General features: G+C 64.4%; 212 protein-coding genes and 5 pseudogenes (2 of these 217 cut by a window edge). 110 read left to right on the top strand and 107 right to left on the bottom strand.

Translation table 11 applies throughout. The annotated features are described in order from the left end of the window. Positions 1-562 carry the beginning of a bifunctional phosphoribosylaminoimidazolecarboxamide formyltransferase/IMP cyclohydrolase gene (gene purH, locus J2808_RS10865; RefSeq protein WP_309815869.1) on the bottom strand. It extends 1,124 nt beyond the left edge of the window, so only the first 562 of its 1,686 coding nucleotides appear in the window; it begins with the start codon at positions 560-562; its stop codon lies off the left edge, out of view. A gap of 142 nt (positions 563-704) precedes the next feature. Between purH and J2808_RS10870 the strand changes: the two genes are divergently transcribed. Continuing rightward, the gene (locus tag J2808_RS10870; protein ID WP_309815872.1) at positions 705-2,057 is read left to right on the top strand and encodes an MFS transporter; all 1,353 of its coding nucleotides are present in this window, start codon (positions 705-707) and stop codon (positions 2,055-2,057) included. Between the two features lie 5 nt (positions 2,058-2,062). Here J2808_RS10870 and purN read toward each other — a convergent pair whose 3' ends face one another. Next, complete coding sequence (purN, locus tag J2808_RS10875; protein WP_309815875.1) at positions 2,063-2,629, bottom strand: phosphoribosylglycinamide formyltransferase; 567 nt, start codon at positions 2,627-2,629, stop codon at positions 2,063-2,065. A gap of 39 nt (positions 2,630-2,668) precedes the next feature. Between purN and J2808_RS10880 the strand changes: the two genes are divergently transcribed. After that, a complete protein-coding gene (locus J2808_RS10880) occupies positions 2,669-3,097 on the top strand; it encodes a hypothetical protein (RefSeq protein WP_309815877.1) in 429 nt (142 codons plus the stop codon). 33 nt (positions 3,098-3,130) lie between these two features. Here J2808_RS10880 and J2808_RS10885 read toward each other — a convergent pair whose 3' ends face one another. Both J2808_RS10885 and J2808_RS10890 read right to left on the bottom strand, forming a co-directional pair. Next, on the bottom strand, positions 3,131-3,610 hold the full coding sequence (locus J2808_RS10885; RefSeq protein ID WP_309815880.1) for a hypothetical protein: 480 nt from the start codon (positions 3,608-3,610) through the stop codon (positions 3,131-3,133). 164 nt (positions 3,611-3,774) lie between these two features. Continuing rightward, positions 3,775-5,079, bottom strand: coding sequence for a cell division protein PerM (locus J2808_RS10890; protein ID WP_309815882.1), 1,305 nt, complete (start codon positions 5,077-5,079; stop codon positions 3,775-3,777). Between the two features lie 425 nt (positions 5,080-5,504). Here J2808_RS10890 and J2808_RS10895 point away from each other — a divergent pair, with 425 nt between their 5' ends. The 10 genes from J2808_RS10895 (at position 5,505) to J2808_RS10940 (ending at position 19,766) form a co-directional block, all read left to right on the top strand. After that, positions 5,505-5,966: a DUF4383 domain-containing protein gene (locus J2808_RS10895; RefSeq protein ID WP_397428038.1), complete on the top strand. Its 462-nt coding sequence runs from the start codon at positions 5,505-5,507 to the stop codon at positions 5,964-5,966. 311 nt (positions 5,967-6,277) lie between these two features. Beyond that, the gene (locus J2808_RS10900) at positions 6,278-7,123 is read left to right on the top strand and encodes an HNH endonuclease (protein ID WP_309815887.1); all 846 of its coding nucleotides are present in this window, start codon (positions 6,278-6,280) and stop codon (positions 7,121-7,123) included. A 102-nt stretch (positions 7,124-7,225) separates the two neighbouring features. Beyond that, positions 7,226-8,677, top strand: coding sequence for a flotillin family protein (locus J2808_RS10905; RefSeq protein ID WP_309815889.1), 1,452 nt, complete (start codon positions 7,226-7,228; stop codon positions 8,675-8,677). Positions 8,678-8,703: 26 nt separating this feature from the next. After that, positions 8,704-8,952: a hypothetical protein gene (locus J2808_RS10910; protein WP_309815892.1), complete on the top strand. Its 249-nt coding sequence runs from the start codon at positions 8,704-8,706 to the stop codon at positions 8,950-8,952. A gap of 88 nt (positions 8,953-9,040) precedes the next feature. Then, on the top strand, positions 9,041-10,261 hold the full coding sequence (locus tag J2808_RS10915; protein ID WP_309815895.1) for a glycosyltransferase family 4 protein: 1,221 nt from the start codon (positions 9,041-9,043) through the stop codon (positions 10,259-10,261). Next, a complete protein-coding gene (locus tag J2808_RS10920) occupies positions 10,258-11,634 on the top strand; it encodes a UDP-glucose dehydrogenase family protein (protein WP_309815898.1) in 1,377 nt (458 codons plus the stop codon). Before J2808_RS10915 ends, J2808_RS10920 begins: the two co-directional genes overlap by 4 nt. A gap of 173 nt (positions 11,635-11,807) precedes the next feature. After that, positions 11,808-13,946 (top strand): putative bifunctional diguanylate cyclase/phosphodiesterase, encoded by a 2,139-nt coding sequence (locus tag J2808_RS10925; protein WP_309815901.1) that lies wholly within the window; start codon positions 11,808-11,810, stop codon positions 13,944-13,946. A gap of 66 nt (positions 13,947-14,012) precedes the next feature. Next, the gene (locus J2808_RS10930) at positions 14,013-15,341 is read left to right on the top strand and encodes a rhodanese-like domain-containing protein (protein WP_309815904.1); all 1,329 of its coding nucleotides are present in this window, start codon (positions 14,013-14,015) and stop codon (positions 15,339-15,341) included. Positions 15,342-15,435: 94 nt separating this feature from the next. Continuing rightward, entirely contained in the window at positions 15,436-18,861 is a 3,426-nt protein-coding gene (locus J2808_RS10935; protein WP_309815907.1) for a hybrid sensor histidine kinase/response regulator, read from the top strand. Next, positions 18,858-19,766 (top strand): GGDEF domain-containing protein, encoded by a 909-nt coding sequence (locus tag J2808_RS10940; RefSeq protein WP_309815910.1) that lies wholly within the window; start codon positions 18,858-18,860, stop codon positions 19,764-19,766. Before J2808_RS10935 ends, J2808_RS10940 begins: the two co-directional genes overlap by 4 nt. Positions 19,767-19,806: 40 nt before the next feature. Here the strand turns inward: J2808_RS10940 and J2808_RS10945 are convergent, their stop codons facing one another. Beyond that, entirely contained in the window at positions 19,807-20,337 is a 531-nt protein-coding gene (locus J2808_RS10945; RefSeq protein WP_309815912.1) for a hypothetical protein, read from the bottom strand. A 234-nt stretch (positions 20,338-20,571) separates the two neighbouring features. Here J2808_RS10945 and J2808_RS10950 point away from each other — a divergent pair, with 234 nt between their 5' ends. Further along, a complete protein-coding gene (locus J2808_RS10950) occupies positions 20,572-21,123 on the top strand; it encodes a dihydrofolate reductase family protein (protein WP_309815915.1) in 552 nt (183 codons plus the stop codon). 16 nt (positions 21,124-21,139) lie between these two features. Here J2808_RS10950 and J2808_RS10955 read toward each other — a convergent pair whose 3' ends face one another. After that, positions 21,140-22,552, bottom strand: coding sequence for an aminotransferase-like domain-containing protein (locus tag J2808_RS10955; protein WP_309815918.1), 1,413 nt, complete (start codon positions 22,550-22,552; stop codon positions 21,140-21,142). Here J2808_RS10955 and J2808_RS10960 point away from each other — a divergent pair. Next, on the top strand, positions 22,551-23,528 hold the full coding sequence (locus tag J2808_RS10960; RefSeq protein ID WP_309815922.1) for a DMT family transporter: 978 nt from the start codon (positions 22,551-22,553) through the stop codon (positions 23,526-23,528). The genes J2808_RS10955 and J2808_RS10960 overlap by 2 nt on opposite strands. A 4-nt stretch (positions 23,529-23,532) precedes the next feature. Further along, entirely contained in the window at positions 23,533-24,150 is a 618-nt protein-coding gene (locus J2808_RS10965; protein WP_309815924.1) for an FMN-binding negative transcriptional regulator, read from the top strand. A 16-nt stretch (positions 24,151-24,166) separates the two neighbouring features. Here J2808_RS10965 and mmuM read toward each other — a convergent pair whose 3' ends face one another. Further along, complete coding sequence (mmuM, locus tag J2808_RS10970; protein WP_309815927.1) at positions 24,167-25,201, bottom strand: homocysteine S-methyltransferase; 1,035 nt, start codon at positions 25,199-25,201, stop codon at positions 24,167-24,169. Positions 25,202-25,326: 125 nt separating this feature from the next. On the opposite strand from mmuM, the gene J2808_RS10975 reads away from it, so the two are divergent. Further along, the gene (locus J2808_RS10975) at positions 25,327-26,124 is read left to right on the top strand and encodes an IclR family transcriptional regulator (protein ID WP_309815930.1); all 798 of its coding nucleotides are present in this window, start codon (positions 25,327-25,329) and stop codon (positions 26,122-26,124) included. On the opposite strand, the gene J2808_RS10980 is transcribed toward J2808_RS10975, so the two are convergent. The 3 genes from J2808_RS10980 to J2808_RS10990 form a co-directional block, all read right to left on the bottom strand. Next, entirely contained in the window at positions 26,121-26,888 is a 768-nt protein-coding gene (locus J2808_RS10980; protein WP_309815933.1) for an IclR family transcriptional regulator, read from the bottom strand. The genes J2808_RS10975 and J2808_RS10980 overlap by 4 nt on opposite strands. A 94-nt stretch (positions 26,889-26,982) precedes the next feature. Then, positions 26,983-28,422 (bottom strand): amino acid permease, encoded by a 1,440-nt coding sequence (locus J2808_RS10985; RefSeq protein ID WP_309815936.1) that lies wholly within the window; start codon positions 28,420-28,422, stop codon positions 26,983-26,985. Positions 28,423-28,614: 192 nt separating this feature from the next. After that, on the bottom strand, positions 28,615-29,433 hold the full coding sequence (locus tag J2808_RS10990) for an SDR family NAD(P)-dependent oxidoreductase (protein WP_309815942.1): 819 nt from the start codon (positions 29,431-29,433) through the stop codon (positions 28,615-28,617). Positions 29,434-29,614: 181 nt separating this feature from the next. Between J2808_RS10990 and J2808_RS10995 the strand changes: the two are divergent. The 3 genes and pseudogenes from J2808_RS10995 to J2808_RS11005 all read left to right on the top strand — a co-directional run bounded on the left by J2808_RS10995 (position 29,615) and on the right by J2808_RS11005 (position 31,108). Further along, positions 29,615-29,994: pseudogene (locus J2808_RS10995) on the top strand (TfoX/Sxy family protein). Further along, complete coding sequence (locus tag J2808_RS11000; protein WP_309815946.1) at positions 29,994-30,164, top strand: hypothetical protein; 171 nt, start codon at positions 29,994-29,996, stop codon at positions 30,162-30,164. The pseudogene J2808_RS10995 and the gene J2808_RS11000 overlap by 1 nt, the downstream one beginning before the upstream one ends. Beyond that, positions 30,161-31,108 carry an NAD(P)-binding domain-containing protein gene (locus J2808_RS11005; protein WP_309815949.1) on the top strand — a complete coding sequence of 316 codons (948 nt, stop codon included), beginning with the start codon at positions 30,161-30,163 and terminating at the stop codon, positions 31,106-31,108. The genes J2808_RS11000 and J2808_RS11005 overlap by 4 nt, the downstream gene beginning before the upstream one ends. A gap of 11 nt (positions 31,109-31,119) precedes the next feature. Here J2808_RS11005 and J2808_RS11010 read toward each other — a convergent pair whose 3' ends face one another. Next, positions 31,120-32,523, bottom strand: coding sequence for a GntP family permease (locus J2808_RS11010; RefSeq protein WP_309815952.1), 1,404 nt, complete (start codon positions 32,521-32,523; stop codon positions 31,120-31,122). Between the two features lie 63 nt (positions 32,524-32,586). Then, positions 32,587-33,132, bottom strand: a complete 546-nt coding sequence (locus J2808_RS11015; protein WP_309815955.1) for a gluconokinase — start codon at positions 33,130-33,132, stop codon at positions 32,587-32,589. A 190-nt stretch (positions 33,133-33,322) separates the two neighbouring features. Here J2808_RS11015 and J2808_RS11020 point away from each other — a divergent pair, with 190 nt between their 5' ends. Together J2808_RS11020 and ctaD are read left to right on the top strand one after the other, a co-directional pair. Beyond that, the gene (locus J2808_RS11020) at positions 33,323-34,057 is read left to right on the top strand and encodes a FadR/GntR family transcriptional regulator (protein ID WP_309815960.1); all 735 of its coding nucleotides are present in this window, start codon (positions 33,323-33,325) and stop codon (positions 34,055-34,057) included. Positions 34,058-34,234: 177 nt separating this feature from the next. Next, complete coding sequence (gene ctaD, locus J2808_RS11025; RefSeq protein ID WP_309815962.1) at positions 34,235-35,986, top strand: aa3-type cytochrome oxidase subunit I; 1,752 nt, start codon at positions 34,235-34,237, stop codon at positions 35,984-35,986. A gap of 92 nt (positions 35,987-36,078) precedes the next feature. Here the strand turns inward: ctaD and J2808_RS11030 are convergent, their stop codons facing one another. After that, a complete protein-coding gene (locus J2808_RS11030) occupies positions 36,079-36,282 on the bottom strand; it encodes a cold-shock protein (RefSeq protein WP_024365339.1) in 204 nt (67 codons plus the stop codon). Positions 36,283-36,520: 238 nt separating this feature from the next. On the opposite strand from J2808_RS11030, the gene J2808_RS11035 reads away from it, so the two are divergent. Both J2808_RS11035 and J2808_RS11040 read left to right on the top strand, forming a co-directional pair. Beyond that, positions 36,521-37,315 (top strand): alpha/beta fold hydrolase, encoded by a 795-nt coding sequence (locus tag J2808_RS11035; RefSeq protein ID WP_309815982.1) that lies wholly within the window; start codon positions 36,521-36,523, stop codon positions 37,313-37,315. A gap of 9 nt (positions 37,316-37,324) precedes the next feature. Further along, positions 37,325-37,423: pseudogene (locus J2808_RS11040) on the top strand (type II toxin-antitoxin system Phd/YefM family antitoxin); the annotation flags it as partial. A 268-nt stretch (positions 37,424-37,691) separates the two neighbouring features. Here J2808_RS11040 and J2808_RS11045 read toward each other — a convergent pair. From J2808_RS11045 to J2808_RS11085, 9 genes are all read right to left on the bottom strand, one after another. Beyond that, entirely contained in the window at positions 37,692-38,372 is a 681-nt protein-coding gene (locus J2808_RS11045) for an SDR family NAD(P)-dependent oxidoreductase (RefSeq protein ID WP_309815986.1), read from the bottom strand. After that, positions 38,369-39,616, bottom strand: coding sequence for a sialidase family protein (locus J2808_RS11050; protein ID WP_309815989.1), 1,248 nt, complete (start codon positions 39,614-39,616; stop codon positions 38,369-38,371). The genes J2808_RS11045 and J2808_RS11050 overlap by 4 nt, the downstream gene beginning before the upstream one ends. A gap of 3 nt (positions 39,617-39,619) precedes the next feature. Next, on the bottom strand, positions 39,620-40,408 hold the full coding sequence (locus J2808_RS11055) for an HpcH/HpaI aldolase family protein (protein ID WP_309815992.1): 789 nt from the start codon (positions 40,406-40,408) through the stop codon (positions 39,620-39,622). Positions 40,409-40,493: 85 nt separating this feature from the next. Then, positions 40,494-41,483 (bottom strand): aldo/keto reductase, encoded by a 990-nt coding sequence (locus tag J2808_RS11060; protein ID WP_309815994.1) that lies wholly within the window; start codon positions 41,481-41,483, stop codon positions 40,494-40,496. Positions 41,484-41,555: 72 nt separating this feature from the next. Beyond that, positions 41,556-42,389: an ATP-binding cassette domain-containing protein gene (locus J2808_RS11065; protein ID WP_309815997.1), complete on the bottom strand. Its 834-nt coding sequence runs from the start codon at positions 42,387-42,389 to the stop codon at positions 41,556-41,558. Then, positions 42,382-43,320, bottom strand: coding sequence for an ABC transporter ATP-binding protein (locus J2808_RS11070; protein ID WP_309816000.1), 939 nt, complete (start codon positions 43,318-43,320; stop codon positions 42,382-42,384). The genes J2808_RS11065 and J2808_RS11070 overlap by 8 nt, the downstream gene beginning before the upstream one ends. Position 43,321: 1 nt before the next feature. After that, the gene (locus J2808_RS11075) at positions 43,322-44,254 is read right to left on the bottom strand and encodes an ABC transporter permease (protein WP_309816002.1); all 933 of its coding nucleotides are present in this window, start codon (positions 44,252-44,254) and stop codon (positions 43,322-43,324) included. Next, positions 44,251-45,186: an ABC transporter permease gene (locus J2808_RS11080; RefSeq protein ID WP_309816007.1), complete on the bottom strand. Its 936-nt coding sequence runs from the start codon at positions 45,184-45,186 to the stop codon at positions 44,251-44,253. Before J2808_RS11080 ends, J2808_RS11075 begins: the two co-directional genes overlap by 4 nt. A 3-nt stretch (positions 45,187-45,189) precedes the next feature. Then, positions 45,190-46,764 (bottom strand): ABC transporter substrate-binding protein, encoded by a 1,575-nt coding sequence (locus J2808_RS11085; protein WP_309816008.1) that lies wholly within the window; start codon positions 46,762-46,764, stop codon positions 45,190-45,192. Positions 46,765-46,957: 193 nt separating this feature from the next. On the opposite strand from J2808_RS11085, the gene pdxA reads away from it, so the two are divergent. The 4 genes from pdxA to J2808_RS11105 all read left to right on the top strand — a co-directional run bounded on the left by pdxA (position 46,958) and on the right by J2808_RS11105 (position 51,618). Then, on the top strand, positions 46,958-49,351 hold the full coding sequence (gene pdxA / locus J2808_RS11090; RefSeq protein WP_309816011.1) for a 4-hydroxythreonine-4-phosphate dehydrogenase PdxA: 2,394 nt from the start codon (positions 46,958-46,960) through the stop codon (positions 49,349-49,351). A gap of 88 nt (positions 49,352-49,439) precedes the next feature. Next, positions 49,440-50,216: a DeoR/GlpR family DNA-binding transcription regulator gene (locus J2808_RS11095; RefSeq protein WP_309816013.1), complete on the top strand. Its 777-nt coding sequence runs from the start codon at positions 49,440-49,442 to the stop codon at positions 50,214-50,216. A 124-nt stretch (positions 50,217-50,340) separates the two neighbouring features. Next, a complete protein-coding gene (locus tag J2808_RS11100) occupies positions 50,341-51,192 on the top strand; it encodes a formate/nitrite transporter family protein (RefSeq protein WP_309816015.1) in 852 nt (283 codons plus the stop codon). 60 nt (positions 51,193-51,252) lie between these two features. Next, positions 51,253-51,618 carry a LysE family translocator gene (locus J2808_RS11105; RefSeq protein ID WP_309816018.1) on the top strand — a complete coding sequence of 122 codons (366 nt, stop codon included), beginning with the start codon at positions 51,253-51,255 and terminating at the stop codon, positions 51,616-51,618. Between the two features lie 39 nt (positions 51,619-51,657). On the opposite strand, the gene J2808_RS11110 is transcribed toward J2808_RS11105, so the two are convergent. Further along, positions 51,658-52,566 (bottom strand): carbon-nitrogen hydrolase family protein, encoded by a 909-nt coding sequence (locus J2808_RS11110; protein WP_309816019.1) that lies wholly within the window; start codon positions 52,564-52,566, stop codon positions 51,658-51,660. A gap of 151 nt (positions 52,567-52,717) precedes the next feature. Here J2808_RS11110 and J2808_RS11115 point away from each other — a divergent pair, with 151 nt between their 5' ends. From J2808_RS11115 to J2808_RS11135, 5 genes are all read left to right on the top strand, one after another. Then, positions 52,718-53,353, top strand: coding sequence for a hypothetical protein (locus J2808_RS11115; RefSeq protein WP_309816021.1), 636 nt, complete (start codon positions 52,718-52,720; stop codon positions 53,351-53,353). A 138-nt stretch (positions 53,354-53,491) separates the two neighbouring features. Further along, entirely contained in the window at positions 53,492-54,799 is a 1,308-nt protein-coding gene (locus J2808_RS11120; RefSeq protein WP_309816024.1) for a diguanylate cyclase domain-containing protein, read from the top strand. A gap of 202 nt (positions 54,800-55,001) precedes the next feature. After that, positions 55,002-55,415: a cupin domain-containing protein gene (locus J2808_RS11125; protein ID WP_309816027.1), complete on the top strand. Its 414-nt coding sequence runs from the start codon at positions 55,002-55,004 to the stop codon at positions 55,413-55,415. Between the two features lie 49 nt (positions 55,416-55,464). After that, a complete protein-coding gene (locus J2808_RS11130) occupies positions 55,465-55,827 on the top strand; it encodes a cupin domain-containing protein (RefSeq protein ID WP_309816029.1) in 363 nt (120 codons plus the stop codon). Positions 55,828-55,927: 100 nt separating this feature from the next. Then, on the top strand, positions 55,928-56,308 hold the full coding sequence (locus J2808_RS11135) for a cupin domain-containing protein (RefSeq protein WP_309816034.1): 381 nt from the start codon (positions 55,928-55,930) through the stop codon (positions 56,306-56,308). A gap of 78 nt (positions 56,309-56,386) precedes the next feature. Here the strand turns inward: J2808_RS11135 and J2808_RS11140 are convergent, their stop codons facing one another. The 3 genes from J2808_RS11140 to J2808_RS11150 form a co-directional block, all read right to left on the bottom strand. Then, entirely contained in the window at positions 56,387-56,974 is a 588-nt protein-coding gene (locus J2808_RS11140) for a TetR/AcrR family transcriptional regulator (protein WP_309816037.1), read from the bottom strand. Between the two features lie 93 nt (positions 56,975-57,067). Next, on the bottom strand, positions 57,068-58,465 hold the full coding sequence (locus tag J2808_RS11145) for an NAD(P)/FAD-dependent oxidoreductase (RefSeq protein WP_309816042.1): 1,398 nt from the start codon (positions 58,463-58,465) through the stop codon (positions 57,068-57,070). Positions 58,466-58,536: 71 nt separating this feature from the next. Further along, entirely contained in the window at positions 58,537-58,917 is a 381-nt protein-coding gene (locus J2808_RS11150; RefSeq protein ID WP_309816045.1) for a cupin domain-containing protein, read from the bottom strand. Between the two features lie 494 nt (positions 58,918-59,411). Between J2808_RS11150 and J2808_RS11155 the strand changes: the two genes are divergently transcribed. Together J2808_RS11155 and J2808_RS11160 are read left to right on the top strand one after the other, a co-directional pair. Next, positions 59,412-59,819, top strand: coding sequence for a cupin domain-containing protein (locus J2808_RS11155; protein WP_309816049.1), 408 nt, complete (start codon positions 59,412-59,414; stop codon positions 59,817-59,819). 495 nt (positions 59,820-60,314) lie between these two features. Next, a complete protein-coding gene (locus J2808_RS11160; protein ID WP_309816051.1) occupies positions 60,315-61,811 on the top strand; it encodes an APC family permease in 1,497 nt (498 codons plus the stop codon). Between the two features lie 90 nt (positions 61,812-61,901). On the opposite strand, the gene J2808_RS11165 is transcribed toward J2808_RS11160, so the two are convergent. Beyond that, on the bottom strand, positions 61,902-62,363 hold the full coding sequence (locus tag J2808_RS11165; RefSeq protein WP_309816054.1) for an SRPBCC family protein: 462 nt from the start codon (positions 62,361-62,363) through the stop codon (positions 61,902-61,904). A 309-nt stretch (positions 62,364-62,672) separates the two neighbouring features. Here J2808_RS11165 and J2808_RS11170 point away from each other — a divergent pair, with 309 nt between their 5' ends. Then, positions 62,673-63,440, top strand: a complete 768-nt coding sequence (locus J2808_RS11170) for a DUF4386 domain-containing protein (protein ID WP_309816059.1) — start codon at positions 62,673-62,675, stop codon at positions 63,438-63,440. On the opposite strand, the gene J2808_RS11175 is transcribed toward J2808_RS11170, so the two are convergent. Beyond that, complete coding sequence (locus J2808_RS11175) at positions 63,437-64,123, bottom strand: nucleoside/nucleotide kinase family protein (protein ID WP_309816062.1); 687 nt, start codon at positions 64,121-64,123, stop codon at positions 63,437-63,439. The genes J2808_RS11170 and J2808_RS11175 overlap by 4 nt on opposite strands. A 191-nt stretch (positions 64,124-64,314) precedes the next feature. Here J2808_RS11175 and J2808_RS11180 point away from each other — a divergent pair, with 191 nt between their 5' ends. Next, positions 64,315-64,947: a hypothetical protein gene (locus tag J2808_RS11180; RefSeq protein ID WP_309816064.1), complete on the top strand. Its 633-nt coding sequence runs from the start codon at positions 64,315-64,317 to the stop codon at positions 64,945-64,947. 156 nt (positions 64,948-65,103) lie between these two features. Here J2808_RS11180 and J2808_RS11185 read toward each other — a convergent pair whose 3' ends face one another. Continuing rightward, positions 65,104-65,325 carry a hypothetical protein gene (locus tag J2808_RS11185; RefSeq protein ID WP_309816066.1) on the bottom strand — a complete coding sequence of 74 codons (222 nt, stop codon included), beginning with the start codon at positions 65,323-65,325 and terminating at the stop codon, positions 65,104-65,106. 299 nt (positions 65,326-65,624) lie between these two features. Between J2808_RS11185 and J2808_RS11190 the strand changes: the two genes are divergently transcribed. From J2808_RS11190 to J2808_RS11205, 4 genes are all read left to right on the top strand, one after another. Then, positions 65,625-66,236: an RNA polymerase sigma factor gene (locus J2808_RS11190; RefSeq protein WP_309816069.1), complete on the top strand. Its 612-nt coding sequence runs from the start codon at positions 65,625-65,627 to the stop codon at positions 66,234-66,236. Further along, complete coding sequence (locus tag J2808_RS11195; RefSeq protein WP_309816072.1) at positions 66,233-67,237, top strand: hypothetical protein; 1,005 nt, start codon at positions 66,233-66,235, stop codon at positions 67,235-67,237. Before J2808_RS11190 ends, J2808_RS11195 begins: the two co-directional genes overlap by 4 nt. Before the next feature lie 92 nt (positions 67,238-67,329). Continuing rightward, complete coding sequence (locus tag J2808_RS11200; RefSeq protein WP_309816075.1) at positions 67,330-67,698, top strand: hypothetical protein; 369 nt, start codon at positions 67,330-67,332, stop codon at positions 67,696-67,698. Between the two features lie 94 nt (positions 67,699-67,792). Further along, on the top strand, positions 67,793-69,379 hold the full coding sequence (locus J2808_RS11205; protein ID WP_309816079.1) for an alkaline phosphatase D family protein: 1,587 nt from the start codon (positions 67,793-67,795) through the stop codon (positions 69,377-69,379). A 134-nt stretch (positions 69,380-69,513) separates the two neighbouring features. Here the strand turns inward: J2808_RS11205 and J2808_RS11210 are convergent, their stop codons facing one another. From J2808_RS11210 to J2808_RS11225, 4 genes are read right to left on the bottom strand one after another with little or no spacing between them, the layout of a single operon-like run. Beyond that, complete coding sequence (locus J2808_RS11210) at positions 69,514-70,740, bottom strand: TIGR02679 family protein (protein WP_309816082.1); 1,227 nt, start codon at positions 70,738-70,740, stop codon at positions 69,514-69,516. Then, complete coding sequence (locus tag J2808_RS11215) at positions 70,737-74,810, bottom strand: TIGR02680 family protein (protein WP_309816084.1); 4,074 nt, start codon at positions 74,808-74,810, stop codon at positions 70,737-70,739. Before J2808_RS11215 ends, J2808_RS11210 begins: the two co-directional genes overlap by 4 nt. Next, positions 74,807-76,024: a TIGR02678 family protein gene (locus J2808_RS11220; RefSeq protein ID WP_309816087.1), complete on the bottom strand. Its 1,218-nt coding sequence runs from the start codon at positions 76,022-76,024 to the stop codon at positions 74,807-74,809. Before J2808_RS11220 ends, J2808_RS11215 begins: the two co-directional genes overlap by 4 nt. Then, positions 76,021-77,586 (bottom strand): TIGR02677 family protein, encoded by a 1,566-nt coding sequence (locus tag J2808_RS11225; protein WP_309816089.1) that lies wholly within the window; start codon positions 77,584-77,586, stop codon positions 76,021-76,023. Before J2808_RS11225 ends, J2808_RS11220 begins: the two co-directional genes overlap by 4 nt. A gap of 154 nt (positions 77,587-77,740) precedes the next feature. On the opposite strand from J2808_RS11225, the pseudogene J2808_RS11230 reads away from it, so the two are divergent. The 4 genes and pseudogenes from J2808_RS11230 to J2808_RS11245 all read left to right on the top strand — a co-directional run. After that, positions 77,741-77,938, top strand: a pseudogene (locus tag J2808_RS11230) (alkaline phosphatase D family protein); the annotation flags it as partial. A 177-nt stretch (positions 77,939-78,115) separates the two neighbouring features. Then, complete coding sequence (locus J2808_RS11235; RefSeq protein WP_309816091.1) at positions 78,116-78,661, top strand: hypothetical protein; 546 nt, start codon at positions 78,116-78,118, stop codon at positions 78,659-78,661. An 83-nt stretch (positions 78,662-78,744) separates the two neighbouring features. Next, on the top strand, positions 78,745-79,830 hold the full coding sequence (locus J2808_RS11240) for a C2 family cysteine protease (protein WP_309816094.1): 1,086 nt from the start codon (positions 78,745-78,747) through the stop codon (positions 79,828-79,830). A 20-nt stretch (positions 79,831-79,850) separates the two neighbouring features. After that, a complete protein-coding gene (locus tag J2808_RS11245) occupies positions 79,851-80,114 on the top strand; it encodes a hypothetical protein (RefSeq protein WP_309816096.1) in 264 nt (87 codons plus the stop codon). Between the two features lie 47 nt (positions 80,115-80,161). Here J2808_RS11245 and J2808_RS11250 read toward each other — a convergent pair whose 3' ends face one another. After that, positions 80,162-80,812: a DUF2231 domain-containing protein gene (locus tag J2808_RS11250; protein WP_309816098.1), complete on the bottom strand. Its 651-nt coding sequence runs from the start codon at positions 80,810-80,812 to the stop codon at positions 80,162-80,164. 265 nt (positions 80,813-81,077) lie between these two features. Here J2808_RS11250 and J2808_RS11255 point away from each other — a divergent pair, with 265 nt between their 5' ends. Continuing rightward, entirely contained in the window at positions 81,078-82,337 is a 1,260-nt protein-coding gene (locus tag J2808_RS11255; RefSeq protein ID WP_309816102.1) for a S8 family serine peptidase, read from the top strand. Positions 82,338-82,449: 112 nt separating this feature from the next. Here J2808_RS11255 and J2808_RS11260 read toward each other — a convergent pair whose 3' ends face one another. From J2808_RS11260 to J2808_RS11270, 3 genes are all read right to left on the bottom strand, one after another. Beyond that, on the bottom strand, positions 82,450-82,650 hold the full coding sequence (locus tag J2808_RS11260; RefSeq protein WP_397428040.1) for a hypothetical protein: 201 nt from the start codon (positions 82,648-82,650) through the stop codon (positions 82,450-82,452). 7 nt (positions 82,651-82,657) lie between these two features. Next, positions 82,658-83,005 carry a DUF5655 domain-containing protein gene (locus J2808_RS11265; protein WP_309816105.1) on the bottom strand — a complete coding sequence of 116 codons (348 nt, stop codon included), beginning with the start codon at positions 83,003-83,005 and terminating at the stop codon, positions 82,658-82,660. Positions 83,006-83,126: 121 nt separating this feature from the next. Next, positions 83,127-83,636: a DUF2087 domain-containing protein gene (locus tag J2808_RS11270; protein WP_309816108.1), complete on the bottom strand. Its 510-nt coding sequence runs from the start codon at positions 83,634-83,636 to the stop codon at positions 83,127-83,129. Between the two features lie 143 nt (positions 83,637-83,779). On the opposite strand from J2808_RS11270, the gene J2808_RS11275 reads away from it, so the two are divergent. Continuing rightward, positions 83,780-84,076, top strand: a complete 297-nt coding sequence (locus J2808_RS11275) for a hemerythrin domain-containing protein (protein ID WP_309816111.1) — start codon at positions 83,780-83,782, stop codon at positions 84,074-84,076. 4 nt (positions 84,077-84,080) lie between these two features. Next, the gene (locus J2808_RS11280; protein ID WP_309816115.1) at positions 84,081-84,506 is read left to right on the top strand and encodes a hypothetical protein; all 426 of its coding nucleotides are present in this window, start codon (positions 84,081-84,083) and stop codon (positions 84,504-84,506) included. Between the two features lie 142 nt (positions 84,507-84,648). On the opposite strand, the gene J2808_RS11285 is transcribed toward J2808_RS11280, so the two are convergent. Next, entirely contained in the window at positions 84,649-85,491 is an 843-nt protein-coding gene (locus J2808_RS11285) for a hypothetical protein (protein WP_309816117.1), read from the bottom strand. Beyond that, the gene (locus J2808_RS11290) at positions 85,488-86,054 is read right to left on the bottom strand and encodes an RNA polymerase sigma factor (RefSeq protein WP_309816120.1); all 567 of its coding nucleotides are present in this window, start codon (positions 86,052-86,054) and stop codon (positions 85,488-85,490) included. The genes J2808_RS11285 and J2808_RS11290 overlap by 4 nt, the downstream gene beginning before the upstream one ends. A gap of 138 nt (positions 86,055-86,192) precedes the next feature. Here J2808_RS11290 and J2808_RS11295 point away from each other — a divergent pair, with 138 nt between their 5' ends. Further along, a complete protein-coding gene (locus J2808_RS11295) occupies positions 86,193-86,903 on the top strand; it encodes a hypothetical protein (protein ID WP_309816123.1) in 711 nt (236 codons plus the stop codon). Positions 86,904-87,014: 111 nt separating this feature from the next. Here the strand turns inward: J2808_RS11295 and J2808_RS11300 are convergent, their stop codons facing one another. Continuing rightward, complete coding sequence (locus J2808_RS11300; RefSeq protein ID WP_309816126.1) at positions 87,015-87,344, bottom strand: isochorismatase family protein; 330 nt, start codon at positions 87,342-87,344, stop codon at positions 87,015-87,017. A 5-nt stretch (positions 87,345-87,349) separates the two neighbouring features. Between J2808_RS11300 and J2808_RS11305 the strand changes: the two genes are divergently transcribed. Continuing rightward, the gene (locus J2808_RS11305) at positions 87,350-87,565 is read left to right on the top strand and encodes a CGNR zinc finger domain-containing protein (RefSeq protein WP_309816129.1); all 216 of its coding nucleotides are present in this window, start codon (positions 87,350-87,352) and stop codon (positions 87,563-87,565) included. An 88-nt stretch (positions 87,566-87,653) separates the two neighbouring features. Here J2808_RS11305 and J2808_RS11310 read toward each other — a convergent pair whose 3' ends face one another. Both J2808_RS11310 and J2808_RS11315 read right to left on the bottom strand, forming a co-directional pair. Further along, positions 87,654-88,034, bottom strand: coding sequence for a DUF7793 family protein (locus J2808_RS11310; protein WP_309816132.1), 381 nt, complete (start codon positions 88,032-88,034; stop codon positions 87,654-87,656). 106 nt (positions 88,035-88,140) lie between these two features. Next, the gene (locus tag J2808_RS11315; RefSeq protein WP_309816134.1) at positions 88,141-88,719 is read right to left on the bottom strand and encodes a TetR/AcrR family transcriptional regulator; all 579 of its coding nucleotides are present in this window, start codon (positions 88,717-88,719) and stop codon (positions 88,141-88,143) included. 97 nt (positions 88,720-88,816) lie between these two features. Between J2808_RS11315 and J2808_RS11320 the strand changes: the two genes are divergently transcribed. Then, positions 88,817-89,338, top strand: a complete 522-nt coding sequence (locus J2808_RS11320; protein WP_309816137.1) for a DoxX family protein — start codon at positions 88,817-88,819, stop codon at positions 89,336-89,338. A 164-nt stretch (positions 89,339-89,502) separates the two neighbouring features. Here the strand turns inward: J2808_RS11320 and J2808_RS11325 are convergent, their stop codons facing one another. Then, positions 89,503-90,102, bottom strand: a complete 600-nt coding sequence (locus J2808_RS11325) for a dihydrofolate reductase family protein (RefSeq protein WP_309816140.1) — start codon at positions 90,100-90,102, stop codon at positions 89,503-89,505. Positions 90,103-90,523: 421 nt separating this feature from the next. Continuing rightward, positions 90,524-92,314: an NAD(P)-binding domain-containing protein gene (locus J2808_RS11330; protein WP_309816142.1), complete on the bottom strand. Its 1,791-nt coding sequence runs from the start codon at positions 92,312-92,314 to the stop codon at positions 90,524-90,526. Between the two features lie 89 nt (positions 92,315-92,403). Here J2808_RS11330 and J2808_RS11335 point away from each other — a divergent pair, with 89 nt between their 5' ends. Then, complete coding sequence (locus tag J2808_RS11335) at positions 92,404-93,798, top strand: GAF domain-containing protein (RefSeq protein WP_309816146.1); 1,395 nt, start codon at positions 92,404-92,406, stop codon at positions 93,796-93,798. Here J2808_RS11335 and J2808_RS11340 read toward each other — a convergent pair. From J2808_RS11340 to J2808_RS11360, 5 genes are all read right to left on the bottom strand, one after another. Continuing rightward, positions 93,795-94,190 (bottom strand): VOC family protein, encoded by a 396-nt coding sequence (locus tag J2808_RS11340; RefSeq protein WP_309816149.1) that lies wholly within the window; start codon positions 94,188-94,190, stop codon positions 93,795-93,797. The genes J2808_RS11335 and J2808_RS11340 overlap by 4 nt on opposite strands. Positions 94,191-94,213: 23 nt before the next feature. Beyond that, positions 94,214-94,657 carry a nucleoside deaminase gene (locus J2808_RS11345; protein ID WP_309816714.1) on the bottom strand — a complete coding sequence of 148 codons (444 nt, stop codon included), beginning with the start codon at positions 94,655-94,657 and terminating at the stop codon, positions 94,214-94,216. 64 nt (positions 94,658-94,721) lie between these two features. Further along, positions 94,722-95,546, bottom strand: coding sequence for a nuclease-related domain-containing protein (locus tag J2808_RS11350; RefSeq protein WP_309816152.1), 825 nt, complete (start codon positions 95,544-95,546; stop codon positions 94,722-94,724). Positions 95,547-95,767: 221 nt separating this feature from the next. After that, positions 95,768-96,511: a DUF2510 domain-containing protein gene (locus J2808_RS11355; RefSeq protein WP_309816155.1), complete on the bottom strand. Its 744-nt coding sequence runs from the start codon at positions 96,509-96,511 to the stop codon at positions 95,768-95,770. A 125-nt stretch (positions 96,512-96,636) separates the two neighbouring features. Beyond that, on the bottom strand, positions 96,637-97,377 hold the full coding sequence (locus J2808_RS11360) for a DUF6994 family protein (protein ID WP_309816160.1): 741 nt from the start codon (positions 97,375-97,377) through the stop codon (positions 96,637-96,639). A gap of 222 nt (positions 97,378-97,599) precedes the next feature. Here J2808_RS11360 and J2808_RS11365 point away from each other — a divergent pair, with 222 nt between their 5' ends. Further along, the gene (locus J2808_RS11365; RefSeq protein ID WP_309816163.1) at positions 97,600-98,790 is read left to right on the top strand and encodes a GAF domain-containing protein; all 1,191 of its coding nucleotides are present in this window, start codon (positions 97,600-97,602) and stop codon (positions 98,788-98,790) included. A 195-nt stretch (positions 98,791-98,985) separates the two neighbouring features. Here the strand turns inward: J2808_RS11365 and J2808_RS11370 are convergent, their stop codons facing one another. The 3 genes from J2808_RS11370 to J2808_RS11380 all read right to left on the bottom strand — a co-directional run bounded on the left by J2808_RS11370 (position 98,986) and on the right by J2808_RS11380 (position 102,648). Further along, the gene (locus J2808_RS11370; RefSeq protein ID WP_309816166.1) at positions 98,986-101,562 is read right to left on the bottom strand and encodes a DUF4268 domain-containing protein; all 2,577 of its coding nucleotides are present in this window, start codon (positions 101,560-101,562) and stop codon (positions 98,986-98,988) included. A gap of 543 nt (positions 101,563-102,105) precedes the next feature. Then, positions 102,106-102,285 carry a hypothetical protein gene (locus J2808_RS11375; protein ID WP_309816168.1) on the bottom strand — a complete coding sequence of 60 codons (180 nt, stop codon included), beginning with the start codon at positions 102,283-102,285 and terminating at the stop codon, positions 102,106-102,108. A gap of 114 nt (positions 102,286-102,399) precedes the next feature. After that, positions 102,400-102,648, bottom strand: a complete 249-nt coding sequence (locus J2808_RS11380) for a helix-turn-helix domain-containing protein (protein ID WP_397428042.1) — start codon at positions 102,646-102,648, stop codon at positions 102,400-102,402. 659 nt (positions 102,649-103,307) lie between these two features. Here J2808_RS11380 and J2808_RS11385 point away from each other — a divergent pair. The 6 genes from J2808_RS11385 to J2808_RS11410 all read left to right on the top strand — a co-directional run bounded on the left by J2808_RS11385 (position 103,308) and on the right by J2808_RS11410 (position 111,328). Further along, entirely contained in the window at positions 103,308-104,375 is a 1,068-nt protein-coding gene (locus J2808_RS11385; RefSeq protein ID WP_309816172.1) for a DNA adenine methylase, read from the top strand. Next, complete coding sequence (locus J2808_RS11390) at positions 104,372-106,510, top strand: Eco57I restriction-modification methylase domain-containing protein (RefSeq protein ID WP_309816175.1); 2,139 nt, start codon at positions 104,372-104,374, stop codon at positions 106,508-106,510. Before J2808_RS11385 ends, J2808_RS11390 begins: the two co-directional genes overlap by 4 nt. A 9-nt stretch (positions 106,511-106,519) precedes the next feature. After that, positions 106,520-107,107, top strand: coding sequence for a hypothetical protein (locus tag J2808_RS11395; protein ID WP_309816178.1), 588 nt, complete (start codon positions 106,520-106,522; stop codon positions 107,105-107,107). Next, complete coding sequence (locus J2808_RS11400) at positions 107,097-108,209, top strand: AAA family ATPase (protein ID WP_309816181.1); 1,113 nt, start codon at positions 107,097-107,099, stop codon at positions 108,207-108,209. Before J2808_RS11395 ends, J2808_RS11400 begins: the two co-directional genes overlap by 11 nt. Then, the gene (locus tag J2808_RS11405; protein WP_309816184.1) at positions 108,206-109,486 is read left to right on the top strand and encodes a 5-methylcytosine restriction system specificity protein McrC; all 1,281 of its coding nucleotides are present in this window, start codon (positions 108,206-108,208) and stop codon (positions 109,484-109,486) included. The genes J2808_RS11400 and J2808_RS11405 overlap by 4 nt, the downstream gene beginning before the upstream one ends. 474 nt (positions 109,487-109,960) lie before the next feature. Beyond that, positions 109,961-111,328, top strand: a complete 1,368-nt coding sequence (locus J2808_RS11410; protein WP_309816186.1) for a KAP family P-loop NTPase fold protein — start codon at positions 109,961-109,963, stop codon at positions 111,326-111,328. Positions 111,329-111,541: 213 nt separating this feature from the next. Here J2808_RS11410 and J2808_RS11415 read toward each other — a convergent pair whose 3' ends face one another. After that, a complete protein-coding gene (locus J2808_RS11415) occupies positions 111,542-114,667 on the bottom strand; it encodes a DEAD/DEAH box helicase (protein ID WP_309816718.1) in 3,126 nt (1,041 codons plus the stop codon). A gap of 214 nt (positions 114,668-114,881) precedes the next feature. Here J2808_RS11415 and J2808_RS11420 point away from each other — a divergent pair, with 214 nt between their 5' ends. The 7 genes from J2808_RS11420 to J2808_RS11450 all read left to right on the top strand — a co-directional run bounded on the left by J2808_RS11420 (position 114,882) and on the right by J2808_RS11450 (position 127,341). Further along, positions 114,882-119,372 (top strand): protein NO VEIN domain-containing protein, encoded by a 4,491-nt coding sequence (locus J2808_RS11420; protein ID WP_309816189.1) that lies wholly within the window; start codon positions 114,882-114,884, stop codon positions 119,370-119,372. Positions 119,373-119,489: 117 nt separating this feature from the next. Continuing rightward, a complete protein-coding gene (locus J2808_RS11425) occupies positions 119,490-122,261 on the top strand; it encodes an ATP-dependent helicase (protein WP_309816192.1) in 2,772 nt (923 codons plus the stop codon). Positions 122,262-122,422: 161 nt separating this feature from the next. Continuing rightward, entirely contained in the window at positions 122,423-124,111 is a 1,689-nt protein-coding gene (locus tag J2808_RS11430) for a nuclease-related domain-containing DEAD/DEAH box helicase (protein WP_309816195.1), read from the top strand. Positions 124,112-124,329: 218 nt separating this feature from the next. Next, positions 124,330-124,896 carry a hypothetical protein gene (locus J2808_RS11435; protein ID WP_309816197.1) on the top strand — a complete coding sequence of 189 codons (567 nt, stop codon included), beginning with the start codon at positions 124,330-124,332 and terminating at the stop codon, positions 124,894-124,896. Between the two features lie 2 nt (positions 124,897-124,898). Continuing rightward, positions 124,899-125,450, top strand: a complete 552-nt coding sequence (locus J2808_RS11440) for a hypothetical protein (RefSeq protein ID WP_309816202.1) — start codon at positions 124,899-124,901, stop codon at positions 125,448-125,450. A 690-nt stretch (positions 125,451-126,140) separates the two neighbouring features. Continuing rightward, positions 126,141-126,497, top strand: coding sequence for a hypothetical protein (locus J2808_RS11445; RefSeq protein ID WP_309816205.1), 357 nt, complete (start codon positions 126,141-126,143; stop codon positions 126,495-126,497). A gap of 508 nt (positions 126,498-127,005) precedes the next feature. After that, the gene (locus J2808_RS11450; RefSeq protein ID WP_309816207.1) at positions 127,006-127,341 is read left to right on the top strand and encodes a DUF2510 domain-containing protein; all 336 of its coding nucleotides are present in this window, start codon (positions 127,006-127,008) and stop codon (positions 127,339-127,341) included. A 309-nt stretch (positions 127,342-127,650) separates the two neighbouring features. Here the strand turns inward: J2808_RS11450 and J2808_RS11455 are convergent, their stop codons facing one another. The 3 genes from J2808_RS11455 to hisC all read right to left on the bottom strand — a co-directional run bounded on the left by J2808_RS11455 (position 127,651) and on the right by hisC (position 131,893). Further along, entirely contained in the window at positions 127,651-128,958 is a 1,308-nt protein-coding gene (locus J2808_RS11455; protein ID WP_309816210.1) for a hypothetical protein, read from the bottom strand. A 370-nt stretch (positions 128,959-129,328) separates the two neighbouring features. Then, positions 129,329-130,741 (bottom strand): amino acid permease, encoded by a 1,413-nt coding sequence (locus J2808_RS11460; RefSeq protein ID WP_309816213.1) that lies wholly within the window; start codon positions 130,739-130,741, stop codon positions 129,329-129,331. A gap of 54 nt (positions 130,742-130,795) precedes the next feature. Continuing rightward, the gene (hisC, locus tag J2808_RS11465) at positions 130,796-131,893 is read right to left on the bottom strand and encodes a histidinol-phosphate transaminase (protein WP_309816216.1); all 1,098 of its coding nucleotides are present in this window, start codon (positions 131,891-131,893) and stop codon (positions 130,796-130,798) included. Between the two features lie 93 nt (positions 131,894-131,986). Here hisC and J2808_RS11470 point away from each other — a divergent pair, with 93 nt between their 5' ends. Further along, entirely contained in the window at positions 131,987-132,490 is a 504-nt protein-coding gene (locus J2808_RS11470) for an Lrp/AsnC family transcriptional regulator (RefSeq protein WP_309816218.1), read from the top strand. 120 nt (positions 132,491-132,610) lie between these two features. Then, positions 132,611-134,269: a thiamine pyrophosphate-binding protein gene (locus J2808_RS11475; RefSeq protein ID WP_309816221.1), complete on the top strand. Its 1,659-nt coding sequence runs from the start codon at positions 132,611-132,613 to the stop codon at positions 134,267-134,269. A 29-nt stretch (positions 134,270-134,298) separates the two neighbouring features. On the opposite strand, the gene J2808_RS11480 is transcribed toward J2808_RS11475, so the two are convergent. Genes J2808_RS11480 through J2808_RS11490 form a run of 3 tightly spaced genes read right to left on the bottom strand, consistent with a single transcriptional unit; the run spans position 134,299 to position 137,371 of the window. Continuing rightward, positions 134,299-135,081 carry a carbon-nitrogen hydrolase family protein gene (locus J2808_RS11480; RefSeq protein ID WP_309816224.1) on the bottom strand — a complete coding sequence of 261 codons (783 nt, stop codon included), beginning with the start codon at positions 135,079-135,081 and terminating at the stop codon, positions 134,299-134,301. A 51-nt stretch (positions 135,082-135,132) separates the two neighbouring features. Continuing rightward, positions 135,133-136,482, bottom strand: coding sequence for an APC family permease (locus J2808_RS11485; RefSeq protein WP_309816227.1), 1,350 nt, complete (start codon positions 136,480-136,482; stop codon positions 135,133-135,135). Between the two features lie 10 nt (positions 136,483-136,492). After that, the gene (locus tag J2808_RS11490) at positions 136,493-137,371 is read right to left on the bottom strand and encodes a carbon-nitrogen hydrolase family protein (protein WP_309816230.1); all 879 of its coding nucleotides are present in this window, start codon (positions 137,369-137,371) and stop codon (positions 136,493-136,495) included. Between the two features lie 96 nt (positions 137,372-137,467). Here J2808_RS11490 and J2808_RS11495 point away from each other — a divergent pair, with 96 nt between their 5' ends. Further along, a complete protein-coding gene (locus J2808_RS11495; protein ID WP_309816233.1) occupies positions 137,468-138,229 on the top strand; it encodes a FadR/GntR family transcriptional regulator in 762 nt (253 codons plus the stop codon). Between the two features lie 125 nt (positions 138,230-138,354). On the opposite strand, the gene J2808_RS11500 is transcribed toward J2808_RS11495, so the two are convergent. Then, a complete protein-coding gene (locus J2808_RS11500; RefSeq protein WP_309816236.1) occupies positions 138,355-138,618 on the bottom strand; it encodes a hypothetical protein in 264 nt (87 codons plus the stop codon). 276 nt (positions 138,619-138,894) lie between these two features. Between J2808_RS11500 and J2808_RS11505 the strand changes: the two genes are divergently transcribed. From J2808_RS11505 to J2808_RS11525, 5 genes are all read left to right on the top strand, one after another. Continuing rightward, entirely contained in the window at positions 138,895-139,233 is a 339-nt protein-coding gene (locus tag J2808_RS11505; protein ID WP_309816238.1) for a hypothetical protein, read from the top strand. Between the two features lie 178 nt (positions 139,234-139,411). Next, a complete protein-coding gene (locus tag J2808_RS11510) occupies positions 139,412-140,302 on the top strand; it encodes a ketopantoate reductase family protein (protein ID WP_309816241.1) in 891 nt (296 codons plus the stop codon). 244 nt (positions 140,303-140,546) lie between these two features. Next, on the top strand, positions 140,547-141,065 hold the full coding sequence (locus J2808_RS11515; RefSeq protein ID WP_309816244.1) for a hypothetical protein: 519 nt from the start codon (positions 140,547-140,549) through the stop codon (positions 141,063-141,065). Between the two features lie 418 nt (positions 141,066-141,483). Then, positions 141,484-143,769: a M56 family metallopeptidase gene (locus J2808_RS11520; RefSeq protein ID WP_309816720.1), complete on the top strand. Its 2,286-nt coding sequence runs from the start codon at positions 141,484-141,486 to the stop codon at positions 143,767-143,769. Positions 143,770-143,975: 206 nt separating this feature from the next. After that, positions 143,976-145,094, top strand: coding sequence for an NAD(+)--rifampin ADP-ribosyltransferase (locus tag J2808_RS11525; protein WP_309816247.1), 1,119 nt, complete (start codon positions 143,976-143,978; stop codon positions 145,092-145,094). Between the two features lie 69 nt (positions 145,095-145,163). On the opposite strand, the gene J2808_RS11530 is transcribed toward J2808_RS11525, so the two are convergent. Then, positions 145,164-146,678 (bottom strand): MFS transporter, encoded by a 1,515-nt coding sequence (locus J2808_RS11530; RefSeq protein ID WP_309816248.1) that lies wholly within the window; start codon positions 146,676-146,678, stop codon positions 145,164-145,166. Positions 146,679-146,880: 202 nt separating this feature from the next. Here J2808_RS11530 and J2808_RS11535 point away from each other — a divergent pair, with 202 nt between their 5' ends. The 7 genes from J2808_RS11535 (at position 146,881) to J2808_RS11565 (ending at position 153,091) form a co-directional block, all read left to right on the top strand. Then, a complete protein-coding gene (locus tag J2808_RS11535) occupies positions 146,881-147,837 on the top strand; it encodes a lipid kinase (protein ID WP_309816252.1) in 957 nt (318 codons plus the stop codon). Positions 147,838-147,904: 67 nt separating this feature from the next. Further along, a complete protein-coding gene (locus tag J2808_RS11540) occupies positions 147,905-149,539 on the top strand; it encodes an alpha-amylase family glycosyl hydrolase (protein WP_309816254.1) in 1,635 nt (544 codons plus the stop codon). Between the two features lie 56 nt (positions 149,540-149,595). Then, positions 149,596-150,435: a hypothetical protein gene (locus tag J2808_RS11545; protein ID WP_309816259.1), complete on the top strand. Its 840-nt coding sequence runs from the start codon at positions 149,596-149,598 to the stop codon at positions 150,433-150,435. A 53-nt stretch (positions 150,436-150,488) separates the two neighbouring features. Beyond that, on the top strand, positions 150,489-150,830 hold the full coding sequence (locus J2808_RS11550) for a hypothetical protein (RefSeq protein WP_309816261.1): 342 nt from the start codon (positions 150,489-150,491) through the stop codon (positions 150,828-150,830). Between the two features lie 137 nt (positions 150,831-150,967). Then, positions 150,968-151,420, top strand: a complete 453-nt coding sequence (locus J2808_RS11555) for an SRPBCC family protein (protein WP_309816264.1) — start codon at positions 150,968-150,970, stop codon at positions 151,418-151,420. 176 nt (positions 151,421-151,596) lie between these two features. Next, positions 151,597-152,664 carry a glycerophosphodiester phosphodiesterase family protein gene (locus J2808_RS11560; protein ID WP_309816267.1) on the top strand — a complete coding sequence of 356 codons (1,068 nt, stop codon included), beginning with the start codon at positions 151,597-151,599 and terminating at the stop codon, positions 152,662-152,664. A gap of 73 nt (positions 152,665-152,737) precedes the next feature. Beyond that, positions 152,738-153,091 (top strand): hypothetical protein, encoded by a 354-nt coding sequence (locus tag J2808_RS11565; protein ID WP_309816271.1) that lies wholly within the window; start codon positions 152,738-152,740, stop codon positions 153,089-153,091. 178 nt (positions 153,092-153,269) lie between these two features. Here J2808_RS11565 and J2808_RS11570 read toward each other — a convergent pair whose 3' ends face one another. Further along, positions 153,270-153,623: a type II toxin-antitoxin system HicB family antitoxin gene (locus J2808_RS11570; protein WP_309816274.1), complete on the bottom strand. Its 354-nt coding sequence runs from the start codon at positions 153,621-153,623 to the stop codon at positions 153,270-153,272. Continuing rightward, complete coding sequence (locus J2808_RS11575; protein ID WP_309816279.1) at positions 153,624-153,872, bottom strand: toxin HicA; 249 nt, start codon at positions 153,870-153,872, stop codon at positions 153,624-153,626. A 132-nt stretch (positions 153,873-154,004) separates the two neighbouring features. Here J2808_RS11575 and J2808_RS11580 point away from each other — a divergent pair, with 132 nt between their 5' ends. Continuing rightward, positions 154,005-154,754: an ArsR/SmtB family transcription factor gene (locus J2808_RS11580; protein WP_309816281.1), complete on the top strand. Its 750-nt coding sequence runs from the start codon at positions 154,005-154,007 to the stop codon at positions 154,752-154,754. 49 nt (positions 154,755-154,803) lie between these two features. Further along, complete coding sequence (locus J2808_RS11585) at positions 154,804-155,340, top strand: DM13 domain-containing protein (RefSeq protein WP_309816285.1); 537 nt, start codon at positions 154,804-154,806, stop codon at positions 155,338-155,340. Positions 155,341-155,362: 22 nt separating this feature from the next. On the opposite strand, the gene J2808_RS11590 is transcribed toward J2808_RS11585, so the two are convergent. The 5 genes from J2808_RS11590 to J2808_RS11610 form a co-directional block, all read right to left on the bottom strand. Continuing rightward, positions 155,363-156,439, bottom strand: a complete 1,077-nt coding sequence (locus J2808_RS11590) for a methyltransferase (protein WP_397428047.1) — start codon at positions 156,437-156,439, stop codon at positions 155,363-155,365. Between the two features lie 358 nt (positions 156,440-156,797). Beyond that, complete coding sequence (locus tag J2808_RS11595) at positions 156,798-157,469, bottom strand: hypothetical protein (RefSeq protein ID WP_309816290.1); 672 nt, start codon at positions 157,467-157,469, stop codon at positions 156,798-156,800. 149 nt (positions 157,470-157,618) lie between these two features. After that, on the bottom strand, positions 157,619-158,344 hold the full coding sequence (locus J2808_RS11600) for an RNA polymerase sigma factor (RefSeq protein WP_309816292.1): 726 nt from the start codon (positions 158,342-158,344) through the stop codon (positions 157,619-157,621). A gap of 30 nt (positions 158,345-158,374) precedes the next feature. Further along, entirely contained in the window at positions 158,375-158,872 is a 498-nt protein-coding gene (locus tag J2808_RS11605) for a sigma factor-like helix-turn-helix DNA-binding protein (RefSeq protein ID WP_309816295.1), read from the bottom strand. Then, positions 158,872-159,021, bottom strand: coding sequence for a YciI family protein (locus tag J2808_RS11610; RefSeq protein ID WP_309816298.1), 150 nt, complete (start codon positions 159,019-159,021; stop codon positions 158,872-158,874). Before J2808_RS11610 ends, J2808_RS11605 begins: the two co-directional genes overlap by 1 nt. A gap of 446 nt (positions 159,022-159,467) precedes the next feature. On the opposite strand from J2808_RS11610, the gene J2808_RS11615 reads away from it, so the two are divergent. Next, positions 159,468-160,262 carry an alpha/beta fold hydrolase gene (locus tag J2808_RS11615; RefSeq protein ID WP_309816299.1) on the top strand — a complete coding sequence of 265 codons (795 nt, stop codon included), beginning with the start codon at positions 159,468-159,470 and terminating at the stop codon, positions 160,260-160,262. A 114-nt stretch (positions 160,263-160,376) separates the two neighbouring features. Here the strand turns inward: J2808_RS11615 and J2808_RS11620 are convergent, their stop codons facing one another. Then, positions 160,377-161,255 carry a MurR/RpiR family transcriptional regulator gene (locus tag J2808_RS11620; RefSeq protein ID WP_309816301.1) on the bottom strand — a complete coding sequence of 293 codons (879 nt, stop codon included), beginning with the start codon at positions 161,253-161,255 and terminating at the stop codon, positions 160,377-160,379. 108 nt (positions 161,256-161,363) lie between these two features. Between J2808_RS11620 and J2808_RS11625 the strand changes: the two genes are divergently transcribed. The 5 genes from J2808_RS11625 to J2808_RS11645 all read left to right on the top strand — a co-directional run bounded on the left by J2808_RS11625 (position 161,364) and on the right by J2808_RS11645 (position 167,226). Further along, positions 161,364-162,758 (top strand): MFS transporter, encoded by a 1,395-nt coding sequence (locus tag J2808_RS11625; protein WP_309816304.1) that lies wholly within the window; start codon positions 161,364-161,366, stop codon positions 162,756-162,758. Next, positions 162,755-163,252: a GAF domain-containing protein gene (locus J2808_RS11630; protein WP_309816306.1), complete on the top strand. Its 498-nt coding sequence runs from the start codon at positions 162,755-162,757 to the stop codon at positions 163,250-163,252. Before J2808_RS11625 ends, J2808_RS11630 begins: the two co-directional genes overlap by 4 nt. Next, positions 163,252-164,517, top strand: coding sequence for a metal-dependent hydrolase family protein (locus J2808_RS11635; RefSeq protein WP_309816310.1), 1,266 nt, complete (start codon positions 163,252-163,254; stop codon positions 164,515-164,517). Before J2808_RS11630 ends, J2808_RS11635 begins: the two co-directional genes overlap by 1 nt. Before the next feature lie 180 nt (positions 164,518-164,697). After that, positions 164,698-165,549, top strand: a complete 852-nt coding sequence (locus J2808_RS11640) for a fumarylacetoacetate hydrolase family protein (RefSeq protein ID WP_309816313.1) — start codon at positions 164,698-164,700, stop codon at positions 165,547-165,549. A 24-nt stretch (positions 165,550-165,573) separates the two neighbouring features. After that, positions 165,574-167,226, top strand: a complete 1,653-nt coding sequence (locus J2808_RS11645) for an FAD-dependent monooxygenase (RefSeq protein ID WP_309816723.1) — start codon at positions 165,574-165,576, stop codon at positions 167,224-167,226. Between the two features lie 232 nt (positions 167,227-167,458). Here J2808_RS11645 and J2808_RS11650 read toward each other — a convergent pair whose 3' ends face one another. From J2808_RS11650 to J2808_RS11665, 4 genes are all read right to left on the bottom strand, one after another. Then, a complete protein-coding gene (locus tag J2808_RS11650) occupies positions 167,459-168,610 on the bottom strand; it encodes a flavin reductase (RefSeq protein ID WP_309816316.1) in 1,152 nt (383 codons plus the stop codon). Positions 168,611-168,629: 19 nt separating this feature from the next. Then, on the bottom strand, positions 168,630-170,063 hold the full coding sequence (locus J2808_RS11655; protein ID WP_309816319.1) for an MmgE/PrpD family protein: 1,434 nt from the start codon (positions 170,061-170,063) through the stop codon (positions 168,630-168,632). An 8-nt stretch (positions 170,064-170,071) separates the two neighbouring features. After that, positions 170,072-171,604 (bottom strand): 4-hydroxyphenylacetate 3-hydroxylase N-terminal domain-containing protein, encoded by a 1,533-nt coding sequence (locus J2808_RS11660; protein WP_309816322.1) that lies wholly within the window; start codon positions 171,602-171,604, stop codon positions 170,072-170,074. A gap of 132 nt (positions 171,605-171,736) precedes the next feature. Next, positions 171,737-172,822, bottom strand: coding sequence for a Zn-dependent alcohol dehydrogenase (locus J2808_RS11665; RefSeq protein ID WP_309816325.1), 1,086 nt, complete (start codon positions 172,820-172,822; stop codon positions 171,737-171,739). A 158-nt stretch (positions 172,823-172,980) separates the two neighbouring features. On the opposite strand from J2808_RS11665, the gene J2808_RS11670 reads away from it, so the two are divergent. Then, positions 172,981-174,072, top strand: coding sequence for a Zn-dependent alcohol dehydrogenase (locus tag J2808_RS11670; protein WP_309816328.1), 1,092 nt, complete (start codon positions 172,981-172,983; stop codon positions 174,070-174,072). Positions 174,073-174,160: 88 nt separating this feature from the next. On the opposite strand, the gene J2808_RS11675 is transcribed toward J2808_RS11670, so the two are convergent. Both J2808_RS11675 and J2808_RS11680 read right to left on the bottom strand, forming a co-directional pair. Continuing rightward, positions 174,161-175,663, bottom strand: coding sequence for a carboxylesterase family protein (locus J2808_RS11675; protein ID WP_309816332.1), 1,503 nt, complete (start codon positions 175,661-175,663; stop codon positions 174,161-174,163). Then, entirely contained in the window at positions 175,660-177,651 is a 1,992-nt protein-coding gene (locus J2808_RS11680) for a flavin-containing monooxygenase (RefSeq protein WP_309816335.1), read from the bottom strand. Before J2808_RS11680 ends, J2808_RS11675 begins: the two co-directional genes overlap by 4 nt. A gap of 136 nt (positions 177,652-177,787) precedes the next feature. Between J2808_RS11680 and J2808_RS11685 the strand changes: the two genes are divergently transcribed. Further along, positions 177,788-178,501, top strand: a complete 714-nt coding sequence (locus J2808_RS11685; RefSeq protein WP_309816338.1) for a GntR family transcriptional regulator — start codon at positions 177,788-177,790, stop codon at positions 178,499-178,501. Between the two features lie 132 nt (positions 178,502-178,633). Here the strand turns inward: J2808_RS11685 and J2808_RS11690 are convergent, their stop codons facing one another. The 4 genes from J2808_RS11690 to J2808_RS11705 are packed head-to-tail and all read right to left on the bottom strand — an operon-like array spanning position 178,634 to position 182,150. Further along, a complete protein-coding gene (locus J2808_RS11690) occupies positions 178,634-179,440 on the bottom strand; it encodes an ABC transporter ATP-binding protein (RefSeq protein WP_309816341.1) in 807 nt (268 codons plus the stop codon). Positions 179,441-179,475: 35 nt separating this feature from the next. Further along, the gene (locus tag J2808_RS11695) at positions 179,476-180,327 is read right to left on the bottom strand and encodes an ABC transporter permease (protein WP_309816343.1); all 852 of its coding nucleotides are present in this window, start codon (positions 180,325-180,327) and stop codon (positions 179,476-179,478) included. After that, entirely contained in the window at positions 180,320-181,099 is a 780-nt protein-coding gene (locus tag J2808_RS11700; RefSeq protein WP_309816346.1) for an ABC transporter permease, read from the bottom strand. Before J2808_RS11700 ends, J2808_RS11695 begins: the two co-directional genes overlap by 8 nt. A 37-nt stretch (positions 181,100-181,136) precedes the next feature. Next, complete coding sequence (locus J2808_RS11705) at positions 181,137-182,150, bottom strand: ABC transporter substrate-binding protein (RefSeq protein ID WP_309816349.1); 1,014 nt, start codon at positions 182,148-182,150, stop codon at positions 181,137-181,139. A gap of 140 nt (positions 182,151-182,290) precedes the next feature. On the opposite strand from J2808_RS11705, the gene J2808_RS11710 reads away from it, so the two are divergent. Continuing rightward, a complete protein-coding gene (locus tag J2808_RS11710; RefSeq protein ID WP_309816351.1) occupies positions 182,291-183,793 on the top strand; it encodes an aldehyde dehydrogenase family protein in 1,503 nt (500 codons plus the stop codon). Positions 183,794-183,887: 94 nt separating this feature from the next. Here the strand turns inward: J2808_RS11710 and J2808_RS11715 are convergent, their stop codons facing one another. Beyond that, the gene (locus J2808_RS11715; RefSeq protein ID WP_309816354.1) at positions 183,888-185,477 is read right to left on the bottom strand and encodes an FAD-binding oxidoreductase; all 1,590 of its coding nucleotides are present in this window, start codon (positions 185,475-185,477) and stop codon (positions 183,888-183,890) included. Positions 185,478-185,623: 146 nt separating this feature from the next. Here J2808_RS11715 and J2808_RS11720 point away from each other — a divergent pair, with 146 nt between their 5' ends. Next, complete coding sequence (locus tag J2808_RS11720; RefSeq protein ID WP_309816356.1) at positions 185,624-186,592, top strand: LysR family transcriptional regulator; 969 nt, start codon at positions 185,624-185,626, stop codon at positions 186,590-186,592. Here the strand turns inward: J2808_RS11720 and J2808_RS11725 are convergent. The 3 genes from J2808_RS11725 to J2808_RS11735 form a co-directional block, all read right to left on the bottom strand. Continuing rightward, complete coding sequence (locus J2808_RS11725) at positions 186,589-187,896, bottom strand: LLM class flavin-dependent oxidoreductase (protein ID WP_309816361.1); 1,308 nt, start codon at positions 187,894-187,896, stop codon at positions 186,589-186,591. The two genes, J2808_RS11720 and J2808_RS11725, sit on opposite strands and share 4 nt — an antisense overlap. A 164-nt stretch (positions 187,897-188,060) precedes the next feature. Continuing rightward, positions 188,061-189,425, bottom strand: coding sequence for an MFS transporter (locus J2808_RS11730; protein WP_309816364.1), 1,365 nt, complete (start codon positions 189,423-189,425; stop codon positions 188,061-188,063). 199 nt (positions 189,426-189,624) lie between these two features. Further along, the gene (locus J2808_RS11735; protein WP_309816367.1) at positions 189,625-190,518 is read right to left on the bottom strand and encodes a VOC family protein; all 894 of its coding nucleotides are present in this window, start codon (positions 190,516-190,518) and stop codon (positions 189,625-189,627) included. Positions 190,519-190,729: 211 nt separating this feature from the next. Here J2808_RS11735 and J2808_RS11740 point away from each other — a divergent pair, with 211 nt between their 5' ends. The 4 genes from J2808_RS11740 to J2808_RS11755 all read left to right on the top strand — a co-directional run bounded on the left by J2808_RS11740 (position 190,730) and on the right by J2808_RS11755 (position 194,477). Next, the gene (locus J2808_RS11740; RefSeq protein WP_309816370.1) at positions 190,730-192,349 is read left to right on the top strand and encodes a serine hydrolase domain-containing protein; all 1,620 of its coding nucleotides are present in this window, start codon (positions 190,730-190,732) and stop codon (positions 192,347-192,349) included. 9 nt (positions 192,350-192,358) lie between these two features. Next, positions 192,359-193,153 carry an alpha/beta fold hydrolase gene (locus J2808_RS11745; protein WP_309816373.1) on the top strand — a complete coding sequence of 265 codons (795 nt, stop codon included), beginning with the start codon at positions 192,359-192,361 and terminating at the stop codon, positions 193,151-193,153. A 145-nt stretch (positions 193,154-193,298) separates the two neighbouring features. Next, positions 193,299-193,748: a hypothetical protein gene (locus J2808_RS11750; protein ID WP_309816375.1), complete on the top strand. Its 450-nt coding sequence runs from the start codon at positions 193,299-193,301 to the stop codon at positions 193,746-193,748. A 519-nt stretch (positions 193,749-194,267) separates the two neighbouring features. After that, positions 194,268-194,477, top strand: coding sequence for a hypothetical protein (locus J2808_RS11755; protein WP_309816378.1), 210 nt, complete (start codon positions 194,268-194,270; stop codon positions 194,475-194,477). Here J2808_RS11755 and J2808_RS11760 read toward each other — a convergent pair whose 3' ends face one another. Together J2808_RS11760 and srmL are read right to left on the bottom strand one after the other, a co-directional pair. Further along, positions 194,478-194,906, bottom strand: coding sequence for an ASCH domain-containing protein (locus J2808_RS11760; RefSeq protein WP_309816382.1), 429 nt, complete (start codon positions 194,904-194,906; stop codon positions 194,478-194,480). Between the two features lie 130 nt (positions 194,907-195,036). Continuing rightward, positions 195,037-195,796: pseudogene (gene srmL / locus J2808_RS22280) on the bottom strand (PheS-related mystery ligase SrmL). 168 nt (positions 195,797-195,964) lie between these two features. On the opposite strand from srmL, the gene J2808_RS11775 reads away from it, so the two are divergent. Next, on the top strand, positions 195,965-196,528 hold the full coding sequence (locus tag J2808_RS11775) for a dihydrofolate reductase family protein (protein WP_309816387.1): 564 nt from the start codon (positions 195,965-195,967) through the stop codon (positions 196,526-196,528). Between the two features lie 1,008 nt (positions 196,529-197,536). Here J2808_RS11775 and J2808_RS11780 read toward each other — a convergent pair. Together J2808_RS11780 and J2808_RS11785 are read right to left on the bottom strand one after the other, a co-directional pair. Then, entirely contained in the window at positions 197,537-198,202 is a 666-nt protein-coding gene (locus J2808_RS11780; RefSeq protein WP_309816390.1) for an excalibur calcium-binding domain-containing protein, read from the bottom strand. A 41-nt stretch (positions 198,203-198,243) separates the two neighbouring features. Then, complete coding sequence (locus J2808_RS11785; RefSeq protein ID WP_309816392.1) at positions 198,244-199,590, bottom strand: GmrSD restriction endonuclease domain-containing protein; 1,347 nt, start codon at positions 199,588-199,590, stop codon at positions 198,244-198,246. 235 nt (positions 199,591-199,825) lie between these two features. Here J2808_RS11785 and J2808_RS11790 point away from each other — a divergent pair, with 235 nt between their 5' ends. Both J2808_RS11790 and J2808_RS11795 read left to right on the top strand, forming a co-directional pair. Beyond that, positions 199,826-200,464 (top strand): hypothetical protein, encoded by a 639-nt coding sequence (locus tag J2808_RS11790; RefSeq protein WP_309816394.1) that lies wholly within the window; start codon positions 199,826-199,828, stop codon positions 200,462-200,464. 222 nt (positions 200,465-200,686) lie between these two features. Further along, positions 200,687-201,403: a DUF2306 domain-containing protein gene (locus J2808_RS11795; protein ID WP_309816397.1), complete on the top strand. Its 717-nt coding sequence runs from the start codon at positions 200,687-200,689 to the stop codon at positions 201,401-201,403. On the opposite strand, the gene J2808_RS11800 is transcribed toward J2808_RS11795, so the two are convergent. Then, entirely contained in the window at positions 201,392-202,069 is a 678-nt protein-coding gene (locus J2808_RS11800; protein ID WP_309816398.1) for a TetR/AcrR family transcriptional regulator, read from the bottom strand. The genes J2808_RS11795 and J2808_RS11800 overlap by 12 nt on opposite strands. A 90-nt stretch (positions 202,070-202,159) precedes the next feature. On the opposite strand from J2808_RS11800, the gene J2808_RS11805 reads away from it, so the two are divergent. Both J2808_RS11805 and J2808_RS11810 read left to right on the top strand, forming a co-directional pair. Continuing rightward, positions 202,160-202,861, top strand: coding sequence for a DUF4386 domain-containing protein (locus J2808_RS11805; protein ID WP_309816401.1), 702 nt, complete (start codon positions 202,160-202,162; stop codon positions 202,859-202,861). A gap of 205 nt (positions 202,862-203,066) precedes the next feature. Beyond that, positions 203,067-204,344: an MFS transporter gene (locus tag J2808_RS11810; protein ID WP_309816404.1), complete on the top strand. Its 1,278-nt coding sequence runs from the start codon at positions 203,067-203,069 to the stop codon at positions 204,342-204,344. A 91-nt stretch (positions 204,345-204,435) separates the two neighbouring features. Here J2808_RS11810 and J2808_RS11815 read toward each other — a convergent pair whose 3' ends face one another. Continuing rightward, positions 204,436-204,579, bottom strand: coding sequence for a hypothetical protein (locus J2808_RS11815; RefSeq protein ID WP_309816408.1), 144 nt, complete (start codon positions 204,577-204,579; stop codon positions 204,436-204,438). Between the two features lie 36 nt (positions 204,580-204,615). Further along, entirely contained in the window at positions 204,616-205,452 is an 837-nt protein-coding gene (locus J2808_RS11820; protein ID WP_309816411.1) for a hypothetical protein, read from the bottom strand. A 100-nt stretch (positions 205,453-205,552) separates the two neighbouring features. On the opposite strand from J2808_RS11820, the gene J2808_RS11825 reads away from it, so the two are divergent. From J2808_RS11825 to J2808_RS11840, 4 genes are all read left to right on the top strand, one after another. Then, on the top strand, positions 205,553-208,255 hold the full coding sequence (locus J2808_RS11825) for a PEP/pyruvate-binding domain-containing protein (protein ID WP_309816412.1): 2,703 nt from the start codon (positions 205,553-205,555) through the stop codon (positions 208,253-208,255). Next, a complete protein-coding gene (locus J2808_RS11830) occupies positions 208,252-208,848 on the top strand; it encodes a dihydrofolate reductase family protein (protein WP_309816415.1) in 597 nt (198 codons plus the stop codon). Before J2808_RS11825 ends, J2808_RS11830 begins: the two co-directional genes overlap by 4 nt. Positions 208,849-208,965: 117 nt before the next feature. Further along, positions 208,966-209,889 (top strand): DMT family transporter, encoded by a 924-nt coding sequence (locus tag J2808_RS11835; protein ID WP_309816419.1) that lies wholly within the window; start codon positions 208,966-208,968, stop codon positions 209,887-209,889. Positions 209,890-209,914: 25 nt separating this feature from the next. Continuing rightward, positions 209,915-210,433, top strand: coding sequence for a GNAT family N-acetyltransferase (locus J2808_RS11840; protein WP_309816421.1), 519 nt, complete (start codon positions 209,915-209,917; stop codon positions 210,431-210,433). A 10-nt stretch (positions 210,434-210,443) separates the two neighbouring features. Here the strand turns inward: J2808_RS11840 and J2808_RS11845 are convergent, their stop codons facing one another. Together J2808_RS11845 and J2808_RS11850 are read right to left on the bottom strand one after the other, a co-directional pair. Beyond that, on the bottom strand, positions 210,444-211,052 hold the full coding sequence (locus tag J2808_RS11845) for a hypothetical protein (protein ID WP_309816424.1): 609 nt from the start codon (positions 211,050-211,052) through the stop codon (positions 210,444-210,446). After that, complete coding sequence (locus tag J2808_RS11850) at positions 211,049-211,867, bottom strand: CPBP family intramembrane glutamic endopeptidase (protein ID WP_309816427.1); 819 nt, start codon at positions 211,865-211,867, stop codon at positions 211,049-211,051. The genes J2808_RS11845 and J2808_RS11850 overlap by 4 nt, the downstream gene beginning before the upstream one ends. 172 nt (positions 211,868-212,039) lie before the next feature. Between J2808_RS11850 and J2808_RS11855 the strand changes: the two genes are divergently transcribed. Next, the gene (locus J2808_RS11855; RefSeq protein WP_309816429.1) at positions 212,040-212,597 is read left to right on the top strand and encodes a phosphoribosyltransferase family protein; all 558 of its coding nucleotides are present in this window, start codon (positions 212,040-212,042) and stop codon (positions 212,595-212,597) included. Between the two features lie 138 nt (positions 212,598-212,735). Continuing rightward, positions 212,736-213,170 (top strand): hypothetical protein, encoded by a 435-nt coding sequence (locus tag J2808_RS11860; RefSeq protein WP_309816431.1) that lies wholly within the window; start codon positions 212,736-212,738, stop codon positions 213,168-213,170. Between the two features lie 71 nt (positions 213,171-213,241). On the opposite strand, the gene J2808_RS11865 is transcribed toward J2808_RS11860, so the two are convergent. From J2808_RS11865 to J2808_RS11915, 11 genes are all read right to left on the bottom strand, one after another. Next, positions 213,242-213,370, bottom strand: coding sequence for a hypothetical protein (locus J2808_RS11865; protein WP_309816434.1), 129 nt, complete (start codon positions 213,368-213,370; stop codon positions 213,242-213,244). Between the two features lie 218 nt (positions 213,371-213,588). Then, positions 213,589-213,969: a hypothetical protein gene (locus tag J2808_RS11870; RefSeq protein ID WP_309816437.1), complete on the bottom strand. Its 381-nt coding sequence runs from the start codon at positions 213,967-213,969 to the stop codon at positions 213,589-213,591. 13 nt (positions 213,970-213,982) lie between these two features. Further along, positions 213,983-215,458 carry an FAD-dependent monooxygenase gene (locus J2808_RS11875; RefSeq protein WP_309816439.1) on the bottom strand — a complete coding sequence of 492 codons (1,476 nt, stop codon included), beginning with the start codon at positions 215,456-215,458 and terminating at the stop codon, positions 213,983-213,985. 195 nt (positions 215,459-215,653) lie between these two features. Further along, a complete protein-coding gene (locus J2808_RS11880) occupies positions 215,654-216,643 on the bottom strand; it encodes a cyclase family protein (protein WP_309816441.1) in 990 nt (329 codons plus the stop codon). Further along, the gene (locus J2808_RS11885; RefSeq protein ID WP_309816443.1) at positions 216,640-216,894 is read right to left on the bottom strand and encodes a hypothetical protein; all 255 of its coding nucleotides are present in this window, start codon (positions 216,892-216,894) and stop codon (positions 216,640-216,642) included. Before J2808_RS11885 ends, J2808_RS11880 begins: the two co-directional genes overlap by 4 nt. Before the next feature lie 10 nt (positions 216,895-216,904). Next, positions 216,905-218,242, bottom strand: coding sequence for a TRAP transporter large permease subunit (locus J2808_RS11890; protein ID WP_309816445.1), 1,338 nt, complete (start codon positions 218,240-218,242; stop codon positions 216,905-216,907). Between the two features lie 79 nt (positions 218,243-218,321). After that, positions 218,322-219,101: an NAD(P)-dependent oxidoreductase gene (locus tag J2808_RS11895; protein ID WP_309816448.1), complete on the bottom strand. Its 780-nt coding sequence runs from the start codon at positions 219,099-219,101 to the stop codon at positions 218,322-218,324. A gap of 22 nt (positions 219,102-219,123) precedes the next feature. After that, positions 219,124-219,753, bottom strand: coding sequence for an RraA family protein (locus J2808_RS11900; RefSeq protein ID WP_309816452.1), 630 nt, complete (start codon positions 219,751-219,753; stop codon positions 219,124-219,126). Positions 219,754-219,795: 42 nt separating this feature from the next. Then, positions 219,796-220,800: a tripartite tricarboxylate transporter substrate binding protein gene (locus J2808_RS11905; protein ID WP_309816455.1), complete on the bottom strand. Its 1,005-nt coding sequence runs from the start codon at positions 220,798-220,800 to the stop codon at positions 219,796-219,798. A 55-nt stretch (positions 220,801-220,855) separates the two neighbouring features. Further along, positions 220,856-222,358: a tripartite tricarboxylate transporter permease gene (locus J2808_RS11910; protein WP_309816459.1), complete on the bottom strand. Its 1,503-nt coding sequence runs from the start codon at positions 222,356-222,358 to the stop codon at positions 220,856-220,858. Positions 222,359-222,360: 2 nt separating this feature from the next. Beyond that, entirely contained in the window at positions 222,361-222,864 is a 504-nt protein-coding gene (locus J2808_RS11915; protein WP_309816462.1) for a tripartite tricarboxylate transporter TctB family protein, read from the bottom strand. 119 nt (positions 222,865-222,983) lie between these two features. Between J2808_RS11915 and J2808_RS11920 the strand changes: the two genes are divergently transcribed. Further along, the gene (locus tag J2808_RS11920) at positions 222,984-223,787 is read left to right on the top strand and encodes an IclR family transcriptional regulator (RefSeq protein ID WP_397428044.1); all 804 of its coding nucleotides are present in this window, start codon (positions 222,984-222,986) and stop codon (positions 223,785-223,787) included. Between the two features lie 45 nt (positions 223,788-223,832). Here J2808_RS11920 and J2808_RS11925 read toward each other — a convergent pair whose 3' ends face one another. After that, positions 223,833-224,429, bottom strand: a complete 597-nt coding sequence (locus J2808_RS11925; RefSeq protein ID WP_309816465.1) for a dihydrofolate reductase family protein — start codon at positions 224,427-224,429, stop codon at positions 223,833-223,835. A 156-nt stretch (positions 224,430-224,585) separates the two neighbouring features. On the opposite strand from J2808_RS11925, the gene J2808_RS11930 reads away from it, so the two are divergent. Beyond that, positions 224,586-225,017, top strand: a complete 432-nt coding sequence (locus tag J2808_RS11930) for a LexA family protein (RefSeq protein ID WP_309816468.1) — start codon at positions 224,586-224,588, stop codon at positions 225,015-225,017. Beyond that, positions 225,010-226,307, top strand: a pseudogene (locus J2808_RS11935) (Y-family DNA polymerase). The gene J2808_RS11930 and the pseudogene J2808_RS11935 overlap by 8 nt, the downstream one beginning before the upstream one ends. Positions 226,308-226,332: 25 nt before the next feature. Here J2808_RS11935 and J2808_RS11940 read toward each other — a convergent pair. The 3 genes in view from J2808_RS11940 to J2808_RS11950 are tightly spaced (at most 56 nt apart) and all read right to left on the bottom strand, a layout consistent with a single transcriptional unit that may run on beyond the window. Next, positions 226,333-226,755, bottom strand: coding sequence for an arsenate-mycothiol transferase ArsC (locus J2808_RS11940; protein ID WP_309816470.1), 423 nt, complete (start codon positions 226,753-226,755; stop codon positions 226,333-226,335). Then, positions 226,752-227,423: an arsenate reductase ArsC gene (locus J2808_RS11945; RefSeq protein WP_309816472.1), complete on the bottom strand. Its 672-nt coding sequence runs from the start codon at positions 227,421-227,423 to the stop codon at positions 226,752-226,754. The genes J2808_RS11940 and J2808_RS11945 overlap by 4 nt, the downstream gene beginning before the upstream one ends. Before the next feature lie 56 nt (positions 227,424-227,479). After that, on the bottom strand, positions 227,480-228,470 hold the 3' portion of the coding sequence (locus J2808_RS11950; protein ID WP_309816474.1) for an FAD-dependent oxidoreductase. 395 nt of this gene lie beyond the right edge of the window; only the last 991 of its 1,386 coding nucleotides appear in the window; its start codon lies beyond the right edge, outside the window; the stop codon is at positions 227,480-227,482.

The following is a 228,470-nucleotide window of genomic DNA, read 5'->3' on the forward strand; positions in this document are numbered from 1 at the left end:
ACGCCTTGGCGGCCAGCCGGCGTCGGGTCTTCAGGTCAAAGCCGCCTTCTGCGGCAGCGGCGACCACGGAGCCGTAGAACGTGGGGTCAACAACAATGGCGACGGCGGCGTGGTTCTTCGCTGCCGAGCGCACCATGGCGGGGCCGCCGATGTCGATCTGCTCGACGACGTCGTCCTGCGCGGCACCGGACTTCACGGTCTCCACGAACGGGTAGAGGTTCACCACAACGAGGTCAAACGGCTCGATCTCCATGCCGGCGAGGGTTTCCATGTGCGCGGGGACGCGGCGGTCTGCCAGGATGCCGCCGTGAACGCGGGGGTGCAAGGTCTTGACGCGGCCGTCCAGCATTTCCGGGGAACCGGTGACTTCCTCGACTTCCTGGACCGGGATGCCGGCCGCGGCGATCTTCTTGGCGGTGGAGCCGGTGGAGACGATCCTCACGCCGGCTGCGTGCAGGCCCTTGGCGAGCTCCTCCAGACCGGTCTTGTCGTAAACCGAGATCAGGGCCCGGCGGATGGGAACTCGGTCGATGGATACGCGGTCAGGCTGCGTGAAGCTCACAAAAAGTCTCCGTCTTATATCGCGGGCCAGTGCCGCGGGTGGTGGGGATAGTGCCAGTTTATCGTGTTGTGCGGCCTGCCCCGTTTGGCGGTGGCAGTGTGAAGGTCTGCGGGCACGGCTAGAGTTTTCTCAGGAGGCTGCGATGAATATTTACACCACTGTGCCCAGCGGCGAACAGGTGGTCCAGGAACTGCCCTGGCGATGGAAAGTCCAGGGACGGATCTTTGTGATCGGCGGCCTCGGCTTTATGTTCGATGCCTGGGATGTGACACTCAACGGCATCCTCATCCCCCTGCTCTCAACGCACTGGGCCCTGGCGCCCGGCGAGGTGGCGTGGGTGGGCACGGCCAACCTGATCGGCATGGCGTTGGGCGCGTTTGTGTGGGGCACCATCGCGGACACTATCGGGCGCAAGAAGGCCTTCACGGCAACGCTGCTGATCTTCTCGCTTTTCACCGTGCTGGGCGCATTCTCCCCCGACCTCATCTGGTTCTGTGTGTTCCGCTTTATGGCCGGCTTCGGTCTGGGCGGCTGCATACCGGTGGACTACGCGCTCGTTGGTGAGTTCACACCACGGAAGCAGCGCGGCAGGGTCCTCACCGCAATGGACGGCTGGTGGCCGGTGGGCGCTGCCCTGGCCGGCTTTGTGTCCGCTGCCTTGGTGGGCATTTTCGGCGACTGGCGGCTGACCATGCTGGTGATGGTGCTGCCCGCACTCCTGGTGTTCTGGGTCCGGCGCAGCGTTCCGGAGTCCCCTCTGTTCCTGATCCGAAAGGGCCGCCGGGAGGAAGCCGCAAAGGTGATTGACGATCTCGTGGCAGCGACCGGCGCCGAACCCCGTGCGTACAGCCTGCCCGATGCGCAGGACGTACCGCGTCTCTCTGCCGGCAGCGCCTGGCATCAGCTGCGCCTCGTGTGGCAGTTCAACTGGAAGATCACAGCCACGGCCTGGGCCCTCTTCTTCAGCATTCTCCTGGTCTACTACCTGTCCCTGACCTGGATGCCCCGGATCCTGATCGGTGCCGGATTCGCTGAGTACAAGGCCTTTGTAACCACGGCGTCCATGGCAGCTGTGGGGCTGCTCGGCGTGATCGTGGCAGCGCTGCTGGTGGAGCGGGTTGGCCGCAAGTGGATACTGGCCATTACTGGCCCGCTGTCCGCCCTGACCCTGGTGATCGTGGCTTTCGTGGTGGACATCCCGACGGCAGCCGTGTTCTGGCTGCTGGTTTTCGGCTTCGTGGTGCAGGTGGCCATTCCTGTGCTCTACACCTATGTCTCGGAGCTGTATCCCACGGAGCTGCGTGGCTCGGGCTTCGGCTGGGCCTCGACGTTCTCCCGGCTGGGCGCAGGCTTTGGCCCGCTCATTTTCGCGAACTACTTCTGGCCGGAGCTGGGCCTGGCAACGTCCTTTGCCCTGGCCGGTGGGCTGGTGCTGGTAGCGGTCCTGTGGATGGCGTTCTTCTCCCCCGAAACCAAGCTTCGCCGCCTCGAATAGCTGCTTTAGGGCGCCGCGGCGAGGTCGGCGAGCGTGGCGACCAGGAGACGGCGCTCCACCACCTTGATGCGCTCGTGCAGGGTTTCCTCGCTGTCCGCCGGCTCAATGGTGACGGCTTCCTGGGCGATGATGGGGCCAGTGTCCACTCCGGCGTCGGCCCAGTGCACCGTGCAGCCGGTGACCTTCACGCCGTAGGCCATGGCATCGCGGACGCCGTGGGCACCGGGGAACGCCGGCAGGAGGGCGGGGTGCGTGTTGAGGTACTTGCCCTTGAAAGCATCGATGAAGTCGGCGCTGACAATACGCATGAACCCTGAGGAAACCACCACATCCGGGGCGTAGGAAGCCACCTTCGCGGTCAGTGCAGCATCCCATTCGTCGCGCGTGGGGAACGAGTTGAAGTTGACCACAAAGGTCTCCAGCCCGGCTTCGGAGGAGCGCTCGACGCCGTACGTCCCCTCCCGGTCGGCGCCCACCGCGGCGATTTCCACGTCCAGCTCCCCTGACTTAACGGCGTCGATGACTGCCTGGAGGTTGGAGCCGGTACCGGAAACGAGGACTACGATGCGCATGGGTCTAGCTTATGGGCAGGCTCGCGTAGGCTGGAATCCATGAACAACACCCCGGAACCAGCTGGCCAGCAGCGGACAAAACCGCAGCTCAGCGAGGCCGCCAAGACCTCGCTCAGCAAGACCCGCACCCTGTTCCGGATCTTTATTCTCACCGTGCTGGGTGCGTTTTTCGTTTACCAGCTCGACGTGAGCTACCTCTGGCTCACCGGCATCCTGACCGCCGCGAGCTTCGTGTTGGGAATCCTCCTGCTGGTCCGGGCCGCGAAGCTCAAGGAGTCCAAGCTGGTCCTGTTCGGCACCATCTCCGGGCTAGTGGTTTCGCTCATCATGCTGCTGGTCATCCTGGCTTCGGCAGTGTTTTTTGACCAGGTGCTGGAGTTTCAGGGGTGCCAACGGCAGGCCTTGACGGACCAGGCTCTTTCGACATGCCGCGTCCAGCTCGAGAAGTCGCTGCCGGGGCTTCCGTAAGCCACTCCCTTTCCGCCACCGGCACTCCTCCGGCTACCGGTACCAGCCCACTGCGCGGTCGTAACTACATTCCAGTGCTCCTGTGCCGGGTTCGACACCACCGCCAGCAGGGAAGTAGATGGCACCGAAGTCGGCCCCCTCGGCCTCGATCCGTCCTTTGGCCCAGATCTGAGCCTGCTCAAGATCCTTTTCCGGGATGGATTCCCGGGTGCTGTGGTCCGCGGTGAGGTGGATGTCCAACTGGTACTCCCCCGGCATGGACGTTCCCGCGTGGCCGGCTGGGTCGTGTTCGTCGCGCCTGCTGATCAGAACCTGCGCCGAGGCATGAAGAATGGAGGGATTGCTGGCGGTACCGCCCTGCTGTTGCTGTTTGATCCGCAGACCCGACACCACGCTCTCGACCGTGTCTTTATCGGTGACCACGTAGGCGGATCCACTGACGTCAGATTCCGAACCCCCGACGCTTTTTAAGTGCTGGCCGAACTGCTCGGAGCTGGATTGGTTGGAGTTCATGCACCCTCCCTGAGGGTATTCGCGGCGGTTGCCGACCCCTGCAACACTAGCCCCATAACCATCGTCAAAACCGATATGCCCCAGAATGCTTTTGCACCCGGAAAAGCGGGTCTCAGGGTTAGTGATCTGGACCAGCCAAACCATAGGAACACTGCCCACAAGGATCAGCGGACCAGTTCCGCTTCCACGTATTGCTGGCGTTCCAGCCACGGTCCGGCGGCGTAACCGATCACGACGCCGATCCCCACTTCCGCGGCCAGCCAGAGTCCCATCCACAAGGGGTCTGGTCCGATGTCGGTGAGGCGTCCCAGTCCGGCGGAGCCGCGGGCCAGCCAGGCCAATCCGGCTGCCAACAGGCCCGATACCAGGCCGATCAGGACGCCGAGCAGCAGGGTGGACGCAGTGGCCGTAAACCAGCGGGCGTGCACCTTGATGGACAGCCACTCGTCGAAGTGGTTCTCGCCCTCACGGAGGAACCACCAGCCGGCCAGGACCCCGGCCAGGACCGGAACCACCAACGCCACGAATCCATAGTCCAGCGGACCCGACGGGATGGCGGCAAAGACCGGGATGGCGGGCAGCGGGCCCGTAGCGGTTCCCAGCGGACCCACGTGCGAGCCGATACCCAGCGCGAAGCCTGATCCTGAGATCCAGGCCAGCGCAAAGACCGCGAGGTTGGGCAGGTAGCCCAGCTGCGCGATGGTGAGCGCCGCACCCCCTACCGCGCCGGCGTCGAGCGCTTCATACACCGCGATGACCAGGTTCCAGTGGATGAAGACGTCCACGGCCAGGAGCACACACGCCAGCGCCAGCGCTGACACCAAGGCCAGGACGCCGGCCTTCGCCGCGGACCCAAGGTAGGACCCGGCCCAGCGGGAATGCTGGCTGGTGCGTGAGATCCAGTCCACGGCGTCGACGCCGATCAGCCGGCTCCACGACCCGGCCTCGCGGCGCGCGCCGATCACCATGCCCAGGGCGAAGGGGATCAGCGGGATCACCATGGCGTGCCAGATGCTAATCGTGACGTCGGGCGTGCGGCACACAAAGCCGGTGGCGGCACCGAACGCGGAGTACACCACCCAGGAACCAAGCAACGCCTGCCACAGCTGGTCAGTGTAAGACGCCCGGGCCAGTCTGCGCCCCGCCCGCCACGCGAGCAGGAACGGGATCAGGGTGAGCCCCAGCGGAATCAGGGTGAGCATGCCGGACCCAGAAACGCCCGCCGCCCCCGATCCTAGGTGCGCCAGTTCCAGCGGGACACCGTGGATCAGCAGCCAGGCCTGGCCGGCGAGGCGGGCCAGCGCGTCAAAAGCTGTGCTGTGGAAACCGCCGGTCGCCCAGACAGCCACAATGGGAACAACCACCAGGAGCGCGGAAATGATGGCCGCCTGCGCCGTTTCGAGGGCTCCCTGCAGCCACAAGGGCATGGGAAGGCCACGGTCTCCGGTCTGATCAGCGCGCAGTTTCATCGTGTTCCATGGTGTCACGGTCGGGCCCGCCAGCCGGTCTGCGACAGGCTCATCCGGCACAGGAGACGCGCTTCACCAGAGTTCGTAGCCCGCCGTGCTGATCATGAACCCGTGCCCGGGGCGCAGGTAGGCGCGCACCATGCTCCCGCGAGCACACCATGTTGCCGATGCGCACACCGGCAGCGGGTCCGCCACGGCTTCACGTTCACCTTGGGCAGGAGCTCCTCCGCCCGGTGCCGGCGCCTCGTCGCGAGTTCGGTCAGCCAGGGTGCCTCCTGCGGGACGGTGGCCACCAGGTCCCAGTCCAGAAGGACACCCCCCGTTCGGTCGCTGGGCAGAAGTCCCCTTCAGGGCTGTTCCGGCGCTTTTTCTACTGCTCCGCCGTAAAATTGGATTGTCCGCAATCAGTGGTTGGAGGCAGAAAAATGACTACCGCATCCCCACATGCTCACGGTGTTCATTTTGGGCGCGCAGACGTCCAGAATGCCGGCATGGGTGTAGGTATTCTCATGTTGGCGGTGGGTGTCTTGGGCTTTGTCCCCGGCATCACCATGCGGTACAGCGAATTGATGTTCCTTGGGCCTGATTCCCATGCCATGTTCCTCGGCGTGTTCCAGGTGTCCATGCTGCTCAACATTGTGCAGCTGGCCATCGGCGCCACGGGCTTGACGATGGCCCGGACCGAACACGGCGCGCGCAATTTCCTCATTGGCGCCGGTGCGCTGTACATCATCCTCAGCATCTTCGGGCTCAGTGTCGGAGTTGATTCGGCGGCCAATTTCCTGTCGCTGAACATGACGGACAACTGGACCCACATGGTGCTCGGCGTAGTGATGATTGCTTGTGGCTGGCTGCTGTCCCGTAACAGGGCCGGCGACAGGACGTAGCCCGGAAATGACAAGCCGGGAAATAGGAGCCGCGAATGAGGTTAGATCCATAAAGTTCTGAATAATTCGTCCTACTGGCCGGTGCAGTTGGCGCGGTTCCGCGAACAGCTGTACCGGCTTTCCTGTGCCCTCATCCAGTCTCGGCGAGGTCCGCTGCTGCGCTGCATGACCGGCCCTTTGCGAAACCGCATTCCTGTGAAAATCCTCATTTTGACCAGGGAGAAACCATTGACTCGCTAATAATCTTCACAAGTTGCCGCGCCTGCCTGCGCCTGAGGAGGAAGCGGCCTGACCGCTGGAACAATGGGCACATGAGCGCCATCATCCTGGGCTGGGACCCCGCCCGCTGGAACCAGTGGAATTACGCGGCCGTTGTTGAACACGTGGCCGTTACCGGCCTCCACCTGGAGCCCTGGGCCGTGCGCCGGGGCGTTGCCGCCGGTGCTGATGCGTGGCTGCTCCTGCTGGGAGCCCACGGTCCCGGCCTGATCGGCCACGGCGTTGTCCTTTCGGACCAGCCCGAGCCCGCAACCAACCAGGACGCCCCAACCATCTCTGTGCAGGTGGCGTTCGACGCGCTCCTGCCGCTGGGCGACCAGGTGCCCGCAAATGTTCTCCTGGAGACGCTGCCCGGCCTCCCGTGGGACAGCGTCGAACAGGGTGCGGAACTCGCGCCGGGCGACGAGGCGGGCGTCCGCGCTCTCTGGGCAGAATTCGGCCCTGGGCAAGGCCCGGACCCAACTCTCATGACGCCCGGCACCTACCCCGATGGCGCCGTCGCCCGTCTTGCAGTCAACCGGTACGAACGCGACCCCGTGGCGCGGCGGGCCTGCATGGCGCATCGAGGCACCAACTGCGCAGTCTGCGGGTTCTCCTTCGAAATGGCCTACGGCGAGCTCGGCGCCGGTTTCATCCCCATCCACCACGTGGTGCCCGCGTCCGAGCTTGGCAGCAGCTACCAGCTGGACCCGCTCACGGATCTGGTTCCGCTGTGCGCCAACTGCCATGCCATGGCGCACCACGGGGTCAGCTCACCCCGCAGCGTGGCCGAGCTCAGGCAGATCATCGCCAGCGCCGGCTACGTCCGCGGAACCACCGTGACCTCAGAGGAGCTTGAGGCACAACGGATTGCCCGCGAGGTCCTGGGCCCCCAGTAATCCGCCCTGTGATGAAGCCTGGACTCCAAAACAGCCCACCGCTCTGGACTCTTTGCCGGGGGCCAATCACACTGGCTACAAACAGTGTGAAAGGACCTGGACATGCCGGATCTGTCAGCATTCTTCCCGCTGATTGCCGCCATTGTTGGGGCAGTCCTGGTGATCGGTTTCATCTGGGTGGCCATCAAACTCATGTGGAAAGTGGCCGAACCCAACGAGGCCCTGATTATCTCCGGCCTGACCCGCGGAACGCTGGAAACACGGGCCGGCATGGACTTCAAGATTGTGACCGGCAAGGGTGCCCTGGTCTTTCCCGGCCTGCAGACGGTCCGCATGTTGTCGCTGACCCTGAATGAAACTGAGCTGAAGGTTTCCTGCGTGACCTCTCAAGGCATCCAGGTGATTGTGGAAGGCGTGGTGATTTACAAAATCGGCGACGCCCCGCCGTTTATCGCGAATGCAGCCAGGCGCTTCCTGGGCCAGCAGCCAAAAATGGAAAGCCAGGTCTACAACGTCTTTGAGGGCCATCTCCGGTCCATCATCGGCAGCATGACGGTGGAGGAGATCATCCGCGAGCGGGACAAGCTGGGTTCACAGGTCCGCAGCGCCAGCGGCGTGGAAATGGAGAAGCTCGGGCTGGTGGTGGACTCGCTGCAGATCAAGGACCTGCAGGACCCCACGGGGTACATCCAGAACATTGCCAAACCCCATATCGCCCAGGTCAAGATGGAGGCCCGGATCGCCGAGGCCACCAGGAACCGGGAGGCGGCGGAAAAGGAAGCCGAGGCGGCGGCGCTCATCGCCGATGCGCAGAGCGCCTCCGCTATCCGGCAGTCGGAGGCGCAGGCAAAGGCGGAAAGGGCCAAAGCCAACGCGGCGCAGGCCGGGCCCTTGGCGGACGCAACGGCGCGGCAGCAGGTGGTGGTGCAGGAAACCGAGGTGGCCAAGCTGGAGGCCGACCGGGAAGAGCAGAAGCTCCAAACAACCGTCCGGAAACCCGCCGATGCGAAGGCCTACGCCAAGCGCACCGACGCCGAAGGCCAGAAAGCGGCAGACATCAGCGCCGCCGAAGCCCTGGCCCGCCGCACCGAACTCGAAGCCCAGGCCAACGCCCGGCGGACGGAACTGCAGGCACAGGCCAACGCCACAGCCGCGGCCGCCGCCGCGGGAGCCACGAAGGTCACCGGCGAGGCCGAAGCCGCTGCCACCAAGGCCAGGGGGGATGCCGCAGCATCGGCAATCAAAGCCAAAGCGCTGGCAGAGGCGGAAGGCATCAAGGCACGGGGCGAGGCGCTTGGGACCAACCAGGACGCCGTCATTTCCCAGCAACTGGCCGAAACCATGCCCGCCATCATCGCCGCGGCGGCCGAGCCCTTCTCCCACGTGGGCCAGATGACCGTGCTGAACGGCGGCGAAGGCGTCAACAAGATGCTCGGCGGAATCCTGGCGCAGGTTGGCGACTACCTTCCAGCGCTCGCGTCGGCGCTGGCGAAGAACCGCGAAAGCCGCGAGGGCCGCGCGCCCAAACGGCCGCCCCAGGCCCCCGAAGCCTGAATGCCCCACGGGATTCAAGGAGGATCATGCACCGTGAGGTTGACCGGAGCCTGACCGGCAAGATCGGACGGGTGACGGGGCGCATCGGTCCGGGCACCATCGGCGAAGTCATGCTGCCCTACCTGGGCGGCATCATGGCCTTCCACGCCCACCCGTTCGACAAAACGAGCGTCTTCGCCGTGGGTGACGAAGTTCTGGTCATCTACCTGGAACCGCCGCAGACCGTGTACGTGGATGAGCTTCCGGACGTGCTGCGGCACGGCGGCGCCCAGTAGGGCTGAGCGCTGATCTGTTAACCCAAGCTTTCCCTCGGCTCTACCCGCGTGACCCCGCACCGTCAGTCCCGGCACGCACCGTGGAGGGGTGAGGATCGCAATTGTTGCCGAATCATTCCTGCCACTGATGAACGGGGTGACGCACTCCATCCTGCGGGTGCTTGAGCATCTGGAGGATCAGGGTCACGACGTCCTGGTCATCGCCCCGTCAACCCATGCGGTGGCTGATGCCGTCGCAGAATTTGTGGGTCCGGTCGAAGTTGTTCACGGCGCGAAGGTGCACCGGGTTCCCGCGGTTCCGCTGGCGGGTTACACCAATGTGCGGGTGGCGATGGGCGGTGTGTATCGGGTCAAGCGAATCCTTGCCGATTACGCGCCGGACGTCGTCCATCTGGCGTCGCCGTTCATCCTGGGGTGGCGGGCAGTGCAGGCCGCGCATCAGTTGCGGATCCCCACCATAGCCATCTACCAGACCGAGGTACCCAGCTACGCCGCGCGGTATGGCGTGCCGTTCCTGGAGAACTGGGCCTGGAACCGTGTGGAGAACATCCACCTGCTGGCCACCCGGACCCTGGTGCCGTCCACGTTCGCGCTGAACCAGCTGCGCGGGCGCGGGATTCCAAGAGTGGCCATGTGGCGGCGCGGCGTGGATACCGCACGGTTTTCGCCGGAAAAGCGCGACGCCGGCTGGCGGGCTTCCGTGGCTCCCGGCGGTGAGCGGATCATCGGGTACGTCGGCCGGCTGGCCATCGAGAAGCAGGTGGAGGACCTCGCCGCCCTGGCCACCGTCCCAAACAGCAAGCTTGTGATCGTGGGCGACGGCCCGCAGCGGGCAGCCCTCCACGAAGCCCTGCCTCGCGCGGTGTTCACCGGATTCCTCGGCGGCGAGGAGCTGGCAAAGGCTGTTGCTTCCTTCGACCTCTTTGTCCATCCCGGCGAGTTCGAGACGTTCTGCCAGACCATCCAGGAGGCCATGGCATCAGGCGTCCCGGTGGTGGCCACGGGCCGCGGCGGCCCCCTTGACTTGGTGGAAAACTCCCGCACCGGCTGGCTGTACCAGCCCGGGGACCTCGCCGGGTTCCGGGCCCACGTGATGGACCTGATGGGCGACGACGCCAAGCGCCGGGCGTTCGCCACGGCCGCACACGCGTCGGTCCAGGACCGGACCTGGCCGGCGTTGTGTGCCCTGCTGGTGGAGCAGTACCTCTCGGTGATCACCGGCGAACCGGTGCCCGAGCCTGTCCGTCCGGTGGCACCTGTCCGTCCGGTGGTTGAGCCTGTCGAAACCAAACGAGGAGTCTCCCTGTGAAAATATCTGTGATCGGCTGCGGCTACCTTGGCGCTGTGCACGCCGCGACGCTCGCGTCCATGGGCCACACGGTGGTTGGCATCGACGTGGACGCAGCCAAGGTGGACCAGTTGGGCCGCGGCCTGGCGCCCTTCTTTGAGCCCGGCCTGGACGAACTGCTCCGCGACGGACGCTCCACCGGCCGCCTCAAGTTCTCCACCGACTTCGCCGCTGCCGCCAGTGCCCAGGTCCACTTCCTGTGTGTAGGGACGCCGCAGTCCAAGACGTCCGACGGCGCCGACCTCACCTTCCTGGTGGCCGCCACCGAGGCGCTGCTCCCGCACCTGGCGAGGGGCGCCGTCGTCGTCGGTAAATCCACGGTGCCGGTTGGCACGGTGGACATGCTCAGCGAAGTCCTGGCGGGGCGGCCGGACGTGCAGCTGGGCTGGAACCCGGAGTTCCTGCGCCAGGGCACGGCCGTGAAGGACACGCTGGTGCCGGACCGGCTGGTGTATGGCGTCAAGGGCGGGCGGGCCGCCGCCTTCAACCCCAAGACAGGTGCCCCGCGTGCGGTGACGGCAGCCTTGGACGCCGTCTACGAACCGCTGCTGCACGCCGGAATTCCGCGCCTGGTGTGCAACTTCGCCACGGCCGAGCTGATCAAGTCGGCCGCCAACGCGTATTTGGCCACCAAGGTCAGTTTCATCAACGCCATCGCCGAACTGTGCGACGCATCCGGGGCGGACGTTACCGAACTCAGCGATGCGATGGGCATGGACCCGCGGATCGGGAACCGCTACATGCATGCCGGGCTGGGCTTCGGCGGCGGGTGCCTGCCCAAGGACATCCGCAGCCTCCGCAGCCAGGCCGCCGCACTGGGCGTGGACCCGGTCGATGACTGGATGGGCGTGGTGGACGCGATCAACGTCCGCCAGCGGACCCGGACCGTGTCCCTGGCCACGAAATTGTGCGGCGGGGCGCTTTCCGGCCGGGCCATCACCATTCTGGGGGCCGCGTTCAAACCGGAGACCGATGACATCCGTGACTCCCCCGCGCTGGACGTCGCCGCCCGGCTGGCAGCAGCCGGGGCGCACGTGACCGTGACGGACCCGAAGGCCGTGAACCACGCCTGGCTGCGCTACCCCCAGTTGCGGTTTGAAGCCTCCGCATCACGTGCACTGGAGGGGGCCGAGCTGGTGCTGCTGCTCACCGAATGGGACGAATACCGGCGTCTGTGCCCGTCAGCTGCGGGCGGACTCGTCCGACGCCGGGTGGTGCTGGATGCGCGGAACGTCCTGGACGCTGCAGCCTGGCAGGCCGAGGGTTGGGTAGTCCGCGGGCTGGGAACCTCTCCGGCGGCATTGCCAGTCACACTGCCGGCAACGGCCCGCTGAGTACAGCGGCCGGCCTGACCGGAATGCGTCACTTTTAGGCCCCGTCCCTGCGCTGTGGGCCGGCAAAACCGCGGATTACCGGTTGTGTCTTTTCCGAGGCATCCCAAAAAGTGACGCATTTTGGCCCAGCGATCCTGGCAAGCACTTTATGATGTCCGTGGGGGTGGTTGCGCATGGGGGGATCCAGGCGGCAAAACAAGGTCTTCGCGGCACCTGCCTTCGACGCGCTTCTGGATGCCGGCCCGGACGCTCTCCTGGCCCTGGACGCGGACGGCACCATCCTGCTGGCGAACACAGCGGCCAGCAAGCTCTTCGGCTACTCCCGTGATGAGCTGACCGGCCGCAACCACTGGATGCTCCTGACGGAGGGGTTCCACAACGAGGCGGCGCTGCTCCGGGCACACCTGTTGGATCAGCCCGATGGACCGCAGCCGCCGCGTGAGGTTTTTGGCTTGCACCGTGACGGCACGGAGTTCGCGGCCGAAATTGCCGGTTCCCTGCTCGACGACGGCAGCTCGCAGGTACTGCTGGTCTCGGTCCGGAGCACAGGGCACCGGAAGGGCGCTGACGTTGACCTGAGCGAGGCGATGTCGCTTCTGACCGCCACGCTGGAGTCAACAGCCGACGGAATCCTGGTCATCAGCTCGGAGGGCAAGATCGCCGGACTGAACGAGCAGTTCCTGACGATGTGGAGCATACCGCCGGAACTGATGAAGGCCGATTCAGACGAACCTGCCATGAGGGTGATCCTCGGCCAGGTGAAGGACCCCGAATCTTTCCTGGCCCGCGTCCAGGAGCTGACCAAGGACTCCAGCGCGGAAAGCCACGACACCATCGATTTCCTTGACGGCCGGACGTTCGAGCGGTATTCACGCCCGCAGAAGGTGGGCGATCGGATTGTGGGCCGGGTCTGGAGTTTCCGCGATGTCACCCCCCGCCGGAAGGCCCAGGAGCAGGCCGAGCAGGCCCTGACTGACTTGGCGGTGCAGGCGGAGCAGCTGCGGGTCATGGCTTTCAAGGACCCGCTGACCGGCCTGGCCAACAGGGCGGTGTTCAACGCTGAACTCCTGTCCGCCTTGAAAGAGCCGCGGCTCAAGTCCGTGGACGTCCTCCTGCTTGACCTGGACGATTTCAAGGAGGTCAACGACATTCTCGGCCACCATGCGGGCGATGACATGCTGGTGGAGGTTGCCCGCCGGCTCCGGGGCTGCGTCCCCACCGCGGATGTGGTGGCGAGGCTGGGCGGCGACGAGTTTGTGGTGCTGCTGACGGCCTGCCCCGATGCGGACGCCATCGCCGAATGTATTGTCCGTTGCCTGCACGTGCCGTTTTCGATCGAGGGCAGCATGCTGCGGCCCAGCCTGAGCCTGGGGCTCGCCTCCGTAGGCCGAGATGCCCGGGGCGCTTCGGAACTGCTGCGCGAGGCGGATATCGCCATGTATGCGGCCAAGGCGGCGGGCAAGAACCGTTTCCTGCGGTTCCACCCGGACATGATGACGGCCCTGGTGGAGCGGACCGACCTGGAAGCCGGCCTCCAGATGGCCATTGGCCGGAGTGAGATTTCCGTGGACTTCCAGCCCATCGTGTCCCCGCGTATGGGCCGGGTGGTCAAGTTTGAAGCACTGGCACGCTGGGACCGCGAGAACCAACGCGTCCCACCCTCGGTGTTCATACCTTTGGCCGAACGAAGTGGCCTCATCAACGACGTCGGCACCGAAGTGATGGCGCAAAGCCTGAAGCATATGGCGTCATGGCTGTGCGAGGACCCGTCCCGGTCGCTGTCAATGAATGTCTCCGGAGTCCAGTTGCAGGAGCTCGACTTTGCAGAGGGCGTCCTGAAGCTTGCCGAAACGTGCGGCGTGGGTGTTTACCAGCTGGTTTTCGAGGTTACCGAAAGTGTGTTCTTCGACGCCGACTGCAACGTGATCAAACAGCTCAGCCGTTTGCGGGAAGCCGGTGCCCGGGTGGCGCTGGACGATTTCGGCACCGGTTACTCCTCGCTGGGACGGCTGCAGGACCTGCCGGTGGACATAGTCAAAATCGACAAGACCTTTGTCTCCATGGTGCGCACCGGCGACGAACGCCTGCCCATTCTGAGCTCCATGATCAACATGGCGCACAGCCTGGGACTGACCGTCACGGCAGAAGGCGTCGAGACGCACGAGCAGGCGAACTACCTCATGGGGCTGGAATGCGATTCGCTGCAGGGCTACCTGTTCTCGCAGCCGGAGCCAGCGGACCGCTTGGAGCACGCGCTGAAGAACGCAGGACAGGCGCTTTACGCGTTGGCGCGCCGCTCCGGCCCCGCCTAAGCACTCCTGCCGCGTGGGAATCCGGCCCACGCGTACGGGAGCGGTCCATCCGAGGACAATAAAGTCATGGACGTTGTTGTCATCGAAACCCGGCAGCTCGGGGACCGCAGCTACCTGGTCCACGACGGGCAGGTGGCCCTGGTCATCGATCCCCAGCGCGACACGGACCGGGTGGAGGCTGCCGCCGCGGCGGCCCACGTCAGGATCACCCACGTGGCCGAGACGCACCTGCACAACGACTACCTCACGGGTGGCCTCGTCCTGGCCCTCGCGCAGGGCGCCGTTTATCTCGTGAACGGGGCGGACGCCGTCGAGTTCGAGCGCACGCCCATAGCCGACGGCGGCACGGTCCGGGTGGGCCGGCTCACCCTCACCGCCGTGGCCACGCCGGGCCACACCCAGCACCACCTCAGCTACGTGGTGACCGATGGGCAGGAACAGGCGGTGTTTTCCGGGGGCAGCCTGCTGTACGGGTCGGTGGGAAGAACGGATCTGGTCACTCCGGACGACACCGAAAGGCTCACTCACGCCCAGTACTCCTCGGTCCGCCGGCTCACCGCCGAGGCCCGGCCGGACGCTGCCCTCTACCCCACCCATGGCTTTGGGTCCTTCTGTTCGTCCGGTCCGGCATCGAGTGCCCGATCGTCCACCATCGCCGAGCAACAGCACCACAACCATGCCCTGACGGACCCGGACGAGGACCACTTTGTGCAGGAACTCATCCGCAACCTCACCGCTTACCCGTCGTACTACGCGCACATGGCCCCGGCCAACCGGAAGGGTCCGGGCCCGGCGGACCTGGCCGTTCCGGAGTCCGTTGATCCGGCGGAGCTTGCGCGCCGGCTGGCGGACGGCGAGTGGGTGGTGGACGTGCGCCGACGGGTGGCCTTCGCGTCCAGCCACCTGAAAGGTTCGGTGAGCTTCGAGTACGGCCGCGGCTCCAGCTTCACCGCCTACGTTGGCTGGGTCCTGCCGTGGAACCGGCAGCTCACGCTGCTGGGAGCGGAAGCCGACGTCGAAATGGCCATCCGCGACCTGTCCCGCATAGGCATCGACTCCCCCGACGCCGCCCTCGGAACCGACCCCTCGGCACTCGCCCCGGGCACCGCCGTCGTGTCCTACCCCCGGGTGGACTGGACCCGGCTGCAGGAGCGCAGCCCCGGGGACGTGCTGCTGGATGTGCGGCGGGCAGACGAGTACGACGCCGGACACGAGCCCGGGGCGGTGAACATTCCGCTGCATGAGCTGCTGCTGCGGGCGCCCGAGATCCCGCCTGGGCGGGTGTGGGTGCACTGCGCCTCCGGCTATCGGTCGGGGGTGGCGGCGAGCCTGCTGCAACGTGCCGGCCGCAACGTTGTACATGTGGACGCGAAGTACCCCCTTCCTGAGGTGTGAGGGATACCATAAGAAGGCGTCTTCGCCCAGGTCTCGGGCGGGCCCAGGTCTCAGCGTTTCAGGGTCTAGGGCGCACCGATGGGGAGGACTCCGCGTGTCTCAGACTGGTCTCCTGGAGCAACGTTCGGCCACGGTGGGAAGCAAAGCCACATGGGTGTGGTTGACGGCGCTTGCTGTTGTGGTGCTGGGGTTGTTTGGACTGTTTCTTGCTGCCAACAGCGGCACTCCGGCGGCCATGGTGGCCGGCGATTTTTCCATTCTTGTGGCCGCCGCGCTGGCGGGCCGCAGTTGCGCCCGGGCAGCACGCCGCGGGGGCGTGAACGCGCGCGCCTGGACCCTGATGGCGTTCGCCGCCTACGTCTGGGGCGCCGGTATGGCCGTGTGGACCTACTTCGGGCTCGCGAACAACCATGCGTACCCCTTCCCGTCCCTCGCGGATGTGGGTTTCGTGGGCTATTCGGTGCCGGCCGCCGTCGCGCTTTTCAGCTTTAAGCGACCGGGCGGCACCACCCGGGTGGGGATGGTCCGGTCAATGCTGGACGCCGCAGTGATTGCCGGCTCGGTCCTGGCAGTCAGTTGGTACGTGGCGCTGGGCCCGGCCATCAGCTCAGAGGGCGACCTCCTGACCCGGCTGACCACCATGGCCTACCCGGTGGTGGATGTGATCATCACGTCCCTGGTGCTGGTCCTGGGGATGCGACGGCAACCCGGCGAGCGGCTGCCGTGGCTCTGCTTCGGCGGCGGCCTGCTGATCCTCACCATCACGGACAGCACCTACGTGAGGTTAACGCACGACGGCGTCACCGGGGTCACCGGTTCACCGCTCGCCCTGGGCTGGATCATCGCCTTCCTCCTGATTGCACTGGCACCTCTGCTCCCCTATGCGGAGAACCCGCGACCGGACCGCAGGGCGTTTGCGCTTGCCCTGGAACTGCTCCCGTATGTGCCTCTCCTGGTGGCCTTGGTGACGGTGGCGGCCCCGCATGCTGACGAAATGAGCACCTTTCTGCTGGTGGTGGCCAGGGTCACCGTTGTGCTGGTCCTGGTCCGGCAGGTGCTGATCATCATTGAAAACCTCACTTTGACCACCGGTCTGGAACAGGAGGTGGCTGCCCGCACCGCAGAACTTGAGGGACTGGGCGCCATCGTGAACTCCTCCAAGGACGCCATCCTGAGCACCACGCCGGACGGCATCATCACCAGCTGGAATCCAGGGGCGGAGAAGCAGTACGGCTACACGGCTGCGGAGGCGGTGGGCCGCGATGTGCGTTTCCTCCTGCCGCCGGGCAGCACAGAAGGTGACGAGGTGTTCGAGCAGCTCCGGGAAAGCGGTGATGCCATGAGCTTCGAAACTGAACACCTGCGGCGTGACGGTGCCCTCATCCCCGTGTCGGTGACCATCTCGCCCATCCGTGACGGAGGGAACATCCGCGGCATCGCAGCCATTGCCCGGGACATCACCCTGCGCCGGGCCGAGGAGCAGGAGTTGCAGGCGGCCCGTGAAGCGGCCTTGGAATCCAGCCGGCTCAAGTCCGAGTTCCTGGCCACCATGAGCCACGAGATCCGCACTCCCATGAACGGCGTGGTGGGGCTGACCGCACTGCTCCTGGAGACGGAACTGGACCAGACACAGAGACAATACGCGCAGGGCGTTAAAGGTGCCGGCGAGGCGCTGTTGTCCCTGATCAACGACATCCTGGACTTCTCCAAACTCGAAGCGGGCAAGGTGGACCTGGATGTCCGGCCCTTCGACCCGCGCGTCCTCGTGGAGGAAGTGGCGGGGCTGCTGACCGAACCCGCGCAGGCCAAGAACCTGGAACTCATCGCCTACTGCGAGCCCGAGGTTCCGGCCAGGCTGCTGGGCGACTCCGGCCGAATCCGCCAGATCCTGCTGAACCTGGCCTCCAACGCGGTGAAGTTTACGGCGTCCGGTGAGGTGTCCATCCGCGTGAAGACGGCGCCAGACGCTGCCGTGGGGAGCACCACGACGGTCTACTTTGAGGTCCGCGATACCGGAATCGGCATCGAGCCCTCCCACCATGGGCGGCTGTTCGAGTCGTTCTCGCAGGCGGACGCCTCCACCACCCGCCGCTACGGCGGGACCGGCCTGGGCCTGGCCATCTGCCGCCGGCTTACCGAGGCCATGGGCGGCGAGATCGGGCTCACCAGCGTCCCCGAAGAAGGCAGTACATTCTGGTTCCGGATCCCGCTGCCGGTGGCGCCGCCGTCCACCGATCCGGTGCCGGCGCCCGGATTCCTCGCCGGGCTCAAAGTGCTGGTGGTGGACGACAACGCCACCAACCGCCTGGTCCTCGAGTCCCAGCTGCGCGGCTGGAAGCTGCGGCCGGAGGCGGTTCCGGACGCCAAGTCGGCCTTGGTCCTGGCCCGCGAAGCCACCGCCGCCGGCGAGCCGTTCGATCTCGCCGTGCTGGACCTGTGCATGCCGGACACCGACGGGCTGGAGCTGGCCCGCGCCATCAAGGCCGACGCCGGGTTGGCGGACATGGAGCTGATCATGCTCACCTCCACCATGCAGGTCAACGCGGCGGAAATCGCCGGCGCCGGTGTCCGCGAGTGGCTGATGAAACCTGTCCGCAGCTCCGAGTTCTACAACCGCCTGATCCGGCTGATGTCCTACCGCGAACATGCCGCGCCAGCCGTGTTGCGCTCCGTTTCGGCCACGCAGCCGGCGGCCACGAACCAAGGGCCGTCCCGCGGCCGCATCCTGGTGGTGGAAGACAACGAGGTCAACCAGCTTGTAGCCCGCGCCACGGTGACCAAGTTCGGCTTTGAGGTGGACGTGGTGGCCGACGGTGCCGAAGCCGTGGCTGCAACGGCAGAGACCATGTACGCCGCGGTCCTGATGGACTGCCACATGCCCGTGATGGACGGCTTCGAAGCAACCCGGATCATCCGGAGCCGGGACGGCAAGCACAGCCGCCTCCCGATCATCGCCATGACCGCCGGCGCCCTGGATGGTGACCGGGAACGCTGCCTGGCCGCCGGCATGGACGACTACTTGTCAAAGCCGGTGGACGCCGCGGAGCTTGACGCCGCCCTCACCCGCTGGATTCCTGAGCGGGCGTCCCAGCTGCTCGCCGTCACGGGTGGCACTACAGGTACGGCCCCTGGTGCCACGACGGATATCGTGACGGCTGCCCGGCCGCCGTCAGTGGACCCGGACCGGCTGGCTATCCTGCGCGGCCTTGGCCCCGAGGACGGCCTGGGCCTGCTGCCGGCGGCCACGGAGGCGTTCCGGAAGGACGTCCCGGCAAGGCTCGCCGCGCTGCGAGCGGCGGTCAACAACGGTGGTGGGCCGGCCCTGACGCAGGCCGCGCACGCCCTCAGGGGCGCGGCTGCCAACATCGGAGCCACTGCCGTTGCCGCCCTGTGCGGCGAGCTGGAGGAGATGGGACGGAGCGGAAAGCACGACGCCGGCCCGCACCTCGTCAGCCGGCTCGAGGCTGAGCTGGTGGCGGCGGACGCGGAACTGGACGCAGCACTGGAGGTGACGCAATGAAAGTCCTGGTGGCAGATGACGATCCGGGCTCGCTGATGGTGGCCAGGGCCGCCGTCGAACGTTCCGGGCATGACTGCCTGACGGCGGCGGACGGCGACGAGGCGTGGGCGCTGTACCTGCAGCACCAGCCAGACGTGGTGGTCACGGACTGGATGATGCCGGGGATGGACGGGCTGGCGCTGTGCCGGGCCATCCGGGCGCGGAGGGCGGACCTGTACACGTACATCGTGCTGCTGACGTCGCAGGGGTCGCGGGATGATGTGCTGGCCGGCCTTGAGGCCGGCGCCGACGACTACGTCACCAAGCCGCTGGATCCGTTTGTCCTGCATGCGCGGCTCCTGGTGGCGCTGCGGATCACCACGCTGCACGCGGACCTGGCGCACTACCGGAAAGTGCTGTCGCAGCAGGCCCGGACGGATCCGCTGACGGGCCTGAACAACCGGCTCAAGCTGTCCGAGGACCTGGAGCAGCTGCATGCCCGGAGCCACCGGTACGCGGAGGAATACTGCGTGGCGATGTGCGATGTGGACAACTTCAAGAGCTACAACGACATCTACGGGCACCAGGCGGGCGATCTCGCGCTGCGGACGGTGGCGGCGGCGCTGGTGGGCACGGCCCGGGAGACCGACGGCGTGTACCGTTACGGCGGCGAAGAGTTCCTGCTGGTCCTGCCGAACCAGTCGCAACTGGGCGCCAAGGCGTCCATGGAACGGGCGCTGGACGCGGTGCGGGAGCTGGACATCGCCCACTCCGGGGATCCCACGGGGCGGCTGACGCTGAGCGCCGGGATTTCCGCGTTCACCGCCGGGCACAGGGCCGACGCCGAGACTCTCCTGGGCGAGGCGGACGCCGCTCTGTACGCGGCCAAGGCGGCCGGCCGGAACCGGGTTGAGCTGGCGCTGTAGTCCGCCGGACTGAGCGCCCGCCGGGGGTGGCGACGTGGGACTAAGCGGCGTTCTTGCGCTGCTTTGCCTGGGCCGGCCGCTTTTTGGCGGGCTGGTGCTGCGTGGCCGGACGGTACTGAACCGGCTGCGTCGGGGCGGACTGCCTCGGTGACGCCGGCTGCTGGTGGTTCTGTCCGTCCGAAGCTGGTTCGTCCTGCACGGAATCATCCGGCACAGTTTCGTCCTGCACAATTTCGTCCTGCGCCGGCTCATCCACGGCGATTTCGTCCAGTGCCAGTCCGTACTCGGCGTCCTGGGCCACCGCATCCTGTGCCCTCTCAACCTGCGCGTACTGCCGGTTGCGGCGCCAGCGGCGGATCAGATCCGTGGCGGCGATGATGCCGGCCAGCGGTGTGAGGACGGCCGCGCCATAGACAAACAGCAGCCAGGTCAGCGTGGCCATGGGTGGCTGGTTGTTGTGCAGCAGGGAAAGTCCGCCGAACATGGCGATGGTCCAGAACAGCACTACTGCCGTCAGCACCGCGGCGGCGGGGAAATACTGGTTGCTCACGATTTTTTTCAGGGTTTCCATGCATTTCCTCCTGCCTGGCCGGGGCGCGGCGAGAGGCCGCATAAAGATAAGTATGGGGCTGCCGGGCCGTGGATTTGCGCAACACGCAGGCAGTGGTGATGAACATAACCCTGGCCGGTGATTGAGCTCGTCTAAATCCGGGTTTCGGCTGGCTCAACCACCGGCTCGGCCCGTGCCCAACAGCCCGATCAGGGTCTACGGTGGAGTCACAATCAGCCCGACCTGGAGGTCCTCATGCGCAAAGTCACGTCCGGCCTGTTCCACTCCATTGACGGTGTGGTCTCAGAACCGAATCTCTGGCAGTTCGACAGCTTCGACGACGACATGGGCAAGGCCCTGACCGCTGTGATGGAACGCGTGGAAACCGTGGTGCTGGGACGCGTGAGCTACCAGGAGTGGGCAGGCTACTGGCCCACAGCGTCCGCCGATCAGGATTTCGCAGGCTTCATCAACTCCGTGGACAAGTTCGTGGCCTCCAGGACGCTGAAGGAGCCGCTGGAGTGGCAGAACTCGCACCTGATCGAGGGTCCGCTGGAGGACTTCGTCACCGGACTTAAGCAGCGCGACGGCGGCGAAATCGCCGTGATGGGCAGCATCTCGGTGGTGCGCCAACTGCTGTTCGCCGGACTGCTGGATGAGCTGACCCTCATGACCCACCCTGTGGTGGCCGGCAGTGGGCGGCACTTGTTTGAAGCCGGCGATCCCACCACGCGGCTCAGCCTGAAGGACCAGTACCGGACCACGAAGGGCAACATCGTCAGCACCTACGGGCTGCTGGGCGAATAGCAGGCGCCCGACGTGGCTAGCCCCGGTTCCGTTCCAAAGCCTGGCCGATGATCCGGGCGCCCTCGGGGAAGGCGCCCGGGTTGGACCCCGAGTAATTGAGGCGGATAAACGCGCCGGCGGGTTCTGCCGGGAACCATTCGCGCCCGGCGGCGATGATGACCCCGGCGCTTTCGCAGTCGCGGGTCAGCCGGTCAAGGTCGGTTCCGTCGGGCAGCCGCGCCCAGAGGTTCAGCCCGCCCTTGGGGACCTGCTCTATGTGAGCCTGCGGTGCGTGTTCTCGCATGCTGGTGACCAACAGGTCACGCCGCGACTGGAGCTGGTGGCGGAGGCTGCGCAGGTGCGTCTGCCACCCGGGCTGCGTCACGACGTCGAGCGCTGCCGCCTGGAGCAGGCCGCTGACGTACATCGACTCGGCGGCCCGGTCCGCCAGGATGCGCTCACGGGCGGGCCCGCGCGCGATGACCGCGGCGATGCGGATGGCCGGAGACACACTCTTGGTCAGCGAGCGCAGGTACACCACATGGCCGGAATCGTCGCGGGAGGCCACGGGCACGGGGCTGGTGGTGATGCCGAAGTCGTGCGCCCAATCGTCCTCCACCAGGAATGCACCTTTCGCCCGCACTACCTCCAGGACCTCCTCGCCGCGGCCCGCTGCCCACTGCACGCCGGTGGGGTTGGCGTAGTTGGGCTGGGCGTAGAACAGGCGCGCGCCGGTTTCGTCGAACGCCCGGGCCAGCTCTGCCGGGTCCGGGCCGTCGGGCCCGCTGGGCACCGGGACAACCCGGACACCAGCCTGTGCCGCCGCCAGGATGGCGCCCCAGTACGTGGGCGATTCCATCAGCAGCGGCTGCCCGCGGCCTGCGAGCGCGCTGAAGATGGAGCTGAGTCCGCTTTGGCTGCCGGGAAGTACGACGACGTCGCTCGGGTTCGGCGGAGTGGTCCCGGCCGGCGTCGAGGCACCGAGTTCATGGGCGAACCACGACTGCAGTTCCGGCAGCCCGGCGGCCGGCGGGCGGGACAGGGCTGCATCGCTGCGGGCGGCGCGGGTGAGTGCGGCGCGCACCAGCCGCTCAGGCAGGAGCTCGCGGTCCGGGTAGCCGGAGTGGAAGGAGATGGCATTGTTCGCGACGTCACGCATGGTGCTGGACGCCGAAGGCAGCGGCGCCAGCGGTGACCGCAGGGCCGCCGTCTGCCAGCCGTAGTCCGACGGGCGCGCCGTCCGGACAGCACGGACAAAGGTCCCCACGCCGGGCCGGCTCTCGATCACGCCCTGCGCCGTGAGGGTCTGCAGTGCTTTCTGGACCGTCACCGGACTGGCCTGGTGCTCGGCCACCAGTGACCGGGTGGAGGGAAGCTTGGACCCGGGTGCCGCGCTGGCGATCCATTTTTTCAGGTGCGCCACAATCCGGGAACTGCTATCGTTATTCATGAAAGACAATAGTAGCGCTACTACAATTATTCGGCCAGTGGTACTCGCTCGACGGCACACCGGAGTCTGGTTGGGCCTCGTCGGAGTAGCGGCCTTCTCCTTCACCGTGCCATTCACCAAGGTGGCCGTCGCAGGACTGGCGCCACTGTTCATCGGCTCAGGCCGCGCGGTGGTTGCCGCCATCCTCGCAGCCTTTGCCCTGGCACTTACCCGGCAGCGGCTCCCCCGCAGTGCGCAGTGGGGGCGCCTCGCGGTGGTGGCTGGCGGCGTCGTCGTCGGCTTTCCCCTGCTCACCTCATTCGCACTCACCACCACCCCGGCCAGCCACGGCGCGGTGGTAATCGCGCTGCTCCCAGCCGCGACGGCAACGGCGGCAGTCCTCCGCGGGCACGAATGTCCCCCGCTGGCGTTCTGGCTCATCACCGGCGTCGGAGCGCTGGCAGCCATCGGCTTCGCGTCCATGCAGTCCGGCGGCTTCGGGCAGCTGCACTGGGCGGACGTGCTGCTCCTCGGTGCGGTGGTGGCCGCGGCCATCGGCTACGCGGAAGGTGGACTGCTGGCCCGCGAGCTCGGCGCCTGGCAGACCGTGTCGTGGGCGCTGGTGCTGGCGTCGCCGCTGATGGTGTTGCTCGTGGCGGTTTCGGTGGCGCAGCAGCCGCCCTCCGCCAGCCCGGTCCAGTGGGCGGCGTTCGCCTACCTCGGTGTGGTCAGCATGTTCCTGGGCTTCTTCGCCTGGTATCGCGGCCTGGCCATTGGACCCATGGCGCAGGTCAGCCAGGTCCAGCTCATCCAGCCCGTGCTGAGCATCTGCTGGGCGGCCCTCCTGCTGGGCGAGGCCCTGACGTGGACCACCATCGTTGGCGGCGTCGCCGTGATTCTCTGCGCCGGTGCCGCGGTCCGCGTCCGGCTCAGGCCGGCGCCTGCCCTGCCGGCCGCCCTCCACCCAACACGATCACTCCAGCCTGCAAAGGATTAGCACCATGTACATTCCAGCCCATTTCGCAGCAGGTCCGGACGCCGTCCAGGACCTCCTCACCCGGCCGGGCGCCGCCAACCTGGTCACCATGACCTCGCGGGGCCTGCTCGCCACGCTGCTGCCGTTTGTCTACGATCCGTCGGTGGGCGAACACGGCGCCCTGCACACCCACGTGGCCCGCAACAACCCGCAGTGGTCTGAGCCTGTGATCGGGGAAGCACTCATGATCATCCAGGGCTCGGACGCCTACATTTCGCCGTCCTGGTACGCGTCGAAGGCCGAGCACGGACGGGTGGTGCCCACGTGGAACTACTCGACGGCCCACGTGTACGGCACGCTGGTGGTCCACGACAGCCCGGCCTGGCTCGCCGGCCAGGTCCGGCGGCTCACGGATGTGAACGAGGCCGGCTTGGACCACCCGTGGAGCGTGGACGATGCGCCGGAGCGCTACATCTCAGGGCAGCTGCGGGCCATCGTGGGGCTTGAACTGGGCATCACCCGGATCGAGTCGAAGACCAAGCTGAGCCAGAACCGGCCCGCCGCGGACATCGACGGCGTGGTGGCCGGGCTCTGTGCGCGGGGTCAGTCGGAGAGCGCGGCCGACGTCGAGCGGGCCCGCTGACCGAAATGCGTAACTCTTAGCTGCCGGCCAGATTCCGCGGCCCGGATTGGCGGTGGCTACGCTCGGCGGGAAGCCCAGAACTTACGCATTCCGGTGCAGGCCGGTTGGCGGCGAGGGCGGCGATGTCCCGCGGTGTGGTGCGGCAGCAGCCTCCCACGATGCGGGCACCGAGATTCCGCCAGGCACCGGCTCCGGCCGCGAGGCCGGACGGCTGGGCATTGACGGTTTCAGCGCCACCCTCTGAGGAGGGGGCCCAGGTCTTGGTGGCGGCGTCGTAGCTTTCGCCGGAGTTCGGATACGTGACCAGCGGCTTCGAGCCCGCCCCGCCCAGGGCTGCCAGGGCGGCCGGGACCAGGTGCAGCGGCACGCAGTTCACGCCCACTGCCACCACGCGTGGCTCGGACCCGCAGAGCTCCGCAACCGCAGCCAACGGGGTGCCGTCGCTGATGTGCGCGCCGTCCCGCAGTGAGAAGGAGAACCAGGATTCGACGTCGAAATCCGCTGTCAGTGCCAGCAGCGCCTCTGCTTCGGCAAAGGACGGCAGGGTCTCGCAGGCCAGGAAGTCGGCGCCCGCCTCCACCAGGGCCGCGATGCGGGGGCGATGGAAGTCCTTGAAGGCTTCGGCGTCCAGGATGTAGTCCCCTCGGTACTCCGAGCCGTCTGCGAGGTAGGCGCCGTAGGGGCCCACGGACCCGGCGATCAAAAGCGGCCCGGCCTGCGGGTGCCTGTCAAGGTGTGCGCGCCGGGCGTCCTCCGCCAGCCGGACCGAGAGCCTGACCAGCTCCAGTGCCGCGTCCACGGAAAACCCACGCTGCGCGAACCCCAGGGGCGTGGCCTGGTAACTGGCAGTAGTGGCCACGTTGGCGCCGGCGTCGAAGTAGTCCCGGTGCACGTCACGGATCAGCTCCGGATGTTCCAGCAGGACCTTCGCCGACCACAGCGGGTCATCCAGGCTGCAGCCGCGCGCCTCCAGTTCGGTAGCGAGGGCGCCGTCCGCGATGAGATGGGTTCCGGCATCCAGCAGGGAGGACAGCGTGGTGTTGCGGGGCATGGCAGGTACTCCGGGAATCGGCGGCGGTAAGGGCATTGTTCATCATAGGCAATTTAAAATGTCTTTAGCGACCAAGGCGAAGTGTGACCGCCCTGGATCCGGGCAGCTCCACTAGACTCTCGTCTATGTCGAAAACCTCCAGCATGGGCCGTGGCATACTGGCCATCCTGGCACTGGGTGCACGGCATGATGCCGGGCTTCCGGGCGGCACCGTGGCGGGGATCGCCGCGGACTTGGGCAAGGACCGCAGCCAGGTGTCCCGGAACCTCCGCACCGGTGAGCAGGAGGGTTTACTCGGCCGGACCGGCGAGCGCACCTACACCCTGGACTGGTCCATCCTGACCGACGCCCAGCAGCTGGCGGCGCAGCGGCTGCACTCAGACGGCGCCGTGGCGCTGGACCGGCTGGCCCGCGATACCGACGAGGGGTGCTTCCTGGGGGTGTTGCACGGCGCGAGCACCGTGACCATCGGCGAAAGCGTCCCGGCCAGCAGCAACCTGGTGGGCTCTTGGCTCGGCAGGCCCTACCCCGCTTATTGCAGCGACGCCGGCCAGGCTGCGCTCTGGGAGTCGTCGGAAGCCGAAGTGCGGACCGTGTTCGCCGGCGTCGACTTTGTGCGGCACGGCCCCAATACCCCGTCCGACGTCGCCGATTTCCTCGGGCGGCTGGCTGCGGCGCGGGTGCGGGGTTACTCAGTGGTGGATCAGGAAGCAGAGCCGGGGCTCTATTCGCTGGCCGTCCCCGTCAGGGATTTCAAGGGCGACGTGGCGGCGGCGCTGCAGATCGTGGGCACCAGGGCACGCCTGGAGCCGCGCCGGACCGAGTTCGCGGCGGCCCTTGTGGAGCAGGGTCTGTGGCTTGAGGCCAGGCTTGGCTATGTGCCCCGAGACAGCAACCAGTCCCCGGAAAGCTGCCAGAACTAGCGGGCGTCGTCGGACGAGCCCAGTCGCTCCGCGGCACCGCGCAGGACAGCGGCAACACCCGCAGCGTCATCGCCTACTTCGGCCCGGCGTCCAAGCACACTGAGTGCGGCCAGGACTTTGCCGCCGCCGTCACGGATGGGAACGGCGAGTTCCACGATGTCGTGCTCAAATTCCTCATCGCAGGTGATGTGGCCCCGCACCACGTCGCGGGCCATCAGCTGCCGGACCTCATCGATGGAGTGCGCGGCGCCGGGGCCGCCCACGCCGATGAAGTTCACCTCGTGGAGCAGCAGCTCCAGGGCAGGGAGGTCGTGGTCCCAGAGCAAAGCCCTGCCGGCGCCGGTGCACCAGACCGGCGTCACCATGCCCGGCGCAACAAAACTGCCCAGGCCGGCGTCGTTGCTGGAGGCGCGTAGCAGGATGGCCCGGTAGCCGTCCCGGACCGAGAGCCGTGCCCGGAGCCCCAGGGCGGAAACCAACGACTCGAGTTCGGGCTTGGCTTCGCGCACCCAGCCCGTGTTGAGCGACGCGGCAAGGCTGAAGTACCGCGGCCCGGTCCGGAACGGGCCCCGGTCCACCCGCTCCAGCAGGCCCAGATCGCACAGCTCCTGCGACAGACGCGAGACACGGCTCTGGTCCATGTCCAGCTCCGCGGCCAGTTGGGAAACGCCCACCAGCTGCCGCCCGCGTTTCTCCCGGTCAACCACCAGCCGGACAATCCGGAGTCCCTGCGCCAGCGATGACGCTTCAGCGGACGAATCCACGCTTTGTTGCCCCTCCCGGCCGGTGACTACGCCCTATTCTTCCACGGCTTCTTCCACGGCGACCCGGGCGGTTACGCAGGTGACCCGGGGCCGGTTAGTGGACTGCCGCCGTCGACCTTTTGCGGCCGTGCCGGAAGTAGAAGTACGCGTAGCAGCCTGCAACAAACGGGATGCCGAAGTAGAGGGCGGCCACCTGGTTGGGGTCCAGGGCGATGCCCACCAGCGAGATGACGCACATGGTGAACGCCAGGACGGGCACCAGCGGGAACAGCGGGGCCTTGTAGGCCAGGGCCGAGACGTCGCCGCCGCCACGCACGAAGGCGCGCCGGTGGAAATAGTGCGAGGCGGTGATGGACATCCACACCCCCACCACGGCGAATCCAGCCACGGATACCAGCACCAGGTACACCGTTTCAGGGGCCACCACGCTGCTGATTAGCGACGCGATGCCGCCCACCATGCTCACGGACAGGGCGATCAGCGGGATGCCGTGGCGCGTGAGCCGCCGGAAGGCCTGGGGCGCGTGGCCCTCGTCGGCCAGGGAGTAGAGCATCCTGGCGCAGGAGAAGAGGCCGCTGTTGCCGGCGGAGAGCAGCGCGGTGATGATGACGAAGTTCATGATGTCTGCCGCGAACGGGATCCCGTTGGCGGAGAAGACCGTGACGAACGGGCTCTTGTCCAGCCCCACCTCGGTATACGGGATGGTCGCCGCTATGACGGCGATGGCGCCGACGAAGAAAATCAGCAGCCGGATCACCGTGGTGCGCATGGCTTTGGGGATGCTGGTGGCAGGGTCCTTGGTTTCGCCCGCTGCCACGCCGATCAGTTCCGAACCGGAGAAGGCGTAGAACACGGCGAGCACGGTGACCAGGACGCCGGTGAAGCCGTTGGGGAACAGACCGCCCGCCGTATTGAAGTTCTCGAAGAGGAACGGGTGGCTGCCGCCGTCGCTGAGTGGACGGAAGCCGAACAGCGCGGCGCCGCCGAGGACGATCAGGCCGATGATGGCACTCACCTTGATGATGGCGAACCAGAATTCGGACTCACCAAAAAACTTGGCGGACACCGCGTTGAAGCCGAACAGCACGGCAGCGAAAATCAGGCACCAGACCCACACATCAACGTCCGGGAACCAGCGCTGCATCAGCAGACCGGACGCAGTGAACTCTGATCCTATGGCCACCGCCCAGCACAGCCAGTACAGCCAGGCCGTGGCGAAGCCGGTGGCGGGCCCGATGGAGCGGGCAGCATAAATGTGGAACGCGCCGGACACCGGGTACGCGATGGCCAGCTCACCCAGGCACGCCATAACCAGGTAGACCACAAACGCGCCCACCAGGTAGGCGAGCACCGCGCCCAGCGGACCGGCCTGGGAGATGGTGTAGCCCGAACTGAGGAACAGGCCGGACCCGATGACGCCGCCCATCGCGATCATCACCAGGTGCCTGGCGCCCATGGATCTCCGCAGCCCGGGTTGGGCCGGCGCTGGCCCGGCGGGCGTCGCGTCGAGCGTCAGGGGTGATGGGGATTCCACGGGCGTCTCCAGGAGGGGTGGTCAGCAGGTGTGCGGCAAATGGGCGCACTCCCCTGCCCGTCCCGGGTCACGAAGATATGCACGTCAACAGAGAGAAATTAGCACAATCACCGAATTTCGCTCGTTAAAATCATGCCCACTTGTTCATATTGCACGCTTGTTACCCCGGGTGACCCGCTACCGGATGGAAACTCAGCCGGCCACCAGCGCTTCGCTGGCCTCCCACAGACCCTGCGCCAGCTCGGCGTCGTAGGCCTGCGCGTTGGCCTTGGCCAGAGCACGTTTGGCGTAGTAGGCACCGGAGATCCAGTCGGTGCCGGCTGTGCCGTTGACGAGCCAGAGGAGGGTATCGGCGCCCTGGTCCGGGGTGAGCATAAAGCGGTTGAGCAGGGTCTTGTAGGCGTGCCGCATGGGGCTGGTGGAGTCCGCCGCGAAGTTGGTGCGGACCACGCCCGGGTGGAACGCCGCCGTCGTGATTCCCTCCTCGCCGAAGCGGCGGTGGAGTTCGCTCGTGAAGAGGATGTTGGCGAGCTTGGCGGTGCCGTACGCGCGGTTGGTGGAATAGGTGTGCTCCGCGTTCAGGTCGAAGAGGTCCAGCTTGCCGAAGTTGTTGGCGCCGCTGGCGGTGTTGATGACCTTCGCGTTGCTGGCAGTCAGCACGTCCATGAGCTCTGTGGTGAGCAGGAACGGCGCTAGGTGGTTGATCTGGAACGTGGCCTCGTGGCCGTCGACCGTGAGCTGATGTTTGCCCATGATGCCGCCGGCGTTGTTGGCCAGGACGTCGATCCGCTCGTAGTCGTCCCGCAGCTGCGCGGCGAGCGTGCGGACCTGGTCCAGTTCGGCGAAGTCGCACACGAAGTAGTCGGCGTTCAGGTCTTTGGCGAGGGCCTGCGTTTTCTGCTCGGAACGGCCGACGACGACCACCCGGTCCCCTGCCTCGGCCAGTGTCCGTGCGGCTGCCGCGCCGATGCCGTCGCTGGCGCCGGTGATCACGATGGTGCGAGAGGTCAAGGGGTGTCCTTTGCTTGGGATTCAGCGCTCGGGTGGAACACGCTGCCTCTGGCACAACGACGGCGGAGCCGCCAGCGTTCCCCGGCAGCACCGCCGCTGTCCCAGCCCCGGACCTGTACCCGCCGATGACCCGGGCATATCCTGCAAAGGGACAACAAGGCCAAGCAGGAAGAGGACCACCATGGAAATGCCCAAGGCGTCCGACGAGGACAAAGAGCGGTTCCGCGCAGCCATGCCGGACCGCCCGGACGTAACCATCAAGCCGATGTTCGGCAACCTGGGCGCCTTCGTCAACGGCAACATGTTCGCCGGACTGTTCGGCCAACCATCGGCGTCAAGCTCGCCGAGGCCGACAAGCAGGAGCTCGAAAGCACAGAGCGGACTGTCCCGTTCGGCCCGCCGGAGCGGCCGATGGGCGGCTACACCGGGCTGCCGGAAATGTGGAACGCCGAGGGTGACGGCGACGACGCGCGGGCACGGGCCTGGGCGGAGAAGGCGTTTGAGTACGTCGCGGGGCTCCCGCCGAAGGAGCCCAAATCCAAGGCCGCGAAGAAGCCGTAATGCCCTCCCCCGATGGCGGCACGCCCCGCGAGGCGGACACGCTGGTGATCGGGGCCGGCCAGGCCGGCCTGGCCATGAGTTACTGGCTCACGCACAACGGTGTGGAGCACCTTCCTACGCGGCAAGGATTGCCGCGCCCGTCCAGCTGGAAACCGAGGTCACCCGGGTGACACGGAACGCTGGCGGCCACTTTGAGGTGGGGACAGGTCAGGGCCTGTGTCTGGCCCGGAACGTGGTGCTGGCCAACGGCGCCTTCCAGCAGCCCCGCGTCCCCGCGGCCGCAGAGAGCATTCCACAGCATGTCCGTCAGCTGCACAGCCACCACTACCGCAATCCGCAGCAACTGCCCGGCGGCGCTGTCCTGGTGGTGGGGACGGGCCAGTCGGGCGGCCAGATCACCGAGGACCTGCTCGACGCCGGGCGTGAGGTACACCTGTCCGTATCGATGTGCCCGGAAGCGCCCCGGCGATACCGCGGCCAGGATGTCTTCCACTGGATCATGCAGGTCAACCTGCACGGCCCGGAACATGGCATCAATGGCCTCATGACAGACCACCTTCCTTCGCCGGCCGCACGATTTATGTGCAATCCGCTGCTTTCGGGCAACGACGGCGGGCACACCATCCGCCTGCGGGATCTGGGACGCCGGGGCGTCCGGCTGCACGGGCACCTGGAGGCAGCCGACGACGGCAATCTCATCTTCAGCGATGATCTCCCCGAGCGCCTGGCCATGGTGGAGGCCGGGTTTGGGCAGCGGCTGAAGCTGATGGCGGACGCCTACATCGCCGCGGCGGGCATCAGCGCACCGGAGGCCGAACCTCCCCCGCCGGACGATTGGCTTCCTGACACGTCAGGCCCGCGCCTCGACCTGGCAGCCGAAAACATCACGTCCGTCATCTGGGCCACCGGGTACGGGTTGGATAACAGCCTTCTCCACATGCCCGTGCTGGATGAGTGGAATTATCCGCGCCATACACGTGGCGTCACCGAGGTGTCCGGGCTGTACGCCGTCGGATTCCCCTGGCTCACCCAGTACCTTTCGGCTCTTCCCGGAGTGGGCCCGGACGCCAGGTTCATTGCGGAGCACATCGCTGGCGGCCGGGCTCAGGACTGAGATCAGCCCCGCTAACCCGCTATCCCGGCGAGCCCAAAGATTGCCGCCGCGATGGCGAAGCCCATCACGCCGATGAGCGTTTCCATGACGGTCCAGGTCTTCAGCGTGGTCTTCACATCCATGCCGAAGAAGCGGCCCACCAGCCAGAATCCGGAGTCGTTGACGTGGGAGACCACCACGGAGCCGGCGGCCACGGCGATGACCAGGGCAGCAACCTGCATGCCGGTCAGCCCGGCGAGTGCCACGGCCGGGGCGATGAGCCCCGCGGTGGTGGTCAGTGCCACGGTGGCCGAGCCCTGGGCGATGCGCAGGATGGCCGAGATCAGGAAGCCGGCCAGGATCAGGGGGATGCCGAGGTCGCCCAGGACGTCGGCCAATGCTGCGCCGATGCCGGAAGCGCGGAGCACGCCGCCGAACATGCCGCCGGCGCCGGTGATCAGGATGACCGAGCAGACCGGGCCGAGCGAGGATTCGAGCAGCTTCTCGATGGCGCCGGCGTCCTTGCCGCGGCGGGCGCCGAGCACAAACACGGCCACCAGGACGGCGATCAGCAGGGCCACCGGGGTTTCACCGATGGTGCGCAGGATCTGGAACCACTGCTCGTTCTTGACGGTTTCGGACAGGGCGCCGGAGGAGGCCAGGGTGTTCAGGCCGGTGTTGATGAAAATCAGCACCAGCGGCAGGAGCAGCAGGCCGATAATGGTGCGGAACCGCGGCGGGTGGGATTCGGCTTCGGCGCTGGCGTGGCCAAGGATTTCCGGGACCGGGAGGACCAGCTTCTTGCCGGTCCACAGGCCGAACAGGTACGCGGTGACGTACCAGGTGGGGATGGCCGTGATGAGGCCGGCGATCAGGACCAACCCGATGTTGGCGTCGAAGAACGCGGCGGCGGAGACGGGGCCCGGGTGCGGCGGCAGGAAGATGTGCATCACGGAGAACGCACCGGCGGCGGGGAGGCCGTAGCGCAGCACTCCCCCGCCCAGGCGGTGGGCCACGGCGAAGACCACGGGCAGCATGACCACCAGCCCGGCGTCAAAGAAGATGGGGAAGCCGAAGATCAGGGACGCCAGGCCGAGGGCGAACGGGGCCCGCTTTTCGCCGAAGATGCCAATCAGGTAGTCGGCCAGGACCTTGGCGCCGCCGCTGGTTTCCACAATGCGGCCCAGCATTGCACCCAGGCCCACCAGGAGTGCCACGGTGCCAAGGGTGGTCCCGAAGCCGTCGATCAGCACTGGCACCACCTTGTTGGCCGGGATGCCGGTGGCGAATGCCGTCGCGAGGCTGATCAGGATCAGCGCAACCAGGGCATGCATCCGGAGCTTGATGATCAGGAACAGCAGGGCGACGATTGCGGCCGCGGCGATGAGCAGCAGGGGGGCTGCGCCCATCGTCTGGGTCCATCCTTCGATGGTCATGGTTCTCCTTTGAAACAGAACTTAGGGGTTGGGGAAAAACGGGGCGGCCCAGCGGGCCCGGGTTCAGGAGGCGCTGGCCGCGGGTTCCGCGGAAACCTTGAGGACCGCGATGACGGCGGCGACGATCTCCTCCGGGGGCAGGGAGATGTCCAGGCGGAGGCTGCCGGCGGCGAGTTCATCGCCGGTCAGGGGTTCCAGGGTGGCCAACTGGCTGGGGAGGAGGGTGGGCGGCATGAAGTGGCCCTCGCGGCCCTGCATGCGCTGGCTGATCAGGTCCGCGCCGCCGTCGAGGTGGATGAACAGCACGCGGCCTTGCGCCTCTGAGAGGAGCCGGCGGTAGGTCTGCTTGAGCGCGGAGCAGGTGAGCACAGTGCTGTGGCCGGCCGCCGCCTGGGCGGTCATCCAGTCCCGGATCTCCTGCAGCCAGGGCCAGCGGTCCTCGTCCTGCAGGGGAATGCCCTGGGTCATTTTGCTGATATTGGACTGCGGGTGGAATTCGTCCGCCTCGGCGCAGGCCCAGCCAAGCTGCTGGGAGAGGGCTGCGGCGATGGTGGACTTGCCGGATCCGGCAACGCCCATGACCACCAGATGTGTGGCTTGATACTGCATTGTTTACCTCCGAAGAAGACGTCTTTGGCTTAGGGAAGAAGCTCGTCGTACACGTCACACTGAAGTGCGCCGGAAAATAAGGTATCACCATTTCGTTCCACAGATACTATCTTTGAGTGTCACAAGTCATACCTTTTGCTGCGCGTTAGGTAACCTGTAAGAGCGCTCCGGCGCAGGAGAGGCGGGAACAATGTCGACGGCGACAGTACAGGGCGCGGATACCGCGGACGACGGCGGGTCCTCCCCCGCGATGCACGAGCGCGTTCTCGAGGCGGTGGGTATAGCGATCGCGTCCTCAAGCCTTCCTCCCGGAAGCCGGCTCACGCTCGAGGGCCTCCAGCACGAGTACGGGATTTCACGCACCGTTGCGCGGGACACCATGAAGGTCCTCGAATCCATGAACCTCGTCTATTCGCGCAGGCGGGTGGGCATCGTGGTGCAGGAACGCGAACTCTGGAACGTTTTTGACCCCAAACTGGTGCGTTGGCGGCTCGCCTCGGACCGGCGCGAGATCCAGTACAGCAGCCTCACGGAGCTGCGCATCGCCGTCGAACCCATCGCCGCAGCCGGCGCTGCCCGCCGGGCGAGCGCCGCTGAACGGGCCAGGCTGGTTGCCCTGGCCGCCGAGCTGAGGCGGCTGGGCGAGGCCGGCGACCTTGGGGCGTTCCTGGCGGTGGACATCGAGTTCCACCGTCTGCTGCTCCACAGCTGCGGCAATGAGATGTTCGCGTCGCTGGAAGGGATGGTGGCCGAGGTGCTGACCAGCCGCACGCAGCAGGGACTGATGCCGTTCAAGCCGCGGAACGAAGCCCTGCAGGCCCACGAGGATGTTGCTGCGGCCGTGGCCCGCGGTGATGCCGTGATGGCGGAGACGGCCGTCCACCACATTCTGAATGAGGTCCGGAACGCGATGGGCCTGCACTAGCCATTCCGGTGGCTGAGCTCCGCCCAGGCCCACGGTTCCCTGTGCGGGCTTACGGGGTCACGGTGGGGGCGGGGAGAAATCTCTCTTCCCGGAGGCAGCGATCCAGGAGTAGCCTGCCATTAAGGGCTCATCCAAAGGGCTCATTGGTGTCGTGCAGACATATCTGTGAGGTGGAAAATGGCCATCACCGGAGATTCACGAATCGGGATCGACGCAAACGCCGCCCCTGTAGTACCGCGGCGCAAAGGGAACATGGTGGTCAGATGGATCACCTCCACCGACCACAAGATCATCGGGTATATGTACCTGATCGCGTCGTTTGTGTTCTTCTGCCTGGCGGGGGTGATGGCGCTGCTGATCCGCGCCGAACTGTTCGAGCCCGGCATGCAGATCCTGCAGACCAAAGAGCAGTACAACCAAATGTTCACCATGCACGGCATCGCGATGCTGCTGATGTTCGCCACGCCGCTTTTTGCGGGCTTCACCAACGTGATCATGCCCCTGCAGATCGGCGCCCCCGACGTGGCTTTCCCGAGGCTCAACGCACTGGCCTTCTGGTTCTTCCTTTTCGGTTCCACCATTGCAATGTCAGGCTTCATCACGCCCCAGGGAGCGGCGTCGTTCGGCTGGTTCGCCTACGCGCCGTTGAACAACACCACATTCAGCCCGGGCGTCGGCGGTGACTTGTGGGTCTTCGGCCTGATTCTCTCCGGTTTCGGCACCATCCTCGGTGCCGTCAACTTCATCACCACCATTATCTGCATGCGGGCACCCGGCCTGACCATGTGGCGAATGCCCATCTTCACCTGGAACGCACTGGTCACGTCAATCCTGGTGATTATGGCGTTCCCGCCGCTGGCTGCAGCATTCTTCGCCATAGGAGCGGACCGACGGTTCGGCGCACATATTTACGATCCCGAAAACGGCGGTCCAATTCTGTACCAGCATCTGTTCTGGTTCTTCGGCCACCCCGAGGTCTACATTATTGCGCTGCCGTTCTTCGGCATCGTCTCGGAGATCTTCCCGGTCTTCAGCCGCAAGCCGATCTTCGGCTACAAGGGCCTGGTCTACGCAACCATCGCCATCGCCGCACTGTCCATGACCGTGTGGGCCCACCACATGTACGTCACCGGTTCGGTGCTGCTGCCGTTCTTCGCGTTTATGACCATGCTCATTGCGGTGCCCACCGGCGTGAAGTTCTTCAACTGGATCGGCACCATGTGGCGCGGTTCGCTGACGTTTGAGACCCCTATGTTGTGGAGCATCGGCTTCCTGGTCACGTTCCTCTTCGGCGGGCTGACCGGCATCATCCTGGCCTCCCCGCCGCTGGACTTCCACGTCTCCGACTCGTACTTCGTGGTGGCGCACTTCCACTACGTGGTGTTCGGCACCGTGGTGTTCGCGATGTTCGCGGGCTTCTATTTCTGGTGGCCTAAGTTCACGGGCAAGATGCTCAATGAACGCCTGGGCAAGATCCACTTCTGGATGCTGTTCCTGGGCTTCCACGGAACGTTCCTCATCCAGCACTGGCTCGGCGTCATGGGCATGCCCCGCCGGTACGCCGACTACCTGGTGGAGGACAACTTCACCTGGATGAACCAGTTCTCCACCATTTCCGCCATGCTTTTGGGCGCCTCCATGATTCCGTTCTTGTGGAATGTGTACCTCACGTGGCGTCGTGGGGAAAAGGTGGAGGTCGACGATCCCTGGGGCTTCGGCGCCTCACTCGAATGGGCCACGTCCTGCCCGCCGCCGCGGCACAACTTCACCTCGCTCCCCCGGATACGATCAGAGCGTCCCGCCTTGGACCTCCACCACCCGGAGCTTGCCGTCCGCGCGCACGAAACCACGCACAGTGTTGCTGCGGCTGCCCTGGGTGCCGCTGATATCGGCGAAGAGGACGTGCGGAGTCCAAACCCGGATGAGTAATTCGGATACTGATTAACAAAAAAGCAGGGCCGGTCAGAAGACCGGCCCTGCTTTTGAAAATGAAACCCTAAGGCCCCAGAATCTCTAAAGAATTAGAGTGCCTGGATGTTGACGGCCTGGGGACCCTTGGGGCCCTGCTCGGTTTCGAAGGAAACCTTCTGGTTCTCTTCGAGTGAGCGGAAGCCGGAAGAGGCGATCGCGGAGTAGTGAGCGAAAACGTCCTGTGAGGAGTCATCGGGGGAAATGAAGCCGAAGCCCTTTTCAGCGTTAAACCATTTGACGGTACCAGTAGCCATTATTTTTGTCCTTCGTGAAGGTGGAGGAAAAGTCCCGACTTTCGGGTCCTCCGGTGTGGGGTGTTCAAAACCGCTACTTCAGAAAGACGCGGACTTTCGACCGCGCGTACTGCCTGAACTACCAACTGCATAAACACAACAACAAAATCAACTGTACAGGAGATTCCGGAGACCATTTACCAACCGGCGCCACCACCCGGTGGTTGAGCCTGCAGACGCCCAGGCGTAGCGTTCTCCCATGGGACCGATTCGGGCCATCCTTCTACCGGGGGCCGGCCTCCCCGCCCAGGCCGCATACGGCGACCTCATCGCAGCCCTCGGGCCAGAGGTCCAGGCAGTCGCCAAGGATCTCGAGCTCTACGCGGACAATGAGTTGCCGGCGGACTGGAGCCTGGACACAGAGATCGACGGCGTGCTGCGCGAAGCCGATGCCCGGGGATGGCACAAGTTCCATTTGACGGGCTACTCAGGTGGCGGCGCTGCAGCGCTGGCCTTCGCCGCCAAACACCCCGACAGGCTGCTCAGCCTGGCGCTGCTGGAGCCCGCCTGGGCCGGCAACTGGGACTGGAGCCCTGCCTACGCTGAGGTCCGGAAGAAGTACGACCAGCTGGAAACACTCCCGCCGGAGCAGTTCCTCCCCGCCTTCGCGAGGCTGGGAGTAAAGTCCGACGTCGTCATTCCGCCGCCGCCGGATCCCCTCCCTTCGTGGATGGCCAACCGGCCTGCTGGCATCAGGGCGTTCCTGCGGGCCTTCAGGACCTATGACCTGGAGAGGGCGCTCTTGGCTGCTTTCAGCCAGCCCGTCTTCTTCGCCCTGGGCGGCCTGAGCAATCCCGATGACTACGGCGACATTGCCACCCGGCTGTCCCGGGTCTTCTTCCCGGACTTCCATCTGGAGGTATTCCCCAAGCTCCACCATTTTGACCCGCCACACCGGATCGAACCCGCGCGGCTTGCCGAGATGCTCCGGCGCCATTGGGAGCAAGCCGAAAGCCAAGTGGTTCAGCCTGCCGAAACCCTGCCCGGTGGTTGAGCCGGTCGAATTCCGCACCGCGAACTGCGCAATCAGAGCAGCAAAATCCTGGAGCGCGTCAAGAACGGCGAGACCATCGACGTGACAAATAACGGCGAAGTGGCCGCGACGCTCATCCCGCCCTCGGCATCACCGTTCGAGCGGCTGCTTCTGGCGGGCCAGGTGCGGCGAGCCGTCAAAGGGCCTGTCGACTTCCTATCACTGCCGCGGATGCCATTCATTTGGCCGCCGCCATACGGTTGCAGTGCGATGTCATGGTGGCGTACGACGCCGAGCTGGTGGCCGCCGCCGTAGAAGCCGGCCTCAACGTCCTCTCCCCCTAGAGCTTTTGTCCAGACTGACGAGCACTTCGGGGTGCGAGAGCATCCGGGAAGGGTTAGAGGGAGGCGCCTCCGCAGATGACGTAGTTCTGGCCGGTGATGGATTTGCCGTGCGGGCCCAGCAGGAACGCGGCGAGGGCGGCGACGTCGGCCGGGTCCACCAGGGCGCCAAGGGCCGGCACGCGCACCGGAGTGGCTGCACGGCCGGGATCGTTCAGCATCGGAGTGTCGGTCGGACCCGGGGAGAGCACGTTGACCGTAATCCCCCGCGGCGCCAACTCCTGCGCCCAGGTCCGGCCGAGCCCCATCAAGGCAGCCTTCGTGGCGGCGTACTGGCTCTTGCCCGGCGACCCCGTTGAGGTGCGGCTGCCGATGAGCAGGATCCGGCCGCCGTCGGGCATTGCCGGCAGCATGGCGTTGGCGAGCGCGCTTGCGGCAGCCACGTGGACGGTGAACATCCCGGCCAAGGCCGAAGGGTCGAGGCTGCCCAGCAGCGCCGTCCGCTGGAATCCGGCGGCATGGACCAAAGCGTCCGCCGGCCCAATGGCCTCCACCACGCTGGCCAGCGATTCCGGCTTCGAGAGATCGGCCTGCTGCCACTGGAAGTTCTCCCCCATGGAGGACTCGGTGCGGCTCAGGCCGGTCACCCGCCACCCGTCGGCGAGTAAGCGTTCAGCTATCGCCTGGCCGATTCCCGAGCTCGTGCCGGTGACTATGGCGTGCTTCGGTCCGGTCATGCGTCCCCGCCGGGCGTGGTGGTGCCGTCGTACGCCCACTGCGGGTCCACCCGGACAAACTTGATGGCCTGCCGGAAGTACGTGTACGCGATGTTCAGGGCGCCGTCCGGGCCCTGGTGGATGGACGGGTAGGAGTATTCACGGTTGAGCCCGTCGCGGGAGTTGTTGGACAGGCAGTACCCATCCCCCACATCCAAGTTGCGGCGGATGGGCCATGTGCGGCCGGAGTCCTCGGAGATGGCCAGCGTCATGGGTGACCGCGGGGTGCCCCAAAAGGCACCGCGGGGCGCGCCCTCGGTGGAAACGGCTGCGCCGGGAACGGGCTCGGCGAGCTGGCCCTGCTCCTCGGCCAGGCCGTCGTCGTCGATCTCGTCATAGAGGGAGAGGCGGCGCTCGGTGTTCTCCTCTGCCCGGCTGTGGTTGTAGACCAGCGCCAAGCGGCCGTCGGCGAGCGCGGTGAACTGGATGGAGGAGTTGTTGTTGGGCAGCTCGGTGGGGACGGGCTCGCTCCAGGTGGTGCCGTCGTCGGTGGAGCGGGACTCGTAAATCGAGTCGGCCCAGCGGCTGCGGAACAGGGCCAGCAGGGATCCGTCGGCCACGGGCTGGATGTTCATGTGGACACAGCCGAGGCTGCCCGGCAGGACGGTTTCGGTCCACGTGGCGCCGGCGTCGTCGGAGATCATCACGGCGCTGTCGTCGCTGTTGCCCACCCACTTCTCACCGGGGGTGGTGATGCACCGGAAGATCGGGACGATCAGGCGGCCGGACGGCAGGACAACCGGGAGCTGGCGCACGAACACGCCGCCCGTCTCGTTGGCCGCGAACAGTGTTTCCACCGGCCCCCAGGTGCGGCCGCTGTCCGTGGAAGTACGACGGCGGACCTCGGCGGTGTCCTGGTTGCCTGCCTTCTGCGCGGTGTACAGGAGCCAGAGTGAGGTGTCGGGGGCGGTGAACAGGATGGGGTTCTGCTCCGAGCGGGTGGAGTCATCGGAGAGCTGTTCGGGTGCGGACCACTGGCTGCTGCCGGCGTCGAGGGTGGAGAACCAGATGGAGATGTCCGGCACGCCTTCCTGGGTGCCGCCGAACCAGACGCAGCCCAGCCGTCCGTCCGGCAGGGTGAGCAGGTTGGCGGCGTGGCTCTGCACGGTGGGCGCCGGAAGGTAGGCGAAGTCCGCGCCATCCGCCCGCTTCACGGTCCCGTCCGGGGTGATGTTGCTGTAGGCATTCTTGGTGGTGTTCGGCATGGTTCAGTCCTTGGTGGTAACGGCGGCCGTGGCGGCGGCGAGGTGGGCCTTGGCGATCTGTTCAAGGTGCGTGAGGTCCGAGGCGATGGTGGTGAACGTGTAGCCCTGGCTCAGCCGGAGTGCGGCCACCTCACCGGCAGGCGTGTGGATGCCGGCGGCGATGCCTGCGGAGGCGGCGGCCTCGGCGACAGTCTTCAGCGCGGCGTTGAATTCCGTTTCGATGGCGGGGTCCCCGGGGAATGCCCCGCCCACGGCGATGGCCAGGTCCGACGGGCCCACGTAGATGCCGTCCAGGCCAGGGGTGGCGCAGATTTCCTTGACGTTGGCCAGGCCGTCCGGCGTCTCGATCATGGCGAACACCAGGGTGGTGGCGTTGGCTTCGGCCGGGACCGGTCCGATCCGCAGTGCGGAGCGCATCGGCCCGTAGGAGCGGCCGCCCATGGGCGGGTACTTCGCGGCGGCCACGGCGGCTGCGGCGTCAGCCGCGGTGTTCACCAGCGGAACGATGACGCCCACGGCGCCCGCGTCCAGGGCCTTGCCGATGGCCGTCAGGTTGTTGTCCTCCACCCGGACCATGCCGACGGCGGTGTGCCCGGCGTCGATGGCCATCAGCCCGTTCAGGACGCCCGAGTAGCCGAGCAGGCCGTGCTGCGCGTCGAGCGCCACGTAGTCGTAGCCGAGCCGCCCGATGCGTTCGGTGGCCACGGGCGCGTCCAGGACCGCCCAGTAGCCCACTGCCTGCTCACGGGCGCGGATCTTGCGGGCGAATTCGAGGGCCAGTTCGGATGTCATGTGGATCTTCTACCTTCAGGTCGGGGTGTTCGGATTAGCGGTGGGGCCGGGGCGGTGTGGCGGAGCCGGCGGTGTGCGGGAAGCCTCAGCGGTTGTAGGCAGGCATCGGGCCGCGGAGCCCGGTTCCCACAGCGTCGCAGGCTTCCACGACGTCGGCGGGCAGCGGCCCGTTGGCCACGGCGGCGATGTTGGCGCGGAGTTGTTCCACCTTGGAGCCGCCCAGCAGCATGGAGCCCACGCCGTCCCGGTAGGCCAGCCAGCGCAGCGAGAGTTCGGCCAGCGTGACGCCGGCGCCCTCCGCGATGCGGGAGAGTTCCCCGATGGCGTCGAACAGCTGCCGGTCCCAGTACCGCTGGGTGTACATGGCGGCCAGTTTGGAATCGCCATAGCGGCCCTCGGTGGGCTTGGCATCGAAGCTGTGCTTGCCGGTGAGCAGCCCGCCGCCCAGGGGGTTGTAGACCATGGTGTGGACCTTGTGGGTGGCGGCGAATTCGAGGTATTCCTCCTCCAGCCGGCGCGCCACCAGGTTGTAGAGCTGCTGTGCGACGACGGGCTGCGGCGCCCCCACTTCGCGGGCCACGTGGATGACATCGGCGATCTGCCAGGCCGCGAAGTTGGACACGCCCAGGGCGCCGATCTTCCCTTCGGCCACAAGCTCGGCCACGGTACGCAGGGTTTCGTGCAGCGGGGTGACGCGGTCCGGCTGGTGCAGGTAGAACAGGTCGATGCTGTCCACGCCGAGCCGGCGAAGGCTGCCCTCCACGCTGTTGCGCAGTCCGGCCGGAGACAGCGGGGAGTTATCGCCGTGGTCCGCGTGCGGCATGCCCGCCTTGGAAGCCAGGATGATGTCACCGCGGCGTTCCTTCAGGAGGCGGGACAGCATGTCCTCGGTGGCACCCCCGACGTAGGCGTTGGCGGTGTCGATGGTGGTGATGCCGGCGTCGAGCGCTTCCTCCACCATCCGCCCCGCGGTGGCTTCGTCAACGGTGTCGCCGAACGTCATGGTCCCCAGGACCAGCCGGGAGATGGGAAGTTTGAGGCCGTCCACCTGGGTGCCTTCGGGCTGCTTGCTCATGCGTTGATTCCTCGTGGTTGCGTGTGTAAGTAAGGGTGGCGATGCCGGTCAGCGGGCTCAGCGTGCCTGTGCTCAGCTTGATTGCCCGGACAGCGCCAGGGAGCGGACCAGGTGCCGCGGCTTGAGGCCAACCATGGTGGCGGGGTCCAGCGCGGCGCGGCGGAGTTTACGGGTGTAGTCCTCCTTGGGGGCGGTCAGGACGGACGCGGTGGTGCCGTGTTCAACCAGCTTGCCGCGCTGCATGACCATGACGCTATCGCTGATTTCCTGCACCACACCAAGGTTGTGCGAGATGAACACATACGTGATGCCCGTTTCGTCCTGGATGGACTTCAGCAGCCGCAGCACCTGGGCCTGGACGGAGACATCCAGGGCGCTGGTGGCCTCATCGCAGACCAGCAGTTCGGGCTTGGACGCGAGCGCCCGGGCAATCCCGATCCGCTGGCGCTGGCCGCCGGAGAACTCGGCCGGGTGCTTGTCCAGGGACCGGACCGGCAGGCCCACCTGGTCGATCAGCTTGGCGGCCGCCTTGTGCCGTTCCGCCTTGGACCGGACGCCCTGCAGCTTCAGCGGCTCGGCCACGATTTCCTGCGCCGTCATGTGCGGGTCCAGGGAACCGTACGGGTCCTGGAAGACCATCTGGAACTTGGAGCGCAGCGGCCGCAGCTGGGACTCGCTCAGAGCGGCCAGGTCCGTGCCGTCCAGATCGATGCGCCCGCTGGTGGGCGTCACCAGGCGCATGAGCGCCTTGGCGATGGTGGACTTGCCGCAGCCGGATTCACCCACGACGGCGATCGTCTTGCCCTTGTCCACGGTGAAGCTCACATCATCCACGGCGCGGAACGTGCCGCCCTTGACGTGGTAGTCGACCACCAGGTTCTCGACGGCGAGGAACGGCTTACTCATGGCTTGCTCCGGTCTGGGTCAGGGTGGGGTTGGTCGTGGCTGGGTCCGTCGCTGAAGTAGCGGCGGGCGGGGCGGCGTGGGCGCCGCGGGAGGGAGCGGGGGTTTCGTCCCACGGCCCCAGCACGGGCACGGCGGCCAGCAGGGCCCGGGTGTACTCGGTGGCGGGGTTGTCCACGATCTGCTGGACCTCGCCGGACTCAACAAACGAGCCGTCCTTCATCACGTGGATGCGGTCCGAGATGAGCCGGGCCACGCCGAGGTCGTGGGTGATCATCAGGATGCCGATACCGCGCTGTTCCTGCAGTTCCAGCAGCAGGTCCAGGATGCCGCCCTGCACGGTGACGTCCAGGGCCGATGTCGGCTCGTCCGCCACCAGCAGCTGCGGCTCACTGGCCAAAGCGATGGCGATCAACACACGCTGCAGCATGCCGCCGGAGAGCTGGTGCGGGTACTTCTTCAGCTGCACGTCCGGGGTGGGGATGTGTACCTGTTCGAGCAGCCGGATGGCGCGGGCCCGGACGGCGTCCTTGTCCTTGGCCGAGGCGGCGCCGGCGATCCGGATGGCCTCGAAGAGCTGGTTCCCGATCGAGTGGACCGGGCTGAGCGCCGTCATGGGATCCTGCGGGATCAGGGCCAGGGTCTTGCCGCGGACCTTGTTGATGGCCTTGGGGTCGGCGGTGACGTCGACGCCGTCGATCAGCACGGTTCCGGAGAGCACCGCCAGATCTTCGGGGAGGAGCCGCAAGATGCCCATCGCCGTCGTCGATTTGCCGGAACCGGACTCACCGATGATGGTGACCGTCTCTCCCCGGTGGATGCTGAAACTGACGGAATCCACGGCGCGGATAATGCCGGCGTCGGTGATCAGCTCCACCTGGAAGTCACGGACCTCCAGGAGCGGCCGGGAAGTAGCTGCGGGTTGTGCAGTCATGTCAGGCACCCTTCTTCTTGCGGCGGGGACGGTCGCGCAGGCCGTCGCCCAGGAGGTTCACGCCCACCACCATAAGGACGATGACCAGGCCGGGCAGGGTGACCATCCACCAGGAGGTGGTGATGTAGTCCTGGCCGTCTGAGATGATGCGGCCCCAGGTGGCGAAGGGACGCTGCGGCCCGGCGCCGAGGAAGCTGAGCGCCGATTCGAGGAGCACGGCCTGGGCCAGCAGGAGCAGGACTACCAGGGTGGCCTGCTTGATGACGTTGGGGATGATGTGCTGGATGAGGATCTGGATGCGGTGCAGGCCCAGGATCCGGGCTGCGGAGACGTACGGCTTTTCGCGTTCCACCAGCACCATGGAGCGGGTCAGGCGGGCCACTTCGGGCCATTGGGCGATGGCGATCACAAAGGTGATCACCGGGATGGACGGACCGAACAGGGCCACCACCAGCAGCAGCATCATGAGCAGCGGCAGGGACATCTGGGCCTCGAGGAGGCGGGAAACGATGGTGTCCACCCAGCCGCCGAAGTAGCCGGCGGCCGCGCCGAGGATGATGCCGATGGCGCCGGAAACCAGCACCGCCAGCAGGCCGATGGTCAGCGAGACCTGGCCGCCGTGCAGGACGCGGGAAAGGAGGTCGCGGCCCAGCTGGTCGGTGCCGAACAGGTGCCCGTCCGTGAACGGCGGCAGGCGCCGGGCGGCGAGGTCCTGGAAGTTGGCGTCCGGCAGCGGCAGCACCTGGGCCAGGACGATGGGGATGATCACCAGCAGGGTGCAGACGGCGCCCACCACCAGCTTCCATTTGGCGGCATTACGACGGCGGGTGGCACCTGCAGCGGCGATGTCCGCCTTGGTGACGGCGCTGGGGCTGGGCTGCCGGGCCGGTTGCCCGGCCGGTGCTCCGGCGGGGCTTGCGGTGTCGAGGCTCATGCTGTTGCCGCCTTTCCAAGACGAACGCGGGGATCAAGAAGCGGGTAGGCGAGGTCGATGACCAGCTGGACCGCCACGGCGAGAAGGGCTGTGAGGAGGACCGTTGCCTGGATGAGGGGGTAGTCGCGGGTTTCGAGGGCCCGCACAATCAGGGAGCCGACGCCCGGCCAGGCGAACACCACTTCCACCACCACCACGCCGTTGAGCATGGCGGCGAAGCGGGTGCCGAGGGCGGTGAACACCGGGATGGCCGAGTTGCCCATGGCGTAGCGCCAGGTCAGCACCGAGTTCTTGACGCCGCGGGAGCGGGCCACCGTCAGGTAGGGGGCTGCGAAGTTGGCGGTCATTTCCCGCCGGACCATCCGGGAGATCAGGGCGATCTGCAGGATGGCGATGGTGATGGTGGGCAGGACCAGGCCGCCCCAGGTGGCGAAACCGGAAGCCGGGAAGATCGGGATCAGGACGGCGAAACCGGTGAGGAGCATGATGCCGGTCCAGAAATCGGGCATGGACTGGCCGGCGATGGTCAGCACGTTGACACCGAGTTCCTTGCCGGTGTCCGGGCGGCGGGACATCCAGACGCCCAGCGGGATGGCTACTACGGCGGTGAGCAGGATGGCCGCTGTGGCGAGGGTCAGTGTGTACGGCATCCGCTCGGCCACCACCTGCATGGCCGGCGCCTGGAAGGAGTAGGACTGGCCCAGGTTGCCGGTGAACAGCTGCTGCAGGAAGATCAAGTATTGCTCCAGCACCGGCTTGTCCAGGCCGAACTGCTCCCGCACCGCGGCGAGCTGTTCGTTGCTGGCCAGCGGGCCTGCGTAGGAGACGGCAGGATCACCAGGGGCCATGCGGATGAGGATGAACACGGTGGACACCGTCAGGAACACGGTCAGCAGGCCCTGTCCCAGGCGCTTCAGGATGTAGTTCGTCATGGCTTAGGCCTCCAGCCGGACATCAACAAGGGGGTAGGAGTTGGTAGGTGCCAGGTTGATCCCGGACACCCGCTCCCGGTGGGCGAGGACGGACTTGGGGACGAACGCCCAGGCGCAGGGCCAGGTGTCCCACACGGCCTGCTGTGCGTCGTTCAGCAGTTCGGTCCTGCGGGCCGGGTCCGCTTCGGCGGAGGCGGCCTGGATCTTGGCGGTGACCTCGGGGATCACGTAGCCCTGGTAGGTATCGCGGGTGGCTTCCTTCTCCGGGGTGCCGGAGTACATGCCCTGCAGCATGGTGATGGCTAGGCCGGTAGGGCTGGGGTAGCCGTTGCCCAGGAGGTCCCAGTCCCCCTGTTTGCCCTGGCGCCAGGCCAGGATGTTGCCGCCGGGTTCGAACTGCTGCAGTTCGGCCTTCACGCCGATCTTGCCGAACATCTCCACCAGGGCCTCCATCACGGAGGTGTCGGAGGCGAACTCGCCGGTTTCCCAGATGATTTTCAGGGTGAGGTCCTTGACGCCGAGCTCCGCGAGCCGGGCCTTCGCTTTCTCCGGATCGTAGGTGTACACCCCGGTCTTGTGGTACCCGGTGAGGCTGGAGGGCGTGACGCCTTCGGCCTGGGTGACGGAGTCCACCAGCACGTCGCGGACCAGCGCCTCGCCGTCGATCGCCATGCTGAGGGCCTGGCGGACGCGGGGATCGGCCAGCGGGTGGCCCGCGGGCTTGCGGAAGTTGAAGAAGATCTGGTTCAGGCGGAGGCTGGACGCTTCCTGGAGTTCGACGCCGGGAAGTCCGGCGAGCTGTTCGCGCGAGTCGGGCGTGATGGAGTCGATGACGTCCACCTCGCCGCTGCGCAGGGCGATGACGCGGCTGGATTCCTCGGGGAGGAACCGGACTTCCACGTTCTCCACCTGCGGTGCCGGGCCCCAGTAGTTCTTGTTGCGTTCCAGGCTGTAGGTGCCGGCGCCGCGGTTGAACTTGGTGACCACGTACGGGCCGGTGCCCACGCCTTCCTGCAGTTCCTCCGGCTTGTTCTGCGCCGCGGGGGTAATCAGGATCATGCTCATGAGGGAGTCGAGGATGGGCACGGGCTTCTTGGACACCATCTTGAAGGTGCGGTCATCCACCGGCACCACCTGGGGGAATTCGGGGAAGAAGCCGGCCACGAAGGAGCCCTGCACCTGCTGGTACATCTTCAGCGCAGTGGCGATGTCCTCGATCTGGACGGGGCTGCCGTCTGAGTAGCGGATGCCTTCACGGAGCGTGACGGTCCATTCGGTGGGTCCGGTCATCTCGAAGCGTTCCGCGAGCACCAGGATGGGCTTGGTCTCGGGGCCGATGGCGGTGAGGCCCTGGCGGACGGACCGCTGGACGGTGACGGCGGCGTCGAACTGGTTGAGCTTGTTGTCCAGGCTGACCAGTGAACGGTTCAGTGCCAGGGTCAGGGTGCTGGCACCGGGGAGGCCGGTGGGGCCGGCGCAGCCTGCCAGGCTTCCAGTGCCAAGCAAGAACCCGGCCGCGGCGCCAAACTGCAGGAGGCGGCGCCGGGAAATCTCACTTCCTTGAGGAAGAACGGTCATCGTTGACCTCTCGGTAGAACGGTGATGACGGCCCGCCGGTTGGCTGGCGCCGTGTTATGTCCATCACTTTGCCACCTCTGCGCGAATTGCGCAAGCCATCTAGCGTGATTCGCGCAGACATGTCATGATGATGGAAAGCATCCCGCTTCCGGCGGGGTCACAGCCCATGACGGATCCTATGGAGAGGAGCACAGTGGCTCACGTATTTGTGCAGGCCGACGATTTCTCCGGCGCCGCCGAGGTTGGCTACTGCTTTCTGGAGCACGGCCTCTCTGCGCAGGTTCTGCTGGGGACAGACGCGCTGGGAACGCACGACGGCGCTGCCTCCTCACCCGGGCACGTCACCGACGTTGTGGTCATCGATACCCATTCACGCGGCCTTCCCGAAGCCGCCGCCGAAGCGCAGGTAACCGAAGCATTCTCAGGTTCCGGTGCCGCCGACGCGCAGGTCCTTTTCAAGAAGATCGACTCACTGTGGCGCGGGAACATCCGCACCGAAGTTGCGGCCCTGACCAGCCTGGGCTTCCACGCCGTTGTGGCCGGGGCACTCCCCCAGCTGCAGCGTACGGTGCAGAATGGCAGGCCATTTGCGGCCGGGGTTCCGCTGGGTCAGACCGAGCTGTGGCAGGCCGAGCTGTCCGCCCCGCCGGCCGACATTTTTTCCCTGCTTAGCCCGGGGAGGCCAGCCTCGGTGCAGACCCTGGGCCTGGCCGAGGTCCGGTCCGGCTCTCTCACTGCAAACCTGGCCGAGAAGCTGGCCGGAAAGCTGGAATCAACCGAACCAACAGTCGTGGTGGCTGACGGCGAGACGGTCCAGGACATGCAGCACGTGGTGGATGCGCTGCTGGAGCTTGGCTTCACCGCCGGCGGCCGCCGCGTGGTACTGGTGGGGACCGGCGGAACAGCTGACGTCCTCGCGCAACGTCTCGCCGCACAACTTGCGCGAACTGCGCAATCTCCGGCAGAAACTGATGCAACCAGCCCTGAACCGCAGCTGGCTGCAAAACCCGTTCTCGCCGTCGTCGGCTCCGCCTCCACAACTGCGCAGAAGCAGCTGGCCCAGCTGGAAGCCCGCGGCTTCACCGTGGTCCGGCTGAACCCGGACTACGCCGGCACTGCCGGTGCCTATGCCGCCGAACTGGCCCAGGTTTGGCAGGCCTTGGCCGCAGGAAGCAGCGTGGCTGTCACCATTGCAGCCGCAAAAGTGGACCCGCCCAACGCGGCCAGCATCGTCCGGGCGCTCTCCGGCTTCGCAGCCGAAGCAGCAAAGGACACAAAAACTGACCTGATCCTCACCGGCGGCGAGACGGCCCGCGAAGTCCTGGACGCCGTCGGCCTTCACAATCTCGTGCCGCTCGCTGCCGTGCAGCACGGCGCGGTACTCAGCCGCGCCGAGAACGGAACGCTGGTGGGCACCAAGCCCGGCAGCTTCGGCGATGACCTCGCCCTTGTACAGCTTTACGACGAGATCCGGGAGCGCCGCGGCCAGTCCGCAGACGCTCCCGCCAAAACCCTTCCCAGCAAGACTTCCGAACAATCTGGAGCAGACATGACCACCGAAGCAGCAAACACCACCGACCAGAAGAGCCTCCCCATCGTCGCCGTCACCATGGGCGACGGCGCAGGCGTGGGACCCGAAGTGGTGGTGGCCGCCGTGCTGGATCCGCAGAGCAACGCCGAGTGCCGGCCCGTGGTGATCGGGGACGCACTGCGCCTCCGCCAGGCCGCCGACATCCTGGGCATTAAGGCGGACGTCCAGAAGATCGAGAACGTGGAGGATGCGGTGTTCACCCCGGGCCGGGTGAACGTGATCGACCTGGCGCTACTGCCGGAGGACCTCGCCTGGGGCAAGCTCTCCCCCGTTGCCGGCCACGCCGCCTACGAATACATCCGGGTGGCGAGCGAACTTGCCATGGCCGGAAAGGTGCAGGCCATCTGCACCGCGCCGCTGAACAAGGAGGCGCTGCACGCGGCCGGACACATCTTCCCCGGCCACACCGAGCTGCTGGCTCAGCTGACCGGGACGGAGGAAGTGTCCATGATGCTCTCCACGCCCAAGATCAAGGTCATCCACGTGACCACGCACATTGGGCTGATGGACGCCGTCCGCAAGATCAACCCGGACCTGGTGGAACGCACCATCCGCCGCGGGCATGAGGCCCTGCTCCGGGCCGGCATCGCCAACCCGAAAATCGGCGTCTGCGCCATCAACCCGCACGCCGGCGAGGGCGGACTGTTCGGCCAGGGCGAGGAAGCCGAGAAGATCGAACCCGGTGTGAAGGCAGCGCAGGCCGCAGGAATCGACGTCACGGGCCCGCTGCCTGCTGACACGCTGTTCTTCCTGGCCGGCCGGGGCGACTACGACCTGGTGGTGGCCATGTACCACGACCAGGGGCACGGCCCGGTGAAGGTGCTGGGCATCGAGGCCGGCGTGAACATCACGGTTGGCCTGCCGGTGATCCGCACTTCCGTGGACCACGGCACGGCCTTCGACATTGCAGGCAAGGCGATCGCCGATTCGCGGTCCATGGTCGAAGCCCTGCACCAGGCGGCGGAGATGGCCACCCGGCCCGCGGTGGCCGTGTAGGCCTGTCCGGTGGTTGAGCCTGTCGAAACCCCTTGATCTGACGGCCGGAACTAGCATGGTAACCACGCCCACGGGAAGGAGACCGGGAATGCTGTCGGCAAATGCCAGGCGGGAGGAGATCTACCACCTCGCCGTCACCACCGGTCTGGCTTCCGTGGAGGAACTCTCCGCCCGGTTCGAGGTGACCGCCTCCACCATCCGACGCGACCTGGCGCTCCTGAACGGGCAGGGCCGGCTGGCCCGCACCTACGGCGGCGCCATGGCCATGGGCGCCCACCCGGAGGCGTCGCTGCGGCAGCGCACCGGCGAGGCGTTCGAGCAGAAGCACGCCATCGCCCGCTGGGCGGCGTCAATGATCCTGCCCGGGGAGAACCTCCTGCTCGACGCCGGCTCCACCGTGGGTGCCCTGGCCCACGAACTGCGCGGCTTCGAAAAACTTTCAGTGACCACGCCGGGCATCAACACCATGCAGGAGCTCGCCGAGTCCGAGGGCATCGAGGTGGACTGCCTGGGCGGCCGGCTCCGGAGCGTGAGCCAGAGCTTCGTGGGGCCGCTCGCCGAGGCGGCGCTGGAGCGGATGAGTTTTGACCGTGTGTTCCTCGGTGCCGACGCCGTCACCGCCGAGGACGGCATCTGCGAGGCCGATCACGCCCAGACCCGCCTCAAGGAACTCATGGCGCGGCGCGGCAATCTTGTGTATGTGCTGGCGGACTCCTCCAAGCTCGGCCTGCGGCCCTTCCACGCGTGGGCGCGTCTCGCGCTGCCGTGGACACTCGTAACGGACGACGGCGCCGATCCTGAGCAGGTGCAGAAGTTCCGGGATGCAGGGGTTGAGGTTGAGGTGGCCACGGTTGACGGTGGTTGAGCCTGTCGAAACCGAGCCTGTCGAAAACCATGCCAGCCGATAGGCCCGGTCTGGTGCACGCGCTTCGGCGATTGCCGGCAAGTGGCAGAATGACCTCACACCTTCAGGAGGATAGGCGACACGAATGAGCGACACCGACGGCGATGCACGGCGGCGGGAACTGGGCGACAATGCAGGCCCGGTTGAGGAGGAGGTGGAGGAATCCTTCGACCGCACAGTTGAGGAAGGCGCGCAGCGCCTGAACCGCTCCTTTCGGGACGTCCTCATCACCGGCCTGTTCGGCGGGTTTGAAATAGGCGTTGGCATCATGGCCTACCTCGGCGTCCTCTATGAGACCGGGAACCACCTTCTCGCGGGACTGGCGTTCAGCGCAGGCCTCATCGCCCTCCTGCTGGCCAAGAGCGAACTGTTCACGGAAGGCTTCCTGGTGCCCATTGCCGCCGTCGTGGCACGGGAGGCAAGCTACGCGCAGCTCGGGAAGCTCTGGGGCGGCACACTCATTGCCAACCTGGTGGGTGGTTGGCTGTTCATGGCATTGATTATGACAGCGTTCCCGCAGTGGAGCGGCACCATCGCGAAGGAAGCCACGTACTTTCTCGACGCCGGGTTTAACTGGAGATCCGTGTGTCTTGCCGTGCTGGCTGGGAGCACCATCACGCTAATGACCCGCATGCAGCACGGGACGGACAGCGTGACCGGCAAGATCGCGGCCGCTGTTGTTGGCGCCTTCCTGCTCTATGGGCTGCAGCTCTTCCATTCGATCCTGGACTCGCTGCTGATCTTCGGTGCCATCCACTCGGGCGCTGATATCAACTACCTTGAATGGCTCGGCTGGTTTTCCTATGTGGTGGTCTTTAACGTGCTTGGCGGGATCCTGCTGGTGACCGCGCTACGGCTGGTGAGCGCCAGCAAGCTGGTGAAGGAACGGCGCGACGACGCACCCGAGGACCCGGAGGCCGCGCACCACCCCGGTTAGGTTTCCACTCGGTGGGACTGTGAGATCGGGCTGCCCCGTTCGCACTCTTATTCTTGAATGGTGACTATTACCCAGGCCGTGCTTTCGTTCGCGGTGGTTGCCGGACTCCTTACACTCGTTCCCGGAATCGACACCGCGCTGGTTCTCCGCTCATCCATTTCCAAGGCCCGCAGTTTCACTTTCGCGACGGCCTTGGGAATCTGCACTGCCATGGTCTGGGGAGTTGCAGCCGCCGTCGGAGTCTCCGCACTTCTGGCCGCCTCCGATCTGGCGTACCGGATACTGATGCTTGCCGGCGCGGCGTACATGGTCTGGCTCGGCACGCACCCTACGAGCAAGGCCTGCCTCTACCTGGCGCGGTTGACGGGAGTGGATCGCAGCGCGCTGCGCGAGCTGTTGAAGCGCTCGCTCGCCGAGACGCTGTAGTCTCCGCTGGTGGCTGGTTAGCCGGGAATGACCCTTCCGTTAGGTTCCCCCTAACGGTGCGCGGAGGACGTCTTCGCGGCTGTAGTGACCCACGACGTCGAACAATCGCTTCGCGGTCATGCAGCGGCCCAGGTCGACGTCTGCGGTAACGATCCCTTCCTGGTCGTAGAGAGGACCTGCTATGGCCCGGCCCTGAACTGGCTCGAAGATCGCCGCGCCACCCCGTCCGAGGGCCTTGCCATCGTCTGGCAACTGAACCGGGAAATCATCGGGAAACGCAGAGCGCGGGATGTATTGAGGAGCCGAGACCACAAACGCGCCGGATTCGATCGCTATGTGGCTCATCGTGGAGATCCAGCCGTCATCGTCGTCGGCCGTTGGGGCCGCCCAGATCTGCACGCCCTGACGGTAGATCTCGTAGCGAGCGAGAGGCATGCGGTTCTCCCAGCAGATGAGGCCGCCAACCCGCCCGATTGGAGTCTCGATGACATTCAGGTCCTGGCCGTAACCGACGCCGTGGAAAAGGCGTTCGTGCATCGTGGGCATCAACTTGCGGTGCTTCCAAAGCAAACCCTCAGGACCAAGCAAGACCATGGTGTTGTAGAGGCTTCCGGGCCTGGCGGATTCCCTTTCGTTCACTCCGAGCACGCAGTAGATGCCGTGCTCGGCGCACGCCTTGATGAAAAGGTCGATGTGAGGGCCGGGGACGTCCACAGAGTTGGCCCAGAGACGGCTCCACATCTGATCAAATCCGCCGAACAGGACCGCGGCATGGGCCCAAGCACCTGACGGGTACAGCGGGATGAACGTTTCCGGGAACACCGCGAGTTTCACGCCCTCACCTGCTGCTTCGCCGAGGAGATGAAGCGCCTTTGACACCGTGGCCTCCGCATCGAGGATGACCGGAGTGGCCTGAATTGCAGCGATGCGCACAACACTTGCGGACATATCGAAACGTTGGACCCAATTCAACGCCTCGTCAATACTGCAGCGCTTCATCGATCAGCCATCCGGCGGGGGGCAGACTCTTGACCGCCATGCCGGCCCGGTCCAGCATGGAGAGACATGCTGGCGGTCTCCAGAGAGATGGAGGTTGACCATGGCCCGGGGAAATTTCGACCATCGGTTCTGGGTAGGACAAGTCCCCAGATGGGCCGGTGCCGCGGCGATGCTCGGCGGTGTGCTGTGCGTCCTTGCCGCCATCCTGCACAATCTGGAACCGGTCGGCTGCATCGGCATGGACTGCGAGACAACCGCCCTGCGTTCAGCAACGGGGTTTGTCCCTGTGGCGGCCGCCGCCGCATCCCTTCTCATACTGGTCGGGGTAGCCGGCCTGACACTTCTTGCCCAGCGATCCGGCCAACACCTGAAGCTTGCGAACGCCGGCCTGATTGCGGCCGCAGTCGGGTTCATCCTGCTGTTTACCGGCGGGCTCATCCAAGCAGCATTCTTCGCCGGCGACTTCCCGGGGATGCCCTACTTTGTCGTACCCGGGCTGCTGGCTGTCATCGCAGGCCTCCTGATGATCGGGGTCGTCATTCTCCGTTCCGGTGTGCTTCCCCGATGGCTCGGCATCTTCTTCGTGGTCAGCACTGCCGCTTTGCTGGCAGCCAATGAACAAACATCTGCCGTCCTGCTCGCCGTACCTTTTGGGCTCGCCATGGTGGCCGCCGGCTACTTCATGTGGGCAGGGGCGGCAGCCGTGCAGCCACCGCTCCCAGAAGCAGCGAGATAGCCGAACAAACCTCATCCAAACGAGGGTGAATCATTAGAATCGACCATGGTGGAAGTGAGAGCGCGTCCGCCAGCTTGAAGCCGACCGAAGCGAGTGCCGTGTAACTTAGGCATAACATCCCCCGGTCCGAGGACGCTCATGACTAACGCCCACACCACGCCGCGCTCATACAGTCTCCAGCGCGAATGGTCCCGGGCGTTCACCCTGATGTTGCTGGCCCTCCTGGTCGGCGCCGTGGTCACCATCGTCGGTGTCCGGTTTGTGGTGAACGAGATGGAGGATGCGGCCAGCCGGCTCCAGGCGGAATACGCCAGCGTGGCGGCACTCACTGATGCCCTCGAGACGCACGAACAGCTGGGGCAGCAGTTGCTGGCATCGGCACCGGTGAACAGGCAGGCGTTCGTCCTGGAGCAGCAGGACATTGAGCGGCTTTTCGAGAAGGCTGCCGCGGTCAAGGCTGCGGATAGTGGCCGGCCGGAGGCCCTGGCCGAGGCGCGCCGGGACTGGCGGGCCGGGCTGGAGAAGGGCGGCCTGTGGGGCGATAAAGCGCTCACCCGCACCGCCCACAACGTCGCCGACGCCGCGGCGCTTGCGGCCGCCAGCTCCAACGTGCGTACAAAGCTCGCGGCAGTACAGCAGTCGTCGCTGCAGGCCCTGGACCGGGGCCTCGTGGACACCCGCGCCGTGGAGAACCTCCTGGTGATTGGCAGGGTGGCACTGTTCCTCGTGGTCATCGGCGCCACGCTGTACTTCCGCCGCCGCATGGTCAAGGACCTAAAGCGGCCCCTCAACGCCCTGCGCCACGGCGTCCTGAAGCTGCAGGCCGGGGACTACAGCCACCGCCTGGGTGTCGCGCGGCGCGATGAGCTGGGCGACGTGGCAGTGGCGTTCAACGGGATGGCCGCCGCGCTCCAGGACAGCCACACCGCCCTGACCTACCGTGCCACGCACGATGAGCTCACCGGGCTCGGCAACCGGGCGGCACTCGCTGAGCGGCTGGCGGCGTCGTTCGAACCGGACACGGGCATCCGGACCCGGCACGAGGGCCTGCTGTTCATCGACATCGACGACTTCAAGGACGTCAACGATTCCTTCGGCCACGAGTGCGGCGACGCACTGCTTGTGCAGCTGGCGCAGCGGCTGCGGGCCAGCGTCCGCAGCCAGGACCTGGTGGCCCGGCTGGGAGGCGACGAGTTCGCCGTCGTGGTGGTGGATTACGACGACGGCACTCCCGCGACGGGGCCCGTCGCCGACAGGATTTACCAGTCACTCAGCGCGCCTTTTGTGATTGACGGGAGGTCGCTGCACGTCTCCCTCAGCATGGGCGTTGCACAGCGGACGGCGGACGCCGCGGATGTCACGGAACTGCTGCGGCAGGCGGACTCGGCCATGTACCGGGCGAAGCACGGCGGCAAGGCGAGGTACGAAATTCATGGCGGCGGTTGAGTTGGCCACGTTCGGTCGTTGAGCCTGATGACGGCGGGCTGGTAGTCATTTACGCATTCTTTTACATGAACACTTGACTTGAACATTCGTCCATGTAACGGTTGTCACAGCACGGTGATCCACCTCACGATGACGCGATGTAACTGACATTCACCGGGCATGTCTTTGTAAAAGATTTTCGGCTAAGGAAACGGTTGAAGCCATGAATGATGCAGGCACCATTCATTCCCCGGCAGTGACGACGGGGAATGCAATTGATTTCTGGGCAGCGAAGCCCCTGGAAGCCCTTGGAGGCGATTATGGGCGGCTGCGCTGCCGGTTCATAAATGCCCATCCGGTGGGCAGCTGGGATGACTTTGTACTCTCGGAATGGACGTTGGATTCCTGCGCCTGGGAGGACTTCCACCCGCACAGTGAGACTGCTTTCGTGCTCGAAGGCGAACTCCATATTGAGAGCCAGGGCAAGACTGTCGTCCTGAGGCCGGGCGATTCGGCGCGTGTGAATCCGGGCGGCGTGGGCCGGTACTGGGCTCCCGTCTATGCGCGGATGGTCACCATTTATGGCCCCAACCCCGAAGGCCTGGAATCGCACTCCTTCAAGTACTCCGAAGTCTGAGCTCGCAGCACCAGTAGAAGTTTTAAGTAACTCCTTGAAAGGAAAACAAATGACACAACAGACAGCCTCCATCTCCGCGGCCCTCATCCGCGACGCGAAGAATGCTACGGAGCTGGACGATTGGGGCCCCTGCCCTGAAGCAACCGGACAGCAGATGGACACCCGCGGCATCTATCTGTGGAAGGACGAAAACGGTGCCGAATCCGGCATCTGGGAATGCACCGCAGGACCCTCCCGCTGGGTTCTTGAAACGAACGAATTTGTGCACGTTCTTTCAGGCTCGATGACCATCACCCCGGACGGCGGCGAACCCGAGCTCGTGGGCCCCGGAACCACGGTCTTCATCCCCCGGGGCTGGCGCGGTAACTGGGAGATTCACGAGACACTGCGCAAACTCTATGTGATCTTCTGATCACGAATAAAAGCTATCAACAGAGAACCATTCCAAAACAAAGGTGAACGGCTCTGGCAAAGACAGTCAGAGTTTCGCAACACTATCCACAGGAAAGATCATGGAAGCCACAAGACTAGGAACATTCACGAAGGCCGGATCTATCCACAAAGTGGAAAACGGCTTTATCGGACTGCCGTCAATGAACGTCCCAGGAGTCGACGCCGCCATCGGCGACTCCCTCACCCACCCCAACGGTTCAGTCATGAGCTCCGGATTCTTTGAGCTCAAGGCCTCCGCGCCACTGGTCTACACGTACACGTGCGACGAAATGAAGGTTGTCGTGAAGGGTGAATTCATCCTCACCGACCGGGCGACAGGGGAAGTGACCCACGCCAAGGAGCGCGACGTACTCTTCTTCCCCATGGGAGCAGAAATTACCTTTGAGACCCCCGACTACGGCCTGGGTTTCTTCACTGCTCACGGCTCGATGTCATCCTAAAGCAGCTCTAAGCGGCTCGGTTCATGGCCGCCACCATCAGGGGGCGGCCATGAACAAGGGCAAACAAGGACATAGGCCCTAAACGCCGGCTTTAACCAGGAGCGCATCGATCATCATGAAGAACTGGGCGCTGTGATCGGCAGCCTTCGGGTCGGTCATGTACTGGATGGCCGCGCCGTCGTAAATCATCAAAAAGAGTCTCACCAGCGTCGGGAAGCCTACGCGGCACTCCTCCCCGCTGTTTTGGGCGGCTGAGGAAAATATGTTTCCCAGCTCCACTTCATAGGCCGGATAAATTTTCGCAGCCAGCGGGCTGACCGCGGCATTGCGTGTTGCCCAGAGAATGAGTTCGATCTCGGCAAGTATGCTTGCCGGTTCTTCCTCCAAAGCGCGCCAGTAGCCTTCGGCCACCTGCTCCACAGCCTTGCGCAAGCCGAGGTGGACCGGGACGTCGCTGGAAAAACGGCTCAGGTTCTTCAGCCAAGCCTCGGCGGCCTTGTCCATGAGCTCGTCTTTATCGCTGAAGCAATAATGGGCCGTGGCCAACGGGGCATTAGCCTCCTTGGCAATGGCACGCATAGTCACCGACTGAATACCCTCACGGCGCATGATTTCAACCGTGGCTGCAATCAGCTGTTCTTTTCGTTCCGACGCGGCTACCCGCATAGACCACTCTCCATTCCTCGGTACCGCCGAAGACCGTATCCTGGCTGTGGATGCAACAGCCAGGATACGGTCCGGATCGCCAAAATCCGGTAGTTACCTCGCGGCCAGGATGTCGCCTACGGCAGGCGAGCCGGTGTCCACATCCTGCGAAGGTCCCTCCAAGTACCGCTTCATGGAGTCATCCATGGCATTGAGCCAACGGGTGTGGTGCTTGGTCGCCATTGTCCCGGTGACCACGGAGCGGTGGAGCATGTCGCGGTATCCCAGGATGTCATCGTGTTTGTGGTGCATCCAGTCCTTGAACAGCTGGCAAACAGCGTCCAGGTCAAAGGACGGGTAATCCGTGGCCTCGATGAGCTCCCGCAGGTAGTCCGTCTGGAAGTCGGCCTCGGCGTCGTGATCGGTCAGCGCGGCCTGGCGTTCAAGCCACGCATCGATGTCCTTTTGGCGCTCGGCAAGGGACGGCAGCTCAATCACGCCGGTCATGACGTCGCGGGCAAACCAGGCCTGCGCGTCAAACATGTTGAAGGTGTAGTACTGGTCCTGCGCACCCAGGTAGAAGAGGTTGGTGTTCTGCTGCCACACCACACCCTTGTAGAGGTTGCCCGGGTACAGCACGTTCGGCGACTTCAGTGAGAGTTCGCTGGGCAGGTACGGATACTTGTGCTGGTATCCGGTGCAAAGTACGACGGCGTCAAAGTCACCCTGGGTGCCGTCGCTGAAGTGTGCGGTGGGGCCGCTGAAGTGGGTGACGAGCGGGCGCTCCACCGTATTCGCCGGCCAGTCATAGGCCATGGGGGTTGTGCGGTAGCTGAGGGTGATGGAGGCAGCGCCCATCTTGTGGGACTGCATGCCGATGTCCTCAGCGGAGTAGCTGGAGCCGATCATCAGCAAATTCTTGCCATAGAACCGCTCTGCGCCGCGGAAATCATGGGCATGCAGCACTTCACCCGGGAACGTCTTGATGCCCTTGAACTCCGGGACTGACGGGACGGAGAAGTGGCCGGTGGCAACCACCAGTTTGTCGAACACGTGCGTTTCGGTTTTGTTGGTTTTCAGGTCCTCCACCGTCAGCGTGAATTCCTGGGTGTACTCGTTGTAGCTGGTGTGCCGCGCCACGCTGCTGAAGCGGACGTACTTGCGGACGTCGGACTTCTCCACGCGGCCCTTGATGTAGTCGAAGAGGACTTCGCGGGGCGGAAAGGACGAAATAGGACGGCCGAAGTGTTCGTCGAAGGAGTAGTCCGAGAACTCCAGGCATTCCTTGGGTCCGTTGGACCACAGGTGGCGGTACATGCTGGAGTGAACCGGCTCGCCGTGGGCATCCAGCCCGATGCGCCAGCTGTTGTTCCACTGCCCGCCCCAGTCGTCCTGCTTCTCAAAGCACATGATGTCGGGGATCTCGGCCCCTTTTTGGCGTGCTGATTCGAATGCCCGCAGTTGTGCCATGCCGCTGGGGCCTGCACCGATGATTCCTACTCGAAGTGTCATGCTGCTCTCCTCTTCCAAAATTTATGGGCGCCGATGAGTGGCTTTGTGAATTAGGTTGCGCTGGACAGTGCTTACGGGTTGAAGGTGCGGTCGCCGGCGAAGAATCCCAGGCCGTACTCGGGGGTCTCGAACTTAACGGTGGTGCCCTTGGGGAAGAACAGCACATCGCGTTCCTTGGCGTGCGTCACTTCACCTGTGGTCTGGTCCGTGAGGATGAATTCACCCTTGATGACAACCTTCATTTCGTCGTAGGTGTAGGTGTACACCAGCGGCTCGGAAGCCTTCAGCTCGAAGAATCCGGCGCACATGACGGAGCCCTCCGGGTTGTGGAGCGAGTCGCCGATGGCAGCAACAGTCCCGGGCTCGTTCATCGACGGCAGTCCGATGAAGCCGTTTTCTACCTTGTGGATGGATCCGGCCTTGCTCAGTGTTCCTACGAGGGTGGTTTCCATGGTTTCTCCTGTGAATTGGTGAAAAGTTCGTAACAACTAATCAGTGAACTGTGTATTTTCGGTGGCTATATGGCGCCAATTGGGATTGCGCTTTTGGCGCATAAGGGACTGCATTAAAGGTCACCTCTGAAACCGGGTTATGGCTCCGGGAGGACTGGTTGCAAATCCGACATTCCTGATTCTCTAAAGACCGGTTAAGCTCGGCTCTGAACTTTCCGATGTGAGGTGAATCACGTTGTCCGTCCAATGACTTTCACATGAACGGCCGTACAAGTCAATCGTTCAGGACAACTTTTGCGGGATTATTTTTTGAGAACTGACACTCACATGCGAACCCTGGCGACGATCCACATTCCTCCTCATGGACCCTTGACTGGGACGCCTGTCAATGTCAGAGTAATCGAATCCGTGATCCACATCACGTTGATGCACTTGATTTTGGATTCACCGAAAGTTTCCTAAGCAGGCTTCCAATTGAAGAACGGTGAAAGATTATGTCCACAGCCACCCAGGCCCCGTCACTGACGACCGGGCAATCGATCGACCTCTGGTCAGCGAAGTCCATGAAGGTCATGAAAGACGAATGGCCGCGGTTGCGCTGCCGGTTTGTCAACGCGGATCCCGTAGGCCGATGGGAGGACTTCATACTCTCGGAATGGGAACTGGAAGCCTGCGGCTGGGAAGACTTCCACCCGCACTCCGAAACGAACTTCGTCGTGGAAGGCGAGCTTTACATCGAGTCCGAGGGCAAAACTGCCATCCTGAGGCCCGGTGACACAGCACGCGTAAACCCCGGGCAGCTGGGCCGATACTGGGCACCCGTCTATGCCCGCATGGTTACCGTCTACGGACCCAACCCCGATGGCGTGGAGTCGCACTCCTTCCGGTACTACGAACTCTGAGCTTCAGACTCCTTCACAGCCGGTCCAGGCTCGCCGCCGGCATCAACTCCCCACGGCCATTCCCTCACGTTCAGAGGGAGTAGTCCGCAGAAATCCACCCAAGCACAACCATAAGTGCTTCTGCATTTCTGTAAATCAACCGCCATAAGGCGGAAAGCATCATCTCATTTCACCTCGGCAGACCCCGGAAATCCCTTCGGTCCTGAGGGCAATGCACCGACATACTTGCGCGGTAATCTCTCTCGCATTCTCCGATTTCCCAACAAGTCCATGCAACTGCACATTGCAGTTGCAGTATTTGTCGAGCCATAAATCGTTTTGAAGATAGCGATGTATGGCTTGCCCATTATGTGTGCGCACCCCGCGGGTCGTTCGGCGTCTTTAAACAGCCACCTACCGCACGGGAATGAACTAGCGCAGCCAATTTAGATGTTCAAAACACTGGTTATTCAAACCAAAACACCAGGCGACTCGAAGTCGTCTTAGGAGACTCTTATGAGTAAAAATCTTTCGGATGGCGTTGGTCACCTGGAAAGGTCCATCAACTGGAAGCAGGGTCTGGCCATTGCGCTGGGCGTACCTTTATTGATTCTTCCTTCCCTGGGCTACCTGCCGATGTATATGGCCGCCGCAGCAATCATGGTCTGGGGGTTGTCAGTCATCCAGGGCTTCATCCAGAACGCTGCCTACGCTGAACTGGCCACCACGTTTCCCAAGGCCAGCGGCCTGCCAGGTTTCGCGCAGCACGTCTTCCGCACCGAGAACTATAAAGGCAAGTACGACAAGGGCAAGCTGATCGGCGGCTTCTCCGCCTGGAGCTACTGGTTTGCCTGGAACCCGGTCCTGGCGATCTTCGCCATCCTGGTGGGCGGTTACCTGCATGGGCTGTTTCCGGTGCTGGCCGAAAACTTTACCGAATATCAGCTCACGTTGATCTCCGGCCTGGTGATCTTTACGGGACTGTCCATTGTTAACTGGTTCGGCCTCAAGGATGGCGCCATCCTGGGTTATGTCCTGGCGGCTGTTTCTTTGATACCGCTGGTTATCCTCACCGTGGCACCTTTTGCCACCGGACACGTTGACATGGCCAATATTACCGGCAACTGGTGGCCGTCTGACTGGGCCTGGGACATGCACCACGTCCTGATTCTCTTTGGCATCTTCGCTATCGCACAGTGGAGTGCCTGCGGTTGGGAGACCGCAGCCATCTACGCCCCCGAATACAAAAACCCGTCCAAAGATGTCCCGAAAGCCCTGTTTTCCTGTGGCGTCGTCTGCTTCCTCTCATACGTGCTGGTTCAAGCAGCAGTCATCGGCGTGCTTGGTGTTGAGGGTGTGATGGCGGAGCCTGTCTCGCCCCTGATTCCGGTGGCCCAGGCCGTCTTTGGCCAGGCCGGTTCAGTCATCACCATCATCATGCTGATCGCCGCCATGATCCTCATCATCCAGACGGCCTACCTTGGCTCTTCCCGCGCCATGCACTCCATGACGACGGAAGGGAACCTGCCCCGTGTTTTCGGAAAAACGAATCGCCACGGAACACCCTTTGTTGCCATGTTCGTCACCGCCGCGTTCAACATGGTCCTGATTTCCATGGGATCCATGGCTGCAATTCTTGCGGCCGCCGCGATTGGCTACACCTGTGCCAACGGCATCAGCCTGTTCGCCTACGTCAGGGCCAAAAAGCACCCGGCCTTTGCCACGCTGGAAAGGCCCTTCAAAGCGCCCAAGGGCTGGAAGCATGTCGCCATGATCTTTGGCCTGTTCAACCTGCCGCTGTGCCTGATCGGTGTGGTCTACCTGAACAGCCAGGAGATTGGCTGGACCTCGACCTGGCTCGGCTTCCTCGTTTTGTCGCTCTACATCCCCATTTGGTTCTATTCCCAGCGCGAATCGGGGCGCTCGAACAACGAAGCAGCCACTGCCGGCTCCTTGGCCAACGATTCAGATAACGATGCCGAAGACCTGGAAACGGTACCAACTTCCAGGTGACAGCGATTTGTTCAGGATGAGTGCCGTCGTCGTAATGAATTACGACGACGGCACTCCCGCGCAGGCCCGGTGGTTGAGCCTGTCGAAACCTCAGACGCTCGGCACCGCTGTGTTGGTTTCGACATACTCCTTGATGTCCACCAACGTCTTCCGGCGAGCCCGGAGGAGTAAGTTGGCCAGCGGCTCAAGGAGCCTGTTGAAACCGGTGAGATTGGCCTGCACCCAGAACCGAAGCAAGGTTTCCCCGTGCTCGGCGGGTGCCACGGACAGCCGGAACACGATGCGGCTGCCCGGGCTGTCATTGTGCATAACAACGAGCCGGTCCTGGTCGAAGACGACGCACTGATAGTCGGTCTCGTGGCGCCACACGAGCAGGTCAAGGCGCTCCATGACAGCCTTGCTGCCCACGCGCATGGGACCTTCCGTCAGTGGACGGATGGCTACTATCCCGTCCTCCCACTTGGGCTGCGTCTCAAAAAGATGTGTTCCCACCACGTCGAAGACGATGGACGGCGGCCGGTGGATGTAGATCGAGCCGTCAAAAGTGGCCATATGCAGCACTCCTCCCCGGTCAATCCGATGGCGGTAATTTACGCCTCCGCGGGAAGCCCGTCTACACCGGCACCTGCAGTGATGCCGTCCAACACCCTGCGCAGGCCCCAGAGGTATTGGTCCGTAGAGATGTAGCCGGCCATCACTCCCGCGACCGCTGCGGATAGTGGGTGGGTGTCGGCGGGGATGGCGGAAAAGCCGGCCCGGCGCGCGCTGACCCGTTCTGCTTCCGAGCGTCATCGGTTCCGATCCCTCTTGACAAGCTACTGAACGGTGTCCAACCTTTGTACATCGCACAGCCTCCGTACGATGCACAGCATTCTCCGAAAGCCGGACATCATGGCTGCCTCACATCCCCAGACGAAGACTCTTCGAGCGACCGGTGCTTTGTTCGTGGTGAGCGCGCTGGCGTTCGCTGCGGCCGCCACCACCCTGTCGGTGTCGTTCGACTGGCCGGACATTCTGCGGGAACCTCCCAGCGTTGTGCTGCCCGCCTTCGACGCCGGCGGCGCCGGGCTGGTCTGGACCTGGTTCGCCACGGCCTGGACGTACGGACTCCTGGCCGTTCCGATCCTCTTGCTTCCTGCAGCGCTCGGCCTACGGGACCATCCGGCCATGCGGGTGGCCACCTACGCGGGCGCCGCCTCGGTGCTCCTGTCCGTCATCGGATTCCTGCGCTGGGTTTTCGTGGTCCCGCCGCTCGCTGCCTCCTACGTCACCGGGGATGCCACCACACAGGCTGCCGTGGACGCTGCTTGGACCGCCCAGCACCAATTCGGCGGAGCCCTGCTCGGCGAACACTTGGGCCAGCTGCTGGTCATCGGCTGGTCGATGGCCCTCAGCGTGATCATCCTGCGCAGCGGAATCCTCCCTCGCTGGCTTGGTGCCGCGGGACTGATCGTCAGCATCCTTTACCTGCTGAACCAGGGCGACATCCTTGCCACGGCCCTGCCCGGATTCCCGGTCTGGGACCTGGCCGGCCTCCTCGGCAGCACCGGCTGGGGACTGTGGGTGGCCGCACTGGGCGTGTTCATCCTGATCCGTTCCACCCGCCGCACAGGTCCCGCCGCCACCTAGTGCCGGCGCTGATGGACTTCCCCGGCCGGCAGGATGCGGGGCCTCGCAGGATTGGTGTTGTCCACTACCCGGGTTGCACGTTGCCACGGCTGAGCGGCCTCGAAATAGAGCCGCTGGCCACCCACATACCTGCGCATCGACTGATGTTCGGGGTCCGGGTGGCTCCCGTCGCGCACAGCCATTCGCCGGGCCGTCTCCGTAAAGGGAACGTCGAGGAAGCACGAGTAGTCCCAGCATTCCGCGAGTTCGTCACGGTGAAGAAACATGCCCTCGACGATCACCACGGCGTCCTCTGGCGCCTGGCGTATCGGAGGGCCTGGCCTGACATCCTTCCGGTGGTCGGTGGCAGCCGGCCGGTAGCACCCGTTCCCTCCTCGTCCCAGCGGAACGAGGACATCACGAAACAGCGTCTCGTAGTCATAGGTATCGAGCCAGAATCCTTCCGGGGACTCCCGCCCCCGCTGGTGCCGAACATCCCGGAGGTTCAGGAAGTCGTCCACGCGGATGACGATTACTGGCCTCTCACCGATGACTGCCGCAAGGTCATCGGCAAACGTGGATTTGCCGCTTCCGTCCACACCATCGACGGCGATGAGGCTTCGTCCCATCCCCTCAGGCAGGAACTCCTTGGCCAGCGAGCGCAGCAAGACGGTCCTGGCCGCCGTCGGGCGTGATTCACTCATCCGCCCATGCTGCCATCTGGCCGCGGCTGACGGTGACAACCGGCGGTCACCCACTCAATCACCACATGGGGTGATGGCTGGTCATCCTGCCCCGCCGTAGCTTCGAACTGTCCCCGGCACCTTTCCTGGGTCGCGACGACTAGCTATAGGCGGCCGTCGCTTCATGCATCACCTAGAGTCAAGAGCCTCTGATGTCCTCAACTATTCAGGTTTACCTGCCAGCCGCACTTATCAGGATTTCCGCATTAGCCGGATTTCTCTCAGCAGGCATCCTGCTGGTGAACGCGGCCAAGCGGGCAGGAATCATCCCCACGTCACCTTTCACCCAGCTGGCTGCACCGATTGCTCAACTCGCCGCCATCGGTCTGGTGATCGGGATCTATGTGCTGGTTTCGCGCCGGGCTGGGGCGCTGGGAGCCGCAGGCGCCGCGATCTCCGTGGTGGCACTTGCCGGCCTCGTAGGGGTTGAGTTTGTCCTCAACCTTGTCTTTCCCTACGTTGATCCCAGTGTTATCGCTGCCCTACGTGCTGGCCCGCTGGGTATCGCCCTGGCCGGGGTCTCGGTGCTGTTCCTCCTCGGTACGGTGGTCTTTATGCTGGCGCTCTGGCGCAGCTCAAGCTTGCCGAAGGCGGTGGTGGTCCTCTACACCGCGAGTGTCATCCCGATAGCCTTCCGTACCGTCTTTCCGGAAACGGTGCTGCAGCTGGGCCTGGTCGGACTGGCCCTGGCTATCGTTTGCCTCGCCATCTGGGCGCTGAGGAACGTCCCCGAAATCGCCGGCGGGACCGCGGGCCGGGAACTGGCAGAAAAGGTGACCCACTAGTCAGCATCGGGAACCCGGACCTCCACAACCATGAGCTTCGGGTGGCTGAGGCAGCGACCTACCGGACGTCGTCGTTCGCGTTCACACGGCCGTACACCCAGTAGGTGCCGTTTGCCGCCGATTTTGTAAGGCTGAGCCGGTGCCGCAACCGCTCGTTTAGTGAGGGCGGACTTGGAGTCTTGTGTGGCTGCCCATCGAGGAAACAGCAGCGGCGACGGCGGCGGCCAGGGCTGGGAGGTAGAACCAGCCGATGCTTGCGGACGCGATGACGACGAAGACAACAAGAGTGACAGTAGTCGCGACCGACACTGGAATCAGTGCACGCCCTCGTATCAGGAGCGGCAGCGCGGTCAGGGCCACGGGGATGAGCAACGGCACGAAGATAGACGGCCCTGCTGTCTCAAGCAGGGCCGGATGGCTGACCTGCTCTGGCCCTGCTTGAGACAGCAAGAACCTGGCGAACGTTTCTGGAATCCTGATGGCGTTTCATATGACTCTCCGGTTGAAGCTGTATAGGTCAACGAAAGCATGGCTAGGGCGATTCCACGAGAGGACAGCTGGGCTCGAACAAACCCGTGAGCGTTGCCGATATGCCCCTCCCCTGGGACGAATTGCGGTGCAAAGGAATTACTTCGCTAAATCATGGAACCGGCGGTAGTGACCGGACACTATGAGGTATGGGCGAGGAAATGGGTGTCTCGGATGAAGTGTTGTGGCATCGGGTTGTCAACGGAGATGGTGACGCCTTCGGGGTCCTTTTCGACCGCCATCACAACCGGGTATGGCGGCACGCTGTAAAAGTCCTGAGGCTCCCTCACGTGGCTGAGGACGTGGCGGCTGTGGTCTTCTATGAGGCTTGGCGCCGGCGGGCCGATGTCCGAATGGTCAATGGCTCCTTATTGCCCTGGTTGTTAATCACGACCAACAACACGCTGCGTAACCACGTCCGTCAGCAGCGCCGCTATCGACATTTCCTCAACCAGCTCCCACCGCCGGAAGATGCAGCCGACATTGCCGACAGCATTGCTGACACTGACGAATCCCAGCTCAAAGCCTCTGCCCTCCGGGAAGCTTTCGCCCAGCTGCGGCCGCCGGAACGCGATGTTCTCACCCTGTGTGTTGTCGAAGGCATGGGCGCCAGAGAGGCCGGCGCTGCCCTTGGCATCGCGGACGGGACGGTGAAGTCCCGTCTTCACCGCGCCAAATCAAGACTCGGGGCCTTGTACAGCCAGGTCATGCATGAAGAAGAAGTTGACGCCCAGACGACTCTCGGACGGAGAACATCATGAGCACACCCCAGTTCCAAGCCGACCGGCGGGAGGCTTTGCGTCAGCAGCTCGTCGATATGCCCACGCTGGCCGGCGCGGAGGACCCCCTCCGTTACAGACCCGGCACGGAGACTCCCCGCCGTCGGCTCCGCCGTTCAGGGAATCAGGATTCCCGTTTGCGGGTCAAGGACGGCGCAGCGCCCCGTCCCCGGCTCGCCAGGCGTGTCCTGCTGACCGCCGCCACGGCTGCTGTCGGGGCCCTTGTCGTCGGGCAGATCAGTGTCACTGCCCAGAGCGCCCACGCGGCCGGGGTCCTGCGCGCCGCGGCAGAGCAGACAATGACGTTTGTGGATCCGGTAGCCAAGCCGGGCGAATACTTGCTTGTCCACACGCACGCCAATTGGAGTGTCTCCAGTGTGGACACATCCGGGAACATGAGCACCAGGATGAATGCACAAACGATTGACGTCTACGTTCCCGGGAACCGAGACGAGGAATGGGTGCTCGATCGGGACTGGGGAGACGTGGGCCCTGCGCCCATGGATGACGGTGTGATCCGGGCCAAGGACGGACGCTTTTATGGAGGTCCCTGGACACCGCTAAGTGACGAAGAGCTGGATGCCCTGCCGCGGGACGGGCGGGCTTTGTACGACCACTTCAACGCCCAGTATCAGGGCGGTTCCGCCTCCCGGGACGAGGACAATTTTGTCCGGATCACCGACCTTTTGAGGTTGGGACTTGTCCCGGCTGACCTCCGTGCGGGTCTCTACGAGGCGTTGGCCCTGATTCCCGGGGTGACTGCCAGCGACCAAGCGAACTTCGACGGCAAGGCTGGCATCGCCATCGGCCGCACAGAGCCTCTTCGTGCAGGACAAAGGGCTGAAATGATCATTGACCCTGGCACCGGCTTGGTCATCGGCGAACGAAGCATCATGACTTACGCAGCCTTCGGCTTCGGCTCCAACGAAGTCGTTGGCCACACAGCCATCGACTACCGAATCGTGAATGAAGCCCCTCAATAGACCGGGCAAGCAGAAACCTCTGCGTCTCGAAATCGCCGTCAAGTGCCCTGAGGAACCTACTCCAATTGCGGGTCAGGACGATAAAATAGACCATGTTGGTCTTCATCGCCGTAGCCATCGGACTCCTGCTTTGGATTGCTTTCCTTCTGGCCGTTATGGTCCTGTCCGGCGCTGCCTGGACCCTGTCTAGGCTAGGGCTCTGGATGGTGGAACTCTTGGCCGGGCCTGATCAGCAGAAAGTTGCCAGCGTCAGGGGGACCCCGCCCCAGGTCCAACGCCGCGTCGCCCACCCGACCCCGCCCCGGTCTGCACCGCCGGTCCGAGACCGGGAACCGCACCCGGCACAGGCCCCGGCCTCGTCCGAGATCTGGCCCAAATGGACTCCTGCCCACCGGCGCTATGTCGATGAGGAGCTGACCCTCTGGCAGGAGCAGTTCGACGCGCTGATCTCCCACAGGTAGGCGCTGCCCCAAATCGACACAGTTTGTCACGCAGTTAACCGGGCATTCACACGCGACTCACAATCTGTCCAACCGGCCTGCCTACGGTCGAACCATGGACAACATTTCACGCAGATCCCTCCTTTCCGCCGGCCTCGGGGCCGGGCTCGTCGCCGCCTGGCCGGGTGCCGCCGTCGCCGTTTCAACCGCGGACGACGCCGGTCTCCGCACCGATCCGTTCCTGCTGGGCATCGCCTCCGGCGAGCCGTGGCCGGACGGCTTCGTGATCTGGACCCGGCTGGCGCTGGACCCCATCGCCGAGGATGGCCTTGGCGGCATGCCCTCCCGCAACGTCGCGGTCGCATGGGAGGTCGCTGAGGACGCAAACATGCGCAAGGTAGTAGCCCGCGGCGTCGAGCCTGCCCGGATCGAAACCGCGCACTCGGTGCATGTGGAGCTCAGGGGCCTCCGCCCGGGGCGCGAATACTTCTACCGGTTCCGCACCGGCAAGCACGTCAGCGTGGTGGGCCGCACCCTCACCAGCCCTGCGCCGCACGAGACGCCGGCGGCGCTGGCCATGGCGTTCGCCAGCTGCTCGCAGTACGAGCACGGCTACTTCACCGCCTATTCGCGGCTGGCCCAGGACCACCCGGACCTGGTGCTGCACCTGGGCGACTACCTCTACGAGTACAAGAAGGAAAGCTACGTGATCGGCGGCGGCAACCCGCGCGACCACCAGGGCCCCGAGACCACCACCCTGCAGGGCTACCGGCAGCGCCACGCTCAGTACAAGTCCGACGCCGACCTGCAGGCCGCGCACGCCATCGCGCCGTGGCTGGTGGTGTGGGATGACCACGAGGTGGACAACAACTGGGCGGACGAGGTCCCCGAAAACAAGGACGCCAACCAGCTCAACGACACTACCGAGCGTTTCCGGCAGCGCCGGTCCGCCGCGTTCCAGGCGTACTACGAGAACATGCCGCTGCGGGCCTCGTCCGTGCCGGCCGGTTTCGACATGAAGATCTACCGCACCATCCAGTGGGGCCAGCTGGCCAACTTCCACATGATGGACACCCGGCAGTACCGCGACGACCAGCTCGCCGGCGACGGCTGGAAGAAGAACGTCACCGAGCGCCTGGCCGAGGACCGCACCATCACCGGCGCCGAGCAGGAGAAATGGCTGCTGGACGGCTTCAGGAACTCCACGCAGCGCTGGGACATCCTGGGCCAGCAGGTCTTCTTCGCGGAGAAGGACCGCGCGCAGGCGCCGGAGATCGACGACGTCTCCATGGACGGCTGGGACGGCTACGCCGCCTCGCGCCGCCGCATCACCCAGGGCTGGGTGGACGCGAACGTCCGCAACGCCCTGGTCCTCACCGGCGACGTGCACCGCAACTGGGCCAACGACGTCAGAGTGGACTACAAGGACCCTACCTCCCCCGTGGTCGGCTCCGAACTGGTCTGCACCTCCATCACTTCCACCGGCAACGGCACCGGCTCCACGGTGGATCCGGTGATGGCCTGGAACCCGCACCTGAAGTTCTACAACGACAACCGCGGCTACGTGAACACCCGCATCACCAAGGATGCGCTCACGGCCGACTTCCGCGTCCTGGACTATGTCACGACGCCGGGCTCCCCCGTCAGCACGCTGGCCTCCTTCGCGATCCAGGACAGCGTGCCGGGCCTTATCGGTGGTTGAGCCTGTCCCCCGGTGGTTGAGCCTGTCGAAACCGACACCCCCGGTGGTTGAGCCTGTCGAAACCCACCGGGGGTTGAGCCTGTCGAAACCCACCGGGGGTTGAGCCTGTCGAAACCCACGGGGGGTTGTTCCCCCTACCCGGCGGCTAAAGCGTCGAGAAGTAACCCGAGTACAGTCTCCTCATGCACTGCACGGCCACGGCTGCGCATTGCTGCCCCAAGCTCGGGGTCCCACACGGGCGCGATGTGGTTGCCGACTAGCTCCGGCCCGTCGAGTCGTACAGCCTGAAGGTAGTTGTCAGACGTCATCTGCCACGGTCGGGCCCTGCATCTCGCGATCACACGGTTGGCGATGGCGATACCCGGCCAATCGAAGTCACCGTGGTAGTGCAGGGCTGCGCCAGCTCGCGCGAGCTTGTCGAGCAACTTATCTACTACCAGGTTGGGTTCACCGGCAGTGCAGACGGCCGCCCAGCCGTCCGCACCGCGCTCGGCGAGTCCCTCGATCACTCGTGGATTCTCGCAGATGAGGACCCGCATTCCAGCAGCGGGAGCAAACGAACCCATCCTCCGGAGGTCCCATTCCGTCACGTGCACGGGATCGCCTGCGTCAGCCGCGTCATTTAGCCGTCGACCGGACGGTTCCTCAGAACTCACGCGAATCCGCCAGACGAGACAGGTTCGCGAGAGTAGGTCCGGTTCGACGCCATGGGACGCCCAGAGCTGTTCTCGTTCGCGGGTACCATCTGGCTGAGGCATCCCCGCGGCTGCCGCAAGTCCGCGCAGGACGACTTGGTGGAGAAGTCGGTCGCGGTCGAGCGCATGGGCATCGCCAACGAGCCTCGCGCCTAGCTCCACCCGTGACTGCGCCTGCGGGTCTCGTTCGTTGTCGGTCAGTTCGCGTAGCACCTTCGCCGCTTCTCGAATTGTTCGCTCGGAGTCCTTCCGATTTGTCAGCAGCCCTGTACTCCTGAGGCCAGCAATCCACTCAGATGCCCACGGTGCGGTTACCAGCTCGGCAGCAAGATTAAGAGGTCGCTCACGTCGTTCGTGTCGTGCAGCGCGCGCAGCAGGCCGGTTCTCCAAGGGAGTCACATATAGCGCCGCGAGCACGGCTTCCAGCCCACCCACGCCTGACCGCTCCCGGAGGCGCGCGTCGAGTGTCAGAAGGTCAACCCAAACAGAGTCCCTCATGATTGTTCGACCCAGTACCGCTCCGATCGCATGACGCTCCTCGCGGGCCGAGGCTGTGACTAGAACCCGTCCCCGGGCGTCGAGACCGGCCTTCTCGAAACGCGAACGGACACGGTCCCACATGGGGCTTAGCACGGGATCGGCGATCCACTCTGGCAGCACATTCATCCGAGCGCGTGGAGGGTTTGCCCGTCCCACCGGTGTTTGTAGTGTGCAATCCCCCGCTGACTCGGGTCGCGAAGGGCCTCGTAAATCGCTAGAGAGGGCACAGTGTCGTGGTCGCCCCACAATCGCTCACTGGTAATCACGAAGTCAAGGTCAAGTTGGACCAGTAGTCCGAACAGCAGTGGGTGGGTACGCGCGTCAATCTTAGGGAAGGCGTCGTCGAGCAGCACCAGGCGGGGAGCATATGGTGCTGCACCAGCGAGTGAAGTGAAATGAGCAGCCGCTGCGGCGAACAGCGGCAGATAGCAGAGCACTTTCTGCTCACCCTGGGACAGTGGGGAGCGCCGATGGAGCCGCTCCCACTTGCCAAGCCCTTCAGGACGTGAATATCGAATAGTGAACTCCGACCAGGTCCGGTAATCCAGGGAGGCGGCCAAGTGCTCGCCGTACGATAGCTCTGGCCGCTGTCCTCGGGATGCCTCGATGAGGCGGTGAAGCGCATCGCGGAGAGTCGCCCGCTCCTCGGGGATCAGCGCCCCCACGGGCTGGGCCAGCAGCTCGACTGCGGCATGGGCCTCCCGGGGCACGTCGTCGCGGAGTTTCCAATCCAGCTTCACTCGAATCCCCTGTGACGTGGTCACTTGAGCGAGTTGTTCGTTCATGGCGGTGACGAGTTCCTCTCCATCGCGACGGCATTTCCGGATTGCATCGCCCAGCTCGCCCAGTATGTGCTGTTCGAACTGCTGCTTCTCCCGCTCTGTGAGCAGACCGCGGTCACGCTCGACCGATGCCTTCACTCGTTGTGCCAGAACCACGACCGCCGCCTCACCCCCGTCGTCTCGGCCGGTGACGGCGAGCAAGCCGCCGAAGTCGGAGACTGTCGGCTGATGGTCCGCCGCCGGCCCGCTGGCGGCGTCAGCGTGGGCGCGCCACAAACGTGTAGCCGCCGCACTGGCTTCCTCCCGGCTCAACCCCGACAGCGCTTCGGCGGCGATCGTGACTTGCCGTGCCACAGGTGCACTCGCCGGGTGACCTTTGAGCCCAAGCACCACAGCCGCGTCTTCCTGGCCGGCTCCGGCGGCCTCGAGCATTCCGGGGACTGAGCCAACGACAACCAGGTGCTCGAAGACGGTAGTTCGCATGTCGAGGTGCTCGGTCAGCCGCTTCTCCGCATTGCGTACCTCGGCCTGGGCCTCGCCGAAGGCCGCGATCAATGACTCGAGCTGCTTCGCAGCCTTCTCCGCGGCCGCCTCTTGGGTCTGCCGTGACTGTCGCACTGCGCTGATCTTGTCCGCCACCTGCTGGACTGAGTCGCCGACGGCGCTGCGAAGCGCGTCATGTGCCGCCCTCGACGCGCTGGCACGCCGAGTGGCCTCGGTTGCTGCGTCTTGATCCTCCCCCAGGGCGGCCGTCGCGATGTCCACCTCGCCGACGGACTCCGTCCACAAGGTGAGGCTATTACGGATCAATGGTTCCTGGCGGACCGCCTCACGAAGCTCGTCGCCAATACCCCGCAGCTTCTCTTCGACGGCGTGGAGGCCGTCTAGGTCCGCAGGCAGTTCCTGCTCAGCTGCTAGTCGTTCCGCCGTCGTGCGGGCGTCGGCGGCGGCCGTTCGTGCAGCGTGGGCGATACCCTGGGCCACGCGGTTCTCACGCTCCTCGCGCGCCTCGGCCTCGCGGCGCTCCTCCAGACGGGTCCACGCCGTCAGTAACGCTTGCCCGGGCGGGACAGCCCCGACCCAGAGCTCCAGCTCAGCGATGGCGGCCGACAAACTATCGTGTTCCTTCCCTGCCGCATCTCGCGCTGCCCGCTGCTCGGCGAGCGCCTCGTCCAGGATGTCGAGGCGCCGTGCCCGCTCATGAGCCCGCGCTGTGGCGCCAATGAATTGAGCCTGCTCTTTTGTAGCGCGGCCGTGGGTCGGGCCCAACCGCCAGGTGCCATCGGGTCTGATCCAGACGGAGGCGTCAGGGTCACTTCCGTTGCCGATACCAGCCAGCACTCGCCGTACGTCGTCCGGCACCAGGTCGCCAGCGGATGTAAGGTCGGGGACCAAAACTCCGGCGAGTGTGTCACCAGTGGGACCAGGTGTTGTTGTGGAGATAACCACGTCTAGGTGGTCCGGATCGAGCAATAGTCCTCCGGGACGCACCCAGGCGTCGAGCAATCCGGCTCCCTGGAGAGCGGCTTCCAGCCCGGCCCTGGCCTCAGGGTCGAGCCCCAGTTCGAAGTCAATGACCTGCCACAGAGCGCAACCATCGCTGCGCTTTGTGCGAGCCAGCGAGGGCAGGGGCGGCGCCGGGTCGCGTTCAGCGCTGACCTTGGCCCGTTCCTCCGTCAGCCGCTTGATCTCGGTCTCGGCGGTGTCCCGAAGGGCAGCCGCCCTTGCCTGATCCTCGTGCAACGCCGTCAGTCGCGGAGCCGCGCTTGCCCTTGCGAGCTTGGCAAGGCCGAGCACCGACTCCTCTGTGAGTTCGTCCGGCTGTGCCAGCTCGGGAGCGGTCGGCTTCGCGATCCAAGCGGCCAGCGCGGTGGTCAAGGCTTCACCTTCCGCCTTCGCAGCGAGCTCAGCAGCTACCCGAGACTTGCGTGCGCCTTCCCAGCGGATTTCGGCCCGCTCTGCCCCGTTCTCGGCCTCGCTCTGAGCGGTCAACGCGATGTCGGCATCGGCGAGGGCAGCCCTGACCACTCTGACACCAGCCGTTCTTTGGTTGGCGGCAGAACGGGCGAGTTCCATGGCCGCAAGACTCTGGTCTAGAGCATCGTTGAGCTCATCGAACTGCTCGACTCGGCTGAGAACGACCGCGGAGAGTATCGCAGGCACAGGAACCTTGAATCCGGGCACCGCCTCGCGCTGGCGCAGACCCAGGCCACGCAGCCGCGCTTCGTGGTCCCGCAGCGCCGCTTCGGCACCTCGGGCGCGGAGCCCCTGGGTGGCGGAGCGGCGTTTGACTTCGTCAGACTGGCGTATTCGGCGCTGCTCGGCCTGCTTGGCGAGCTCTGCGTCCCGCGTGGACTGCTCCGCAAGCTCGCCCAACCGGACCTGGTTGCGGAACTCGGGGCTGGCTTCCAGAGTTCGGAGCCGCGCGTCGTCGTCCTGGATCTTGCCGTGAGCCGCGACCCGCTCGCCCTCAGCAGCAGACCGCTCCGCGCTAACCCTCCCCAACTCCTCCTGGGTACGCTTGGCCCCCGCCCGCAGTCGTCGCTCGATCTGCAATGCCTCGCCGACTGCGCGGGCCCGCGCAGCCACTACAGCACGTGCATAGCTCCCGTAGGCCCCGGCCAGGAAGGTGAGCGACTCTGCTGCGGCCGCCCTTCGCTCGATTTGCTCACCAAAGGCAGCTAGCTCGTCAAAGGTTTCTCCCGCCGAGCGGACTGCCTGTTCATTAAGCTGCGGCAAAGCTTGGGATAGCTGCTGGGCAAGTTTCGCCGGCTCTATATCCTCACCGACCTGCGGCTGCCGCAGCCAGTACAGCAACCGCAGCACCTCGTCGAACTGCGCGGCGTCGAGACCAAAAAGTGTGCGCCCGACATGTTCCTTGTAGGCCCCCGCCTTCTCGAAGACCTGGCCATCGGAGCCGAGAGCTTCTTCCAACTTCGGGCGGGACAATGGGCCACCCTCGTCCTCGAGAGAAAAGTCCGCGCCGACCCGGCGGGTGGTGGCGAAGTGCCATGACGTGGCAGCGCGTGCCGTTGCAGACGCACGAATGCCGACGCCACAAGTAAACGCTTCCGGGATACCGTCGGAACGAGTTCTTAGAAACTCCACCCAGACGTAGCCCACTCGAGCCTGGCCCTCATAGCCATCCGTCATCAACCACAGCAGGCTCGTATGGTGCTTAGCCGAGGCGGTGATCCTCGACTTGTCACCGTCGAGTGCGAACGGCAGCAGCATCTCCAGAGTCTTGGACTTTCCCGCGCCGTTAGCACCTCGCAGCAAGAGTCGGCCGTCGGCAAGGACGAACTCCTGTTCGTCATACTGCCAAACGTTGAGGATCCCAGCCCGACTCAGATGGAATCGTTCGGAGCCACTACGCGGTGCTGTCTCGAAAGGCCTGGTAGATGTGATGGTCATGAGTCGTCCTCCTCAAAAATGGAACGTTCGCCGGTTGGTCCGGCCGCCCTGAGCAATTCCGGTCGTGGCGCGTAGCGAGCTGCGGCAGCATGCACGAGCAGACCGCCTTCGTAAGGGCGGACGAGACCAGCTGCTATGAGCACGGCGAGTGCTTCCTCGTGGACCGATTCCGGGTTGTCGCGATGTGCTTTGCGCAAGCCCTGCTGCCAGGCGTTGTAAACCCGATCGCTGGCTTGCCTGACGGTCGAGGCGGCAAGCGGCGCCCATGTGACGCCGTTCAGGTCGAAAAGGTCGTCCGACCGCAGCTCATCGACAAGCTCCCCGAGCATCAACAACGCAAACTGCTTGGCCGAGCCGGAACCTGGGAAGGTCAAATCGGTGAGCTCACCCCCGGGGTCGACGGCGATTGCGCCCTCGGCCCGCAACTCCAGATCGAGACCCAAGTACCTGCGGAACCATTCCCGCTCGCGCTCGCGGTTGCGAGACCACCAACCGCGTTGCTCCTCGGTCAGGTCCTCCGTAGCGAGAACCGGCTGTTCAGTCAGACGGCGACGGACCGCGACCCGTGCACCCCCGGCCGCGGAGGGCATCACTGCTACGGCGAGCAGATCCTCGGGGTGCTCGCATCCGCTAAGGGGTGTCGCAACCAGTACGGCGAGTCGGTCACGGTGCACGTCAAGCAAAGATTCTGTGCGTCGCTCGGCCCAGTGCTCCAAGTCCCCGTCCCGCTCGCTCAGGATGCCGAGGTCGATGAGTGCGACTAGCGCTGAGTGGAGCGCGCGCCGTTGGTGAATGCTATCGAGGTCTAAATCCATCTCGGCCTCCACGGCCGCCGAACGCACCGCAGCGACCAACTCGTCGACCATCACCTGAGGTCGCGACTGGGTGAGCGCGGCAAGAGTGAGCGCGAGCAATGCGTATCGGCGGGGCGTGAATAGGGCATCGTTCCGGCGCCGCAAGCCTCGACTCACGTCGCGGCCCAGCCCGACCTTGTACAGCCGAGCCAGCCCTGGCTCGATCACTAGGCGGTAGCCCAGTCCATCGGCGAATAGACGAATGAGTTCGTTCTGATGACGACGGACTAGGGCTAGCTCCTCCGGATGAGAGTCCGTATGGAGCAAGGGCGTGCTCAGCAGCGACCGCGCGGCGCTGCGCACATCCGCTTCGGCGAGCAGGTCAGGAGCGGCCGCTGGACGTTCGGGAACCGGGGTCATGCCTCTGCCCGCCACTCAGGCCGGCCTGTAGCTTGCTCAGAGTCAGCCATTCTGAGCTCGACAGCAAGGTCGTGCAGAGTTATCGTTCCCGAGGGACTCTTGATGCTGACCAAATCACCCGGAGCACCTCTGAGCTCTAAACGCAGCACCATGCCCTCGAGGCGGACCTCACCCCAAGTGACGGCCTCCGGCGTTAGCAGGCGGCTGTGGCGCGTCAGCGCTTGAGCGTGCAAGTCAAGGAAGGCGGAGCGGGCATCGTCACTGAGGCGAGCCTCTCGGACCTGTCCGATATGGGACGCCAGCTCGCGAAAGGCCTCGGAACCGCGATGCTGCTGCTGCTCACGCTCTCGGAGTCGAGCCCACTTAGCTGCCGAATAGTCAACGCGGCTACCCGCACGGCCTCCTGCTTTACGTTCACCGTGGATACGAAGCCCAACCGGTACCTCGGCAACCGGCGCCACCCACCAGCTTTGCGTCGCCGCAACGGGGTCGCCGTCGGGATCAGCGGGGAATGCGAGGTGGCGGGCCGAGTAGAGCCCAAACGTTGCTGCCCACAGTTCGTGCGCAAGGTCGTCGTCGGCCGAGTCAAACCAACGAGCTAAGCGGGTCAGGTCGCCATACCGGCTTTGCTGGCGATCGGCCCCTGCCGCGATACGACGCAGGTTGGTCAGCAAAGAGCGCATCGCGTCTGTGGCCAATCGTCGGACATTTTCAGCGTCAGAACGTCGGCCATGGGAGCCAACGAACCAGGTGTGCACGCTCTCCCAGTCGCCTGGCTCCAGACCGTTGGCCCTTCGAGCTTGCGCACCATCAAGTCCTACCAGCCGCTCCCCCGCATTGGCTCGCGCACATAATTCTGGAACCCGCGGCTCGAGGTCGTGTAGCCGCTCTGCGACCTGAGGCATGTGGCGGGAGATCTCGTCGACGAAGCGCTGGAGATAATCGATCAGTGCACCCTTGAACATCACGAATTCGTCGCGTCCAAGATCGAACCGAGTAAGCACCTGCGTCAGATAGGAATAAAACTGGCGGGTTGAGGAGACGAGCACCTCGAACTGGGCGAATAGGGTGGTAATACGCGCTGCCAGGGCGCGAGGATCGGAATCCTCCAGCCGGTCAGTCGCGAGCCGAGAGAGATCCTCGATCCCCGCAAGTATGCTGGACAGCATCTCACTGGATACCTCACGCGCTCCATCCGAATGCGCAAGGAGTTCGTCCACTTGTCGATGAACCATCTCGCCACGGGAAGTGAGCTGATAGCGGGCGCGGTTGGAGAGATACTCCCTGACGCTGCGTGCCTCGGTCTCGCGCGGACTCCGCGCCAAGTTACCGTGTTCCACCAAGTAGGACAGGCGTTGGTCAACTGTGTCACGATCTAGGTTCAATCCCAGCTCAACTAGCCGCTCCGTTACCTCGTCCGCAGACTGGTCCGACAAGAAGCCACTCATGCCATTTGTGAATAGTCCCATGATGGCCAAGTAACTCGCGGACTCATCGTTGACCGCATAACGCAGCGCGCCGAGCGTCTGGCGCTGCAACGGACTTAATGAACCATCGGTCATGCGAGAACCATAACAACGGGCACTGACAATGATTGTGGATGTTTCTTGCGCTGGGGTTGGGCAACCCGCGCGACCATCAGGGCCCCGAGCCCACCACGCTGCAGGGTTACCGGCAGCACCACGCGTACTACAAGTCATCAGGGTGGACTACTAGGACCTCGCCTCCTTCGTGGTGCGCTCGGAACTGATGTGCACGTCCATCACTTCCACGGGCAACGGCACCGGCTCCACCACGGAAGCGATGACCGCCGACTTCCGTGTCCTGGACTACGTCACGACTCCGGGCTCCCCCGTCAGCACGCTGGCCTCCTTCGCGATCCAGGACAGCGTGCCGGGGCTGCAGGCACGGTAGCCGAAGAACCCCTGCACCAAGGAGGCGGACGACGGCGGGCGCGAACCCGCCGTCGTCCGCCCGCCTTCCCGACGGGTTGTTGTCCCCATGGCCGGACGCGGCGCAGGTGTGACAGCATTCCTTGTGGGCCGGTCACCGAGGCCCGTCATGAGAACCGGGGGAAAAATGAACGGCCGAATGAAACCGCACGTGGCGCCCCGCGCCGTGGCAGCCCTCATGATCCTCGGGACAACCCTCCTGGCTGGCTGCACGGCACCGGAGAAGCCCAAAGCGGTGACAAGCAGCGCCCCGCCGGTCACCGAGGCCCCCGCGCCAGTGGCCAAAAGCTTCCCCAAATACGAGGCCCTGCGTGCAGAGCTTATTGCGGCGCTGGAAGCGGAGATGCCGGACATCAGCTGGTCCGTGGACAAGCCGGCCACGCTTGCCAAGCTCAAGGACGGCCGTTGCATGCTCTACCCGCAGACCATGAAGAGCAGCGCCGACGTGGTGGAGCCATCCAACCGGTTCGCTCACATTTTCGCCGCTGGTGATCCCGTTCTGACGAGGCACGGATTCCCTGCCTTCGATGGAACGGACGCAGTTCCCGGGGGCTGGGTGGTTGCCCGCAGCACGGACGCCGCCGGTGCCACGCTGACCATCGAATCAAAGAGCCCGGCCTACCTGCGCATCAGCGTCCCGGTGGACTCCCCCACGTGCATTGCGGACGAGATCCCACCAGGCTGACGGCGGCATGTCTCCCACAGCGCGGGAATGGCAGCAGGCAAACAACCAGTGTGGCTTGAACATTATCTAAAAGGGGCGGGCGGATGCCTGGAATTTACGGCGCTGACATTGAACAATTGCGGGCACTCGCTAAGACGATGTCGCAGCATTCGGACAAGGTGAACTCGTTGTCCACGGAACTGGGCCAGCTGCTTTCCCGGGCACCTTGGGACGGGCGTGACGCCGCCGCATTCCGGGCCGCCTGGGACTCGGAACACCGTCCGGTGCTCAAGCGCGTTGCCGCGGAACTCCATAGCCAGGCACAGGAGCTGGCCCGCAATGCGGACCAGCAGGAGAAGGCCAGCACGGGATCAACGGAGCCTGGAATTTCAGGAAAGCCGGACTCGAACCCTCCCGGGGATCCGGGACCGCTGGACCCGGACCGCCCCGACGTGGACGTGCCCGGCGATGTCCGCGAGGATCCGGACGCCGGCGATCCCCGCGATATCAAACAGGGACAGATCGGCGACTGCTGGCTCTTGGCAGGCATAGGCTCGGTTGCCCAGACCCTGGAGCGGGAAGGCAAACTTGATGAATTCCTCGCCGAACACCTGCGCCCCGTGGGTGATCCGCCCACGCACTGGGTGGTAACCCTCTACGAAGACGGCAAGCCCGTGGAAGTCACCGTCGAGGCCAAGTCCACTCCAGGCGGCGTCCGGGGTGCAGATGACCAGCCGAACTGGCTGTCCATCTACGAACGCGCCGCGGCGGAGCACCGGGGTGGTTCCTATGACGACATCGACGGCGGATTCAGCCACGTTGCGATGGAGCTGATGACGGGCCGGTCCGCGGACAGGGACGGCGAACTGGACCTGGCTGAGATCGAGGACAAGCTTGCCGGCGGCCAGGCTGTGTCCGTGGGCACCGAAGACATCAAGGACGAGGATTTTGACTGGTTCTGGGAGTCCGCCGAAGTCAACCGCACCGATGTGGTTCCCAACCATGCGTACGTTGTGGTTGAGGTGAAAACCAACGATGACGGTGAGAAGGTAGTGGTTCTGGCCAACCCGTGGGGACCGTCCGGCGGCCTCATGGACGGCGACGACGACCTCAAGGCGGGCACGCTGGAACTGACCGAGGATGAGTACAAGGAAAACTTCGATTCCGTGTACTCCGTGGACACGAAGTGAGGACGGCCGTGGAACAGCTCGTGACAGTCAAACAGGGCATGCAGCCCACGTTCGGCGGTGTCCAGGTGGGAATCGTCAAGATCGGCGTGGCTGATGGCGCCCCGGCAATCCAGGTGTGGATCCGGACCGCGGAGCAGGAGCGCAAGCAGGCCTTCCGCGAGGGCCACTCGGTGGCCCTGCCCGGTGCAGGTACTTTGCGGTTCGATTCCATCCGGCCAGCCGACGGCACCACTGCAGCGTCGGCCGTCCTGGCCTACGATGCCACGAACTCAGGCAAGCCCTAGGACCTCCGGGGCGCTCCAGCACAAAGGGGCGGGGTCAGGCTCACGGATCAGAGCGTGCCGTTGACCTTGGTGCTTTCGGTCCGGGGAAGCTTTGGCACGCGGCGTGGCCGGCCGCTGCGCAGGTGGCCACCCAGGAATCCGCTGGCCAGCAGCAGCACTGCTCCTGCCCGGGTCAGGCCTATGCCAAGCTCGTGGCGGCCGCTTTCACGGGCCGCCCAGGAGACGAGGTACACAAGAATGGCCGCGGCATTGACGGCGGCGTGGACAATGCCTACGCGCTTCGTGCCGTGATCCTTCATCGACCACTGCGCCCAGCCGGAGACAGCGGTGGGAACTGCAGCTATGACGCCCACGGCCACCAGCCGTTTTGCGGCTACCCGGGAGCCCTCGTCTTTGTAGAAATCGAGGAATACCGCCGACCACCAGGCGCCAAAAGGGGCGTCGGTCAGGATGCCATGCAGGGGGATGCCGGTGGCATCTCCGCGAAAGAAACCTCGCATTCCGGGGCGGGCTGTAAGCCGGGCGGCATAGGGTTCAATGCTTTTGACGACAGCACCCAGGGGCTTTGCGCCTTCCAGCAAGCCAAGGAGCTGTGCATAGCAGCTGCTGCTGCCGGTATTCGCATCCAAGGAGCGGCCGGTCGACTGTGGGAGCTCGTCCCCCGTGAAAGCAGCAGGTGCGCTGGGTGTGGAGTGCATGCAGCTCAAAATACTCTTGGCGCATCGGAATTGCACCGCCTATTTTTGGAGCTTTTGGGGAATCGGGCGTCCGGGACGAGCGAAAGTACGACGGCGGCGGGGTGGTCAGTGATCCAACTGGCCACCCCGCCGTCGTCCGTAATTTTTGGATGATGTCGGCGGGGAGCGTTGACCGCGGCCCGTAACCGGCGGAACATTGGCATCCGTGGCACTCGCCCGCAGCGTGCAGGCTGAACAACATGACTTTTTAGAACAATGGGGTTTTATGATGAAAAAGGTTATAGCTGGTTTTGCGGCCGCATTTATGGGACTAGGCGTGATGGCCTTTGCCGCCCCAGGCAGCCCGGCAATTGCAGGCAGCGCAGCGAGTCAGTCATCGCACGCCTCGGGCCAAATCATTGTTAAATTTCGCGACCAAAGCGCGGCAGCCGGCGTTCTGCACCGGCACGGCCTGAGCGAAGGCCAGGACGTCGGCAGCACTGGCGCCCACCTCGTCAAAGTACCGGCCGGTAAGGAGCTGCAGCTCATCGATGCCTTGAGCCGGAACCCGGCGGTTGAGTACGCCGAGCCAGACGAACTCGCCACTGCCTCCACGGATGACACGTATTTCCCGCGCCAGTACGCCCTGCAAAACACCGGCCAATCATTCACCAACACCGCCGGCACCATAGTGGTGGCCGCGGGCAAAGCAGACGCTGATGTGGACGCCGTCGAAGCGTGGGACCTCACCAGCGGAACCGATATCAGGGTTGCTGTCCTCGATTCCGGTGTCGCCAGCGACAACACCGACATCGCACTGAAGGTCGTGGCACGCGCCAACTTCAGCGGCGCGGCAACCGGTGAGGACAACTACGGCCACGGCACCTACATTGCCGGCGCTGTGGCGGCCACCGGCGACAACGCGAAGGGCGTCGCCGGCGTGTGTCCGGGGTGCAAGATCCTGGACGGCAAGGTCCTCAACGACAGCGGGATTGCCTCCAGTTCCGGCCTTGTAAATGCCATCAACTGGTCCGTCGCCAATGGCGCGAAGGTAATCAACATGAGCCTCGGCGTGCGCGCGTCACGCACTCTGGAAACGGCCGTCAATAACGCCTGGAGCAAGGGCGTTGTGCTCGTTGCCGCAGCAGGCAACGGCGGCAACCAGACCAAGATCTACCCGGGCGCATACCCCAACGTCATCGCCGTGGCTGCAACCGACAACAAGGACGCCAAGGCATCGTTCTCGACCTACGGGGCCAGCTGGGTGGATGTCGCAGCGCCGGGTGCCAACGTTTACTCAACCTTCCCGAACCACCCGTTCTACCTCGGCACCCAAAACGGCCGCTCCCAGGGCTACGACGTCGGCAACGGCACCTCAATGTCCTCGGCCATCGTCGCCGCAACTGCCGCCCTTGCCTGGAGCGCAGACCCCGTGGCCACCCAGGTGTCCGTCCGCGAGAAGGTCGAAGAGACCGCCGACAAGATTGCCGGCACGGGCACGTACTGGAAATACGGCCGCGTGAACGCCTACAACGCCGTCCGGTAGTTTGCAGCCGGCACAAAAACACTCCGCCAGTAAGACTGGCGGAGTGTATGGCACGGCGTCGGAGAGGTGTCCTACTAAGGCCAGAGGAAGGGAACCCCTCGAGGTCCGCTCGCTAGCGGCCGTTGTACTCGTCGTCTGTGATGTGCTCGTTCCAAGTGGTGGTCTTGGACGGGTCCTCGCCGTTTTGGAGCATGGCAATATGTTCCATGAAGCAGCCGGGGGCGGTGTGCCGGTGCTCCTCACCGGGCGGGGTGTAGAACGTGAACGCTGGCTGTCCAACCCGGCACCCCTGCGGGTGCACCAGCATCTTCACCGCCGTCTCAACGCTCCTTCCGGCCCCACGCGGCTGATTCCTCGAACCAACCGAGCGCGGCCACAGTTTGGACGTCGGCTGCCGTGCGCACTTCGATCTGGTGCGTGTACTTGTCGTGACGAAACGGAATGACGCTACGGAGGAACGTTGCGTGGTGCTCTTCCCACATGTCCACCGTCAGAAGCGCTTTGGTCTTCGTGATCGGGGTGAGCCACACAAACTTCCGGGCCGCCCCGTAACTCACCTGGGTTCGTGAGAACTCTTCGATGACATCCGCACCCAGCTCGAGCATCCGAGCGCGAAGGGCGGCATAGATATCCCCGAGTGCCGAGGGGAAGAGCTGTTGTGCATCCACAGTCATCATGATGGCCCGTCTGCCGTGCGCACGCACCTCCTGCGCGCACCGGCAGGCGGCGCGCGCGATCTTCGGGGCCCATTTCAGTGCCGCCTCATGAAAGCTAAGCCGCTGTCCGTTCTTATACCGGCCGGGAATAAGAAGACCCCGACGCGGTCCTCTCCAGCAGCCCAAAGTCGACAAGGTAGCGGCGCAGCAGCACCACATCCTCCGTGTAGGTCAGCAGCCGCTCATTGACCTGCCGCTCGGTGAGGTCCTCCCCCGGCTGGATGGCTTCGCTGACGATCCATGCCAAAAGCTGGCGCCGGTCCGCAGCGCTTGCCGGATACCTGTCGATCCGGCCCAGGCGCAGGAAGCGGTCGACGCCGGTCTTCGGCTGGCGCTTTGGCTGCTGGGTCAGGAGGTCGCGGAAGATCGTCTCCGAGGGTTGGTAATCGCCGATTCCCGTCCGGACCACCAGCCCGGCCTCCAGCAGAACGGCGATTGCCCGGTTACGGCGCTGCTCCTTCGCATCGGCAAGGACTTCCTCACCAAGCACGATCTGCGCATACGCGGTCCGCGCATCCCGGTTGGCGAGCGCCGCCATCACCCTGCGCCAGTGCGGTCCGCTATGAGCGTCTGGTTCCTTCACGTGCCTACACCTTTACTGCTATCCCCGCTAGCCGGACGAGACGACTGCTGCGACTAGCCTCCCATTGTGCGGCATTCGGGCTGGCGATACGATGCTGCCGGGGAGGGGTCCTGGTTTCGCATGACAAGCGTTAGGGGCCCACGATGACCGACTTCTTCACCATTCAGCCCGGCGAGACCGCTGCTCCTGTGCCATCTGGGCCCGTCCTGTGCATCGGGACGGCGGCCATGCGGCGCATCCACCGCGTTTTCCTGTGGGCTTACAGCGAGGCCCCAGGCCTGGTCCGGTCCGCCGGACCTGGCGACACCGCCCGCGCCGCCTACGTGGGCGAAGTGCTGGGGAACTTCGACAAGTTGCTCCACATCCACCATGAGGGTGAAGACGAGCTCATGTACCCCCAGGCTGGCCGAACGGGCACCCGCATGTGCGTTGCACGTTGAGCAGATGCTCGCGCAGCACCGGCAGGTCACCCAACGGCTGGAAACCATCGAGCCGCTCCGCCTTCGCTGGATGGAAACGGCAGACCCGGCCGCCGGCGAGGAACTCGCGGGTCTTTATGCTGAGCTGTCGGACGTCCTCAACGTGCACCTGCGCCGCGAAGTCACTGAGGTCATGCCCGCCGTCGACAGGGTGATGACCCAGAAGGAACTGCAGGCAGCCGCGGAGCACGGGAGCAGCCAGGTGAGCAACAAGTTCCTGGTGGGCTACCTCGGGATGGTGCTGGCCACGAATCCGCCCGCAGACCGGAAGGAACTGTTCAAGGAGATCCCCGCGCCGGTCCGCCTTGCCTACCGCCTCATCGGCCGCAGGATGTACCGGAAGCAGTACTCAACACTCTTCCCGGGGCGCCCGATTCCCGAGACGCTGTAGCTCGACGAGGGTGCGTGGACATTGGCAGAGAGAACGACGACGGCGGAACGACTTTTCCGCCGGAGGCGCCTTCGCGTCGGCGGACGGCAGCTGGGCTGACGCCGTGCACCGACCGGAAGCCCAGGACGGCCCGCCGCCTGTTTTAGCGTTTGAAACCAAGGTGATTGGTTCCCGTGGTGCCGTCCCGGTACGTCACTTCGACCTCGACGCCGTCACTTGGCGCATCCTGCAGTTCGTTTCCGGGCAGCCAGAGGGCGAAGCGGCCCTGCGACACGGTTGCGGTCACGTCCCCGCGGGTTTGGCTCTTGTAGACGACTCCCACAATTTCCGCCCCGGCGCCGCCGGCCGCCAAGGAAATTTCCCCTGCGTCCATGCGTCCTGTCCCCAGGTCCGTGGCCATCAGTTCACGGGATCCGGGCGGCCTGTAACCGGCGGGTTTCCCCACTGAACCGATCATGCCCTTGCTGAACAGGTGAACAGAGTCATCAGTAATGCATAAGGCAGAAAACCCGTCCTCACCGGCGAGAACGACCGCTGTCCAAACTCCGCGGCGCTCGGCGACCGCCAGGGCAGCCTTCTCCACATCTCCGGAGTACATGCCGTCTCCCACGTCCTTCTGGTCCGCGCGGCATTGGTCGGCCGCGCGGGCGCGGTCCGTTTCAGACATGCCTGCGGGAGCGGCAGTCCAAGTAGCGAATGCAGGATCACCACCTGACATGGACGGCAGAAGGACCAGGCCCGCTGTGGCGATGGCGACCATCCCTCCAGCCCACGCGACCCTGCGGGCCGTCAGTTTGCTGGTTCTTGGCTGGCGACCGGTAACCACGTCGTTTGTCGCCGCAGCTTGCCCTGACGATGTCGACGCTGGATCCGTGGTGATGATGCGACAAAAGTCAATACTGGCCCGTTGCGAATCCGCGGAGCCCCGGTGGTCAGCAGCGTCCATGGTTCGGAGCAGGGTGTCGATGTCTTGGTTGCGGTTCATGGCGTGGTTGTCCTTCCAAGGGAGAGTTCTGGCGTACTGGAGGGCTGCGGGAGGTGTTCGAGTAGCAGTCGAAGTGCTCTGCGGGCACGGCTCAGGCGCAGACGGAACGCGACCGGTGAGATGCCGAGCACAGCCGCAGCCTGCGGTGCGTTGAGGTCTTCAAAGACAGCGAGACTCAACGCTTCCTGGTGGACCTCGGAGAGGAGGCGCCACGCTCTGCCCAGGTCCACGCGGTTCACGACCGGGTCAGCGTCCCCGTCCAGGTACGTCAGAGCCGCGGCGTCAGCCAGACGCACGCTGAGCGTGGAGCGGCGTTGTTCGCCCCGCCTGGTGTTCAGCAGAATGTTCCGGGCGATGCCGTAAATCCATGCCCTGGCGTCCTCGGGCAGGACCGGCAACTCATCGAGGCGGCGCCAGACAACAAGAAAGGCGTCGGCAACCACATCCTCGGCACTATCCGGGTGAGCCCGGCGTTGAACAAACCGGATCAGGTCCGGGTAGACCGCTTCATAGGTCGTTCTGAAGGTGTGCTCCCGATCGGGAGAATGCGAAAAGTGCCTCATGCCCTGTACCTGTCCCCCATCCGGCCAAGTGTGTCACCATGCAGGAAAATGAGCTCTCCTCTAGGCCGAAGTCGATGGCTAGCCCGGGCAGTCTCGCCGGCCCATGGACACCTGGTCAGGCTGAACATACTATGAGCCATGCCCATGACCGGCCGAGCTGTCTCTGTCGTGGTACTGCTCGCCGTTGAGGCAGTACTGGCACTCTTGGCTGTAATGGTCCACCACGGTTTCACGGCGGTGTATGGCACTGTCACCGATACCGCGTTCGAGGGGCTCACCTGGGGGTTGACGGCCGGCCCCGCAGGATTGGCCCTTGGTCTGGTCGCGGCCGTTGCCGTGTTCGCTCTGGTGCTCTCCCCACGACTGTGGATGCGGCTGACGGCCGGGGCCATCCCGGTCCTCATGCTGCTCGGGATGCTCGCTGTCACCCCCTCGGCGCTGGCGCAGAAGACCGGGAAGTTCGACTCCGCTCCGCAATGCGTGATGGAGGGCACGGATGAGCCCATGGCCAGTGCGGATCGTGAGTCCCAGCAGGCGTTCGATTCCATCGAACACATTGGCCTTTACAGCGGTGGCGGCATCAGTGGTGTCGGCGGCTGTGCCCGCTGGTTTGCGATTTCAGAAGACTTTGATGTGTTGCAGCACTATCGTGCAGCGCTGCCGGCGGCGGGCTGGGAAGTGGTCGAGGATGACGGGCGCCACCTGCGGGCACAGCGTGACGGCATGGCGTTCGAGGTGACGCCCTGCGCTGGAGGCGGTGCCGTCTGGGCCGGAAAAGAAGACGATCCCGCATATGGACAGGGAACGGCTGTGCAGCCGGGTACCGACACTTGTGCACACCACTTCTAAAAACGGCAGCAGGCGGACGAAAGCACCAGGTGGCCGTGGAGGTCGCGACCTACCCCTCTCCGAAGTCATCACCCTCAACGTTCCAACGCCACCACGCCATTCGATACCGAATCAACGCTCCAGGACTGGGCCACCCACCCCGCTGGCCTGCTCGACCTGCAACAAGCAATGACCAACGGGTTTGTCGAGGACGTCATGCCCGACTCCTCCGTACTCTGGCTCGCGGCCGACCGCACCACCCCGCGCCAAATGTTCAAAGCGGGCCGGCATCACCCGCAGCGGCGCGCCCGTACGCAGTTCGACAGCGAAGCCGAGAGCCTCGGCGGCCGCGGCGGAGGGAATCACGCAGTTGTTTGTCATGTAGCCAACGGGGGTGATCGTGTCGATGGCTCGTTCACGCAGCCAGGCTTCGAGGTCGGTGTCTGACCCCTCCGGCGCCAAGGCGGATGCGCGCAGTCTCAGCGGTCATCCCCACGCCGGTGCCGCCCGCGGAAAGCACGGACAACATAAACGGGGCCGTGCCCGATGGTGGACCGAAGTGCCTAGTAACTCCTCGCGTCTGCGAAGCGGAGTCGTGTGGACGATTCTTCCTCCGCACCCACGCACGACGGCAATGGAGCTCGACCCGCTGCGGTGACCGAGTCCGCGCAGCGCGAGCCTAAGGCTACGGCTCGCGTTTCCTCGCCGGGGAAGACGGGCTTTGCCGCGCCTCGCGACCCTTGCGATTCGAGGCGAAACACCGGGTAACGGTCAGGGAAGGGGCGCCTCGAGAAGCCAGTACATGGCCTCATTGCGGGAGGTGAAAAACCGAGTGGGGCACGGGAGCGTCCGCCGTGCCATAGCGAAGTTGGCAATGACACGATTGACCGGGCTTGAGCCAAGCAGGGCAATTCGTGAAGCGGCGCACCGGACGCTGAAAACGGACTTGGCCTGGCGTGTCACCGCTTGGGTGTTCGCCATGTCGATCAACATCGGGTACTCGGCCCCGTCGGCAACCTCATTGACCGTTGCCATCGCCGCATGTACATCCGCGGCCTCCAGAACGGTCCCCGGCTTCCACACAAGGTGAAGAACTCCCTCGGCACCGAGTTCCACCGTGCCCTTGCCGCCGTCAACAGTGATTGGTTTCATCTCTTGCTCCCCCAGCATCTTGTGTAGATAAGACTAACTGCCTCCTTGGACGTGCGCAGCGAAACGACGCGTCAAAGGCGGCGCCTCATCGCCGATAATGCTCCGCCTACCCCCGGCCAGAAAACAGGGCCGAGGCCAAACCCCGGGCGGCCTGCCCCGGGTCCGCGGGGAGTCCCGCAGGCAGGTTGCCGCTGAGCCAAAGCGTGGCGAATCCGTGGACCAGGGACCAGGCCGCCAACGCCGCCTCCTGCGAATCAGCGCCGGATTCCGAAGCCGCGAATGGGGCAGCTCCCCGGTAGAGGGACTCGCCCGCCCGCGCCTTGGCCGCGATCAGCTCCGGGTCATCGGCCCGGTAAAGCTCCGGCCGGAACATCACGGCGAAGTGGGCGGGGTGCCCTACGGCGAAGTCGACATAGGCCACCCCCACCTCCAGAAAGTCGCCAGTTTGGCGCTGCGCCTCGGCCAGAGCATCCGCCAGGAGCCCGAAGCCCTGCACCGCGACGGCAGTCAGCAAGCCGGCCCTATCCCCGAAGTGGTGCGCGGGGGCGGCATGCGACACACCGGCCTGCCTGGCCAGATCCCGCAGACTCAGGGCCGACGGACCGGACTCGGCGATGGCGTCGAGGGCGGCGCTGATGATCGTGCGCGGAAGATTCCCGTGATGGTAGGACGCGTTCGTGCTCATACCTCCAGCCTAACCCCAATCTAGCCATTGACAAGTTCAGGCCTGAGGGTAATCTAGTCAGTGTCAAGTTTCTCCGATGCACCTGAAAGGACGCATCATGGCCCCACTCATCACTCTCCTGGCCGCCACCCTCCTGCTGCGTGCCGCCGGTGCCGCCGGCATCAGGCCGCTTCGGTCCTGGCACACCAGCCTGCGCGGCGGCCTCGCGGCCATGTTCACGCTTACTGGGACGGCGCACTTCAACGGCATGCGAAATGACCTCATCGCCATGGTTCCCCCGGCCCTGCCCCATCCTGAGCTCCTGGTCACACTGACGGGCGTACTGGAACTGCTTGCAGCCGCCGGCCTGCTCCACCGCCGGACGGCGCCCTGGGCTGCCGGAGGACTGACCCTGCTGCTGGTGGCAATGTTCCCGGCGAACGTCCACGCCGCACTCGCCGGACTCATGGTCAACGGCGAACCGGCCACGGCGCTCCTGCCGCGGACGCTGATGCAGCTGGTATTCGTCGCCGCCACGATCGTCGTGGTGCTCCCCTACACAAGAGCCTTGCCCCGCCGTCGGTCAGCGGCAACCCGCACGGCGCTGCCCGCCAGGATCCCCGAAAGTCTCCACGAGTAGCTGCAGAAAGCTGCAGCAGCGGTCCCACCGGATGATTTCCGGCGGGACCGCCGCCCTGTCTCGTTGCCTGGTCGCGGCCCTGGCGACATTGCTGTTGTCCGATAACAGGGGCAGGTCACTCGAAGATCTCGAAAGCTGATTCCGAGATCTGCCGCTCCGTAGGTCTACTGCTTCCGTGTTGAATAACGAAGGAGCACATTGTTCGAGTTCTGGAACCGGCGGCTTTCCATCAGGCCAAGCGATGCAGGGACGTTGAAGATGGGTACGCCTTCGACTATGGCTGTGGGACTCACCATAAGATGCAACTCGTCGATCAGGCCCCTGGCGAGCAGACCGTTCCACATGATCCGGCTGGCAAAAATGAGGATGTCCCGGTCATCTTCGCTCCGGGCTGCATCGAGCCATTGGGCAGAAGCCGTTCTAGGGATGACAGTGGTGCTTTGTGCCCAAGGGTTGTCGTCTGGAATTTTGAGGTTATCTGACACCACCACTTTGGGGACGGCGTTGTACGCGCGGCTGGTTCGCCGGTTGTCCTCACTGAGTGCGCGGTTGCCGGGGTCTGCCGGGGCATTGGCGATTTTGGGCCAGTAGGCGCTGAATCCCTCGAACGAGTTCCGGCCCAAGAGAACAGTATCTGCGGCTTCAATTCGTTCACGGTTGTATTCGTCAAAGGCTTCATCCATGTTCAGTACGAGCGGATTGCCATCGGGGGCGGCGTAAAAGCCGTCCAAGGAAACGATGTTGCTGACAACGACGGTGCGCATCGCGCTTCCCTTCCTAATTGCACCCGGCAACTGCTACGTCCCCTATGGCGCCGATGGTGCCGTGAGATGCCCTACTGCTTGGAGCGTACTCACTCAACGGCCGCTTGGGGAGTGAGGGACCGTGCTGGTGGTCCCGTCCTGGGTCCGTACGCGGGGAGCCCACCCACTCGACGAGACGCCTGGCCCTCGCCATATTTTGATGGATCGAACGCGTTCGTCCGCGGCCGTTTACACATCCTGCGGCCCCAAAGTGCGAGAGCGTCCAAGGAAAACGTGTATTAAGTGATAGAGCGTTGGGGGTGGAGGGGTCGACGGCGGGCTGCTGGCTTACGCTGTCCCTCCCGGTGGTCGGTGGTTGAACCTGTCCCTCCCGGTGGTTGAGCCTGTCGAAACCGGGTTTCGACAGGCTCAACCACCGCGGTCAGCGCGTGTGGTGCGTCGGCTGCAGTTCGTACACCGGCGTGTCCAGCCCTTCCATGCGGGCTTTCAGCTGCAGGGCCAGGTAGGAGGAGTAGTGCCGGCTCTGGTGCAGGTTGCCGCCGTGGATCCAGAGGTTGGGCGCGTTGGTGGGCTTCCACATGTTGCGCAGCTCCCCTTCCCACGGGCCCGGGTCCTTCGGGGTGTCCGAGCCGTAGCCCCAGCACTTCCCCACGCGGTCGGCCATTTCGGGAGAGACCAGGTCCGCCAGCCAGCCGTTCATGGAGCCGTAGCCGGTGGCGTACACAATCAGGTCCGCGTCCAGCTCGGTGCCGTCGTTGAGGACCACGGCATTGCCGGTGATCTTGGCAACCTCCCCCGAGCGAAGCTGCACCCGGCCGTCGATGATCAGCTGGGAGGCGCCGACGTCGATGTAGTAGCCGGAGCCGCGCCTCAGGTACTTCACGAACAGCCCGGAACCGTCCACGCCGAAGTCGAGGTCGAACCCGGCGGCCTCCAGCTGGGAGTAGAACTCAGCGTCGCGCTCAGCCATCGCCTGGTACACCGGCACCTGCGCCTCGGGCAGGATCCGCAGCGGCAGCGACGCGAACAGCAGGTCGGCCTTCTCCGTGGTCACCCCGTTGGCCAATGCTTTCTCTGAGTACAGGTCCCCCAGCGCCAGGTCCATGAGCGATTCACTGCGGGCAATGTGGGTGGAGGAGCGCTGCACCATGGTGACGTCCGCGCCGTGCTCCCACAGGTCCGCGCAGATATCGTGCGCTGAGTTGTTGGAGCCGATGACCACGGCCTTCTTCCCGGTCCAGTCTCCGCCGCCCGGGTGCTGCGAGGAATGGCGCTGCTCCCCCAGGAAGGAGCCCGCGCCGTCGAACGCGGGAATGTTCGGGTAGCCGGAGACGCCCAGGGCGAACACCAGCTGCTTGGGGCGCAACGTCACCGGCGACCCATCGCGGACCACACGGACCACCCATTCCTGGGTGCCGTCGTCGAACTCGGCGCCCAGGCACTCGGTGCCGCCCCAGTAGTTCAGCTCCATGATCCGGGTGTAGTGCTCCAGCCAGTCGCCGATCTTGTCCTTGGCGGCGAAGACGGGCCAGTCGTCCGGGAACTTCAGGTAGGGCATGTGGTCGTACCAGACGGGGTCGTGCAGGTGCAGGGACTTGTAGCGGTTCCGCCAGGAGTCGCCCGGCTTCTGGTTCTTCTCGATGACGAGGGTGGGGACGCCCAGGCGCCGCAGCCGGGCCGCGAGGCCGATGCCGCCCTGCCCGCCGCCGATGATCACCGTGTAGGGCTGCTCCTCGTAGCCGAGCCGCGCCTCGCGCTCCTCCTTCTGTTCGAGCCAGGAGCGCCGGCCCTTGATGATCTCGTGCGCCACGCTCTTCTCGCGGCGGGTCCCCTTCTTCTCCTCGAAGCCCTTCAGCTCCTGCATGGTGGTGAGCAGCGTCCAGCATTTGCCGTTCCGCAGCCGGAAGTGGCCGTAGCCGCGGGCGGCGCCCGTTTCGAACGTGATCCAGGCTTCCGTGGAGCCGTCGGCGCCCGTGGCGTCCTCGGCCAACGTCCAGTTGGCGGGCTGCACGTGGTCCAAGGTGGCCTCGAGCATCTGCCGGATGTCCGCCTTCCCTTCAAGCGTCTTCAGGTTCCAGGTGAACGCCACGAAGTCGCGCCAGTAGCTCTCGTCCTCGAAAAGCTCGACGGCGGCGTCCACGTCGCGCCGCTGCAGGGCGGTGTCCAGCTCCGTCAGCCAGGCCTGCGCGGCTGCGGTGGGTGTTTCGGTCATGTCCACTCCTTTGTGTCGTATGGTCCGTGTGTCTGGTGGTCCCGGCAGCCCCGTCCCGCCGGAATCCCCTGCGCTAAGCTGGTACGGGCGTGAGCTGCATCACCATTTCAACGCAGTGGGGGTTTCATCCGCGTTACACGGGCACTGCCGGCAAGGACGCCGCCGGTGAGGAGGACACTGTTTTGGACTACGGCCTGAGGTTTTCGGACCCGGCGAAGTACTCGCGCGCCCTGCGCCGCGCCCACGAACTGGTCATCTCCGGTGTCCCGCGCCCGGAGATCCCCAACGACCTGGCGGATTCGTGGCGGCGCTCCATGGCCCTGGGTATCAGCCCGGACCAGCACAGCCCGCGGCACCTGCACGACGCCGCCGACGTCCTGGAACTGCGGCGGGAGCACCGGCTGCAACAGGTCATGCCGGCCCTGAACGACCTGCTGGCCGACGATTCCAGCTCCGGCCGGCACCTGCTGGTGCTCACCGACGCCCGCGGCGAGATCCTCTGGCGGGTGGGCAGCCCGGCGGTGCTGCGGCGGGCTGACCGGCTGGAGTTCTCCGAAGGGGCCGACTGGTCCGAGGCCGGCATCGGCACCAACGCCATCAGCGAGGCGCTGGTCACCGGCCGGCCGGTGCAGCTGTTCTCCGCCGAGCACCTGGTCCGCACCCACCACGAGTGGGCCTGCACGGCGGCGCCCATCACCGACCCTGTGACGGGTGAGTTGCTTGGCGTGCTCGACGTTTCCGGACCGCTGGACACCCTCAGCGCGGACACGCTGCGGATGGTGCGGTGCGCGGTCCGGGTCGCGGAATCGCTGCTGGGAACGTCCGACGGCGGGACGTCCTTGGGTGCCACACCGGTCCGGAGTGCGTCCCGGCAGGCCGTCCGCCGGTTGGTAACGGCCGTTGAGTCGCTGGAACTTCTTGGGGACAAGCCTGCCGCGGTGTTCCGGAACGGCAGCCGGGTGCCGCTGACGCTGCGCCGGGCAGAAATCCTCGCCCTGCTGGACTCACGCACCCAGGGCTGGAGCGCCGAGGAACTGGCCTATGAACTCTATGGCGATGCGGGGACGCCGCAGGCCATCCGGACGGAGATGTTCAGGGTCCGGTCGATGCTGGGCGATGCAGTGGAGTCGAACCCCTACCGGTTCGTTGCAGGTTTGGCGGGGTGTTCGGATTCGGGGAGGGTGCTGCGGCTGCTGCGGGAGGGTTGGGTGGCCCAAGCGCTGGAGGCATACACGGCTCCCCTGTTGAGCCGGTCGGGTGCCCTGGCCGTCCAGCTGCGCCGGGACCAACTGGACCTGGCCGTCGGATCGGCAGTGCGTGCCAGCGGTGACGCTGGGCTTCTGGTCCGGTGGCTGTCGACCGATATGGGCTCCGCGGATGCTGAAGCAGTTGAGAGGCTGGGACGCCTCGTGGGCCGCGGTGATGCACGGTATCTGTCGTTCCGGGCTGGCACGAGCGACACGGGGAGAAACTTGTTGGGTTAGCCCCCGGCGTCCGGGCAGGGGTCAAGCCGCCTGCGCAGGAGGCAGAACTCGTTGCCTTCAGGGTCAGCCAGGACGTGCCACTGCTCGCCGCCTGTCTGCCCGACGTCGGCCGGGCGGGCCCCAAGGGCAAGCAAGCGTTCCAGCTCCGCGCCCTGGTCCCGGTCCACCGGGTTGACGTCGACGTGCAGAGGGAGGCGTCCGGTTGGCGGGTTGCTGCTCGGGCTCAGGATGATGGTCGGCTGCAGGCCGCCGAACCCGGCGTCCGCCGGGCCGATCTCAATGGCACCGTCCTCCCGGCCCAGCTCGACATAGCCGAGGACCCCGCTCCAGAACCCTGCGAGGAGTTCCGGAGCGGAGCAGTTCAGGACCAGTTCGCTGATACGGGAGACCATGACCGCCAGTGTAGGACGAGGCCCTACTCGGCGATGTCCTCTGCCCAGAGGTCCGGGTTGTCGGACTGGAAGGTGCGCATCATGTCGACCGAACGCTGATCATCCAGGACCACCGCCTCAACCCCGCGTGTCCGCAGGAGCTCCAGCTCGCCGTCGAAGGTGCGTGCTTCACCCACCACCACGCGGGGAATTTTGAACTGGACGATCGTTCCGGCGCACATGGCACACGGGGCGAGGGTGGTGTAGAGCGTGGTGTCCCGGTAACTCTTCTGCCGGCCGGCGGCGCGCAGCGCCGACATTTCTCCGTGGGCAATCGGATCGGCGTTCTGGACCCGTTCGTTGTGCCCGCTGGCAATGACCACGCGGTCCCGGGTGAGTGCCGCTCCGATGGGGATGCCGCCCTCAGCCAGGCTCTTCCGGGCGGCCTGATAGGCGGCTTCGAATCCCGGGTGGGCGGTGCGGTCCAGTTACGGCGCGGCGGATGCCTGCTGTTCGTGGGTCATGGCGTCATTCTCGCACGGACTGCTGACGTCACGCAGGCCTGAACCGCGCCGCTACCGACTCACGCACCTGTGCCACATCAACGTCGCCGGCTTGCTGTTCTGAAAGCACTTTGGCTAACCGTTTCGGCCAGAGAACGTGCACGCCACGAGTCGAGAACGCGCCCCCGATCAAGGGCCAGTCCGCTTCGACGAAGCACAGCGCCCCGATGATCGGAACATCGTCCCCGACGAGGTCGCGCACGACGTCGACCTGTTTGAGCACCCCGTCGACCAGTTTCGAGTAGTCACGCCGGCCAACGAGGAGCTTCTCGACGCGTGGGCGAAGTATGCCACCCTCAGTCTTCAGTTCTGGCCGGCCCTTGTACCGCTTGGCATCAATAACCCAGATTCCACCAGGAGTGATGGCGATGTGGTCGATGTTGGCCTTCGATCCGGGGATGCGCCGATCGTGGAGGACCGCCAGGTCGGCTGAGCCCATAGCATTGAGCCGGGCGCCGAGGCGTTCCTCTCCGATCGCGCCCCGATCCCAGGCTTTTGTGGGTTGCCTCTCGTCCGACAGGGCGACTGCAAGGCCACCGAAGCGGCCCCACTTCTCGCGCAGCTTCTCCTCGTCCTTCGCCTTTCGGCGCTCATATTCCCGGCGGGCAGACGACCCGGCTACTCCGGATTCAACGGACACCGACTCATCACCAGATGGCTCCAGATCGGGAGGCACGCTGTCCGTAGCCTCGGTGGCACACTCCAAGCATCGGACAGTCTTCGTCTCGCTTTCGTAGATGGCTACCGTGCCGGCCGGAAGGGAAGCGCCGCACAGCCGGCACGTTCCGGCGTACCGGAGCCTCATCTGCTTCATGAGGATGCACTTTGGATCACCGGCACGGAAACAGTCTGCGTGTAGGTCATGGCGGTTAGGCCTTTCTTGCGCTTTGCCATGGCTCAATCCTCACCTACGGCGGGAAACTTCCCGCAGCGTGCCGCGCGCAGCGGGACTTCTCTGCCAGGAGCACTTCGGTTCCCGGAACTCTCGCGAACTTTAATCATCGACAGCAAGACCAGCCCTACAGGTTGGCCTGATTACTTGCTGAGGCGCTCAATTTTGTCTATCCGGAATTGCGGAGCGGACAAACTTGCCCTCATTGCCGACTCGTACTGGACCTCACCCTGAGAAGTGGCCAAGACCTTAACTTCGTCGTCCTCGACGTAATCCTTGAGCTCTTCACATGGCACACCACCCGAGCCACCTTTAAGGAAGATGTTTTCTTTGTAGTCCCACGACTTGTCTACTGGCACCGCAGATGCATTTCCCCTGAACGAGCATCTGCCGGTCGCAGAGTCGAACTGCGTGACCTTCGCAAAGATCACGACGCGCTCATCCTTGTGGGCGTCAGGGTCCTTAATAATGAGGGCCATATCCCTGTCGGTCAGTTCCTTGTAATCCGTCTCCACGACGGCAACGGGCTCCGACGCTTCCGACTTCGGCGAAGGTGCGGACGCGATGGCTGCGATGAGAAACCCAAGAGGGACTAAGCAGATGCAGGCTATCGACAGTCCTTTCAGCCTTTGCTTGTTGACCAACGCGGCTATGGCCAACGCAAGGCTAGTCAACAACAGGATTTTGCCGAAAATGCCCGAAAGGAAAACCAAACCGACGACAGCCAGGACTGCGGCTGCTACAGCGAGCCCCTTTTTCCTTTTCGGAGGTGCGAGAGGCGGGGCCAATACTTGCGGTTTCGTTTGATCGGTCCACTGCGTACCGTCCCACCAGCGAAGCATTCCAGGATTTTCCGGGTGCGGGTACCAACCAGCAGGTGCATTCATTTTTCTCCCCATTGAAGGCATTGATCAATCTCAGTGATCATATGTTGATGGATGATTGACTGTGCAAACATCTGACGAGGTGCTTCCGGCGATACTCGGAGGCGCCTCGACTCGTTTGAAGTCCGTTAACCCGGAAATTCCTCACGGCAGTGCAGTGTCGCAGCTACTTGCTTCCGCCAGGCATCGATCCTGCGATTGCGTGCGCTGATGAAATCGTTGCTGTGTCGTAGGTAGCTGAGGTATTCCTTCTCGTCCCTCGGGACGGCGTCCTTTGCGCTGAAGTTGCCGAGCGGGTGGAAGAAGTCGACGGTTTTGCCGTCATCCTTTAGCAGATCCTGCAGGAGGAAGAAGTCGACGTACCCGCGGAAGGTCTCAAACAGGGCGAAGAAAGTCTCGTACCGTGCCAGGGGTTCCGCAAGGGGGTTCGGCAGCTCACCAAGATAGTACCGACGGATGCACTCCAAGGTCAGGTCGGGGCGATCAGCGATTCTGGGGTGGAATCCGCGCGCACCATTGATGGTCATCTTTCTGCCGACCTTGTTGCCAGGGAACACGAGTGTGCTTCCGACCGTATAGCCGATGTACTCAGGCAGGTCCTCGGCCGGGATCGAGCGTATGACTCGCGCCGCCTTGCCGCGCAGCCTGGTAGTGAAGGCTTCGCTGGCGAGGAAGAACACACCGAGGGAGGACCGGTGCACCAGATAGGCGCCGGGCTCGGGCCTCAGATCGAACCGTGCGCCGGAGGGCAACTCCTTGTTCCACAGCAGCTGGTGGTACTCGCGCAGTTTCTGGCTGTATTTATCAGGGTCCCTGCCGTCCGGCGTATCCCAGTGGAAGTCGAAGGTGGTGTCAATGCAGAAAGTCATTGCGTGTATCCCCACTGCTCGGCACGCATGAGCCCGAACGCAGCCATCAGCGCAAGGGCCGGCATTGACCTTTTATACCTCATTGTTGGAGACCCCCAAATTGTCCGTGATGCGCATGATGCGTGAATCCTCTCACGTGATTTCATGCGCAAAACCGGTCTTGATCCAATGCTGCGTCAAAGCTGAGATGACATGGCTGGGTCCCTGTACATCTTGGACTGATTGCCCAACAACCTGGCCGATACGTGGCGCCGCTCCATGGCCCTGGGCATCAGCCCGGACCAGCACAGCCCGCGGCACCTGCACAACGTATCCGACGTCCTGGAGCTTCGCCGGGAGCACCGGCTGCAGCAGGTCACGCCGGCACTGAACGACCTGCTGGCCGACGATTCCAGTTCCGGCCGGCACCTGCTGGTGCTCACCGACGCCCGCGGCGAGATCCTGTGGCGGGTGGGCAGCCCGGACGTGCTGCGGCGCGCGGACCGGCTGGAGTTCTCCGAAGGGGCCGACTGGTCCGAGGCCGGGATCGGCACCAACGCCATCAGCGAGGCACTGGTCACCGGCCGCCCGGTGCAGCTGTTCTCCGCCGAGCACCTGGTCCGCACCCACCATGAGTGGGCCTGCACGGCGGCGCCCATCACGGACCCGGCCACGGGCCGGCTGCTGGGCGTGCTCGACGTCTCCGGACCGCTGGACACCATCAGCGCGGACACGCTGCGCATGGTGCGATGCGCGGTCCGGGTGGCGGAATCACTGTTGGGAACGCCCGACGGCGGGGCCTCCGTGAGTGCCTCACCTGTCCGGAGCACGTCCCGGCAGGGCGCCCGCCGGCCGGTTTCGGCCGTTGAATCACTGGAGCTGCTCGGGGACAAACCTGCCGCGGTGTTCCGGGACGGCAGCCGGGTGCAGCTGACGCTGCGCCGGGCGGAAATCCTGGCCCTGCTGGATTCGCGCACCCAGGGCTGGACCGCCGAGGAGCTGGCCTACGAGCTCTACGGCGATGCGGGCACCACGGCGGCCATCCGTACGGAGATGTTCCGAGTCCGCTCCATGCTGGGCGATGCCGTGGAGTCGAACCCCTACCGGTTTGTCGCTGGGCTGACCGGACGTTCGGATTCGGGGCGGGTGCTGCGGCTGCTGCGCGAGGGACGGGTGGACGAGGCGCTGGAGGCGTACCGGGCTCCCCTGCTCAGCCGGTCCGGGACGCTGGCTGTGCAGCTGCTCCGGGACCAGCTGGACCTGGCCCTCGGATCCGCCGTGCGGTCCAGCGGCGACGCCGGGCTCGTAACCCGTTGGCTGTCCACGGACATGGGCTCGGCGGATTTTGAGGCCGTCGAGGCGCTGGGACGGCTGGCGGGCAGCGGTGATGCGCGGTATCTGTCGTTCCGGGCTTTGTCTACTCCCGGCGGTTGAGCCTGCCCCCGGTAGTAGGGCCTGCCCCTTGGTGATTGAGCCTGTCGAAACCTGGTCTTTCAGGTCAGCCTTGATGAGCAGGGTCATGCGACGGAAGGGCCCAAAATCATCTTGCCCAGTGGCTCAAAGCGATGTTTGTAACTGCTGAGGACTGCAGCCACGACGAGGCGCCACAAGGCACGCCCCGTCCCCCAGTCAAGACTCGAACAGCCGAAGCGCGACGGGTAGGTCCGGTGGCCTTTGCAAGTACTTCGACAAGACGCGCGCAAACGTGTCCCCCGTGGTCACGAGCCACTCCACGAGTTCTTGCGACTGAGTATCATCCAGGAAGTCGCCAGGACGGCTGATGACGAGCTTGGATGCCTTGCGGTCGGCCTTGTCATCCCATTCGAGGTCGAAACCGAGGTCGGCCTCGATGGCGTCGCGCTGGGCAAGCAACTTCGCGAAGAGATCCTTGTCGTGGTTGATCCAGAACAGCGTGGTTACGAGTTTCCTCTGGGAGTTGACCGTGAGCGAGATCTGCCCACGGGAGTCTCCAAGGCTAACGTCGTACCAGTTTTGGGGAGAGGGCTTGCGCCAAGTATCGATGTTAGTAGCGTTCACAAGCCCGTAGTCACGGACCCGCTCGAAGAATTCAAGCTGGGCGTTCTTCACGGACACACTGTTTCCGGCCCGGGCATGGCTCCTCACCTTTTTGCGGCGGGCGGCAATCACGTCCTCGTCGACGTCAAGGCCGGCGGCTTCCGCGAGTTCCTCGGCGCCGATGAACTGCTCGGGGTCCGCGTGTCCTTCTGCATCGAACCTGAGCCCTTCCTCCTCCAGCACGCTGCGCGGGTCATCGTCGCGGCCAGGCTCGGTCCAGCGAAAACCAGGCGAGATCGTCCCGCCGCTCTGCAGGACTCGCCAAGCGTTGGCCATTGGGAAGGTCGCCACTATCGCAGCCAAGGGCTGGGCCCAGGTGCCGGCCACGATCGCGACGTCGCCGTACGTACTCCAGCGCCCCGCCGGGATTTCGGCGACGATCGCAGCAACTTGGCTGCGAAGCGCTGACGGCTCGTCGCCCACAGCTGTGATGCTCTCGTCAGGGCCTGGCCACAGCTCAATGATCTTCTCTGCTAACTCAGCGCTACGCGCGTTGATCTCGTCTATGCCCCATTTCGCGTGAGCAGCGATCGCTTGGTTCATCGCCACGCCGCTCTTGGCCAGCATCTCGCTTTTCTCGTCGAACGGCTTGTTGCTGAGTTCGCTGTTATACCCGCTCAATGTGAGGTTTCCAAGAGTGTGAACGACACGCTCGTGTTCGTAGTTGATGTCCGCGTCAACGCTGAAACCCTCCGCAAACACTTCGCGCACGGACTCCGTCATCGTTTGGGGTAAGACATGCTCGATTGTCAGGTGCCTTGGGTCGAGGTCAACGATCTCCTTCGGGCGGTAGGCCTCTTCGAGCCATTGCAGGATTAGCTTTTTCTGCGTTCCGCGGCCCTGCCAGTAAAAGGCAATCGTCTGAGCGGCCTCGCGAACCTGTTGGTCGGTTGCGAAGTACTTCCGGCCGCGGGATAGGTATTGGCGCAGTGCGACGTCGATGTGGTTCGCATCAGTGATCGCGCCTACAGCCTGAAGGAGGGTACGGTTCAGGTTTGCGGTGGCGCGCCCGATCACCACCCGCCGCACGAAGTAGGACTCCAGGTATGTCAGCGCGCGCGCCACTTCATCGTTAGCAGCGGTACCGGCAGCGCGTCGAGCGAGGATCTGCATCACCAAGGGATATGCGGTTGTCGAGCCCCAGGCTTTGATCCTGGTGAGGCGACGACGTACCTCGGGGTGTTTCTCCTCCGCAGGCTTGAGAATCGTCGCGAGCACGTCGCCAAGCTCGGCGATGCGGATTACCTCAGCTTCTACCTGCTCGATGGTCTTGAGCTTCTCAAGCCGGTTTTGCTGCCCGACGTAGGTGTCCGACTGCTTCGCCCGTTCGTCGCGTTGAGCCAGGTCGAGCCAAAACACCAACTCGAGGTTCTCGGAGTCGAGCTTTCGCTCCAGCGGAAGCCATACGTTGTCATAGATTGTCTCCGCGCGGTCACCCAGCCGCATAAACAGATAGTTCTTCAGCAGGTCACTTTGTGTCAGGCGAAGGCCGGTGTTGTTCAGCGACTCAAAGATGCGGTGCGCGTTGTCGGAAGGTTCCGCCGTGACGACAACGAGGGCCAGACCGCGTACGACAGCGGCCTCGAGCAGTTGCAAGTCGTGTGGGTCGTCCGGGTCGTCGGCCGCGGCAATCTTCGAGCGGAAGAATCGGTAGGCATCACCGACGGCATCCTCCCCACCAGCCTGCGGCGCACGGTTGAGCACCGCCATGTAGGCCGGCCGATCCGTCTGGGTCGGCATGACTTTAAGTGGCTTGCCGTTGTCGTAGACGTTAATCAGGTATTGGGCATCGATGCCGCGAGCTCGATCGGATTCCCCGGTCTCGATCAAGTGGTCGCGGAGCGCAGCCAGAAGGAGAGTCAGCGTGGTCAGGCGCTGCTGGCCGTCGACAACGAGGAACTTGTTGACGCCAATGGCGCCGAAGTCAGGACTGCTTGCCAGTACGAGGGAGCCGATGAAGTGCGAGGCCTTCGGGTCGTCGGTAAGCGTGCGCTCAAGCTCGACGACGTCAGACCACAACTGGTCAAGTTGCTTCTTGCCCCACGAATACACGCGCTGGTAGAGGGGTACCTGGTACTGCTTCTTACCTTCCAGAACACCCGCCAGTGTGCCGTTCTCCGCTCGAACCACAACGCCCCCTAGGATCTTGGCAGTAATGGAAAAAGACTACAGGGAGAGGTCGCCCGGAAACCCCAACAACCTGGCCGATCTGTGGCGTCGGTCCATGGCCCTGGGACGTGCCCGCCGACACCAAGGGCACCGTGGTGCTTACCGAACCCTTGCTTGAAATACGAGTTTCACGCGACGAAGCCCTCGCGATGCTCGCCGACGGCGTGGGTCCGGTCAGTGGAATTGGGACCCTGAGGAATGGCTATGTCTTCCCACCGGACCCTGCCAACGCCCAAAAGCTGTTGCGGTGGGCAGGCATAGAGACCTCCGGGAAGGCAATGTATGAGGACAGCCTGTTTCGTGGACCGTCCGAACGCTGTTTGGGCGGCGCTAGTGTGACAAGTTGGCAATCGTGGCACTCCGGGCAGCGATTCCTGCGGAAGCAACAATTGCGGCGGAGGGGCAGCTCCTGCGCGTTATGCAGACGACACCTGCCGGAGGAACTCTTGATCGCTGCTCATATCAAGCCACGCTGGGGCCTGTTCCGAAGACGAGCGCATGGCCTCACTGAATGTGTCCATGCTTGCGTGCCTCTTCGGCTGCGATGCCCTCTTCGAGCTCGGATACGTCGTCATCGATGAACATGGAGTCATCGAGCGTGGCCGCGATTACGGTCAAGTTGAGGACAAAGTAGCGGGCATCGTCGGCCGACGATGCCCAGCGCATAGCATCGAATCGCGACACTACTTTGCTTGGCACCGGCAACACCATTCCGTCCCGCTAGCAGGCAGCGCCAGTATCAACTGGTAGCCGGCGGTCGCCGTCCCTAGGCGAAACAGCCGAGATCCGCCCTCACGACTACTCGGCGTTGGACTCCCCGTCATCCATGATCTCGCCCGCTTCGATGCGCTCGGCGGTACGCCGGTACGCCTCGGCGATATAGTCTTCGAGGTCGCTGATACCGATGCGCCACATGCCGCGGCCACCGACTTGAATGGCGCGCAGCTCCCCAGTCTTCAGCAGCGCCCTTATCTGGTTAGGGCTAACGTTCAGCTTTTCGGCCGCCTGCTCGGTCGTCAGGAAGCGGTGCTTTTTGGGTTCGATCACCGGGTCATCCTATGTGGGCCACCCCGGCTGGCGGCAAACAACGGAAGGACTAGAAACCAAGCCCAACACTGCTCGACTCCGCATCATGGCTAACTGCCGATTAGACGACGGTCGTTTGGGGGGGTGTTTAGGCGCCGCTGAGGAGTGATCAAGGCACATGCACGAGGCGCCTTGATCACTGCGCACTGAGTAGTGCTTATTAGCAGGGTGTAACGAGCCCGGCTCCGGACGTGTTGTTCCCGAACGCGAGGGGGTCATCGCGTCATTGTTGGAAAGACCTACCAAAGTCGTCTCTCAACGAGTGTCCACGCGATGATGGCACCCCATGTTATCGATCCTGCCCGTTTCCTGTCCGAGCAACTCGAGCGGGCCCCCTGATCTGATGCGATCCAGGCTCACCACGTTCATCAACGCGCTGATGAGTGCCTAGTCCGACGCGGTCTGCGGCGCCGAACACGGTGCCCGCTACCAAGCCCAAACGTCGCTGTCAGAGGTGGCTGGCACTCTTTGAATCAGGGATAAGGCAGCAGTCTGCTTATCAGTTCGGTTGGACCCTGGTGCTGCGTCGATGGCAGGAACTGGCGGCGCCGACCGATAACCTAGAAGTTGCACTCTGTGGATCCTGAAAAGCCTGGAGTGGCCAAAAAGAGGAGAAATACGTGGGAGTTCGTTACATCGGGAGCAAGGCGCGCGTTGCGGACTCCATTGTTGACCTCGCAGGAACCCACACATCTGGCCGCTTCATTGATGCCTTCAGCGGAACTGGCTCGGTGGCGGCTGCAGCAGCAGCGAGAGGCTGGAACGTCACTATCAACGACTCCCTCCCTTCGTCAGTGGCGATGAGCGTTGGGGCCGTCGTGGGTGTTAACGACGTGCCGTTCGCTTCAGTTGGTGGATATAGAAGCGCCATCACCCTCCTTAATGACGTTCCAGGGATGTGCGGATTCATTCATGCTCAGTACAGTCCTGCGTCCGGGGGAACAGGTGCAGTGGAGCGGCGATACTTCACCGAGTCGAATGCGGCCCGACTCGATGCCATGCGGGCACAAATCCAAGTGTGGTCGGCCGGTAACCAAATTACCTGGGCCGAAGAACAGCTGTTGCTCGCCGACTTAATGCAATCCGCCAACAGCGTCGCCAACATCTCTGGCACCTACGGTTGCTTCCTCAAGCGATGGACACCAGGGGCTCTCAAGGAAGTGGAAGTCACGGCTCGCCAACTCCCCTCACGAGCAACAAACTTTGAGGCCGTAGTTGGGGATGTGTTTGACCTCGACACAACGGAGGAAGACACGGTCTACTACGATCCTCCATATACAAAGCGGCAGTACAGCGCTTATTACCATCTCCTCGAAACCCTGCACGCCGGTGATGCACCTGAGGTTGGGGGCGTAACGGGACTTCGTCCATGGCAGGCAAAGGCGTCCGAATTTTGCTACAAGACCCGAGCCTTGGACGCGCTCACTCGACTCATTATGGGAACCAAGGCCCGGAAGATTCTATTGAGCTACAGCACGGAAGGACACGTCGCCAAGGACCAGTTGGTCAGTGCTCTTACTGAAGCTGGTCAGGTTACCGTGCATGAAATCAAGACGATCGGCCGGTACCGCCCTAATGCGCAGGCCTCGGCATCTGGAGATACTGTCGACGAGTATGTCATTGAAATTAACCCAGTCTCACTGAACGATTCCGGCTATTCTGCACACCGCTCTGTGGTGTACGTGTGAAAAGCGTAGAAGAGACGCACCTGCGCGCTACGAACGGGCTGCTCGATCATGCTGCCGAAGAACTATGCCCCTCCTCCGAACTGAGCGACGCCCGTCTGACCGTGCTGGAAGCCGCCGCGGCGGTAGCAGGGGGCTGGAACCTCGAAGAGTTCTGGAACCTCTTCGGACAACGCCGGCCGGACATTCTAGGCAATCCCCTCCCCTGGGCAGACAAAGTGCTATCAAGCATCGCGGATACTCCCATCCCAGTCCCCTTGGCTCTGTCTGCACTAAGCCGCGAACTGATACCCACTGCCCAGCAGCGAAAGAGCGGCGCGTACTACACCGATTGGCGGCTAGCCGAACAGCTGGCCGCTCAAAGCGTCCCAATGATCCGAACCGACGGACTGTGGATTGACACCGCCTGCGGCTCCGGAGTACTCCTTACAGCCGCGGCCATGACACTGCCAGCAGGCAACAAGCGAGACCAAGTAATCCGCGATAAATTGACAGGCGCCGACCTTTCGTCGCGGGCGCTCCGGGGCGCGCTTCTATCAGTGGCAAGTCTCACAAACGACCTTTCCGCCGTATCGGGCTTTGCGGGTCGTCTGCTCCAACACGACAGCCTCGCCAGCCGTAACACGTGGGCGGAACTCGCGCCCATCGGTGCCGCCCTCATCATCGGGAACCCGCCATGGGAGAAGCTGAAAGTGTCCCGCCACGAAATCGCTACCGGCCTTGGTCACGTCCGTCACTATGGCCAAGGCTACGAAGACGAGGTTGACCTAGCCCGGCCTCGGGCCGAACTGCTCTCATACATCGAGCAAATTGCTACGGGAACTCGTCTCCAAGGGAAGGGCGAGCACGACCTATACAAATTGTTCCTCGAACTTGGCATCGTTCTTGCCGCCGACGACGGCATCCTCGCTCTGATAGTCCCAGCCGGCCTCATCCGATCACAAGGTACTGAGACACTGCGAAATGAGCTCGACGGTGCCTCCCGGGAGCTTTCCATCTCGGTCATCGAAAACCGTGCGCGCCACTTTGCTATCGATTCGCGCTTCAAGTTCCTCTCCCTAGTTGCCCGGGTAGGAACCGGAGAACGCATGCCGATAAATCTAAAGGTTGCTGACCGCACTGGCGCTTTGCCCGCTGAGCCGGTCCGCATCTCAAGGGCTGAGCTCCGAGCCGCGCGGGAAGACATGTCCATCCCGGAAGTTAGATCGTCCGAGGAGTGGAACCTTTTTGCGCGCCTAGCCAAAGATTCCTACACAGTGGGTGACCAGTCCGGCCCCTGGCGCCCTACGTACCGGCGCGAAGTCGACATGACGCTGGAAAAGAAAAAATTCCTGCGCACACCCGATGCTGAGTCCATGCCACTGCTGGAGGGCAGGCACGTTTCTCAATACCGATGGCGCGCCAAGACTTATCAGAGCGGGGAAGGACGGTCCGCGATCTGGCGCCCAGAACCGCTGGCACGGACCACGCTGAAGACCCAGTGGTTCATCCCGGTGAAGTCTATGCAAGCAGCTTCAGCAGAACGTACAACCCGCCCTCGGATCGGATTCTGCGACATAACCGGACAAACGAATGAGAGGTCGTTGCTTCTCGCACGTGTCCCGGCGGGGATCGCCTGTGGAAACAAGGTCCCAACTCTAGCGTTCCCTGAAGGGGGCGCGGACCGGGAAGACCTGTTCTTGGCTCTCACAAACTCATTCGTCGTGGACTGGATGATGCGCCGCCTTGTGACGACCACTGTCAACTTCTTCCTCTTGGATTCGCTCCCGCTGCCTAAAGTAGACGAGAATTCGGCCACGGGGCGCGAGCTCGTGACTCTGGCACGAAGCATCTCAGCCGCCGAAAGTGATCCCAAGGTCAATCTGTCGGAAATCGGCCGGTTGAGGGCACGTATTGATGCTCTAGTAGCTTCTATCTGGGATTTGCGGCTTGAAGATATGGAACTCGTCCTCCGGGATTTTCCTCTTCTCGACCGACGCCAGCCGGCCCTTGATGATGAAAGTCGATCTACTATCACAAGAGATGCCGTACTTGCAGAGCTGGCGGATTTATATGAGATGCAGCACGCAAGCACGAGCCGACTGAAGTATGGTCAGGACAAAGGTGCGATTCCTTACATTCCCGCTGAGTACGCATAGAAGGACACTTTGACAACTACACAAGCACGCCCGACCCTCGTCGTATACAAGGAGATCGTCGGCGGAGACATGCGCAAGCTTCTCGCGGAGTCCAATGACTCGGCAACGGGTGGTGGAGCGCGGGATCTCCGCTTTCCGGCCCAGGCCTTCGATCCCGTCCTGCGACTCATGTTTAGCCAGGACAGTTTCGGTCCCCGCGGACAAGCTATACGGACCGGGGACATCCTTTACCTCGATGCGGACGAAAAGCCCCAGAAGACGCGGCTAGAGTATTGGCCTCCGACCCTGTCAAGAAAGTCTGAAAGTCGTATATCGAAGATTCACGCCAGCCCTGCGCTCGGCGGCCAGCTGCCTGCCACCGACAAGGGCAAAGTATTCGTCCTGCTAATCCGTTTCAGTGATGGCGCTGTGCGCTGCGTCTACGCATACGAAACCGAGCTCAGAAATCCCAAAATTTGGGCTCATGAACTTAGTTCAGCCGTTCTCGGATGCTTGACCTCTGCCTGCGCGAAGAACGCAACCCGTACTGCAGGTCTGGTGCCAGCAATGGGCTACTACAATTTCAGCGACGGTACGGGATATTGCCATGCCGATTGAGAGCAACATCGAGGACGACGCCAGGGCGGTGTTGAAAGCCTTGGCGATTCGTAAAAACGTAATTATTGCTGGTTCCCCAGGAACCGGGAAGTCGCGACTGCTGAATCAGGTCCGAGAACTCTTTGTGTGGGACCAGGGGAATACTGGCTCTTCCCCCATTGCACGGATACCGATCCCCCCAGCCGGCGGCCCTATCCCGACTTGGTTCCCAAGCCCAAACCAAACTGGAAGTCGTAAGGTGTTCCAAACGGTCTTTGACCAAAACACCAAGTACAGGGACTTCATGCGCGGTCTCGTTCCAAAAGTTACAGAGCCCGGCGCATTTGAGGTAACCAGCGGTACCTTTTACCGAGCATCTCTGCACGCCCGGGAAGACGATCACGCAGCACTCGTCATCATCGATGAGATTAACCGAGGGCCGGCGGTAGCAGCCTTTGGCAGTGCGCTTGTCGGCCTCGAAGCCGACAAGCGTCTTCTGACAAATGGCGACAACACGGACACCACCCAGCACTTCGAGATTCTCGGTGACGGTGGTGAACACGAATCATTTGCGCTTCCGAATGATCTGTACGTCCTCGCCGCAATGAACGAAGCCGACACGAGTGTCGAGCCTCTCGACGTCGCCTTTCTCCGCCGCTTCCACCTGCACCGGCTTGAGCCACAGCCTGATACCCTCAGAGCCCATTTAGGCCTCCCCATAAAGGCTGCGTTGCTACCTGAGTCACCGACAGGCGCTGCAGATTACTATGAAGCCCTCGCCCAGGCGTTCTCCAAGATAAACCAGCAGATCCTTCTGGGACGAGGGCATGCTTACCAGCTCGGACACGGCGCACTGATGCACACTTCCGCCGATTCAACCGCCGTCGGGGCAGCTCAGGAGTACATAGTTGCTGCATGGGCAACTCTACGGGCACATATTGATGAAGTCTTCTTCGGCAACACACGGGCCATTTCAGATGTTCTTCGAGCCGAAAACAGCAAAAGCCTGTACTCCCTGGAAGAAGCGCTTTTTGCAGGGCAGACCGTGCGGCGTATCGCTGGCCCGACTCGGCCGACAGTTGCAGAGCTCTATAAGTTGCTCGCCCTTATTGCGACAGAGTGAGCGGGATCGGGAGGATAGTCTTGCAGGAGCTTCGAGACCGTCCCAACACAACTGCGGAGATCGCAGAGCTCTGTAGCATCTCCCGTGAGGACGTCCTGCTCCACCTTCGGAATCTGAACAACCACGTCAAGAGACTCCTCGGGTACGAGCAGGATGCCATCACTGTTTCCTCTACCGGTGCCTGGAGAGCGGATGGCATCGCAGGTCTCCTGCGTCTCAACTCCCAAGTCGAGCTTGAAGTGGTGCCCAAATTCCTCGACGAGTCGAGTACCACCTGGCGCCTCGATTTCTTCCTTTTAGCCGTCTTAGTCAAAACCGGGCATCTTCTGATGCACGACGACATAACTGCCGGCGCCCAAGACCGCGGTGACTTGGCGACGCTCATCGCCCGGTCCTTCCTCACGCTTTACGCGGACAACCAGCGCCGGCCGATCCGCGGCTACAAACGCGTCCAACGGGCGGACTATGCCCTCGATGGCGACATTGAGTGGGAGACTCTTGTACTGCCCGAACCGGACGGCTTCCGCATGTCACGGCTGGAACTAACTCAACAAAACCCCTATAACGCGACTCTCGCCGCCGCAGTGGCCGTACTTATCCCAGAAGTCACCGATGGAGATACCCAAGCGCAGTTGAAGGCCATTGCAAGAGCCTTGGCTCCCCAACTGCCGCCCCCAGCTATCTTTCCGTCCCTCCCTCAACGCCACAGTGCGATGCAACGCGTGTACGACCTGGCCCGTCTAATTGTTGAAGGACTTGGTTTGGACCTCAAAGGAGGCACTTTTGCCGGGCCAGGATTCGTGTTATCGACGTGGTCGGCCTGGCAGTCGCTGTGCGAAGAACTTGTTAGAAGAGCCCTCCCCGACCACAAAGTCATCGGGCAGAAGCGATGGCTACTTGGCTACCGCGGCACGGAACCTGTCTACGCGACACCAGACATCTCACCGCTTGTCGGGTCAACGGCAGAATTCCTCCTCGACGCCAAATATAAAACGAGGCTAGAACGGAAGCCGAGTATCAGCTCGAGCGATGTGTACGAAGCCTTGGCATTCCTTCGGGCTGCAGAGGCAAGCCAAATCTCCCTTCTATACCCTTCCGTCCGCTCAGTGATCGACCTTCCGCTAGGTGAATGGATTGAGTTCGACCGGGTGAATGTGGACTCGCTAGCGATCGAAGGCTTCGAGATTCAGGTCCAAGGAATTTCCCGCCGGGGCGGGTTCGATGACATTGTCGCCGGCGCGCGGCGGGCCCTCATACCGAAGCTCAATCTCCCGTAAAGCAACCAGATAGTCCTACTTTTGACCACGACACTCGAGCCCACAAGGCAGATATTGTTTCCGCCTCCGGACGTACGTTCTCCGCTGTAGACGCACAAGTGAATCCGGTAATCATCGATACCGAACCGGACAAGCCGATAAGGATGGGCCGTTGCCCAGCCTGCGGGCAGGAGAAACAGCTACTTTCTAATTCAACGCTTCTGCCAGCACATAGATGGAAGACAGGGCCAAATTGGTCCGGAGGAGGCAAGGGCAGAGCGGGTACGCATACGAAGACCGTTCAGGTCGAACTTTGGCTAACCGAACTCGGCACAACCAGTGTCCGAGCAACACCCATCCTCACCTCCAGGAACTGGCGTTTGAGCGGGGCGAAATCACTCATACTGGATATGCATTCCAAATGCATCAGGTTTCGATTGACAGAGTGTTCCTATATGGGTTGGTAGACCCCGCAAGATGAGGCAGGCAAGTGTGATGACGAATACCACGTTGACCAAAAGCAAGCTACCGCCAACAATTCCAATTATTGTCGATTCGCCCCGCAAGGACCCTCAATTAGGATTCCAGTCTTACGTTAGAGCACTATCAGCTGCGGTCGCCGGAGGCAACCCCGCGCGGTACACGGTGGGATTATACGGACCTTGGGGAACTGGGAAATCGTCCATCCTCAGTGCTCTGAAGATCGAACTTGGCGAGGCTTTTCCAGACAGCACGGTGGTCGAATTTGATGCCTGGAGACATGAGCGAGCCGGAAATCTCCTAGCCCCACTCCTCTGGGCGGTGAAAAATGAATTCGACAAAAAGCAGGACGCTCCGGGTAAGGCGAGCACGAAGAAAAGCGCTAAGGAAGTGGCTACCCGGATAGGTCGCCTCTTGGGAGGGTTCGAACTGGGCCTCTTCGGCGTTGTCAACTTCCGTATCCCAACGGCCAGTGAGGCGGGCCAGGATGAGTCGTCGTCCAGTAGCGCCACTCCAGTGGATAACTACATGCAGATGTACGCGAAACTCCTGGAAGTGGGCAACGCGCTCTCAGACAGCGCGCGCGTGGTCGTGCTCATCGATGATCTCGACAGGTGTTCACCTGAACGCGTTGTTCAAGTCATCGAGGCCATCCGTCTACTAATGGATATCGATGGGTTTGTGTTCGTATTAGCTATCGATTACGACGTGCTAATCGACGCGGTTTCTGAGAAGTATCCCCATGTGGACGCCCACAGGTTCATTGAAAAGATCATTCAGGTCCCCTTCAGAATCCCCAACATCAAAGTTGCGGGCGATCTTCTCCCATCCATTGTCCCGGACTGGGCTGCGATCAAGGAGGTCTGGTTCGACAGCGTCGAAGACGATCTTATTCAGAAATTGATCCGCCGGGCGTTGCGGTCGAATCCAAGGCAAGCCAAGAGGATGCTCAACTCCTACATGTTGGCCCGGCACATCTCTTGGGGTAGTGGAATAGCTCAGGATCTCTTGCTTATATCCTTGGGTTTCCAATTGCGCTGGCCGACGGCGTTCGAACGCCTGAGCAAGGAACTTCTGGGTGAGGACTCCGAAACCTCGGTAAAACTCGGCGTACTGGCAAGTTACAAGCGGATTGTAGAAGAGGGCGAGTCAGCGCTTAAAGACGAGGTGTCAATGACCGAGGACTCCGAAGAACTGGTTGAGCTGAGCCAGTTTGTGTCGGCACACCTGCCGGAGGATTTGGATCTTGCGGATGTCAGGACGGCAATGCGTATGGCCGCTGACGTGTCTGGCCCTTCCCACGCTATTGCCGATTGGTCATCAGCCAGCATCATCGCGGATTTTGTTGGGCTGCGAGGAACTTCGCAAGACACTGCTGGCTAACTCGTCGGTTCGGGCTGTCGCTCACTTGGGTCTTAATGCATTCGAGTCGATTGGAGGGGCGCTGACACGGGCGCGAAGTCCTGGGTGGACGCCCTAAGTCTGTGATTCGAAGTCCTCATTATTACCTCAATGCATCGGTGATTAGGCATCCATGCATCGCCCCTGAGGGTGCCCAAGTCTTTTCACACATAGGGCATTACCCGGCCGTCGGATTCACTGAGCCACCGCCGCCGCTGTAGCGTAAACATCCGCCGGCATCGGCCTATGCAACTTCCAGGTAATCGAGATCGGTTTTTCGCCCTTGTGCTGCACGTAGTCCACCTGACCCAGACACTTGTATGCAGCCGTCAGGCCGGTCTCATCTTCGGAGGAATCTCGGGTGAAGAGCACGATGTGTGAGCCGTGCCCCGTACGGTCCAAGTACCGCTTCCCGGTCGGGCTGTTAGGCGAGGTCGTGTTCTGCGACTCCCAGTGGAACAGGTCCGGGCTGATCGCATAATCCTTGTACATGGTGGTGGCGGAATGGTTCTTCTCGTTTTTGTTGAGTGTCACGAAGAACGCATCCGAGGCAGTGGCCGGGCACCAATCAACACCGCCCGTACTTAGTCGCTTCCGAGCCGATGCGGTGTCGAGTGACTTTGCGCCAAGGGCTGCCAAAACTTCATAGCGGCCATACGTTGCGTGTGTCATTAGCGGAATGTGTTGCAGCCCGGAGCCCAGGACCTTGGCCGCGTGTTTGGTCGAGGCGGCTCCCCCCTTAGCTAATTGGCGAATTTCATTGCAGACAAACTGATAGGCGCGCAGATAGTCCAGGCCGGCGTCGTACGTCTGAAATCCGCCCCCGTTTGGCCACATAGTGAAAAAGAGCATCCGCGCAAACGTCTGCTCGCGCGGACTGAGGTCCGAATAACGGGGCGCTGTCCCGTCGACGAGCATGCCATAGGCTTCGGCACGTTCCAGATCATCCACATGCATGAGCCTCACCATGCAGCTCATGAGTTTCTTCTCCGCTTCACTGGAAAGCTCATGGAGCCTTCCAGTGAAGACCGATTCCAGCGGAGAAAACCCCTCGATCAGCTTTGCCCGTCGAAGATATTCAGTCCATGAATCGCCGGACTCGCGGTAAATTGACTTCAGTTCACTGCCGGATTTTTCGAGGTAGGCATAGAGCTCGGTCTCCGCATAGGATGCGATATCCCGGACCAGGTCCTTCCGCGTGAACCGCAGCTGCGCCTTAATGCTGTTTAGCACCACCTTCTGCGCCACCCTATCCAGCACGATCTGAGAGCCGGACGGCAGGTACGGGAACTCGTCCTCGACTGCCTTCTCGAGCTCCTTGCGGCTGTAGCCGGTCAATGCCGAGTAGCACAGATCAAAGCGAAACTCACGGCGCTGCTGGCCGATGAAGTCCATGACCGTCAGCACGGCTTTGCCCTCAGCACGGCGCAGCCCACGTCCCAGCTGCTGGAGGAAGATCGTGGCGCTCTGGGTGGGCCGGAGCAGCAGGATGGTGTCTACCTGTGGCAGGTCCAGTCCTTCATTGAAAAGGTCGACGGCGAAGATGCAGTTGATCTCCCGCTTACCAAGGCGTCGCAAGGCTTCCTCGCGATCGGCATCGTCGGTGTTGCCGTCTACGGCAACGGAGGCTATGCCGGCACGGTTGAACACTCTGGCCATGTAGTGGGCGTGCTGGACGGAGACGCAGAAACCGATGGCCCTCATCAGATCGGTGCTGGTGATCTTGTCGCGAAGCTCCCGGATCACCTTGGCGGCCCGGGCGTCGTTTCCCGTGTAGACGGCACTCAGCTGGGCTGTGTCGTAATTACCGCGTTTCCATTCCAATTGGCTGAGATCGACGTCGTCAGAGACGCCGAAGTAATGGAACGGCACCAGCAGGTCTGCATCCAGGGCATCCCACAGTCTGAGTTCACTGGCAGTGCGGCCATCGAAGAACTGCTTGGCAACGTCGACACCGTCACCGCGTTCTGGCGTCGCAGTGAGCCCGAGGAGCTGCTGCGGTTGGAGGTGGTCGAGCAGGCGCCGGTATGTGGGCGCCATTGCGTGGTGAAATTCATCGATGACCACGACATCAAAGAGATCCCGCTCCAGCTGCTCCATGCCGAGAGATGACAGCGACTGAACCGAGGCGAAAATGTGCTTCCACTCTTTCGGCTTGTGCTCCCCCACGTAAAGTTCGCCGAAGGCGCCGTCCTGCATAACGTCGCGGTAAGTACGCATCGCCTGCTTGAGAATCTCCTGTCGATGGGCGACGAAGAGCAACTTCAAGTGGCGGCCGGCAGCTTCGGACAGCCGTTTGTAGTCCAAAGCTGCGATGACGGTCTTTCCGGTGCCGGTGGCGGCGACCAAGAGGTTGTGATTGAAGCCTTTGAGCCGCTCGGCTTCCAAGTCTTCGAGCATCTCTTCCTGATGGAGATACGGCTGAACCTCGAGACCGGTGGGTGCGTCCGGGGCAGCCTTACGGCGTCCGCCGTTGCGTTCTAGCGCCGCGTCAAGCTTTTCGCCGTCGAGTTCTGGGTCGTAGCTTTGGAATGCGCGCTGCTCCCAATAGCTGTCGAAGGTGACCTCGAATTTCTGCAGCAGGGTGGGCGTGCCGACGGAGCTGAGCCGGACGTTCCATTCGAGGCCGTCCAACAGAGCGGCCTGACTGAGGTTGGAGCTGCCTACATAGGCGGTGTCGAAGCCGGAGTTCCTCCGGAATAGCCAGGCTTTGGCGTGGAGGCGCGTGGCCTGGGTTTCGTAGTTGATCTTCACCTCAGCCCGATAACGGTTGACGAGCTCGTCAATGGCGCGGCGCTCCGTGGCACCCATGTAGGTGGTGGTGAGGACTCTCAGGTGGGCTCCCCGCTCCTGGAGCTGCTCGAGCGCCGGCTCGAGCAGGCGAAGGCCCGTCCAGCGGACGAAGGCGCACAGCAGGTCAACCGTGTTGGCGGACTCGATCTCGGCCCGGAGCTCCGCGGCAAGATTCGGCTCGTCCTTGCTGTTGGTCAGCAGCGCTGAGTCACTGAGCTTGGTGGTGGGGCGGCGGAGCTGGCGGCGTTTAAGTGCGTCCGGGCGGTGGAGGGACCGGAGCTGAGTTGGGCCGTCTGCGATTCGGTCGCTGTGCTTCAACTGCTCCAAAATGCGGTTTGCTAGGGCAACCCTGTCCGTTGGCTTGGCTACTGCTAGGGACTGCCGGACCACGTCGGCAACATGGCGCGACAGCATGTCAGGTGTATCCAAGTCATTTATTTCCGCGAATATGGGCTGGAGGTCCGACTCAGCATTCAACTGCGTGCTCAGCGCATCCGTGGTAAGTAATTCATAAAGACCTTCGGGCAGCTGCTCCGCTGGCCCTCCCCCAATAAACTTGTTCACTGCGCCAGGATATTTGATGAGGCATGCAAAATGACAAATGCCTTCCTTCAGTGCGTCCCAGTCACTGGCTGCCACCTAGAATCATTCGTTGCCTTCCCGGCGCGCCGACATTCACAAAATCGCTCGTTCCCCGCAGAGTTGACTCAACATAGAGTCGTATAGCCAGGGGGAACCGTTAGTGGAATCGGCCAAGCACAGAAGAACGCTTTCGAAAACTTCCAACTATCTCGATTCACTAGCCACTGCCCTCCGCGACCTTGGCGGTGCGACGACGATCCCTCATGAGTTAACTCAGAACGCGGATGACGCCGGGAATGCAACTAGTGTCCGGTTCACTGTTGACGATAGAGCTTTGACGGTATGGAACGATGGCACGTTTACAGACTGCGATGAAGATGGTGACGACTGCCCATGGCCCCGTCGCTGTGACCTCCATGCGTTCCGTCGCTTTGCCGGCCGCACAAAGGCGGCTGACGCCACTACGACAGGGGCTTTCGGCGTCGGTTTCACAGCCGTTTACCAGATCACGGACCGCCCAGAGCTGCTCTATGGAAACCAGCACTGGATCCTTGACGAAACCGCCTCAGAAAATGAGCGACTCCGAGCATGCGACGGAGGCTGCACTCGCCTGCACAATGATCCAGGAACGACTTTCGTACTTCCGTGGGCCAGGGACGAAAGCACCCTTCGAAAGGCTTTATCGGTTTCCCCTGTTACCGAAGAAACTGTTACCGAAGTTGAAGTTGCGCTTCTAGAAGCTGCCAAGCCTTCGATCCTGTTTCTTCACCATGTATCGCAAATTGAAGTAGTGACACGAACACGTCGCTACCAGGTCAAGGCTGCACGGACCGCCGGCGGGGCATCGATCACGGATGACGTCAGCAGCACAAAATGGTTGTTCCTGACTGCTGACTTTCGTCGTCAAGCAGAGAATCTGGTCGCTTCTTCCCACGGGTTGATCGACATCGAGCGCTCCAGTGCCGTAACGGTGGCCCTCCCCCTCGAGGCTGACGTCAACGCCGGCGTGCTATACGCAACCCTTCCCACTCAGACCCCGAGTGGTCTACCGGGCCATGCGAATGGCGCTTTTTACCCGACCACCGACCGAAAGTCGGTCCGCTTCGAAAACGACATCTATTCTGCGTGGAACCGCGCGGCGATTGCAGCCGTCGGCACCGCACTGGTTGAAGGCGCGGAGATTGTTGTCCAACGAATCGGTATCACGGCGTTTTGGGATTTGCTTGGAGAAATTGAGTCACTCTCTCGTAACACAGGAAGCGTAGGTTCAGACCACGCGAAGACGTACCTCGACGGGCTAGTCCCTATCGTCCGAGATCTCGCGGTTATCGAAACGACTAACGGCACGCTCGTTATGCCTACCGATGCCTATCTTCCTAAACCGGGGGAGGCATACGATGCGTCCGAGGCCCTCAACTCCATCAGGCTTGCTGCTGTTTCGAAAAAACTCCATCGGAGACTTCACACCAACAACCTCTATTTGTCATTCGGGATCCAGCTCCTAAACAATAGCCATGTCGTAAAACACTTGATGGCGGCGGGCTACACTCAGGCATTTCTTCCTTCCTCTGAGACATTATCGATCGTTGAGGTCAAACAGCTGCTCGAGCTCATGAGCCGGTCGCAAGGCAATGTAAAAAATGTCGACGGCCTTGGGGCTGTAGCGATCGTTCCGTGCAACAGTGGCCTAATCGCGCCGGCTTCCATGGTTACGTGGCCCTCTTCGGCTGACGAATCAACGCTCTTCGAGTTACTAATACAAGGTCTCCTCTTGGCGGATATAAACACGATCAACGAGGCATTTCCAGGGCTGAAGGATCTTTGGACACCGCTCGACGTCACCCAAGCAATATCTCTTCTGAAGGGCGTTGATGCAACGAAACTATCCGAACTCGCAGACGATCTGCTTGCATGGTTCGATCGCCACCTACTCGAGATAGACCGCTCCAACGCCCCGGAAATTGCAGCACTGCCCATCTTCCCGACGTCTAGCCAGGAATTCAGTTCGCTGACCGCGCTGTCACTGCCTCAGGATTTTGACGATCCTGTCAACGTGGCAAGCCTCGTTGACTTTGAAACCGCGCGCAACTATCGCAAGCTTCTCAACACTCTCGGCGCAAAGCCGCTCGACGTTGAAACCTACTTCCTGCTTCACGTTTTGCCTGCCGCGCGGGACCGACGCCTGAACTCGACGCAGGCTGCACTTCTTTTGCGGCTAGTAGCCCGCTACCAGACCGAGCTCGAGTCACACAAGCACGAGTTCACCGACGCTTTCATCATTCCAGGATCTGACGGCGAGCTGTACACAGCCAAAGAACTCCACATGCCGACGAAGGAAATCGGTGTCCTTGCCCCAGAACTACCGATCGCGGACACGGCTATTGCCCCCGCTGCGGTGTTCGAGTGGCTTGGTGTCTCGCGATATCCCACCGACGAGGCCCTCGGGCTTGCCGTCTCCCGGCTGTCCGGCGATGGGTCGGTGGACGGCGGCGAAATCGCCGTCGCGATTCTTCACACTTTGGAGCAGCGCACAACGGCCGAGACTAAGCCACTTGATGTGAAGGAACGGCCCACTTTTCTGGCTTCGAGTTCCTGGCTGCCGCTCAAGTCCGGGAGCACAGCAAAGCCCGCCGACGTGCTCCCCTCGAACGCCCGACATCTCTATGGCATGCAGGGAAACGAACTCGGGCTTTCATCACCGGTCCAATCACGGTACTTCGCCCAGTTGACCTGGCTTGGTATGCCGGCCCGCCCGCCTGTGTGTGTGGTTGTTGAGCACATCAAGCACAGCTCAGAAACCAAATCTGATCTGAATTCAGACGTCTATAGAGTCCTGAGTAACAATTCAGATGACGCCGCAGTCAGGCAGCTTCGCAACGTACGATGCGTCCATGTCGGGTACGGGAAGTTCGTCTTACCAGCAACCTCATTTTGGGGACCCACGCCGTTCGGCCGCTGGAGTGTAGAGCTACCGACCGAAATGCGTACTCATCAGAAATTCTTCGATGCAGTTGGTGTCCAAGAACAACCGGGCCCCACTGAGGTTGCCGCGGTGCTAAAGGAGATAGGTGACGAGTTCGGAAATGACCTGTTGGACGACGAGGCCGTGAAAGCCGTTCACGGTTGTTGGACCCGACTTTCTGATTTGCTCGACCACCCAGACGCGACGTCAATCCTGAACAAATTAGGCCACACGCGGTCTGCAGTTGATCCCCGGGGCGTACTTGCGAGTCCTAATGGTCTCTTCTTTGAAGACAGTAGAGGAACCTGGGAACGGTTTAGATTGCTCAGCAATAACGTAGTACCCCGCGTCCAAAGCACCTGGCCGGCACTGGAGCGCGCAGGAGTCCGGAGAGCAGAAGAATTAATAATACCGTCACTGATTGGAGAATCACCTCAGCCCGATGAGGAAATCCCCAATCTGATAGCGGAGCGCATTGGCGCTTTCCGTCGTTTATTGAATGATGAGCAGTCGATCATAGCCATGCAACAGGTGCGGATATTCCGTGCAAGTGGTCTTACCGTCAAATTCTCCGCCCAGCTTTACGGGCATTCGGAGGAGATTTTACCTGAATCAACTGATGCCATTTATCTCCACGACGAGGGCAGAATGGTCTACGACGAGAGCTCCACCCGCCGAGCAATCGCTCGCGAACTTGCTCGCGCCATCCGTCCCGACGACGATCCTGGCAAGCTTGCTATTCAACTGCAACCGGTGCTTGATGCAGTGGATGCCGCCGATGCGGACGCCACTCTTGATGACTATGGCTTCGACAGAATGAATACGGAGGAGCACGAAGCCGCTTGGAGCGTGGCTGCAGAACTTTGTGATCAAGGCGCCGCCCCCGTCATCGAGGACGAATCTGAGCCCGACATCTCCCAAACCAGCGAAATTGCTGGACAGAAACCTAGTGGGAGCATACGGAGAACTCTTAAGCCCGGGTACGAATCAGACCAATCATCTCAGCCGGAGAGGGTGTCCGAGCTGAGTGGCAACCGTGAAACTGGCACAGCTGTCGACGCCGATACCGCCCACACTCCCGCTCATGGCAGTGCTGGCGCATCCAGTGCGGTTGCAGGTGGTGGCAATAGCCCCACCCACAACAAGCCCGAGCATGGAGGCCGCTCTCGTTTCGGCCGGCAGACGCGTCTGCGCTCCTATGTATTACACGAGGAGGACGATGGAGGCCTGTTGGGAACGCTCGGGAACGAGGCACCGGATTTCACACCAATCGATGTGGCAGGGGTTGGTCGTGTCCTCTCGTACGAGCAGCGCTGTGGGCGGCGCGCGGTCGAGAAGGACCACGGCAACCCGGGCTTCGATATTGAGTCGTACGATACCCACGACAACTTGGTGCGACGGATCGAGATCAAATCAACCGGTCGTTCGTGGTCGACAGCGGGTGTGATGCTGTCCCGCCGGCAACTGCAACAAGCTCGCGAGGACGGAAATCTCTTTTGGTTGTATGTCGTTGAGAATGCAGAGGACGACGCGAATTTTCAAATATATAGAATCCAAGACCCGGCCGGCAGAATCGACTACTTTGGTTTCGACGACGGGTGGAAGACCATCGCGGAGCCAGACATCGAACGGGATGAGTTGGGAAGTCCGGCACTTCAATCGACACGAAGTATTTTCGGATTGCTCTAATTTATCAGAGTAAGGATCATGGCTCGTAAGTCCGGCAGCGAGCCTCAACAGGCCGAATTGTCGGTCGCGTATACGGTGCAGTTCAATCCATGACCGAGGCCAAAGGAACGAAAGCAGATGACGGAATATACATCCGCGCAGCGTGAGGCAATCGGCTGCCTCGATCGGAATCTGCAGATCATTGCCTGCGCGGGCTCTGGAAAAACGCAGGTGATCGCCCAGCGCATCGCGGATATTCTCGCCAGGCCGGGCGTTACTCCGAAAAACATTGTGGCGTTTACATTCACTGAGAAGGCCGCGTCGGAACTCAGGGAGCGGGTGCTCAGCATCATCGGTGAACAAGAAGGAGTGCCAATTGGGCTCGCCGAGATGTTCATCGGCACGATGCATGCCTATTGTTTGAATCTACTGCAAACCTACGTGCCCGAAACCTTCAAGTTCTCGGTGCTGTCCGACGTGACACAGCGGCTGCTCATAGATCGGAACAGCAAACGCTCAGGTCTGACTGAGACGCCGACGACGTCGTCCGCCATCCCATTTCTTCAGCGGTACATTCATTCGAGACTGTACGCACAGGTGTTGTCAGTGTTGGCTGAGGACGATGTCGACCTCTCCCAGGTGAATCTCAGGGTGCTCATGGCACAGCAGGAATACAAGAAGCTTCTGGCCAAGACTGCTTATTTCGACTTCACGACGATGCTTGAGCTCGCCGTCGAACTCTTGGAAGCGAATGATGCTGATCAACCCGCGTCTACGCTCCTGCACCACATTCGCGACGACGTCCGCTTTGTGGTCGTCGACGAATACCAGGATGTGAACCCATTGCAAGAACGCTTAGTGCGTGCAATGACGAAGTATGGAGCCAACCTCTGCGTCGTAGGCGACGACGACCAAACGATATACCAGTGGCGCGGCTCGACAGTATCGAACATCGTAACGTTCTCGGAACGGTACCAAAATGTTCAGCAAGTCACACTGGCTGATAACTTTCGCTCATCGCAGGGTGTGGTTGCGCTTGGGCAGATGGTGGCCGAGACTATTGCGCCTGAGCACAGACTCGTGAAACGGATGCAGCATGCCTCCCACCAGGAGTGGAAACGCGACGACATCCTCGTCCAAAATTTCGGTTCGCCGGAGGAGGAGGCGAACTGGACCTGCGATCAGATTCAGTATCTGAGAGGCGTTGCGTTCACCGATTCCCCTGGCAAAAAGGCACGAGGATTGTCCTGGTCAGACATGGCGGTACTCTTCCGATCGGTTTCGGCGGATGCAGGCCCTCTTGTCAAAGAGCTTGACCGTCGAGGAATTCCATACGTGGTCAAAGGGCTTTCACGGCTGTTCGATGCGCCTGAGATAAAAGCTGTCGCATCGATGTTCCGGTACATCGTCGGGGACATATCCTCTATAGATCTAGAGGCTGCCTGGAGGGACAGCCGACTCGCGCTCGAGGACGCTTCGCTCGAACCGTTGATTGGGGTGCTCAACGAGGCCAGCGACTTCTCAAGGGGCACACGATGGGGCGTTTACAATATACAGCGCGTCTACCTCGAAGCCCTCGAAGCGTTGGGCGTTCGGGAGGACACCGTTCCCGGCGACAAGTCGCGTGGCGAACTTGCCTTTTATCAACTCGGCAAGTTCAGCCAGGTAATCTCCGACTTCGAAACGGTCCACTTCTCATCTGCTCCAGAACAGAAGTACCGACAGTTCGTTGATTGGTTGAAGTACCAGGCCCCCGCGTACTATGACGAAGCTGACGGCGATATTGGCTATGCGACACCGGACGCAGTGACCTTATCAACTGTGCACCGGGCAAAGGGAATGCAGTGGCCAGCAGTCTTCGTGCCATGCCTTCGGCGTAACAGATTTCCGAGCAAGCGGCACGGGGGTCTCGGTGTCTTTCACATTATCCCTGAAGACGCCATCGACGGAGCCGACCGATATAAGGGCACAACGGAAGATGAACGCCGGCTCTTCTATGTAGCGGTGACCCGCGCCCAGAAGTTCCTTTACATGAGCTATTCCCCAGGACCGAGTGCGATGTATAGAAGTCCTTCAGAGTTCGTCGCGGAAGTCTCAGCTGTCCCGTTCGTGTCTACTTCTGTTAGCGACTTACGCACAGAAGTTCCGAGACTGGAACCGCAGTCGAAAGCGGCGGCACACCAGATCACCCTCTCGTTCTCGGAACTAAAGTTTCTCTTTGAGTGCCCCTACCAATTCAAGCTCCGCTTCATGTATGGGTTCAATGCTCCAATACATGAAGCACTCGGCTACGGAAAGGGGCTACATGATGCGCTTGCGGAGATTCACAAGCGCGCCCTCCACGGCGACGTCGCGACGGTCCTGGACGTGGAGGGACTCATCCACCGGCACCTCCATACACCCTACGCATACCCAACACTCCGAGAGGCTCTCGAGCAGTCTGCAAAAGAATCGGTCAGACGGTACCTAACCCTCCACAGCAATGATCTAATGACGACCATCTACTCTGAAAAGAAAATTCAGGTCAATATTGCCCCAGGCATTACGGTAAATGGACGCATCGATTTGGTCCAGCGCCTCGAAACTGACGAAGTGTCCATCGTTGATTTCAAGTCCACCGAACGTTCGCAGGACGAGGATGTCACGCGCGATCAACTCCACGTCTATGCTGTCGGCTACGCGGAGTTGACTGGCGAAAGAGCTGACCTAATCGAGGTACTCAATCTCGACGCAAGGGGCAAGAACGTTCGAGAAGATGTGAGCGACGAACTGCTCAAAGGAGTGCTCGATCGTATCAAAACGGCGGGCGACTCGCTTCGGGATAATCACCTGCCCAAGTTCGAGATATGGTCTCCAGCTTGCAACAAATGCGACTTATCCGCGTTGTGCCGTTCGAGTGCGGAGAACTGACTGAGTTCTCTGAGAGCCTTTTTTCAGGACTTGCTGTTGTTGGAGCGGGCGCCTCCGTACATGACCGGGAAGCGGATCGTGTCTGGGGAGAGAACAAGCCGTGCCCGGTTAATGTGAGGGCGGGCAATCCGGAAATCAAGATAATCATCTGGGAGTAAAAAATGAGGTGCATACCGGAACAACCGAAATTCGACGACGGACAGCTGGCGGAAAAGGCCGTCTGGACCGCTTTGAAGAACTCGCTCCCGGATGAGTGCATGCTGGCCCACTCCGTCCAGGTCCGCGATGGCCGGAACGAGTACGAGATTGACGTTCTCGTCCTCTGGCCCGCCGTGGGAATGGCGGCCATCGAGGTCAAGGGCGGCCTGGTCAGCATCGCCGACGGGCAGTGGTACCAGTCGGACCGGAACGGCAAACATAAAATCCATAGCCCAGTGGCGCAGTCCCAAAGCTCACTCCACGCGCTGAAGAACTGGCTGGCGAATGAGCTTGGTACCCGCGTCAGCAGCCGCAGCGCCTACATGGTGAGCCTGCCGTACACGGAAGTGCCCAGCGACTGGACCATGGCCGGTTGTTCCCGGTCCCTCGTCCTTGACCAGACCGACAGCAAGTCCCCCGCCGACCTGGTGCGCCAGGCCATAGAGACTGAAGGAGGCGGGGCGTCCCCCTTGGCCCCGGCTTTCCTAGAACGGATCATCCGCAAACTAGGCGGAACCCTGGATACCGCCGTCGTGCCTTCAACTACCGCGCAGGAAGACGAATACGCCCAGGACCACCTCACGGAGCGCCAGTCAGTGCTGCTGCAGGCAACCCGGTCACTCCCGCGAATCCGGTTCACCGGCGGCGCCGGCAGCGGAAAGACCTGGCTCGCCGTCGAGAAGGCTCGGCTGCTCAGCAAACAGGGCAAACGCGTGGGACTCTTCTGCTACAACAAAGGCCTCGGGCAGTATCTTCAGAACCGCGTTGCGCCGTGGCGCCAGGCCAAGCCCGTCTTCACCGGCGAATTCCACGAGTACGCTCGCGGGCTGGGGGTTCCCGACGGTACCGGGCAGGACTACTTCGACGTTGAGATGCCCCGACTCCTGAAAGAGCTGGCCGCGGGAATGGAGCCGCACGAGCGCCTGGACGCCGTCGTCATCGATGAGGCACAGGACTTCGCGCCCCTCTGGTGGGACGCGCTTCTGGCATGCACCACGGATCCGGACGCCGGCGACGTTTACGCCTTCATGGATGACCGGCAGGACGTCTACCGCAGGTGGGGAGGCGCGACGGCCGATCTCGCCAATGGTCCGCTGGCCGCCTTCGTGCCCATCCAAATCGACGACAACCTCCGCAACACCCGGAAGATCGCCGAGGCCTTCAGGCCCTTCGCCGGTGAGCACTTCACACCGCGGGGCAGCACGGGCCTGCCTGTACGTTTCCTTGACTGCGCCACGGAGGACGCACTCGGGATGGCCGACGACAGTGTGGTTGCACTGATCGAGGAAGGCTGGGCCAATAACCAGATCGCGCTCCTCACCACAAAGGATCGTCATCCAATTCATCTGGACTACTTCCAGCGCGAAGCCACCGACGAGTACTGGCGGGAATTCCACGCTAACGAAGCTGAGTTCTACGGCCATGTGCTCGGGTTCAAAGGCTTGGAACGGTCCGTCGTGGTTCTGTGCGTCAACGGTTTTAAGGACATGGGCCGGGCGCCGGAGCAGCTCTATGTGGGCCTGTCCCGGGCGCGGAGTCTGCTGGTGGTGGTTGGTGATTCCGGGTTGCTGGAGGAAGCGGGTGGGCGGGACCTGAAGGCAGCATTGTCACGGACCCAGGCGTGGACGCCACCCGCCCCCGTTGAAGGGTAAGAATCCGCTCCTGACCGAGCGACGACGTCACCCCCAAGGGAGGTCCGAGTTATTGTCGGTCCGGCGGTCCATGCTACTTCTAGCAGTCCGAATTACGTCCTCCTGGGGATAGACTGCCGGGAGTTTGGACTCACTAAAGAGTCCCAGCGAAATGACCAGCTCGGTGCCGAGCACGACAGTTTGGGGGAAACTTGCTAGGTCCGAACAGAACCCCGTCCGTGAAAGGCAGTAACAGCGGACCAGCGCTCCAAGACAACTACGCACAGTTCATCGAGCAGCTCGATGTCGCGTCGAGGAATCTGACCGCTCGCCGCGAACCGCTGACGCGAACGCTTGAGATCTTGGACGTGCTGTCCAGGCAAAACAACCTTGGTCTCAAACTGTGGGAAGAGCGGAGCACCAAAGTCGGCAAGCTGGTGGCCGAGGAAATTAAGTTAGCAGACAAAAATGTAGCGCTGAGTGAGCTCCACGAGGTATCTCGGCGGATGGAAGGGATGTTCCTGAACCGCACTCAGCGCATCGGAGAAAAGCGAGCTTCGGTTCAGGCCCACCACGAAGAAATCACCAAATCCCTTCTCGAGCTGGACCGAAGCAGGCTCAAGCTGACGTCTTCTAGAACACTGTCCCGCGAACGTGAAAATCTAAACAATGCCGTTGCTGACCTTGTGGGTACGCCCCAGCGGTCGACCACCGGTTCGACAGACCCGGGCCTCCGCACCGACCTTAACGAGGCTCGAAGGGCGATCGTCCTGGCCGAGGCTCTGATGGAAGTGAAACGGAGATGACCATGCCCCAATGGCCTACTGAGAAGCGCGTGATCCGAACTTTCACTTCTGCGCAATGGGACGGCAAACGTGGCTTCAAAGCGAGGAGTCTTCTGGCCAAATTCACCGCTGTGCGGTTCTTGGTGGGCTTTGCCGTTCTCGCAGTCCTCACTAGGCTTGGCGCATTCGGCGCCGTGGCCATAACGCTTGGTGTGGTCGCGTTACTCCTGTGGATTCTGTCGGAAGACAGGGTCAGGCAGAAATTTGCGGATGAGCTCATTGCAGATGTCAACGAAACCATCGTCGGCCTCACAGGTGACGCCACCGCTGGGTTGTCCAGTAAGACCTTTAAATCGTTGTGCTCCTCCGGCGGGCGCATCCCTTTGCCGGTAAACGGGGTGCCGGGACTCGAACTGGGTGTCGTCAGCGACAGGCCACCTGTGGAACGCATAGCAGCGATAGCGCGGGTGGACGAGGCGGTCCGCACGAGTCAGGTCACAGTCTTTGCTACGCCTCCTGACTACGGCACCGCCAGCTTTGACCGTTTGCTGCAGGGCACCCTCGAGACCGACTGACCGGGTGCGGACCCGCGGTCGCACCCACCGCGTCGCGCCGTCCGTTGTCTGAGCCTGCCCATCGTATCTAGGAACTGTCGCTCCAACATGTCACGGGGGATGATGTGAACTTTTTTGGCCTGTATTTGGACCGCGCTCCGTGGACCTACCGCGATTCCGCACTGGGCGAAGTCAGGCTCGGGCCTTGGGTTGGCCTAGCTCCTTCAGACCCGGCTGGGCCTGACAGGGCCCGATGCACGCCAATCCATGCGGATCCGGCAGTACATGGCCCGGCTCGCTGAGCTGGACACTCCGAAGGCTTGGTTCCACTGTTCCTTTCCGTCGATCCATGGTCCACAGCCATCGAGCTGTTGAAAATGCGTGACGAACTCGTCGTCAACGGATGGACGGGCTTTGTTCCAGCAGGGTCAACCGCAAAGCTGAAAGCCCCCGCTTCCCTGGAGCATAGCCAAGTCCCCCTGACCGGGCGTTCGCCGATTATCCCCTCGAACTCATCCATGAGATGGAGAGCGAGGCCACCCTGGACTGGCCGCTCGGAATCTCGCGGCTTGAACCCCAGCACCCCCGCAGCTCGTTCCCGCCCTCTGGTCCGTCTCCTCGGCGCCCTTAAACGCCGCGGGGTGAAGACCGTGGAGCCTTCGCGCCGGACGGAGCCGAGGGCGCCGTGACGGTCCTCGTCGCAATGACCGAATGGGAGCAGCGGAGCACACGGCCCGCTGGCTCTCATCCGACGGCCGCCCGGGCTCCGATCGTTCGGCCGTCGTCGCCTCCGCGAGCACCGTGCTGCAAGACCAGGAACTGCAGCTCCGCGGACTGCCGCGGGTCGGTGTCGGCAAGCGTCCACACTGGCGAGCCGTGGACAAGATCATTCCCCTCTTCTTCGACGTGATCTGGGGGCCCGTGGACGTCCAGCTGCTGGGAGAATTCCTGAACCTCCCCGTGAGCCCCCTCCGGGGTTCCGCCGCACGACATCTCCTCCGCGCCCTCGCCGCCCAGCCTGGCCCCGGCGGAGATGATTGGCGCGTCGCCCTCCAGAAGATTGCGTAGTCTTGCGTCGCACGGGTTGAGAGTCTTGGGCGGGGGCGCCCTCGATGTGGTTTCTCTGGGTCTGCGACGGCTCAGCGTTGCTTGCTGGCGCTTGTGTCAGCGTCTGGCCGTTTAAAGTTCGTGTGCACTACCTCCTCACGGCAGGGATGCAGCCACCAACACCCGCAGTCAGAACACCGCGGTCCAGAACCTATACCAGGGTCGCCCAGCCCTGCATAGCTCGGCGTCTTCCAACATGCCCTCTACCGGCACGTGTCATTGGACGGCGAAGCGCGACCGGACGGGCGCGAGTCGGTCGTCAGTGCGGCCGGCAGTGGCAGCCCAACCTTGTCGCACAGGAATCGGGTCTGGCAATACCGCAATGCGACGGTTGTGAATTTACGAAGTCGTTTCCGGACGGTGACTGAGCCCTACGGCGTGTCCTCTAAACCGATGGGACAGTGGAATGGCGTAAAGTCAGAGCAACTGCGGCCAAGGGGGCCATCAAAACGGGAAAGGCCGGAACTCAATGACTACTCCACCAGCTGGCTGGTACGACGATCAAGCGACTCCTGGTCGCCAACGCTGGTTTGACGGAACGCAGTGGACTGACCATTTCCAGAATGCTCCCGTAGTGACCGCCCCGCCTGCCTACCCCGCGCAGCAGTGGCAGCAGCAGCCTCATCACACCATGGGGCCAATGACCTCGTCGAATCTCAATGTGATCCGCGAGGTTGTCTACAATCGTCAGCAAACCCCGCACAGCGCGACCGCGTGGACCCTCATTTCACTTTTCACAGGCGGCATCGGGCTCATTTGGGTCGTCTACTACTCGTTGAGTCCCAACCACTACTGGAAGGCCTGACGGACAAGGGTCCCGACAGGGCTGCCAGCATGCCCTAGTGCCCGACGATGCCCCGAAGGAAGGCCAGATGGACTGGGGGTCCGGAGGGTAGGAACTTGGCTCCGCGCCGTCGTCGAACGCGTCCGCCACCGCAAAACCTATACGGCATCCTCAGCGACTACCCCATCCGCCTGCGCACTCGGATGGATGGAAGAGCGTGGCACGAAGCTTCCCAAGGTCTATTCACCCAGGCCTAGCAACGCGCAGACGGGGGCGACCACTCAGTGGCCGCCCCCGTCTGCGCGTTCCGCAGCTGACTAACCTCCGGAGTTAATTCGCGACCGCTTCCTCGCTGCCGGTCTCAGACCCGCCCGCCGTCCGTTCGTCGCGCTTTTTCCGTTTGAACAGCCCTGCGACGCTCCCGCCGACCGAGCCAGCCGTACCGGCGATGGCGCCGCCGACGCCCTTGACCGCGGTGATGGCCTGTGGCTCATCTGGGATCCCGTCCCCGTCGATGTCCACGCTGCGGAACGCGCGCGTCACCGTGTCGGCTGCGGTTGCTACGCCGGCGCCCACTGCGACGGCTCCTGTCGCGACGCCGCCTCCGACTGTGCTGGCAGTACCAGCGATCCAGTTTCCCGTCACCTTCGCGGCGTCCTCCATTGCTGCGAGAGCTCGATTCTGTTCGGGCTCGCCGTCTTCGGCGTCAGGATTATCCTTCATACTGACGGCCAGATGTGCAGGGAACACCTCTGGGGCATCGGCGAACGCGGCCCGGGCCGCGACGATGACATCGCGGCCGAACACGAAGCGCGTGACTCCACCCGCCAAGGCTCCAACTCCGTATTCAACCGTTGCCTGTTGCTTTCCACTCAAGTTTTCGCGCACGGCGTCCAGCTGACCCGTCTCCATGGTCCGAACCAAACTCTGCGCGGCGCCTCCAGGTAGGGTGTCCGCGAGCGTGTTCGCCCAGTGCGACCAGTCCGTGCGGCCAGCAGAGATCTTATTGCCGACGCCGACGACGCTTTCAGGCGACGCACTCGATAGGTCTGTCGCCATCGTTGCGATTTGCTTCTGGCTCACGCGTTCGTTCGAGAGTCCGTAGACAAGGGCGAGGGCTTGGTCTTTGTCGAGGTCCATTCCGTGAATATCGGCAATAGCGAGCGCGAAAACCGCGGTGATCTCGAACTGCAGCTGCTCATCGCCTGCGGGAAGGAGAGCAGCGGCTCGCTGTGCACCGTTCTTCGCAGTACCCAGCGCCATGTTCTTTGCGGCCTGTTTCGCAGCGCTCCTTGTGGCAAGTTTGACGGCTTCCTTGCCAGTCTTCTTGGCTGCCTGTTGTCCCGCACTCTTCATGCCGGCTGCTGCCGCCCCGACTCCAGGAATCATCGCGATACCAATATCAGCCGCGATCGCGCCGGCGCTGATGAGGGCACCAGCAGTGGTGATCGAGGTTCCGTAGTGACGCTCCAACATCTGGATCACCTCAGCGGGCGTTGCGTTCGGATGCCGCCGGCGGAGCCTCATGACGTACTTGCGAGCGATCGAGTGACGAGCGCTCACAGCCTTCGCAATGTCGCGCGTGGCGTCCTCGCCGACGAGCTCGGCCTCCAGCGTGATGCTCTCGATATTGGTCATCGCTTACTCCTCTGTGGTTGCACCTCTCCGGGAGGCGTGAATGCGGCTGATAGGTGAGAACCCGCCGGTGCCGCCTGGATCTCTGGTGATTGTATTCATGGATCCTGACTTTCGGGTCGCGGCGCGTTCAAACTCCTCGACCAAGTGCCTCCCACCCGTCAAAACAAAGACTGGCCCTGGTCATATTGCAATTGGATTACCCCAGCATTCGGTGGCTCTGCCTCACCTCCGCGCCCTCTGTCGTGCCGGAGGGATGGGATAGGTGCCCCATTACAGCCCACTCTGCGCACTAGCGCGTGGGGCGCGCCCGGCCAAAGCCGGACGCGCCCTCCGGGCGTAGCGAGCCCACGAAGGGTTCGCTACGCCCGGTTCAGTCGATGAGCACCGGCTGCTTGTCACGCTCCGAAGCTACAACGCCGCCCGGCACCTTCCCGTTCCGGTGGTGCAGCCAGTTTGCCACCGCCAGAAGCGCCACGAGTGCGAAAGTGCTCAGGAGCTGGGGCCGGGAATCCTCGCCGATGAAGCCCACCGTGAAGATCGCCGCGAGGATGACCAGACCAACCACCGTGAGCCACGGGAAGCCGGGCATCCGGAGGGGAAGCGCCGTCCCCTCGCGGTCCGCGCGCAGGCGCAGCGCCAGCTGGGCCAGGAGCGCTGACGTCCATACCAGCAGGCACGTCGAACCCACGATGTTGAGCAGGACGGGAAGGACCTTCTCGGGGAAAGCCAGCTCCAGCACCACCGTGACAACGCCGAAGGCGACGCTGGCCAGGACGGCGACAACCGGCACCCGCGCCTTGGACACGGAGGCAAGCAGGCGTGGTGCTTCACCGCGCTCGGCCAGGGAGTAAGCCATCCGGGAAGCACCGTAGAGGTTGGCGTTGAGGGCGGAGAGCAGGGCTGCCACGGCCACGAGCGTGATGGCGGTGGCTGCGCCGGGCATGCCGGCGGCGTCCAGCACTGCGGCGAACGGGCTCTTCAGCCCTGCCGAGCCCACGGGAACCACCGCCGCGATGATGAAGATCGCACCGATGTAGAAGACCAGGATGCGCCACAGCACGGTCCGGACTGCCTTCTTCACGCTGCGGGCCGGCTCCGCCGTTTCAGCTGCCGCCACGGAGACGATCTCGGTGCCGCCGAACGCGAACGCCACCACGAACAGGGCTGTGGCGATCCCGGCGAAACCGTCCGGCGCGAATCCGGCTCCGGTGAAGTTGGCCAGGCCCGGCGACTGGACGCCCGGCAGCCAGCCGAAGAGCAGGGCAGCGCCCACCAGGAGGAACCCGACGATGGCTGCCACCTTGAGCAGGGCGAACCAGAACTCGAACTCGCCGAAGTTCTTCACGCTGGTGAGGTTCACGGCGGTGAGCACCACGATGAACACGAAGGCCATCAGCCACACCGGCAGGGCCGGGAAGATGGTGGCCAGCAGGCCTGCCGCACCGAGCGCTTCGGCCGCGATGACCACCACGAGCTGCAGCCACCAGAGCCAGCCCACCGTGGCACCGGCCACCGGCCCGTAGGCCTTGGCGGTATAGACGGAGAAGGCACCGCTGTCCGGATTGGCGGCGGCCATCTCGCCGAGGGCCCACATCACCAGGATGATGAGGGTGCCGGCCACGAGGTAGGAGATCAGCACGGCCGGGCCGGCGGCCTGGATGCCGGCGCCGGAGCCGATGAACAGGCCCGCGCCGATGGCGCTGCCGAGCCCCATCATGGTGAGCTGGCGGGGTTTGAGTGCCGCGCCCAGTGCGCGGCCAGACGTCTTTGTCTGTTGTTCCATGGGGAGTCCTCTGGTTGTAGGTGGAACGGATTGGGGTAACAGGAAAGTCGGTTTTCAGGCTGCGTGGGCTTCCAAAAGCTGGAGCACGCGGTCGTTGGAGTCAGGGGCGGCAACGGTGATCCGCACGCCGTCTCCCTGGTACGCCCGGACCAGGATGCCCGCGCGGTCGAACGCGTCCACCAGGGTCGACTGGAGACGCTCATCTGCGCGGATCCACAGGAAATTGCCCTGGCTCGCCTGCAGTTTCCAGCCCTGCGCTTCCAGCTGCGCGGCCATCCGGGCGCGCTCCTGTTTGACGGCGGCAACCCTCTCTTCCATCTCCCCCTCCGTGTCCAGCGACGCGATGGCCGCCTTCTGAGCCAGAGCGCTCACGGAGAAGGGAAGGGCTGTCCGGCGCAGTCCCTCGGCGATGGCGGGTGCCGCCACGGCGTATCCCACGCGCAGGCCGGCGAGGCCGTATGCCTTGGAGAAGGTGCGCAGGATGCAAACGTTCGGGTACTGGCGGTAGAGCGCCAGGGAATCGGGGCCGCTGCCCGCTTCGGCGTATTCCACGTAGGCCTCGTCGATCACCACGAGGATGTCCGGGCGGACGGATTGCAGGAAGGCCTCGATGCGTTCGTGGCTGATCGGCACGCCAGTGGGATTGTTGGGGGTGCAGAGCAAGATCACCTTCGTGCGGTCAGTGACGGCCGCGGCCATGGCATCGAGGTCGTGACCCTCAGCGCTGTCCAGCGGAACGCGGACCGGCCGGGCGCCTGCCAGCTCAACCAGGATTGGATAGGCCTCGAAGGAGCGCCACGCGAAGATCACGTCATCCCCGGCGTCGCACATGCCGGTGATGATCTGCTGGAGGACGCCGACGCTGCCGGGTCCCACCGCGACCTCTCCGGCCGTGACGCCGAGGTGGCGGGCAATCCGTTCACGGAGTTCGACGGCAGCACTGTCCGGGTAGCGGTTCATGGTACCGGCCGCCGCGGCCACCGCAGCGGCGGCGGCAGGCAGCGGTTCGTAGTGGCTTTCGTTGCTGGCGAGGGCGGCAATGTCCGCGCCGGCGCCGCGGCGGCCCGGGACGTAGGACGGAAGTCCGGCCACAGCGCCACGAAGGGTGGGAAGCGCGGTGTCCGGTGCAATGAGGAGCTGATCACTGGTCATGAGGAACGATCATGATTGTGATCCGGCCCACAATGCAAGATACCCTCAACCCATTGGGACTTCTGCTCAACTTCTAGCAACCGTGGTGAAAATATGACCATCCCGAACCCCCGCAACTTGGATTCCCTCGACGGCAGGATCATCCTCGCCCTCGACAAGGATCCCGAAGCCAGCGCCCTGGCACTCTCCCGGACGCTCGGCGTCGCACGCAACACTGTCCACGCCCGGCTGTCCCGGCTCGAGCGCAGCGGCGCCCTCCGCTCCTTCAGCCGGAGGCTGGACCCCGCCGCGCTGGGCTATGACCTGATGGCCTTCCTCTCGCTGTCCATCAGCCAGACGCGGACAGGCGCGGTGGAGGACGGTCTCGCCGCGATCCCGGAGGTCATCGAGGTGCACGCCACCACCGGGGACGCGGACCTCATGGCCAAGGTGGTGGCCCGCAGCACGGCCGACCTCTACCGCATCACCAACGAGATCCTGGAAATCGAAGGGATCCAGCGGACCAGCACAGCCATCTCCGTGCTGGAACTCATGCCGCCCCGCTACGACGGCCTGCTCAGCCGGCTGTCGGAGCAGGAATCCCGCTCTTCCAGCTAGGAACGGGTGATGCACGCCACAAGTGCGCATATTTTCAGTTGATCAGGCAGTCAACTGCCAAATATCCCAACCAAACTCCACTCTCTTGCCTATCTGTGGACCGGCCTACAAGATTCCTGCATGACTACTCTCACCGTCTCAGGCCGCGTGGCGCAGGTTCTCAGCAGCTACGTCAGCGACGTCTTCGGCGTCATGGGCAACGGCAACGTCTACTTCCTGGATGCCGCGGAAAAGCTGGGCCTCCACTTCTCCGCCGTCCGGCACGAGGGCGCCGCCATCGCCGCGGCCGACGCCTACTACCGGGCCTCGGGACGCCTCGCCGCGGGCACCACCACCTACGGCCCCGGTTACACCAACGCGCTCACTGCCCTGGCCGAGGCGGTCCAGGCGCAGATCCCCGTGGTGCTGGTCACCGGGGATGCGCCGAGCAGCGGCGCCCGGCCCCAGGACGTGGACCAGGCGGCCATCGCCGCGGGCCTCGGCGCGGCCACCTTCACCGTCACCCGCGACGCCGCGGGATCTATCACCCGGCAGGCGGTGGAGTACGCACTCACCAAGCGCACCGCCGTCGTGATTGCCATCCCCTACGACCTCGCGGCACTCGAGGCGGCTGATAAAGAGCTTCCGGCGCCGCTGGCACCTCAGGTAACGGACGACGGCGGCGCCGGCCTTGGGCAGGTAGCCCGCCTCCTCGCCGGGGCCAAGCGGCCGCTGATCCTCGCCGGCCGCGGTGCGCACCTCGCCGGCGCCGGCCCGGAACTCCGCGAACTCGCCGACCGGATCGGCGCACTGACCGCCGGAACCGCCCTGGCGCTCAACCTCCTCAAAGGCGAGGGGTACCTGGGCGTGGCCGGCGGTTTCGGCACCGACACCGCGGCCGGCCTCATGGGTGAGGCCGACGTGGTCCTGGTGGCCGGGGCCAGCCTGAGCCCGTTCACCCTGCGGTTCGGGCACCTGCTCGCCCCGGACACCACGGTCATCCAGATCGACACCGCCCTGCAGCCGACCAACCCCCGGGTGGACACCTTCATCAGCGCGGACGTGAAGTCCGCTGCGGGACGCATCCTCCAGCTGCTGGACAGCGAGGCCGCGGGAGAAGCCTGGCGCGCGGAAGCCCGCAAGCGCCTGGCCGAAGGACCGGCCCACCACCCAGGCTCCGAGGAGACCGCGGACGGCCGGCTGGACCCGCGCGCCCTTGCCACGGCGCTGGACGCCGTGCTGCCGGAGCGCCGCACCGTGGTCCAGGACGGCGGGCACTTCCTCGGCTGGGCCCCCATGTACTGGAACATCCCGCGGCCCCAGGACCTGGTCATGGTGGGGACCGCCTTCCAGTCCATCGGGCTGGGACTTGCGAGCGCCGTCGGGGCAGCCCGTGCGGTGGAGGACGGCCGCACCTTGGTGCTGGCCTCCGGCGATGGCGGTTTCCTGATGGGCCTGTCCGACCTCGAATCGCTCATCGGCACGGCGAGGAGCGCCGTCGTGGTGATCTACAACGACGCCGCCTACGGAGCTGAAATCCACCAGTACGGCTCCCAGGGCCTGACCGAAAAGCCCATGCTGATCCCCGAAGTGGACTTCAGCGGCATCGCCCGCGCTTTGGGGGCTGAGTCCGCGATCATCCGCTCGCTGGCGGACCTTTCCGCACTTCAGGACTGGATCGATGCCGGCGCCAAGGGAACCTTCGTGGCCGACTGCCGGATCACGTCCAGCGTCCGGGCACCGTGGCTGAGCGAATGGATGGCGGCCAAGCAGGAGGCGAAGGCCGCGGTGGCGGGGTAGCTGTAGGGCTAGCCCACACCACGGTAAAGCTATTGAAGCCGCCGCTGCCGGAACATTGGAAACGATTCCCGCACCCGGGCCACAGTCTCCAGGGAAACATCCACTGTCCGCACACCGGCATCCAGCCCAAGGTCAAGCTCAACCACACCCATCGGATCAACCAGGACGCTTCGGCCCACCGATACCGGCGGCGCCTGGCACACCCCCGCCACATACACGCTGTTCTCGATGGCCCGCGCCGCGTTCAGGGCGAGCCACTGCTCCGTCTTGTGGGTGCCCGGCACCCACGAGGAGCAGACCAGCAGAACGTGCCCGCCGGCGTCGGCCAATGACCTGGCCAGCTCCGGGAACCGCAGGTCGTAGCAGGTCATCAGGCCAAACCGCACTCCCCCATGCTCAAAGACCACCGGACTGGTGGACGCGCCGGGCTTGATGAACGTCGATTCCCCGAAGCCCTGCGCGTCGAAAAGGTGGATCTTCCGGTAGAAAGCCAGCCGGCCGCCGTCGGGCCCGTATGCCACCAAAGTGTTGTACGCCTTGCCGGGGTCCTCCGAGGTTTCCACCACGCCCGCCACCAGCGCGATGCGGTGGCGGCGGGCGGTGGCGGCAAGCTCCTGGCAGACTGGTCCGTCCAGCGGCTCGGCCACCTCGGGGAACGTCGCGTCCACCTTCTTCTTCTCGTAGGTGGCGTACTCCGGGAAGGCGACCAGCCCGGCGCCGCCGCGAGATGCCTCAGCGGCGAAACGGTCCATGACGGCCAGGTTGGCCTGGATGTCGGTGCCCGACTCCAGCTGCCCGAGCGCTATCCTCACGGCTGCTCCTTCCCTTGCATCACAACGGCTTGGGTACAGCGGAGCCCAGGCTCAGGCGGCCGCCTCCACCGTCGCCTTCTCCGTGGCCGTCATCTCCGGCGGCGCCGCCTTGAAGCCGCGGGTGATCAGGGCCAGGACCACCACGCCCAGCACCAGCCAGGACACCCCCAGCGTAATGGCGTTGCTGTCCAGCTGGGAGAGCAGGTAGGCGCAGATGATGGCGCCGATCACCGGGACCACCACGTAGGACACCGGGTTCAGCTGGTGCCCGGCCCGGCGCTGGCGCACATAGTGGAACACCACCGAAGCGTTCACCAGCGTGAAGGCGGTGAAGGCACCAAAGTTGATGAACGACGTCGACGTGGCCACGTCCAGGAAGATGGCGATCAGGCCCACGATGCCCGTGATGACCAGGTTCACCACCGGTGTGTGGAATTTCTCACTGAGCCGGCCGAAGACAGCCTTGGGCAGCACCGAGTCACGGCCCATCGCATACAGCAGGCGGGAGGCGCTGGCCTGCGCGGCGAGGCCCGACGCGAACTGCGCCACCACCAGGCCGGCGAGGAACACCGCGCCGAACAGCTGCCCGCCGATCTGCAGGGCGATGGAGCTGGCCGCGGACGCCGAGTCCTCGAACACGCCGCCGGGGTGGACCAGCTGGGTCACGTACGCCACCGTCACGAAGATGCCGCCGCCGATCAGGGCGATGAGCATGATGGCGCGGGGCATGTTCTTGCGCGGTTCGATGGTCTCCTCGGTGAGGGTGGTAACGGCGTCGAACCCCAGGAACGAATACGCGGCGATCGCGGCGCCGGCGGAGATGGTGGCGAAGCTGGCGGTGTCGTTGAAGAACGGCTGCGTGCTGGCCAGGCCGCCGGCGCCGGAGGTGGACACCACGTTGCCGATGGACAGCGCCACGAAGAACACGATGACCAGCAGCTGGAACGCCATCAGTACGTAGTTGGCCTTGTCCGCCACCTTGATGCCCAGGATGTTCAGGAGCGTGGTGATGAGGATGAAGCCCACGATCCAGAGCCCGATGGGGATGCCGGGGAACTGCGCGGTCAGGTAGGACCCGCCGATGAGCCAGATGACCATGGGCAGGAAAAGGTAGTCCAGCAGGATGGCCCAGCCCACCAGGAACCCCACCCTGGGATCGATGGACCGGCGGACGTAGGTGTAGGCGGAGCCTGCCACCGGGTAGGCGACAGCCATCCGGCCGTAGCTGTGCGCCGTGAACAGCATGGCCGCGAGCGCCACGAGGTACGCAGCCGGCGCTGCGCCGCCGGTGGATTCGGCGATGATGCCGAAGATCCCCAGGACGATCAGCGGGGTCAGGTACGCCAGTCCGAACAGGACCAGGGAGGGCAGTTTAAGCGTGCGGGTGAGTGTTGTTGTCACGGTGTTTTCCTTATGGCTTGTAGGACGGCGGTGTCCAGGTGGCCGGGTTGATCCGGCCTTGGTAAACGGAAAGTTCGACGGCGGGCTCCCCCTCGCGGAACTGCGACCAGGGGCGGTTAAGGTTCTCCGTGCCGTGCGTGCGGACGTGCTCGACGGCGGCAAGGTCCAGTTCCGCGGCGAGCAGCACCGGGGCATCGTCAGGGGCCTCGGCGAGAGTGTTGCCCTCCGGGTCCACGATGATGCTTTGGCCCCTTCCGGTGGGGCCTGCGCAGTTGACACTGACCATAAAGACCTGGTTCACGATGGCGTTGGCCTTGGCGAGGATCAGTTCCTGTCTGCGGTCCGGGGTGGTGGTTTTGACGACGTTGAGGATCACGTCGGCGCCCATCCAAGCCAGCTGGCGGGACACCTCGGGGTACCAGGCGTCGTAGCAGATGTTCAGGCCCACCCTCCCGATGCCGGGCAGGTCCACGGTAGTGAAGCGGTCGCCGGGATCGTATGGCTCGAACGGGCGCCAGGGGAAGATCTTCCGGTAGTAGCCGGTGAGCTCCCCTTCCGGGGACAGGACCAGCTGGGTGTTGAACAGCTGCCCTTCCGGGCCACGTTCGCAGACGCTGCCGGGGACAAGCCAGATGCTGAGGTCTTTGGCGAGCTTTTTGAGCTCCTTGACCCGGGGTCCGTCCAACGGTTCGGCAGCAGCCTGGAGCATTTCCGCGCGTTGCAGGTCGGGGTTTTCGTCGCCGAAGAGGTGCAGCTCGGGGAAGACCACCAGCTTGCTGTGCGGCTGTGCTTGGAGGGCTGCTTTGACCTCGTCCGCGAAGGCCGACATGGGTTCGCCGATGAGCCGCGGCCGGGCCTGGGCGGCGATGAGGGGAAGGATGCGTTGCATGGGTTTTTCTCCGCGTTGGGGTGTGATCCGGGTTATATTAGATCAGAATGATCCAATAAAGGGAAGAGGGCTGGTGTGGGCCGTAAAGTAGCGGATATGACGGATCAGCTGGAGGAGACCGCCGAGCCCTCGCGCCTTGCTGCCGGCAGGGTGCTCGGGATGGAGCGGCGCAGCGCCATGGACGCGGTCCGGATGCGGATCGGCATGGCGATTTCCTTGGGGCTGCTGAAACCGGGCGAGCGGCTTCCGGACCAGGAGGATGTAGCCCTTGGCCTTTCGGTCAGCCCGATCACTGCCCGGCGCGCGTTGGCGAGCCTAGCGGAGCAGGGGGTGGTGGTCCGCCGGCGCGGCCGGGCCGGCGGGACCTTTGTGGCGGATTCGCCACCCACCGATGTTTTGGCGGAGCTCTCCGCGTCACCGGCCGAGTCCCAGGCGGTGAACCGGCTGGTGGACCGGAGGCTCCTCTTCGAATGCGCGGTGACGCACTACGCAGCGGTCAACGCCACTCCTGAGCAGCTGGACGAGCTGGACCGGCTGACCCGGGAGATGGCGGAGTCCACCGATTGGTCCTACTACCACCGGATGGACGAGCAGTTCCATCAGCTGGTGGGCACGGCGTCGTGCCTGGACACCGCCATCGAGGTTTATCACGAGACCCTCGCCGAACTGTACGGCTACTTCATCCCCTATCCCATCGACAAACTCCACAAGTCCAACCACGACCACATCGCGCTCGTGGCAGCTATGCGTGCCGGCAACGTTGAGGAAGCGGTGGAAGTTTCACGGAAGCATGTGGACATCCTGCACCGGACGATGTTTATGGGGCTTGCACAGGGCGGCCTGCCCGCCGGGCCGTAACGAGGCCGACTGGCAGGGCCCGCCCTCGATGGCACGAAAAAGGAGGCCGACGACGACACCAAGTGTCGCCGTCGGTCTCCTTTTATGCCCGCACGGTGGTGCTATCCCCCGCAGGGCGCTGGGCCCTAGGCCGCCGTTGGAAGCGTTACGTAGCTGCCCTCGATGACGCCGGCGGCAACAACGGGTGTGCCGTCTACTGTGACATAGCTGCCACGGGTGGCGGGGGGCAGGTTTCGGGCGCCAGCGACGGTGACATAGCTGCCCTCGACACCGGCGGGGACGCTGCCGGCGGGGAGAGTCACGTAGCTGCCGCCGCGCACTGCGGTGTCAGCGACAGTGGTAGCGGTGGCGGATGAGGAGGCTTCGAGGCGTTCGGTCAGAAAAGTCATGGGTTCTCCGTGGGGTTTCGGGATGAGGGCCATACAGGTTCTTGTGCCGCTCAAGCAGGAGGGCGGTTGCGCGTTTTCTCGCTTGCCCCGCTGGCCCGGGTGTGTTCACCGGTGCGGTACTCAAGGGCTACGGTGGCCTGTACCCAACTCTACAGGCTTATCGTGAGTTACTCAGAATAAGGTGGGCGGGCTCACGTTTACGCAAGGCCCTGTTCGCCATCCGGTGCGGGGACTAGTCTGATCCGCATCAACGTCCACCGCCGTCGAGGAGCCGTCATGGCCGGGTTTGTGCAGATCATCGAATTCAAAACCTCCCGCATCAAGGAGATCGAAGAATTGGGCCGTCCCTCAAGAACCGAGGGGAGCACTCCGGCCACGTTCCGCCGCATTGTTGCCACGGCGGACAGGGACCACCCAGGGACCTATTTCACCATCGTCGACTTCGAGTCCTTTGACTCGGCAATGGAGAATTCCGGCCGGCCGGAAACGTCGGAGTTCGCTGCCAAGATGGCGGAACTGTGCGACGGACCCGTGATCTTCCACAATCTGGATGTCATGTGGGAGGACACCGGAGACGGTGCGGGCAACGGCCAGCCGGCTGACCAGACCGCCTGACGGCAGTGGCCGGGCGCGCAACCTTCCCGGAACGGTGGTGAACCCTGTTCGCCGCGGGTGGGAGATCCAGCTCAACCGCCTAGCCTTGGAACATCGGATACAACGCCTCATCAGCTGTTTGCTGGCTCCTGTGCCCGGTCACCATCCTTGAGCACCATCCCAGGAAAGGTATGAACCCATGCGGATACTCGTCGTCGGAGCCGGAGCCACAGGCGGGGCGTTCGGTACGCTCCTGCAGGAAGCGGGGCGGGACGTCACGTATCTGGTGCGGCCGCGCAAGCAGGAGGTTCTTCGCCGCGACGGGTTGCGCTTCGTCTCCCCCACCGCCGACCGGACGAACGCGGTGCAGACCATCACCGCCCAGGACGGGTCAGAGGCCTTCGATCTGATCCTCGTCACGGTCAAAGCCGGGGCGTTCGAGGGCGTCCTCGGCGAGCTTGGCGCTTTCGCCGGGCCTGGAACCAGCATCATTCCCATCCTCAACGGCATGGCCCATGTGGACCGGCTTGAGCAGCAGTACCCGGGGAAGGTGCTCGGCGGCCTGGCGCGGATCGTCGCCACCCTCGACGGCGATGTGGTCCGCCAGCGGGTGCCTCTCACTTCCCTCATGGTCGGTGGGCTGAACGGAAAGGCTGTGCCTTCGGATATTTCTGATGCTCTGGACGTGCCGGGCGTTGAGTTCTCGGTAGTCGAGGACGTATTAGGTGCACTGTGGGAAAAATGGGTATTCATCGCGGCCGCAGGAATCGTGAATTGCATCTTCCGGGCGCCGGTTGGACGGATCCTCGAGGCCGGCGGGGAGTCCAGGATTCTGGAGGCCATCAGCGAAACGGAAGCTGTGGCAGCCGCGGCAGGACATCCCGTTTCCGACGCCGGTCATACACAGGCGGTCGGCATACTCACCGAACCGGGGTCAGCATTCACTTCCTCCCTGTACCGGGACCTCACCGCGGGGCTCCCCTCGGAAGCCGAGCACATCCTTGGCGACCTTGCACGCAGGGCCCGGGAGCTCAACGTTCCCACGCCGCTGCTGGACCTCACCCTCATCCAGATCAGGGCCGGCATCTAGCACTGATCCACTCCGGCCCTCTGAAGCGAGGCTTGGGTTTCCAAACGGGCGCACCCCAAGCCGTAGGCCGCCGTCCTCCATCCAACCGGCACAACGCTGCCGGCGAACATGCAGTAATAACGCAGGAGTAACGCGTTGACAGCATTCTGATGGAGGAAACAATCGATGCACGTGAAGTTGGGCCAAAATCTCAATCCACGGAGCGTTCGGAAATGACGCCAAGTAATTCCGGAGGGGATTCTCGATGGAAAATCGGGAAGTAAGACTGGACCCCGGTGCACAGCGGGAGTTCACCACGGAGTTGGCCCGGCTGGCCCTCGAAAGCTCAGCGCCGGACGAGTTGATGGTCTTTGACGAGGTGGCCGACGAATTTTTTGCCGATCAGGCTGCAGCCTTGAATCCGCGCAGTCGCGACGAATCGGTGGGCTTCGGCCTGGAGCTTGCTCTCTTGACTCCGGCCGCATTGGCAATCTGCGGAGAAGTGGTGCGTTTCTTGGCAGACCTCTTGGCCGAAACCTTCAAAGACGAGGCCAAATCAGTCCTGGGTTCCTATTTCCGCCGTATGTTCGTTTCCCGTGACCAGCCGGCGGGGGCAGAACCGCCCCAGTCCGCCATCCGCCTTAGTGACGAGCAGATGCGACGGGTCCATGAGGCAGCACTTACGGAAGGTAGACGCCTCAAACTTCCCGAGGAGACTACCGCGTTGCTGGGGAACGCCATCGTCGGAGCATTGGTAGTCGATGCACCCGGGGACCGCTCTTAGCCCAGATGTCCGGACGAGGTAATAAATGAGTCCGGCAGATTCCCAGACGACAAGGCGGGTTAATGTCCTTGCCTATCCTGCACCCACCACAGGCCGTTATCTCGTCTTCCTCTTGGCCTTACTGACGTCCGGCCTGTTTGTCGGAAATTGGATGCATAACCAGGTGGCTGGCGACGTGTGGGCCGACAGTGTATTGGCTTGTCAGTCCGAAGCAGCACGCGTAAGCGGGGGAAGCGACCAGCAGGAGATGTTAAGGCGCGGGGAGTTCCTCCAGGCCTGCCAGGGCCCGCACGAACGTAGCCGCGCTATGTGGTCACTAGGCGGTGCTGCCGTAGTAGGCGCAGGAGCGCTACTCGTCATGTATGTCTCGCCCAGCGTGATTCGGCGAAAGCGTCGCTTCTCTCCCCCGGGCTCCAACATGCGCCCTGTGGTAGACCGCTTCAACGAGCTGTGTGCTGGACACAAGCTGCGAAGGGCACCGGCGCTGGTAATCGGTCCGCTCGGACAGCTGGACGCATTCTCCTTCGGAGCTCCGGGCCGGTGCACGGTGGTGCTGCCCAAGGCGGTGGCGGTCAAATTTCGTGACCCTGCCGTATTCGATGCCGTGGTTCGGCACGAGTTGGCCCATATAGAGCACCGCGATGTTGCCTATTCTTGGATGGCTAGGAGTACTTGGTATGTTCTGGGCCCGGTACTGTTGCTGCCCGTTGTTTGGAGTCTTGTTGAGAGGGACTTCTCGCTATTGGGCTCTTACTTGTGGCGTGCTTTAGCGCTGGCCGCAGTGGTTGAGCTTGTTGCGGCTGGGCTCTTGCGTGCACGAGAGTACGACGCTGACCTAGCAGCGGCAAGCGGGGCAGTACATCTTGAGCAGATGCGCGCATGTCTGCAGCGTTTGCCGGACCGGAAACAGGGCAGAGGAATTCGCCGTTATTTTCTTGCCCGCCACCCGCGTCCAGCACGTCGTCGTGAAGTTCTGGAGTCACCGTGGATTGCAGCGCGGATTGGGATTTCTGATGGGATAACTGCTGGTTTTCTCGCCGCCCTCTCTGCGCCGCTCATCGTCGGAGCACTCATTCCGCTGTTGACGGGTACCGGACTAACAGTTTTGGCAGGGGTAAGCGCGGCTCTGCTAGTCGGTTCGCTGCTGGGTTCCTCCGTAGGTCTGGGATTGTGGCGCTGGAGTGCCATCACTCGGGCTGCCAGAGCCTTTTCCCCCTCGGCTGGGCAGAAGGAGATGTTGGGAGGTTCGCCGTCAGTAGCAGGAGTGGCAATTGGTGTCTCTCTGGGCTTGGTTCTAGGGCTATGGTCTTCCTTGGCTCAGACGGGTCTCAGCAGGGACTACGGGATCGAGATGCTTATGCCGCTGGTGGTGGGAGCCGGTGCCGTGGGACTCAGCGCAGCCCTGGGTGACGTTTGGGCCGGCGCGTTGGCACTCATGGATCGGGCCGTATACGGGTGGGGCATTGCACTTGTGGTCAATTGCGTGCTCTTTTCGACGGCCGCTTGGTTGTGGGACTCGCTATGGGCCCTGCTGACCGGACCTGGCTGGGCCTTCGCGCGGCTATGGTTGGCGACAAGCCTGGGCACGCTGCCCATGCTGGCAGCAATCATGCTCGTCCTGATCTCTGCGGCAGCTGGCTTGCTTCTGCTGGCCAGGTCGGCAGGAAGAGAACCTCCGAATTGGCTGTTTGAAATCTCGCCCTTGGAAAAGGCAACCACGGCGGCGCCAGTCGACACTCCACGCACGAATATCCGCACAGTCGTTTCAGCAGGACTCATAGCTGGCTGCATCGTAGCCGCTGTGCCACCCGTCTGGCGCCTTATTGCAGGGGCGGCGCCTACGGCGGAGGCAGCGGAGCAACGAGTCACAACGATTGTCTGGATGTGTGCTGGGGCATGGGGAATCTTTATGGTTTCCACTGCACTGTTCCGACCACGCTTTGGACCTGTTGCCGCAATCGTGGGTGGCTTTCTAGCAACCTGTCTTGGGGGCGCGGGCTTCCTTCTCTACAACCTGCTCGTCGGGGGGAGCATTAATGCCGCACTCATCGGGGCTATTCTTCCCCCAGCCATAGGACTTGGATTCCTGTTCATGCTGGTGGGGGCAGCCCTGCTACCTTTCATCCCGGTTGGACCTAACCCTGGCCGAGTCCGGGCCCCAGCTTTTCACCTCTTCACCGCCGCGGCAACTGCCCTGATTGGCGCTGCTGCAGTTGGCTTGGCACCTGTCCTCATCGGATCGGCCTCGGACACGGAAGTGGCGGCGGGTGCATCGACACTGAATGAACTCGCGGAAGTAGAGAATTATGCAGATGAACTGGCCCCGCTTTACCTCGACAAGTATCAAGGCGTCGTCCAGAAGCAGCGGGCGGCTCAAGCTGCTTACCCCGCGGATCCTCTGGGAGGCGTTGAGCAGCTCAGGAACACCGCCCTTCCGGCACTGACCGAGTTGCGGAATGAGGTGGAGTCATTAAATCTACGTTCTCAAAAACTTGAGGAGCTGCACAATGAATTATTCGAAGCCCTCAAGTTAGCCGAGCAGGGGCTGCTGTTGGAAGCAGAAGTCGTTGAATCGTTGGATACGGCTGCCATCAGCACCTTCTTCGCAGTCACGTCCGCAGACTTGCAAGCCGAGGAGCTTGCACATCTGAATCGGTGGGCCGATGGTCTCGTCGCTTTGAGGCACTCTCTACGTAACCCCTGAGCTCGGCACCGGTGACTATTGTTGTGTTTCCTGGTGTCCGCAGTGGTCGGACGTGATCTGCTGCGGTCTTCCAAGTAATTCGGCGTGTGAAGCTTCCAAGTAGGTGTCGTGCGCGCAAGATCAGCGCAGGATTGCCTCAAAAACGAATCGTTCAATCCCGCGCCGAATTAGCATCATGGGATTGGCCGCACAAACAATGGGGAAAAATGAATGCAATTGATCTCGCGGAGGCAACGCACGGTCCCAACGATTCGGGGCCATTCTACCACGGCACCAGGGCCCACCTGCAGGCCGGAAACCTGTTGGTCCCCGGCAACGCCTCGGTCTTCGAGGAGGCGACCACCCATACCTTCGTCACCGCTTCCCTCGATGCGGCCAGGCGGCATGCTGAGTTCAGCGCAGGCGAGGGAAGAGGCAGGATCTACCGGGTGGAACCCACTGGCCCCGTCGAGGACCATCCCCACCTGAGCGACGAGGGGCTTTCCGGAAACCAGGCCCGGTCCTATCGCACGCGCGAACCCATCCGTGTGCTGGACGAAGTCCGGGGCTGGCAGACCCACTGCACCGAGGTGCGGGGCTTCGATCCATCCTTCGACTTCATGACCGACCAACCGGCGAGGACCAGGCAGGACCCGGACAGTGTCAGTCCGAAGCTACGGTCGCTCCATCAGGTCCTGTGGACAAAGCGGCTGAACTCCGGTGTGCTTTTCGCCCCCACCATGCCGCCGAATCGTGGCGACGGCTACCTCATCTTCACCGACGCTTCCGGGGCCAGGCATTGGTACGGCAGCGACGCCATCACGAACTCCTACACCCGCTGGTTGCGTCCGAAGGCTCTGGTCGACGCCATTGCCGGGCTGGACGAGAAGCAACGGGCCCGCTACCTCGACCCGCCCTACACCATCGGCAGTGCGATGATCTGGCCCGTCAGGTCGAAGGACCGGCCCACCATCAACCAGGCCCGAGGGACCAGGCCGCGGATCGCCGACCGCATGGACCTCACCCTGGAATGCATCAGGCGCCATTACGCAGGAGAGCCCCAGAGTCCCCTCGCCGATGTCCTCAGCGCCTACGGGGACTTCTTCGCGCTCTTCGACGGATTCAGGGAGTTCGTTGACTTCTTTTTCTTCCAAGACCTGGTGACGCCCGACCACAACGAGGTTCTGTTCTTCCTGCCCTTCGACAACTTCAAGCGTCCCGGGACACCGGCCACAACGGAGGAGTACGTGACGTACCGTGAGGCCACGCTGGAGTTCATCGCAAAACGGGGGCAGCGGATAGCAAAGTGGCTTGAGGACAACGACACGGACAACGACGGCGAGTAGCGCCGCCGCGGGCCGACGAGAACGGCGACGGCGGCACCTACGCAAGTGCCGCCGTCGTCCGTCCCTGCGTCACATCACCGTCGGGTTCCCGGGCCGCCCCTTGTGCTCCGCACGCGCAATCTCGAAGCTGCTCTCGAACGGCAGCGAGTCAACGTCCAGCAGCGGGTTGCTGTCCTGGGTCTCCACCAGTTTGCGGGCGTCCTCTTCCGACTCCACGCTGGGCATGGACCCGGGAAGGTGACGCCTCGCTGATTCGGGCAGGAACCAGATGGCCACGGCGGCAACCGCGGCCACGGCCATGAGGTAGTACGCGATCGCCATGTCGTCGCCGGTCACCTCGATGAGGGACGCGATGATGAACGGGGCCGTCCCGCCGAAGATGGCCACCGCCAGGTTGTAGGCGATGCCCATGGCGGAATAGCGGTGCTCGGTGGGGAACAGGGCAGGCAGCGCCGAGGCGAGGTTTGGCACCGAAAACGCCACCGGGAAGGCGATCAGGGCAAGGCCCAGCAACGTCAGGGGGAGGTTGCCCGCCGCTATCGCGAGGAACGCCGGAACCGCCAACACCACCGTGCTGAGGGCCCCGATCCACAGCACGCGACGGCGGCCGATCCGGTCCGAGAGAAGCCCGGTGAAGGGGATGCACAACGCCATGGCCACCAGGACGGGGATGGTCAGCAGCGTCCCCTCCACCTCGTTGTACCCCTTGTTGCTGGTCAGGTACGTGGGCATGTAGGACGTGAGGGCGTACGCGACGGTGTTGGCAGCCGCCGCCAGGATCATGGCCAGGAGGATCGGCCGCCAGTGCACTTTCAGGATCCCGAGCGGTCCCACCGGCCGGAGGTCTTCCCCGGTCTCAGGATGCTTGGCCGCCACGGCCTCGGCTTCCATGGTGGCCTTGAAGGCGGCGGACTCCTCGATCTTCATGCGGAAGTAGACTGCCACGGCACCCAACGGGCCGGCCACAAGGAACGGGATCCGCCAGCCCCACGCCTCCATCTGCTCCTGCCCCAGCGTCAGCTGCAGGACGGACACCACCAGCCCGCCCGCCGCGAAGCCGAGGTAGCTGCCCATGTCCAGGAAGCTGACGTAGAAGCCCCGGCGCCGGTCCGGCGAATGCTCGCACACGAACGTGGTGGCCCCCGAGTATTCACCGCCGGTCGAAAAGCCCTGCACCAGCTTGAGGACCACCAGAAGCACCGCCGCCCAGATGCCCAGCACTGCATACCCGGGCAGCAGGCCGACGGCGAACGTCGCGGCGGCCATAAGCATCAGCGTCATGGCCAGCACCTTCTGCCGGCCGATCTTGTCGCCCAGCCAGCCAAAGAAGACACCGCCCAGCGGCCGGGCGATGAACGTGGCGCCGAAGGTCCCCAGCAGGAACAGGTTCTGCACGGCCCGGTCCGCCTCGGGCAGGAACACCGGCCCCATGGTGGTGATGAGGTAGCCGAAGACCCCGACGTCGTACCACTCCATCGTGTTGCCCACGATGGTCCCGCCCAACGCCTTCCGCAGCACGCGGCGGTTGACGACGTTGACGTCGGATACTTGTAACCGCCGCTGCTGCCCGTTGTGCTCTGTCATGGCCCGCTCACCGCCGCCTCAGTCTTTAAGCCGGGCACGCGCCGATCCTTCTTCGGCCCGCCTCAGTGGCAGGAGCCCAACACTCCGATCATCCTGCCGCTGCCGCGCTGTGGCAACAGTGGAGCGGAAGCCGTGCCTGCCCAAGATCCCGCCCACTCGGCGCCATAGGAAACCCACAGGTCCACCGCCTAACATGGCCCACATGGAAGCTCCCCGGGACGCCCGCTCCGCCGCTGTTGTGATCAACGCCGGCTCACGCCGAGGGACGGCACACGAACTTGCCGTGGACGCGATGCGGAAGGCAGGTGTGCCGATCACCGCCGTGCACCCCGTGCTGTCCGGGGGCGAGCTGGCAGGGACGCTTGACCGGGTGCTTGCGGACGGGCACGACCTGGTGGTTGTCGGCGGCGGCGACGGGACCCTGTCCTACGCCGCCGGCCGGGTTGCCGGCACCAACGTTGTGCTCGGCGTTCTTCCGCTGGGCACCGCCAACGACTTCGCCCGCACGCTGGAGATCCCGAACAACCTTGCCGAGGCGTGCGCCACCGTCGCGGACGGGAAGGTGGTGGACATCGACCTCGGCCGGGCCAACGGCGAGCCGTTCCTCAACGTCGCGTCCGTGGGCCTGTCGGTGTCTGTAACCGAGGCTCTCAGCCCCCGGCTGAAGCGGTACATCGGACCCTTGGCGTACAGCATCGCCACGATTCTGGCCTATACCCGGCACAAGCCGTTCCGGGCCCGCCTCGAGTTCCCCGACGGGGACCACGAGCCGCTGGACCTCGAGGACCTGCTTCAGGTGGCCGTCGGCAACGGCCGGCACTACGGCGGCGGCAACACGGTCTCCCCCACCGCAGGGATCGATGATCACACCCTCGACATCTACGCCATCGTGGCCGGCCCGCTCCGGGAACACGTGAGCATCGCACGGTTGCTCAAGGACGGAAGCTTCATCAAACACGACCGGGTGTACCACCTGACCAGCCGGCACGTCCGGCTGGTCACCGAGCCGCCGCTGCCGGTGAACCTCGACGGCGAGATCGCCACCACCACGCCGGCCGACTTCACCATCCAACGCAACGCCGTCCACGTGGTGGTGCCCCAGAGCAGCACCAGCGCGCTGCTCGACGGACCGGGCGCCGCGAACTGGCCGCCCGTTTGACGCTGGTGATCATGGTGCTGATCTTCCAGCGCCGCATCGTGGAAGGACTCACCGCAGGAGCAGGCAAATGACGCACTACGGCGGCGCCCCCGCCTCGGGCACGGTCACCGGGCAGTGGTGGGACTCCGCCGTGATCTACCAGGTGTATCCGCGTTCCTTCGCGGACGGGAACGGCGACGGCGTAGGCGACCTCGCCGGGCTGGCCGCCCGTCTGCCCTACATCGCGTCGCTGGGGGTTGACGGGATCTGGATGACCCCGTTCCAGCCCTCGCCCCAGGTGGACCAGGGCTACGACGTCAGCGACTACTGCGGTGTGGACCCGCTGTTCGGCACCATGTCCGACTTCGATGCCGTGCTTGAGCTTGCCCACTCGCTGGGGCTCCGGGTTCTGCTCGACGTGGTCCCCAACCACTGCTCCTCGGCCCACCCGCTGTTCCAGGCTGCTTTGGCGGCAGGGCCCGGCTCGCCGGAGCGGGAGCTGTTCCACTTTGTGGAGGGCCGCAGCTCCGGGCCGGGGTCCGTGTCCGACCTGCCGCCCAACAACTGGCAGAGCGTGTTCGGCGGCCGGGCCTGGTCCCGCGCCTCCCCGGAATCCGACACGGACACCGAGTGGTACCTGCACCTCTTCTCCCCCGGGCAGCCGGACTGGAACTGGCGGAACCCGGCGGTGAGTGACTACTTCGAAGGCGTGCTCCGCTTCTGGTTCGACAAGGGCGTGGACGGCCTCCGGATCGACGTGGCGCATGCCCTCTTCAAAGCCGACGGCCTGCCGGACGCGCCGTCCGCCACCGCCGTGGTGGACGGCCTACGGTTCAACCCGCTGATCTCGGACCAGGAGGACGTCCACGACGTATACCGCCGCTGGCGGACCCTCGCCGAGAAGTACCAGCCGCACCGCCTGCTGGTGGGCGAGGTCAACCTGGAACCGGCTCGCGCCGCCCGCTACACCCGCGCCGACGAGATGCACCAGGCTTTCGCCTTCGCCTTCGTGAAGCTGGGCTGGGACGCTGCGGCCTGGGCTTCTGTGGGGGCGGAGCTGGAGGCCGCTCGACAGCTGCATGGCGCGGCGCCGAGCTGGGCGCTGGAGAACCACGACATTGTCCGCTCCGTGACGCGGTTCGGCGGCGGGGCCCTTGGCACCCGGCGTGCGAGGACCGCGGTTTTGGCGGTGCTCGGACTGCCCGGCGCGGCGTACATCTACCAGGGCCAGGAGCTGGGGTTGCCCGAGGTGGATGTCCCGGTGGAGGCGCGCGTGGATCCCATGTGGGCGCGCGGGGGCATCACCCGCGACGGCGCCCGCGTCCCGCTCCCGTGGACCGCATCGCCTTCGTTGAACCATGGCTTTTCTTCGGCGCCGTCGACGGCGGCCCCGTGGCTGCCGCAGCCTGCCGGCTGGGGCGGGCACGCCGTCGAAACCCAGCAGCAGGACCCCGGTTCCATGCTGGCTCTGGTGACTGCCGCCGTCGGACTCCGCCGCGAGTTGGGGCGGCAGGGCGTGTTCACCGCGGACGACGGCGGCAGGTGGCGTGTGGAGGACGGGAACCTGCTGGTCTGCGAGCGCAGCCCGCGGTTCCTGGTGGCCATGGCGATGGGAACCGAACCGGTGCGGCTGCCCGCCGGGACGGTGCTGGCCACTGCTGTGCCGCTGGAAACGGACGGCTGGCTGCAGCCGGACAACGCTGCTTGGGTGCTGCGGGAGTAGGCTGCCGCAGGATAGTCTTTCGCCGTTAGCTTCAGACCCGGGGGAACAACCACCAGATGGATCCAACACCAAAGCGCTACGAAGACCTCACGAAGCAGGAAGCCGCCGCCGCACTGAAGGAATTCCTCGCGGAGAGGGATCCCGCCCTCGCGGGTCTTCGTCAGCGGCTCGGGGCGGACGGCCAGGAACACATGCTGGATGGAACCGTGGAAAGCTTGGTGCAAGTGTGGCGCTGGGCGAAGTCCCGGCTCCTCACTCAACAACCGGGCCAGGAGACGCCGTCCGGCGGTTCCACGCCGACGTGGCTCCGGCACTTCCTCGGCACTGAACCTACCTTGTCGCCGGAGTCCCTTGACCTGGTGGACGGACTGGTCTCGTACTTTTGCCGCGTTGTGGAACGAGGCGCTCCGAATGCGCAGTGGCAGGTGGGGTACCACCGCATCAAGTCCTATCGCTGGCAGAACCACCCGGTGCTCGCGGCCGACCGCGGAGAGCATCAGTTGGCCGCGATGGTTGCGGGGATCGCACGGGGCCAAGCCAGCGGCGGGGTCCCTTCAGACGACGGCAAGCTGGCCCGCGCGGCCACAGCCATCATCGATCTGCTCAACGGCGGAGGTGAGGAGGAGGCCGCCGATGACGAGCCGGTGGTGGAAGTCGAGGAGCTCGACGACGACCCGCACCGGGGACGTGAGTTCGAGGTGGCCCTCCGCGAGGACGTGGCCCACGAACACTCCCGGACAGTGGACCGGCTGGTCAAGAAGCTCGCAACGGAGGAAGGCGTCACCCGCGCGTTTCGGGAGGACCGTGAAGTCCTGCTTGTCACCGCCCCAACCTGGGACGCCGGCCGGCTTCGCGACTGGGTGCTGCACTACTTCGAGGACCATATCCGGGACTGAGCAGTGCGGCCGCCAGTATGGTGTTGCTAGACAGCAACGAACATTGGGGAGCGATGGCGGACACAACAGAGGCGCAGCAGACTGCCGAAGAAGCCGGCTCCATGGAGCTGATCCGGGTCCCCGCATGGGAGGCAAAGTACAGCCTCAGCGACAACCCGGAAGAGCTTGCCCACCTGATCTGCTGCCGCGACCTGGAATGGCGCCGGGCTCTTTGCGGCTACGTCGAAGAAGACCCGAAGCTCCTGCACGACTCCGAGAACATCTGCACCATGTGCGTGGAGACGGTGGAGAGGCTGGGCGTCGCCCTCGGAGACCGGCAGTGCCCCATCGACCAGCGCGAGTGTCCCCCTGACGATGAGGTTCACCGGATGATCGACGAACGCGTCACCCCCTAGCGTCACTGCCGACGCACCACCAGACAGCGCCGGGCACGAGGTCCAATTTAAGTTCATTGCGCCGCTGCAACTGCTGGCGTGATCATGAAATGGGACAGTTCACCGCCCCGTCCGGCCTGACACTTGGAGTGGTCCCCATGCCTGAACGTCACATCACCGTGCAACGCCGAATGTCAGCGTCCACGGGTTCCGTCTGGGCCCTGTACGCCGACTTCCCGAATCTTGCGAGGCACTGGAGCGGCCTCAGGGCCACTAGAACCCTCGGCGGCCAGACCAGCGGCGTGGGCGCCCGGCGCCGCGTCGACCTGAAGCCGGTGGGCAGCATGGAGGAAACCGTCACCGTCTGGGAGGAGGGCCGCAGGATCGACACCCAGAATCAGCCCAGCAGGTCGGTGCCGTTCAAGCAGGCCAAGTCCACGCTCACGCTCGAGCCCGACGGCGACGGGACGCTGGCCACCTTCGACTACCGGTATGTCCCCCGCGGCGGACCCATCGGCCGGTTTACGGGCCGGTTGATCGACAAGATGCTGACGGCGACCTTCACCGACATGCTGGCCGCCACCGAGAGGGCCGCCCTCGCGAACAGGTAGCGGCCGACGCTCCGCGAAGAACCGCCCGGCCGGCTGATCGCCCGGGTCGGTGAATTCGCGGCGAAAGCCCGTTAACCTCCCCTCCAACTCCCCGCACCAAGCGCGCAACCTCACCTCCCTAGCGTGGACGGGTCGCCGGCCACCAGCCGGTCCCGCTATCCCAGGAGGAACCACCCATGCGCCCAGTCCTGACTGCCGCGGCAGCCGCCGCCCTGATCGCCGCCATGGCGAGCCCCGCCGTCGCCGCCCCGGAGAACGGCGCCGGCACGCCGTCGTCGAACGCTGCCGGAGCCGCCACGTCCGATCTCAAGGTCCACGAACGCAACGGGTCCTTCGACCTGCAGAGCCACCGCGGCGGCCGCGGTGAATGGACCGAGGAGTCTCTCGCCGCATTCTCCAACTCCCTGAAGCTGGGCGTGACCACCCTCGAGCTGGACACGCACCTGACCGAAGACGGCAAGGTGGTTGTCTGGCACGACGACACCATCCAGGCCGGCAAGTGCCTCGACACCGCGCCCGCCACTGCCGGCGACGCCGAATTCCCGTACGTGGGCGACCGCGTGGCCGAACTGTCACTGGCGCAGGTCAAGACCCTCAACTGCGGCTTTACACAGCTGGCCGGCTACCCGGAGCAGGACGTCATTGAAGGCAACCGGATCGCCGAGCTCAAGGACGTCTACCAGCTGGTCCGCGACACCAACGCCACGAAGGTCCGCTTCAATGTGGAAACCAAGGTGGAGAGCAGCGAGATCGGCGGCGCCGGCATGGAAGCGCTCACCAAGGCCGTGGTGGTCGAGATCTACAAGTCGGGCATGGCGGACCGCACCACCCTGCAGTCCTTCGACTGGTCCTCGCTGAACCTCGCCAAGGAGATCGCGCCCGAGCTTCCCCTCGTGGCGCTCTCCAGCGGTGACGCCTGGATGGGCGTGGGCCAGCCCGGCGCCAGCCGCAACCTGGGCGGCATCGACATCGACGACTACGACGGTTCCCTTCCGAAGGCCGCAGCTGCCCAGGGGTACGACGCCGTCTCCCCCACGTTCCGCTCCGTCACCGCCGGGATGATCGCCGAAGCCCACGAACTGGGCCTGCCCGTCATCCCGTGGACGGTGAACACCACCGCGGACATGGAGCGCCTGATGGACCTGGGCGTGGACGGCATCATCACCGACTACCCCACCCGCCTGCGCACCCTCATGGAGGAGCGCGGCCTGAAGCTGCCCAAGGCTTACGGGGTCAGGGGCTAAAACATTCCCCTTCGCTTCCTGCGGCACTTATAGACTGCTAAGGCATGCGTCCCTCGATTATTAGGAGAAGCCCATGAACTACAGCGGAAGCCCGTCCGAAAAGCCCGTCGCCGCCGGTGACCTTGACCGCAGCCATATCGGTCAGAGTGTGAGCTTTCAGGCGAATGACTTCACGGTTGTCTTTGGAACCATCGCCGGCATCGCCCGGACGGACGCCCAGGTGTACCTCTCCCTCCAAGGGGTGGGCGGCGGGACCCACCTGAAGGACGAGTACGACCTGCCTGTTGGTCACAACGTCTACCTCCAGTTGGACCCGTTGAGCAGCGCCGGGAAGTCACTTTCCGAGGTGGAGCGGGTCATCAAGGAGAAGTTCGACGAGATCAAGCACAACCTCCGGGACCGGGATCAGAAAACCGATTCCGAGTAACTCGCCCTAACAGACCAGGAACCCCGCAGACCACCGCTGCGGGGTTCCTGTTTGCTTTGCCCGAGCCGCAAACCCTGGACCCGGGACGACGGGCAGGCGGGCGCCGCTGTGGACATCCCAGACAATTGCAAAGAGTTCCTAGCAGCCAAGCGGTTTTTGTAGACCAGTGAAACTTCCCTTACGCCGTCAACAGCTCAGTAGCGTATCTATTCAGGGGCACTCCGTGATTGGCAGCCTCAATCGCCAGCCTGCGGTGGAGCTCAGGGGGTACCCGAAGGTTGAGCCTGCCACTAAACGTTTGGGTCGAAATTGGTTGCGGCACCGCTTCGCCAGATTCCCTAAGTTCGTCGATGACATCGGACACCAGGCGTTCGACGCCGCGAAGTGCCTCGAACTGATCCTCGTCCAGCCACGACAGCGAAGGGAACTCAAGGACAGTGGCAACGAACTCCTGGTCCTCCGGTGACCACTGCACCGAGTATCGGTACTGCGAAACCGGGGACGGAACGGCTGCTGCTTTTCGTGTGGACATCTACTTCTCCTTGCTCCGATCGATTGCGGCTAAGGCCTGTTTGACCTGATACGGCTTAGCCTTACCGTTCTTGTCCTGCAGATTAATTCTGGGATCCCCCGCCCAGGGCATTTTGAACATCGCGTTGTGGCTGCCAGAACCCGACCTAGGTTCGCCAAAATAGTGAGCGCAAAGTTTGAGCATGTCGCTATACGAGACATTCTCGGGTGATTTTCTAGCTTGCTGCTCGATCTTCTCGATGCTCGCCATATGACCATGGTGCCACTTTTGGCACCAAGGTTCAACGCGCCCTCGGCTTGTACTGCTGACTGAGTGGCGGTGAACATCCAGACCGACAGCAACCCCTGGACATGTGACCATTAGGTCACCTATTCTTAAACTGTGGACGCCGTATTCAAGGCCCTCGCCGACCCCACCCGCCGGGACCTGCTCGATGAGCTCTACCGGGAGGACGGGCAGACCCTCCATGCACTCGAGGCCCGCTTCGAGATGACCCGCTATGGGGTCATGAAGCACCTCAAGCTGCTGGAGGACGCCGGCCTGGTGGTCACCCGCCGCCGGGGCCGGGAGAAACTCCATTTCCTCAATCCGGTGCCCATCCGCCTGGTCCACGACCGCTGGGTCAGCAAGTATGCAGAACCATGGGCCGCTGCCCTCAGCGACCTCAAAACCCGATTGGAAAGTCCCATGGAAAAGATCTTCGAAATCTATATCAAGACCACTCCGGAACGGCTCTGGGAAGCCATCACGGACAGCGAGATCCGCAGCAAGTACCAGTTCGGCATGAACATCAGCTCGGACTGGACACCGGGGTCGCGGTTCGAGATGTCCCCCAACGGCGGGGACCTGCTGGGTGAGGGCGAGAACATCGAGGTTGATCCCCCGCGCAAACTCGTCCAGTCCATGCGCGCGCTGTGGGGCGAGGACGTCAAGGCCGAAGGCACCTCCCGCATCACGTGGGAGATCGAACCGGTGGGCGATTCCTGCCACCTCACCGTCACGCACGATCAGCTCCGCGAAGGTGCCAATGAGCAGCTTTACGGCGGCTGGCCGATGATCCTGTCCGGCCTGAAGACCTGGCTGGAAACCGGCGAGAAGCTCACCACCCCCGGCTCACTGATGTACACCTGACGCGACAGTCGCTGCGGAACATCACTGCCGGTCCCGGCGTTGAGGTGGTATGAGCAAACGCGTCCTCATCCCGGCTGTTCTGCTCGTGGCCGCCATGGTGTTCGCGGCCGGACTTTATCTGTTCCAGCCGTGGCGGATCTTCACGAGTTCCACCGTGACCGAGGACATCCCCACGGCTGCGCAGACCACTACCCCGGCTCCGGGACCATCGGTTGAGTCCTCCGCTGTGGCTGGTCCACGGGAAGTGGCAACGGGCAAACTCATCAGCCATGAACACGCCAGCAAGGGAAGCGTAAAGATCATCGAACTCGCTGACGGGAGCCGCATCCTCCGGTTCGAAGGCCTTGACACCTCCGATGGCCCGGACCTGCGGGTATGGCTCACCGACGCCCCCGTGATTGAGGGAACAGCAGGCTGGTACGTCTTCGACGACGGTGCACACCTGGATCTGGGCGCACTCAAAGCCAACAAGGGCGACCAGAACTACAAGATCCCTGCCGGGACGGTGCTGGGCGACTACCGTTCCGTCAGCATCTGGTGCGCACGGTTCGCCGTGTCGTTTGCCGCCGCAGAACTGAGTGTCTGAGCGTTGTCTTCCACCTTGCAGGCTATCGGCGAACAAGCCGCCACAGGGACGTGACCTCGGCCGCGCGCGCCTCGAACAGGGGATCGTCGCGGTCCGATGCCTTCGGATGCGTTGGCCTGGTGTCGAGCCGTTCCGTCACCTTCAGCCCGGCCGCCTCGATGGCGGCCAGCAGGTCCTCACGCGTCCGCAGGCCAAGGTGCTCGGCCAGGTCGGAGAGGACAAGCCAGCCCTCACCGCCCGGCTCCAGATGGTCAAGGAGTTCGTTCAGGAAGCGGAACAGCATCCTGCTCCCGGGGTCGTAGACGGCGTTGTCCAGGGTGGAATGCGGCGTGGCCGGAATCCAGGGCGGGTTGCAGACGATGAGCGGTGCCCGTCCGGGCGGGAACATGTCGGTCAGAACGGCCTCAGCACTGTCCTGGACACCGAGGTTCCGGAAATTCTCAGCGGCGCAGGCGATTGCACGCGGTTCATTGTCCGTAGCCACCACGCGGTGGACGCCGCGGCGGGCGAGGACGGCAGCGAGCACCCCGGTGCCGGTTCCGACGTCGAACGCCAGTGTGTCAGAGGGCAGCGCAGCGGCCGCCACGAGATCCACATACTCACTCCGGGTGGGGAAGAACGTGCCATAGTGCGGGTGGATGCGGCCCTGCAGGGCATCGACGTAGACGCCGTTCCGTCGCCACTCGTGGGCGCCGATTGCCCCGACCAGCTCATGCAGCGACACAACGGAGGATTCGCCGATATCGCCGTACGCTTCTGCGGCGGCCTCCCAGATGTCCGGCGCGCGGCGCAGCGGCACCACCGGGCCCGGATCAAGGGGAATCAGCAGCTGGCCGAGAATGCGTGCACGATGCGAGCGGGACTGGCGGTGCCGGTAGAACTTATCGGCCGGAGTTTGCGCGGTCTCTTTCTTTCCGGCGCCTATCCGCCGGTCCAGGGCGTTGAGGATCTGCCGCGCGTTGTGGAAGTCGCCGTGCCAGAGCATCGCGATCCCCTGTGACGCCATCCGGTTCGCATCATCGGCCGTGAGGGAGTCGGAGACCACTTCGACGCGCGTCGGCGCCGGCCTGCCGTTCGCCGAACGCCAGCGCGCGGTCATGCTGACACCGGCCTCGGACCAGGTCACGACGGCGGGCTCATCCACCGAGGCTGTGCGCGAGGGCTTGGGGACGGGCGTCGGGATTCCCACGGGAGCTGGCGTGTCAGTACTGATATAGATCCATTCCAAGAGTTTGGGGGCCGATCGGAGACCCGAATGGAGACTGACGATTGCGGCGGCGATTCGATGTTGTCCAACGCTGCGGCCCAGCATTCCAGACCGTCATCCGGCCGCGAACCCGGGCTATGTCGATGGCCGCTGGAGCCCTTGAACTACTTTGTCAGGATACAGGGGTGCCGTGGGTGGCCCTACAGCGAGGATCGGCGGCACCCACCCCGGGAGCCGCCGTCGTACTCCCCTACTCGGAGGCGTGTGGTGCGTTCAGTTCGCCTGCAATCTTCACTTCCAGCGCCGCCACCGTGACGTCGGGCAGGACGATGAGACCATCCAGTTCCCGCCGGGCGCGCTTGTACGCGGTTTGCCGTTCGGCAGGCGTCGCGGCGTTGTCGGACGCGATATTGAGCAGCTTCCTGGCCGTCGACAAACGCTGGCGCTCAAGCTCAGAGAAGTTGTGGTCCTTGATCCGCATGGCTTCGCGCTCTGCGACGTCGAATGCCAGCTCAAAGCCGTTAACTGCTGCCCGGTATTCCGCCAGCCGGGCCGCCGTCGCAATATCCCCCGGGGCGACTGGCCGCAAACCGTCCGCCGCCTTCTTCGCCCGGAGGAAAGCGACCGTAAGGGGCTCCCGCACATCCGTCATGACCGGGAAGTCGATGAGCTTCCCGACGTCGAGCTCGTAGTCCAGCCACCGCCGGTTCACGGCGTCGTGCGCTGCCATCAGGGCGGCAACCGCGGCCTGGCTGGCCTGTTCCGCCTGCACCGCCTGGTTCCTCAGTTCGTACAGCTCCACACGGCGACGGTGCCGGCGTTCGCTGGCCTTGGACCACTGCCTTGCCCACCCTCCGGCCATTCCGCTGAGAGGGAAGACTAGCCACCAGTAACTCCGAAGGAAGTCAAAGAATTGGTCCACAGATTCATCCTCCCACTGCCCCCGTCGCACCCCAAGGGGAGACCCTAGGCGCCATGGGCACCCAACCCGGGTGCCGTCGTCGTACTCCCCTGCGGCAGCGCCGATGCGTCACCGTGCGCTCACTGTTCCTTGGCGGGAGGTTGGATGGCTCAACCCGCCAGTTCGTTCAGGCGGGTCCGGAGGTAGCGCCGTTCGGCGTCGTTCTCAGTTAGGATCAACGCTTCTTCGAAGGCGACCCGGGCCTCGCCGAGACGGCCCAGCCGGGTCAGGAAGTCTGCGCGTGCCGCAGCCAGGTAGGGGTAGCGGGCCAGCTGGGGCTCGGCTCCGAGCGCATCCAGCTCCGCCAATCCTTCCGCCGGGCCCACCGCGAAGCCGAGTGCTATGGCCCGGTTGAGTTGGATGACGGGAGAGGGCCAGGTCTCCATGAGCAGGTCGTAGAGCCCAAGGATCTCCTGCCAGTCAGTGTCGGACCACGACCCGCTCTCGTCATGGACGGCCGCGATCGCCGCCATGAGGGCGAAGCGGCCCGGCGGCCGCGAGTTCAGCGCCTCGCGCAGGAGTGCCACCCCTTCTTCGATGGCCGGCCGGTCCCACTTCGACCGGTCCTGGTCCTCCATCAGCACGAGTTCGCGGTGTTCATCGAGCCGGGCGCCCCTGCGCGCGTCGGTGAGCACAACGAGTGCCAGGAGCCCGACGACGTCGAGGTCATGGGGAAGCAGGACACGGAGCATTCTCGCCAGCTCTAGGCCGCGTTCCGCGAGGTCACGGCGCATCAGGTCCGCTCCGGACGGGGCGGTGTGCCCGGTGGTGTACACCAGGTAGACGACGGACAGCACGCCGTCGACGCGTTCGTGCAGCTCGGACGCAGCTGGCACGCGGTAAGGGATGTGCGCGGCCGCGATTTTCTATTTCGCCCGGGTGATCCGCGCCGCCATCGTGGCCTCGGGCAGCAGAAATGCCCGGGCCACATCAGCGGTGGACAGACCGCACAGGAGCCGCAGTGTCAGGGCCACCTGGGCGTCCAATGCCAGGGCCGGGTGGCAGCAGGTGAAGATCAACCGCAGCCGGTCATCGGCAATGTCTTCCGAGTCCCGGCCCGGCTCGTCCTCTGCATACTCCTCCGGGTCGAAAAGCTTGGGGAGCGCCCGCTGGGCCGTGACGGCGCGGCGGTGCATATCCAGGGCCCGCCGGCGAGCGGTCACGGTGAGCCACGCGCCGGGGTTCTTCGGGATGCCGCGCGGACCCCATGTGGACAAGGCACTGGCGTATGCGTCCTGGACGGCTTCCTCAGCGGTGTCGATATCACCGGCAACACGGACGGTGGCCGCCAGCACGAAGGCCCACTCCCTGCGGTGCGCATCGGCAACCGCGGCAGCAACCTCCGAACTGGCGGCCGGCGGCATCAGCTGACCATTCGCACGGGCCGGACCTCTACCCCGACGCCGGCGGGAACCTCCTTGGCGATCTCCAGCGCCTCATCGAGGTCGCCAGCCTCAATCAGGTAGTAGCCGCCCAGCGTCTTCTTCGACTCGGCGAAAGGACCATCTGTCACCGAGAATCCGCCCGCTCCGTCGCGCCGGATGGACGTCGCCGTCGACGGTTGGCTGCAGCGCGGCCCCGTGGACCAGGGACGCACCGCGGCGCTGTTGGAACTCCTGGTAGGGGGCGCTCATGGCCTCACCGTCGGATTGTTTCGCCGCTTCATCCTGGAAGATCAGGACCAGATACTTTGACATTTTCGTACTCCCTTCGTGGAACTCTGCTTCGAGCATTCACTGCATCGACGCCGAAGACCTCGCCGTCGCCAGGGCCGTCCGTCCCGGCCCTTACTCATACGACGCACACCGGAAGCTCAGATCGACAACTACGACCAGAGTTCCAAAAGAAGCCACCCCATGCCAAGGGTTTTATCTGTGGTACCCGGAGATACCCGAGCGCGAAAAGCAGTGAGTCCCCCCATCCGGCCATGTTGCTCGCCACTCGGAGTAGCCTGAATCTATGGGCTCCGAAGTCCGCGTCCTCAGGCTCCGCACCGGCGTCACGGTGCCGTGCCTGGTGCAGGGGGACGCCGCTGCACCGCCGGTCCTGCTGCTGCATCCGTGGGGCGAATCCCGCCGAACCTTTGACCGTCTGGTTCCCCTCCTGACCGGTTACAGAATTTATGCTCCCGACCTTCGCGGGCAGGGCGGGGCCGACAAACCGGAGGACGGCTACTCCCTGGCGGAGCAGGCAGAAGACGCCGCAGCGATCCTGGACGCCCTCGACATGGCGAGTGCCGCCGTCGTCGGTTCCTCCAGCGGAGGTTACGTGGCCCAGCAGCTCGCCATCTCCCATCCCGAAAAAGCCGCCGCGCTGGTGCTGGTGGGCTCGCCCCTGAGCCTCCACGGCCGGGCCCCGTTTGCGGATGAAGTCGATGCTTTGACGGACCCCCTTGACGAGCGCTGGGTCCGGAATTCACTTTCTTGGTTCCCGTTGATGCACGCGGTGCCCGAGTGGTTCATCGATGACCGCGTGAGCGATGGACTCCGGATGCCCGCCCACGCGTGGAAAGCCATCCTGAACGGCCTGTGCGAGACCGCACCGCCCACGGAATTGGGAAGAATCCAGGCGCCCACGCTGATCCTGTACGGCGGGCGCGACACCCTGCTGCCACGCGCTGACCAAGAGACCCTGGCGTCCCGGATAGCGGGATCCTCGCTGAAGGTGTACCCCGATGTGGCACATTTAGTCTTGTGGGAGGTTCCGGGGCGGGTCGCCGACGATGCGGTGGCGTTCCTCCGTTCCCTGGGCTGAGGCTCAGGGACTGCTCACACCCCCGCAACTGAAGCGCCGCCGTGGTGATTTCCAAGCAAGAATTGCCGCGTCCAGGGCAGGCCGGGGGCGGTAAGTTGTGGAGCGCGCGTGGCCCTAAGAGCTTGAACGGGGATGCATGATCTTCATCTGGTCCCAGGTCCGTTCGGACGCGGCGATGTTCTTGTTTGACCGCTCACGGTCCAGGGAAGCGAGTTCGACGGCGATCGCCTGGACCGCGGCGACGGCACCGGTCAGTGACGGGAAAAAGCCCGCGCCTTCGGTGGGAACAACTATCCGCTGCTCGGCGTGCTCGGCCACGGGAGAGCCGGCGCTGTCCGTGATCGACGCGATGGTGGCGCCCACGTTGTGGGCGATCTCGACGGCGCGCATGGTGCTGTCGTAAACCCTCCACAGGCTGATCACGATCACCAGGTCCTCGGAGGTCACCCGCGCGAGGGTATTCGTCAGTGCAGCGACATCAGCGTCGAGCAGCCGGACGTTATAGCCGGCAATGACCGCGTTATGTTCCAACGCCTTCCCCGGGATGGCGTAGCTTCCGGCGGCAACAATCAGGGTCTGCCGCGCGCCCGCGATCGCCTCTGCGATGGAGCGGACGGTAGCCGGATCGAGGGTGCGCTCAAGATGAGCCAGATTGGCCCGGTCCGTGGAGACGGCGGCCTGGGCAGGGCTGCTGACGTGGCCGTTATGCTCAGCCGCGACCTCGAGGGCGCTCAGCGACGCCAGGAACCTTGAGCGGAGCTCGAACTGGAAGTCCGCCCAGCCCTTGAATTCCAGTGCCTGCGCGGTCCTGGTCACGGTGGAAGCGTTCGACGACGCCGCTGCCGCGATGTCGCTGACTGAACCGTAGGAGGCGAGGCGGGGCTGTGAACGGAGGATGCCGATGACCTGCATCTGCCGGGCGGCCAGTTTCCGTCCTTGCACACGGCTGTCCAGCCACTCGGTTACCGAGGAGGCGTTAATTTCTTGTTTCACCTATTGACCTACCTCACACTCTGGCCGTAACTTCAATACATCGCATCTGCACAGACTTGTGCATATTCCTCAAAATGTACAACTTGGCCCACTTTGGCAGGAATCACCATGTCTCTCACAGCACGCTTGGACCGCCTGGCTCTCAGTCGTCCACACTACAAGCTTCTCCTCATTGGAGGCCTCGGCTACTCGTTCGACGGCATGGACGGGGCAGTGGTCGCCTTCCTGCTCCCGCGCATCCAGGAACTGTGGGGCCTCAGCAACGCAAGCCTTGGGCTGGTGGGTTCCGCCGCCCCGCTTGGCTTCTTCTTCGGAGCCATCCTCTCGGGATGGATGGGCGACCGGTTTGGCCGCAAGAAGGTGATGCTCTGGGCCCTTGCCTTCTACTGCGTCATGTCCGTGGTGGCGGCCATGGCTCCCAACTTCGAAGTCTTCCTCATTGCACGGATCTTTGCAGGCCTGGGTGCCGGGGCCGAAAGCGTCATCATCGCGCCGTTCCTGTCTGAGTTCATTCCCCCGAAGCGTCGCGGCTGGTTCATCGGAACCCTGGCCGGGTTCTTCTCCTTCGGCTTCGTTGGTGCGGCACTGATTGGCCGCTTTGTTGTCCCCTTGGGCGAGGACGGCTGGCGCTGGGCCCAAGTGATCACTGCCGTTCCGATCCTCCTCCTGCTGTGGTGGCGCCGAAGCCTGCCTGAATCCCCCCGCTTCCTCATCAGCCGTGGCCGCATCGCTGAAGCCACGCAGGTGGTTGAGCGCTTTGAGCAGAGCGTCGTGAAGGCAACCGGCAAGCAACTCACTCCGCTCACCGCCGGGAACGAAGAGATCGCCAAGCACGAGCAGAAGATCACCATCTGGAACGCCCTCAAGTTCATGTGGTCCAGGGCCATGCGCCGCCGGACCGCTGTCATCTGGCTGATCTGGTTCGTGATCACGTTCTCCTACTACGGCTTCTTCTCCTGGATCCCCACCCTGCTGGTGGGCCGCGGCATTACCGTCACCAAGAGCTTCGAGTACTCCATCATCATTTACCTCGCGCAGATTCCCGGCTATTTCTCCGCCGCCTGGCTCAACGACAGGATCGACCGGAAGAACACCATCGCCCTGTATCTGACCGGATCGGCGCTGAGCGCTTTTTGGCTGAGCCAATCCAACGACTCCGGGATGATCCTGGTGGCCGCAGCAACGTTGTCCTTCTTCCTGAACGGCACCTACGCCGGTGTCTACGCGTACACGCCGGAACTGTTCCCCACCTGGATGCGCGCCACGGGCGTCGGCCTGGCCAGTGCCGTGGGCCGTATCGGCAGCATCCTGGCACCGTCCATCATTGGCATCTTCTCGGTGGCCCTTGGCTTCGGCGGAGTGTTCGTCATGACAACGGTGGTCCTGACCATCGGCGTCCTGGGTGTCGTCATCTTCGGCGCATCCACCGCGGGCAAATCCCTGGAGGACATCAATGCCCGCGCCGAACATGATCCGGCACCGGCAGGAACGGGACAAAAATGAGCGGAATAACGGACCCCATGACAGCGGACGCAGTGTTTCAGGAGACCTTCAAGGAGATGCGGCGGGATCCCGGCGTCGTCCTCTTCACAGCCCTCCAGTGGATTCCCGAACGGTCCAGCCTTCGGCGGCTCTTCACCAGCCACCCGGAAGATTACCCGGTGGGCGGCGAGAAGACCGTCGAAATCTCCCCGGGCTGGCTGGGAACGGTGATTGAAGACAAGAAGCCGTTCCTGGCCCCAGACCTGAACGCGCTGCGTGAAGTCTTCGCCGATTCCGAGCTCATCCAGCAGCTCGGCTGCGGTGCGGTCATCAACGTTCCCGTCCTCGACGACGGCCGCAACGTCGTCGGCGTCCTTGCCCTGCTGGACGCCGAAGGCCGCTACACGCACCACAGTGTGGAAACCGCCGTCGACGTCGTCAACCGGAACCTGGCAGACCTCACCGAAGCCTTTGCCGCCCACCCCACCGAAGTCCCCGGGAAGGACACAGTTTAATGAGCACCACCCCTAACACCCAGGCCCCCACTGACGACGTGGCCGGCAGCGCTCCCCTGGTGATCCGCAACGCCAGCGTCCTGGACGTCGAGGCGGGAACCTACTCCGTTGCCGACGTCGTCAGTATTGACGGAAAGATCAGCAGCATCGGTCCGGATGCCGAAGCGCCCTCCGGAGCCCGCGTGATCGACGGCACCGGCAAGTTCGTCCTTCCGGGGCTCATCGACTGCCACGTCCACGTGGTCGCCTCCAGCGCCGACTTCCGCTCGCTGACATGGACACCGGCCTCATACGTCTACGCGCAGACCGCACGGATCATGGGCCAGATGCTGCGCCGCGGCTTCACCACTGTCCGCGACCTCTCCGGCGCCGATTTTGGCCTGGCGATGGCACAGCAGGAAGGCCTGCTCGACGGGCCCAAAATCCACTTTTGCGGGCACGCGCTCAGCCAGACCGGCGGCCATGGCGACATGCGCCTCCCGGGCGAAGACCATGAGCCCAACGGCCGTGGATGCTGTGGGATCGGCCGCGTAGCTGACGGGGTGGACGCCGTCCGGGCCGCCGCGCGGGATGAACTGCGCAAAGGCGCCCACCACATCAAGATCATGGCCTCCGGCGGAGTTTCCTCGCCCACGGACCGCATCGACTCCACCCAGTACTCGATGGAGGAGATGCGTGCAGCCGTGGAGGAGGCCGAGGCCGCCAACCGCTACGTCGCGGCCCACGCCTACACGGCGCGTGCCATCAACCGTGCCCTCGAGGCCGGTGTCCGGTCAATCGAGCACGGCAACCTGCTCGACGACGAGAGCCTCCGCCTGTTCCTCGAAAAGGACGCCTTCCTGGTGCCCACCCTGGTCACCTACTGGGCGCTCAAGGAGGAGGGCAGGAGCTTCGGCCTCACCGAAGAAATGTGGGCCAAGGTGGACTCGGTACTCAGCAGCGGCCTCGAAGCCATCGCCCGCGCGCACGAAGCCGGCGTCAAGATGGCTTTCGGAACTGACCTCCTTGGCGGCATGCACCGCCACCAGAACGAACAGTTCCGGCTTTTGGGGAAGGTCCAGCCGGCTATCGATGCCATCCGCTCGGCAACCACGACGGCGGCCCTGCTCCTCGGGCGCGAAGGCGAGATCGGCGTCGTGGCACCCGGCGCGGACGCAGACATGCTGGTGCTGTCAGCTGACCCGCTTGCCGACATTGCCGTGCTGGCCGACATTGCCGACCATCTGGACGTGTTGATTCAGAACGGGCGGGTGGTCAGCCCCTAGCGTTCGTTGTTTTTGCGGGAGCAGCTCGACGCCGTCGGAACCCCTCTAGCCAGAATGCGTAAAATCAAGATAATGTATTCCTTGTCAAAGGATGCACATTCCTGCTGCCCGGCAAAGCCGCCGGAGCGAGTGAAAGTGCATCTCAACGGCGCGTGCCGCCGCCGCGAAAGGAACCACATCATGAATTACGCAAGCTTCACAGCCGCAGACGGCTCCCCCACCTGGGGCATTATTGAAGACGGTCAAGCGTACGATCTCGGCCCCAGCGGGGCCAACCTTGCCCGCACACTCCGCGCCGCCGTCGAGCAGGGCATCTTCGGCACGGTGGGTGACGGGTTCCGCAGCGCCCCGTCCCGCGCGGAAGAGGACATCGAGTTCCTCCCCGCCGTGACCGACCCCGGCAAGATCATCTGCATCGGCGTGAACTACCGCAGCCACCAGCAGGAATCCGGTAAGACGGAGCAGAAGGCCCCCACCATCTTCACCCGCTTTGCGGACTCCCAGATGGGACACCTGCAGCCGGCCCAGATGCCCGCCACCACCACCAAGTTCGACTACGAAGGCGAAATGGCCCTGGTGATCGGCAAGGAAGCCTTCCACGTGGCCGAAGAGGATGCGTTCGAGTACGTTGCCGGCTACGCCGCGTACAACGACCTTTCCGTCCGCGACTGGCAGCTCGCCGCCTCCCAGTGGATCCCGGGCAAGAACTTCCCGGGCACCGGCGGCTTTGGCCCCTACCTGGTCCCGGCCGCAGACCTCGGCGACGTCAATGAACTGACCCTGGAAACCCGCGTCAACGGCGACATCCGCCAGAAGGCCTCCGTTGCGGACCTGTACTTCTCCATTCCGCAACTGATCGCCTATGTCACAGGCTTCACCAGGCTCTCCCCCGGCGACGTGATCGTCACGGGCACCCCCGGCGGCGTGGGACTGTTCATGGAACCCTCCGGACTCCTCTCCGAAGGGGACGTCGTCGAAGTGGAAATCACCGGCCTGGGCACCCTGGCAAACACCGTGGAACTGGTCTCCTGACCCGCCCCGGGCCCGCCCAACCGCATCTTTCAGAAACGGAACTTTGATCGCATGGACACAATCACAGAAACCGACGTGCTGGTCATCGGGGCGGGCCCCATCGGCCTGGCCGCGGCCAACCTGCTGGCGGACCAGGGCGTCAACGTGATGCTCGTGGAACGCCACGCGGGCACCAGCGACGAGCCCCGGGCCATCAGCGTCACCGACGAGACGCTCCGGGTCATGCAGCAGATCGGCATTATGGACCGGCTGGCGCCGGAGATGCTCATGGATACCGGCGCCCGCTACTTCGGCCGGAAGGAACAGCTCCTGGCCGAGGTGTATCCCGCCAGCCCGCGGCTGGGCCAGCCCGGCAAATCGCAGTTCGACCAACCGGTCATGGAGTCCCTGCTGCTGGACGCCGCCAGAGACCGGCCGCGGATCGACATCCGCTTCAACACCGAGGCCTTCCGCATCACGGACGGCCCCACGTACGCGGACACGGTGCTGATCGACGACGGCGGCAAGCACACCGTCCGCTCCAAATGGGTGGTGGCGTGCGACGGCGGCCGCAGCCCGGTCCGCTCCCAGCTCGGCATCCCGATGGAAGGTTCCACCCAGACCCAGAAATGGATCGTGGTGGACACCATCAACAGCCCCAGCGAACCGGAGCGGTTCTCCGAGTTCCATTGCAACGGGACACGTCCCGTGGTGGTGGTTCCCGGAGCCAAGGGCCGCCGCCGCTACGAGTTCATGCTCCTGCCCGGCGAGGAGGCCGCGGAAGTGACCTCCCCGGAGGCCATCATCAGGCTCATCGCACCATTCCAGGCGATCACCGCCGCGGACATCCGGCGCGCAGCCGTCTACGTGGCACATCAGCGCGTCGCGCTGACCTACCGCGTCGGCCGTGTTCTCCTGGCCGGGGACGCCGCGCACATGATGCCGCCATTCGCGGGCCAGGCCCTGAACGCCGGCATCCGGGACGTCGCCAACCTCGCCTGGAAAATCGCCGCGAACGTCCACGGCACCGGCACCGACGCCCTGGTGAACACCTACCAGGCGGAGCGCCGTCCGCACGCGGTGGACATGGTGCGCTTGTCCCACCGGATCGGCAAGGTGGTCATGAACGTCAACCCGGTGCTCACTGCCATCCGCGACGCCGCCATCACCGCCTCCGGCATCGTTCCCTCTGCCAAAGGCTGGCTGGCCGGCATGAAGTTCCTCAAGCAGCCGTACTTCACCGACGGCTGCGTGGCGGATTCAAGCACTGCCGTTCCGAAGGGGGCTGCTGCCGCCCTGGTGGGCCGCTCCCTGGCCCAGCCCCAGGTCACGCTGCCCACCGGCGACGCCGTCCCGCTGGACACCGTCCTCGGCACCGGCTGGGCACTGCTGTACTTCCCGTACGACCGCCGTGCCCCGTTTGAGGTCCGGCGGGTTGACACGGTTGGGAGCAGCACCGGGGAGACCGACGGAGGTGCGCGCCTGGCGCTGACGGGCGCCACACCCGTCACCGGCGCCAGCGGCGCTTTCGCCACTGTCGAGGGCAGCGGTGTGACGCTCGTGGTGCGGCCGGACCGTTACGTTGCGGCAGCCATGACCCCGGCCAACGCCCAGGCCACGCTGGAAGCACTCGGCGCCTACGTACCGGAACTGGCCCGCCTGCAGCACGCAAAAACAGGGCTGCCCGCCACGCGCTGACAGCCGCGGGCACAGGCCGGCAGGCAAAGATGCGCAAAAGGAGCGGGGAGGCCACACGGCCTCCCCGCTCCTTTTGCTGTCCCTGCAACCCGGGGTTATGTTCCGGCTGATAATTCGGTTCTTGGGGCACCAAGTGACCCCGCGCTGCTGCGGGTTAGCGCGAACGACGGCGGGGCCGCACCCGGTGGGATCGGAATCCCCGGTGCGGCCCCGCCGTCGTGCTGTGAAAGCTTTAGACCTCGCCGCCGTGGCGCTCGATCACGTCGCTGGCCAGCTCCTTGCCGAAGGCAGTGTGCAGGCGCAGTGCCTCGGCGGCCCGCCCCCGGTCACGGTCCTTCAGCGCCGCCGTCAGCTCAACAATGTGGCTGTGGTCCATCTTCCGGGCCCACTCCTCACTGTTCAGCGCCTCGCGCCACACCGTGCCGATGCCCAGCCGGCGGTACGCGTCCGTGAGCTGCGTGGAGCCGGCCACGCTCACCAGGCGGTTGTGGTACTTCGCGTTGGTTTTGAGGAACGTGTCCAGCGCATCCTTGCCGCCCTGGCGTAGCAGGGCAAGCTCGTCTGTGAGTCGACCCAGCTCCGCAATATCCTCATCCGTGAACTTGTCCAGGTGGCTGGCGATGACGCCGAGTTCAATGGTGAGCCGGCCATCGTAGACGTTGTCCGTGAGCTGCCGGGTGATGGGTGCGGGCAGGAATTCGCCCCTGTCCCCGCGGGTCACCAGGGATTCGGCGGTCATCTTCACCAGGGCATTGTGCACGTTGTGCGGATCGGATTTGGCCTGCGCCGCGATCTCCACCGGATCCAGTTCGTGGTGCAGCGCAGTGCGCCGGCCCAGCACCCATTCACGCACGGCGTCGTAGGCGGCGAGCTCCTTGACCCGCTCCAGCCGCCCGAAGGCGCCGCGGAAGTACGCCAGCGGCTGGCCCGCACCGGCGCCGGCCTCCGTGACCTGGCCCAGGAACACGGTGTGCGTGCCGCCGGTGGGGGTTTCGGCAACCCGGCACACGATGGTGGCCAGGGCACCATCCAGCATGGGCACGCCTTCCGCCGACAAGGTGACCGGGACGCCGTCGAACTTGTCCCCGCCCTTGCGCCCGAACTGCATGGCGAGGTCGCTCTGGTCCTCCGAGAGGATGTTGATGCCGAACATTCCGGCCTTCAGCACGGCGTCGTGCGTGGAGCTCGCGCGGTTAAGGCAGGCGAGCATCATGGGCGGCTCCATGGACAGCGACGACACTGCTGACGCCGTCGTGCCGTAAAACTCGCCGTCCACCACGGTGGTAATCACCGTGACGCCGCTGGCGAAGTGGCCTACCACGTGCCGGAAAACTGCGGGATCAACGGTGATCTCCGCGGCGGGAACAACCTGATGTGTATTCACTTCTATCCTCCTGGATGTATTACTGGTGAAAGTCGGGGGTCAAGAGATTGATGAGCGGCGCCAGGCTGTCGAGCTGCTCAAGGTGCTGCACGAGCTCGACCGCTTCCTCTGCATTGCTACGCGGGATCCTGCCGCCGAACGCGGCATTCGCGTAGTACTTGTCCAGGATCTCCGCCTCGCTCAGGGGGCTGGCGTAGATATCGCCCCTGGGCACGTCGGTCCTGGCCCTCAGCACAGAGCCGTCCCGGAGCCGCAGCTCCACCTCGGCGGTAAGGGATTCTGCGGGAGGCAGCGACCCCACCAGACGGATTTTGTCCAGCAGCCGGTGCAGGCGGGGATCCTGCATGTGTTCCAAGGTGAGGTGTTCGGGCCGGACCGTTTTGTACATCAGCGCCGTGGCCGCGGTGAACCGGATGCTGAAGGCGCCGGAGACCTCCGGGCATTCGCCGATGACGAAGGGCTGGCCCACAAATCCATTCAGGGTCCGCGGTGTTACGTGAATGAGGATTTCCTCGATCTTGTCCTCGTTGAGGCTGTTCCGGGTGGCCAGCTGCACGCAGGCGTCCAACGAGGGGTGGCTGGCCCGACACGAAGCCCACGGCTTGATCACGCAGTCCGCGTAGAAAACCTCGCCGAGCCTGCGGGTCGCCTTCTCCGGCGCCGGCTCCGAGCAGTACATCTCGAAGAACCCGTGGCGGCCGCCGATGGGGTCCGCCGGACCGGTGAACCCGGCCCGTGCCAGCTCCGCGGACACAATCGAGTTCCGCGCCGCAAACGCCATGGGCAGTTTGAACGCCAGGGACTGGTCGAAAATGTTGGCCACGGTGCCGGACAGCTGGTTGACCGCCAGGCCCAGTGCGTTCCGGGTCTGGTCCGCAGTGAGCCCCATGAGCTTGGCGGCAACGGCGGTGCCGCCGAGGCCGTTCACGGTGCCGGTGTTGTCCTGGCCACCATAGACGTCAAAGCCCGACGCCGCGGCGAGCCGCGCCGTGAGGTCGTCCCCGGTGATCAGCGCAGTGAGCAGGTCCCTTCCGGAGGAGTTTTGCTGCTCGGCCACCGCCAGGGCCACCGGAACCGTGGTCCCGCTGATGTGCGCTGCCGTCTGCGTGTGGTCCTCGTATTCGGCGCCGATCGGCTCGAAGTCGTAGGACCGCATCATCACGGCGTTGACCATGGCGGCGTTGTGCGCCGGGAGGTGGACGCCGTGGACCAGCACCCGCGCTTCCGGGGCCCCGCCCCAGGTCCGCGCCAGGTTCAGCAGCGCGTCGTTCCCTTGGGCACGGTGGCCTGCGGCGATGTTGCCGAGCGAGTCGAGGACCCGGACTTTCGCCCGGGCCACAGCGTTCGCGTCAAAGTGGTCGAAGCCGGTGCCGGCGACATGCCGGGCCACAATGGCTGTCATGTTCCCGGCACTCGTTTCGAGTCCGGCGTCCTCGGTGGTCTGGGCGGTCATGGTTGAACCTAGCTCCTGGCCCCGACGGCCACCGGATCGCCGGCGGGCACTGCAACTGCCACGGCGGCGGCGCTTGGTGCGGCATCCGCGTCCGCGGACGCAGCGCCGTCGATTTCCTCGAACATTGCAGCGTAGGCGCCGGTCTCCCCCGCGGCCTGCGCCTTGCGGTGGTCCAGGCCCCGGGCGCGGGCGATGCTGCCGAGGTAGAACCGCTCGTAAAGTTCGATCCGGCTGCCCAGAGCGGAGCCGGCGAAGTCCCAGGCGGTGCGCATGATGCGGGCCCGCTCCTGGGCCGTGATGCCGTTGGCGCCGGGCAGGTACTTCTGCAGCAGTGGGCCCAGCCGGGGGTCATTGAAGGCTCCGGCCGTGGGCGTTGCCAGCAGGTTATGCGAGCCCATGGACTTGATGATTTCATTGATCCGGATCATCCAGCCGGGCATGATGGCCCGCAGCGCGGAGATATCGTCGTGGCAGAAGAACGCTCCGCCGCCCCAGTCCGAAGCCCGCAGTTCCGCTGAATGGATGGCCGCCCGGGTGAGGCGCAGGTACGTGTAGATCTCGCCAAGCATGGCGCCCACATCTGGCTTGCCCTCGGTTCCGGTGACCTTGGCCATCTGCGTGCACAGGTCGTAGGCGAACTCCAGCTTCACGGCGGCGCGGATGGCAGTCTGCTGCTGGGTGTTGCCTGATGCGGTGCCGGCGTTGATGGAGTTGTAGACGTCCAGGTTCCCGTCGATGAACACGCGGTCCCAGGGCACCAGCACATCATCGAAGATGATGACGGCGTCCTGCTCGTCGAAGCGGGCAGAGAACGGCCTGTCCTCCACGTCAGCGTCCACGCCGTAGTGGTCCCGGCAGATGGAGACGACGCCGGGGGTGGCCACGGGGATGGCAAAGGAGAGGGCGTATTCCTCAAAACCCTTCTGGATGGGAACCGCCGGGTAGACGTACAGCTCATCGGCGATCGGCCCGAGGGTGGCGAGCATCTTCGCGCCCCGGACGATCAGGCCCTCGCCGGTCCGTTCCACCACGCGCAGGGTGAGTTCCTCGTTCATGCCCTGCAGCTCGCCCACGCTCTTGTCGATGGCGGCGTGCACGATGGTGTGGGTCAGCGCGAGGTCTTTTTCGATCACTTCGCGGTGGTAGGCCGCCAGTCGCTGGTGGAATACCGGGTCCCCGGACCGGTCGAAGATGTCCTTGCGGGACACATGGCCGGCCAGGACCACATTCACGTAGTCCGGTGTCCGGCCCAGCATGCCGTTGGAGTACCGGGACAAACGGTCGAAGGCGCGGTGGCGGCGTGCGATGTCCTCCGCGTTCTGGGGCAACGAGAGGCTAACGTTCATGGCCTCACCCGTTTCCTCATGGGTGGTCAGGCAGTCCGCGGCGTACTTGTGCTGGTAGTCGAAGTAGCCGGCCATGCCCTCGATGGAGCCCTTGAAAGCCGGGTGCTCCAGGACGGAGATGCGCTCTGATCCCAGCCATACCTCCCGGCCATCGTCCAGGCCCCGCTTGTACTCTGCTCCGGTGCGTGCTGTCACTTTGAACTCCTTCTTGGCCGGCACCGGTACTGGCGCCCCCGTGAACTTTCACAACATTGTGAGATGAAAATGCATTCTTTGGATAATTTTATATAAAAAGCGAGTGCTTGGCAATGCCCCCGCGATGCTCCGTCAGAACGACGTGATGACACTCCGGGCGATCGCGCCGGACTCCTGCAGCCGATAGGCGTCGTTGATGCCCTCGAGCGGAATTTCCTGGGCCACGAGGTCATCGAGGTTCAGCCGTCCCTGCAGATAGAGTTCGGCGTACAGCGGGATGTCCCGGCGGATGTTGCTGGAGCCCATATAGACGCCCTGGATGCGCCGCTGCGATGCGATCAGGGAGCGCAGCACGTCCACCTCCAGCGGAGCACCCTGGGGTATGCCGATGAAGTAGGCGCCGCCGCCGACGCGCGTCATCCCAATGGCCTGGGCCTGGGTCACCGCCAGGCCGATTGCCTCGAACGAGTGGTGCACTCCACGGCCGCTGATCTCCCGAACCCTGGCCACGGCGTCCTCGGTACTGGAGTCCACCACATGGGTGGCGCCGAAGCGGGCGGCCAGCTCCAGCTTGGCCGGATGCACGTCCACCCCGATGATGGTGGCGGCACCGGCGATCCGGGCACCGGACAGGATATTGAGCCCGATGCCGCCCAGGCCGATGACGGCCACAGTGTCCCCCGGCTGGACCTTCGCCGTGTTGAGCGCCGCCCCCACGCCGGTGATGGCCGCACAGCTCAGCACAGCCGCCTGTGGGAAGGGCAGCTCCTTGGGGATCCGCACCAGGGAATTGGCATGGCAGAGCGTGTATTCAGCGAACGCCGCGACGCCGAAGGCCTGCACGTCGCCGCCGCCCCGGCGCAGTTTGGGACCGGCGGCGGGCGGCCTGGAAACCTCGCCCGGATTGACACAGCGGTAGCTGTGGCCGGCGAGGCACTCTTCGCAATGCCCGCAGAACTTCACTTCGGAGCCCACAACATGGTCCCCGACGGCGAGGTCACGGACGTCCGGCCCGATGGCGGCCACGATGCCTGCCATTTCATGCCCTGCAACCATGGGAAGAGGGCGGCCGCGGTCGATCGAGGCGACCAGCAGATCCGAATGGCACAAGCCGGCAGCCTTGACCTCCACCAGGACCTCGCAGCCCACGGGATCGCCGATGCTGATCTCCTCCACATCGAAGCGGCCGTTGATTTCGTTGATGACTGCAGCTTTCATCCTGGACTCCCTTGTCTGGTGGCTTCTTGACCCGACTGTGGTCAAGAATCGATTCTTCTGTAGATTTTGCACTTCACAACACAGTATATTTATATTTGTGGCCCGCGTCACGTCCATGCCGGTTAGTCCGGCTCACTCAGTGAGGGGAACCAAAAGGAATGAAAGCAGCAGTGCTCGACGGTGTGGGTCAGCCGTTCCAGGTCCAGGACATCGACATCTCCGAGCCGATCGGCCGGGAGGTGCTGATCGATGTCCGCGCCAGCGGTTTGTGCCACAGCGACATGCACGTTGCCCAGACCAACGTGGGGTTTCCCATGCCCGCCTTGCTGGGCCACGAGATCGCCGGAGTGGTGGCCGGGGTGGGCCCGGACGTCACGGAGTTCCGCATAGGTGACCACGTGGTGACCTCACCGATCCACAGCTGCGGCCACTGCCGGGGCTGCCTGACCGGCCGGCCCTACCAGTGCCGCCAGCCGCAGGAAACCCAGCGGACCCCGGGCCAGCGCCCGCGGCTGAGCCGCAACGGTGATGCACTGACCCAGTTCATCGGCGTCGGTGGTTTCGCCGAGCAGGTGCTCGTCCACGAGAACACGGTGGTGGCCGTCAGCAAAGACATCCCGTTCGACCGCGCCGCCCTGCTGGGCTGCGGGGTGGTGACCGGGGCCGGAGCGGCCATCAACTCGGCACGCGTCCGGCCCGGAGATACCGTTGCCGTTATCGGGTGCGGCGGGGTGGGGCTCAACGTTATCCAGGGCGCCGCGCTGGCCGGGGCGCGCAGAATCATTGCGGTGGACCTTCAGCCGGGCAAGCTCGAACTCGCCAAGGTGTTCGGCGCCACGGACATTGTTCATCCCGGCGACGGGGACTCCGTACAGGCCGTCAAGGACCTCACCGGCGGCGGGGTCACCTGCGCCTTCGAGGTGATCGGCCTGAAGCAGACGGCCATGGACGCCGTCGCCATGCTGGACACCGGCGGCACGGCATTCCTGATCGGCGTCCACAAACCCGAAACCCGCCTGGAAGTAACCCCCTTCGGCGACCTGATGGGCAAGCAGAAGGGCATCCGGGGCGTCGCCATGGGCTCCACCAACCTCAAGATCGACATCCCGATGTACGCGGAACTGTACCTGCAGGGCCGCTTCAAGCTGGACGAACTGGTCTCCCGGCACATCTCGCTGGACCAGATCAACGAAGGATACGACCTGCTGCGCGGCGGATCAGTGGCCCGCTCGGTGATCACCACCTTCTGAGTCGCGCCAATAGCAACGCGGGGTCACTCCATGCCCGATAACCAGGGATTATCGGGCATGGAGTGACCCCGCGTTGTTTTGAAAAGGGTTAGCGGCGCGGCCGCAGTTCAGGTTCGACGGCGGCTGTGCCGTCGCCGGTTTCGCTCACCCTGTACAGTGCCGGGCTTTTCGGATCGAAGCGCGGCACGGCGCTGCCCCCGGGCGTCCGCGCGACGCCGTCGGCGACGAAGCCGAGCAGCATGGGGCGCAGCCGGTCCGACACCGCGTCGAAGGCCTCCCCGGGGAACCCATCGAGCATCGGTGCATCCTCCCAGTCCGGTCGGTTCCCGAACAGGAACGGCAGGTCGAAGCAGTGCGGGCTCGCCGCGCCCTCCAGCCTGCTGCGCACGGAGAACCGCAGCAGCGTCGCCGGGATGCCGGCCTGGTCCGCCCGGCCTGCCAGTTCCGTGGCAGCCAGCCGGAACTGGTGCAGGCTCATGGCCTCTACCAGCTTCGCATGGGCCGTTGCCCCGGGATGCCGCGCGTCGATGAAGGACAGCGCCCCGGCGGGGTCGTCGAAATGGGCGCCCACAAAGCCGGCGACCTGGTCCGGGCTTACGGCCTGGACAGGAAGGGCGTGCAGGAACGCGGCGGCTTCATCATCCGTGCTGCCCAACAGCAGCGCCTCCACGTGCATGGCAGCCGCGGCGGCCTCGAAATCCATCGCCCAGGAGGGAACCAAGTCCCCGTCAGCGGCTGGCATCAGGCCCAGGCCCCGCCCCGCATAGGCCTTGGACACTGCGGCCTGGGCCGCCAGGATTTCCCCGGCAGTTACTGCGGCTTCCGGCGAGCCGCCACCGTCACTGCCGTCAGCGGCGGCGGCGCCGAGGGCAGCGGCGAACAGCCTGGACCGTTCGCCGAACCCTGCGGCGTTCAGCGGCGGCTGCCAGGGCAGGCTGAAAAGGGCGGTCCTGCTGAACAGTCCGCGCGCCTGCTCGGTGAAACTGAGGACGTACGCATACCAGGCACCCGCCGAATGCCCCGCCAGGGTGGTGGCCCCGGGGTCGCCGCCGAACGCGGCGATGTTCCGGTGGACCCACTTCAACGCCTGCAGGATGTCCGCAGCGCCGAGGTTGCGCGGACCAGGTTCCGCACCGTCCGTCCCGCCGAGCAGCCCGAGCGCGCCGAGCCGGTAGTTCACGGTGACCACCACCGCACCGCCCTCCCGGGCGAGCCGGGCGCCGTCGTACCAGCGGACATTCCCGGCACCGCTGATGAACGCTCCCCCGGGCAGGAAGACCAGCACCGGGAGATCCTGGGCGCCCGAGGGCGCCCAGATGTCCAGCAGGAAGGAATCCTCGCTCTGCGGCATCCGGGAGAGCGCCGGTCCGAGCAGCCAGTCGAGCGACCCGGCAGCCTGTGGGAACACCGTCGCGGCGGCCTGCGGCCGCTCCGGTGACGGATCCCCCAGCGGGGCGAAGCGGTCTGAGGGATCCAACCGCTCACCGTAACGGACGCCGCGCACGCTGACAACGCCGTGGTGCGTTTCCGCTGCATAAACGGCCTCCCCGGCGCGGATCTCCGCCAGCGGTTCCGTTGCGGCGGCGCTCATGCCAGCCGGTTGTAGTGGTCGAGGTTCACGGTCCGGGTGATCTTCCAGAAGTCCAGCACCGGGTGGGGCCAGATCTGCGAAACCCGGCCGAACTTGTTCTTGTACCAGGTGTGCACACTGGGGTGGCCCCACGCCTTGGTGGCGTTGGCGGCGTCCAGGCCCGCCACGAACTCGTCGAGGACCTCCTGTTTCAGGTCCAGTGCCTTGAGGTCGTTTTCGATGATGAGGCGCAGCGACTCGAGGATGTACTCCACCCCGTATTCGATCATCGAGTACAGGCTGCCGTTGACAACGTGGCCGGTGTTGGGACCGGTGATGATGAACAGGTTGGGGAAGTGCGGAACGGTCAGGCCGGCGAAAGCCTTGGCGTCGCCGCCCCAGTACTCATGCAGGTCCGTGCCGTTGAGGCCGGTAATCTTCAGTGGCTCGAGGAACTCCGAGGCCTGGAAGCCGGTGGCATAAACGATGATGTCCACCTGGTGGAGCACGCCGTCCTTGGTGACGATGCCCTCCGGGGTCATGCGCTCAATGCCATCGGTGACCAGGGTGGACTGGGGCTTTTTCAGCGACTCGGCCCAGACACCGTTGTCCCGGAGCATGCGCTTGCCCCCCACGATGTAATCCGGGGTGACCTTGGCGAGCAGGTCAGGACGGTCCTGGTACTGCTTGGCCAGAATATCGGTCAGCCCCTGGCGCCACTTGGCGTTGACTGCGGACACGCTGCCGGGCTGGTTCCAGCCCGGCTCCGCCACGGTGGTGTGCTGCCGGCCCTCGACGCCGAGCCAGTGCTGCCAGAACCGCAGCCACTGTCCGTAGTGCGGGAGCTTGCGGACCAGCCACTGAACTGAGTCCGGCATGTCGGCGTAGTAGCCCTGGGTGGGCAGCATCCAGGGCGAGCTGCGCTGGAAGACGGTGAGGGCGGAAACCTGGTCCACGATCGCGGGGACGATCTGGTAGGCGCTGGCGCCGGTGCCGATGACGGCCACGCGCTTACCGGTCACATCCACGCTGTTGTCCCACTCGGCCGAGTGCATTTGGATGCCGGCAAAGTCCTCCCGTCCCGGCACGTCCGGGTACTTGGGGCGGTCCAACTGGCCCACGGCGGAGAGCACCGCGTTGAACTGGCGGCTGACCGGCCTGCCTTCGGCGTCGATGATGTCAACATTCCACAGTCCCGCAGCCTCGTCATAGCTGGCCGAGGTGACCTCGGTGTTGAACTCGATCTCGCCGAGGATGCCGCCGCGCTCGGCCACCTGCCGGGTATATTCGAAGATTTCCGAACCCTGCGAGAACTGCTGGGGCCAGTCATCGCGCTGGGCGAAGGAGAAGCTGTAGGCGTAGTTCGGCGTATCGAGGCGCACGCCCGGGTAGGTGTTCTTCCACCAGGTGCCGCCGACGGTATGACCCTTCTCGAAGACGGTATAGGGAATCCCTGCCTGTTTCAGCCGGTAGGCGGCGGCCATGCCGGAAACCCCGGATCCGATGACTGCCACGCTGAACTCGCGGCCCAGGGAGATCTCGCTGAAGTCCCACGCCGGCTTGCCGCTTTTGCCCTCCACCAAGGCCATGTCGTGCATCAGCATGGGGTGGTATTCGGGGTTGGCCGCGTTGGTAATCCAGGTCAGGATGTCCTCGGCCCGCTCTGCCGTCAGGGTCCCAACGCTGGTCAGGTGCTCCTCGCGCACGCGCTTGAGCGCATCGAATGCCAGTGCGCGTGCCTGCGCCTGCTGCTCCGGGCTCATGCCGCCGTGCGGCTGGCCCACGATGTCCGCCGGCGGCTGCGGCGGACGCAGGTCATCGCGCAGGATGGAAAAATCTCCCGTCACCGCCGCCAGGGCCACCATCAGCGCCGGCAGGTCCGAGGTATCAACGATATTGCGCAGGAACGCGTCGTCTTCGGTGACGGGCTCGTACCGGTCCCGCCAGTAGAGGTCGTCCACGGCCGGCTCCTCGCGGGTCTGGACTGCTTCGGTGGTGGAGTTTGTCACGTCGGTTCTCCTCGTGATTGCGGGATCTGCAGAGGACCCTTGTGATCCGGGTCTCTCCGGGCTACAACCATTCTATTATTGATTGTGCATAAGTCAATCAAGAAAATATTATTGTCTTGGCGCTACAATTTTGCATATGTCGAAAAGTACAGAGTCCGAGACGCTCAGCAAGCACATCCGTGATTCCATGCGCGATGACATTCTTAACGGCCGATGGGCCCCGGGCGACAAGCTTCAGCTCACAGCGCTCTCGAAGCACTACCAGACCAGCAGCACGGTCATCCGCGAAGCCCTCACACGGCTGGTGGGCGACCGACTGGTGCTGCTCAAGCCGAATCGCGGCTTCTTTGTACCCACACTCTCGCTCGCGGAGCTCAAGGACATCAATGAGCTGCGCACCAGGTCCGAAGAGTTCGGCATCGGGCTGGCCATCGAGCGCGGCGACCTCTCGTGGGAATCCGAACTCATCGCCGCCCACCACACCCTGGAGCGGACGCCCTACCGGGACAACACTGATGACGCCCAGCTCACCGAGGCCTGGAACCGCGCCCACCAGGCGTTCCACGCCAAGCTCCTGGAAGCCTGCGGGGTGCCTGTCCTGATTGACCTGTGCTCCACCCTGTCCGATCTCTCCCAGCTGTATGGCCGCTGGGCAGCCAACGCCACCCGGTTCACAGGCCGGGATGTGGCCAAGGAACACCGCGAGATCCTCGCCGCCGCCCTGGAGCGGGACGCCAAGACGGCCTCCCGCCTCATCCGGGAGCACTACCAGATCACACTCGACGCCATCCTGAAGTCAGGGATTGACGACGGCGCCGCGCAGCACGGCGCGGCGCCCGCCAACGCCTGAGTGCTGGCTGAGCCTGGCTCCGAGTCTGGCGGCTGGCTGAGTCTGGTGGCCCGCCGCGTCAGGGGCGGAGACGCTGCGAAGCCCTCCGGGAACGTCTAGTTCCCGGAGGGCTTTTTTGGGCTTGTGCAGCGGTCAGTGGTTGCGGAGGCGGTGGAGGATACGCGCCCGCGCCTCCACAAAGCGCGGGTCAGCCTTGGTTTCCACCTGGTCGCGCTGGTCGCCGAAGCCGGTCTCGATCACGTCCACTACGGTGGCGGGTTTCTCGGCAAGGACGATCACCTTGTCCGCCAGGTACAGTGCTTCATCGATGTCGTGGGTGACCAGGATGATGGTGACGCCCAGGGTCGCCTGGAGGTCGATCACGAGGTCTTCGAGGTCGAATCTGGTCTGTGCGTCCACCGAGGCGAAGGGTTCGTCCATCAGCAGGACCTTGGCGTTATAGGCCAAGGCACGGGCGATGGCTACCCTCTGCTGCATGCCGCCGGACATTTCCCACGGATATTTGTGGCCCTGGCCGGCCAGCCCCACGGCCGCGAGGTTCTTCTCTGCCGTTTCGTTCCGCTCCTTCTTGCCCATTCCGCGCCCCTGCAGCGGAAAGGCCACATTCTCCAGCGTGGTCATCCAGGGCATTAGCGAGCGGCTGTAGTCCTGGAAAACCACGGCAAGGTCACGGTGGGGGCCGTTGATGATTTCCCCGCCGACGCTCACGGAACCGCTTTTGGGTTGGATAAGGCCCGAGAGGCACCGCAGGAGGGTAGTTTTGCCCACGCCGGACGGACCGACGATGGAGACGAACTCGCCGTCGTTGACCTCCAGGTTCAGATCGCTCAGGATCTTGTTCTCCGAGTCACCGACGCCGTAGCTCATTGTCAGCCCGTGGACCTGGAGCAGCGGCTTCGTTGCCACCTGCACCTGCTCGGGTGCTGCCTGAATGGCCATGGAAGCTCCTTTATTTTCTTGTTGGATCGGGGTGGTCATTTTGCGCCTGACTTGAAGTACCAGCTCAGGATCCTGCGTTCGAGGACGATGAACAGGAGGGAGAGGATGTAGCCGATAACGCCCACGAGCAGCGCACCCGCCCACGTCTCAGGCACCATGAAGGTGGCGGAGGAATTGAGGATGTAGAAACCCAAACCCTTGTTGGCGGCGAAGAGTTCGCTCACCACCATCACCGTGATTCCGATGGGAAGCGCCACGCGCACGCCGGCCACGATCTGCGGCAGCGCGGCCGGCAGCACCACCTTGCGGAAGTGCAACCCGCGCGGAATCCGATAAACCTTGGAGAACTTCCGGATGGTCGGTTCCACGCCGAGGACACCGTCGATGGTGTTCAGCAGCACCGGCCACATGCAGGCAAAGGCGATGGTGTAGATCTTGGGGCCTTGCCCGATTCCGAACGCGCCGATGATCAGGGGAACCAGTGCTGCCTGGGGCACGGACCGGAAGAAGTGGATGACCGGATCAACGATTTCCCGCAACCGTTTGGTCTCGCCAAGGATCAGTCCCCCGATAATGCCTGTGGTCACGGCGATCAGGAGGCCGGCAGCCAGGTTCCCCAGGCTGTAGGCAGCTCCCGAGGCGATCACGCCGTTGGAGAGATCGCGGCCCAGGCTGACCAGGATCGACTCGAGGGAAGGGATGAAAACATTGGTGCTGTTCGCCGTCGCAATCCACCAGATGGCGAAGACGACCACGATCAACCACGTCCGCTGAAGGACGTTCAAGGCCATCTGCGCGGGACGGCTGCGGACGCGCTGCGCTTCCTTCCGGGTGGTCCGGGACGAGGTCTCCAGCTTGGGTGCGGGACGAAGGGCTGTATCAGTCATTGGTCTGCCTGTTCCACTTGAGGATCCGTCCCTCGGCGAAGTTGAGCAGGCTGGCGATGCCCCAACCCACCAGCCCGGCGAAGAAGAGGTATGCGAACGCCGAATCCCACCGCTGCGCCTGCTGGGCAAGGGTGATCTGACGGCCGATTCCCGGAGCCTGGCTGAGCACCTCGACGCCGACGGCGACGAGGATGGCGATCGAGGCCGAGATCCGGATTCCGGTGGCAATGAAGGGAGTGGCGCTGGGAAGCAGGATGCGGCGGAACCGGAGCAATGCAGGAATCTGGAAGATCCGTACCGTGTCCACCACCGCCGATTCCATCCGCCGCGCGCCATAAATTGTCTGCACGAGTACCGGCCAGAGGCAGGACAGGGCGACGACGACGGTTTCCATCTGGGCGGTAGCGCCCAGCAGCATGATGACCACCGGCATCAACGCCAGCACGGGGAAGGAACGGCCGAAGTCGATCAGGATCGACGTCGAGCGGTCCAGTGCGCGGACGGAACCGATCAGCAGCCCGAGGACTGTTCCGATCACCACCGCGATCAGCCAGCCGCTGACGGCTGCCGTCATGGTCTGCGCCAGCGCTGACCAGAACGTTCCCGACACCAGGGCCGCGCCGATGGATGACGCCAGGGCGCCAACCCCCGGTGTCATCGAAGGAAGCGTGCCGCTCCAGATCACCACCTGCCAGATGGCCAGGAGCGCTGCGACCGCCAACAGCCGCTGGGTGGTCAAACCCCAGTCCAGCGACTTAGTGCTTGTCTTCATATCCATCTCTCTGTATGTTCCTGAAGTCCAGGAAGCCTTACTTGGTGAAGCGCGGGGCGTCGGCCCAAAGCATGGCCTCGGCGGTCAACGGCTTGGTGACGAACCCGAGGTCCTTCATGGCGTCGATGCCGGCCTGACCGGTGGCCAGGTTGATGGACGTGTTGACGGGAACGTAGGACTTGGGGTTGACCTTCGCGGCGTCAACTTCCTTGACGCGCGCGGTGATATCCACGATCGTTTTGACGTTCGCCGGGTCTGTGTAGAACTGGGCGGCTTTGGTCATTGCGTCATTGAACTTCTTGGCTGTTCCTGGGTTGCTCTTGAGCCAGGCGTCGGTGGCAGCCCATACGGTGACCGGCATGTTGCCCTGGAATTCGCGCACCGGGCTGGCAATGCTCTTGAAACCCGCATCGACGAGCTGGTGGTAGTAAGTATCCGCCGCGAAGGCAGCATCAACCGTTCCCTGCTCAAGGGCGGCCTGCATGCCCGCGTAAGGAACGGCGATTTCCGTAATCGACTTCGGGTCGATGCCTGCCGCTGCCGCAGCCTGGAGCATCGGGATGTCGCCGCCGGTGTTTACGCCAACGACGGCAACGTTCTTGCCTTTCAGGTCAGCAACCGTCTTGATGTCACTGTTCTTGGGGATCAGGATTCCGGAGTTGTCGAGGTTGGGATCAACCACGCCGTTTCCGGAGATAACCTTCACCGGCATTCCCTTCGCCGTGGCCGTGGTCATGACGCCCCAGGACGCCGTGGTGATGTCCGCCTGCCCGCTCACGGTCTGGGCCAGGTTGGCCGAGGGATCGGCGCCCGGGACGATTTCCACGCTCAGGCCTACTTCATCGAAGTAGCCCTTTTCCTTGGCGATGTACGCCGTTTCAAACTGGATCGGCGCCACGACCACCTTGATGGAGGTCTTGCCCTCCGAGCCTCCGGCGGCACTGGTGGCCGCGGTGGGGGTCCCGCAGGCGGCAAGGGACAACAGCGTCAGGCCGGCAACAGCCGGCGCCAGGACTTTGGCCAAAAGTGAGTGGCGCTTGTGCGTTTTCATCCAGGATCTCCTCATTGAGTACAGGCATTAATAAATGCATAATTCCTTCAATAATGTATCTTGGAGATCACGATGTGGCAACCATCACAGATTGCATAACTTGAATCCTGCGCAACCACCCTCCCGGAAAGAAGCCAATGATGCCCCTTACCACTGCACTCCCTACCCCTGTCCGGCCGCAGCTTCTGGGCGCCCCGCTGCGCCTGCTGATCGACGGAGCATGGGTTGAAGGCGGAGCCGAACCCTTGCGCGTCATGGATCCCTCCCGCGGCGAGCATCTGGCGACGTCCGCTTCTGCGAGCGCCGCGGATGTGGACCGCGCGGTTGAGGCCGCCCGCCGGGCTTTCGACTCAGGTCCGTGGCCGGCAATGTCGCCGGCCCAGCGGAGCCGCCTGATCTGGAAGCTGGGAGAGGCCATTGAGGCGGCCGCGGACGAACTGGCGCTGCTGGAATCCCTCAATACCGGGAAGCCGCTGGGCATTGCCAGGGCCTTCGAAATCTCCGGCGCGGCCGAGGCGTTCCGCTACAACGCGGGCTGGGCCACAAAGCTCAACGGCGAAACCCGCAACGTCTCCCTGCCCGGACAATGGCACGCCTACACGCTCCGGGAGGCCATCGGCGTGGTGGGTTTGATCGTTCCGTGGAACAGCCCGCTGGCCATCACCGCGGCCAAACTGGCGCCGGCCTTGGCCGCAGGCTGCACGGTGGTCCTCAAGCCCGCGGAACTCACGCCCCTGACCGCGGTCCGCCTGGGTGAGCTGGCCCAGGAGGTGGGCTTCCCGCCCGGCGTCCTGAACATTGTCCAGGGCCTCGGCGCCGTGGCCGGGCAGCGGCTCGCGGACCATCCGCTCGTGGACAAGATCTCCTTCACAGGGTCCACGGCGGTAGGCAAGCAGTTGCTGGCCTCCTGCGCGGGGAACCTGAAGCGCGTCTCACTGGAGCTCGGCGGCAAATCCCCGGTGGTCATCTACCCGGACGCAGACCTCGACCGGGCCATCGACGGCGCTGCGATGAGCATCTTCGGAAACACGGGCCAGGTGTGCGCCGCGGGCTCCCGCCTGTACGTCCATGAGGCAGTCGCGGACGAGGTGATCACAGGGATCTCGCAACGGGCCACGGCGCTGAGGATCGGCGCCGGGATCGACCCGCAGACCCAGATCGGCCCGGTGATTTCCGAACAGCAGCGCGAAAGGATCCTGGGCTATATCCAGAGCGGCCGCGAGGAGGGTGCGGAGTTGGTCACCGGCGGTGCGGCAGTGGCCGGGGACGGTTACTTCATCCAGCCCACCATCCTTTGCAACACCACCGCCGACATGAAAGTGGTGCGGGAGGAGATTTTCGGGCCCGTCCTCTCGGCGGCAACCTTCCGCGACTCGGACAGCGTTGCAGACATCGTGGCCCGCGCCAATGACACCGTCTACGGACTCTCCTCCACCATCTGGACCAAGGACATTTCCCGGGCCCACCAGTTCGCACGCAGGATCAAAGCGGGAAATGTGCGGATCAACGCCGCGGGCGGCATGGATGCCAACATGCCGTTCGGCGGGTTCAAACAGTCCGGCTGGGGCAAGGAGAACGGCCGCGAGGGCGTGGAAGCGTATACCGAGGTCAAGTCCGTCGCGGTCAACATCAGCGGCGCCTGACGGGAGAGACGCACCGCTGATCGGAAACGAAAAGGGGCCGGACGCTGGTTTGTTCAACCAGTGTCCGGCCCTTTTCGGCGTTAGGGACAGACGGCTACCGCGGAACGGATTCGGCGACGCCGTCGGGCGCCTCTGCCGTTACTTCACGGTAGCGCCGGGGCCACACCCCCTGCTTTCCGGGTGAGAGGATGCCGTTGGGATCCAGGGCGTCCTTCAAGGACTCCTGGAGCCGGCGGATCGCGTTGTGGTTGTAGTCGAATCCGTCGGCGATGACATCCATGTAGTCCACGTGGCTGCGGTACGGTGCGTAACCGCGCCGTCGGGCCGCCGCCAGCAATGCGGAGTAGAGCTCCCGTGCGCGTGCCAGCTGTTCCCGGTTGTCGTTTTCGAAGAAAATCATGGTCACGTGCACCATGTGCCGCGGGTACAGGTGGTAGCCGATGTAAAGGTCGAAGCCGAATTGGCGGTACAGCTCTTTGGCTTCCCGGTAGAACGCCCACACCTCGTCCCCGCGTGCGGGAATGATGGGGGCAGCATCAATGTGGCCGCCGTTTTCTGCCGCCCAGGCCACGGTGGACAGCGGCTTGAGCGTCGGCACGCCAGCCATCTGGGTGCGGTCAATGTCGGCAATGTCCTCATAGGCCACCTGCATGCCTTCGGCGCCCTCGTAGAACCGGGCCTTGACCGTGAAGCCGTCAAGGCCGGCGAAGCGTTCTTTGATGATCTCGAGCCTGCGCTCGGCCAGCCCTTTGTCGCCGTAGATGGCGAACTTGGCGTTCCACTGGCCGATGCCCATCTCCTGGCGCATCTCCTCAAGGCGGTCATCCGGAATGGACCCCTCGCCCTGGTACCAGCGCGAACGCGGGCCGTTCATGGTGGCCGCCCGGACGACGTTGCCGCACAGGGCGTTGTTCTGGATGACGTCCTCCCGCCGGAGCTGGGTGAGGATGTCAACCAGCTTTGGCATGTCCTCCTCCCGCTCCACCACCACGTCACCGTTCACGTACACGTCTGGCCAAGGCATAAGCCAGAGGCCGATTTTGGTCACGATGCCGAGGTTCGACTGGGTAAAAATTCCGTCCAGCGTGGGGCCGAAGCCGCCCTTGAAGATGGGCCCGAGTTCGGTTCCTTCCATGGCCCACATTCCGGTGCGTACCAGCTCTCCGTCCGGCAGGACCACTTCCATGCCGCAAATGGACTGCACGTGGTCCCCCATCGGCGTCATGCCGTAGCCGCGGTCCAGCGCATTGCCCATGACGGAACCCCAGCCGAGCGCCGGAACGGACATCCACAGCTTCAGTCCCTTGTCCTGGATGTGTTCGAAGAGGTCGAAAAAGGTCACGCCGGGCTCGATGACGGCGTAGTTGAGACGGTCGTCCACTTCGATGATCCGGTTGAGGCGGCTCAGGTCCAGGGCCACCATGCCCCGCGTGCGTGGTTCGGGTCCCCCGTAGCCAAGGTTCTTGCCCTTGGAGAAGGACCACAGCGGAACACCGGTTTCGTTGGCGAGCCGCACCACTGCCTGCACCTCGTCGACGCTGCCGGGCCGCACCCCCGGCCATTTGGCGCGTCCGGGGTTCAGCGGATACGGATCGATGTAGCCCTCTTCGGGCGTGGCACGGACAACGTTGTCGGCGCCCACAATCGCTTCCGCCTGGTCGAGAAATCGGGTTTGGGCATCCATTCGGGATCACGTCGCTTTCAAAAGTGGTGCCGCGTGGCGGCGTTGAATGTGGCCCCGTCACCGGAACCTTTTTGTTCATCATGACAAGCCGACAAGCTCAAGTAAACCGTCGGTTTTAGGCGATGGTTGTCAGTAGAATTGATGATGTGAATATCAGCCTCAACCCCTCCATCACCCTCCGCCAGGTTTTGCACTTCGTGGTGGCGGCCGAAACCGGCACCATGAGCGAGGCAGCACGGCGGCTGCACATGGCGCCGTCGGCCATCTCCATGTCCATCGCGGAACTCGAACGGATCGTGGGGGCGCAGCTCTGCATCAAGCGCAAGTCGAAAGGGCTCACCCTGACGTCCACCGGCGTCGTGGTGTTTCGGCAGGCGCGGCAGCTGCTGGATCTGGCAGATGAAATCGCTTCCCTCTCCAAACGGGACAGGACGGACATCCGGGGCCCGCTGACGGTCGGCTGCTATATGCCCCTGGGCCCCACCATCATCCCGCCGATGCTGGCGGACTTCGCGAGCCAATGCCCGCATGTGGAAGTGGACTTCGTGGAGGGATATCACGAGGACCTCCAGGAGCGCCTTCTCAACGGTTCCTTGGACGCCGCCTTTGTTTATGACATGGACGTTTCGCCCGCCCTCAAAACGGCACCGCTGCTGTCAGTGGAGCCCTATATCCTGCTGCCGGAAGACCACCCCCTGCGGGACGCGGAAGTGGTTTCACTCAAGGACGTGGCCGCCAGCCCGCTGATCTTCTTCGATGCTCCGCCTATTTCCACGCGCATCCTGGAGATGTACCGTGACGCCGGGATAGCCCCGGACATCCGGCACCGCTCCCGCAGCTACGCCACCGTCCGGTCCCTGGTGGCCAGCGGCCGCGGCGTTGCCGTGCTGTTCCAGCGGCCCATGCTGGACGCGCCGTATGAAGAGCTGAAGGTCGTCCTCAAACGGGTGGCGGAGCCCCGGGTCCACACCCGCGCCCAGGCCACCGTTGCGCTGGCTTGGACGCGGAGCATGCGGCTGAACGCCCGCGCCCAGGCATGGGTGGATGTGGCGGTGGAACGCTTCGGCTCCGCCGGCACCGAGGCGGACGGCTCCAAACCGGGCGGGAGAGCCTAGGCCGACGGGAGTGAGAGCCCCAGGTTGTCCCGCAGGGTGGTGCCCTCATATTCGGAGCGGAAGTAGCCGCGGTCCTGCAGCTCGGGGACCAGCTTGTCGCAGATGAGTTTGAAGCCTCCCGGGTTGAAGGGGGCATTCAGGTTGAACCCGTCGCAGGCTTTCGACTGGAACCAGTCCACCATGCGGTCAGCCACCTGGGACGGGGTGCCGGCCATCCATTGGTGGCCGGTGGACCTGGCCAGGTCAACAATCAGCTCCCGCAGAGTCATGCCCATGTCCACGCTCTTCTTGCGGTAGATCTGGTAGCGGCTGCCCAGCCGGGGATCGTCGGAGAACCACTCGGCCGGGATGGACTCGTCGATCTCCAGCTCGGACAGGTCCATCTTGAGGTCCGCACCCACCTGCTTGCGGCCGTTGCCGAGGTGCACGTAGCCGGCCAGCTCGTTGGCGAGATCCTGGGCTTCCTTCTCGGTGTCGCCCAGAATCGGCAGGATGCCCGGGATGATCTTGACGTCGTCGGGGTTCCGGCCTTTCTCGGCCACCATGTTCTTGAACTTCGTGTAGAACTCGATGGATGGTTCCTTGAAGGGCTGGGCCGTGTAGATACCGTCCGCCACCGACGAACCGAGGTCCATGCCCGGGCCAGAGGATCCGGCCTGGACCAGCACGGGGCGCCCCTGCGGGGAACGCGGCATGTTGATGGGTCCTTCAACCTCAAAGAACTCACCCTTATGCCGGATGGCCTTGAGCTTGCTCCGGTCCACGTACTCTCCGGACGCCCTGTCCACAATAATCGCGTCATCGGACCAGCTGTCCCAGAGCCGCTGCACCACGTCCACGAACTCGGTGGCCCGCCGGTAACGCACAGCGGGATCGGGCACGTCCTCCACGCCGTAGTTGCTGAAACCGTCCGACGACGTGACGATGTTCCAGCCGGCCCTGCCGTTCGACATGTGGTCCAGTCCGCACAGCTGCCGGGCAAGGTTGTACGGCTCGGAGAACGAGGTGGACATGGTTCCGATCAGGCCGATGTTCTTCGTCCTGGCCGCCAGGGCCGAGAGTACGGTCATGGGTTCGTAGAACCCGTTCATTTTGATGTCGCCGCGCATGACTGTATTGGCGTGCACGATATCGCCGAAAAATACGGCGTCGAGCTTGGCTGCCTCGGCCATCGCTGTCAGGTCCGCCACGAAGTCCAGGTTGCCCAGCTCTTCGGCCCTGCTGTCTTCCATGCGCCAGCTGTCCTTGTGGTACCCCGCGGGGAGCATGAAGGTTGTCAGCACCATGTGATTCTTAGGCTTCATTGCCTGGTTCCTTTCGTGATGTTGCGCCCACGCGGGCGCCTCGCTGACTCCAGCATTACAGGCATTCTTTGTTCCGTAAATTGACTAGTTTCAGCTCAATGAGATCAATAAAATTGACAATGCAGATTATGCGGACGCGACGCCCTGCAGGCGTAGCGGAACGGTTAGACCGCGTCGAGTTTGAGGCCGGAGCCTTCACGCGTCCGGCGGACTGCCACGACCCCCGCAGCCAGGACGGCAATCCAGAACACGGCGACTGCCCACACGCTGCCGCCGGCAACCAAAACCAGGCCCGTGGCGATCATCGGCGTGAAGCCGGCCCCGACCATCGAGGCACCCTGGTAGGACAGCGACGCCCCGGTGTAGCGGACACCGGTGGGGAACTGCTCGGAGATATAGGCACCGACCGGTCCGGCGAGTGCTCCTTGGACCACCCCGTTGCCGACCACAACGGCGACGGCGAATCCCCACATGGTCCCGTTGCTGACCAGGAGGATAAGCGGGTAGGCCAGGAGGATGCCGGCGATGCCGGCTCCGGTCAGCACGGCGCGGCGGCCGATCCTGTCGCTGAGGCGCGCCGAATAGAAACAGACCCCCACCGTGACCACGGCAGCAACACCCTTCCAGTTCAGGACGCCGGAGCGGTCCACGCCGTTTGCCACTGCCTCGGAGACGCCCCACACGGTCAGCAGTCCCTGGCAGGCATAGAACCCGAGCGTGGCCACCAGCGTGACCAGGACGAGGCGCGGATGATGGCGGAGAACCTCCATTAGCGGCGGGCGCTGGATTTTGGCGGCTTCGGCGTCGAGCTTCCGGAATACGGGAGTCTCCGCGACCTTGAGCCGGATCACCATGCCGATCAGAATCAGCACTGCGCTGAGCAGGAACGGTATCCGCCAGCCCCACACCAGGAACTGGTCCCCGGTTGCGGCGGAGGCGGCAGAAACGGCAAGGGTGGCCAGCAGCCCGCCGGCCGGTCCGCCGGCGTTGGCAAACGCTGCGGCGAACCCGCGCTTCTTTGCGGGGGCATGCTCCATGGCCATCAAGGTGGCGCCACCCCACTCCCCGCCGACGGAAATACCCTGGATGACGCGGAGGAGCACCAGCACCACCGGGGCAGCCACACCTAACTGCGCGGTGGTGGGCAACAGCCCGATCAGGACGGTGGCACCACCCATCATGAGCATAGACAGGACCAGCATCTGTTTCCTGCCGAGGCGGTCACCGAAATGTCCGAAGACGATGCCGCCCAACGGCCTCGCAACGTAGCCGACTGCCAGCGTGGCAAACGACGCGAACAGGGAAAGGCCGGGGCCGAGGTTGGCGAAGAAGACACGGTCAAACACCAGCGATGCTGCCGTCGCGTAGAGGACGAAGTCGTAGTACTCGATGATGCTGCCGATGAGGCTGGAGCCGAGGACCCGGCGCATGTCCTTGGTATTCAAGGAGCCGCTCTGGTCCGGTTCCGTGCCGGACGGCAGGTTCGCCGACTGCCGGTTTTTCCTTTGGGCGGTTTTCGGGTTCAACATAGTCTCTTTTCGAAAGCTGTGCGGGTTGGCTAACCCAGCGTTGTTGGTCAAGTCCCCGAAGCAACCCTTCCTGCGCAACTCCAAGCATGACCCAGATCACAATGGAAGGCCAGCCGATTACGCATAACCGGACCAAAAGTGTTTAATTCAGCACGGGAGCGCGGGCCCCGGGGGACAAATTTGGACGTGGGCGGACAGCTCAGCGGTGGAGGCTGCTCAGGGATCGGCGGTCCACGGGAGCGAGGCCGAAGCTGCGGAATTCCATGGGGCGGTACTGGCCCCACATGTTGTACCAGTTCTCATCTTCGCCCCACACGACCGGCGGCCGGGCGTCGTCGTAGATCTGCTCCAGGTCCGTGTAAAGCTCGACGACGGCACCCGAGTTTTCGACGTAGTACGCGGCGATGTTGTGGCCGGCCCCATGGCGGACCGGACCCCAGATCAGTTCCCGGCCCAGCTTGTTCAGCCTGTCCCCGAGCTTGCCAAGGTCCGCAATGCTTTGCGTTTGCCAGGCGTGGTGGTGCAGGGTTCCTTCGCCGCGGACCAGCGCGATGCCGTGGTGGTCCGGGTTGCAGCGCATGAAGTAGGCAAAATCGTCGCCAATAACATCCGAAAGGCGGAAGTCCAGGACGCGGCTCAGGAACCGCATCATGCCGCCAACGTCGCGCGGATGGAAGTTGATGTGCCCGTAGCGGTCCGGGCCGAAGGACTGCTGAAGCGCAATGCCCTCCTGCATCCCGATGTAGATTTCGAAGACGAATCCTTCGGGCCCGATAAAGGAGAACCCGTCCTGGACGCCTGCGCCGCGCGGCCCGTTGCTTAGGATGGTGAAGTTTTCAGCGTCCACGCGGCGGCGAATCTCCCGCAGCGCATCGCCGCTGGCTGCCACCAGGCCAAAGCCATCAACGCCGTTGACGTCGGACTCAACGTAAACGAGTTCGTGGTGGACGTTCGCAGCCGCGAGGTACGCAGCATCCGGAGTGCGCTCGGTTTCGCGGAGCCCAAGGATTTGCGTTGCGTCAAAAACGGATTGCGCCAGGTTGGTTGTCTGAATGCTTACGTGGCCCATGGCACTGATCAATCCCCAAGACATCCTTGTCTCCTCCTCGTAGAACGATTCCGTCCGATCTTGTACGGACGGATCCGTGACTTAGAAAACACTATCGCATAAAGAATCGATAATCTAGTGAAAAGGCAAAATGATAGCTAAGGGTCCTCCCCCTCCACGGCGGCATTGCTTCCATTGTTTTGAACGCGCCTACGCCCTACCGTGAAGGGACCGGTCAGCCGAAGCAGGTGCGGGCATGCGAGCTATTTCCAGGTCAGCGCGCTGCCTCCTCGTGTGCTTCCTGGCTGTCGGGATCCTCGGCGGCGCCGCGCCGCCGGTCGCACCCGGCCCGCCGCCCGCTGAGGCCGCGGATCCCGGGCAGGCGTACCGGGCAGTGGACGACTTCCTGCGGGAGCAGCTCGACGCCGTCGGAATTCCGGGCGCCGCCCTCGCCGTCGTCCGGGACGGCGTCCAGGTGCACTCCGCCGCGTTCGGCCGCGCCGACGACTCCGGGCGGCCGATGACCGCCCAGACGCCGGTGCTGCTGGCCTCCACCAGCAAGTCCCTCACGGCCATCGCCGTGATGCAGCAGGTGGAGGCCGGCCGGCTGCGGCTGGACGAGCCGGTGCAGACGTACCTGCCCTGGTTCACGCTGGACAGCAGCAGCTCGTCCGCCATCACGGTCCGGCACCTGCTCCACCAGGCCAGCGGCATGGCGTCCAAGGACACGGCCTTCGAAGCCTCCGACGCGCAGGGCCCGGAGGCCCTTGAGGAAGGGGTCCGGGCCCTGGCAGGTGCCCCGCTCGCCGGCGAGCCGGGCGCGGCCTTCCACTACGCCAGCGCCAACTTCAACATCCTGGGCCTGCTGGTGCAGACGGTCTCCGGACAGCCGTTCGGCGACTACCTGAAGCAGCACGTCTTCGGGCCGCTGGAGATGGCCCACAGCCATCCGACCCGGGCCGCCGCACGCGGCGACAATGCAGCCGCCGGCTACTCCCTGTGGTTCGGCTCGTTCTGGCGCCAGACCGACGTGCCCGCACCCACCACCGGGATGCCGTCGTCCACCCTGTATGCCTCCGCCGAGGACCTGGGCCACCAGCTGACCGCACTGCTCGACGGCGGGCGGTACGGGGATGCGCGGATTCTCGAGCCCGGGAGCGTGGCGGCGATGTTCGAGCCCCGCGTGCAGGTGGACGGGGCCAAGGGGTACGCCATGGGGTGGTTCACCCGGCCGCTGGTGGAGTCCGCCGATCCCGCGGCACCTCCCGTCCCGGAGGAGGAGCTGCCGCTGCTTTTGGAGCATCAGGGCGAATGGGGCAACAGCCACACCTACCTGGCGGCGGTTCCGGAGTCCGGCCTCGGCGTCGCCCTGGTCATCAACGGCAACGACACCGCCGCCCCGTCGCGGCTCAAGTCCATCGACACCAACATCCTGCGGATCCTCCACGGACAGTCCCCCGTGCCGGCGGTGGTGTTCGAGGACTGGCTGCAGCGCTACAGCTGGGCGGTGGCCCTGGCGCTGCTGCTGACCGAGTTGCTGAGCCTGTGGCTGTCGCTGCGGTTCCTGCTCCGGCGGCGTGCCGTCTTCCGTACGCGTTGGGTTCCGTTGGCGTGGGGCGCCGCAGCCCTCGCCCTCGACGGGTTCGCCCTGTGGCTGTGCCTCGTCTACGCCCCGGCCCGGTTCGACACCCACCTGTCCGTCATCGTCCGCCACTTTCCCGACGTCGGCATTTCGTTGGTGCCGATCCTCGCCCTTGCCATCGTCTGGCCGATCCCGCGGACGGTCTGGCTGCTCGCGACGCTGTGGGCGGGGTCCAGCCCGCAAGTGGCCCGCTCAGCTCCGGCTCCCGTTCAGGCTCCGGCTAACCCGGCGTAGCCTGAATCCATGGGCTCCGAAGTCCGCAACCTCAGGCTCCGCACCGGCATCAGGGTGCCGTGCCTTGTCCATGGCAATGCCGTCGCGAAACCGGTCCTGCTGCTGCATCCGTGGGGCGAATCCCGGCGGAGCTTTGACCGCCTCATTCCTCTACTGACCGGTTACAAAATTTACGCTCCGGATCTGCGCGGGCAGGGCGCGGCCGACAAACCGGAGGACGGCTACTCCCTGGCGGAACAGGCGGACGACGCCGCCGCGATCCTGGACGCCCTGAACGTGGCGAGCGCCGCCGTCGTCGGCTCCTCCAGCGGCGGCTACGTCGCACAGCAGCTCGCCGTCGTCCGTCCTGAAAAAGTTGCGGCGCTGGTGCTGGTGGGCGCTCCCCTGAGCCTCCGCGGCCGGCGCGCCTTCGCCGACGACGTTGACCGGCTCACGGATCCCCTCGACGAGGGCTGGGTCCGGGATTCGCTGTCCTGGTTTCCCCTGCTGCACGACGTTCCGCAGTGGTTCCTCGAGGACCGCGTGCGCGACGGTCTCAGGATGCCCGCCCACGCCTGGAAAGCCATCCTGAATGGGCTCTGCGAAGCCACCCCGCCCACGGAATCGGGCACAATCCAGGCCCCCACGCTGATCCTGTGGGGTGCCCACGACAGCCTGCTGCCCCGCAGTGACCAGGAAACCCTGGCCGCCAGGATCCCCGGGTCCCTGCTGAAGGTCTACCCCGACGTGGCACACATGGTGCTGTGGGAGGTCCCGGAGCGGGTGGCCGACGACGCGGCGGCGTTCGTGTGTTCCCTGGGCTGAGGCCAACGTGGCAGGGCCTTTTTCCACGTTCTTCGTTAGGGTGAGGACTATGTGTCCGGCACGGCCGGTGGTTCACGCCTCCGCCCGGCCGCATGCGGCTTGGGGGCGCGCCGCCACCAGGCGTGCCGCCGAGCATTGGACTGCCGTGAACAAAGCTATTCCAGCCACCGCGGTGGCCGCAGCCCTGCTGCTCACTGGCTGCGCGGCCTCGTCATCCCCGGTGGACACTGCCCTCGCTGCCCCGTCGGGGACCACGGCGGCCAGCCAGACTGCGGCGGCCCCGGAATCACTGCCCGCGGCCACAAGTGGTGCCGACAAGACCGCGGACTTCACAACAGCGAACGCGGGCGCAGCCTGGGTGGGCGAGATCAAGTCCGCAACGGCCACCGAACCCGGCCGGATGAAGATCGAGACCAGTATTGTTGACCCGCGGGGTGCCGACGGCAGCGAACCTGCCAGGACCGCGATCGCCATCTGCGAGGCCGCCGTTGCAATCTTCGGCCCAAGCTATGTGGCCGTGATGGAGGATGACGGAACGCATTTCGCCCTGTTCGGCCACCCGTCCGTGCCAGCGGGCGCATGCACCGAAGTCTGAATCCTGCCGAGCACCCAACGTCACGTCAGAGGAAAAACATCATGGTCTATGACCGAGAGCGTGAGAAGCGCAACGACACCGTGTACGCCGAACACAAGAGGGCTATCGCAGCCGGCGAGAAGCGTATTCTCCGCAAGACCAGTACCGGGGAGTTGCACAGCTACCCTGCTGACGAGATCGGCTTCAGTCCTGGACGTGGCCAGGCCCAGGTCAGCACCTGGTGGGGCATGGGGATCCTGATGGTCTTCTCCGCGTCCGTCTTCGTGACGTGTCTCTGGCTGTTCCTTCGCCCCTCTGGGATGGGGGCTCACCCGAGTGGGGTGCGCTGTGGCCCATTGGCCTCTCCGGGTTCTTTGCGCCCTACGCCTACTTCCTTGCCAGGGACGAGTACCGAGCCACCCGACTGCGCAAGCTGCGCAACTCTCCTAAGCCCGGGACAGGGAACGTGGACATCGGTCTTCTTGAATTAGGTCAGGAAGGTCCCCACCGTCCCACCACGATCGCTGTGGAGCGCAGCTGATGGACCAGGGTGTTGCAACGCTCGTGGGTCTCGGCGGCGTGCTGGTGCTTATGGCGATTGTGTTTGTCCTGAACTCCATCTGGCAGCGGCGGCACCGGCGCACCAGGCCGCCGCGCCACCAGGGCGAGTGGCAGTCCCAGAGGGGCCGGGAGTACAAAAACCCGCCGCCCACCAATCACAATCAGGATCAGTGGAGCGGTTGGCCCTGATCATCCCGGGGCGGTTCTGACCAGGCGGAACCGTTCCAGAACCACCAACGTGTCGTCGTCCACCGTGAATCCTGGGTTTTCGAGGAAGCCTCGCATCTCCTTGCCGTGCCAGAAGCGCTCATGCCCGGCACGCCACTCTGCAACCGACGCGTATCCCTCGCCTTCTTCGCGGGCGTGCTCCCAGGAAACGTCGGCAAGCCGGACCTGCTGGACGTCCGTGGTCTCGATAACCGCTACATCCTTCCCGGCGGAGTCGACCACAACCTGCCGGGTGCCAGCCTCCGGGAACGACCCGTCCTCCACGAGGTACTCCACTGCCATTGACGTGGTGGAAGTCTTACTCCCGTCGAGAATCGCGGAAATGAGCCTGTCGCGCAACGGCCCTGGGAATCCGAATTCGGAGCGGGGCAGGTTGTTGAACTCGTCCATGGCCTGATTCTCTCGGTAGTGCCCGCTGGCAGCAAATGGTGCGCCCGCGCCATCAACTGAAGCAGATTTGCCGCACCCTTGCGTGGTGCCGGCGGCACGAGCACGTGCTGCCGGCACCCGACAAAGGATCCTATCTGGCGATGAGCTCCTTTACCGGCCCTTCGTGCAGGGCTAGGTAGACATCGTCGCGGATCTGGTTGGCCTGACGATCTGTCATCGTCCTGGTGAGAGGGCGCAGCACGAGCCGTACCAGCGCGTTGGCCTGTCCTTCACGAATCTTGAGCCGCTCCCCTAATACTTCCGCGTCCATGTCCGCGGGAACGACGATCGATATGTCACGTCGGATGGGCGGCATTTGGGACACCGGCTGCCACAGCGCCAGGTCCATCATCTGCTGTTCGATGCGTGTGTCTGCGGACCGGAGCAGCCGGATGTCGGGGATGCCTTTGCGCAGCATCAGGGCGCGGTCCAAGCCCATTCCAAGGGCGAGTCCGGACCACTTGGTGGGATCCAGGCCAGCTTGTGAGAACAGGTGCTGGGCCATGAGACCGCATTCGGCGAGTTCGAGCCATTCCCCCGTCCATGAGGACATCGACCTGCAGGCCTTGCTCGGTGTAGGGGTGGACGGCAGGGACTGCGCGCCACGGGGCACCGGGAAGCACAGCTTGTACCAGGGCCGCGATCATGTCTTGGAGGTGGCCTCCGTCGAGGTTTGTCCGCGAGCTGACGCGCCACAGGTCTACCTGGTGCGGCGTTCGCACATGCGTGCGGTCGATGGAATCGCGCGGGTAGACCAGGCCGGGGATGGCCCAGAGCTCGTCCGAGGATTCCCCGGGTTCCAGGGCTCGGAGCAGCGACGGAATGGAGGCGGAGGTGTGACTGCGCAGCATGACCGTTGGGCTGACATAGCGGGAGTATCTTTGAGGGCGTCATGGAGTTCATTGGGGCTGAGGTAATTGGGCATGGTGGTCCTTGGGATCGGATGTGAGTGGTGGTTCCCTCCCCCGACTCAACCGCTGGTCTGTACAACGAATACCGACTCACGGGAGACTGACGCCATGCGCAAACTGACCTTCGCCATGAACCTGAGCGTGGACGGCTACATCGCCGCACCCGGCGACGACCTCGGCTGGAGCTTGCCGAGCGACGAGCTGTTCCAATGGTGGTCCGACCGGGTGGGGGCGACGGACCTGGCGCTGTACGGGCGCAAACTGTGGGAGACGATGAGCTCCCACTGGCCGACCGCCGACCAGCAGCCTGGCGCCACACCGGCGCAGATCGAATTCGCCCACCGCTGGCGGGACATGCCGAAAGTGGTGTTCTCCTCTACGACCAGCACGGTCGACTGGAACGCCAGACTCGTCACCGGCGACGCGGTCACCGAGATCACCCGGCTCAAGGACGACGACGGCGGCTCCATGGACATCGGCGGTGCCACACTCGCCGCGGCGGCCATGCGGGCCGGGCTGATCGACGAGTACGTGATGGTCACCCACCCGGTCCTGGTGGGCGGCGGCACGCCGTTCTTCACAGCCCTGGACAACTGGGTGAACCTGAGCCTGGTGGAGACCCGGACGTTTCCCGGCGGTGCGGTCCTGACCAGATACGAGACCAGGCACTGAGTGCCCGACGTCGATTCAGCATGGGCTTCGCGCCGCCCAACGATCTCGTGTTGCTGTGTTCCGAGGCGATCGTGACGTTCCTGCCGTGCCCGCTCCTGGTTCCCACCTAACTCCTGATTCCCCGGTTTTTATCCTCCCGACAAACCATCGAAGAGCTTGTGAGGACCCGGTCAAGTCATAGAGACTTTCCCCACTAGAGCGGCCGGCCGTAGGGGTAATCTACCCATGTTCCGGTGCCCTCCGTCGGACAGGCATCGATAGCGCCCTCTCGCGTAGACCAATAGTCTGCGGGGAAGCGGGCTCCCTGGAGAACAGAACTCAAGTCGACGCCGTGCTCTTCGTGCCCGTCCGAAAATAACGCGTCATAGCGGATGCTGCGACAGCGCGTCATCAACCACCGACGCCTCCTCCAAGAGGCAGTGGCCCGGACGGCAATAGGCATTTCTGAACTCATAGGTACATCATCGCTGGCTTGCCCATGGATCCAGCACCGGTTGCGCGCCGGTCCGCCGTCCGCCACGAACCGCTGAACTCCACACTCGAAAACCCGGGCTGCTACAACGAAACGATGGGATGGTTAGACACGTGGTTCGACGAAACAGATTGGCCGAAGGATCCGCGTCTGGATCCGTTTCGTGATGCGGTGTGGCAGCTGTCGCTGAACGGCGAGATCAAAGGGTGGGTGACAATGACTTCACCACATACTCCCGCTTCGACCGGGATGGCACCTTTGACGCCACCCTCCTTGCCGGACCCGAGCGCGACCGCCTCTGGGCGCACTTGAAGCACGGCAGCAAGCCGACCGCACGGACTTAACTGAAGCGCCGCCGTCGTCATTCACGACGGCGGGCAACGACAACCAGTTCCGTAGAGTGCAGCGTTCGCCGCAAGCCGGGCGCCGTCGTGGGGCACTTTGACGGCGACCCGGCCCCGAAACGGCTCAAACCGCGGCGTGTCCGTGTCAAAGTGCCCCGGTTCGGCGACTCATGTGGCCTGGACTAGCGGTGACTACCTCTCGCAGGCCACGCCGTCGGAATCCCCATCCATCCCTGCCCGGTAGCCGGGCTGGCCCCGGTACAGCGGCGCAGCTCCTGCTGCCTTGGCGGCTGCGCAGTTCGCGTAGTAGGCCGCGGACGGTGCCTGAACTACCGGGGCTGGGTTCACGGCTGCCTGCTGGGCCGCTGCCTTGTCAGCCGCAGCCTTCGCAGCCGCTGCCTTGTCAGCCGCAGCCTTCGCAGCCGCTGCTTTCGCGGCTGCTGCCTTGTCGGATGCAACTTTGTCCGCGGCGGCCTTCTCTGCCGCAGCTTTGTCTGCTGCGGCCTCATCGGCGGCCGCCTTCTCCTCCGCAATCTTTTCAAGCGACTTAACGCCGAGGTTGACGGTGGATCCCTTGGCCACATGGGCGCCCTTCGTCGGGTCCTGGGACATTACCTGCCAGTTCTCGTCGACAATGATCATCTTGCCGTCGATAGTGTCCTCAGCTTTGACGTCGAACCCGAGATCTTTGAGCTGGTCCGTGGCCTTGTCCAGAGTTAGGCCCACCACGCTTGGAACCGCGACAGCACTTACAACCTCTGCAGCAGCGGTGGTTTTAGGCTGCTGTGCCTCCTGCTTGCCACCGCATCCCGTGAGCATGAGCCCGGTGAGTACAACCATTGCGAGTGTCTTCTTCATTTTTCCCCCTAGGAATATTTGAAACGAGTGATGGAACAGAGTCAGCTTTCGCAGGCCACGCCGTCGGCGTCGCGGTCCAGCGCGGCCCGGTACCCGGCCTGCCCGGCAAGGATGGGTGCGGCGCCTGCCGCCTTCGCCGCCGAGCAGTTGGCGTAGTAGACGGCGGCCGGCGCTGCGGGCGCGGGTGCCGGGACTGCCGGTGCGGGAGCAACCGGGGCAGGGGCGGGCGCCACTGCCGCTGGTGCAGGCGCCGCCGGGGCTGCCGCCGGCGCGGGCGCCGCCACAACCGGCGCTTTCTCATTGGTCGGTGCCAGCTGGCCGGCGCAGTTGCCCAAGATCCTGGCCATGGCGTCGTGCTCCGCCTGGGTGACCCACAGGCTGTACGTTGCCTTCACCGAAATCTGCCGTGCCACGTATTCGCACCGGAAGCCCTTGTTCGGCGGCAACCAGGTGGCGGCGTCGCCGTTGCCCTTTTTCATATTGGTGGGGCCGTCCGTCGACTGCAGGTTCAGCGGATCGTTGGCGAAGGCGGTCCGCTGCTCCATGGTCAGCTGCTGCGCGCCTTTCTGCCAGGCGTCGCTGAGGGCCACAACATGGTCAATCTGGACGGCGCTGCTGGTGGCGCTCCCCCGCAGGAAGCTGATGGTGGTACCCGTGTAGGGGTCCGCCAGCCTGCCGGACTGAACCTTGCAGGGCACGCTGTTGGTGTACGTGATCGCCGTGAGGTCGCGCTTGAGCATGTCATTCCGGGTGTCGCAGCCATTGCGGTCAACATCCATCCAGGCCTGCCCGAACAGCGCGCGGTCATAGCCCGTCTTGGGCGCGCGGCCCTTGATGGGGAGCGTGGCCAGCAGGTCGAGCGCCTTGGTGGCAAAGACAGGCTGCGTCTGCGGAGCCGCTGCGGTGACGCCGTTCGCCAAGGACTGAGCGGTCTCCGGATCGAGAGGGGCGCCCGTCACCTGGGCGGTTGGAGCGGACGACGGCGTCGGCGAACCTTCGGAGGAAGGGTCCGGTGTGGCGGTTGCTGGCGAGGCATTCCACTCCGACGAGGCCTGAAGGTCATCCGTATTGGTCCGCGGCAACGCGGCGGCACCGGCGATGAAGAGACCAAAGGAGACCGCAAGGGCGATGGCCCCGGCCCGCCGCTTCGCCGGGAGCCACGCCCAGGAACGGCGTCCGGTGGCCAGGACATACAGGCTGGTGAGAGCTGCCGAGATTGCCAGAACAACCAGCGCGCCGGCGAACCCGCCATTGAAGGCACCGATGATCATAAAGAGGGCTGTGATGCCGCCGATGATGAACGTGGAGGCGCGCGGCCGGCGGGGCGAATTTGGTCCGGGCACAGGCGCAGACGGTGCTGACCCGAACAGGGTCTGATAGTTCGACATTTTTCCCCAATAGTCGGGGCTCGACGTTGAGCCTGACTTTTCTCTTGAAACTTCACGTAAATGCTGAGCCTATTTCTCCCCAAGCCAGGAAAACCGAAACTCTGGCGAACCTCGGACAACGTTGAGCGGGTCTTGATCCGATCTTGATGGAAAGTCCGTGCTCCAATGGCTCCAAGGAGATGGGCGGGCTGCCGCGCAGTGCAGCACCCTACTTTGCGCGTGCAAGTATTCACTCATGACTATTGCTAGTGACATGTCCAAACTGCTGACCTTCATGGAATCAAAAGGCATCGACGCCTCGACTGAGGTGAGTCGAGGTTGGGCTTCGATCGGGGCGATTATCGTCGATGCCTCATTGCAGCGCCGGCAAAATTACACGGCAACCGTAAAACCGCGCATCGACGCTCTCCTGGCGGCGTGGCCGGATGCAAAAACAACCAGCGGATTCAGGAAGCGACTCGAAACCGGTACCCTCTCGGAGATCATCACGTGGCCATCACCAGGCAGACTTGCCCAGATAGAAGAAATAACACGTGTTTTTGAGGATCAGGACATCGAAACGGTCGAAGAACTCCGAACCAGGCTCACTGATCAGTCGACAAGGCCTGTTTTCCGTTCTGCCCTTGCCGAGGTGCGGCATATGGGTCCCAAGACCCTCGACTACATCGACATTCTCAGTGGACTGTCGACAGGTGTTGCCATTGATGTGCGGATACGGAGAGTGGCCCGGGCGGCTGGCATTGAGGACGTCTCCTACGAAAACATGTCAGCTGTGATCCGCGCTGCTGCTGACTCACGGGGCTGGCGCGCTGGCGACCTGGACGCTGCGCTTTGGCACTTCGGTATCGACGACGCTTCGCCGTCCTCCACCTAAGTAGGCGGGCTACGCAGCGGCCAGGCTGGATATCGTGGGCGCGGCCGTCGTACTTCTGGGTGAGCTTCGTGGCTATCGCTAATTCCAACTGGCTGCAGTACGTTGGTCAGTACGCCGTACGAGAGGGATGCTGCTGGGCATCGTCAATCCGGCCGCCACTTCTGGCCCTCCATCCCTCACCTCTGCATGAACAAAGAAGTTCATGCGTACTGGAGCGAACCCATGACATCTGCAACCATTTCCCGCTCCCGTCAAAACCCCCGGTTCCGGTGGCTGGTGCCCGCGGCCCTGATCGTCCTCAGCCTCGTCCCGATCATCGCCGGGGCCGTGCGCCTGACCGACCTGTCGGGAGGCCAGATCACGCCGGAGAACGCGCGGTTCTTCCATTCGCCGGTCCCTGTGCTGATCCACATCCCCACCGTCACCGTGTACCTGGTGCTGGGCGCATTCCAGTTCGTTCCCTCACTCCGCCGGGGCAAGCACGGCAGGGCAAGCTGGCACAAAATTGCCGGCCGCATCCTTGCCCCCACCGGCCTCCTTGCCGCCCTGTCCGGTTTGTGGATGGCCGTTTTCTACGACCTCCCGCCCCTGGACGGCCCGCTTCTCCTCGCCCTGCGGCTGGCCTTCGGGGCCGCCATGGTGGCGTTCATCATCCTGGGATTCATCGCGGTGCGGCGCCGGAACTACGTCCGGCACAGTGAATGGATGTCCCGCGCGTACGCCATCGGCCTTGCCCAGGGGACCATCGTTGTGGTGACCATTCCGTGGATTGTCCTGGTGGGACCGGTGACCGAGCTGACGCGGGCGCTGCTGATCGGGGCATCGTGGGTCCTCAGCCTGGCGGTGGCCGAATACTTCATCTACCGGCGCGCCCAAGGATCTACCCCAACGCCCCGCTCTGTCCGGCCGGCCCGCGTTGCCCCGCCCTCAGCCCTCTGAATCTCTGGCCCGCTCCAACCCGTCGAGCACCAGGTCCAGCCCGAAGGTGAACTCGTCGGCGTAGCTGTACCCCGGCTGGAGGACATGTTTGGACATGAGTTCATGGAGGTAGGGGTACTCGCTGGGCGGCAATTGGGCGAGCATCACGTTGGCCATGGCGGCTGCCTCCTCTCCCGAATCGAAGGGAAGCGCTTTTTCTTGCTTCGCGTAGCCATACACGTAGCTGTCCAGCGCGGAGAACGCGTGCGCTGTCATGGCCAGGGAAAACCCTCCGTTCCGGAACGTCCCGAGCACTCTGTCATGATGCCGCAGGGTGCCCGGGCCAGCCTGGGTGGCTGAGTCCATCAGCCCGTTGGCCCACGGATGGCGCAGCAGGACTGCACGCACCGAGACGGACCGCTTGCGCACGGCCGTCTTCCAGTCATCGTCATGCGACGGAAGCTCGATCTCGCCGTAGAGGGCATCGATCATCCCGTTGAGGAGGTCCTCCTTGTTGGAGACATGGTTGTAGAGCGACATCGCTTCCACGCCCAGCTCCTCCCCCAGCCGGCGCATCGAGAGCTTCTCGATCCCTCCCTCGTCCGCCAGGCTGATGGCAGTTTCGAGGACACGGTCCCGGTTCAAACGCGTCCGGCCTTCAGTCCGCTGAATCTTCCTTGCCGGCATTTCCCCCTCTTTCTTCTGGCTCCATTGACTTACCTTACACCGTAGGCGTAGCTTACTTACATCATAAGCTTACAACGTAAGGAAGACGTCATGAGCACCCTCGCCACCACCCACACTTCCGCTTCCCAGCGCACCCCGAAGCTGGACTTCCGCACCTGGTCCCCTGCCACCGCGAGCCTCGTATCAGGGCTGGGCCTGCTGGCCATGGTGGTCCTGATGACGGCTGGCTACTTCGGCGGCGTGGTACGCCTCATCACGCCCGGAGACGCAGCGAAGACAGCCCAGGACATCTCGCAGTCGGGAGCGACCTACCTCGCCGGCGTCGTATGCATCTTCCTGGTCATCCTGCTCGATGTGCTCGTCTCCGCTGCATGGTACGCACTGTTCAAGAACGTCAACCGGCGGCTGTCAGCTGCCGCGGCCTGGATGCGGGTCACGTTCGCCGGGCTCTTCGCAGTGGCCACCGGCCAACTGGACTACGCCTACACCCTGCTCGATGATCCGGGACAGGCCCTGCTCGCCATCGAATCATTCCGCACCATCTGGCTCATCAGCCTGGGGCTATTCGGCCTCTACCTCATCCTGATCGGGTACCTGGAACTCCGCTCCACCTTCGTTCCCAAAGTCTTTGGCGTCCTCCTGGCCATCTCCGGCGCCGGGTACATCATCGACGCGCTCGGTGTCGCCTTCGTTGAGGGCTTCGCCCCGATGTACGGACTGTTCGCCATCATCGGCGAAACGAGCTTCATCTTCTGGCTCCTGATCAAGGGCCGCAAGCTCACCATCCACTGAGCGCTATGCGCCCAAGGCGAGCAGCATTCCCAAGCCGTGCGCCGCCGTCGTAATTCACGACGGCGGCGCACTTCTGGGTGCCACCGCCCACGTCCTGGCAAAGGGGGCACTGGCTAAACCCCTATAAACGCAACCTTCCTCGCCGAGGAGTGAACGGCTGCAATGGATACTAGACACTTTTCCACTGCATCAAAGAGGAGTTCGCGTGCGCGGGCAGGCAACAATCGAGGACGGCATTACGGCCGGCCAACCCAAGACCAATAAGGACCGACGGCGGCCTCCGCTTCCGCTGGTGGTCTACGTTCTGGCGCTGGGAACGTTCCTGATGCTCACCAGCGAGTTCGTGGTGGCCGGCATCCTGCCGCTGCTCGCCGGCGACCTGGATGTCAGCGTTGCCCATGCCGGGTCGCTGATCACGGTCTTCGCCATCGGCATGGTGGTGGGTGCGCCGCTGATGGCGATGCTGACGATGCGCATGTCCAAGCAGCTGACGCTGGTCCTGGCGCTCATCGTGTTCGTGGCCGCCCATGCCGTTGTTGCACTTGGCCAGGACTTCACGCTGCTGCTGGTGGCGCGGTTCGTCAGCGCTCTTGCCACCGGCGCGTTCTGGACAGTCTCTGCGGTGGTGGCCACCCGCGCCGCGGGCCCCTCCTCAGGCGCCCGGGCCGTAGGTGTCGTTGGTGCCGGCGGTGCCCTCGCCACCGTCCTCGGCGTGCCCCTGGGGGCGTTCGTCGCGCAGCTGGTCGGCTGGCGCGGAACCTTCTGGGCGCTGGCGGCCGCCGCCGCGCTGGCCACCGTCCTCGTCGCCCGCCTCATTCCGCGCGGCGTCCCCGGCGCCCACCCCACATCCATCCGTGCCGAAGTGGCCGGCCTGCGCTCGGGCCGGCTGTGGCTGGCGCTGGCCGCCTGCGCCACCACGTGCGGCGGAGTGCTGGCCGCCTACTCGTACATCGCCCCGATCCTCATCGACCAGGCCGGCGTGACAGCTTCCCAGGTCCCGCTGGTGCTCACCGGCTTCGGCATCGGCTCGGTCATCGGCACGCTCCTCGCCGGCCGCTTCGGCGACGCCCACCCCGGCCCGATCACCATCATCACCCCCGCCGTGACCACCGTCCTCCTCCTGGCCATCAGCCTGGTGTCCGGTTCGCCATGGCTGACGAGCGCACTGGTGGTCCTGCTGGGCCTGTTCGGCCTCAGCGCCAACAGCGTGCTGATTCACCTTGCGGTCCGCTTCGCCGGGAAAGCCGCAACCCTCGGCTCCGCCCTCAGCGTCTCCGCGTTCAACGCCGGCACCGCCGTGGGCACCGCCATCGCCGGAGCCGCCCTGGTCTCCCCGCTCGGGACCACGGGTCCCGGCCTCGTCGGCACCATCATCGCCGCGCTGACCCTGATTCCCGTTATTGCCCTCGCCCTCGCCAGCCGCCGGCGTGCAGCAGCGCCTGGGCCCGTCGTCGCAACCAAGTCAGGCAGTATGCTCCCCTGAGAGAAGAAGTACGACGGAGGGAGGAACCGCGCGTGACTGACCTTGAGGACCAGGGGCTGCCGCTGACTGCCCTGGGCGTCGCTGCGGGCGGTCAGGACACGCGGCGGAATTCCCCGGTGGGGAGCTGGACGTGGATGGGTAACACCAGCTGAATGTGGGTAGCGCCGATCGGCTCGTCGAGCAGCTCGTTGATGGAGGTCTGCCCTTCCAACTCGACTGTCTGTTTCGTACCCACCACTAGACAATATGTGAAGCGCGGGCGCCGTGAATCCTAAGACACGGGCGCGGTTGGCACGAGCTTGTAGGCGTAGCGGGCGTCCAGGCTTCCGGCGGGGCTCATTCTCACGTCTGCCCCCTCAGTGGGCAGACGCACCGGCGCCCTGAACACCTTTCCGTCGCACGGGACCTGCACGGGGGCCAGAACTTCAGCACCTGCCGCGGTGGACACTGACAGTTCGGCCCCCGTTGGTCCGTCGCAGACGAAGCGGAGTTCGTACTTGCCGGGCTTGGCCATCAGCGTCCCGATGGTGGGTGTGTTCGCCCTGCTGGCTCCACTCAACTCGCCGGGCAAATGTGGTTGCAGCTGCTGCCGTGACCACTCCCCGAAGTCTGCCATCTCTGAGGCGCGCGGGTCCGTGTTGGGCTGGACCTTGACCCCTGTTGCGGACGGCCTGCCCGTTGGCGGGACCGCGCTGATGGTGATGGGCCCGCCGGCGTGCCGGACGAACCGTTCCAGGGTGGAATCGCACTCAAAGTCCGATGCCTCCGGCACACCGTCAGCCTTCACCAAGGTGAGCTTCGCCCCGTAAACCCCGGCACACGCACCCGTGACCACATAGTCCCCGGGCGCCAGGACAAGGAACAGCTTCCCGACGGGCTCCGCCTCCGACGGCATGCCGGGATCCGACGCGGCCGTCCCGAGCAAACGCACCACTTCTTCCGCGTTTTCCCCAACGGACCGCGGCTGCGGTGTTGCTGTCGGGGAGGACGCTGGAGCTGGTTGCTCAGCGGGGCCGCTGTATTCACACCCCGCGAGCGCAAGGACGAGCGCGGCAGCAACGAACAGGACTCCTCTGCGCCGAGCCGGCATCCCCCCATGAGCTGACATGGGTCCGAGTCTATGGCCTCCTGTCCGCGGCAGTGCCAGTATGTTGAGCATCAGGTTCCCTCCAGGCGCCCGCAACCCGGGCAGCAAGGATGCGCGGGTCATGACCTATGTCAACGATTTGGCCGATGTGGGACGGGGCGACGTCGCCGTGGCCGGCGGCAAGGCCGTGGGCCTGGGCGGCCTCCTCCAGGCCGGGCTGCCGGTCCCGCCCGGGTTTGTGCTGACCACCGCCGCCTACTCGCATTTTGTCGAGGCCAACCGGCTCGAAGCGGGCATCCAGGAACTCGCCGCCCTGCCACCGGATGCGCCGCCGCAGGAGTACGAGGCTGCCTCGGGGCGGATCCGCACCCTGTTCAAGAACGGCGCTATGCCGGCCGAGGTCGACGCCGTACTCGGCGCTGCCTACCGGCGTCTCGGCGACGGCGACTCGGACACCGCCGTGGCCGTGCGCTCCTCCGCCACGGCCGAAGACCTTGCCTCGGCCAGCTTCGCCGGTCAACAGGAGACCTACCTGAACGTCCGCGGGATGGATGAACTGTCCGCCGCGGTGATCAATTGCTGGGCTTCGCTGTGGACGGCGCGGGCCATGGCCTATAGGGCCCGCGAAGGCATCCGTCCGGACGACGTGCGCCTCGCCGTGGTGGTCCAGCGGATGGTCGAGGCCGAAGCCGCCGGGGTCATGTTCACCGCCAATCCGGCCAACGGGCGCCGCGACCAGACGGTGATCAGCGCCGCGTGGGGCCTGGGCGAATCGGTGGTCAGCGGATCCGTCACCACCGATGACGTGACGGTCGACGCCGGGACGGGCTCCGTGGTCTCCCGGCGGACAGCCGACAAGGAAGTCATGACCGTATACGCGGCGAAAGGCACCCGGGAGCAGCCGGTGGCGGCAGCCCGCCGTCGTACGCCCGTTCTTGACGACCGGGCGGCAGCCGAACTGGCCGGCTACGGGACCCGGATTGCGGACCATTTCGGGGCGCCGCAGGACATCGAGTGGGCGCGGGCCGGTGGCGAGTTCTTCCTGGTGCAGTCCCGGCCCATCACGGCGCTGCCCGAACCGGCGGCGGACACCCCCGAGACCTGGCCCATGCCGTATCCGAAAGGGCTCTACTTCCGGGCGAGCATTGTGGAGCAGCTGCCCGACCCGCTCACGCCGCTGTTCGCCGACCTCATTGACGGTTCCGTGGCCCGGTCGCTGAGCGCCTTGATGTCCGAGGCCGTGGGGACGAACGTCATCCGCGAGGGCGATGTGGGGCTGCCCACCATCAACGGCTACGCCTATTACTACTACCGCACCTCGGGCATGTGGCGGATGATGGGCAAGGCGCTGACGGCGGTGGGCGCGCTGGCCCGCGGCAAGGCGCACATGGGGGTTGCCGGCTGGCGCGACTATTCGCACCCCCGCTACGAACGGGTAATCACGGCCTGGTCCGCGAAGCCCGTCACGGAGCTCTCCGGCGCGGAACTGCTGGCCGGTGTGCAGGCGCTGCTGGACGCCGGCACCGTGTACTACACGGCGGTGCAGTCCATCATTCCGCTCGCGGCCACCAGCGAAATCTCCTTCGGCGCGTTTTATGACAAGCTGGTCCGGCGCGACGGCGATCCCCCCGCCCAGACGTTCCTCCTGGGCTATGACAGCGAACCCATCCGGGCGGAGAAGTCGCTGTACAACCTCGCCGCCTGGGTGCGCGACGTCCCCGGGCTGGCCTCCGCGATCCTCAATGAACCGACGACGGCGCTGGCCGAGTCCCAGCGCACCGGCTCCCCGCCCGCCGGGGTTGAGCCTGCGTTCTGGCAGCCATGGCATGAGCGCTTCCAGGAGCATCTGGACCGGTTCGGCCACGCAGTCTACAACCTGGATTTCGCCAGCCCGGTGCCGGCCGATGATCCGTCCACCCTGCTGGAGACGGTGAAGTTCTACCTGCGCGGGCAGGGCACGGACCCGCACGAGCGGCAGCGGCTCTCGGCCGAACGCCGGGACACCCTGACCAGCCAGATGGCCGGCCGGCTCGGCCCGCGCCGCCGGGCCGCATTCTTCCGGTTGCTCCGGTGGGCCCAGACCACGGCTCCGATCCGCGAAGACGCGCTGGCCGACGTCGGCCTGGCCTGGCCGCTTTTGCGGCGGATGCTGCACGAGCTCGGCCGGCGGCTGGTCGCCTCCGCCGTCATCGCTTCGCCGGACGACGTCTTCTGGCTGCGGCACCAGGAGCTGCGCAGCGCCGTCGAGTTCGGCCTCGCCGAAGCGGGGGCGCCGGGGGCCGCGGCCATTGCCATCACCGGGGCAGACCGGCCGGTCCGCGCCGCCGCCGTCGAGGAGCGCAGGATGCTGTGGCGGGGCCAGGTGAAGGCCGCTGCCCCGCAGATGCTCCCGGAGAGCCGGTGGATGGAGAAGGCCTTCGGGTCCATGATGCCTGCAGGCTCACAGCACCAGTCCGGCGACATCATCAAAGGCATCGGGGCCAGCGCGGGCAAGGTCAGCGCTCCCGCCCGCGTGCTGGGCGGGCCGCAGGATTTCGCGCTGATGGAGCCGGGCGAGGTCCTGGTGGCCCGCATCACCACTCCCGCATGGACCTCGCTGTTTACCATGGCCTCCGCGGTGGTGACCGACGTCGGCGGCCCGTTGAGCCACAGCTCCATCGTGGCCCGGGAGTACGGCATCCCGGCGGTGCTCGGCACCGGGGTGGCCACCCAGCGGCTCACCAGCGGCCAGCAGATCCGCGTGGATGGCGACGCCGGAACGGTCACCATCGAGCGCCCGACCCCTACCCAGGCCGCACCGGGCGGTGACAGGATGGGCGCATGAGCCGAGTCACGTGCGATCTGACCATTTCCCTCGACGGGTTCCTCGCCGGACCGAACCAAAGCATGACGGAGCCGCTGGGCGAGAACGGCGAGCTCCTGCACCGGTGGATGTTCGAAGACGCGGACAACAATGCGGCCGAGGTGGAAGGCATCCTCGCCGCGGGCGCCTACATCATGGGGCGGAACATGTTCGCGGGTCCCGGTCCCGGAGCCTGGGATAAGGACTGGCGGGGATGGTGGGGTGAGGAGCCGCCCTATCACGCACCCGTCTTCGTTCTCACGCATTTTCCCCGCGAGCCTGTGGAGATGCAGGGCGGCACCACCTTCAACTTCGTGACCGACGGCATCGAATCCGCGCTGGCCCAGGCCCGGGAGGCAGCCGGCCGCAAGGACGTGGCCATCGCCGGCGGGGCCAAGACCGTCCAGCAATACCTGTCGGCGGGGCTGATCGACGAGCTGCGGCTCCACACCTCGCCCCTGCTCCTGGGAGCAGGCGAACGGCTGCTCGACGGCGTCACGAATCTCACGCTGGAGCCCACCGAAGTGCGCGGCACGCGCTTCGTCACCCACGTGCGCTATCAGGTAACCCCCTGAAAAGCTGACCGCAACTATCAGGCCCAACCACGTCGATCAATTTTCCTTGTACTGGCGGGCGTGTGGGAGGGTGAGATGGACGAGGGGCACACGGCCTCAGGGGTCGGGAGGAAGCCAGTGCGTCTGTCACGTTCGATGTTGATCGCTGTCCTGTCCCTCGTCGCCGCAACGTTGTTCTGGGCCGGCAATTATATAGTCGGAAAGATAGCGATAGCCGAGCTCAGCCCGCTGAGCCTGGTCTACCTGCGATGGTTGCTGGCATTGGTGCCCCTGTTCCTTGTGGCGCAGGTCGTCGAGCGCCCGTCGTGGCGGCAGGCCATACGTGCCTGGCCCTGGGTGCTGGCCCTGAGCGTTTTCGGCCTTGCGGGGTACAACTTCCTGCTCTACGCGGCACTGCAGTTCACGGATGCTTTCAACGCCTCGCTGATCAATGCCTTCAACCCGGCGTTGATTGTGCTGGCCTCGGTCCTGTTCCTCCGCGAACGTCTCAGCCGGGCCGCCGTCGCAGGTCTGCTGCTGGCCCTGCTGGGCGTGCTGGTCATCCTCAGCAAAGGCAGCCTGCCCACCCTGCTGGACGCCCAGCACAACTCCGGGGACCTGCTGATGCTCGGGGCGATCGTCAGCTGGACCGCGTACACGATCATCGGCCGCCGGGCCCCGCGCCTGCCGCCGATCACCTCGACTGCCCTGCAGGCACTGTTCCTGGTCATCGGGCTGACCCCTGTGGTGGCCGTCCAGGGCATCGACCTGCCCCAGACTGCCGGCACCGCGTGGTCGCTGGCTTTCATTGCGGTCTTCCCGTCCCTGCTGTCCTACGTGCTCTGGAACCGCGCCCTGCAAACCATCGAACCCGCCAAGGCCGGCGTCTTCCTGAACCTCATCACGGTGTTCGCCGCCATCCTGACCCTCCTGATGGGCCAGCCGCTGACACTCGCACAGGTCATCGGCGGGACCATTGTCATCGCCGGCGTCGCACTGGCCAACAAGCAGGCGTTCACCCGACGCGTGCAACCGCCGGTCAGCACTGCGTTACGGGGCTGACCAACCCTTCAACTACGATCTTGTGATGCCGCTTCTTATCGCACCGGACGTCAGCTACCACTCCTCCTGGCTGGAGGGAGCCGCAGAATTTGATGGAACCCGCCAGGACGGCGGCGGTTCCGATGGCTGGCCGGTGGCAGAACTCAAAGACGCCCGGCAGTTCCGCCGCTTGGTGGACTTCCTCGTCAGCGATGCCTTGCCGGAGAGCCCCCGTCAGCCGGGGCACGTTCCGTGCACCTACCTCTGGATCGTGGAGGATGGGACGTTCCTGGGCTCGCTGGCCATCAGGCACGAGCTTAACGGCTTCCTCCTCGACCAGGGCGGGCACATTGGCTACAGCGTCAGGCCCTCCGCGCGGCGCCGCGGCCACGCATCCGCCGCCTTGGCCGCAGCCCTGCCCATAGCCCGGCAACTGGGAATCACCCGTGCGCTTGTCACCTGCGATGACACGAACGCAGGCTCCCGGGCGACCATCGAAAAGAACGGCGGCGTCTACGAGGACACCCGCAACGGCAAGCGCCGCTACTGGATCGACACCGTGTAACGGCGGGCCATCACGGGGCGCCGGTGAGCCTCGCCGGGACGCCGGTCCGGATGATCCACCATCCCAGTACGGCCATGACCAGGCCGATGGGGATCCCGTACGGCGGAAGCCCGGCGTTGTAGCCAAGGACGCCTGCCACCACAAAGAGCGCACCGATCCACGCGGGGAACATGTGTGCTCGCCAGCCGGCGATGCCAAAGACCATCCAGCCGACGGCGAACAGCACGTAGCTGGACAGCCCGCCGACCGCCAGCATTCCGGACCCGCCGGCGAGGATGGCGCCGGGGGCGACGTCGGCGATCCAGGGGCCGGCGAAGGCGTCAAACCACATGTTGCCGGCCATGTCCAGGGTGCCCACCAGCGCGAAACAGAAGGCCACTGCGCCCAGACCTCCCGCACGGCCACCGAGCCTGAAATAGACAGACACCAGGGCGAGGACAAGCCCGATGAACACCACCCAGTACAGGGCGTTGGCCGCGATGAAGGGCACCTGCCGCATCATTTCAATCCGGTCGAGGCTCCGGTCGGCCGTGAGCAGCCGGGCCACGTCAACAGCGGCGAAGACGACGCCGGAGACCAGCGCGATCGGTCCGGCAGCTTTTGCCAGTGGTGATGTCATGACTTCCTCCTGAGGGAGAAGCGCCCGACGGCGGTGGCCGGGCGGGGTGCCTTGCGCCAGGCCCCGCGGTCCAGCGTCATCGTGGCCAGTACCGCGAGAACGACCACCCCGAAGTAGATCAGCTCCGCGCGGCTGGCGTCGGCGCCGGTGAAGCCGAAGGAACCCATGGTGAACGTGCCCTGGCTGTTGTGGAACAGGAGCGTCAGCAGGACGCTGCCGCCGGTGCGGTTGAAAAGCCACACATAGAGGAAGGTGATGGCGAACGTCGTCGGCAGCCCGGTCAGGCTCAGCCCGCCAAAGAGGACCAGCGGCAGGTGCCAGAGGGCAACCAGGACGCCGAGAACAGCTGCAGACAGCAGCGGAGGACGGGACGCCTGAAGCAGCGGGAGGGCGTAGCCGCGGAACCCGGGTTCCTCGCCGAGCGGTCCGTCCAGCGGGTTGACCAGCCGGACGGCGAAGACGGTCAGCAGTCCGCTCCACGTCAGCTGGGCGAGGCCGGGAGCGGAGGCCCCCAGCGCCATGTTGATGAGCCCCGTGAGCGTGACAATGACGGCGGGGAGGAGGAGCGCGACGGCGTACCAGACCCATCCGACGCGCCACCGGATGAGTCGCCGTCCCCAGGCGCGGAAGCCGGCGCGGCCCTCTGCCAGGGCGATGACGATAATGGCCGCAGCCAGCGGGCCGATCGGCAGGAATTCCATGCGGGGAATCAGCCCTGCAGCATACGCGGGCCACGAGGCCCAGGATATTGCGTAGGTCAGGACAAAAAATGCCAGAAGCCTGTGGTGTTTCAGCCAGCCAGATGAACGGCGCATAATGGCTCCAAACAGTCACTGCAAGGTGCTCTCATTGTCCGCCCCGGCACGGCTGCACGCCAGTGATGGCCGCCCGTCAGGGAAGCGCGGCCAGAATGCTGTGTGGCCACTCTTTCGAAAGCACGTCGCGGCCCTGGGTTCGGCTCTAGATGTCTGAACTAGGATTCAACTCATGCCTGCCGCCAGCCCCAAAGACCTCCGTCAACATATGGCAGAGATATTTGACTGGAAGACCAGTCCCGTAACCGGCAGCAAATTCTTCAATCTGTACACCTGGTGGCGGGACCCAGAAGTTGTAGCCGGCGTAGGGGATCTGCTCGCTGAACCCTTCCGCGCGGCCAGTCCCACGGTTGTCATCGGCCCCTCCGCCAGCGGATACCTCACAGGTGTCCTCGCCGCGGCGAGCTTGGGCGTCGGCTTTTGCCCAATCCGTAAGGATGCTGCCCAATCCTTCGACAGCGATCCGTGGGTCACGGTCACTAGCCCGCCCGATTACAAGGACCGCCACCTCGAGCTGGGACTGCCCAAGGGCCTCATCCGTTCCGGGGACCGGGTACTCGCCGTAGACGATCTCATCGACAGTGGCGGTCAGCTCACGGCACTGCAGAGACTCATTGCGGAAGTTGGAGCCACATGGGTCGGGGCATCGGTCCTGATCGACAATCTCAAGGAGAGCCAGCCGAGGCGTCAGCTGAACCTCAAGTCTCTTTTTCATATCCGAGACCTCTAGGGCGCTCCGATACTTTGCCGTCCTCTTGGATGGCGCGACACCGGGAACTGAACCGGTTGCCTCGTGGATACTAAATGACGAACTCCTCAGCGCATCGTCGCAAGCTCGCATAGAGGCCATTTTGCTTAGGATGCAGGAATGAGCGATGAAGGACCGTGGCAGCGTTATGACCGAGACAAGCTACCCAAAGGGTGGGCCTACCCCATCGGCCGGGACAAGCTCGGCGCAGCCCTGGTCGCCGCAGGAGTTGAACTGGGCAGTCTCTCCTTCGGCGCAGGCGAGCGGCGGGACACTGAGCCCATATACGTCATGACGATCTACTGGCTGTCTGACGCCCGGCCAAAGTACTTCCAATCAAGGGACTTCCAGCCAGCCCCGCTCATGATGTTTGTCAGTGCCGTGCCGTCGTCGCTGCGGCTCCCCATAGGCCAGGCACTGACGGACGTCTGGCTTGAACAGGCCGTTGCGTGGGCAGGGCAAGCGTCCAAGAGGGGTAATGCCTGGACTGCCTCGGATCACCACTGGTATCTCAAGTACGAAGCGAAAACAGGGTTCACAGTCGAAATGATTTGACCGCCGTCAGGGCGGAGCTACTCGGTCGAATGTGTCCGCTCGACGTTCCGCATCGGGAAACTCCGGCCCGCCTATTTCAGGGCAGCTGACTCCCGAATTTCATAGCTGAGGTTTTGCAGGTCCTCATCCATTTCGTTGACCTGGATCAGGTATCCGTCGGGGTCTTTGACCGTGATGAATCGGCCGAAGGTTTCGTCCATGATGTCCGACGGCGAATATGCAGATCAGCCCACGTTCCGCTTGTTGCTTCAGCGTTCTCGCTCAGCCCCAGCGCGGTATAGAACTTGTTGGCGAGCTCGATGTTCCGCACGAAGCGGATCGGAGTGACCCTCATTTGCTTGTACCTTCCTGGTTTAGAGACTGCCTCAGCGCTTCCTCGACGAACGATGACAGCGAGAGCCCGCGTTCGATTGCTTGCCTAGTGAGGCGCGACAACTATCTGAACGTCGTCCTCGTAAAGAAGTCGTCCAGGATCGTTCGAATAAAGTACCTGCCAGCCGACGTCATGGCGGCGCAGAAGATCCGTATAGAAATCCACACCGGTCAGCAGGTGCGTGGCGGTGCACTTGAACCAGGCCTGCGCTGACGGGTTGATGGCTCGGTCATAGACCGATGTGTCGACCGTCGATGGGTCCGCATAGGCGGCGTCGTAGTTGTCATTCGCGCTACGCCACGAAGCCCAGTCCTGTCCACTGAGCGTGCCACCCTTGGCCAACCGGTTGGCGAGAGCGAAGATTCCCAGGTGGCATCCGCGGTCGTTGGGAATGCTTGCCTCATAGCGCACAAACTTCGGTTCCATGCTGCCTATCCAATCACCTGTCCTCCGGGAGTTGGTGCCGCGCAGGCCCGAACCAGCTGGCCAGCGCATCCTCCAGCCCCGCCCGGGTCCCGTCTCCCGTCCATGCCACATACCCGTCGGGCCGGATCAACACGGCCGCAGGAGCGCTGACTGAACCGATCACCGGAAGCTCCCACCCGCCGTCGTACGTCGCGTCCACTACCTGCACCCGGTCCGCCCACGGCCCCGCGTCAACGCTGCCCGGCACCCCGAAGTTGAGCAGCACCCCGCGGGCATTGTGCAGAAGGGTGAACACGCATAGCGGTCCGGTGGCGGTGACGACGTCGAGATCGGGCATGCGGCGCCCGAGCAGCGGGTGCCCCTCACCGAGGTCGTAGCGGACGTCCAGGCCGGAAATCAGCCCGGCGAGCCGCTTCCGGGCCTCATCGATGTCCAGCAGGCCGGCCACCGTGTCGGCCAGCGCGCCGACGCGCGCGTCGGCCCGCTGCATGACCGCCTGCGCCATGGTGTGCCGCAGCGCGCGGGCCCCGGCGGGGTGCCGCTCGGCGTGATAGGTGTCCAGCATGCTGTCCGGCGCAGTCCCCTTGACCACCTGGGCGAGCTTCCAGCCGAGGTTCACGGCGTCCTGGATGCCGAGCCCGATCCCCTGCCCGCCTGACGGGGAATGAATGTGCGCGGCGTCCCCGGCCAGCAGCACGCGGCCGCTCCGGTAGGCCGCCGCCTGCCGTGTGGCGTCGGTAAACCGTGAGATCCAGGTGGGACTGTGGACCCCGAAGTCAGTGTCAAAGATGTCGGTCAGCGCCTTGCTGAGGTCAGCGAGCGTGGGCTCGGTGGCTGGGCCGATGTGCTTCTCGGTCACCACTACCCGCGTGGTCCGCCCGTCCTCCATCAGGTGCAACCCGTGGACCCCCACCTCGTCGATGCGCATACCCGCCGGCGTCTCCTCCGTCACTTCCACTTCGGCGATCAGGCTGCTCCTGGTCGCATCCCAGCCGGGGAACCCGATGCCGGCTGCCTTGCGGACGGCACTTCGCCCGCCGTCGGCGCCCACCAGGTACTGTGCGCGCATCGTTGTGCCGTCGACGAGATGCACGTCCACCCCGGCGTCGTTCTGGGCGATGCCGGCCAACTCGAGGCCCCGGTGGACCGGCACACCCAGCTCCCCGATCCAGCCGGCCAGGATCCGCTCAATATGGTTCTGCCACAGGCCGAGCGTGTACGGGTGCCTGGTAGGAAAGTCGCTCACGTCCAGCTTCGTGGTCCCGAAGAACGCCGCCTGCACGGGCGTTCCCTCGGCGAGGAACCGGTCCGCAATCCCGCGCTGATCCAGGATTTCGATGGTCCGCGAGTGGAAGCCACCCGCACGCGAACCCACCAGCTCGGGCGTGGGGCGGCGCTCCACAATCGCCGCATCCACCCCCGCCAACGCCAGCTCACCGGCCAGCATCATCCCTGTGGGACCGCCGCCGGCAACAATCACATCAACCATCACAAACCCCCGCCTCTGCACGCCTCTTCCGCGCACGTCTGAGCCAGTCTGCGGCATGACGGGGGCCTTGCCGCAAGCCCCCGTGAGCGCGCTACATTGGAAAGAGAGGGGACCCGGCGGCAGCGTGCACGCGTCGCTCCGGCGCAGCCCACCATGCCCGCGCCGGCATCGGTCTGGGCCGGTCTTGCAGCAGGGTCAGGTGAGAGCCGTTGCGTTGGCCGGCGACCCGGTTCCGCCGGTGATGTTCAGCGGTTTGATGCTGATGACCGCGTCCCAGTGTCCGGTGGCCTTCATGTGCCGGGCGAGGGGCCCAAGCCGCCACAGTTCGCCCAGGGGCATGCCGAGTTTGGCGAGGAGTTGCTGGTGCATCATGCCGTGGTCGTTGAAGGCGCTGTCAAGGTAGGGGCTGTCCGGCACAACGGGCAGGCATTCGAAGGCGAAGTTATCGGCGGCGAGGAGGGCGAGGCGGTGGTCCCAGGCCCAGGCAACGAATTCCTTCGACTGGGCAACGCCGGTGGCCCGCCGGCTGTCGCGCATCCGTTGTTTTTCCTCGGGCGCCAGTGCCAGGAACCACTCGCACCACCCGGTGTGGAGCATCAGGATGTCCCCCTGCCGGAGGTTGACGGCCTGGGATTCGATTGCGGCTTGGATCAGCTCGAGGCCCAGGGGTTCACCTGCGGCGTGGTCGATGGGAGCACCTTGGCTTTCGCGGTAGCCATCGAGGTCCACCAGCACTCCCCTGCCAACAATGGGATGGTCTGCCCATTCCTGGATGCCGAGGTCCGGGGTGCCCTCCCGGATTTGGTCATCCGGCGTTCCGTTGTAGAAGCCGACGTCGTCAGCCCGGCGGTGCCTCAGTCCGTCAATCTGCGTGGATCCCTGAAGGTAGTAGCCGTCCAGATAGTCGTCGCGGTGGGCCGGGTGCGAGGAGTAGATGGTGTGCCGCGGAGCGCCGCGCTTGAGCGACATCCCGGGATCGAAGGCGTCTGCCGGATAATCCAGGCCGAATACGGTTCCAGTTCGGATGCAGGTTTTGGCGTCCAGCACCGCCCGCCGTGTAATGAACGACGGCGTCCCGCGCGTTGCGTCGGGAAACAGACCCCAGGATGTCCCGGCCAGGCTGCCTTCCCTTTCGAGCAGCCCCGCGAACGTCGGGTAGGTGGTGTCCCCGGTAAGGGAGGTCATCGCGCCCCTGCTTCCTGCGGCTGTTCCTGGTTCTGGTGGCGCTTGTAGCTGAGGAGGAAGCCGGAGATCGCGCAGATGGAGGCGGCAATGCACATCGGCGGCTTGATGGTTTCGTTGAGCAACTCCAGCCAGTCGCCTTGGCCGGCGACCAGGGCGACGGCCTGGCCGGCAACGAACACGACTCCGCCAATGAGGAGCGCTGCCAGGGTCAGGACGAAGAGGACTTCAACGGCCCTTCGGATCTTATGCATGTGGTGTTCCTTAGATGGGCAGGACGCCGAGGATGATCAGGACGCCGATGCCAAGCAGCGGCAGGGCATAGTGGGTGAGCAGCCGGGCGAAAGTCTTGATCGGGTCCACATCCGCGATGCCGCAGGCAACATACAGTGGAGCGCCTCCCGGCGGGACCGCCGCTTCACAGGATGAGAAGACCAGAACGGCCACGGCTGCCGTAGTTGCCGGAACACCGGCAGCGACGAGGGTGGCGACGCCCACGGTTCCGACCGCGGCCATGGTGGCGGTCGCGGACAGGGGCGCGGCCACGGCGATGATGATCAGCCCGATCAGGATCGCAAGGAGCCACAAGGGCAGGTTCAGCCCGTTCAGCAGTGCGGTCATCTGCTTGGGAAGGCCGGTGGCGGCAAGGGCGTTGGCTCCGGCGAAGGCGAAGACCACCGTGACGCCCACAATGCCGAAGCGCGGTGCGGAGTTCTGCAGGAGCGCCCACCAGGCCCGCCCACCGGTGGGAAGCTTTTTCCGGCCCAGCAGGATGCCAGTGATGATCAGGACCACCGGAATCCAGACGATCACGCTGACGGATTTCGTGATGTCCCCGCCGGTCCAGTCCGACAGCGCCTCGGCCAGGGCACCCGTGGTGATGACCAACGGTATGGCCACCACGATGAACAGCAACATGGTGGCCCAGCCCCGGCCGAACGCTGCCCGGACGGGCAGCCGGTGGGCAGCGTCCAGCGGGGTCATCCCGCTTTTGCGGATCAGCAGCCAAGTAACGATGAGGCGGTGCAGGAAGCACCACAGCCCGCCGAGAAGCAGCGGCAGGACCAGCGCGTTGATGTCCAGCAGCGGCCCGACGGTAGCAGACCCAACGAGGACGAACATCGAGGCGCTGAACGGAAAAGTGATCCCCATCCCCGCGTTCCCGGCCACGAGCGTGGCCGCCGCCGGCTTGTCCAGGCGGGACTTTTCCATCCAGGGAATGGTGACTGACCCCACCGTCGCGGCAATCGCCGCCTGGTTATGGACCACACCGCCCAGGCCCGCCGATGCCACAGTCGAGACCCAGGCCGGGCCGCCCCTGACGCCGCCGATCAGGGAGTTCAGCAAGTCAATCAGCCGGTCAAGCACGCCGGTTTTGTCCAGCAGGTATCCCATAAAGACGAACGCCATGGTGGCATAGACAATCTCGTCGGTGATGGCCGAGTAGAGCGCCGCCCAGCCAATCTCGCCGGCTGCGGCACCGGTGAACGGGAGCACCACCAGGAAGCCGAGGATCATCGCTTCCCCGACGCTGCGCTTGATCACGGTGGTCCAGAGCAGGATGACCGTCAGGTAGGCCCCAAGTGCCCAGATGCCGATCATGCTGCTGCTCCTGACGGTGTTTTGGCTGTGGTCGCGTAGTTCAACTGATCCCTGTTCATGATTCTGCCCGACGTCGGGGTCAACGCAAGGCCGGTGCCGTTTCCTGGGCCATCCTCGCCAGGGCGGTGGCCGATGCACTGGTCATCTCTGCCGGCACGCCAAGGTCCGAAAGGTAGCTCGCCGTGTCCTGCATTTCCTTCGAGCGGCGAACGGCATGCTTCACCGTACCGGTGAGGAACCGGTCGATGACGGCCTGGCCGTCGCCGGCCAGCTGTCCTGCGATCTGGGCACGGATCCATTCCTCGAGCCCTGCCGCCCGGCCGGCCTGGACGGCCTCCACAATCACCGAGGCCAGGCCCTTCATCAGGACGCTGCGGAGGAGTTTATGGGCCATGGCTGCCCCGGGCTCCCCCTCGGCGATTTCGATCTCCACGCCCAAGGGGGTGAGGAGTTCGGCAACGGCCTGGGCGCCGGGCCCGCTCACCATCAAAGGGGTCTTTTCGCCCAGTGCGGAGACGGGTCCGAGGATGGCGACGTCGGCGAAGTTGGCTTTGCTGGGTAGCTGTCCCAGTTCGCGCATCACGCCCGGGGAGGACGAGGTGAAGTCTGCGTAGCAGCTGCCTGCCGGCAGGACGGGCAGGCACTCCTGGGCAACGCTTCGCGCGGCGGCAGCTCCGGTGAGGACCAGGACAACGTCGGCGCCCTCGCAGGCTTCGGCGGCCGTGGCCGCCCGGGCGACGCCGGCGGGAGTGGACGGGGCAACGGGATCAAACCCGGTGACCTTGTGGCCGGCAGCGGTGAGGGCCGCGGCATAGGTAGCCCCGGCTTCGCCGAGGCCGATGACGGTGCACGCTGTCATGAGCTTCTCTGTCCTTCTGTGCTTAGCGGCGGGCCGCGACGATGGCGGCCCGGCGGTTGGTTTCGTCGGCGAAAACTGCTTCCCCGGCGTCGGCCACGGCCGCCGCCTGCTCCCGAGGAATGACGACGACGCCGTCGGAGTCGCCGATGATGATGTCACCCGGGAGGACGGGGACGCCGCCGAAGGAAATCGGCGTGCCCAGGCGGAAGGGACCGTTTTTGTAGGGACCGGCGGGGGTGGTGGCCCGTGCGAAGACCGGCATCCCGATTTCTGCCAGGGCTTCGGCGTCGCGCGCCGCGCCGTCGAGCGCGAAGCCCGCGATGCCCAGGTTGATGGCGCGCTCACCGATGAGTTCCCCGAGAAGGGCACGGGACTCATCCCCGCCGCCGGCGACAACAATGACGTCCCCCGGCTGGGCCAGCTCCAGGGCCTTGTGAATGCCCTGGTTGTCGCCGGGACGGGTCCAGACCGTGAAGGCCGGCCCGGCGATCCGGGCTCCGGGCCAGATGGCCTGGATTGCGGAGTGCGCGACGCCGAGTCGGTCAACAGCATCGCCGATGTTGGCGGCAGGAAGCTTGGCGAGCCGTTCCACGACGTCCCTGTCGGGGCGGGGAAAGTCGGCGTCAAGAGTGTCAATGGCGGGCGTTGTCATGATGGGGTCTTTTCGTCGGGGTATACGGAAGTTGAGGGAGGCTTAGTCTTTTTTCTGGACCAGCGGAAGGACCTTCTTGAAGTCGCCTTCCTGCCCGGCCCAGAACTGCTTGTAGTCTTCGCCGGAGAGGTAGCTGGTCTGCAGGCCAAGATCGTTCATCTTCTGCACCACTGCCGGGTCTTCGACGGCCTTCTGGATGGCGGCTTCGAGTTTTTTGGCCACAGCTTCGGGTAGGCCGGCAGGGGCGGAGTAGCCGCGGGCGGTGCCGGCTTCCAGTTCGTAGCCTGATTCCTTGAACGTGGGGACGTCCGGCAGTGAGGGCGCGCGCCCTGAGGTCATGACGCCCAGGACGCGCGCTTTGCCCTGCTTGGTCAGGTCGTTCACGTCGCTGACGTTGGCAACGAGGACATCCACGTGCTTGCCGAGGAACGCGGTGGTGGCCTGCGAGGCGCCTTCGGAGAAGTGGACCGGCACGAATTCGGCGCCGATGGTTTCCTGGATCTGGGCCAGGGCGAAGTGTTCACCGGTCTGCAGCCCGGTGGTGCTGGCCGTCATCGACTTCGGGTTCGCCTTCGCGGCGTCGAGGAGTTCCTTCAGCGTCTTGTACGGGCTGTCGGGCTGCACGGCGATGACGGTGGGGTCGATGACCTGGCGGCCGAGCGGCTGGAAGCTGTCGCGGGTGTATTTGGCGCCGCGGGCGGGATCCAAGGGCGAGACGACGACAGATGGGGAGCCCGTTGCGCCGATGGTGTAGCCGTCGGGCTTGGCGCTGGTCAGCTGGGTGTAGCCGATCTGTCCGCCGGCGCCGGGCTTGTTGATGACCTCAACGTTGGTGCCGAGTTCCTTTTCCAGGATCGGCTGAATGAGGCGGGCGGCCGTGTCGACGGCGCCGCCTGAGGAGAAGGCGACCACGAGGTCGATGGACTTGCCCTTCTTCGGGAAATCGTCAGCGGCAGCGGGGCCGGATCCGGCGTTGGCGCCGCAGCCGGTGAGGGCAATCAGGGTTGCTGCTGCGAAGGCGGCAGCGATACGGGAACGGGTATTCATGGTTCTTCTCCTTTGAAGGGGGTGCTGGGGGCCGTGCGTGTGAGCGGGGTGGTGTTTAGGTTTCGGGGTCTTCGTTCAGTGCCTTAGGCTTGCGGAGCTTGAGCAGCGGGCTGAAGACGATCAGGATGCCGAGTCCGATCAGGACGGCGGAGATGGGGCGGCTGGTGAAGATACTGAAGTCGCCCTGGGAGATTTCGAGTGACTCCCGCAGAGAGCGTTCCATGAGCGGGCCGAGGACCAGCGTCAGCACCATCGGTGCCAGCGGGATTTCCAGGTGCCGAAGGGCGAGGCCCAGAAGACCGAAGCCGATCATCACGAAAACGTCAAAGACGCTGAAGTTGATGGTGTAGGCCCCGATGACCATAAAAAGCAGGATGAGGGCGGTCAGGATCGTTGACGGTACGCGGAGGATGGAGACCCACAGTCCCACCAGCGGGACGTTCAGCAGCAGCAGGATCAGGTTTCCGATGAACAGGCTGGCGATGATGGCCCAGGCGATTTCGGAGTTCTCCGTGAACAGGGTGGGGCCAGGAGTGAGGCCCTGCTGCAGGAAGGCCCCCATCAAAACGGCAATCGTTGGGGACGCCGGGATGCCGAGCGTGAACAGCGGGATCAAGGCGGCGTTCGCGTGGGAGTTGTTGGCCGTCTCGGGCCCGGCCACGCCTTCGATGGCACCCTTGCCCAGCTCGTTGCGGTGGCGGGAGAACTTCTTTTCCGCGCCGTAGGCCAGCAGGGATGATACGGAGCCGGTCATGCCGGGGATGAGGCCCAGGCCGAAGCCGATGCCGGTGCCGCGGGCCATGGCCGGTGCGCTCCGGCGCCATTCCTTGCCCGTGGGGAGAAGCGAGCGCAGGTTCGGGGCGTGCACCCTGGGGGTCGCGGTGTCCTTGCGGTAGGACAGGAGCTCCGAGAGTCCGAAAACACCGACGATCACGGCGACGAAGCTGACGCCGTCCAGGAGCCTGTCCATCCCGAACGTGAACCTCGGGGCCCCGGCCACCGGGTCGATGCCGACCATGGCGATCAGCAGGCCCAGGGCGCCGGAGATGACCGCTTTGACCATGGACTTGCCGGCGAGGGCGACAAGCAGTGAAATGCCGACCACCATCAGGGCGAAGAATTCCGGCGGTCCAACCAGCAAGCCCAGCTCACCGAGGGGTTTGGCGGCTGCGACCAGGCCGATGGTGGCTATCGTTCCGCCAACGAAGGATCCGACGGCGGCGATGGTCAGCGCGGCCCCGGCCTTGCCGATCTTCGTCATGGCATAGCCGTCGATGGTGGTGATGGCCGAGGCCGCTTCGCCGGGGGTGTTCAGCAGGACGCTGGTGATGGTTCCCCCGTACGCGGTGCCGTAGAAGATGGCACACAGCATGATGATCGCGCCGGTCGCATCCAGGTTCAGCGTCAGGGGGATGAGAAGTGCGACGCCGGCCACGGGGCCGATGCCGGGCAGGACGCCAATGATGGTGCCGAGGAGGCATCCCAGGAAGGCGAAGAGCAGGTTCTGCCAGGTCATGGCGGCGGCGAAGCCGCCCATAAGTTCGTTGAGGGTATCCACGTCTAGAGTCCGATCGTGTTCAGCAGGGGGAAGACGGAAACGGGAAGCGTCACGTTCAGGCCGTAATTGAAGGCGTAGAACGCCCCGACGCTTCCGGCGAGGGCCGTGATCAGCGAAGAGAGCCAGGTTCTGCGGCCGCGCAGTTTCAGGTGGTACACGAGGAACAGGAACATGCTCACCTGGAAACCGAGCAGGTCCATCAGGGCCGCGAGGATGGTCAGGCTCAGCACTACAGCGAGTACCAGTGCCCGGTCAACGCCTTCAACCGTTTCGCTGGGCCGGCGCAGCTCCTGGATGAGCCAGACCGCCGCCATGGCCGCCAGAACCGCCCCCATCGCGAAGGGGAAAAGGCCAGGACCGGGACCCAGGGACGTCCAGAGGCCCAGTTCAATTGAGCTGACCAGTACGTAGACGCCGACGGCGGCAAAGGCGCCGATACCCACCAGCACCGAGGGAGCCACTCGGGCGGCCTTCTCGGGTTTCGTCATGAGTGACTCCGTTGTCATCGGTTCCTTCTAACTGTCCATCGATCTATTTCATAGAATGAAACTATATTGCGTACTGAGAAATAGTGACAGCAGACACACGTACTGTCAAGCGCAAGGACGTTACATAGAATGAAAGGATGACGACGGTGACATCGACCCACTCGGGCAGCTCCGCGGAAGACGGCCCTAAAGCCTCGAACATGCGGTCCCTCTCGCGGGCCCTGGAAGTGTTTGCGGAACTCCAGCGCGCGGAGCGCCCCCAGCGGCTCAGCGACTTGGCACGGACCTGCGGCATGAGCCTGCCCACCACCCTGAGGATTCTGCGCGTGCTGCAGGACTTCGGCATGGTCAGCCAGACGGACAAGTCCTACCGGATCGGACCGGCGGTCCTGCCTGCAGCCCGGAGTTTCCTGGAGAACGATCCCCTTGTCGTCTCGGCCCGCCCCGTCCTGCAGCAGGTGGCATCGCAGACCGGGTTGACCGCATCGCTGTACACGCGGCTGGGGTTTGAGAGAATCCTGGTGGCCCGCGTGGACGGCGAAGCGCCCCTCAGGTACGACCTGCCCCTCGGCAAGCGGCTTCCCCTGACCCGCGGCGCGGCGGGCAAGATCCTGATTGCCACGGCATCCGCGGACGAGCTTCAGCAGGTGGTGACGGCGGCGATCGCGGCCGGGCACGAAGACTCATCCTTCACGCCCGAGGTGCTGCGCTCCCGCCTGCCCGAGCCCGGGGCTGACTACGCATACTCTGCCGACGAACGTGCCACCGGGGTATTGTCAGTGGCCATTGCCGTGCAAAACAGGCTGGGACGTCCGAGTGAATCCATTTCCCTCACCAGCCCGGTGGAGGCAGCCAGCGAGGCCACGCTGAAGGCTGGCGTCCCCGAACTTCGGCGCGCCGCCGGCAGGCTATCCGAACTGCTCGAAGGTTCCGTCTACTAGCGGGCCCCGCCCCGACGCTACGCCGCCCAGCCCGGTGGCGTCGTTTCATGCACCCCCGGCTCCGACCTGTGCGCCGTAGGTGCGGCGGTTCGAGTACCGGAGGGAAACCACGCCGTTGCTGAACGTGCGCGTCTCCACGAGGCTGAGGTCCATCCGGACGTCCGGGTCCTCGAACAGCCGCCTGCCCCGCCCCAGGACCACGGGATTGACGAACACCTGCACATCGTCCACCATTCCCAGCCGCAGGAACGTGGAGGCCAAATTGACGCCACTGAGGACGATGTCGCCTTTGGTCCGCGCCTTCAGCTCCGCTATCTGTTCAGGCACGACGCCGGGGATCACCGTGGTGTTCCAGCCCGCCTCCGTAACGGTCCGCGAAAAGAGGTACTTGGGCATGTCGCGCCAGATCCCGCCGAACTCGACCAGGGCTGCAGGGAGGTCCGGATTCCTGTCGGCGGCGGGCCAGACACTCTCCATCAGCTCGTAGGTGACCCGCCCGTATATAAAGGCACCCGTCGCCCGGAACTGCCCGTTCAAGTAGCGGGATAGTACCTCGTTTACCAGGTGCCAGCTGATGTCCCGGTCCGGCCCTTCGAAGAATCCGTCCAGCGAGACCGACGACATCAACACGATCTTGCCCATTCGAGTACCTCCGGTGGCAGCGAACGGCAGCGTGGCCTTCGCCGTACCTTCCAGTGAAGCATCCTTGGGTCAGGGGCGACAGGGCCGAAAGGGTCTTTTGTCGGCCCTTCCCGCTACACTGGATTTATCGAACATATATTCGAATAAAGGTGTGTTGTGGGCGTTACAGTCGGTCCCCGCGTGATAGATGCGGGCGTCTCGTTGTTGTCGGTGCTGATCTCTCCCGTGCCGGTGGCGGCGGGCTTCCCGTCGCCGGCACAGGACTATTTTGATGGGCGGATCGATCTGAATGAGCACTTGATCAAGGACATCACCAGCACGTACGTGGTGCGGGTGTCCGGGGACTCGATGGAACGCGCCGGGATCAGCGACGGCGATGAACTGATCGTGAACCGGGCACTGGAGCCACGGGACGGCTGCGTGGTGATCGCCGTCCTGGACGGGGAACTCACGGTGAAGCGCCTGCGGATCACGTCCACCGGCGTCGTATTGCAGGCGGAGAACCCCCGCTACCCGGACATCAGGGTGCCCAGCCTCAGCGAGCTCACCATCTGGGGCGTGGCCACGCGGTGCCTCCACCATGTCTAAGCCGGCCCTGATGCGGCACATGCCGCAGATCGCGCACGTGGACGTGAACTGCTTCTATGCCTCCGCCGAACGGGCCTTCGACCCGTCGCTGGAAGGCCGGCCCGTGGTGGTGCTGTCCAACAACGACGGCTGCGCCGTCACCCGCTCCCCCGAAGCCAAAGCCCTCGGCATCCCCATCGGCGAGCCGTGGTTCAAACTCGCCCCACGGGCGAAGGAATGGGGACTTGTTGCGCTGTCCAGCAACTACGAGCTCTACGGCGACATCAGCGCCCGGGTCATGGAACTGCTGGGCCGCTACTCCGCCTGGCTGGAGGTCTACAGCATCGACGAGGCCTTCCTCGGCGTCAAAGGCGCCCCGGCCGAACTGCTGGCCCTCGGCCGGGAGATGAAGGCCGCCGTCCGGCGGAACGTCGGCGTGCCGGTTTGCGTCGGGATCGCGGCGACGAAGACGTTGGCGAAGCTGGCCAACAAGTGGGCGAAGCACAACCCCGCGTTCGGCGGCGTGTGCCACTGGGACTCCGTGCCCGCCGCCGACCGGGAAACGCTGATGGGCCGGCTGTCCGTGATCGAGATCTGGGGCGTCGCCACCCGGCTGACCAAACGGCTCAATGCCCGGGGCATCCACTCCATCCTCGACCTGTCCCGGGCCGATCCGGTGATGATCCGGGACCGGTTCTCGGTGGTCATGATGCGCACCGTCCTGGAACTGCAGGGCACCCCCTGCATCCCGATGGAAGAGGAACGGATCGGGCGGGACCAGCTCATCTTCTCCCGATCCTTCGCCACCGCGATTACCACTGCACACGACCTCAGGCAGGTCCTCTCCGTCTACGGCCAGCAGGCCTCGGCCCGGCTGGCCAAACACGACCTGCAGGCCAAAGTCCTCACCGCGTTCGCCGCCACCTCACACTTCAACCCCAACGACACCTCCTACCCCTCCGTCTGTGTGCCGCTGCCGATGCCCACCGCCGATCCCGTGATCCTGACCAGGGCCGCCCATGCACTCCTGCCCCTCATCCACGAAGGCGTGAAGTACGCCAAGGCCGGGATCATGGTCACCGACCTGCGGCCCACCGGCAACCAGGCACCCCTGTCCCTGTTCGAGAACCCGCACGAGGAACGCCACATCGGCAGTCTCCTGGAAGACGTCGCCCGCCGCTACGGCCGCGGCTCCATCGGCCTCGGCCACGCCGGCATCCGCAGCGGGCTGGACTGGACCATGAAACGGGACATGCTCTCCCCCGCTACACCACCCACTGGGACGAACTCCCCCTCGTCAAAGCCGCCTAAGCTTCCAGGCCCCCGAAGACTCCCCCTAGTTCGCGGCGAGTCCCGCGTAGAGCTTCTGGACGCGGGCCTTGATGTCGTCCCGGACCAGGCGCATGCGTTCCATGCCTTCGATGCCGCGGGTGGAGGGCTCGTCCGTTTCCCAGACCTCGAACCGGGTTCCTTCACGGGGTTCGAGCTTCGCCTCGGTGCCGAGGACAACGACGACGTCCACAGCCTCAAGCACGTCGTCGGTGACAGGCTTCGGGTGCTCGCCGGTGATGTCGATGCCAAGTTCCTGCAGGGAGTCCACGGACTCAGGGTTCAGGCCGGTCCCGGGCCTGGTTCCAGCCGAGTAGACGGTGACGGTCTCTCCAGCGAGGTCCCGCATGAGGCCGGCGGCCAATTGGGATTTGCCGCCGTTCTTGCTGCAGACGAACAGGACGGACGGCGTGGTGGGGGTTTCGCTCATGCGTTGGTTTCTTCTTTCTGATCAGCTGCCAAAAGTGACGCGGCGAGTTGCCTGATGCGCTCGTGTATCTGGTCGCGAATTTCCCGGACCTTCTCGAGTGTTTGCCCGGCGGGGTCGGTGAGGTCCCAGTCTTCATAGCGCTTCCCGGGGTAGATGGGGCAGGAGTCGCCACAGCCCATCGTAATGACCACATCGGAGGCCCGCACAACGTCGTCGGTCAGTGGTTTCGGGTAGTCCTTGGTGAGATCCAGACCCATTTCGGACATCACGGTCAGCACGGCTGGATCGAGTTCGGACGCGGGCATGGAACCAGCAGACCGAACCCGGATTCTGCCTTTGGCCTCCACGTGGAGCAGCGCGGCGGCCATCTGGGACCGGCCGGCGTTCTGCACGCACACGAACAGGACCTCGGGGACCTCGGCGGCGACGGAGCCTTTGGACTTGGCCAGTGCGGCGAGCCGGTCGTTCGCAAAGTGCTCAGTCGTGGCAGGCAGGAAGGCGCTGATCTTGGCCGTCCGGGCCAGGGCCGCGTAGGACTCGAAGACATACCGCTCGACAGTCTCGGCGGCGAATGTCCCGGCAAAGCGGTCGGCCAGGCGGGCGCTGATCCGGTGCAGGAGCTCGGTGTTGTCCTGCAGGCCCAGCGTCGTTTCTTGGTGTTCAGTCATGGCAGTACTCCCTTGAGGTGCTTCCGGAACGGTGACGAACGTCGTCGTATTGGTGGTCAGACTTCGCCGGAACGGCCATGGGCCAGGCCGGTGGGGATGCCGATGAGCACCGGCTCGGGCGCGGCGCAGCAGCCGGTCTCCACCGAGCCGACAGTGACTGGTGTGGAGGCTGCCGGTAGGTCGCAGCTGGTGCCGGCGTCCGTGGAGCAGACCCCGGTTTCGGGGAGTTCGAGATGGACTGTGTCCGCAGCGGTCTGGTCGCCGGCCAACGCTGCGGCGACGGAGCGGACCTGTTCGTAGCCGGTGGCCAGCAGGAAGGTGGGTGCCCTGCCGTAGGACTTCATGCCTACGATGTAGAAGTCCTTCTCCGGGTGGGCGAGCAGCTTGGCACCGTGCGGCTGGACCGTGCCGCACGAGTGGAATTCGGGGTCGATCAGCGGCCCCAGCTGGGAAGGCGCTTCGACGGCGGGATCCAGGTCGAGCCGGAGCTCACGCAGGATATCCAGGTCGGGGCGGAAGCCTGTGCAGGGGACGATGATGTCGGTGTCCAGGGTCCGGCCGTCTGCCGCTTCGACGCTCACGTGGGTGTCCAGTGTCTTCAGCGCGGAGATACCGAAGCCGGTGTGCAGCTCGATGGTTCCCGCTTCGACGAGCCGGCGGAGGCGGGAACCGAGCTGGCCGCGGGCGGGCAGACCGTCGGAGTCTCCCCCGCCGTAGACCTTCTCGGCCGAAGGCCCGCGCACGGTCCACAGAATGGTGGTTCCAGGCTCTTCCTTGGCGAGGTCGGCGAGGCTGATCAGGGTGTTCGCGGCCGAGTGCCCTGCCCCGACCACCAGGACGCGGCGGCCCGCGAAGGAGGCCCGGTCCCGGCCGGTGACGTCTGGCAGGGGCGACGAAATCCGGCCGCCGGCCGCGTCCTCGCCGATGGCGGGCAGCCCGGAGGTGCCGAGCGGGTTGCGGGTGGACCACGTGCCGGACGCGTCGACGACGGCGGCCACCGTGTGGTCGCGGACCTCGCCGTCCACGTGCTCCACGCGAACGATGAAC

This window comes from Pseudarthrobacter sulfonivorans, from assembly GCF_031454915.1.
Lineage (GTDB): Bacteria > Actinomycetota > Actinomycetes > Actinomycetales > Micrococcaceae > Arthrobacter > Arthrobacter sulfonivorans_C.

Excerpts from the sequence above, each read along its gene's own strand:
- J2808_RS11530 (WP_309816248.1), bottom strand. The coding sequence starts at position 146,678 with ATGACAGAGCACAACGGGCAGCAGCGGCGGTTACAAGTATCCGACGTC.
- J2808_RS11740 (WP_309816370.1), top strand. The coding sequence starts at position 190,730 with ATGCGAGCTATTTCCAGGTCAGCGCGCTGCCTCCTCGTGTGCTTCCTG.
- J2808_RS11670 (WP_309816328.1), top strand. The coding sequence starts at position 172,981 with ATGAAAGCAGCAGTGCTCGACGGTGTGGGTCAGCCGTTCCAGGTCCAG.
- J2808_RS11190 (WP_309816069.1), top strand. The coding sequence starts at position 65,625 with ATGGGCGAGGAAATGGGTGTCTCGGATGAAGTGTTGTGGCATCGGGTT.
- J2808_RS11010 (WP_309815952.1), bottom strand. The coding sequence starts at position 32,523 with ATGACCATCGAAGGATGGACCCAGACGATGGGCGCAGCCCCCCTGCTG.
- J2808_RS11250 (WP_309816098.1), bottom strand. The coding sequence starts at position 80,812 with ATGCACTCCACACCCAGCGCACCTGCTGCTTTCACGGGGGACGAGCTC.
- J2808_RS11545 (WP_309816259.1), top strand. The coding sequence starts at position 149,596 with ATGGATCCAACACCAAAGCGCTACGAAGACCTCACGAAGCAGGAAGCC.
- J2808_RS10975 (WP_309815930.1), top strand. The coding sequence starts at position 25,327 with ATGTCGAAAACCTCCAGCATGGGCCGTGGCATACTGGCCATCCTGGCA.
- J2808_RS11630 (WP_309816306.1), top strand. The coding sequence starts at position 162,755 with ATGAGCGGAATAACGGACCCCATGACAGCGGACGCAGTGTTTCAGGAG.
- J2808_RS10945 (WP_309815912.1), bottom strand. The coding sequence starts at position 20,337 with ATGGAAACCCTGAAAAAAATCGTGAGCAACCAGTATTTCCCCGCCGCC.
- J2808_RS11330 (WP_309816142.1), bottom strand. The coding sequence starts at position 92,314 with ATGACCGAAACACCCACCGCAGCCGCGCAGGCCTGGCTGACGGAGCTG.
- J2808_RS11015 (WP_309815955.1), bottom strand. The coding sequence starts at position 33,132 with ATGCAGTATCAAGCCACACATCTGGTGGTCATGGGCGTTGCCGGATCC.
- J2808_RS11460 (WP_309816213.1), bottom strand. The coding sequence starts at position 130,741 with ATGGAACAACAGACAAAGACGTCTGGCCGCGCACTGGGCGCGGCACTC.
- J2808_RS11745 (WP_309816373.1), top strand. The coding sequence starts at position 192,359 with ATGGGCTCCGAAGTCCGCAACCTCAGGCTCCGCACCGGCATCAGGGTG.
- J2808_RS11875 (WP_309816439.1), bottom strand. The coding sequence starts at position 215,458 with ATGGTTGATGTGATTGTTGCCGGCGGCGGTCCCACAGGGATGATGCTG.
- J2808_RS11820 (WP_309816411.1), bottom strand. The coding sequence starts at position 205,452 with ATGTCAGCTCATGGGGGGATGCCGGCTCGGCGCAGAGGAGTCCTGTTC.
- ctaD (WP_309815962.1), top strand. The coding sequence starts at position 34,235 with ATGGCCATCACCGGAGATTCACGAATCGGGATCGACGCAAACGCCGCC.
- J2808_RS10885 (WP_309815880.1), bottom strand. The coding sequence starts at position 3,610 with ATGAACTCCAACCAATCCAGCTCCGAGCAGTTCGGCCAGCACTTAAAA.
- J2808_RS11170 (WP_309816059.1), top strand. The coding sequence starts at position 62,673 with ATGCACAGCATTCTCCGAAAGCCGGACATCATGGCTGCCTCACATCCC.
- J2808_RS11945 (WP_309816472.1), bottom strand. The coding sequence starts at position 227,423 with ATGACTGAACACCAAGAAACGACGCTGGGCCTGCAGGACAACACCGAG.
- J2808_RS11475 (WP_309816221.1), top strand. The coding sequence starts at position 132,611 with ATGACTACTCTCACCGTCTCAGGCCGCGTGGCGCAGGTTCTCAGCAGC.
- J2808_RS11515 (WP_309816244.1), top strand. The coding sequence starts at position 140,547 with ATGGAAAATCGGGAAGTAAGACTGGACCCCGGTGCACAGCGGGAGTTC.
- J2808_RS11290 (WP_309816120.1), bottom strand. The coding sequence starts at position 86,054 with ATGAGGCACTTTTCGCATTCTCCCGATCGGGAGCACACCTTCAGAACG.
- J2808_RS11700 (WP_309816346.1), bottom strand. The coding sequence starts at position 181,099 with ATGAAGACAAGCACTAAGTCGCTGGACTGGGGTTTGACCACCCAGCGG.
- J2808_RS11565 (WP_309816271.1), top strand. The coding sequence starts at position 152,738 with ATGAACTACAGCGGAAGCCCGTCCGAAAAGCCCGTCGCCGCCGGTGAC.
- J2808_RS11155 (WP_309816049.1), top strand. The coding sequence starts at position 59,412 with ATGTCCACAGCCACCCAGGCCCCGTCACTGACGACCGGGCAATCGATC.
- J2808_RS11805 (WP_309816401.1), top strand. The coding sequence starts at position 202,160 with ATGAGCACCCTCGCCACCACCCACACTTCCGCTTCCCAGCGCACCCCG.
- J2808_RS11735 (WP_309816367.1), bottom strand. The coding sequence starts at position 190,518 with ATGTCTTGGGGATTGATCAGTGCCATGGGCCACGTAAGCATTCAGACA.
- J2808_RS11045 (WP_309815986.1), bottom strand. The coding sequence starts at position 38,372 with ATGACCGGACCGAAGCACGCCATAGTCACCGGCACGAGCTCGGGAATC.
- J2808_RS11690 (WP_309816341.1), bottom strand. The coding sequence starts at position 179,440 with ATGGCCATTCAGGCAGCACCCGAGCAGGTGCAGGTGGCAACGAAGCCG.
- J2808_RS11790 (WP_309816394.1), top strand. The coding sequence starts at position 199,826 with ATGACTATTGCTAGTGACATGTCCAAACTGCTGACCTTCATGGAATCA.
- hisC (WP_309816216.1), bottom strand. The coding sequence starts at position 131,893 with ATGACCAGTGATCAGCTCCTCATTGCACCGGACACCGCGCTTCCCACC.
- J2808_RS11070 (WP_309816000.1), bottom strand. The coding sequence starts at position 43,320 with ATGACTGCACAACCCGCAGCTACTTCCCGGCCGCTCCTGGAGGTCCGT.
- J2808_RS11510 (WP_309816241.1), top strand. The coding sequence starts at position 139,412 with ATGCGGATACTCGTCGTCGGAGCCGGAGCCACAGGCGGGGCGTTCGGT.
- J2808_RS11725 (WP_309816361.1), bottom strand. The coding sequence starts at position 187,896 with ATGAAGCCTAAGAATCACATGGTGCTGACAACCTTCATGCTCCCCGCG.
- J2808_RS11085 (WP_309816008.1), bottom strand. The coding sequence starts at position 46,764 with ATGACCGTTCTTCCTCAAGGAAGTGAGATTTCCCGGCGCCGCCTCCTG.
- J2808_RS11205 (WP_309816079.1), top strand. The coding sequence starts at position 67,793 with ATGGACAACATTTCACGCAGATCCCTCCTTTCCGCCGGCCTCGGGGCC.
- J2808_RS11235 (WP_309816091.1), top strand. The coding sequence starts at position 78,116 with ATGAAACCGCACGTGGCGCCCCGCGCCGTGGCAGCCCTCATGATCCTC.
- J2808_RS11535 (WP_309816252.1), top strand. The coding sequence starts at position 146,881 with ATGGAAGCTCCCCGGGACGCCCGCTCCGCCGCTGTTGTGATCAACGCC.
- J2808_RS11490 (WP_309816230.1), bottom strand. The coding sequence starts at position 137,371 with ATGCAACGCATCCTTCCCCTCATCGCCGCCCAGGCCCGGCCGCGGCTC.
- J2808_RS11755 (WP_309816378.1), top strand. The coding sequence starts at position 194,268 with ATGGACCAGGGTGTTGCAACGCTCGTGGGTCTCGGCGGCGTGCTGGTG.
- J2808_RS11225 (WP_309816089.1), bottom strand. The coding sequence starts at position 77,586 with ATGACCGATGGTTCATTAAGTCCGTTGCAGCGCCAGACGCTCGGCGCG.
- J2808_RS10950 (WP_309815915.1), top strand. The coding sequence starts at position 20,572 with ATGCGCAAAGTCACGTCCGGCCTGTTCCACTCCATTGACGGTGTGGTC.
- J2808_RS11830 (WP_309816415.1), top strand. The coding sequence starts at position 208,252 with ATGAGCCGAGTCACGTGCGATCTGACCATTTCCCTCGACGGGTTCCTC.
- J2808_RS11110 (WP_309816019.1), bottom strand. The coding sequence starts at position 52,566 with ATGTCCGCAAGTGTTGTGCGCATCGCTGCAATTCAGGCCACTCCGGTC.
- J2808_RS11000 (WP_309815946.1), top strand. The coding sequence starts at position 29,994 with ATGCCCTCCCCCGATGGCGGCACGCCCCGCGAGGCGGACACGCTGGTG.
- J2808_RS11940 (WP_309816470.1), bottom strand. The coding sequence starts at position 226,755 with ATGAGCGAAACCCCCACCACGCCGTCCGTCCTGTTCGTCTGCAGCAAG.
- J2808_RS11240 (WP_309816094.1), top strand. The coding sequence starts at position 78,745 with ATGCCTGGAATTTACGGCGCTGACATTGAACAATTGCGGGCACTCGCT.
- J2808_RS11060 (WP_309815994.1), bottom strand. The coding sequence starts at position 41,483 with ATGAGCAAGCAGCCCGAAGGCACCCAGGTGGACGGCCTCAAACTTCCC.
- J2808_RS11525 (WP_309816247.1), top strand. The coding sequence starts at position 143,976 with ATGAATGCAATTGATCTCGCGGAGGCAACGCACGGTCCCAACGATTCG.
- J2808_RS11100 (WP_309816015.1), top strand. The coding sequence starts at position 50,341 with ATGAGCGACACCGACGGCGATGCACGGCGGCGGGAACTGGGCGACAAT.
- J2808_RS11305 (WP_309816129.1), top strand. The coding sequence starts at position 87,350 with ATGCGCGCAGTCTCAGCGGTCATCCCCACGCCGGTGCCGCCCGCGGAA.
- J2808_RS11640 (WP_309816313.1), top strand. The coding sequence starts at position 164,698 with ATGAATTACGCAAGCTTCACAGCCGCAGACGGCTCCCCCACCTGGGGC.
- J2808_RS11800 (WP_309816398.1), bottom strand. The coding sequence starts at position 202,069 with ATGCCGGCAAGGAAGATTCAGCGGACTGAAGGCCGGACGCGTTTGAAC.
- J2808_RS11055 (WP_309815992.1), bottom strand. The coding sequence starts at position 40,408 with ATGACATCCGAACTGGCCCTCGAATTCGCCCGCAAGATCCGCGCCCGT.
- J2808_RS11125 (WP_309816027.1), top strand. The coding sequence starts at position 55,002 with ATGAATGATGCAGGCACCATTCATTCCCCGGCAGTGACGACGGGGAAT.
- J2808_RS10895 (WP_397428038.1), top strand. The coding sequence starts at position 5,505 with ATGACTACCGCATCCCCACATGCTCACGGTGTTCATTTTGGGCGCGCA.
- J2808_RS11860 (WP_309816431.1), top strand. The coding sequence starts at position 212,736 with ATGAGCGATGAAGGACCGTGGCAGCGTTATGACCGAGACAAGCTACCC.
- J2808_RS11425 (WP_309816192.1), top strand. The coding sequence starts at position 119,490 with ATGACGGAATATACATCCGCGCAGCGTGAGGCAATCGGCTGCCTCGAT.
- purN (WP_309815875.1), bottom strand. The coding sequence starts at position 2,629 with ATGCGCATCGTAGTCCTCGTTTCCGGTACCGGCTCCAACCTCCAGGCA.
- J2808_RS11140 (WP_309816037.1), bottom strand. The coding sequence starts at position 56,974 with ATGCGGGTAGCCGCGTCGGAACGAAAAGAACAGCTGATTGCAGCCACG.
- J2808_RS11215 (WP_309816084.1), bottom strand. The coding sequence starts at position 74,810 with ATGACCATCACATCTACCAGGCCTTTCGAGACAGCACCGCGTAGTGGC.
- J2808_RS11150 (WP_309816045.1), bottom strand. The coding sequence starts at position 58,917 with ATGGAAACCACCCTCGTAGGAACACTGAGCAAGGCCGGATCCATCCAC.
- J2808_RS11455 (WP_309816210.1), bottom strand. The coding sequence starts at position 128,958 with ATGACCAATATCGAGAGCATCACGCTGGAGGCCGAGCTCGTCGGCGAG.
- J2808_RS11440 (WP_309816202.1), top strand. The coding sequence starts at position 124,899 with ATGCCCCAATGGCCTACTGAGAAGCGCGTGATCCGAACTTTCACTTCT.
- J2808_RS11825 (WP_309816412.1), top strand. The coding sequence starts at position 205,553 with ATGACCTATGTCAACGATTTGGCCGATGTGGGACGGGGCGACGTCGCC.
- J2808_RS11295 (WP_309816123.1), top strand. The coding sequence starts at position 86,193 with ATGCCCATGACCGGCCGAGCTGTCTCTGTCGTGGTACTGCTCGCCGTT.
- J2808_RS11840 (WP_309816421.1), top strand. The coding sequence starts at position 209,915 with ATGCCGCTTCTTATCGCACCGGACGTCAGCTACCACTCCTCCTGGCTG.
- J2808_RS11050 (WP_309815989.1), bottom strand. The coding sequence starts at position 39,616 with ATGCCGAACACCACCAAGAATGCCTACAGCAACATCACCCCGGACGGG.
- J2808_RS11065 (WP_309815997.1), bottom strand. The coding sequence starts at position 42,389 with ATGAGTAAGCCGTTCCTCGCCGTCGAGAACCTGGTGGTCGACTACCAC.
- J2808_RS11135 (WP_309816034.1), top strand. The coding sequence starts at position 55,928 with ATGGAAGCCACAAGACTAGGAACATTCACGAAGGCCGGATCTATCCAC.
- J2808_RS11280 (WP_309816115.1), top strand. The coding sequence starts at position 84,081 with ATGCTCGCGCAGCACCGGCAGGTCACCCAACGGCTGGAAACCATCGAG.
- J2808_RS10900 (WP_309815887.1), top strand. The coding sequence starts at position 6,278 with ATGAGCGCCATCATCCTGGGCTGGGACCCCGCCCGCTGGAACCAGTGG.
- J2808_RS11080 (WP_309816007.1), bottom strand. The coding sequence starts at position 45,186 with ATGACGAACTACATCCTGAAGCGCCTGGGACAGGGCCTGCTGACCGTG.
- J2808_RS11710 (WP_309816351.1), top strand. The coding sequence starts at position 182,291 with ATGCCCCTTACCACTGCACTCCCTACCCCTGTCCGGCCGCAGCTTCTG.
- J2808_RS11895 (WP_309816448.1), bottom strand. The coding sequence starts at position 219,101 with ATGACAGCGTGCACCGTCATCGGCCTCGGCGAAGCCGGGGCTACCTAT.
- J2808_RS11200 (WP_309816075.1), top strand. The coding sequence starts at position 67,330 with ATGTTGGTCTTCATCGCCGTAGCCATCGGACTCCTGCTTTGGATTGCT.
- J2808_RS11220 (WP_309816087.1), bottom strand. The coding sequence starts at position 76,024 with ATGACCCCGGTTCCCGAACGTCCAGCGGCCGCTCCTGACCTGCTCGCC.
- J2808_RS11575 (WP_309816279.1), bottom strand. The coding sequence starts at position 153,872 with ATGGCGAGCATCGAGAAGATCGAGCAGCAAGCTAGAAAATCACCCGAG.
- J2808_RS11340 (WP_309816149.1), bottom strand. The coding sequence starts at position 94,190 with ATGGTCTCCCGTATCAGCGAACTGGTCCTGAACTGCTCCGCTCCGGAA.
- J2808_RS11550 (WP_309816261.1), top strand. The coding sequence starts at position 150,489 with ATGGCGGACACAACAGAGGCGCAGCAGACTGCCGAAGAAGCCGGCTCC.
- J2808_RS11655 (WP_309816319.1), bottom strand. The coding sequence starts at position 170,063 with ATGACCGCCCAGACCACCGAGGACGCCGGACTCGAAACGAGTGCCGGG.
- J2808_RS11075 (WP_309816002.1), bottom strand. The coding sequence starts at position 44,254 with ATGAGCCTCGACACCGCAAGCCCCGCCGGAGCACCGGCCGGGCAACCG.
- J2808_RS10930 (WP_309815904.1), top strand. The coding sequence starts at position 14,013 with ATGGACGTTGTTGTCATCGAAACCCGGCAGCTCGGGGACCGCAGCTAC.
- J2808_RS11285 (WP_309816117.1), bottom strand. The coding sequence starts at position 85,491 with ATGAACCGCAACCAAGACATCGACACCCTGCTCCGAACCATGGACGCT.
- J2808_RS11555 (WP_309816264.1), top strand. The coding sequence starts at position 150,968 with ATGCCTGAACGTCACATCACCGTGCAACGCCGAATGTCAGCGTCCACG.
- J2808_RS11705 (WP_309816349.1), bottom strand. The coding sequence starts at position 182,150 with ATGAAAACGCACAAGCGCCACTCACTTTTGGCCAAAGTCCTGGCGCCG.
- J2808_RS11850 (WP_309816427.1), bottom strand. The coding sequence starts at position 211,867 with ATGCGCCGTTCATCTGGCTGGCTGAAACACCACAGGCTTCTGGCATTT.
- J2808_RS11520 (WP_309816720.1), top strand. The coding sequence starts at position 141,484 with ATGCGCCCTGTGGTAGACCGCTTCAACGAGCTGTGTGCTGGACACAAG.
- J2808_RS10955 (WP_309815918.1), bottom strand. The coding sequence starts at position 22,552 with ATGAATAACGATAGCAGTTCCCGGATTGTGGCGCACCTGAAAAAATGG.
- J2808_RS11130 (WP_309816029.1), top strand. The coding sequence starts at position 55,465 with ATGACACAACAGACAGCCTCCATCTCCGCGGCCCTCATCCGCGACGCG.
- J2808_RS11175 (WP_309816062.1), bottom strand. The coding sequence starts at position 64,123 with ATGAGTGAATCACGCCCGACGGCGGCCAGGACCGTCTTGCTGCGCTCG.
- J2808_RS11915 (WP_309816462.1), bottom strand. The coding sequence starts at position 222,864 with ATGACAACGGAGTCACTCATGACGAAACCCGAGAAGGCCGCCCGAGTG.
- J2808_RS11275 (WP_309816111.1), top strand. The coding sequence starts at position 83,780 with ATGACCGACTTCTTCACCATTCAGCCCGGCGAGACCGCTGCTCCTGTG.
- J2808_RS11210 (WP_309816082.1), bottom strand. The coding sequence starts at position 70,740 with ATGAATGTGCTGCCAGAGTGGATCGCCGATCCCGTGCTAAGCCCCATG.
- J2808_RS11325 (WP_309816140.1), bottom strand. The coding sequence starts at position 90,102 with ATGCGCACCGTCGTTGTCAGCAACATCGTTTCCTTGGACGGCTTTTAC.
- J2808_RS11145 (WP_309816042.1), bottom strand. The coding sequence starts at position 58,465 with ATGACACTTCGAGTAGGAATCATCGGTGCAGGCCCCAGCGGCATGGCA.
- J2808_RS11785 (WP_309816392.1), bottom strand. The coding sequence starts at position 199,590 with ATGTCGAACTATCAGACCCTGTTCGGGTCAGCACCGTCTGCGCCTGTG.
- mmuM (WP_309815927.1), bottom strand. The coding sequence starts at position 25,201 with ATGCCCCGCAACACCACGCTGTCCTCCCTGCTGGATGCCGGAACCCAT.
- J2808_RS11540 (WP_309816254.1), top strand. The coding sequence starts at position 147,905 with ATGACGCACTACGGCGGCGCCCCCGCCTCGGGCACGGTCACCGGGCAG.
- J2808_RS11115 (WP_309816021.1), top strand. The coding sequence starts at position 52,718 with ATGGCCCGGGGAAATTTCGACCATCGGTTCTGGGTAGGACAAGTCCCC.
- J2808_RS11095 (WP_309816013.1), top strand. The coding sequence starts at position 49,440 with ATGCTGTCGGCAAATGCCAGGCGGGAGGAGATCTACCACCTCGCCGTC.
- J2808_RS11500 (WP_309816236.1), bottom strand. The coding sequence starts at position 138,618 with ATGACTTTTCTGACCGAACGCCTCGAAGCCTCCTCATCCGCCACCGCT.
- J2808_RS11605 (WP_309816295.1), bottom strand. The coding sequence starts at position 158,872 with ATGCCGCCGGCCGCCAGTTCGGAGGTTGCTGCCGCGGTTGCCGATGCG.
- J2808_RS11675 (WP_309816332.1), bottom strand. The coding sequence starts at position 175,663 with ATGAGCGCCGCCGCAACGGAACCGCTGGCGGAGATCCGCGCCGGGGAG.
- J2808_RS11030 (WP_024365339.1), bottom strand. The coding sequence starts at position 36,282 with ATGGCTACTGGTACCGTCAAATGGTTTAACGCTGAAAAGGGCTTCGGC.
- J2808_RS10910 (WP_309815892.1), top strand. The coding sequence starts at position 8,704 with ATGCACCGTGAGGTTGACCGGAGCCTGACCGGCAAGATCGGACGGGTG.
- J2808_RS11925 (WP_309816465.1), bottom strand. The coding sequence starts at position 224,429 with ATGGGCAAGATCGTGTTGATGTCGTCGGTCTCGCTGGACGGATTCTTC.
- J2808_RS10925 (WP_309815901.1), top strand. The coding sequence starts at position 11,808 with ATGGGGGGATCCAGGCGGCAAAACAAGGTCTTCGCGGCACCTGCCTTC.
- J2808_RS10870 (WP_309815872.1), top strand. The coding sequence starts at position 705 with ATGAATATTTACACCACTGTGCCCAGCGGCGAACAGGTGGTCCAGGAA.
- J2808_RS11495 (WP_309816233.1), top strand. The coding sequence starts at position 137,468 with ATGACGGATCAGCTGGAGGAGACCGCCGAGCCCTCGCGCCTTGCTGCC.
- J2808_RS11625 (WP_309816304.1), top strand. The coding sequence starts at position 161,364 with ATGTCTCTCACAGCACGCTTGGACCGCCTGGCTCTCAGTCGTCCACAC.
- J2808_RS11470 (WP_309816218.1), top strand. The coding sequence starts at position 131,987 with ATGACCATCCCGAACCCCCGCAACTTGGATTCCCTCGACGGCAGGATC.
- J2808_RS10880 (WP_309815877.1), top strand. The coding sequence starts at position 2,669 with ATGAACAACACCCCGGAACCAGCTGGCCAGCAGCGGACAAAACCGCAG.
- J2808_RS11685 (WP_309816338.1), top strand. The coding sequence starts at position 177,788 with ATGTCGAAAAGTACAGAGTCCGAGACGCTCAGCAAGCACATCCGTGAT.
- J2808_RS11885 (WP_309816443.1), bottom strand. The coding sequence starts at position 216,894 with ATGCATAAGATCCGAAGGGCCGTTGAAGTCCTCTTCGTCCTGACCCTG.
- J2808_RS11665 (WP_309816325.1), bottom strand. The coding sequence starts at position 172,822 with ATGAAAGCTGCAGTCATCAACGAAATCAACGGCCGCTTCGATGTGGAG.
- J2808_RS11865 (WP_309816434.1), bottom strand. The coding sequence starts at position 213,370 with ATGGACGAAACCTTCGGCCGATTCATCACGGTCAAAGACCCCGACGGA.
- J2808_RS11355 (WP_309816155.1), bottom strand. The coding sequence starts at position 96,511 with ATGAATGCACCTGCTGGTTGGTACCCGCACCCGGAAAATCCTGGAATG.
- J2808_RS11310 (WP_309816132.1), bottom strand. The coding sequence starts at position 88,034 with ATGAAACCAATCACTGTTGACGGCGGCAAGGGCACGGTGGAACTCGGT.
- J2808_RS11120 (WP_309816024.1), top strand. The coding sequence starts at position 53,492 with ATGACTAACGCCCACACCACGCCGCGCTCATACAGTCTCCAGCGCGAA.
- J2808_RS11760 (WP_309816382.1), bottom strand. The coding sequence starts at position 194,906 with ATGGACGAGTTCAACAACCTGCCCCGCTCCGAATTCGGATTCCCAGGG.
- J2808_RS11400 (WP_309816181.1), top strand. The coding sequence starts at position 107,097 with ATGCCGATTGAGAGCAACATCGAGGACGACGCCAGGGCGGTGTTGAAA.
- J2808_RS11410 (WP_309816186.1), top strand. The coding sequence starts at position 109,961 with ATGACGAATACCACGTTGACCAAAAGCAAGCTACCGCCAACAATTCCA.
- J2808_RS11020 (WP_309815960.1), top strand. The coding sequence starts at position 33,323 with ATGTCGACGGCGACAGTACAGGGCGCGGATACCGCGGACGACGGCGGG.
- J2808_RS11315 (WP_309816134.1), bottom strand. The coding sequence starts at position 88,719 with ATGAGCACGAACGCGTCCTACCATCACGGGAATCTTCCGCGCACGATC.
- J2808_RS11585 (WP_309816285.1), top strand. The coding sequence starts at position 154,804 with ATGAGCAAACGCGTCCTCATCCCGGCTGTTCTGCTCGTGGCCGCCATG.
- J2808_RS11635 (WP_309816310.1), top strand. The coding sequence starts at position 163,252 with ATGAGCACCACCCCTAACACCCAGGCCCCCACTGACGACGTGGCCGGC.
- J2808_RS11570 (WP_309816274.1), bottom strand. The coding sequence starts at position 153,623 with ATGTCCACACGAAAAGCAGCAGCCGTTCCGTCCCCGGTTTCGCAGTAC.
- J2808_RS11695 (WP_309816343.1), bottom strand. The coding sequence starts at position 180,327 with ATGACTGATACAGCCCTTCGTCCCGCACCCAAGCTGGAGACCTCGTCC.
- J2808_RS11845 (WP_309816424.1), bottom strand. The coding sequence starts at position 211,052 with ATGACATCACCACTGGCAAAAGCTGCCGGACCGATCGCGCTGGTCTCC.
- J2808_RS11590 (WP_397428047.1), bottom strand. The coding sequence starts at position 156,439 with ATGACCGCGCGCTGGCGTTCGGCGAACGGCAGGCCGGCGCCGACGCGC.
- J2808_RS11900 (WP_309816452.1), bottom strand. The coding sequence starts at position 219,753 with ATGACAACGCCCGCCATTGACACTCTTGACGCCGACTTTCCCCGCCCC.
- J2808_RS11730 (WP_309816364.1), bottom strand. The coding sequence starts at position 189,425 with ATGTTGAACCCGAAAACCGCCCAAAGGAAAAACCGGCAGTCGGCGAAC.
- J2808_RS10905 (WP_309815889.1), top strand. The coding sequence starts at position 7,226 with ATGCCGGATCTGTCAGCATTCTTCCCGCTGATTGCCGCCATTGTTGGG.
- J2808_RS11160 (WP_309816051.1), top strand. The coding sequence starts at position 60,315 with ATGAGTAAAAATCTTTCGGATGGCGTTGGTCACCTGGAAAGGTCCATC.
- J2808_RS10940 (WP_309815910.1), top strand. The coding sequence starts at position 18,858 with ATGAAAGTCCTGGTGGCAGATGACGATCCGGGCTCGCTGATGGTGGCC.
- J2808_RS10960 (WP_309815922.1), top strand. The coding sequence starts at position 22,551 with ATGAAAGACAATAGTAGCGCTACTACAATTATTCGGCCAGTGGTACTC.
- J2808_RS11450 (WP_309816207.1), top strand. The coding sequence starts at position 127,006 with ATGACTACTCCACCAGCTGGCTGGTACGACGATCAAGCGACTCCTGGT.
- J2808_RS11505 (WP_309816238.1), top strand. The coding sequence starts at position 138,895 with ATGGCCGGGTTTGTGCAGATCATCGAATTCAAAACCTCCCGCATCAAG.
- J2808_RS11780 (WP_309816390.1), bottom strand. The coding sequence starts at position 198,202 with ATGAAGAAGACACTCGCAATGGTTGTACTCACCGGGCTCATGCTCACG.
- J2808_RS11920 (WP_397428044.1), top strand. The coding sequence starts at position 222,984 with ATGACGACGGTGACATCGACCCACTCGGGCAGCTCCGCGGAAGACGGC.
- J2808_RS10965 (WP_309815924.1), top strand. The coding sequence starts at position 23,533 with ATGTACATTCCAGCCCATTTCGCAGCAGGTCCGGACGCCGTCCAGGAC.
- J2808_RS11715 (WP_309816354.1), bottom strand. The coding sequence starts at position 185,477 with ATGGATGCCCAAACCCGATTTCTCGACCAGGCGGAAGCGATTGTGGGC.
- J2808_RS11795 (WP_309816397.1), top strand. The coding sequence starts at position 200,687 with ATGACATCTGCAACCATTTCCCGCTCCCGTCAAAACCCCCGGTTCCGG.
- J2808_RS11560 (WP_309816267.1), top strand. The coding sequence starts at position 151,597 with ATGCGCCCAGTCCTGACTGCCGCGGCAGCCGCCGCCCTGATCGCCGCC.
- J2808_RS11880 (WP_309816441.1), bottom strand. The coding sequence starts at position 216,643 with ATGACCTCCCTTACCGGGGACACCACCTACCCGACGTTCGCGGGGCTG.
- J2808_RS11905 (WP_309816455.1), bottom strand. The coding sequence starts at position 220,800 with ATGAATACCCGTTCCCGTATCGCTGCCGCCTTCGCAGCAGCAACCCTG.
- J2808_RS11445 (WP_309816205.1), top strand. The coding sequence starts at position 126,141 with ATGGGAGCAGCGGAGCACACGGCCCGCTGGCTCTCATCCGACGGCCGC.
- J2808_RS11320 (WP_309816137.1), top strand. The coding sequence starts at position 88,817 with ATGGCCCCACTCATCACTCTCCTGGCCGCCACCCTCCTGCTGCGTGCC.
- J2808_RS11165 (WP_309816054.1), bottom strand. The coding sequence starts at position 62,363 with ATGGCCACTTTTGACGGCTCGATCTACATCCACCGGCCGCCGTCCATC.
- J2808_RS11615 (WP_309816299.1), top strand. The coding sequence starts at position 159,468 with ATGGGCTCCGAAGTCCGCGTCCTCAGGCTCCGCACCGGCGTCACGGTG.
- J2808_RS11775 (WP_309816387.1), top strand. The coding sequence starts at position 195,965 with ATGCGCAAACTGACCTTCGCCATGAACCTGAGCGTGGACGGCTACATC.
- J2808_RS10890 (WP_309815882.1), bottom strand. The coding sequence starts at position 5,079 with ATGAAACTGCGCGCTGATCAGACCGGAGACCGTGGCCTTCCCATGCCC.
- J2808_RS11180 (WP_309816064.1), top strand. The coding sequence starts at position 64,315 with ATGTCCTCAACTATTCAGGTTTACCTGCCAGCCGCACTTATCAGGATT.
- J2808_RS11890 (WP_309816445.1), bottom strand. The coding sequence starts at position 218,242 with ATGATCGGCATCTGGGCACTTGGGGCCTACCTGACGGTCATCCTGCTC.
- J2808_RS11195 (WP_309816072.1), top strand. The coding sequence starts at position 66,233 with ATGAGCACACCCCAGTTCCAAGCCGACCGGCGGGAGGCTTTGCGTCAG.
- J2808_RS11870 (WP_309816437.1), bottom strand. The coding sequence starts at position 213,969 with ATGGAACCGAAGTTTGTGCGCTATGAGGCAAGCATTCCCAACGACCGC.
- J2808_RS11255 (WP_309816102.1), top strand. The coding sequence starts at position 81,078 with ATGATGAAAAAGGTTATAGCTGGTTTTGCGGCCGCATTTATGGGACTA.
- J2808_RS11855 (WP_309816429.1), top strand. The coding sequence starts at position 212,040 with ATGCCTGCCGCCAGCCCCAAAGACCTCCGTCAACATATGGCAGAGATA.
- J2808_RS11360 (WP_309816160.1), bottom strand. The coding sequence starts at position 97,377 with ATGACTTTCTGCATTGACACCACCTTCGACTTCCACTGGGATACGCCG.
- J2808_RS11430 (WP_309816195.1), top strand. The coding sequence starts at position 122,423 with ATGAGGTGCATACCGGAACAACCGAAATTCGACGACGGACAGCTGGCG.
- J2808_RS11350 (WP_309816152.1), bottom strand. The coding sequence starts at position 95,546 with ATGAAGCAGATGAGGCTCCGGTACGCCGGAACGTGCCGGCTGTGCGGC.
- J2808_RS11035 (WP_309815982.1), top strand. The coding sequence starts at position 36,521 with ATGGGACCGATTCGGGCCATCCTTCTACCGGGGGCCGGCCTCCCCGCC.